This window comes from Sphingobacterium sp. JUb56, from assembly GCF_014191365.1.
In the GTDB taxonomy this organism is placed as follows: domain Bacteria; phylum Bacteroidota; class Bacteroidia; order Sphingobacteriales; family Sphingobacteriaceae; genus Sphingobacterium; species Sphingobacterium anhuiense.
The window spans coordinates 3979331-4210016 of sequence record NZ_JACHWL010000001.1 but is presented as its reverse complement, the minus strand read 5'-3'; the positions used below and the strand labels follow the sequence as shown (position 1 = coordinate 4210016).

The 230686-nt window shown below is 36.2% G+C and carries 194 protein-coding genes and 1 other RNA gene (2 of these 195 cut by a window edge); 91 read left to right on the top strand and 104 right to left on the bottom strand.

Annotated features, from left to right (window positions below; all coding sequences use genetic code 11):
- The 9 genes from FHR29_RS17885 to FHR29_RS17845 form a co-directional block, all read right to left on the bottom strand.
- On the bottom strand, positions 1 to 1131 hold the 5' portion of the coding sequence (locus tag FHR29_RS17885; RefSeq protein WP_183916129.1) for a hypothetical protein. The gene continues 192 nt to the left of window position 1, outside the view; only the first 1131 of its 1323 coding nucleotides appear in the window; it begins with the start codon at positions 1129 to 1131; its stop codon lies beyond the left edge, outside the window.
- A 224-nt stretch (positions 1132 to 1355) separates the two neighbouring features.
- The gene (locus FHR29_RS17880) at positions 1356 to 2339 is read right to left on the bottom strand and encodes a DUF6427 family protein (protein ID WP_021189315.1); all 984 of its coding nucleotides are present in this window, start codon (positions 2337 to 2339) and stop codon (positions 1356 to 1358) included.
- Between the two features lie 127 nt (positions 2340 to 2466).
- Complete coding sequence (locus FHR29_RS17875; protein WP_183916127.1) at positions 2467 to 2682, bottom strand: CcmD family protein; 216 nt, start codon at positions 2680 to 2682, stop codon at positions 2467 to 2469.
- 28 nt (positions 2683 to 2710) lie between these two features.
- A complete protein-coding gene (gene ccsA / locus FHR29_RS17870) occupies positions 2711 to 3376 on the bottom strand; it encodes a cytochrome c biogenesis protein (protein WP_183916124.1) in 666 nt (221 codons plus the stop codon).
- Between the two features lie 33 nt (positions 3377 to 3409).
- Positions 3410 to 4069, bottom strand: coding sequence for a heme exporter protein CcmB (locus FHR29_RS17865; RefSeq protein ID WP_183916122.1), 660 nt, complete (start codon positions 4067 to 4069; stop codon positions 3410 to 3412).
- A 73-nt stretch (positions 4070 to 4142) separates the two neighbouring features.
- On the bottom strand, positions 4143 to 4550 hold the full coding sequence (locus tag FHR29_RS17860; RefSeq protein ID WP_031287862.1) for a hypothetical protein: 408 nt from the start codon (positions 4548 to 4550) through the stop codon (positions 4143 to 4145).
- Between the two features lie 97 nt (positions 4551 to 4647).
- Positions 4648 to 6480 carry an ABC transporter ATP-binding protein gene (locus FHR29_RS17855; protein ID WP_183916120.1) on the bottom strand — a complete coding sequence of 611 codons (1833 nt, stop codon included), beginning with the start codon at positions 6478 to 6480 and terminating at the stop codon, positions 4648 to 4650.
- Between the two features lie 59 nt (positions 6481 to 6539).
- Positions 6540 to 7064, bottom strand: a complete 525-nt coding sequence (locus FHR29_RS17850; RefSeq protein ID WP_183916118.1) for a hypothetical protein — start codon at positions 7062 to 7064, stop codon at positions 6540 to 6542.
- A 75-nt stretch (positions 7065 to 7139) separates the two neighbouring features.
- Positions 7140 to 7928, bottom strand: coding sequence for an S-adenosyl-l-methionine hydroxide adenosyltransferase family protein (locus FHR29_RS17845; RefSeq protein ID WP_183916116.1), 789 nt, complete (start codon positions 7926 to 7928; stop codon positions 7140 to 7142).
- A gap of 355 nt (positions 7929 to 8283) precedes the next feature.
- On the opposite strand from FHR29_RS17845, the gene FHR29_RS17840 reads away from it, so the two are divergent.
- The 11 genes from FHR29_RS17840 (at position 8284) to FHR29_RS17790 (ending at position 17944) form a co-directional block, all read left to right on the top strand.
- On the top strand, positions 8284 to 9249 hold the full coding sequence (locus FHR29_RS17840) for a PhoH family protein (protein WP_132772558.1): 966 nt from the start codon (positions 8284 to 8286) through the stop codon (positions 9247 to 9249).
- Positions 9250 to 9298: 49 nt separating this feature from the next.
- Complete coding sequence (locus FHR29_RS17835; protein WP_021189321.1) at positions 9299 to 10249, top strand: phosphoribosylaminoimidazolesuccinocarboxamide synthase; 951 nt, start codon at positions 9299 to 9301, stop codon at positions 10247 to 10249.
- Between the two features lie 17 nt (positions 10250 to 10266).
- Positions 10267 to 10647: an STAS domain-containing protein gene (locus FHR29_RS17830; RefSeq protein ID WP_132772477.1), complete on the top strand. Its 381-nt coding sequence runs from the start codon at positions 10267 to 10269 to the stop codon at positions 10645 to 10647.
- Position 10648: 1 nt separating this feature from the next.
- Positions 10649 to 11560 carry a ribonuclease Z gene (locus FHR29_RS17825; RefSeq protein ID WP_183916114.1) on the top strand — a complete coding sequence of 304 codons (912 nt, stop codon included), beginning with the start codon at positions 10649 to 10651 and terminating at the stop codon, positions 11558 to 11560.
- Between the two features lie 196 nt (positions 11561 to 11756).
- Positions 11757 to 12815, top strand: coding sequence for a histidinol-phosphate transaminase (gene hisC, locus FHR29_RS17820; protein WP_183916112.1), 1059 nt, complete (start codon positions 11757 to 11759; stop codon positions 12813 to 12815).
- Positions 12816 to 12819: 4 nt separating this feature from the next.
- Positions 12820 to 13959 carry a bifunctional histidinol-phosphatase/imidazoleglycerol-phosphate dehydratase HisB gene (hisB, locus tag FHR29_RS17815; protein ID WP_183916110.1) on the top strand — a complete coding sequence of 380 codons (1140 nt, stop codon included), beginning with the start codon at positions 12820 to 12822 and terminating at the stop codon, positions 13957 to 13959.
- Between the two features lie 152 nt (positions 13960 to 14111).
- Entirely contained in the window at positions 14112 to 14705 is a 594-nt protein-coding gene (gene hisH, locus FHR29_RS17810; RefSeq protein ID WP_031287866.1) for an imidazole glycerol phosphate synthase subunit HisH, read from the top strand.
- Positions 14706 to 14725: 20 nt separating this feature from the next.
- Positions 14726 to 15478, top strand: a complete 753-nt coding sequence (locus FHR29_RS17805; protein ID WP_183916108.1) for a HisA/HisF-related TIM barrel protein — start codon at positions 14726 to 14728, stop codon at positions 15476 to 15478.
- Positions 15479 to 15480: 2 nt separating this feature from the next.
- On the top strand, positions 15481 to 16233 hold the full coding sequence (gene hisF, locus FHR29_RS17800; RefSeq protein ID WP_183916106.1) for an imidazole glycerol phosphate synthase subunit HisF: 753 nt from the start codon (positions 15481 to 15483) through the stop codon (positions 16231 to 16233).
- A gap of 61 nt (positions 16234 to 16294) precedes the next feature.
- Positions 16295 to 16879 (top strand): bifunctional phosphoribosyl-AMP cyclohydrolase/phosphoribosyl-ATP diphosphatase HisIE, encoded by a 585-nt coding sequence (gene hisIE / locus FHR29_RS17795; RefSeq protein ID WP_132772467.1) that lies wholly within the window; start codon positions 16295 to 16297, stop codon positions 16877 to 16879.
- A gap of 144 nt (positions 16880 to 17023) precedes the next feature.
- On the top strand, positions 17024 to 17944 hold the full coding sequence (locus tag FHR29_RS17790) for a WD40 repeat domain-containing protein (protein WP_183916104.1): 921 nt from the start codon (positions 17024 to 17026) through the stop codon (positions 17942 to 17944).
- A gap of 6 nt (positions 17945 to 17950) precedes the next feature.
- Here FHR29_RS17790 and FHR29_RS17785 read toward each other — a convergent pair whose 3' ends face one another.
- The 4 genes from FHR29_RS17785 to dacB all read right to left on the bottom strand — a co-directional run bounded on the left by FHR29_RS17785 (position 17951) and on the right by dacB (position 22896).
- A complete protein-coding gene (locus FHR29_RS17785; RefSeq protein WP_183916102.1) occupies positions 17951 to 18421 on the bottom strand; it encodes a GAF domain-containing protein in 471 nt (156 codons plus the stop codon).
- Positions 18422 to 18491: 70 nt separating this feature from the next.
- On the bottom strand, positions 18492 to 19073 hold the full coding sequence (ruvA, locus tag FHR29_RS17780) for a Holliday junction branch migration protein RuvA (protein WP_183916100.1): 582 nt from the start codon (positions 19071 to 19073) through the stop codon (positions 18492 to 18494).
- Between the two features lie 12 nt (positions 19074 to 19085).
- Complete coding sequence (locus FHR29_RS17775) at positions 19086 to 21365, bottom strand: NADP-dependent malic enzyme (protein ID WP_183916098.1); 2280 nt, start codon at positions 21363 to 21365, stop codon at positions 19086 to 19088.
- Between the two features lie 109 nt (positions 21366 to 21474).
- Positions 21475 to 22896 (bottom strand): D-alanyl-D-alanine carboxypeptidase/D-alanyl-D-alanine-endopeptidase, encoded by a 1422-nt coding sequence (gene dacB / locus FHR29_RS17770; protein ID WP_183916096.1) that lies wholly within the window; start codon positions 22894 to 22896, stop codon positions 21475 to 21477.
- A gap of 136 nt (positions 22897 to 23032) precedes the next feature.
- Here dacB and FHR29_RS17765 point away from each other — a divergent pair, with 136 nt between their 5' ends.
- Positions 23033 to 24808: an aminopeptidase P family protein gene (locus tag FHR29_RS17765; RefSeq protein WP_183916094.1), complete on the top strand. Its 1776-nt coding sequence runs from the start codon at positions 23033 to 23035 to the stop codon at positions 24806 to 24808.
- A gap of 133 nt (positions 24809 to 24941) precedes the next feature.
- On the top strand, positions 24942 to 27185 hold the full coding sequence (locus tag FHR29_RS17760; RefSeq protein WP_183916092.1) for a glycoside hydrolase family 20 protein: 2244 nt from the start codon (positions 24942 to 24944) through the stop codon (positions 27183 to 27185).
- A 113-nt stretch (positions 27186 to 27298) separates the two neighbouring features.
- On the opposite strand, the gene FHR29_RS17755 is transcribed toward FHR29_RS17760, so the two are convergent.
- The 3 genes from FHR29_RS17755 to FHR29_RS17745 form a co-directional block, all read right to left on the bottom strand.
- The gene (locus FHR29_RS17755) at positions 27299 to 27727 is read right to left on the bottom strand and encodes a response regulator (RefSeq protein WP_021189865.1); all 429 of its coding nucleotides are present in this window, start codon (positions 27725 to 27727) and stop codon (positions 27299 to 27301) included.
- A complete protein-coding gene (locus tag FHR29_RS17750; RefSeq protein WP_183916090.1) occupies positions 27728 to 29599 on the bottom strand; it encodes a PAS domain S-box protein in 1872 nt (623 codons plus the stop codon).
- A gap of 134 nt (positions 29600 to 29733) precedes the next feature.
- Positions 29734 to 31524, bottom strand: a complete 1791-nt coding sequence (locus FHR29_RS17745; protein ID WP_260292193.1) for an alpha-L-fucosidase — start codon at positions 31522 to 31524, stop codon at positions 29734 to 29736.
- A gap of 895 nt (positions 31525 to 32419) precedes the next feature.
- Between FHR29_RS17745 and FHR29_RS17740 the strand changes: the two genes are divergently transcribed.
- The 5 genes from FHR29_RS17740 (at position 32420) to FHR29_RS17720 (ending at position 38656) form a co-directional block, all read left to right on the top strand.
- Positions 32420 to 34180 (top strand): hypothetical protein, encoded by a 1761-nt coding sequence (locus FHR29_RS17740; protein ID WP_183916088.1) that lies wholly within the window; start codon positions 32420 to 32422, stop codon positions 34178 to 34180.
- Positions 34177 to 34842, top strand: coding sequence for a hypothetical protein (locus FHR29_RS17735; RefSeq protein WP_183916086.1), 666 nt, complete (start codon positions 34177 to 34179; stop codon positions 34840 to 34842). Before FHR29_RS17740 ends, FHR29_RS17735 begins: the two co-directional genes overlap by 4 nt.
- 106 nt (positions 34843 to 34948) lie before the next feature.
- Positions 34949 to 35440, top strand: coding sequence for a hypothetical protein (locus FHR29_RS17730; RefSeq protein WP_183916085.1), 492 nt, complete (start codon positions 34949 to 34951; stop codon positions 35438 to 35440).
- Between the two features lie 77 nt (positions 35441 to 35517).
- Positions 35518 to 36000, top strand: a complete 483-nt coding sequence (locus tag FHR29_RS17725; protein ID WP_183916083.1) for a hypothetical protein — start codon at positions 35518 to 35520, stop codon at positions 35998 to 36000.
- Between the two features lie 289 nt (positions 36001 to 36289).
- Positions 36290 to 38656 (top strand): glycoside hydrolase family 3 N-terminal domain-containing protein, encoded by a 2367-nt coding sequence (locus tag FHR29_RS17720; RefSeq protein WP_183916066.1) that lies wholly within the window; start codon positions 36290 to 36292, stop codon positions 38654 to 38656.
- 112 nt (positions 38657 to 38768) lie between these two features.
- On the opposite strand, the gene FHR29_RS17715 is transcribed toward FHR29_RS17720, so the two are convergent.
- From FHR29_RS17715 to FHR29_RS17675, 9 genes are all read right to left on the bottom strand, one after another.
- Positions 38769 to 39803: an exo-alpha-sialidase gene (locus FHR29_RS17715; RefSeq protein ID WP_183916064.1), complete on the bottom strand. Its 1035-nt coding sequence runs from the start codon at positions 39801 to 39803 to the stop codon at positions 38769 to 38771.
- Positions 39804 to 39865: 62 nt separating this feature from the next.
- Positions 39866 to 40483 (bottom strand): hypothetical protein, encoded by a 618-nt coding sequence (locus tag FHR29_RS17710; RefSeq protein ID WP_183916062.1) that lies wholly within the window; start codon positions 40481 to 40483, stop codon positions 39866 to 39868.
- A gap of 104 nt (positions 40484 to 40587) precedes the next feature.
- The gene (locus tag FHR29_RS17705; protein WP_183916060.1) at positions 40588 to 42171 is read right to left on the bottom strand and encodes a SusD/RagB family nutrient-binding outer membrane lipoprotein; all 1584 of its coding nucleotides are present in this window, start codon (positions 42169 to 42171) and stop codon (positions 40588 to 40590) included.
- Between the two features lie 11 nt (positions 42172 to 42182).
- Positions 42183 to 45509, bottom strand: a complete 3327-nt coding sequence (locus FHR29_RS17700; protein WP_183916058.1) for a SusC/RagA family TonB-linked outer membrane protein — start codon at positions 45507 to 45509, stop codon at positions 42183 to 42185.
- A gap of 22 nt (positions 45510 to 45531) precedes the next feature.
- A complete protein-coding gene (locus FHR29_RS17695) occupies positions 45532 to 46707 on the bottom strand; it encodes an ROK family protein (protein WP_183916056.1) in 1176 nt (391 codons plus the stop codon).
- Between the two features lie 328 nt (positions 46708 to 47035).
- Entirely contained in the window at positions 47036 to 48469 is a 1434-nt protein-coding gene (locus FHR29_RS17690) for an alpha-L-fucosidase (RefSeq protein ID WP_183916054.1), read from the bottom strand.
- A 68-nt stretch (positions 48470 to 48537) separates the two neighbouring features.
- Positions 48538 to 50118, bottom strand: a complete 1581-nt coding sequence (locus FHR29_RS17685) for a SusD/RagB family nutrient-binding outer membrane lipoprotein (RefSeq protein ID WP_260292189.1) — start codon at positions 50116 to 50118, stop codon at positions 48538 to 48540.
- 18 nt (positions 50119 to 50136) lie between these two features.
- On the bottom strand, positions 50137 to 53361 hold the full coding sequence (locus tag FHR29_RS17680; RefSeq protein ID WP_183916052.1) for a SusC/RagA family TonB-linked outer membrane protein: 3225 nt from the start codon (positions 53359 to 53361) through the stop codon (positions 50137 to 50139).
- A 21-nt stretch (positions 53362 to 53382) separates the two neighbouring features.
- Positions 53383 to 54561: an ROK family protein gene (locus tag FHR29_RS17675; RefSeq protein ID WP_183916050.1), complete on the bottom strand. Its 1179-nt coding sequence runs from the start codon at positions 54559 to 54561 to the stop codon at positions 53383 to 53385.
- 369 nt (positions 54562 to 54930) lie between these two features.
- On the opposite strand from FHR29_RS17675, the gene FHR29_RS17670 reads away from it, so the two are divergent.
- From FHR29_RS17670 to pnp, 3 genes are all read left to right on the top strand, one after another.
- Entirely contained in the window at positions 54931 to 56145 is a 1215-nt protein-coding gene (locus FHR29_RS17670) for an acyltransferase family protein (protein WP_183916048.1), read from the top strand.
- Positions 56146 to 56375: 230 nt separating this feature from the next.
- Positions 56376 to 56654 carry a 30S ribosomal protein S15 gene (rpsO, locus tag FHR29_RS17665; protein WP_021191167.1) on the top strand — a complete coding sequence of 93 codons (279 nt, stop codon included), beginning with the start codon at positions 56376 to 56378 and terminating at the stop codon, positions 56652 to 56654.
- A 262-nt stretch (positions 56655 to 56916) separates the two neighbouring features.
- Positions 56917 to 59076 carry a polyribonucleotide nucleotidyltransferase gene (gene pnp, locus FHR29_RS17660; protein WP_183916046.1) on the top strand — a complete coding sequence of 720 codons (2160 nt, stop codon included), beginning with the start codon at positions 56917 to 56919 and terminating at the stop codon, positions 59074 to 59076.
- A gap of 98 nt (positions 59077 to 59174) precedes the next feature.
- On the opposite strand, the gene FHR29_RS17655 is transcribed toward pnp, so the two are convergent.
- Together FHR29_RS17655 and FHR29_RS17650 are read right to left on the bottom strand one after the other, a co-directional pair.
- Complete coding sequence (locus tag FHR29_RS17655) at positions 59175 to 59501, bottom strand: DUF493 domain-containing protein (protein ID WP_183916044.1); 327 nt, start codon at positions 59499 to 59501, stop codon at positions 59175 to 59177.
- A gap of 68 nt (positions 59502 to 59569) precedes the next feature.
- Complete coding sequence (locus FHR29_RS17650) at positions 59570 to 61852, bottom strand: GH92 family glycosyl hydrolase (RefSeq protein WP_183916042.1); 2283 nt, start codon at positions 61850 to 61852, stop codon at positions 59570 to 59572.
- Positions 61853 to 62001: 149 nt separating this feature from the next.
- Between FHR29_RS17650 and FHR29_RS17645 the strand changes: the two genes are divergently transcribed.
- Positions 62002 to 63006 carry a LacI family DNA-binding transcriptional regulator gene (locus tag FHR29_RS17645; RefSeq protein ID WP_132843804.1) on the top strand — a complete coding sequence of 335 codons (1005 nt, stop codon included), beginning with the start codon at positions 62002 to 62004 and terminating at the stop codon, positions 63004 to 63006.
- Here the strand turns inward: FHR29_RS17645 and FHR29_RS17640 are convergent.
- A complete protein-coding gene (locus tag FHR29_RS17640) occupies positions 62990 to 63475 on the bottom strand; it encodes a methionine-R-sulfoxide reductase (RefSeq protein ID WP_132772423.1) in 486 nt (161 codons plus the stop codon). The genes FHR29_RS17645 and FHR29_RS17640 overlap by 17 nt on opposite strands.
- 345 nt (positions 63476 to 63820) lie before the next feature.
- Between FHR29_RS17640 and FHR29_RS17635 the strand changes: the two genes are divergently transcribed.
- The 16 genes from FHR29_RS17635 to FHR29_RS17560 all read left to right on the top strand — a co-directional run bounded on the left by FHR29_RS17635 (position 63821) and on the right by FHR29_RS17560 (position 80913).
- Positions 63821 to 65083, top strand: coding sequence for a c-type cytochrome (locus tag FHR29_RS17635; RefSeq protein WP_132843801.1), 1263 nt, complete (start codon positions 63821 to 63823; stop codon positions 65081 to 65083).
- Between the two features lie 38 nt (positions 65084 to 65121).
- Complete coding sequence (locus tag FHR29_RS17630) at positions 65122 to 68127, top strand: TAT-variant-translocated molybdopterin oxidoreductase (RefSeq protein ID WP_168128268.1); 3006 nt, start codon at positions 65122 to 65124, stop codon at positions 68125 to 68127.
- 29 nt (positions 68128 to 68156) lie between these two features.
- Complete coding sequence (gene nrfD / locus FHR29_RS17625) at positions 68157 to 69632, top strand: NrfD/PsrC family molybdoenzyme membrane anchor subunit (RefSeq protein WP_021189355.1); 1476 nt, start codon at positions 68157 to 68159, stop codon at positions 69630 to 69632.
- Positions 69633 to 69637: 5 nt separating this feature from the next.
- A complete protein-coding gene (locus FHR29_RS17620) occupies positions 69638 to 70174 on the top strand; it encodes a DUF3341 domain-containing protein (RefSeq protein WP_021189356.1) in 537 nt (178 codons plus the stop codon).
- Positions 70158 to 70796 (top strand): c-type cytochrome, encoded by a 639-nt coding sequence (locus FHR29_RS17615; protein ID WP_380918722.1) that lies wholly within the window; start codon positions 70158 to 70160, stop codon positions 70794 to 70796. The genes FHR29_RS17620 and FHR29_RS17615 overlap by 17 nt, the downstream gene beginning before the upstream one ends.
- A gap of 19 nt (positions 70797 to 70815) precedes the next feature.
- Entirely contained in the window at positions 70816 to 72051 is a 1236-nt protein-coding gene (locus FHR29_RS17610; RefSeq protein ID WP_021189358.1) for a hypothetical protein, read from the top strand.
- Positions 72052 to 72093: 42 nt separating this feature from the next.
- Complete coding sequence (locus FHR29_RS17605) at positions 72094 to 73431, top strand: cytochrome c oxidase subunit II (RefSeq protein ID WP_183916040.1); 1338 nt, start codon at positions 72094 to 72096, stop codon at positions 73429 to 73431.
- Between the two features lie 28 nt (positions 73432 to 73459).
- Complete coding sequence (locus FHR29_RS17600) at positions 73460 to 75322, top strand: cbb3-type cytochrome c oxidase subunit I (RefSeq protein WP_183916038.1); 1863 nt, start codon at positions 73460 to 73462, stop codon at positions 75320 to 75322.
- 76 nt (positions 75323 to 75398) lie between these two features.
- Positions 75399 to 76442 (top strand): heme A synthase, encoded by a 1044-nt coding sequence (locus FHR29_RS17595; RefSeq protein WP_132843797.1) that lies wholly within the window; start codon positions 75399 to 75401, stop codon positions 76440 to 76442.
- A gap of 78 nt (positions 76443 to 76520) precedes the next feature.
- Entirely contained in the window at positions 76521 to 77429 is a 909-nt protein-coding gene (gene cyoE / locus FHR29_RS17590) for a heme o synthase (RefSeq protein WP_021189361.1), read from the top strand.
- Entirely contained in the window at positions 77429 to 78016 is a 588-nt protein-coding gene (locus FHR29_RS17585; RefSeq protein WP_021189362.1) for a cytochrome c oxidase subunit 3, read from the top strand. Before cyoE ends, FHR29_RS17585 begins: the two co-directional genes overlap by 1 nt.
- Positions 78017 to 78025: 9 nt before the next feature.
- On the top strand, positions 78026 to 78760 hold the full coding sequence (locus FHR29_RS17580; RefSeq protein WP_021189363.1) for a cytochrome c oxidase subunit 3: 735 nt from the start codon (positions 78026 to 78028) through the stop codon (positions 78758 to 78760).
- Between the two features lie 27 nt (positions 78761 to 78787).
- Positions 78788 to 79165 (top strand): cytochrome C oxidase subunit IV family protein, encoded by a 378-nt coding sequence (locus FHR29_RS17575; RefSeq protein WP_183916036.1) that lies wholly within the window; start codon positions 78788 to 78790, stop codon positions 79163 to 79165.
- 5 nt (positions 79166 to 79170) lie between these two features.
- The gene (locus FHR29_RS17570; RefSeq protein WP_183916034.1) at positions 79171 to 79899 is read left to right on the top strand and encodes an SCO family protein; all 729 of its coding nucleotides are present in this window, start codon (positions 79171 to 79173) and stop codon (positions 79897 to 79899) included.
- Between the two features lies 1 nt (position 79900).
- On the top strand, positions 79901 to 80443 hold the full coding sequence (locus FHR29_RS17565) for a DUF420 domain-containing protein (RefSeq protein ID WP_183916032.1): 543 nt from the start codon (positions 79901 to 79903) through the stop codon (positions 80441 to 80443).
- Between the two features lie 14 nt (positions 80444 to 80457).
- On the top strand, positions 80458 to 80913 hold the full coding sequence (locus FHR29_RS17560) for an ABC transporter ATPase (protein WP_183916030.1): 456 nt from the start codon (positions 80458 to 80460) through the stop codon (positions 80911 to 80913).
- 65 nt (positions 80914 to 80978) lie between these two features.
- Here the strand turns inward: FHR29_RS17560 and mtgA are convergent, their stop codons facing one another.
- Positions 80979 to 81707, bottom strand: coding sequence for a monofunctional biosynthetic peptidoglycan transglycosylase (mtgA, locus tag FHR29_RS17555; protein ID WP_132772407.1), 729 nt, complete (start codon positions 81705 to 81707; stop codon positions 80979 to 80981).
- Positions 81708 to 81965: 258 nt separating this feature from the next.
- On the opposite strand from mtgA, the gene mutS reads away from it, so the two are divergent.
- Positions 81966 to 84575: a DNA mismatch repair protein MutS gene (gene mutS, locus FHR29_RS17550; RefSeq protein WP_221197864.1), complete on the top strand. Its 2610-nt coding sequence runs from the start codon at positions 81966 to 81968 to the stop codon at positions 84573 to 84575.
- On the opposite strand, the gene FHR29_RS17545 is transcribed toward mutS, so the two are convergent.
- A complete protein-coding gene (locus tag FHR29_RS17545; RefSeq protein WP_183916028.1) occupies positions 84572 to 85750 on the bottom strand; it encodes a hypothetical protein in 1179 nt (392 codons plus the stop codon). The two genes, mutS and FHR29_RS17545, sit on opposite strands and share 4 nt — an antisense overlap.
- 97 nt (positions 85751 to 85847) lie before the next feature.
- Here FHR29_RS17545 and FHR29_RS17540 point away from each other — a divergent pair, with 97 nt between their 5' ends.
- Both FHR29_RS17540 and FHR29_RS17535 read left to right on the top strand, forming a co-directional pair.
- The gene (locus FHR29_RS17540; RefSeq protein WP_183916026.1) at positions 85848 to 86555 is read left to right on the top strand and encodes a tRNA1(Val) (adenine(37)-N6)-methyltransferase; all 708 of its coding nucleotides are present in this window, start codon (positions 85848 to 85850) and stop codon (positions 86553 to 86555) included.
- Position 86556: 1 nt separating this feature from the next.
- Positions 86557 to 87051 carry a metallophosphoesterase gene (locus FHR29_RS17535; RefSeq protein ID WP_183916024.1) on the top strand — a complete coding sequence of 165 codons (495 nt, stop codon included), beginning with the start codon at positions 86557 to 86559 and terminating at the stop codon, positions 87049 to 87051.
- A gap of 8 nt (positions 87052 to 87059) precedes the next feature.
- Here the strand turns inward: FHR29_RS17535 and FHR29_RS17530 are convergent, their stop codons facing one another.
- Complete coding sequence (locus tag FHR29_RS17530) at positions 87060 to 87395, bottom strand: MerR family transcriptional regulator (RefSeq protein WP_021188513.1); 336 nt, start codon at positions 87393 to 87395, stop codon at positions 87060 to 87062.
- Between the two features lie 199 nt (positions 87396 to 87594).
- On the opposite strand from FHR29_RS17530, the gene FHR29_RS17525 reads away from it, so the two are divergent.
- Positions 87595 to 87936, top strand: a complete 342-nt coding sequence (locus FHR29_RS17525) for a hypothetical protein (protein WP_132843781.1) — start codon at positions 87595 to 87597, stop codon at positions 87934 to 87936.
- 66 nt (positions 87937 to 88002) lie between these two features.
- On the opposite strand, the gene accD is transcribed toward FHR29_RS17525, so the two are convergent.
- From accD to dprA, 5 genes are all read right to left on the bottom strand, one after another.
- Positions 88003 to 88845 carry an acetyl-CoA carboxylase, carboxyltransferase subunit beta gene (gene accD, locus FHR29_RS17520; protein ID WP_021188511.1) on the bottom strand — a complete coding sequence of 281 codons (843 nt, stop codon included), beginning with the start codon at positions 88843 to 88845 and terminating at the stop codon, positions 88003 to 88005.
- A 121-nt stretch (positions 88846 to 88966) separates the two neighbouring features.
- An RNA gene (gene ffs, locus FHR29_RS17515) (signal recognition particle sRNA small type) lies at positions 88967 to 89064 on the bottom strand.
- A gap of 84 nt (positions 89065 to 89148) precedes the next feature.
- Complete coding sequence (locus tag FHR29_RS17510; protein WP_021188509.1) at positions 89149 to 89376, bottom strand: DUF6814 family protein; 228 nt, start codon at positions 89374 to 89376, stop codon at positions 89149 to 89151.
- The gene (locus FHR29_RS17505; RefSeq protein ID WP_183916022.1) at positions 89369 to 90853 is read right to left on the bottom strand and encodes an MFS transporter; all 1485 of its coding nucleotides are present in this window, start codon (positions 90851 to 90853) and stop codon (positions 89369 to 89371) included. Before FHR29_RS17505 ends, FHR29_RS17510 begins: the two co-directional genes overlap by 8 nt.
- A gap of 24 nt (positions 90854 to 90877) precedes the next feature.
- Entirely contained in the window at positions 90878 to 91969 is a 1092-nt protein-coding gene (gene dprA, locus FHR29_RS17500) for a DNA-processing protein DprA (protein WP_183916020.1), read from the bottom strand.
- A gap of 154 nt (positions 91970 to 92123) precedes the next feature.
- Between dprA and FHR29_RS17495 the strand changes: the two genes are divergently transcribed.
- Both FHR29_RS17495 and FHR29_RS17490 read left to right on the top strand, forming a co-directional pair.
- Positions 92124 to 92354, top strand: coding sequence for a hypothetical protein (locus FHR29_RS17495; protein WP_021188507.1), 231 nt, complete (start codon positions 92124 to 92126; stop codon positions 92352 to 92354).
- Between the two features lie 89 nt (positions 92355 to 92443).
- Positions 92444 to 93049, top strand: coding sequence for a hypothetical protein (locus FHR29_RS17490; protein WP_183916018.1), 606 nt, complete (start codon positions 92444 to 92446; stop codon positions 93047 to 93049).
- A gap of 1 nt (position 93050) precedes the next feature.
- On the opposite strand, the gene rsmG is transcribed toward FHR29_RS17490, so the two are convergent.
- Both rsmG and FHR29_RS17480 read right to left on the bottom strand, forming a co-directional pair.
- Complete coding sequence (gene rsmG / locus FHR29_RS17485) at positions 93051 to 93686, bottom strand: 16S rRNA (guanine(527)-N(7))-methyltransferase RsmG (protein ID WP_132772388.1); 636 nt, start codon at positions 93684 to 93686, stop codon at positions 93051 to 93053.
- Between the two features lie 24 nt (positions 93687 to 93710).
- The gene (locus FHR29_RS17480) at positions 93711 to 94856 is read right to left on the bottom strand and encodes a glycosyltransferase (RefSeq protein WP_183916016.1); all 1146 of its coding nucleotides are present in this window, start codon (positions 94854 to 94856) and stop codon (positions 93711 to 93713) included.
- Positions 94857 to 95057: 201 nt separating this feature from the next.
- Between FHR29_RS17480 and tgt the strand changes: the two genes are divergently transcribed.
- From tgt to FHR29_RS17465, 3 genes are read left to right on the top strand one after another with little or no spacing between them, the layout of a single operon-like run.
- Complete coding sequence (gene tgt / locus FHR29_RS17475; protein WP_108160421.1) at positions 95058 to 96188, top strand: tRNA guanosine(34) transglycosylase Tgt; 1131 nt, start codon at positions 95058 to 95060, stop codon at positions 96186 to 96188.
- A 23-nt stretch (positions 96189 to 96211) separates the two neighbouring features.
- Positions 96212 to 97291, top strand: a complete 1080-nt coding sequence (locus tag FHR29_RS17470; RefSeq protein ID WP_132772385.1) for an LptF/LptG family permease — start codon at positions 96212 to 96214, stop codon at positions 97289 to 97291.
- 11 nt (positions 97292 to 97302) lie between these two features.
- Entirely contained in the window at positions 97303 to 98214 is a 912-nt protein-coding gene (locus tag FHR29_RS17465; protein ID WP_132772383.1) for a DMT family transporter, read from the top strand.
- A 129-nt stretch (positions 98215 to 98343) separates the two neighbouring features.
- On the opposite strand, the gene FHR29_RS17460 is transcribed toward FHR29_RS17465, so the two are convergent.
- The 3 genes from FHR29_RS17460 to gltB all read right to left on the bottom strand — a co-directional run bounded on the left by FHR29_RS17460 (position 98344) and on the right by gltB (position 107546).
- On the bottom strand, positions 98344 to 101289 hold the full coding sequence (locus FHR29_RS17460; RefSeq protein WP_183916014.1) for a VIT domain-containing protein: 2946 nt from the start codon (positions 101287 to 101289) through the stop codon (positions 98344 to 98346).
- A gap of 269 nt (positions 101290 to 101558) precedes the next feature.
- The gene (locus FHR29_RS17455; protein ID WP_183916012.1) at positions 101559 to 103016 is read right to left on the bottom strand and encodes a glutamate synthase subunit beta; all 1458 of its coding nucleotides are present in this window, start codon (positions 103014 to 103016) and stop codon (positions 101559 to 101561) included.
- Between the two features lie 15 nt (positions 103017 to 103031).
- Entirely contained in the window at positions 103032 to 107546 is a 4515-nt protein-coding gene (gltB, locus tag FHR29_RS17450; RefSeq protein ID WP_183916010.1) for a glutamate synthase large subunit, read from the bottom strand.
- A gap of 911 nt (positions 107547 to 108457) precedes the next feature.
- On the opposite strand from gltB, the gene FHR29_RS17445 reads away from it, so the two are divergent.
- The 7 genes from FHR29_RS17445 to FHR29_RS17415 all read left to right on the top strand — a co-directional run bounded on the left by FHR29_RS17445 (position 108458) and on the right by FHR29_RS17415 (position 114449).
- Complete coding sequence (locus FHR29_RS17445) at positions 108458 to 109555, top strand: mandelate racemase/muconate lactonizing enzyme family protein (protein ID WP_168128249.1); 1098 nt, start codon at positions 108458 to 108460, stop codon at positions 109553 to 109555.
- A 133-nt stretch (positions 109556 to 109688) separates the two neighbouring features.
- Positions 109689 to 110669 carry a deoxyhypusine synthase family protein gene (locus FHR29_RS17440; RefSeq protein WP_021188785.1) on the top strand — a complete coding sequence of 327 codons (981 nt, stop codon included), beginning with the start codon at positions 109689 to 109691 and terminating at the stop codon, positions 110667 to 110669.
- A gap of 7 nt (positions 110670 to 110676) precedes the next feature.
- Entirely contained in the window at positions 110677 to 111234 is a 558-nt protein-coding gene (locus FHR29_RS17435; protein ID WP_183916009.1) for a hypothetical protein, read from the top strand.
- A 67-nt stretch (positions 111235 to 111301) separates the two neighbouring features.
- Positions 111302 to 111874, top strand: a complete 573-nt coding sequence (locus tag FHR29_RS17430) for a non-canonical purine NTP diphosphatase (RefSeq protein WP_132772372.1) — start codon at positions 111302 to 111304, stop codon at positions 111872 to 111874.
- 116 nt (positions 111875 to 111990) lie between these two features.
- Positions 111991 to 112842 carry a glycosyltransferase family 90 protein gene (locus FHR29_RS17425; RefSeq protein ID WP_260292184.1) on the top strand — a complete coding sequence of 284 codons (852 nt, stop codon included), beginning with the start codon at positions 111991 to 111993 and terminating at the stop codon, positions 112840 to 112842.
- A 129-nt stretch (positions 112843 to 112971) separates the two neighbouring features.
- Positions 112972 to 113790, top strand: coding sequence for an AraC family transcriptional regulator (locus tag FHR29_RS17420; protein WP_183916004.1), 819 nt, complete (start codon positions 112972 to 112974; stop codon positions 113788 to 113790).
- Between the two features lie 80 nt (positions 113791 to 113870).
- Positions 113871 to 114449: a DUF417 family protein gene (locus FHR29_RS17415; RefSeq protein ID WP_183916002.1), complete on the top strand. Its 579-nt coding sequence runs from the start codon at positions 113871 to 113873 to the stop codon at positions 114447 to 114449.
- A gap of 70 nt (positions 114450 to 114519) precedes the next feature.
- On the opposite strand, the gene FHR29_RS17410 is transcribed toward FHR29_RS17415, so the two are convergent.
- Entirely contained in the window at positions 114520 to 116877 is a 2358-nt protein-coding gene (locus FHR29_RS17410; protein WP_260292180.1) for an OstA-like protein, read from the bottom strand.
- A gap of 142 nt (positions 116878 to 117019) precedes the next feature.
- Here FHR29_RS17410 and tilS point away from each other — a divergent pair, with 142 nt between their 5' ends.
- The 7 genes from tilS to FHR29_RS17375 all read left to right on the top strand — a co-directional run bounded on the left by tilS (position 117020) and on the right by FHR29_RS17375 (position 121808).
- Positions 117020 to 118345 carry a tRNA lysidine(34) synthetase TilS gene (gene tilS / locus FHR29_RS17405; RefSeq protein WP_183916000.1) on the top strand — a complete coding sequence of 442 codons (1326 nt, stop codon included), beginning with the start codon at positions 117020 to 117022 and terminating at the stop codon, positions 118343 to 118345.
- Between the two features lies 1 nt (position 118346).
- Positions 118347 to 118841: a hypothetical protein gene (locus FHR29_RS17400; RefSeq protein ID WP_132772360.1), complete on the top strand. Its 495-nt coding sequence runs from the start codon at positions 118347 to 118349 to the stop codon at positions 118839 to 118841.
- 92 nt (positions 118842 to 118933) lie between these two features.
- The gene (locus FHR29_RS17395) at positions 118934 to 119257 is read left to right on the top strand and encodes a DUF4834 family protein (RefSeq protein WP_021188792.1); all 324 of its coding nucleotides are present in this window, start codon (positions 118934 to 118936) and stop codon (positions 119255 to 119257) included.
- A 35-nt stretch (positions 119258 to 119292) separates the two neighbouring features.
- Positions 119293 to 120396, top strand: coding sequence for a DNA replication/repair protein RecF (gene recF / locus FHR29_RS17390; protein ID WP_021188793.1), 1104 nt, complete (start codon positions 119293 to 119295; stop codon positions 120394 to 120396).
- Positions 120389 to 120715, top strand: a complete 327-nt coding sequence (locus FHR29_RS17385; protein WP_021188794.1) for a DUF721 domain-containing protein — start codon at positions 120389 to 120391, stop codon at positions 120713 to 120715. Before recF ends, FHR29_RS17385 begins: the two co-directional genes overlap by 8 nt.
- Before the next feature lie 29 nt (positions 120716 to 120744).
- Positions 120745 to 121317: a Crp/Fnr family transcriptional regulator gene (locus FHR29_RS17380; RefSeq protein ID WP_183915998.1), complete on the top strand. Its 573-nt coding sequence runs from the start codon at positions 120745 to 120747 to the stop codon at positions 121315 to 121317.
- A gap of 44 nt (positions 121318 to 121361) precedes the next feature.
- Positions 121362 to 121808 carry an SRPBCC domain-containing protein gene (locus FHR29_RS17375; RefSeq protein WP_183915996.1) on the top strand — a complete coding sequence of 149 codons (447 nt, stop codon included), beginning with the start codon at positions 121362 to 121364 and terminating at the stop codon, positions 121806 to 121808.
- On the opposite strand, the gene FHR29_RS17370 is transcribed toward FHR29_RS17375, so the two are convergent.
- The 3 genes from FHR29_RS17370 to sucC form a co-directional block, all read right to left on the bottom strand.
- On the bottom strand, positions 121803 to 122423 hold the full coding sequence (locus FHR29_RS17370) for an L-threonylcarbamoyladenylate synthase (protein WP_021188797.1): 621 nt from the start codon (positions 122421 to 122423) through the stop codon (positions 121803 to 121805). The two genes, FHR29_RS17375 and FHR29_RS17370, sit on opposite strands and share 6 nt — an antisense overlap.
- 100 nt (positions 122424 to 122523) lie before the next feature.
- Positions 122524 to 123969, bottom strand: coding sequence for an asparagine--tRNA ligase (gene asnS / locus FHR29_RS17365; protein ID WP_132843754.1), 1446 nt, complete (start codon positions 123967 to 123969; stop codon positions 122524 to 122526).
- Between the two features lie 184 nt (positions 123970 to 124153).
- Positions 124154 to 125347, bottom strand: a complete 1194-nt coding sequence (gene sucC / locus FHR29_RS17360; protein ID WP_132772350.1) for an ADP-forming succinate--CoA ligase subunit beta — start codon at positions 125345 to 125347, stop codon at positions 124154 to 124156.
- Positions 125348 to 125520: 173 nt separating this feature from the next.
- Here sucC and FHR29_RS17355 point away from each other — a divergent pair, with 173 nt between their 5' ends.
- The 4 genes from FHR29_RS17355 (at position 125521) to FHR29_RS17340 (ending at position 128458) form a co-directional block, all read left to right on the top strand.
- Complete coding sequence (locus tag FHR29_RS17355) at positions 125521 to 126174, top strand: ABC transporter ATP-binding protein (RefSeq protein ID WP_183916712.1); 654 nt, start codon at positions 125521 to 125523, stop codon at positions 126172 to 126174.
- Positions 126175 to 126270: 96 nt separating this feature from the next.
- On the top strand, positions 126271 to 126759 hold the full coding sequence (locus FHR29_RS17350) for a hypothetical protein (protein ID WP_132772346.1): 489 nt from the start codon (positions 126271 to 126273) through the stop codon (positions 126757 to 126759).
- A gap of 7 nt (positions 126760 to 126766) precedes the next feature.
- Positions 126767 to 127312, top strand: a complete 546-nt coding sequence (locus tag FHR29_RS17345) for an HAD family hydrolase (RefSeq protein WP_183915993.1) — start codon at positions 126767 to 126769, stop codon at positions 127310 to 127312.
- Positions 127313 to 127450: 138 nt separating this feature from the next.
- A complete protein-coding gene (locus tag FHR29_RS17340) occupies positions 127451 to 128458 on the top strand; it encodes a LacI family DNA-binding transcriptional regulator (protein WP_021188801.1) in 1008 nt (335 codons plus the stop codon).
- Between the two features lie 74 nt (positions 128459 to 128532).
- On the opposite strand, the gene lpdA (FHR29_RS17335) is transcribed toward FHR29_RS17340, so the two are convergent.
- The gene (gene lpdA, locus FHR29_RS17335) at positions 128533 to 129921 is read right to left on the bottom strand and encodes a dihydrolipoyl dehydrogenase (protein WP_132772342.1); all 1389 of its coding nucleotides are present in this window, start codon (positions 129919 to 129921) and stop codon (positions 128533 to 128535) included.
- Between the two features lie 253 nt (positions 129922 to 130174).
- Here lpdA (FHR29_RS17335) and FHR29_RS26670 point away from each other — a divergent pair, with 253 nt between their 5' ends.
- Positions 130175 to 130468: a DUF3817 domain-containing protein gene (locus tag FHR29_RS26670; protein ID WP_232789346.1), complete on the top strand. Its 294-nt coding sequence runs from the start codon at positions 130175 to 130177 to the stop codon at positions 130466 to 130468.
- Positions 130469 to 130486: 18 nt separating this feature from the next.
- Here the strand turns inward: FHR29_RS26670 and FHR29_RS17325 are convergent, their stop codons facing one another.
- The 7 genes from FHR29_RS17325 to FHR29_RS17295 form a co-directional block, all read right to left on the bottom strand.
- Positions 130487 to 130891, bottom strand: coding sequence for an acyl-CoA thioesterase (locus FHR29_RS17325; protein ID WP_021188803.1), 405 nt, complete (start codon positions 130889 to 130891; stop codon positions 130487 to 130489).
- 66 nt (positions 130892 to 130957) lie between these two features.
- Positions 130958 to 132364, bottom strand: a complete 1407-nt coding sequence (gene lpdA, locus FHR29_RS17320) for a dihydrolipoyl dehydrogenase (RefSeq protein WP_021188804.1) — start codon at positions 132362 to 132364, stop codon at positions 130958 to 130960.
- 162 nt (positions 132365 to 132526) lie between these two features.
- Positions 132527 to 133063 (bottom strand): plastocyanin/azurin family copper-binding protein, encoded by a 537-nt coding sequence (locus FHR29_RS17315; protein ID WP_021188805.1) that lies wholly within the window; start codon positions 133061 to 133063, stop codon positions 132527 to 132529.
- A 43-nt stretch (positions 133064 to 133106) separates the two neighbouring features.
- Entirely contained in the window at positions 133107 to 134711 is a 1605-nt protein-coding gene (locus tag FHR29_RS17310) for a response regulator (RefSeq protein WP_021188806.1), read from the bottom strand.
- A complete protein-coding gene (locus tag FHR29_RS17305; RefSeq protein WP_021188807.1) occupies positions 134711 to 135286 on the bottom strand; it encodes a chemotaxis protein CheB in 576 nt (191 codons plus the stop codon). The genes FHR29_RS17310 and FHR29_RS17305 overlap by 1 nt, the downstream gene beginning before the upstream one ends.
- A 129-nt stretch (positions 135287 to 135415) precedes the next feature.
- Positions 135416 to 136225: a protein-glutamate O-methyltransferase CheR gene (locus FHR29_RS17300; RefSeq protein ID WP_132772339.1), complete on the bottom strand. Its 810-nt coding sequence runs from the start codon at positions 136223 to 136225 to the stop codon at positions 135416 to 135418.
- Positions 136226 to 136237: 12 nt separating this feature from the next.
- Positions 136238 to 139678: a response regulator gene (locus FHR29_RS17295; protein WP_183915991.1), complete on the bottom strand. Its 3441-nt coding sequence runs from the start codon at positions 139676 to 139678 to the stop codon at positions 136238 to 136240.
- Between the two features lie 364 nt (positions 139679 to 140042).
- Between FHR29_RS17295 and floA the strand changes: the two genes are divergently transcribed.
- The 4 genes from floA (at position 140043) to FHR29_RS17275 (ending at position 144063) form a co-directional block, all read left to right on the top strand.
- Entirely contained in the window at positions 140043 to 141032 is a 990-nt protein-coding gene (floA, locus tag FHR29_RS17290; RefSeq protein WP_021188810.1) for a flotillin-like protein FloA, read from the top strand.
- Between the two features lie 144 nt (positions 141033 to 141176).
- Positions 141177 to 142478 (top strand): DUF3472 domain-containing protein, encoded by a 1302-nt coding sequence (locus FHR29_RS17285; RefSeq protein ID WP_021188811.1) that lies wholly within the window; start codon positions 141177 to 141179, stop codon positions 142476 to 142478.
- Positions 142479 to 142962: 484 nt separating this feature from the next.
- Positions 142963 to 143481 (top strand): HAD family hydrolase, encoded by a 519-nt coding sequence (locus tag FHR29_RS17280; RefSeq protein ID WP_183915989.1) that lies wholly within the window; start codon positions 142963 to 142965, stop codon positions 143479 to 143481.
- 3 nt (positions 143482 to 143484) lie between these two features.
- Complete coding sequence (locus FHR29_RS17275) at positions 143485 to 144063, top strand: Maf family nucleotide pyrophosphatase (RefSeq protein ID WP_183915987.1); 579 nt, start codon at positions 143485 to 143487, stop codon at positions 144061 to 144063.
- A 34-nt stretch (positions 144064 to 144097) separates the two neighbouring features.
- Here the strand turns inward: FHR29_RS17275 and FHR29_RS17270 are convergent, their stop codons facing one another.
- The 11 genes from FHR29_RS17270 to FHR29_RS17220 form a co-directional block, all read right to left on the bottom strand.
- Complete coding sequence (locus FHR29_RS17270) at positions 144098 to 147031, bottom strand: TonB-dependent receptor domain-containing protein (RefSeq protein ID WP_183915984.1); 2934 nt, start codon at positions 147029 to 147031, stop codon at positions 144098 to 144100.
- A gap of 97 nt (positions 147032 to 147128) precedes the next feature.
- A complete protein-coding gene (locus tag FHR29_RS17265; RefSeq protein ID WP_021188816.1) occupies positions 147129 to 147572 on the bottom strand; it encodes a hypothetical protein in 444 nt (147 codons plus the stop codon).
- Between the two features lie 127 nt (positions 147573 to 147699).
- Positions 147700 to 148461 (bottom strand): tryptophan synthase subunit alpha, encoded by a 762-nt coding sequence (trpA, locus tag FHR29_RS17260; protein WP_168128235.1) that lies wholly within the window; start codon positions 148459 to 148461, stop codon positions 147700 to 147702.
- A gap of 3 nt (positions 148462 to 148464) precedes the next feature.
- The gene (gene trpB, locus FHR29_RS17255; RefSeq protein WP_021188818.1) at positions 148465 to 149649 is read right to left on the bottom strand and encodes a tryptophan synthase subunit beta; all 1185 of its coding nucleotides are present in this window, start codon (positions 149647 to 149649) and stop codon (positions 148465 to 148467) included.
- Positions 149630 to 150268, bottom strand: a complete 639-nt coding sequence (locus tag FHR29_RS17250; protein WP_183915982.1) for a phosphoribosylanthranilate isomerase — start codon at positions 150266 to 150268, stop codon at positions 149630 to 149632. Before FHR29_RS17250 ends, trpB begins: the two co-directional genes overlap by 20 nt.
- Position 150269: 1 nt before the next feature.
- The gene (gene trpD / locus FHR29_RS17245) at positions 150270 to 151259 is read right to left on the bottom strand and encodes an anthranilate phosphoribosyltransferase (protein ID WP_183915980.1); all 990 of its coding nucleotides are present in this window, start codon (positions 151257 to 151259) and stop codon (positions 150270 to 150272) included.
- A gap of 208 nt (positions 151260 to 151467) precedes the next feature.
- Positions 151468 to 151932, bottom strand: coding sequence for a hypothetical protein (locus tag FHR29_RS17240; protein WP_168128233.1), 465 nt, complete (start codon positions 151930 to 151932; stop codon positions 151468 to 151470).
- An 80-nt stretch (positions 151933 to 152012) separates the two neighbouring features.
- A complete protein-coding gene (locus FHR29_RS17235) occupies positions 152013 to 152234 on the bottom strand; it encodes a DUF2795 domain-containing protein (RefSeq protein WP_021188822.1) in 222 nt (73 codons plus the stop codon).
- Between the two features lie 144 nt (positions 152235 to 152378).
- On the bottom strand, positions 152379 to 153137 hold the full coding sequence (locus FHR29_RS17230; RefSeq protein ID WP_021188823.1) for an ABC transporter ATP-binding protein: 759 nt from the start codon (positions 153135 to 153137) through the stop codon (positions 152379 to 152381).
- Positions 153138 to 153166: 29 nt separating this feature from the next.
- The gene (locus FHR29_RS17225; RefSeq protein ID WP_168128232.1) at positions 153167 to 153910 is read right to left on the bottom strand and encodes a 1-acyl-sn-glycerol-3-phosphate acyltransferase; all 744 of its coding nucleotides are present in this window, start codon (positions 153908 to 153910) and stop codon (positions 153167 to 153169) included.
- Positions 153911 to 154010: 100 nt separating this feature from the next.
- Entirely contained in the window at positions 154011 to 155381 is a 1371-nt protein-coding gene (locus FHR29_RS17220) for a dipeptidase (RefSeq protein ID WP_183915977.1), read from the bottom strand.
- Positions 155382 to 155581: 200 nt separating this feature from the next.
- Between FHR29_RS17220 and FHR29_RS17215 the strand changes: the two genes are divergently transcribed.
- A complete protein-coding gene (locus FHR29_RS17215) occupies positions 155582 to 158335 on the top strand; it encodes an outer membrane beta-barrel protein (RefSeq protein ID WP_183915975.1) in 2754 nt (917 codons plus the stop codon).
- 9 nt (positions 158336 to 158344) lie between these two features.
- Positions 158345 to 159139: a GLPGLI family protein gene (locus FHR29_RS17210; RefSeq protein ID WP_183915973.1), complete on the top strand. Its 795-nt coding sequence runs from the start codon at positions 158345 to 158347 to the stop codon at positions 159137 to 159139.
- 134 nt (positions 159140 to 159273) lie between these two features.
- On the opposite strand, the gene FHR29_RS17205 is transcribed toward FHR29_RS17210, so the two are convergent.
- Both FHR29_RS17205 and FHR29_RS17200 read right to left on the bottom strand, forming a co-directional pair.
- On the bottom strand, positions 159274 to 159453 hold the full coding sequence (locus FHR29_RS17205; RefSeq protein ID WP_021188827.1) for a hypothetical protein: 180 nt from the start codon (positions 159451 to 159453) through the stop codon (positions 159274 to 159276).
- 127 nt (positions 159454 to 159580) lie between these two features.
- Positions 159581 to 161719, bottom strand: a complete 2139-nt coding sequence (locus tag FHR29_RS17200) for a S46 family peptidase (protein ID WP_183915971.1) — start codon at positions 161717 to 161719, stop codon at positions 159581 to 159583.
- Between the two features lie 186 nt (positions 161720 to 161905).
- On the opposite strand from FHR29_RS17200, the gene FHR29_RS17195 reads away from it, so the two are divergent.
- From FHR29_RS17195 to FHR29_RS17180, 4 genes are all read left to right on the top strand, one after another.
- Positions 161906 to 163255, top strand: a complete 1350-nt coding sequence (locus FHR29_RS17195; protein WP_168128229.1) for a DEAD/DEAH box helicase — start codon at positions 161906 to 161908, stop codon at positions 163253 to 163255.
- Positions 163255 to 163494: a hypothetical protein gene (locus FHR29_RS17190; RefSeq protein ID WP_132843735.1), complete on the top strand. Its 240-nt coding sequence runs from the start codon at positions 163255 to 163257 to the stop codon at positions 163492 to 163494. The genes FHR29_RS17195 and FHR29_RS17190 overlap by 1 nt, the downstream gene beginning before the upstream one ends.
- Before the next feature lie 157 nt (positions 163495 to 163651).
- The gene (gene gldC, locus FHR29_RS17185) at positions 163652 to 164002 is read left to right on the top strand and encodes a gliding motility protein GldC (protein WP_021188829.1); all 351 of its coding nucleotides are present in this window, start codon (positions 163652 to 163654) and stop codon (positions 164000 to 164002) included.
- 10 nt (positions 164003 to 164012) lie between these two features.
- On the top strand, positions 164013 to 164420 hold the full coding sequence (locus tag FHR29_RS17180) for an EVE domain-containing protein (RefSeq protein ID WP_183915969.1): 408 nt from the start codon (positions 164013 to 164015) through the stop codon (positions 164418 to 164420).
- Between the two features lie 60 nt (positions 164421 to 164480).
- Here the strand turns inward: FHR29_RS17180 and FHR29_RS17175 are convergent, their stop codons facing one another.
- The 7 genes from FHR29_RS17175 to FHR29_RS17145 all read right to left on the bottom strand — a co-directional run bounded on the left by FHR29_RS17175 (position 164481) and on the right by FHR29_RS17145 (position 172048).
- Positions 164481 to 165008, bottom strand: a complete 528-nt coding sequence (locus FHR29_RS17175) for an acyl-CoA thioesterase (RefSeq protein WP_021188831.1) — start codon at positions 165006 to 165008, stop codon at positions 164481 to 164483.
- Positions 165009 to 165022: 14 nt separating this feature from the next.
- On the bottom strand, positions 165023 to 165940 hold the full coding sequence (locus FHR29_RS17170; RefSeq protein ID WP_260292178.1) for an SDR family oxidoreductase: 918 nt from the start codon (positions 165938 to 165940) through the stop codon (positions 165023 to 165025).
- A complete protein-coding gene (locus tag FHR29_RS17165; RefSeq protein ID WP_183915967.1) occupies positions 165940 to 166890 on the bottom strand; it encodes a M20/M25/M40 family metallo-hydrolase in 951 nt (316 codons plus the stop codon). The genes FHR29_RS17170 and FHR29_RS17165 overlap by 1 nt, the downstream gene beginning before the upstream one ends.
- A gap of 55 nt (positions 166891 to 166945) precedes the next feature.
- Positions 166946 to 167596, bottom strand: a complete 651-nt coding sequence (locus tag FHR29_RS17160) for a lipoprotein signal peptidase (protein WP_021188832.1) — start codon at positions 167594 to 167596, stop codon at positions 166946 to 166948.
- Between the two features lie 60 nt (positions 167597 to 167656).
- Positions 167657 to 168043: a TraR/DksA C4-type zinc finger protein gene (locus FHR29_RS17155; RefSeq protein WP_021188833.1), complete on the bottom strand. Its 387-nt coding sequence runs from the start codon at positions 168041 to 168043 to the stop codon at positions 167657 to 167659.
- Between the two features lie 3 nt (positions 168044 to 168046).
- On the bottom strand, positions 168047 to 171460 hold the full coding sequence (ileS, locus tag FHR29_RS17150) for an isoleucine--tRNA ligase (protein WP_183915965.1): 3414 nt from the start codon (positions 171458 to 171460) through the stop codon (positions 168047 to 168049).
- A gap of 234 nt (positions 171461 to 171694) precedes the next feature.
- Positions 171695 to 172048, bottom strand: a complete 354-nt coding sequence (locus tag FHR29_RS17145) for an iron-sulfur cluster assembly accessory protein (protein WP_021188834.1) — start codon at positions 172046 to 172048, stop codon at positions 171695 to 171697.
- Positions 172049 to 172457: 409 nt separating this feature from the next.
- Between FHR29_RS17145 and glyA the strand changes: the two genes are divergently transcribed.
- From glyA to purE, 8 genes are all read left to right on the top strand, one after another.
- Positions 172458 to 173729: a serine hydroxymethyltransferase gene (glyA, locus tag FHR29_RS17140; RefSeq protein WP_132773414.1), complete on the top strand. Its 1272-nt coding sequence runs from the start codon at positions 172458 to 172460 to the stop codon at positions 173727 to 173729.
- Positions 173730 to 173971: 242 nt separating this feature from the next.
- Positions 173972 to 174562, top strand: a complete 591-nt coding sequence (locus FHR29_RS17135) for an RNA polymerase sigma factor (protein WP_132773416.1) — start codon at positions 173972 to 173974, stop codon at positions 174560 to 174562.
- A gap of 214 nt (positions 174563 to 174776) precedes the next feature.
- Entirely contained in the window at positions 174777 to 175460 is a 684-nt protein-coding gene (locus FHR29_RS17130; RefSeq protein WP_132773418.1) for a zinc metallopeptidase, read from the top strand.
- A 155-nt stretch (positions 175461 to 175615) separates the two neighbouring features.
- Entirely contained in the window at positions 175616 to 176953 is a 1338-nt protein-coding gene (gene ffh / locus FHR29_RS17125; protein WP_132773420.1) for a signal recognition particle protein, read from the top strand.
- A gap of 259 nt (positions 176954 to 177212) precedes the next feature.
- Complete coding sequence (locus FHR29_RS17120; protein WP_183915963.1) at positions 177213 to 177812, top strand: NADH-quinone oxidoreductase subunit A; 600 nt, start codon at positions 177213 to 177215, stop codon at positions 177810 to 177812.
- Entirely contained in the window at positions 177809 to 178312 is a 504-nt protein-coding gene (locus FHR29_RS17115; RefSeq protein ID WP_021188837.1) for an NADH-quinone oxidoreductase subunit B, read from the top strand. Before FHR29_RS17120 ends, FHR29_RS17115 begins: the two co-directional genes overlap by 4 nt.
- A 24-nt stretch (positions 178313 to 178336) precedes the next feature.
- Complete coding sequence (locus FHR29_RS17110) at positions 178337 to 179479, top strand: 5-(carboxyamino)imidazole ribonucleotide synthase (protein ID WP_132843726.1); 1143 nt, start codon at positions 178337 to 178339, stop codon at positions 179477 to 179479.
- Positions 179480 to 179485: 6 nt separating this feature from the next.
- Entirely contained in the window at positions 179486 to 179995 is a 510-nt protein-coding gene (gene purE, locus FHR29_RS17105) for a 5-(carboxyamino)imidazole ribonucleotide mutase (RefSeq protein ID WP_021188838.1), read from the top strand.
- A 54-nt stretch (positions 179996 to 180049) separates the two neighbouring features.
- Here purE and FHR29_RS17100 read toward each other — a convergent pair whose 3' ends face one another.
- From FHR29_RS17100 to bshA, 4 genes are all read right to left on the bottom strand, one after another.
- On the bottom strand, positions 180050 to 181030 hold the full coding sequence (locus FHR29_RS17100) for a sugar phosphate isomerase/epimerase (RefSeq protein WP_132773427.1): 981 nt from the start codon (positions 181028 to 181030) through the stop codon (positions 180050 to 180052).
- Between the two features lie 130 nt (positions 181031 to 181160).
- Complete coding sequence (gene frr / locus FHR29_RS17095; RefSeq protein WP_132773429.1) at positions 181161 to 181724, bottom strand: ribosome recycling factor; 564 nt, start codon at positions 181722 to 181724, stop codon at positions 181161 to 181163.
- Positions 181725 to 181754: 30 nt separating this feature from the next.
- Entirely contained in the window at positions 181755 to 182459 is a 705-nt protein-coding gene (gene pyrH, locus FHR29_RS17090; RefSeq protein WP_021189335.1) for a UMP kinase, read from the bottom strand.
- A 77-nt stretch (positions 182460 to 182536) separates the two neighbouring features.
- Positions 182537 to 183673, bottom strand: a complete 1137-nt coding sequence (gene bshA / locus FHR29_RS17085; protein ID WP_021189334.1) for an N-acetyl-alpha-D-glucosaminyl L-malate synthase BshA — start codon at positions 183671 to 183673, stop codon at positions 182537 to 182539.
- A gap of 159 nt (positions 183674 to 183832) precedes the next feature.
- Here bshA and FHR29_RS17080 point away from each other — a divergent pair, with 159 nt between their 5' ends.
- The 5 genes from FHR29_RS17080 to FHR29_RS17060 all read left to right on the top strand — a co-directional run bounded on the left by FHR29_RS17080 (position 183833) and on the right by FHR29_RS17060 (position 188346).
- The gene (locus tag FHR29_RS17080; protein ID WP_031287875.1) at positions 183833 to 184549 is read left to right on the top strand and encodes a DUF1003 domain-containing protein; all 717 of its coding nucleotides are present in this window, start codon (positions 183833 to 183835) and stop codon (positions 184547 to 184549) included.
- Positions 184539 to 184943 carry an alternative ribosome rescue aminoacyl-tRNA hydrolase ArfB gene (arfB, locus tag FHR29_RS17075; RefSeq protein WP_021189332.1) on the top strand — a complete coding sequence of 135 codons (405 nt, stop codon included), beginning with the start codon at positions 184539 to 184541 and terminating at the stop codon, positions 184941 to 184943. Before FHR29_RS17080 ends, arfB begins: the two co-directional genes overlap by 11 nt.
- A 324-nt stretch (positions 184944 to 185267) precedes the next feature.
- Positions 185268 to 185642 (top strand): BlaI/MecI/CopY family transcriptional regulator, encoded by a 375-nt coding sequence (locus FHR29_RS17070; RefSeq protein WP_183915961.1) that lies wholly within the window; start codon positions 185268 to 185270, stop codon positions 185640 to 185642.
- Between the two features lie 93 nt (positions 185643 to 185735).
- Positions 185736 to 187421 carry an energy transducer TonB gene (locus tag FHR29_RS17065; RefSeq protein ID WP_183915959.1) on the top strand — a complete coding sequence of 562 codons (1686 nt, stop codon included), beginning with the start codon at positions 185736 to 185738 and terminating at the stop codon, positions 187419 to 187421.
- Positions 187422 to 187464: 43 nt separating this feature from the next.
- Entirely contained in the window at positions 187465 to 188346 is an 882-nt protein-coding gene (locus FHR29_RS17060) for a hypothetical protein (RefSeq protein ID WP_183915957.1), read from the top strand.
- Between the two features lie 34 nt (positions 188347 to 188380).
- Here the strand turns inward: FHR29_RS17060 and FHR29_RS17055 are convergent, their stop codons facing one another.
- The 13 genes from FHR29_RS17055 to FHR29_RS16995 form a co-directional block, all read right to left on the bottom strand.
- Positions 188381 to 188671, bottom strand: a complete 291-nt coding sequence (locus FHR29_RS17055) for a chaperone modulator CbpM (RefSeq protein ID WP_132773437.1) — start codon at positions 188669 to 188671, stop codon at positions 188381 to 188383.
- A gap of 4 nt (positions 188672 to 188675) precedes the next feature.
- Positions 188676 to 189572 (bottom strand): DnaJ C-terminal domain-containing protein, encoded by an 897-nt coding sequence (locus FHR29_RS17050; RefSeq protein WP_132843720.1) that lies wholly within the window; start codon positions 189570 to 189572, stop codon positions 188676 to 188678.
- Between the two features lie 45 nt (positions 189573 to 189617).
- Entirely contained in the window at positions 189618 to 192305 is a 2688-nt protein-coding gene (locus FHR29_RS17045; RefSeq protein WP_183915955.1) for a carboxypeptidase-like regulatory domain-containing protein, read from the bottom strand.
- A gap of 255 nt (positions 192306 to 192560) precedes the next feature.
- Positions 192561 to 194135, bottom strand: a complete 1575-nt coding sequence (locus FHR29_RS17040) for a M28 family peptidase (RefSeq protein WP_183915954.1) — start codon at positions 194133 to 194135, stop codon at positions 192561 to 192563.
- 87 nt (positions 194136 to 194222) lie between these two features.
- A complete protein-coding gene (rpiB, locus tag FHR29_RS17035; protein ID WP_021192041.1) occupies positions 194223 to 194669 on the bottom strand; it encodes a ribose 5-phosphate isomerase B in 447 nt (148 codons plus the stop codon).
- On the bottom strand, positions 194669 to 195538 hold the full coding sequence (gene tatC, locus FHR29_RS17030) for a twin-arginine translocase subunit TatC (RefSeq protein ID WP_021192040.1): 870 nt from the start codon (positions 195536 to 195538) through the stop codon (positions 194669 to 194671). The genes rpiB and tatC overlap by 1 nt, the downstream gene beginning before the upstream one ends.
- A gap of 75 nt (positions 195539 to 195613) precedes the next feature.
- Entirely contained in the window at positions 195614 to 196963 is a 1350-nt protein-coding gene (accC, locus tag FHR29_RS17025; protein WP_031289467.1) for an acetyl-CoA carboxylase biotin carboxylase subunit, read from the bottom strand.
- Between the two features lie 82 nt (positions 196964 to 197045).
- Positions 197046 to 197519 (bottom strand): acetyl-CoA carboxylase biotin carboxyl carrier protein, encoded by a 474-nt coding sequence (gene accB / locus FHR29_RS17020; RefSeq protein WP_183915952.1) that lies wholly within the window; start codon positions 197517 to 197519, stop codon positions 197046 to 197048.
- Positions 197520 to 197599: 80 nt separating this feature from the next.
- A complete protein-coding gene (locus tag FHR29_RS17015) occupies positions 197600 to 198589 on the bottom strand; it encodes a beta-ketoacyl-ACP synthase III (RefSeq protein ID WP_021192037.1) in 990 nt (329 codons plus the stop codon).
- 5 nt (positions 198590 to 198594) lie between these two features.
- Positions 198595 to 199533 (bottom strand): phosphate acyltransferase PlsX, encoded by a 939-nt coding sequence (plsX, locus tag FHR29_RS17010; protein WP_021192036.1) that lies wholly within the window; start codon positions 199531 to 199533, stop codon positions 198595 to 198597.
- A 106-nt stretch (positions 199534 to 199639) separates the two neighbouring features.
- The gene (rpmF, locus tag FHR29_RS17005; RefSeq protein ID WP_021192035.1) at positions 199640 to 199831 is read right to left on the bottom strand and encodes a 50S ribosomal protein L32; all 192 of its coding nucleotides are present in this window, start codon (positions 199829 to 199831) and stop codon (positions 199640 to 199642) included.
- Between the two features lie 14 nt (positions 199832 to 199845).
- Positions 199846 to 200382, bottom strand: coding sequence for a DUF177 domain-containing protein (locus tag FHR29_RS17000; RefSeq protein ID WP_132843715.1), 537 nt, complete (start codon positions 200380 to 200382; stop codon positions 199846 to 199848).
- Between the two features lie 108 nt (positions 200383 to 200490).
- Positions 200491 to 201141: an epoxyqueuosine reductase QueH gene (locus tag FHR29_RS16995; RefSeq protein ID WP_021192033.1), complete on the bottom strand. Its 651-nt coding sequence runs from the start codon at positions 201139 to 201141 to the stop codon at positions 200491 to 200493.
- Between the two features lie 155 nt (positions 201142 to 201296).
- Between FHR29_RS16995 and FHR29_RS16990 the strand changes: the two genes are divergently transcribed.
- Positions 201297 to 202424, top strand: coding sequence for a hypothetical protein (locus tag FHR29_RS16990; protein ID WP_183915950.1), 1128 nt, complete (start codon positions 201297 to 201299; stop codon positions 202422 to 202424).
- A 7-nt stretch (positions 202425 to 202431) separates the two neighbouring features.
- On the opposite strand, the gene FHR29_RS16985 is transcribed toward FHR29_RS16990, so the two are convergent.
- The 7 genes from FHR29_RS16985 to FHR29_RS16955 form a co-directional block, all read right to left on the bottom strand.
- Complete coding sequence (locus tag FHR29_RS16985; RefSeq protein ID WP_132843711.1) at positions 202432 to 203280, bottom strand: transglutaminase-like domain-containing protein; 849 nt, start codon at positions 203278 to 203280, stop codon at positions 202432 to 202434.
- 78 nt (positions 203281 to 203358) lie between these two features.
- On the bottom strand, positions 203359 to 204018 hold the full coding sequence (locus FHR29_RS16980; protein WP_132773453.1) for an ABC transporter ATP-binding protein: 660 nt from the start codon (positions 204016 to 204018) through the stop codon (positions 203359 to 203361).
- Positions 204019 to 204086: 68 nt separating this feature from the next.
- Positions 204087 to 206483 (bottom strand): FtsX-like permease family protein, encoded by a 2397-nt coding sequence (locus tag FHR29_RS16975; RefSeq protein ID WP_183915948.1) that lies wholly within the window; start codon positions 206481 to 206483, stop codon positions 204087 to 204089.
- A 430-nt stretch (positions 206484 to 206913) separates the two neighbouring features.
- A complete protein-coding gene (locus FHR29_RS16970; RefSeq protein ID WP_183915946.1) occupies positions 206914 to 207822 on the bottom strand; it encodes a DUF4097 family beta strand repeat-containing protein in 909 nt (302 codons plus the stop codon).
- 226 nt (positions 207823 to 208048) lie between these two features.
- On the bottom strand, positions 208049 to 210493 hold the full coding sequence (locus FHR29_RS16965; protein ID WP_183915944.1) for an ABC transporter permease: 2445 nt from the start codon (positions 210491 to 210493) through the stop codon (positions 208049 to 208051).
- 243 nt (positions 210494 to 210736) lie between these two features.
- Positions 210737 to 210958 carry a helix-turn-helix domain-containing protein gene (locus FHR29_RS16960; protein WP_031289462.1) on the bottom strand — a complete coding sequence of 74 codons (222 nt, stop codon included), beginning with the start codon at positions 210956 to 210958 and terminating at the stop codon, positions 210737 to 210739.
- 347 nt (positions 210959 to 211305) lie between these two features.
- Positions 211306 to 213747 carry an ABC transporter permease gene (locus FHR29_RS16955; RefSeq protein ID WP_183915942.1) on the bottom strand — a complete coding sequence of 814 codons (2442 nt, stop codon included), beginning with the start codon at positions 213745 to 213747 and terminating at the stop codon, positions 211306 to 211308.
- 510 nt (positions 213748 to 214257) lie between these two features.
- On the opposite strand from FHR29_RS16955, the gene FHR29_RS16950 reads away from it, so the two are divergent.
- Positions 214258 to 214938, top strand: a complete 681-nt coding sequence (locus tag FHR29_RS16950; RefSeq protein ID WP_183915940.1) for a hypothetical protein — start codon at positions 214258 to 214260, stop codon at positions 214936 to 214938.
- Positions 214939 to 215096: 158 nt separating this feature from the next.
- Here FHR29_RS16950 and FHR29_RS16945 read toward each other — a convergent pair whose 3' ends face one another.
- The 7 genes from FHR29_RS16945 to FHR29_RS16915 form a co-directional block, all read right to left on the bottom strand.
- Positions 215097 to 217502, bottom strand: a complete 2406-nt coding sequence (locus tag FHR29_RS16945) for an ABC transporter permease (protein WP_183915938.1) — start codon at positions 217500 to 217502, stop codon at positions 215097 to 215099.
- A gap of 68 nt (positions 217503 to 217570) precedes the next feature.
- Entirely contained in the window at positions 217571 to 219955 is a 2385-nt protein-coding gene (locus FHR29_RS16940) for an ABC transporter permease (RefSeq protein ID WP_183915936.1), read from the bottom strand.
- 41 nt (positions 219956 to 219996) lie between these two features.
- Positions 219997 to 222375: an ABC transporter permease gene (locus FHR29_RS16935; RefSeq protein WP_183915934.1), complete on the bottom strand. Its 2379-nt coding sequence runs from the start codon at positions 222373 to 222375 to the stop codon at positions 219997 to 219999.
- 40 nt (positions 222376 to 222415) lie between these two features.
- Positions 222416 to 224806 carry an ABC transporter permease gene (locus FHR29_RS16930; RefSeq protein ID WP_183915932.1) on the bottom strand — a complete coding sequence of 797 codons (2391 nt, stop codon included), beginning with the start codon at positions 224804 to 224806 and terminating at the stop codon, positions 222416 to 222418.
- 63 nt (positions 224807 to 224869) lie between these two features.
- Entirely contained in the window at positions 224870 to 227230 is a 2361-nt protein-coding gene (locus tag FHR29_RS16925) for an ABC transporter permease (protein ID WP_183915930.1), read from the bottom strand.
- Between the two features lie 163 nt (positions 227231 to 227393).
- Positions 227394 to 229757 (bottom strand): ABC transporter permease, encoded by a 2364-nt coding sequence (locus FHR29_RS16920; RefSeq protein ID WP_183915928.1) that lies wholly within the window; start codon positions 229755 to 229757, stop codon positions 227394 to 227396.
- Positions 229758 to 229811: 54 nt separating this feature from the next.
- A protein-coding gene (locus FHR29_RS16915; RefSeq protein ID WP_183915926.1) for an ABC transporter permease crosses the window boundary here: on the bottom strand, positions 229812 to 230686 show its end. It continues 1507 nt past the right edge of the window; 875 of the gene's 2382 nt are visible here — the last part of the coding sequence; its start codon lies off the right edge, out of view — the gene reads right to left on this strand; it ends in the stop codon at positions 229812 to 229814.

Here is a 230686-nt window from a genome sequence, read left to right as displayed (position 1 = left end):
CATATCATTGATATCCTGTTTGTTGATGAAGTATTGCGTTCTGTTATAACGGAAGCCGATACGGTAATCCATTAAGCTGGTGTATTTAAAAGAAGTTGGATCTGGTGTGATTTGTCCACCGATTGCAAAACCATAATTTGTTTTTAAGTTTTCTTCGCCTTTTCTTACCTGAAATTTAGACCAGTCTGCATATTTAAATTCTGCACCTACCAACCAACGGTTTGTTCTGGCAAAAGTAATACCGACATTATGTTTTAATGGAAGGTTTAAATCTCTTCTTGTTCGGTCAGTTTGACTTACTGTATCCAAAGCGATGTTTGTGTCGTCACTATTGTTTGAGGGTAGCGTACGTGTCACAAATGATGTTGTACGGTCATGGATTGCATTATTCAATGATCCCGAATAACCAACTGTTATAGAATATTCTTTATTGATTGTTTTGTAATATTGAGCCCCGTAGTCAAAGCTTACGCCTTGGATTTCACGTTTATCTTGTTGTTGTACGTTCAGACCGTAGTTAAAGGGTAATTCAAGTCGGCTAAAATCATTTAACGTACCAAATAAGTAAGAAATATTAGCTCCGACACTGAAATTCTTGGTGATATTGACACCGTATCCGAAATAAGCTTTTGTTAACCCACCTTCTCCAGTAAATGTTTTTCTGTAATTAACAGTATCTATTTTTTGTGTGCTGTTTGAGTTGTAACCTAAATCTGAGTATGGTAAAAGACCGATACTGATACCCCCCGCTTTTTTCATTGGGAAAGTCATTGTGATATGACTGAAAGCAAAATCTGCTGTATTATCCGACTTATTTTTCGAACTCAATTGCGTGAAATTTCCATATAGACCAGCATCAAAAGTACTGAATTGAGCGGCAGAGTATGAAGCTGGATTACTAGGATTGGTATTATAAACTGAACCGAAGTAACGGACACCCGTGGATAAGCCACCCATCGCGCGATGTTGAGGTAGTAGATCTTCTCGCATTTGACCCAAGCCAAATTGTGAATAAGGTGATGCAGACGTCGACTTCTGCGCAAATGCTGCTGACGAGCTGTATAATAAGCCTAAAGTCAATAACACTTGAGGTACTTTACTTGTAATGGAGCTTAAAAAGCGTTTCTGCATGATTATAGATTAAAGTTGCGAAACTTTTATTTTATATAAATAATATATTAAAGTTTTGTGTTTCAAAGATTCTAAAAATATGCGAAAAGATCGGTATAACGGGTTAAAAATCTGTTCAAATTTATATTTTAAGATGATCCTATCAGCATACAAAACTATTTAATTTTTGCGACCTTGTAGAGTTGATTTTGTTAAAAAAGGTTAAACTCCTGATAGTTAAAATTTTAGAAAAACTGAAAATACAGTATTGTTAAAATAATGATTGCGTATACACTCTCAAAAAGCCATTTTTTCTTTGCATGTGTGAAATAATAAGCCATATAAATTGCTAATGGAGGTGCACATAGTAGAAAGTGTGTTTCGGTTATTTGCTTGTTCCAATAAAAGGAACCAACTGCTAATAACAACATGAAAAATAAGAGCTGAAATGATTTTCGAATATGTACTACGCTCTTAAAAAAATTATCTTTTAGAATGATGAGAAAAAGTATCAAATTAAATACGATGGGTATAAGTACAAAGTAATCATGAATTTCCATCGTTACTGTTGTTGGAAATGTTTTCGTCAGCGGTAGCCAGATGCTATAGAAATCCTTAAATCTCCCTAACCAGAGGTAGATTACTGCAAGAATAAAATAGATGGTTGCAAAACCCAACAACGGTGAAATCCATTCTCTCCAGTTAAATGGTCTGAAAATAATAAGACTGATCCAAAGTAATAGAAACATGATGATGAAAGGGAAATAGATCAAGCTACCGATAGCTACGATCATGCCCAGGTCAAACATCAGCGCCTTGATATCTTGCTGGCGGTATAGGCTTAATAATTTGCTCAGCATCCAAACGGATATGAAATTACAGATCAGGGTAGGTGATATAACCAGAAATGGTAAAAACAAACTGGCTAAAGTCAAATACATCAATGCAACAAGAAAACTTGGTTTACCCAACAAGTTGAAATGACCGATGATTCGATTTAGGATGGTCGCTTGAATAATGGTTAATCCTAATGTCACCAGCACATTCATTTGCGGTGATAAGGTATTGATACCGTCCTTTCCGAGTAAATTGCCCAGTGCGGGCTCAAATAGGATAGGAGTCAGGCTTTCGGGCAGATGAATGAATACACCAAAACATAAGAAAAATCCTATAAGTATAAGAAGAACGATATTAATGGGCGTGAATTTCCTAAATTGACTGATAATCATGTATGCCTTGTTACAAGTTGTTCTCTGCAATATTACTATTTAATTCCGAATTAGGTTGATTAAAACCAACAATGCCATCACATTTTTGATATGATAGCATTGCCTTTTATAAGATGATATTGTAAAATTATTTTTGATTTTGTTTCTTTTCTAATCTTGTTATTTTCCTATCCAGGATAAACAAATAACCAGCTATAGCTAAGAACAAAACAAGCATAACCAAAACAACCACATATATTTTACCTGAACTTCTTAGTCCAGTCGCCATATCAATTTCGCTTTGTGCAAAGATGTTTAATGTTGTCATGAAGACTAAAGCGATCGATAGTGATAACTTTTTCATATCAAGTGTAATAAGATTTTTCAAAAAATTAATTAATTTCATTTTGCTTCTGTTCGATGATACGTAAGCGATAGCGTAAGGTAAACATCCAAGTACCGATCAAAATCCAGCCAATGACAGCTGTATAAAATACCGGTCGTATTTGATTGTTCATATCCAGGCTACTGAATGCGTTATTTCCTCCGCTTCCTGGGTGCAGTGAATCAGTCAGTTTTGGTAAGATATAAAGCAAAACAATCATGATAGGAAAAGCAAAAATATTATATACCGCGGATATTTTAGCTCTTTTCTGTTCCTCTTCAAGCGCATTTCTTAAGACCAAGTAGGCCAAGTACATCAATGTCGCAATTGCAGATCCATTCAATTTAGGATCATTGGGCCATGCTTCTCCCCAGGTAATATTTGCCCATAGCATACCTGTCGCTAATCCCATAAAACAAAATGTAATTCCTGTGTTTACAGCTTCTACTGCCATTAAATCATACTCTTGCTTGCCCGTATTCAAGTACTTGATACTGTAGATAACAGATATTGTATAAAGGAATAGCATTGCAAACCACATCGGGACATGGAAATAAATATTTCGGATGGTTTCATGAAGAAGGAATAAAGCAGGTACTGGACCTAGTAGCCCTGCAATGATGACCAATGAAATTAAGACTACTGCCAAAATTTTCCACCAACTTTTTCTCATTTTTATGAATATTTAAAAACTGTAATTGTGCAATTAATCACGCCAAAGGTAAGGAAATAACAATAAAGAAACAGTGATTGTGATGATATTAATTGCAATTAAAACGACGATTTCATTCAAACTTTCTGCTCTATCCATGCCCTGCATTGCATTCTGTGACAGCTTAATCAGTACGATAAGCAACGGAATAATAACAGGAAAACTCAGGATAGCCATTAAGGTGCTGTTATTTCCAGCTTTTGAAGTAATACCCGAAACCATAGTGAAAACAGAAGCAAAGCTGACACTGCCCAAGATGACCGCAAAAAAGTATAAAGCGGGATCACCTAATGGGTTTTTGAAAATTACGGAGTAGGTTATATATGCAACAACGGCCAAGAATGCCATTAAACACATATTATAAAAAATTTTAGCGAGTATAACTGCTTTGGGATTTACGATGGAGTAGTAATAAAGTTGGCGTTGTTGGTTTTCTTGTGTGAAACTCTTATTGATGGCATTCACCGATGCGAAGAGCATGATAATCCAAAATAAAGCGTTCCATATCGTAGCATCTACAGATTTGAATGCTTGATAGCAAACAAATACTGTAGATATTACATATAGTAAAATGCTATTGATGGCATATTTGGATCGCCACTCTAGAATAGCATCTTTATAGACTAAAGTTTTTACTTGTTGTAGTAAATTCATACAGCGCAAAGATACAAATGAAATGTAATAAGCTGAATGAATAGTGCAACGAGGAAGTAAATTTTAAAAGGTTTTAGGCTTTATCAACTTTGCTTTTTGCTGTATCGACAGCATCGTCAACATGATCTGCTAATTTATGAGCAGCGCTATTGGTATTATTCAATGCTTCTCTGCCTACTTCTTTTGCTTTATTTTTTAAAGCATCCACTTCATCAGAAGCTTTATCTTTCAATGATCCAAATCCTTCAGCAGCTTTATTTTTTAAAGCATGTAGTTCTTCGGAAGCCTGGTTTGCTAATTTCCGAGCTCTTTTTGCTTCTCTTTTTGATACATCTTTTAGAGAACGAGTCAGATCTTTAATTCCGTCATTAGCACGACTTAATTGTTTCTTGCCATCATCAGTACCTAATAAATACCATGCTGCAGCACCTGCTGCTAAACCTATTAACGCAAATGCAACTAATCCATTTTTATTTTTCATATCGCTCATATTTTTAATATACTTCTTTCAACTATGATACCAATTAAACAGTTGATACAGAGAAAAGTTTTAAATGGGTTTATGAATTAACATTTTTTTACACTTGAATCTTATGTTTGGATTGCAATGAGTACAGATGATGATATAGGCCGCTACCTTTGCTCATTAATTCGATATGATTTCCTGATTCGGACACCACGCCGTTTTCGATGACCATAATTTGATCGGAGTCTACAATAGTAGACAATCGATGTGCGATGATAATGGAAGTTCTTCCTTTCATTAATTCTTCAAGTGCTAATTGTACTTGTCTTTCTGATTCGGAATCCAATGAAGATGTTGCTTCATCCAAGATAAGGATCGCAGGATCTTTCAATAAAGCGCGCGCAATTGCGATACGTTGACGTTGACCTCCGGATAATTTAACACCTCGTTCACCTACCAGTGTATCATAGCCCTCCGGGAAATTCATAATAAAATCATGTGCATTTGCACGTTTTGAAGCTGTAATGATATGATCAGCATCAGCATCTAAGCGCCCATAAGCAATATTTTCACGGATAGTACCGCCAAAAAGTAAGACATCTTGTGGAACAATGGCGACTTGATTACGGATGTCGGACAATAAATAATCAGCGCTGCTCATCCCATCATAAAGAATCTCTCCGCTGTCAGGTTTGTAAAATTGCAATACCAAAGAAGCAATAGTTGACTTACCAATGCCACTCGGGCCGACGATCGCAATTTTTTGTCCAGCTTTCGCATGAAAGGTAATATCTTTTAATATTTTAATATCAGGTCTGCTAGGATAAGAGAAAGATACATGGTTGAAAGTCAGATCACCATGAAAATGTTTACGGATCTCTTTAGAAGATTCATCGATTGTGATACTTTCCTGTTCTTCCTGTAGGATTTCCAGTACGCGTTCGCTTGCTCCCAGAGCTTTCTGAATATTGGCATAGAGTTCTGGAAAACTCCCCATAGATCCAGCAACGAACATCGAATATAGAATGTAAGTGGTCAAATCTCCAACAGACATTTCTCCTAAAAACACTAGAGTAGAACCGTACCAGATCACTGCAATGACAGCACCAAAGATACAGAAGATGATAAAGGAAGCAAATGCACCACGATATGTTGCACCTTTTACTGCTAAGCCAACAACGGCATCTAGTTTATTGGAATATCTGTTTGATTCATAATATTCATTGACAAAAGCTTTAACATTGCTGATTCCCTGTAATGTCTCTTGCACGATGGTGTTAGATTCTGCCAATTTATCTTGAGCCTGACGTGATAGATTTCTGATGAATTTACCAAATACAATAGCTGTTACAACGAGTACTGGCAAAATGCATAAGTTCATTAAAGCTAGCTTTGGTGATACAAAAACTAATAATGCAACACCAAATGCTAAGCTGATACACTGTCTCAAGATTTCAGCTAAAGTAGTTGTCATAGTGTCTTGTATCTGCGCTAAATCTGCAGATAACCTACTGTTGAGTTCGCCAACGCGACGATTGGCAAAATACTCCATAGGAAGTGATATCAATTTCTGGTATGAATCCTGGCGAATTGATGCGAGAGATTTTTCTGCAATCTCCACAAATAGGCGAATTCTAAAAAAAGAGACAATGGAAGTAAAAGTGAGGATAACAAAAGCGATGGATCCTATTTCAAAAACATCGGCTGGGAGCCATGTGTAAGTTTGTTTTCCTTCAGAAGCATCAATCATTGCACCTAAAAGTGCTGGGAAAGTCAGCATTGCCAAACTTGAAAGTATCAAGAAAAGCATTCCTAACAAAAACTTGGTTCTAAATGGTTTTAGATACGATAGTATTTGTGCCGCTCTTTTTAATAATTCCTTATTAAGTTTCGGTTTTGGTAGTTCTTCTTCTTGCTTATTTCCGCTGTTAAATCCTCTTGCCATAGCACCAATCAATTTAATATTGAGACCTGCAAAAGTAACTACTCTTCATTAATCACTTATCATCCTTTAGTAATTTTTTGATTTCGGTATACTAAATAACTCAGAACAGCTATGATAGCGAGGGCGATATAAAGTAAAATATTTGAACTATTGTCACTTCCTTCTAGATTTTCGATGTCTTTTTTGAGTTTCTCATTCTCTTTTTGCAGCTTATTGATGGTGCCCATGTAAGCAGAAACCTGTTTGTCATATTCCGAAGCTAGATTCTGGAACTTCTGTTTTTCATCATCTTTGATGCTGATGAGTCTACGTGTTTCCAAAAAAATATTGTTGTCGGTGATGACGATATTTTTTAAAATATCTATGGTGCGCTGCATATCATCTTTCGATTTAAAAAGCCCAAATATGGCTGATTTCTTTTCCAGACTTAGATCGTATTCTCCAAATTTTACTTTACGATCTTCAATAAGTTTATTGACACGCATACGTTGTGCCTCAAAGGAAGTTGAGTCTGCATTTTGTGCGCTAACAGCAAAACCTGTCAGAAAGAATAGAAGAAAAGAAAGACTTTTTATAAACTGCATATTCAAATGATATTTTTTTAAAATCTTGGATAAGACAAAAAAAAGGAATAAAAGTTTAATCGCTCGTTTTTCTTATTAATTGTGGAATTCGATTCTGATGATATGAGATTCATCATCAAATAATCCTAAGAGCTGACTTGCGTTTGCTTTATTCATAGCGATCTCCAGATAATTACTGATTCCGAACAAACATAGTTTTTCTCCCTCCGTTACCTCATTGTAGTTCCATGATAAATTGGTGATGGTTTCACTTCTTTTAAAATAGAGTGTGAAGCTTCTACCTTTTTGTACACGGTTAAATAATTCCTTGGAGATATTGGTAATCGCATTTCCAAAAGCATCGACATAGACGACATTACCGCGGATGGTATCATTATCATATATAGGTTGTAACGTAACTTTTTCAACGGTTTGATCTATGGAATTGCCAATATCCGTTAATTTACCGCCTTTCGCGATATGACAGGCCGATTTGGTCAAAATATCAGCAAGTGGAAAATGTAAGTATCGAAGATCCTGAATCAAATTAAGTTCAACAAGTTCTTGAGGTTTGTCACCATTTAAGAGTAAGCTAAAGATGCCATTGTCAGCACCTACAAAGAAGTGATCATTATACTTCATTGCCACGTAACGTGATCCTTCATGAAATAAGGTGTTGATTCCAATGATATGGACTGTTTTTTTTGGGAAATAATGATAAGCATTGGCCAGCACAAAAGCTGCTCTCGGAATATTGAAGGCAGGTATCTCGTGTGTAATATCAACAATTCGAACATCCGGAAGTTCCGATATCAAACTGCCTTTAAGTGCTGCTTGATAGAAATCTTTATGTCCTAAATCTGTTGTTAATGTAATAACTCCCATTCTTCTTAATTACCCTTTATGATATACCCTAGAATTCTTTTTGTTAAGGTTTTAATATATAAACTTAATCCTCAAAATTAAAGTAAAATTAACTCAAAAAAAAGAAAAGGTACGCAAAAGTACGTAATGTCTTCTGATAAAAATAAATAGAATGTACATATTCGATCCGATCGATTTGAGTTGGATGTTTTTAATCTTGATATCCACCAATATAAAAATAAAAAATGAACTCTTTTTTTTATTTTTGTTGCATATTCTGATGCTAAAATTGATATTAATACTGTATTTTTGGATATTGGTTGATGTTTGTAGGTAACAGGCCAATATGGAAATAATTCACCTTAAATTGAATGATTTGAACGAATTACAAATTACATTGGATGCTATCAATTTAGCGATACTTTGGGGCGCTCAGAATGAGCACTTTGACTACATAAAAAAACAGTATCCAAAATTGAGAATTGTAGCTAGGGGTAATGAGATGAAGGTATTGGGTGATGAAAAGCAACTTGAATCTTTCAAAAATTCCTTTGACGATGTTATCAACCATTTGGAAAAGTACAATAAACTTTCTTTAATGGATTTGGAAAACCTGATGCAGACAACTTCGGGATCTGCTGTACTGGAAGAAAAAATGCTTGCTGATAAAGCTGCAAGTGTCGGTTCCGAGCCTATTGTTTTTGGGCCTAATGGCATTATTGTGCGTGCACGTACACCGAATCAAAGAAAGATGGTGGATAGCATCACGAACAATGACATCCTTTTCGCTATAGGTCCTGCAGGTACAGGTAAAACCTACACCGCCGTTGCCTTAGCGGTCCGTGCATTACGCAATAAAGAAATCAAACGTATCATCTTAACACGGCCGGCTGTTGAAGCTGGAGAAAATTTGGGCTTTCTTCCGGGAGATCTAAAAGAAAAAGTTGATCCTTACTTACGTCCTTTATACGATGCGCTTGATGATATGATTCCAGCAGAAAAACTCAAAGGATATCTCGAGAATAGAACCATTGAGGTCGCTCCGTTAGCTTTTATGCGTGGACGTACTTTAGATAATTGTTTTGTGATTTTGGATGAAGCACAGAATGCAACCGATATGCAATTGAAAATGTTTTTAACCCGGATGGGACCGACAGCAAAATTCATTGTTACGGGTGACGTGACGCAGATTGATTTACCAAGAAAGAATCAGTCAGGACTAGCAACTGCTGTACGATTGCTGGATAATATTGAGGGTATTGATATTATACATTTAAACGGTTCAGATGTTGTGAGGCACAAATTAGTGAAACGCATTTTAGAGGCTTACGGAGATATTTAATAGTCAATAATAAATTTGAGATAGAGAGATACTATCCATTCATCAATATATGAACGCAATACAAGAAACAAATTTCAATTTCGAAAATCAAACCTCTTTTTACAGAGGTAAAGTACGTGATGTATATACCATTGCTCATGAATATTTAGCTATGGTGGCTTCAGATCGTATTTCGGCATTCGATGTGGTATTACCAAAACCTATCCCTTATAAAGGACAGGTATTGAATCAGATCGCTGCAAAATTTTTGAAAGCAACGGAAGATATTCTGCCAAACTGGGTAGTTTCTGTTCCGGACCCAAGTGTTACGATTGGTAAAATGTGTGAGCCTTTTAAAGTAGAAATGGTGATCCGAGGCTATTTATCTGGTCACGCTTGGAGAGAGTATAGTGCAGGAAAACGTTCGGTATGTGGCGAAGCGCTACCAGAGGGGTTGAAGGAAAATGATAAATTACCTGAACCTATTATTACTCCCACGACAAAAGCAGCAGTAGGTCACGATGAGGATATTTCTAGAGATGCTATTTTAGCAAGAGGAATCGTGAGTGAAGAAGATTATATCCAGTTGGAGAAATATACAAAAGCATTATTTCAACGAGGTACTGAAATCGCAGCTGAAAGAGGATTGATCTTGGTGGATACCAAATATGAATTTGGCAAAAAAGATGGTCAGATTATTTTGATCGATGAAATTCATACACCAGATTCTTCCCGTTATTTTTATGCGGAAGGTTATGCTGAACGTCAGGCAAGTGGTGAAGCACAAAAGCAATTGTCGAAAGAGTTTGTACGCAAATGGTTAATTGAAAACGGATTTCAAGGTAAAGATGGACAGCAGGTTCCGGAAATGACAGATGAAATAATAAAATCAATTTCTGAGCGATATATCGAACTTTATGAGCATATTGTAGGCGAGAAGTTTGTTTATCCAAATCAAGAAGATGTTTTGGAACGTGTAGAACGGAATGTGACTCAAGCTTTAAAACAACTAAAATATTAAGAGAAAGGATCTAGATTATGAAATATACGATTGATAAGCATGACCGCTATATTGTAATAGAACCGCTTTGTGATAGCTTAGATGCGGAAAAAGCGATTAAATTAAAAGGTGAGTTTTTGTTGAGAAACACGGTTGGTCAACGTAATATTATTTTAGATTTATCTAATGTGCGTAAAATAGACGAAAGCAGTATTCGCTTGGCACTATTGGCAAATCGTCTTTGTGATTCAAGTGGTGGGCTATTCATTTTAGCAAACTTGGATTCTGAAGTCCTTGAGGTATTGGAAATGTCCCACCTACAGACCAACTTTACGATCGTAAACTCTGTTAAAGATGCTGAAGACCGTGTTTTTGCACACGAAATTGAATTAGATTATAGAGGAGAGAAAGAAAAATAATATGCGATTTGAAGTTTTGATTTTAGGGAATAGTTCCGCAACGCCTATGTACGATAGGCATCCAACTAGTCAAGTCGTAAACTTCAATGAGCAATTGTTCTTAATTGATTGTGGAGAAGGTACACAAATGCAGCTTAGCCGTTATGGCATTAAAAGCAATAAAATAAATCATATTTTTATCAGTCATCTGCATGGAGATCATTACCTCGGTTTAGTTGGGTTATTGTCCTCCATGCACCTGATTGGGCGTAAAAGTGATTTACACCTTTATGGACCAAAGGGACTTGATGAAATATTAGCTGTTCAGTTTAAATATTCAGAGACATTACTTCGCTACGATCTTATTTTCCATGAAACTTCTGCCGACGAACCGCAGGTTATTTTTGAAAATAGAACCATTAAAGTAAGTACATTCCCTTTGACTCACCGAATTCCCTGTACGGGCTTTCGTTTTGATGAGGGACAGCGTTCACGACACCTACTTGTAGAAGATATTGAGGAGGCCGGTATACCTGTTGCTTATTATCAATTATTGAAAAATGGGGTGGACTATGTTCGTGAAGATGGACAGGTGTTCAGCGCATCAGATTATACTTTGCCTGCACCATTATCCCGCAGTTATGTGTACTGTTCAGATACCATTCGTACAGCAAACTACTTACCCTATATTCAACATGCGACATTAATCTACCACGAATCTACTTTTCTCCATGAGATGGTCGATCGTGCAAAGGAAACTTTTCATACTACAGCCCTGGAGGCTGCAGAGATAGCCAAGGAAACGCATGCAGATAAATTACTATTAGGTCATTATTCTGCACGATATAAAGATTTACAGCCTTTATTACTTGAGGCGCAGTCTGTTTTCCCGAAAACGATGCTATCGCAAGAGGGAAAATGGTTTTCGGTATAATGTTATTTGTAAAATCTCCCTGTTATATTAAATTACGCCAAAAATTTTCAGAAGGGAGCAATAAAGTTATATTTGAGCGGCATGCGTCAATACCTATGAACTAACAATAAATAAGGCTAAATTTCTATTGATCTGTAATTATATTGTGGATGTAAGCAAATTTATCTAAGTTTACGATTTAAAATTTAATAATTTAATGGATACTCCATTCAACTTAACGAAACTTTTACGGGAAAATATTAAAAATCTCGTACCTTATTCTTCTGCTAGAGATGAATTCAAGGGGGAAGCATCTATCTTAATTGATGCCAATGAAAACGCTTTTGGTTCTCCTTTAGCGCATAACTATAACCGTTATCCAGATCCTCTGCAACATCAACTTAAGCATAAGCTAGCACATATTAAGGGAGTGCCTGCAGAGAATATGTTCTTAGGTAATGGAAGTGACGAGGCTATTGATATCTTATTTCGTGCATTTTGTCGTCCAGGTGTTGATAATGTAATTTTAGTCCCACCTACATACGGCATGTATGAGGTTTCAGCCAACATCAACGATGTTGCTTTTCGGAAGGTAAATTTAACAAAGGAGTATCAATTGGACTTAGAGGGCATTGAAAATGCTGTCGATGAGCATACTAAATTGATCTTCATTTGTTCACCGAATAATCCAACCGGTAATACGATAAATCGTCATGATATCGAAACCATTTTGAACAACTTTGATGGTCTGGTTGTGGTGGATGAAGCTTATATTAATTTTTCACAAACTAAATCCTTTACTCAGGAATTGGCCGAATACCAAAATTTAGTTGTTTTACAGACGCTTTCAAAAGCATGGGGCTTAGCAGCTTTACGTTTAGGGATGGCCTTTGCAAGTACCGAAATTATTTCGGTGTTCAATAAGATAAAACCACCGTATAACATTAACCAAGCGACACAGGATATTGTTCTGGAAGCATTAGATCAAGTTGATCAGGTTAATAGCTGGATCAAACAAACTGTGGTGGAACGTGAAAAGTTAGTGCAGGGATTGTACAAACTGGATATGGTCCAACACATTACTCCTTCTGACGCCAACTTTATTTTGGTAAAAATGAATGATCCAAGAGCAGTATATGCCTATTTGGTATCACACGGTATCATTGTACGTGACCGCTCGAAAGTGGAACTTTGTGAAGGCTGTCTTCGAATTACAATCGGTACACCAGAAGAGAATAGTATATTATTGGAAAAATTAACCACAATCAACATATAAAATAATGCCTAATCAGCTTAAACGTGTATTGTTTATCGACCGTGATGGTACTTTAATTTTGGAACCTGAGGATCAACAAATTGATTCTTTTGCTAAACTTAAATTTTACCCAGGTGCATTGCAATACCTTCCACGCATCGCGAAAGAATTAGATTTCGACTTAGTATTAGTTTCTAACCAAGATGGTCTGGGTACAGATGTTCATCCAGAAGAAAACTTTTGGCCTGTCCATCAATTTATACTGGATACATTTGCGGCTGAAGGTGTAGTTTTTTCTAAAGAACATATCGACCGTACGTTTCCTCATGAAAATGCGGCTACACGCAAGCCAGGTATTGGTATGCTATTGGATTATTTCGATCCTTCACAATATAATCTAGCACAGTCTTTTGTTATCGGAGATCGTGTCAATGATGTAAAGCTGGCTCAAAATCTAGGTGCTAAAGCTATTTGGCTACGTAATAATGATGACTTAGGGGCTTTGGAAAATGTACAGATTGATGCAGAAACAATTGGTCTTGAAACAACCGACTGGAAGTCTATTTATGAATACCTGAAGTTAGGAACACGCACCGGTGAACATCATCGTAAAACGAATGAAACGGATATTTATATCAAATTGAATTTAGATGGTTCAGGAAAAGGTGATATTGAAACAGGTTTGCCATTTTTTGACCATATGCTGGATCAGATTGCCCGTCATGGTGCAATCGATCTGACAGTAAAAGCGAAGGGTGATTTACATATTGATGAACATCATACGATAGAAGATACTGGTATTGCGCTGGGAGAAGTATTCTTAAAGGTTTTGGGTGATAAACGTGGTATTGAACGTTATTCATATACATTACCTATGGATGATTGCTTAGCGCAGGTTGCTTTGGATTTTGGTGGCCGTAATTGGATTGTTTGGGAAGCTGATTTTAAGCGTGAGAAAATTGGTGATATGCCTACAGAGATGTTTTTCCACTTTTTCAAATCATTTTCGGATGCATCTAAGTCTAATTTAAATATCAAAGCTGAAGGTGAAAATGAGCACCATAAGATCGAAGCAATATTTAAGGCTTTTGCCAAATCAATAAAGAAAGCTGTACGTCGTGATGCTGATAATATGGAGCTCCCGAGTACGAAAGGAGTTTTGTAATCGGGAGATTAGAGATATTAGATTTGAGACGATAGATAATAGATTGGAGACCGTATATCGTTTCCTAAATTCTAAAAAAATAGCATATAAGAAAATCAGATATCTTCAATCTCATGTCTGATATCTATTATCTGACATCTAAAAAAACAAAAATGATAGGAATTATAAATTACGGAGCAGGTAATATATTTTCATTGACAGCAGCTTTAGATCGTGTTGGACTAGCCTATGGCATGGTCAATAAGGAAGAAGAGCTGGAACAATATGATCGAATTATCATTCCTGGAGTAGGACATGCAGGTGCAGCGATGCAAAAACTGCGTGACTCAGGTTTAGCTTCATGTATCCATAACATTGATAAGCCTGTTCTGGGTATTTGTGTGGGCATGCAGTTGCTAACGGATTTCTCAGAAGAAGGAAATGCCTCTTTATTATCCATTATACCTTTGAAGACTTTACACTTTGATAAAAAAATCAAGGAAAAAGTTCCGCATATGGGTTGGAATAGTGTATCGATCAGAAATGACAATCCATTATTCAGCAATATAGAAGATAATGCTTATTTTTACTTTGTACATTCGTATTTCATTGAGTATGATGCGAAATACACGGCAGCAATGTGTGCCTATGGATTGCCTTTTTCGGCCGCTATAGCAAAAGGTAATTTTTATGGTGTGCAGTTTCATCCTGAAAAATCAGGAAAGGCTGGAGAGCAATTATTAGTGAATTTTTCAAAATTAAGTTAGAAAATAAAAAACAGTTTACAATGTATATTATACCCGCAATTGATGTATTAGATAAGAAAGTTGTTCGTCTAAGAGAAGGAAATTATGACGATGTTACTACTTATGAAATCAGTTTAGAAGAGCAGATTGAGAAGTATCATGCAAATGGTACAGAATTGGTACATATCATTGATTTAAATGGTGCAAAAGGTGATTTTAGTAATCAAGAATATTTATTTGATATCATTCAAAAAACAGAAATGAAAATTCAATACGGTGGCGGTGTTCGTAGTATTGATAAAGTTAAAGAATTGGTTGATGCTGGTATTTACCGTGTTATTGTTGGTACTCAGGCAATCACTAATCCATCATTTTTGGAAGAATTAAGTAGCTTGAATGAAGGTAAAGTTAAATATGCTGATCATATCGTTATTGCAATTGATGTATTGGATGAGGTGATTAAATATTCAGGTTGGCTGGAATCTTCTCCAATCAAGTTAATTGCATATATCGATAAGTGTTTAGCTTTAGGTTTTTACCGTTTCTTATGTACGGATATCAGCAAAGATGGTAAATTAGGCGGTGCTGGTGTTGAATTATATAAGAAATTATTAGATCATTCTCCTATAATTAAATTAATCGGATCTGGTGGTATCAGTTCAATGGAAGACATCAGCAACTTAAAAGCATTGGGAAGAATGGAATCTGTTGTTGTTGGTAAAGCGATCTATGAGAATAGAATTTCAATTGAAGAGATTAAAGATTGGAATCTGAAATCGTTAATTAACTTCTAAGGATGTTAGCAAAACGTATAATTCCTTGTCTTGATGTTAAAGATGGCCGCACAGTAAAGGGAGTTAATTTTGTTGATTTACGTGATGCTGGTGACCCAGTTGAATTGGCATGGCAGTATTCTGAACAGGGAGCTGATGAATTGGTCTTTTTAGATATTGCAGCCACGCATGAAGGGCGTAAAACAACTATTGACCTGGTTAAGGCTGTTGCGCGTCAGGTCAATATTCCATTTACAATCGGAGGTGGAATTAACGAAATGAAAGATGCTGAGATTTTGTTGAATGCTGGAGCGGATAAGATTTCGATCAACTCTGCTGCTGTTCGTAATCCACAATTAATCAATGATCTAGCGGCGGCCTTTGGTGCGCAATTTGTTGTGGTTGCGATTGATACGCGTTTTTTAGAAAATCAAAATTTTGTTCACTTGAGTGGAGGTCGTATCAAGACTGATATCAAAACAGAGGATTGGGTACACGAGGCACAGGAAAGAGGGGCTGGCGAGATTTTACTGACATCTATGGACCATGATGGAACCAAGAATGGATTTGATAACGGGTTATTGAAAAAGATTAATGATGCTATTACTATTCCGTTAATTGCATCGGGAGGTGCGGGTAATCAGCAACATTTTGTCGATGTATTTCAACAGGCAAATGTAGATGCCGCTTTGGCAGCATCAGTGTTTCATTACGGTGAAATCCTTATCCCAGAATTAAAGAATACTTTAAGGAGTAATGGCATTGTAGTACGTTAAATTTGCTTACTATAGCAACTCTAATGACTTCATACCATGTACTCGATACTAATTAAAAGAAATGTTAGATTTTTCAAAAAGTGACGGACTTGTCCCTGTAATTGTACAAGACGCCCAAACATTGGAAGTGTTAATGCTCGGTTATATGAACGAAGAGGCATGGCAAAAAACACAAGCCGAGAAGCGTGTTACTTTTTTTTCAAGAAGTAAAAACCGCTTATGGACTAAGGGTGAAGAAAGTGGGAACTTTTTAGAGGTTGTCGGCTTACATATTGACTGCGATAAAGATACGGTATTAATTAAAGCGAGACCTGCAGGCCCTACTTGCCACACAGGTAGCCGCAGTTGTTTTAATACTGATTTTAATCAAAATTTCTTGCTGGAGCTAGAGCGAATCATCAAACATCGCTATGAATTTCCTTCCGATGAATCATATGTTAATCGTTTGCGTTCAAAAGGAATCAATAAGATTGCTCAAAAGGTAGGTGAAGAAGCCGTAGAAACAGTTATCGCTGCATTGACAGAAACAGAGCATGATTTTATTAATGAAACTTCTGATCTATTGTTTCACCTTCTCGTATTATTACGCGAAAAAGGAATTTCATTAGAGACAATTGCTAAGAATCTCGAAGGTAGACATCAATAGTATTGTTCTACGTTATTAAGATGTATAAAATTTGTAAAAAAGGCACCTATGGGTGCCTTTTAAGATTTATAATACGCTGTAAATTTACTGATATAGCTTCTAGTTGATGTAAATTTAGCTAAGTTTGTATAGGGTAATATGATTATGGATACATTAGAAATGGAATTAGCAGCAACATTAACTGGACATCAAAATCCTATCTTCGCTTTGGAGAGAGGATATTTTACCAATACGTTCTTTTCTGGAGGAAATGATAAAGGTGTAGTGGAATGGGATTTGGAAACGAAGTCATTCAAGCGCATTCTTTGTGCGGTAAGTTCTTCAATTTACGCCTTACATCTTATCCCTAATACCTCTTTTTTGGCGATTGCACTTCGTGAGGGTAAGGTTATGATTGTTGATGTTGAAAATCAAAAATTAATAGCGAGCATTCAAGTTTCTAAGAAAGCAATTTTTGCCCTTCAGAGTATTCCGACCAAGAATGAGCTGGTTGTCGTAGGGGAGGACGGTATTGCTAGTGTATGGTGTTTGACAGATTACAAGAAGATATATGAATTTGCTATTTCCTCAAACACAATCCGTACGATTGCTCTTTCTCATGATCAAAAGAAAATCGCATTTGGAGATAAGAACGGAGATATATTTTTATTCTCTGCAGAAGATTTTCATTTTCTATTAGCGAACCAGAAACATACCATGCCGATTACGAGTCTGATCTTCTCTCGTAGCGGACTTGAGCTCTTGAGTGGAGCTAGAGATGCTACATTGAAAATCTCCGACGTAGCAACTTTAAAAGAGCAACATGGGTTTGTTCCGCATATGTTTACCGTATATGGCATTTACCCACATCCCAGTTATCCAGTATTTGCGACGGTTAGCCGGGACAAATCTTTCAAAATTTGGGATGAGGAAACCTATGCTTTACGCAAAACAGTCAGTCGTGATAAATTTTATGACTCGCATACTTTATCGATCAACGCCGGACTTTGGACTACTTCTGGAAAATACTTTCTCACTGCAGGTGATGATAAATTAATCAAAGTCTGGGAGATGAAATTGTCTTAGGTATTCTTAAGAAAGCAAAGCAACTATTTCAGTTAAATATTGCTCATCGACAGCATCGAAATCGTTGAGCTCGCTGCTATCTACATCTAGAATACCGATGATGTTGTTGCCCTTGTAAATAGGGATAACAATTTCTGATTTTGAAAGTGAGCTGCAAGCGATATGCCCAGGAAATTCATCTACATTGGGTACGATAATCGTTCTGTTTTCTTTCCAAGAAGTTCCGCAAACGCCGCGACCATATTGGATCCGTGTGCAGGCTACAGGTCCCTGAAAAGGTGCAAGTACAAGTTGTTCCCCCTCAATTAAATAAAAACCTACCCAAAAAAAATTGAACTGTTCTTTCAATGCTGCAGCAATATTTGCCAGGTTAGCGATTTGATTCGTTTCACCGGTGATCAAGCCTTTTATTTGAGGAAGAAGAGCAATATATTGTTCTTCCTTTGTTCCTTTTTTAATTGTTAAATCTTCTGCCATAAAAAAAGCGCTATTATGCTGTTCAAAGTTAACAGAATAATAGCGCTTGTTAAAAATAAATAATCTTTCTTTACAACTTTTTCAAAGCTAATTTGATCATTCCTTCGACGGTCAGATTTGGATCCGTTTGGATGACAGTATTTAAAACTTTTTCTGAGGTAGCTTTATTGAATCCTAACATAACCAAAGCGGATAATGCTTCGTCTGGTACAGATTGTGCCATTGGAATCGTTGACAAGGATTCTACGCCCTGTTTTTTTAGCTTATCTTGCAATTCTAAAATCAAACGTTGTGCTGTTTTAGGACCAATACCTTTTATTTGCTGAATCAGTGCAACCTGACCATTTACAATAGCAGATTGTATTTCTTCCGGTGTATTGGATGAAAGGATCATACGTCCTGTATTTGGACCAATACCTGATACTGAAATTAGATTTTCAAATAGTTTTTTTTCACCTTCTGTTGCAAATCCGTATAAGGTATGCGCATCCTCCCTAACCTGAAAAGAAATGAATAGCTTACACTGCTCCTGGTCTTTAATCAAGGAAAAAGTATTGAGGGAAATATGGATATAATAGCCAATCCCACCCACGTCGAGAACAACATGGGTAGGTGCTTTATGTGCTAATTTCCCGTTAAAATATGCATACATAGCGATACGGAATTAATTACCTTGTTTTTCGTGAGATTGTACATCGACAACAGCGATCGTTACCATATTCACGATTTCGCGAACTGAACTATCCAATTGTAATACGTGAACTGGTTTGTTCATACCCAATAAGATTGGACCAACAGCCTCGGCGTTGCCTACTTCCTGTAATAATTTGTATGCAATATTTCCAGATTCCAAATTCGGGAATACTAACGTATTTGCTGGTTGTCCTTTCAATGTACTGAATGGAAAGTTTGCTTCTAATAGCTCGCTGTTTAATGCGAAGTTTGCTTGTAAATCACCATCTGCAACAATTTCAGGATGCTCCTGGTGTACGATTTTAATTGCCTCACGAACTTTTGTCGGTGTGTTACCTTCGTTAGAACCGAAATTAGAATAAGAAAGTAATGCAATACGAGGGCTTACATTCATTTTTCTAACTGCTTTATCTAACAATACGGTGATGTCTGCCAACTCTTTTGCTGAAGGCTCTTTGTTAACAGTAGTATCTCCTAAGAAGATAGGGCCTTTTTTTGTTAACATCATGTACATACCCGCAATACGGCTACCTTCTTTTGCTCCGATAACGTGGATTGCTGGTTTGATCGTATTTGCATAGTTTTTTGTTAATCCAGAGATTAATGTATCGGCATCGCCAAACTGCACCATGCTTGCTCCGAAGTAGTTGCGGTCAATTAAAAGCTTTTTAGCATCTAATTTTGAAAGACCGCGACGTTGTCTTTTCACAAACAAATGTTCAACATATTGGTTGACACGTTCTGTTTCCATTTCTTCAAATGGATCAATGATCTGTACGCCTGCTAATTCAAAACCGTACTCATTAATTAAAGCATTGATTTTTCCTTTTTTACCTAACAGAATAGGAACTGCAATACCTTCTTCTTTTACGATCTGTGCCGCACGAAGTGTTTTGTAGTTATCTGCCTCAGCAAAGACAACACGTTTAGGATTACGTTTTGCTGCCATTGTCAAGTTACGCATAATAGCATCATCTTGACCTAATCTTTTACGAAGAGTTTCTCTGTATTTATCCCAATCTTCGATTGTATGTTTGGCAACACCTGATTCAATCGCTGCTTTTGCAACTGCTACTGAAACTTCAGTGATCAAACGTGGATCATTAGGTTTTGGGATGATATAATCTGCTGAGAATTTTAGATTATTGGTATTATATGCTAAGTTTACTTCTTCTGGAACTGGTTGTTTAGCGAGGTCAGCAATTGCTTTTGTAGCTGCCACTTTCATCTCTTCGTTGATCGCTGTTGCACGTACGTCTAACGCACCACGGAAGATGTAAGGAAAACCTAACACATTGTTAACTTGGTTCGGATAATCTGAACGTCCTGTGCCCATAATGACATCGTTACGTGTTGCAATTGCTAAGTCGTAAGCGATCTCCGGGTTAGGATTTGCCATTGCTAATACAATCGGCTGGTTAGCCATTGTCAATAACATTTCTGGAGTCAACACATCTGCTGCAGAAAGTCCGATGAAAACATCAGATCCGTTTACCGCATCAGCAAGCGTATGGATATCACGGTCAGTAGCGTAGGTAGCTTTCATCGCATCTAACGTTTCACGGTCACGACGGATTACACCTTTACTGTCTAACATAACAATATTTTCTTTTCTTGCACCAGCAGATACATACATACCTGTACAAGAAATAGCGGCAGCACCTGCGCCGTTTACGACGATTTTAACATCCTCGATATTTTTTCCGATCAGTTCGCACGCATTGATCAAGGCTGCACAAGAAATAATTGCTGTACCATGCTGATCATCATGCATAACCGGAATATTCATTTCCGCTTTTAGGCGTCTTTCGATTTCAAAACATTCTGGAGCTTTAATATCTTCCAGGTTGATACCGCCAAAGGTAGGTTCCATTGCTTTTACGATATTGACAAACTCATCTACATTTTTTGTGTCAAGTTCAATGTCAAAAACATCGATATCAGCGAAGATTTTAAATAATAGACCTTTTCCCTCCATAACTGGTTTGCCGGCTACAGCGCCAATATCTCCAAGACCTAGAACAGCCGTACCATTACTAATAACTGCAACTAAATTACCTTTTGCAGTATATTTGTAAGCATCTTCATTATTTGCAGCGATAGCTAAACAAGGCTCAGCAACCCCTGGCGAATAAGCTAGCGATAAGTCTCTTTGAGAATTTGTTGGCTTGGTTGGCACAACAGCTATTTTACCAGGTCTACCCATTGAGTGGTAGTCTAATGCCGCTTGTTTACGATTTACATTACTCATTTTAATTCTTTTATATAGTGCTAGTTTGTTAAACTAAGGTTACAAATGTATCATTCTTTTTTTGAGAAAGAAATGATAAATAGTCAAAAATTTATTCTGAAGTGTCAATTTATTTTAAGGCATCAAGAAGTGTGAACATTCGTTTGCGCATTGCACTAGTCGATCCTGAGTAATTATTCACTAACAAGGTGAAGGTGAATTTCTCTCCTGTGCTATTATTTTGGATACCGGTATAGCCTAAAGCTCCTCCAATCGTACCGCTTTTCATCTTCATATTATTGTATTCGGGCAGACTTTTATAGAATTCGGGAAACCAGGATTGTGATTGTGCATACTGCATAATCTTGGTCATGGCAGCGGTTGTCACTCTATTTTGTGGAGAAAGACCAGATCCATCCTGATTGTTGAGTTCACTGCTATTGATCTGCAATTTATTTTCCCAATATTTTTGAATAAAGGTTGCTCCCTCACTTGTTTCAGTCTTTTGTGCCGTTTGGTATGCAATTGCTTTCAGTAATGCTTCACCGTATAGGTTAATACTTTTTTGGTTGAACCAGTAGATAATCGCAGCAAGATCGGGTGATTCATGGGTGTCCAGAAGATGTCTTGAGATTTCTGCTGTTGAAATCGCTTTACTATTACTCGGTAATTCAGCGGTTTTAATGCCGACATTCTTAAGTGCCTTTGTTAATTGAAAGGCAACATCATAAGCTGGATCCGGTACGGAGATTTCAATTGTTTTTTTAAGATCTGAACCATACGTGCCCCGGATGTAAATGTTTGTAGCATATGGACCTGAATAGGCGTATACATTGTCTCCTGAGCCGTTTTTTCCGGTAGTAACTTCATTCGTGATTTTTATATAGGAAAGATCCGCAGTAAGCTTTTGTATTGTTGCTGGTTTTCCAAGCGCATCGTTAGGTGTGAAAACTACTCCTACGGCATTTTCCCGCCAATTCAGCGATGATACGCCCGCACCATAATAGTTTCCAATGTCGGACCAGATCCAGCCTCCAGGAACTTTATATCCTTGGTAGCGACTGTCATCCCCGATGATACGGCCTTTAATTTCCTTAATACCTGCATTCTGGATTGCATAGATCCATTTGTTGAGTATCTGTTCTTCACTGGTTTCGGGGTAACGGTTACTTCCCAACGTGGGATCTCCACTACCTTCAATAATAATATCTCCATGGAGCACGCCGTCGGCCTGAATAGTTCCGGTATATGATAGATTGGTTTTAAATTTAAAATCCTTGCCTAGAATATCAAATGCTGTGCTGGCGGTGATAATCTTCATCGTAGAAGCCGTTGCTAATCCTATCTCTTGATTATGCTGAAAAATGGGTGTTCCTGTGCTTGCATCAAATACGGATAGCGATGCTGTACCATTTTTTAACGAAGGGTCTTTTTCAAATTGACGATAAGCTTCTTCAATTTTGGTTTTTGTTGCTGACTGTGAAAAAGTAGGAATACTGTATAACGGGGATAAGCAGATACTGAGAAGGGTAAGGGATATACTGGTTTTCATTAATATTAAATCTTTCTGTTTTCATAAAGATACTATTGTTTGATCAAAAGTGTTTAATATGAAAGTCAAAAGTTAGCCTTCAAAACGTGTTTACTTCTTGAAATTTTATAACTTGCATGATCAAATTAAAGAAACAATGACGCATTCAGAAAAATTGACGGCAATTAGAAGTCTGATGAAAGAGCAAGGTGTTGATGGTTATATCATTCCTTCTTCTGATCCGCATATAAGTGAATATTTACCAGACCGTTATAAGTGTATCGCTTGGACATCAGGGTTTACAGGTTCAGCAGGTACTTTAGTTATTACACAGGGTTTCGCAGGTCTGTGGACAGACACCCGTTATTTTGTTCAGGCAAATGAACAGTTGGCAGGAAGCGGTTTCGAACTTGTAAAATTAAAAGTTCAAGGGAATGCGGAGTACGCAGATTGGTTAGGTGAGCATTTAACAAAAGGTGCCAAAGTTGCTTTTGATGGTAATTTAGCTTCTTTGTTAGTTGCACAATCTGTTCAGCAAATCTTGAAACCTCTTGATATTGTAGTTGACGGTCATGTGGATCTATTGTCTCCATTGTGGGAGGGTAGGCCGGCTTTGCCTTTAGCAAAAGCATATTTATTGGCCGATACGACAACAGGTCAATCTACAAAATCTAAATTGGCGGCTGTGCGCACTGTATTGGCCAAAAATAGAGCACAGGCACATCTGGTTTCTTCTTTAGATGATCTGGCTTGGTTGCTTAATATCCGCGGACGTGACGTACCATGTAATCCTGTTGTTTTAGGATTCGTTTATGTAACAGCAGATGAAGCTATTTTATATATTGAAACAGCTAAATTGGATTCGGAAACGGTTATCAGTTTAGAAGCTTCCGGTGTAACTGTTAAGCCTTATGAGGAAGTGTATGCACAAGTGAGCAATCTAGCTGTAGAATCTATTTTGATTGATCCAAAAAGAACTTGTTTTGCTATTTATGATTCTATTCCCTCTGGCGTAAAAATCATTGAGAAAATCAATCCTTCAGCTTCTCTGAAAGCAATTAAAAATGAAGTAGAGATTGGACATACGCGCGAAACAATGATCAATGATGGTGTTGCGATGACTAAATTCTTTAAATGGCTGGAATCGGCAGTACCTGCCGGTGGTGAGTCTGAGATTTCTATAGCCGCAAGATTACAAGAGTTTAGAGAGGAGCAACCTGGTTTTAATGATATTAGTTTTGGTACCATTGCCGGCTATTTAGACCATGGTGCATTGCCACATTATTCCGCTAGTAAAGAAAGCAATTACGATTTAAAAACGTCAGGGCTGTTATTGGTCGATTCGGGAGGTCAATATCAGACAGGAACAACAGATATTACGCGTGTGGTTTCGTTGGGAAATATTACGCAGGAAGAGAAGGAAGATTATACAACTGTATTGAAGGGTACGATAGAAGGTAGCCAGGCTATTTATCCGCAAGGATCTAAAGGTTATCAGATTGATGCGATTACACGTCGTCCGATTTGGGCTACATTACGTAATTATGGACATGGTACTGGTCATGGTGTTGGTTTCTTTTTGAATGTACACGAAGGTCCGCAGACGTTTAATGCCGCAAATATTGATGTTGCAATTGAAGCGGGAATGATCAGTTCGATTGAACCGGGGTTATACCGTGAGGGAAAACATGGTATCCGCATTGAAAATCTTGTCTTATCAAAACATGCCGATTCTTCCATATTCGGAGAATTTATGGATTTTGAAACATTGACAATCTGCTATATTGCAACAGATCTAGTTGATAAAACGTTACTGGATCAGCAACATATAAACTGGTTGAATCAGTATAACCAATGGGTTTATGATAAACTGGAAGGCAGATTGAATGATGATGAAAAGGCTTGGTTGAAAACCAGAACGCAAGCAATTTAAGATTATTTAAAATGTAATATAATAGGAAAGGAGATCATATGATCTCCTTTTTTGGTTTAATGTAACGGGTATGCTATAACGTTTTAATTTTTTAAAATTAATGCTACTTTTGTTGAAAGACCAAATCACTATCATGCGTAAAATCCTATTTTTAAGTTTTATTTTTTTCTATTCTTCTGTCTTATTCGCACAGAAGAACCTGATACCGATGCCGCAGCATTTGGAGATATCAAAGCAAGGTTCCTTTCCTTTAAAAGGAAATCTAACCGTTGGAGCAGGGGCATTTGAGACCCAAGCAAAATATTTGGCTAATCAATTAGAAAGCTTATTACAGACGAAAGTTACTCTTAAAAAATCGGGACCAATCCGATTTCAGAAAATTAACAATACTGCGGTAGAAAAGCATGATTATTATGAATTAAAGATAGATCCTAGTGGTGTCTTCATAGCTGCTTCTACAGAAAGTGCCGCTTTTTATGCTGTTCAAACTTTGTTGCAGCTTGTGGAGGAAAACCAAGCTAGTGGAAGTATTCCTGCTTTGGAAATTAAAGATTATGCGAAGTTCACTTATCGTGGTGCACATCTTGACGTCAGCAGACATTTTTTTACTGCCGATGAAGTGAAATTATTTTTAGATTATTTATCGCGTTATAAAATGAATAAGTTTCACTGGCATCTTACAGATGACCAAGGATGGCGTATTGAAATCAAAAGTCATCCGAAACTTACCGCTATCGGAGCATACCGTGCAGTGACAGATGATGTGAAAGATTCTAAATTAACTAAAGATGGCCGTTACGGCGGATTTTATACACAGGAACAGATTAAAGATGTTGTTGCCTATGCAAATAAACTGCAGATTGAAATAATCCCTGAAATTGAAATGCCAGGTCATGCTCAAGCTGCATTGGCTGCATATCCTGAACTTTCTTGCGCAGGAGGTCCTTTTCAGGTAGGTACAACCTGGGGTGTTATGGATGATATCTATTGTCCTAAGGAAGAAACTTTTGCTTTATTGGAAGATGTGATCGATGAAGTTGTTACACTTTTTCCAAGTCATTATATTCATATCGGTGGCGACGAGGCCCCTAAAACAAGATGGAAAACCTGTGCACATTGCCAGGAAATGATTAAAAAAGAAGGATTAAAAGATGAATTCGAGCTGCAATCTTATTTCATCAAACGGATGGAAAAATACATTAATGCAAAGGGTAAAGATATTATCGGCTGGGACGAGATTTTAGAAGGCGGTTTGGCTCCAAATGCCACAGTTATGAGCTGGACAGGTATTGAAGGTGGTATTCACGCCGCAAAGGCAGGACACGATGCCATCATGACTCCCGTAAGTCATATGTATCTGGATTATTATCAGGGGAATCCGCAATCTGAACCTTTGGCTTTTAATGCTGAACTTCGCTTGGATAAAGTGTATAGCTTCAACCCGATACCCAAGGAGTTGAATGCGCAAGAAGCAAAGCATATCTTAGGACCACAGGCCAATATGTGGACGGAGTATATTACAAATTTTAAACATGTTGAATATATGTTGTTTCCTCGATTGTTGGCTTTGTCTGAAGTGGCATGGGGAACATCAAAACCGGAAGCCTATAAATCTTTCGAAAACAGGGTGATTCATGAGTTTGCTTATCTGGACAGAAAAAAGATCAATTATAGTAAAGCTATTTTTGAATTGAATGGTAATATCGTTTCCAGAGACGGAAAGATGTATTATGAATTGTCAACAATCAAAAATGACAATACGATTCGCTATACTACAGATGGAACAGCACCGACTGTTCAAAGTGCCGTTTATAAGGAGCCTGTTGTAGTGGATAGAACAATGACCATCAATGCCGCAAATTTTAGTGCTGCACGTATGGTCGGTTCAGTATTGAAGCAGGATTTTGTAATTAGTAAATCTACAGGGAAATCTGTTCAATTGCTATATGAGCCAAATGAAGCATATCAAGCGAACGGTACAGCAACATTGGTGGATGGTGTTTATGGCAATAAACAGTATTTTAAGAAAAACTGGTTAGGATTCAATGGTAAAGATTTAGTGGCTACGATTGATATGGCTGAGCAAGTTTCATTTTCAAATGTGGAACTGAATGTCGTTGATCAAAATGCGAGCTGGATATACTATCCGCAAGCGGTTAAAGTTTATGTTTCCCAGGATAATCAAAATTTCACCTTAGTACAAGAGGTGGGAAAAGAAGTGATCGCTAAATCTAAAGGAACCATCAAATTATCATTTGAAAAGCAGCATGCTAAGTTTGTTAAAGTTGAAGTGCAACATCTGAATAAGATTCCTGCAGGATCTGGTGGTGCGGGTTCTCCGGCTTGGTTATTTGTGGATGAGCTGTCGGTATATTAGTATATAGCATACCCGATAAGCGATAATAAAGCGCTACTTAAGGATCTGGATACAGATTTATAAAGTAGCGCTTTTTAATTTGTCGGAAGTATGGTTAAATAATTAGCATCATGTTATGCTTCATTATTCAGTTTGCGGATCAGTTCATACAATTTAAGTTTGTCTATAGGTTTCAATATGTACCCATCAATGAATGGGTAGTCTTGAATTTGTTCCCTATCGCTTTTACTTGTGGATGAACTTATGATATAAATGTTCAAAAGATTTAAAAAGTCAGGACCAAACTCTTCTAATTTATCCATCATTTCCCAACCTGTCATAAAGGGCATATTAATATCGACAAATATTATTTCTGAAGAAGGGTCGAGATTTTCCTTTTTATTTTCAAAATACTCTAATGCATCTAGCGCATTTTCAAATAAGTTGATCTGTAGCGGAAAGTCTGGAAAACTCTTGATCATGTTACTGAAAATAACGCGTAAAATAGCATTATCATCGACAAGGGTGACAGTTCTTATTTTTATAGTATTGGTTGATCCCATTTAGTTGTTTTCTAAAAAATTTACTAAAAAAGTAGTGCCATTGTTTGGCTTGCTAATAACATCGATCTTACCTCCTAAAGATTCAATCTGATAGCGTGTGATGAATAAACCTAGGCCTTTGCTATCAAAGCCACGATGAAAAACTTTTCTAAACATAAAGATTTGCGATTTGAATTTAGGTAGGTCAATACCTATTCCATTATCTTGGATGCTCAGTAAAGTTGAATTATTTTGTTGATATGTTCTGATATGAATTTGTGGTTGAACACGGGGAACGGTGTATTTTAGTGCGTTGCTAAGCAGATTATAAATAATACTTTCGAGATATATTCTAGGGTATTGTAAATACTCAATCTCAAAATCTGTTGTCAGGATTACTTTTTTACTATATATCTCTGCTAAAAATTGATCATATACCTTTTTAAAAATTGTAGGGAAATGACAGTTTACTTTTTCTATGTTTCTATTTTGACTAATTTCTAATATCTCCGATAGTTCTTGTAAAGTATCTGTTAAACTGTTGTTACTACTTTTCAGTAGTTTAAAATATTCTTTGTTAACTTCCTTTCTGTTTTCATCTTTCAGCTCATCGATGAGCATATGAATATTGCTGACGGGCTCCCTTAAATTATGGGCTACAATATGGTTAAACTCTTCCAACTGGCGCACTTTCGTTTCCAGATCGATTTTGACAATTTCGATTTCCTTCTTTTGCCTTTCTAGTATTTCAAGATTCTTTTTACATTCCGATATGTCCTGTAGCTGAACAATAAAAAAAGATACTTCATTGGATTGGTTATGTACGACCGAGGTGGTCACTGAACACCATACATAGTGGCCGAGTTGATGGCGATACCGTTTTTCTAACGTGAAACTGTCCATTTCTCCCTTTAACAATCGTTGACGTTGTAGATAATCATTATTGATATCGTCAGGGTGTATATAATCAAAGAAATTTGTGCAGGATAGTTCTTCTTGCGAAAAGCCTAAAATTTTACTGAGCATATTATTTGCATCCAGGCAGTAACCTTGTGTGTCGGTCAAGGATATTCCTAACCCGGAGAAATGAAAAGCTTGATTGAATTTATGTTGATTATATCTAATTTTTTCAAGCGATTTAATTTTTTGGGAAATATCGGAGACAACAACTGCTACACGATCTTTTGTACTGTGTATGGGTTTAATTTTTAATTTGAACCATCTACCTTTATGCGTATCAAAAGGAGAAGGAAATTCCATATGATAAACCTTGTTATAGGTTAACGCCTTATTGATCAATGGCAATGTTTTTTCGGTCATTTCCGAAGGAAATAGATCTACAATATTTTTGTTCAAAAATTCCTCTGGTTCATAAAATAATAAATCCGGTTCGCTGGTCCAATAGTTTTTGAAAACTCCTTCTTTGGTTACTTCAAATACAATATCATCGAGGGATGTTATTAAAAGTTGAAGTTCTTGTTTGCTATCTAGTAATTTTTTGTTTTCATTGACGAGTGGGGAAACATCCTGAATGCTGATGAGCATGTGGATATCAGGTCTATCTGGTATTAATTTAGAACTAAAAGAAAGCCATATCAACGTGTTATCTTCTGTTGTGATACCATAGATTATATCACGCTGTACCGCACCAGTCTCCAATGTCTTATTAAATGATAATTCATTGGGATGTATCGGATGTTGACCTTCTTTGCTGTAGAAGATCAACGCCTCATGGAATTTTTTATGTGCTATTTTGTCAAAAGGTAATAGGGATTTAGCCTGATTATTTAATGCCAAAATATGCCCTTCATAATCAAGCGCAACTAATCCTTCAAAACCTAAAGTTTCTAGAAGTATGTTTTGTTTGTCCAATGCTTGATTGTGAAATTCCATTCGCAATTCTAGTTGAGAAAACCTGTTTTTCTAATGTTAATGCATGCAAATGTGCACATTTTCTTGAAATTTAATGGCAACACTACCTATTCACATGTATATTAATCATCTGATATGATATGCATAACCTAAATTTATTTAATTTTTTCTAACCAAATACTGTTAAGCCAAAGTTGTTGATTTCCAGTTGTCTGGAACGTAATTTTTTGTTTTCCTGTTTGATTAATACGAATTCTACCTAGGGCAGTATTTACAAATTCATCGGTGTAATTATTCTCGTTCGGTTCTACTACCATTTTTCCATTTGGTGTTAGTTTTCCTGAAGCTGTTTCGTTAGTGGTGTGAACCTTAATTTCTACAGGATCTGTATTAGGATTATGTGCAGATACATCTATTTTATAAGTTCCTGCTTCAGGAAAATCTACCTCCCAGGCAATGGTTTCTCCAGCTGTTTGAATATGGTTAGGTTTTTTTCCGTCATAGCGAATTACTTTTAATTGTTCTCTGTTTTGTGCATTAGTACTATTTAAAGCAAAACCACCAAAAGTGGACTCAGCAACGATATCTTTATCCAATTGCAATGGTTCATTGTAATGGATTACTATGGTAGATACATAGTTGTCTGTTTGCTTATTGGGAAGATGCACATGCAGGATGCTGCCAATCTGTTCAAATTTTAAGTTCTGATGATCTGTCGTACCTTGAATGGATATCTGTAACGGTTTTGTTTTAATTCCTGAGATACGCAACACCCGATCCAATGGCCAATTAAACACCTGAGCATATACATTTGTTTGTTTTCCTGTAGTTTTGGTTGTTAAATACCCCCAATCATGCTGGTTGGCTCTTAGATCTAGACCAGTTGCCCCATAGATACTTTCTCCATGTTTATTGAGCCATTTACCGATATCTTCCAGTCTTGTTACGCTTTCATAAGGTACTGTGCCGTCTGCACGAGGTCCAATATTTAAGGTAAATCCACCGTTTAAACTAACATTTGAAATCAGCGAATTGAAGATTTGACTGGTTGATTTCCATTCATTTTCTTGACCGTTGTAGCCCCACGAATGTGCAATGGTACCTGGTGTTTCCCACGGGTGTTGAATGTATGAGGTTCCAAATTGATTATCGCCGAAGGTTTCAAAATCAATATTTTTTTCGTCGGTCGGTAGACCAAGTCTTGAATTGATCAGGCAATTGGGCTGTAAGGTATGGATAAGCTCCACAACCTGTTCAAGCTGTTCTTTTTTAATTATTGATTTTTGATATGGAATCCACATATCAAACCACATCAGTGCGATATCGCCATAGTTTGTTAAAAGTTCACGTAATTGTGGCATTACTTTTTCCTGCCAATACTGATTGTACTGGGGGTCGGTGACATGTCCTGTGAGTTCCTGATTATGATCCCAGGCATATGGGTGTTCCCAGTCAATCCAATGTGAATAATAAAAACCTAGCTTCATGTTATGTTTTTTACATGCGGCAGCTAATTCTTTTATGATATCCCGATTGCTACCACTTAATTTGCTGAGGCTATAGTTTCCAATTTTGGTATCCCAAATGGCTACACCGTCATGATGTTTAGTAGTCATGATAATGTATTTCATACCTGCTTTTTTTGCAAGCAATACCCATTCTTCTGGATTGATCTGATCCCATACGAAGCGCTTCGCTAACTCACCATATTCATCTTTAGAAACCCGGTTTCGATAGCGGAGCCATTCCGCATAATTGTTGATATAGCGTAGTTTTTCGCCTTTCCACAATCCTTCTGCACCACTGTATAGTCCCCAGTGTATAAACATCCCGAAGCGATCATGACTAAACCATTTGGTTTTAGGATTTTCCTGAGCAAAAAGTGTACATGTTAACGTTAAGAATAAAGAAATTGTAATTGAAATTCTTTTCAGATTTTGTAGCATAAAGGTTTCAGTTCTTATGTCTTACTAATATAGTGAAAAAAATCTTACGTAGGGCTAGTGATAGATGATTTTGGCTACTGTTCTATGGACATTTAGGAGTAAAGATTTGCTTTTTTTGTTCCTTACTTCTTGTTTAATAGGATAATAACTATTTCCGATTTTTACCTGAGCACATTTTATTTAAATTGAAAACGCACCGTTACACAAACGTAGGTTCCTCTCTTTTAATTTTTAGGAGCAAACGAAGATCAGATGATTACCAGGTTATGTCTTTAAACATTACTTGTTCAGTGTTTGTTCAGTGCTTGCTCAGTGATCACTCAGTGTAGACTGTATCAATAATGACTGATTACTGTCTAAAAATTGGTTAAAAATTGGTATTAGTTATCATATGGTATTAGGATGTTCCCGTTCTAATGTTTATCTTGATTATCTATAAAACTAATCAGGTAATTAAGACAATCTTTTGTCATCCTATAATCGCTTTTAGCACATCAAATTCGTGGAACCGTATAGTGAGTTGTTCATCTTTATCCAAGAAGAACTCCGGATCAAGTTATAAGTAGTCTTCCAAATGATTTTTTTCATTGAATTGAAATCCAACTAACCGTTTGAGAATTGCGGGTTCCATAGACATATTTCCGGACAATTGATCGGGATTGGATTGGAGTGCCCGATACACTTGCTTATTTAGCCTGTTGATCATCTGTGAGTCGTAAAGATTCTGGTGAATCTCTGTAAAGCCAAAGCTGAACTATGTAGCTGTCAAGTATAGATGTTATTGTAATTCATGCCTTTTGTATAGATATTTTATACAAATAATTTTAAATTACCATATTTAATATATATTTGTATATTAAATCTATACTAATTATTTATTATTAAATCTCTATTTATGCAACTTAACACCCAATTATTGGTCGATCGATTGGTTCAGCGGATTGATTTAGATCGTATTTTTTTGTTTAATTTTCTCAATGATAGCGTCGAAAGTCCACATCTTTTATTAGTTGTTAATCCTATAAAGGGTATCTCTGTTCAAAGTATTGAACCTATTATCCGCCTCTGTATGGCCGATATGCCCGATATTCCATTCCATGTGATCTGGACAGGGGAGTGGAGTAATCAGTTGAAAAAAGGAAGCCTTTATTTTACGTATGCTTCTTTGCCTGCACACCTGCTTTATCAGGCAGACTGCAAAAAGAGCCCCATTTTAGGGGGTAAGCTCGTGATCAGTTTAATGGAAATGTCTCATGTAGACTATGCTAAAGGCAAAAATTTAGCCGATGAATTTATGTTCGCATGTTACAATTTTCAATCTAAAACGGATTATTTTCAAGCAACTGCCATGTTGCATCAGTTTATTGTGTTGCGGTTAAAAGGATTTCAAGCCATGGCGGGTGTAACGATTGGTAAAGCACAAAATCTGGAGCATATTCTTAAACTGATGCGGGGCACTTTACCTGGACTTTTTAAGATTTTTACTTATGATGCCCATAGTACACCTTTGTTGCGGTTATTGGATACTTGTCATAGTTATTTGAAGAAAAAGGATCGTCTCGATATTTTAGAAGAGGAATTTGAGTTTTTATTGTTGCAGTGTCAGGCATTTGGTAAAGCTCTGGATGATACGGTCGATTTTATGTGGAATGGGCTGGCTGTTTATCAAAAATATCGGGAAGATCGTGTCGTCAAAGTAGTTCAGGAAATAACAAGTGTAGAGAAAGTGTCAATTTCAGAGAGAAAAAAAAGTGATGAAAAGGATGTGGGACCTCATATCCTCGAAGATTTCTCAGGCTTTCCATGGCCACAAAAATATAAGGATGATGCTAATTTACTTCTTGATAAGTTGTATTCAGGCATTCATCCAGAACAGATCTTATTGGTCAACTATCAAACGGAAGGCTTATCACATGGTAATCCTTTTCAAGAGGGTGTTGATGAAGAGGAGAATGGTATCAAAGTTGAACTTTTTCTGGTGGTGCTTACTAAACGGAACTCACCCTATACATTTCAGATTAGGAAAGTGGGTGATGTTCGCGCTTCGGTTGTATTTCTTGATTTGCCTTATGTGGAAAAGCAGTTGACTCTTGGAGGCCGGTTTGTGAGCATTGTCTGGCAGAAGTCTTGGATTTTGAGGCAAAAGTCCACTTTCAATTCTCAATTGGTACCTATGGTGATAAATTGGACTGCAAAATTTCAGAAAATTAAAATCATATCGGAAAACGCTGTTGTTGTCATGCGTAACCTATTATTAACGATGACAAACTCTCCTCTATTGATGGCAGACACCGCTTTGTTGCTATTGCGCGAATTGTACAGTATCGGTATACAGACCTATCTGCGATGTGCTGTCGGATATATTCCTAAAAATACTGATTTATTGGATCTCATGGAGTGGTCTGCTATTGCCAGTACCGATGTAATACAGGGTATTCTGAATGATAATGAACTCGATATGTTGATTCTTTCCATCATTTTAAAACCTCAGGAGATCTGGTGGAAAAGTGCGGCAATGGATATGGATGATCAGCATAAAAATTTAATCATAACGCGCGCTGGTGCTGTGGTTGAATTGTATGAACGACTGTTAAAAGCCGTCGTTCAATCTATAGAACAGCGTATTGAGAAACAAGCAAATGTAGAGACGATATGAGAAGTGATATGGTGATTAAGTGTTCCTATGCAGGAATGATGTACTCGAACGATTTTCAATTGTGGTATACTTATTTTAGCCGGAGACTAAAAATGGGTTGGAGTCCTCAGGATCTTTCTTTTTTATTAGGTAAGCCTGATCATGCTTATCTGGATTTTGAAAAACTATTTGAGGTTCCTAAATTTTTATTATCTGAATCTATTTTACTGGATCGCATTTATGCTTGTTCGGAAGTTGTTCCGATGGAATTTTATCGCGAACGGTATGAAGCATCAACAGAGCGTATTGTTCGTGTTAAATTAGTAGAAGATGAAGTTAAATGGAATTACAAGATTGATATTCCATGGACTTTTCAGCGCGGAGAGCATTATCCCGTCCCTCCTTTGCTATCTTTGGAAGAGTGGAAACCTGAGATTAATGTGCTTATGGAATCGGATGCGATGATTCATGTGCGCTCTAGATTGGAAGCGTTGTTGGCGGGAAGTGGATTTGAGGGCGGAAAATCTTCATGGGAATTATTTCAAAAGGTACGATTTAATGGGTCTTCTAAATTGATTATCTATCCGAGACACTTGAAAAGCTGTTTATATCAAATGATTCAGAAGGGGAAAATAGTTGTTCGCAATGTGGATGATCGTTATTCTTTTAGTACTGTGAGTTAATTATCTGTGGTTTTTGCCAGATATTTTAATAGTATATCATGTTTACGTAAAGCTGTAGCGTTTATCTAGTTGGTAGCGTTATCTTTATACTGACAATATATAAACTATGACAAAAAAATTTTTTTATAGTGCCGCTGTTCTGGCATTAATTCATAGCTGTGCAAAAGATAGCGGTACACCAGATCCTGACTTTTCGAAAAATGTTCAAGAGAAATTAGTTGGTTATGTTTGGCGGCCTATCATTGGTGAGACGGCAGAAAAGGATAATATTAGCAATTATAAGCCGGATGACTGTGAAATGGATAATGGTTACCGTTTTGTATTTCAGGAAAAGTCAAATCAATTAGACCTGGATAAGGGGATGAAGATCTGTAATTCTGGGAAAATCAACTTTGAAGATATATTTTCGAAAGCCAAAAATAGTTCCAATTTTACTTTTAATAAGGAAACAGGTAAAATTAAATTTGAAGATCAGGATCAGTTCTCGTCTTATTTGGTGGTCGTTAATGGAGATAAATTGGTGTTAACTTATCAAAATAATAATCCTGTTGCCAATGTTATTCCTATGAAATATTATTTTAAAGGGGTGAAAAAGTAATTCATTTTGTATTTGTTGATTTTAAGATAGCGTTTCAGTGGATAGCGTAATTATCTTTATACTAACGATTAAAAATTATGATTAAAAAATTATATTGTAGCATTGCTATTTTGACTTTATTTAGCAGTTGTGGTAAAGATAGTGGTACGCCGGATCCAGACTTCTCGAAAGATATTCAAGTTCGTTTGGGGGCATATGTGTGGCATCCTGTTGTAGGGAACGTGAAGGAAACCGATTATAATCTAGATGACTGCGAAATGGATAACAGTTACCGCTTTATCTTTCAGGAAAAGTCAAATCAATTGAATCTGGATAAAGGGGTGAAAGTCTGTGAGGCGAATAAAGGAGCTTTTGAGGAGTTTACTTTCAAAGATAAGAATAATACAGGCTTTACTTTTAATAAAGAAAAGGGTACGATTAAATTTGCAAATCAAGATCAGTATTCTTCCTATGCCGTAGTGGTTAATGGGGATAAACTGGTGTTAACGAGTCAGAATAATAATCCTGCGGCTTTTGTTGCTCCCGTGAAATATTATTTTAAAGGGGTGAAAGCTCCATAATTTCGTAGATGTTGATTGCGAGGTTTATAGTGTGGTTGTTTTTTTAAAATTATTAAGAACAACAAAGGGCTCCAAATCTTCTGAGAGTCAGCGTTTATTTATCGTATTTGGACCATGTTTTTTCTTTGCAACAGGTTTATACACTCCATAAAAAAGGACGATCAGAATCGTCCTTTTTTATGGAGTGTATTTTTAGTGTTATTATCATGGTGAATTGCTGATTATTAATGCTAAAACGTTAATTTAGTGTTTTACAAACCGACCAATGGTCTTTTTTATATATTCTTAAATGAAACTTAGCAGTATATTTTTTAGTGGAATGTTATTTCTAGCGATTCCAAACTTACAGGCGCAGAAGCCAGCTTATAAAAACAGTAAACTTCCGACAGAGAAAAGGGTTCAGGACCTATTGGGTAGAATGACTAAGGAGGAGAAAGTTGGTCAATTGTCGAAATTGTTGGGTTGGGAGATGTATGAGAAGGGGGCTAAGGGTGTCGGTGTAAGTGCTAAGCTAAAAAAAGCAGTTCAGAATCAGCATATTGGTTTGCTTTGGGCTACATTGCGCGCTGATCCGTGGACTCAAAAAACGCTTTTAAATGGTTTGAGCCCTGTGGAAGCGGCACGAGCGACTAATGCGATTCAACGCTATATGTTGGATAGTACCCGTTTAGGTATTCCTTTGTTGTTATCTGAAGAAGCTCCGCATGGTCATATGGCTATAGGTGCTACTGTTTTTCCTACAGCAATTGGTCAAGCAAGTACTTGGAATCCAGTTTTAATTGAACAGATGGCGACTACGATTGCAAAGGAAACTTACGCTGTAGGTGGAAAAAATGGTTATGGTCCTGTATTGGACCTAGCACGTGATCCACGGTGGTCACGAACAGAAGAGACTTATGGTGAAGATGCGTACTTGATCGGGCAGATGGGAAGGGCGATGGTGAAGGGCTTCCAGGGTGATGTCATTGGGAAAGAAGATAAAATAATTGGTACACTTAAACACTTTGTTGCCTACGCTGTTCCTGAAGGTGGTCATAATGGTGAAGGTGTTTCTGTCGGTGAAAGAGCAATGCGTCACCATTATCTGTATCCTTTTGAACAAGCTGTTCGCGCAGGAGCAGGTTCTGTGATGACGGCTTATAACAGTATTGATGGTATTCCTTGCTCTGCAAATCCCTGGCTACTGAAAGATGTATTGCGTAAAGATTGGGGATTTAACGGTTTTGTCGTATCCGATTTATTAAGTATTTCTGGATTAAACGGAGGGCACGCCACAGCTTCTACTGCAGCAGAGGGAGCCTCACAAAGTATACATGCCGGTCTTGATGTAGATTTGAGCGGTACAGGATATGGTGCTAATTTATTGGAGGCGGTCAATAGCGGTCTTGTAGAAACTTCAGTTCTTGATACTGCTGTGGCACGTGTACTGCGTATGAAATTTAATCTGGGTTTATTTGACCGTCCTTTTGTGGATGAAAAACTGGTTGCAAAAAAGGTAGCTACTGTTGAAAATGTGACTATAGCACGTAAAGTAGCTCAGGAGTCTATCGTATTGCTTAAAAATGAAGGAGACTTATTGCCTCTGAAGAAAACGATTAAACGTATTGCAGTTGTTGGTCCTAATGCGGATAATGCCTACAATCAACTGGGAGATTATACTGCTCCACAGGCCGATGGTAAAGTGAAAACAGTACTGGCTGGTATTCGTGCGGCAGTAGGTAAAGGTACACAGATTGATTACGTGAAGGGCTGTGCTATCCGTGATACGCTTAATAGTAATATACAAGATGCGGTTGCGGCGGCGAAGCTGTCGGATGTGGTTGTTGTGGTATTGGGTGGTTCTAGTGCCCGTGATTTTAAAACAACTTATCAAGCTACGGGTGCCGCAAATGTCGATATCAATGCAGTTAGTGATATGGAAAGTGGTGAGGGTTTTGATCGTGTCTCTTTGGATATGATGGGGCATCAGTTGCAGTTATTGCAGGCTTTGGAGAAAACAGGTAAACCTATTGTGCTTGTGACCATCATGGGAAGACCTTTGAACTTGAATTGGGCTGCTGCACATATCCCTGCTATTGTGAATGCCTGGTACCCTGGGCAGGAGGGTGGACTTGCGATAGCTGACGTTCTTTTCGGAGATTATAATCCTGCTGGACGTATGCCTATTTCAGTACCTCGTTCTGTAGGACAGTTACCCGTTCATTATAACCATAACAAACCTAAGCATCATGATTATGTAGAAATGTCTGCAAAGCCTTTATATGCTTTTGGTCATGGTTTGAGCTACAGTAAATTTGAATATGCTAATCTTGTTGTTGATGTGAAGGAAAGTGCAGAAGATTTTGCGTGTACGGTTTCTTTTGATGTGGAAAACAAAGGGCTGTTAAATGGTGATGAGGTGGCTCAGCTATATGTTGTGGATGAGGTTAGTTCGGTGGTTACAGCTATCAAACAATTGAAAAGATTTGAACGTAAGTCTATTGGAGCTGGAAAACGTGAAAGGGTCTCTTTTCACTTGACAAAGGAGGATCTTAAACTTTGGGCTGTGGATAACCGGTGGAAAACTGAGAAAGGGAAATTTAAATTACTGATCGGTGCGGGATCTGATGATATGCGACTGGAAGGTACATTGGAATTGAAGAACGACTATTTGTAGGAAGAGTAGTACGTTCGAAAGGTATGCTGCACACGCATTGAATCTTTAATGATCCTACTCACTTAGGATATAAAATAAAACTGAGGCTGTCAATAAATAGACAGCCCCAGTTTTATTTTAATACAATGTGTTTAATATTCTTTCTATTCCAGGTGTAGGTGATATGTATCAAACCTTCATCATCTTGTATTATTGTCGGGTAGGAGTATTCATCTCCCTTTTTACCATCTTCTAAGATCAATGCATCTTTCCAATTCAGACCGTCTTTAGATAATGCCACGCGTAGTTTCGTACGTCCTTCCCACCAATCTTTTCCGGCAAGATCGGGATTATAGACGATCATAAATTGTCCGTTTTTTAGACATATTGCGTCTGTTGCCGCATTTGGATTGAGCAAGTTTGTCGCTTGCCAAGGTTGCCACGTCTGCCCATCATCATTGGAAAATGAACTCATGACTTTATTCTCTTTACTGCGGCATAAAACCTGAATGTTTCCATTTTTATGTTTTACTATACTAGGTTGGATAACCTGAACTGGGCTTTCATGGTTAATGTTAACAATTGACCATGTGTTACCTCTATCTGCGCTGATCTCTAAATGAGCTTTCCAAATTTCTTCTTTTGACTCGGTGCTTGAAGGGGAAAGGATAGTTCCATTTTTTAGGGTGATGGGTTTATTTTTGATGGGACCTAAAATGTTTTGGGGTAATGCTTTCGCTGTTGACCAAGTATTGCCTTTATCTAGCGAATATTTGTAATAACCTTTCCATTCTCTAGGATTAGGTCCTATTTTATAATAAAGATATAAGCTGTCCGATGCTGGATGTTGATAAAATACGGGGTTCCATGTTGGATAGCGTATGTCTCCAAGGACTCCATCGGCAACTTGCACAGGGTGCTGCCATTTACCATTAATATAATGTGAAGTCCAGATCACAACATCGGGATTGGATTCATGTGTGCCTCCAAACCAGGCGGCAATTAGGCTATCTTTTCCAATTTGTTCTATAGTGGAGGCGTGGCACTGTTTGAAAGGTACCTGACCTTCGTTAAAAATCTGAGTTGATGTTAATAGTGCTGGTTTATAATTATTGCAAGAAGAAAGTATAGTTAGTATGATAATCGAAAAGAAGAATAGTTTGTTCATATAAGTTTATTTGGTCCTCCACTTTTTCATCTATCAAACGAAAAGTAAGACTTTTTTTTGTTTTAGTTCTTTAAAGCTTTAATATCTGATATATTGATTCCGGTAAAGCAATCGTCCTGACAATTTCCTATGACATAACCGCACGATGAGATCAGCCCATTATTTTTCGTTTCAAAAAATATCTTTTTCTTTTCTTGTGCTACAAGCCATTCACCTTTTGCTTTGGTATAAACGTCATCGAGTGTCATAATTTCAGTTGCTCCTAATCCATTATATTTTCCTAATTCTTTTTCAGATTCTGACCAGCTGAGGTATTCTTTTAATGTAATCTTCTTGCTAACCAGATAATTTTTATAAGATTCTGTTAAATTAGCATAGATTGCATCTATTTCCTGATCTGTCCAACCTGTTGGTGATTTTGATACGGATCCATTGAATACTATTACGCGATGTTCTCGCTTTGTTACTTTCCCATTGATGACTGATATCGTCGTTTTAGAACTATGTTCCATTGTTACAATACTAGTTTGGTACTGATAGGAATTATTGTTTTCTTTTTTGAAGTCTTTAAACTTGTCAAAACTGTTTTCAAATTGATTGGAATACTCAAGGTCGCTATTTTTACAGGAAAATACAGACAGGATCAATAATAGCGATAAGGTGTAAATGATCTTTTTCATATATAAGCGTATTTATTGGTTCAAATGATAACGATATCTGGTTTTATTATGCTACAAAAAAAGGAAGCCACTTATGTGGCTTCCTTTTTTAAGATAATTTAATTTTAATTAACGTCCCAGAAAAGTTTGGTAGTTTGCTTATCTTGATCTTTTACAGCGTTATAGTTTTGTTGATTATATGAAATTTCAGAAGTTGGTAAAGTCCATTTTACAGGAATAATTTTATTAATATCTGAATTTTCAACAGGTACTGTAAATTCAGGATAATTTAGTCTTCTAATTTCAGACCAAGCCTCGACAGCTTGAACTAGATTGAAATGGATCCATTTCTGCGTAGCGATTAAGTGTATTTTATTAGATGTACCATCCCAATTAAGGTTTGATAAATAGGTTTTAATCTGCTCTTCTGTTGGAGCAGTAGCTGCAGGAGTGGTGTTGTCATCACTTCTACTGCGTAACATCACATATAAACTAATCGATTCCTTAACTGCATTTTCAAAAGATGTTTTTGCAGCTGTTAAGTTTCCTTTTTTACTGTAATACTCCGTTAGTAATAAGTTAGCTTCAGTAGCGCTCATAAGTATTCCCGGGAAGAATTTATTGCGGGAGTAAGTTGAGCGATTGTAAATGGAAATAGTTCCATTGCGAGCTAAATCTAATTGGTCAGAACTTGCTAATGATTGATCTAGGCCTGTAAATTTATTATTTGCTTTAGCTCCCAGTTCAAAAATAAAAGGAAGTCTTGGATCAACTTTAATATTCATCTCGTCAATCATTTTCTTACCAGCTAAATTTGCATACCATGTTCCCTCAGCTTCAAACGCATCTTTTATTCCATCTGATGTGATCTTCGAGCCAGAATCAAAAATGTCAATTTGAGAATTTTCGCTATTTACTAACGGTAGAGGAAAATCAGTTTGATTTTCTATTATTTCTTGAATTTCAGTTGTTGCTCTTGATGAAAATTGTGAGCTAGCTGATACACGATATAACATACGTAATCTTAAAGCATTGCAATATTTTTTCCATAAGATTAGTTTCCCATTATTAATAATGTCTTGCGCTTCGAAAGATTTAACAATATTAGTTGGTATCGTGATGTTTTTTAATTCAGTACTGATAGTTTTTAAATCATCTAACATCGCTGTATAAATATCTACAGCTTTATCGTATTTCGCATATGATTTAGTATAATCGCCACCGTTAGTACTTAATTTTCCAGCCTCAGTCCAAGGAATATCACCATATAAATCGACCATCTGTTGTGTTTGATCATAATATAAAACTTTAGCAGTTAATAAGAATATACGTTTTTCATTTTTTTCAACATCAGTTAACCCATTGTAAAGTTTTTCTAACTCTTTGAATTGTGTTAGCCCTTTATAATATTGGATCCATCTATCCTCGGTGGCCGCAGCTCCAACTGTTAATTGATTAGCTTCATTGACCCATCCACTAGTTTGGATATATCTATTGATTGTTGGTCTTAATGTAACAAATAGATTTCTATAGGTAGGAATTATTAATTCTTTAAATCCAAAAATAGTTCCAGTATATTGTTTTTCGACTGTTGTTTCAGTTACTTTTGATGGATTTCTATATAAATCGTCAAATGAACTTTTTGAACAAGAAGAAATGGTTGTTAGTGCTATTGCACTTAATCCCATTATAATAATATGTTTTTTCATGTTTTTCTTTTTTAGAAGCTAGCGCGTAGCATTAAACCATATGTTCTTGTTGCAGGACTTGTTCCTGCATTGGAAACATTATTAATCCAATTAGAACCACCTGTCATTTGTTCAGGATCTAAATCTTTTATACTTCTGTAAATAAAGAATAAATTACGTCCAAAAGCAGAAAGTTGAATGTTTTTAGCTTTTAATTTATTGGCAACTGCAGTAGGTAGACGATATCCCAAAGAGATTTCTCTCATTTTAATATAATTGTTTTTTTGAACATATAATTCGTATCGTGAATTTGAGTACTGCGGGCCACCCCAGTTATATGTTTGATTATAATATGTGGCTTGAGAAATTATATTTGTGTTTTTTGTCCCATCTGTACGTACCCCATCCATTAGCATACCATCATGATAAACTGTTTCTCCATTGGGACCTTGTGTTGCATTTGTTGCGATTCCTTGTGTCCCTACTTTATAGTAACTTAAACCGCCATGTTCAGCATCCATTCCAGTTAAACTTTCTTCTAGAAGCCCTCTGCTAAGCATCCAATTGATTCCCGTCGGCATGACATGTCCACCCCATCTAAAGTCCATTAATGCATCTAGCGTAAAGCTTTTGTAAGTGAAAGTATTAATAAATCCTCCAGTGGCTTTAGGCATTGCATTACCCGCCTTTACCCAACTATTTGCATCAACTTGATAGATACCATTATCTTGTACGATTTTGTTTCCGTTTTCATCCAGTTTTAGTGGATGTACCATAATATCCCCCATTGGTTGACCAACCCGAGATACAAGTTGAGCAGCTTGACCATCATAATCCCGATGTAATAATTCGCCTACTCCACCAGGTAATTCTTTTATTACGTTTTTGTTCATGGAAAAATTCAAAATAGTATTCCATTTGAAATTGTCATGTTGTATAGGTGTACCGCTGATTGCAAATTCCCATCCTGAATTGCGTAGGGAACCAACATTGGCAAGAATAGATGATGCTCCAGAAGAGTATGGTAATGTATAATTGAGAATTTGATCTTTAACTAGACCATTGTAATATGTTACATCTAAACCTAATCTACCATTTAACATTTTGGTTTCAAGACCAAATTCTATTTCTTTTTTTGTCTCAGGTTTTATGTTTTCATTTCCAAATGCTTCTGTTGGTACAGTTGTATATAATACAGCTGGCCCATTTGCTACCTGTGGTCCTAGCGTTTCTTGGGTATAAAATAATGCACTTTTATAGATATCCGGATAATTTCCTACAACTCCCCAAGATCCTCTCAATTTAGCGTAACTAAATAAACTTGGAAGTTGGAAAGCATCTGAGAGAATTAAACTTGAATTAACGGATGGATAGTATAATACATTATTTTTAGGATTCATTGTTGATATTGTTTCCCTTCTTAAGGTACCTTCTACAAACCAATATTCTTTTACATTTAGATTTAATGTACCAAACATTGCTTCACGAAGCATATTATTCTTGTAATTATATCTTTCTGATCTAACGGGTTGATTAACCGAAGCATTTACATCAAACCAATTTCGTACACTAAGTCCTAGTTTTGTTTCATTTTGAACATAAGTATCCTCTGTTTTAGTTGCAGTATAGCCTGCTACTGCGCCAAGTTTAAAATCTGGTGTGATTTGTTTGCTATAAGAGGCTAATAAATCTGTATAATAAATGTTTGCATTTTGATTACCTAAAGAATAAAATCCCGAGTTTTCATAAGATAGCGGTCGTTCATTAGGTTGCTTGTCCTCTGTTTTTTGAGATGTTACATCTGCAGAAAATCTACCACGGATGAATAAATCATCCGTAATATTATAAGTGGTTGTATAAGAACCAAGCAATCTATTGGAGTACTCATCATATTGTTTAGCTCTAGTGTTCCAATAATAATCTAATACGTCTGATCTATATCCAAAGTGTTTTAAGTTTTCTGAGGGTGTTAAACTTTGATTTGTACCTGTAACAAATTTATAACCAAGGCTTGTCTGATATTTATTAGCATACCAATCTGGGTTATCAAATGTAGAGATCATCCCCGTGAAATTATTTATTAGACGATCGGTTAGCAGTGGTCTATTGTGTGTACGTTGATTAACAAAGTTGACAACAATATCATTCTTTAGTTTTCCCCATAGTGTAAATGTGTTGTTTAGATTGAAAACATTTTTCTTATTGTACGAGCCAAATGAAGTCATTTGATTATCTTGTCTCGTAATTGAAAAGCGAGTGCTTGAATTCTCTGTGGTATTTCCAATAGCTAAGTTGAAGATTGTATTGTTTGGGTTATTAAAAAGTTTTCCGTACGAATTTTGTGCACTATATGGTCTTACGACCCCATCCCAAGATACAATACTTTGACCATCGAATTTTGGGCCAAAGTTCACAGTTGCATCCATTACACCACGATTAACCCCATTAACTGCATCTCCAGCCCCATAATAATAAAACATATCATCAGATTGGTTCACATTATTATATGATTTATTAAAACCAGGCCCTCTTACATCTTGAAATCTAGGTAAATAAGCAATTTGGTCGTGGGTGTAAGTTGCATTAAAGTCAATTGAAAAACCTTTTCCTGATTTTCCTGATTTTGTTGTTACTAAAACAACACCGTTCATGGCTTCAGATCCATATAACGCCGCTGCAGAAGCACCCTTCAAAATACTGATGTTTTCAATATCCTCCGGATTCAGATCTTCTAAACCGTTACCGCGAGCGCGTTGGTCGCCCCAATAATCAGAGTTATTGAAGGTTGTTTGGCGCATTGGAACCCCATCAATTATGACTAAAGGTTGTGAATTGCCTGTAATGGAGTTTGTCCCACGAATATTGATGTTGATCCCTGAAGTTGCTCCACCTGGCGCCGCTGAAATACGGACACCTGGTGCCTTACCGTATAATGCTCCGGCAAAGTTAGGACTTCCTGTTTTGGTAAGTTCTTCAGCTCCAACTGTACTCATGGCATAACCCAGCTCTTTTGGAGCTCTTTTTATACCCATTGCGGTTACGACAACTTCATCTAATGCTGAAGCATCTTCTGTTAAAGTAGCATTAATCGTTTTAGTTGAACCAACTAAAATTTCTGTTGACTTGTACCCAATATTGGAAAAACGTAAAGTTTCGCCTTGTGAGGCTTGAATTGTAAAACTACCATTTGTGTCCGTCTGTGTTCCGCGAGCTGTTCCTTTGACAGAAACGGTTACACCGGCGACTGGTCCTTTTGCATCTGTTACTCTCCCGGTAATAGTTTGCTGTGCGAAAAGGGAGGATGCACTAAATAAGGTGCATAATGCCAATCCCGCACTTTTTTTGTAAAAATAACTCATAACGAATGGTTTATAAGTGTGATTAGTTTGTGTGAAAAAGTGTTTGTATAAAGTTGTCTATAATAAAGGCAGAAGTTCCTAGACTTTGTGCCTGTTTATTGGTATCAGATATTTTAAGTTGTGTGGCTTGCGCTAATCGTGGAATACAAAATTCGTTGATTGCTGTTTGGATCTGAGGCATTAAAATGGTTCCTGCTCGAGCTCCTCTGCCACTAATGATAATAGCTTCAGGATTGAGGATATGAATTAATGTCGCTATTCCTTTTCCTAGCATATAACCTATTTTTCCGAGATTGGCGACAGCTAATTGATCGCCATTTAGCGCACTTTCTAATAATGCATCACCCTGAGCTAACAGATTATTGTGCTGATCACCTTCTAAGCTTGATTTTTCTCCAGCATTAATTGCTGTCTGCACGTTTTTTACTGCCGCGGTAAGAGACGCTTCTACTTCAAGACAGCCTTTTTTTCCGCAGGAGCATAATTCGTTACTGTCACTGAGTGGAATATGACTGAACTCGCCGGCGTAACCGCTTGATCCTTTGAATATTTGGTCGTTCACGATCATACCCAAACCCACACCCCAGTTGAGATTAATGACTAAAGAACTTTTTATATTTTTAGCAGCACCAAATTTTTGTTCTGAAAAAGCAATACAGGTGGAGTCATTTTCAATGATGGTTGGTATGTTAAAATGATCAGATATGTGCTTTTTAATATGATATAGCTTCGATTGTTTATCATACGAATCATTAATACCTTTCTCTGTATCAACGAAGCCAGGCATACTAATGCCCATACCTAAGAAATCGGTAACAGGAATTTTTGATTCAACAATGATGGCATCTGTTAGACTGATAATTGTCTCTAAAGCTTTATTGCTATTTTTTAGAGGATTATAGTTGTCGACATTTTCTGCAATCACGTTATTTTCCAGATCAAATATGTAAATGGAAGTGTAGAATTGGTCTAATGCTATAACTAAAGTATAAGTGTTTAAATTGTTATTTATTTTAAATTGAATAGCTCTTCTTCCACCAGTAGATGCTGCAAGGTCGTTACCCTCAATTAAATTCATTTCCAGTAATGAATTTACTGACTTTGTAATGAGTGGAATACTCTTATTAAATGTCTTACTCAACTGCGCAATCGATTGCAGTTTTTGAAAGTATATTGCTTTTATAATCTGGTTATTCATAATTGGATTGGTTTTCCGTAATAGTAAAGTTACAGTTATATTATTAAGATGCAAATACTTTTTACTTTTTTTTAATAAGTAAATTTTCTTAATAACGGGAATTAATATCATTTTAATCTCTTTAAGATATTTTGATTAAGATTTCAATATTTTGTAAGGAATAAAATGGGGAATTTAAAATTTTTGGGAGATTTTATCATTTTAAAACTATTCTTTGAGAAAAGATATAAGTTTCGAAAAATTGTAACAGGATTCGAAGAGAAGGGCAAAAAAAACCTACTGCAGGATCAGATGCAGTAGGTTTTATGTAGTTATTTATTGTTAAACCTTATTTCGATTTTAATTGAATAACGGTAGCATAGTTTAATTTTGTGCTTGGATTCTTAGCAATAATTTTATTTTCCTTTTGTGTCCATTTCAATTTTCCTTTGTGGCCTAAGATACTCATGTCTTTAATTTTGAAATTATCTGGAACATTGAATGTAAACTCAGTTGGTTGTTGATAGCTGTCGCCTTCTACAATATGGAAAACATTGACGGTCTTACTATCCTTACTTCTGGTATAGTAATAATCTCCTTCGTGATAGGGAGCGACTGGACGGGTAGCATATATTGCGCCTTGGTTGATCTGTATCCACGAAGCTAATTCTTTTAATCTGTCATACGCAGCTTGGTCGTAGTCCCCATTTGGTCCAGGCGCGATGTTCATTAAATAATTGCCTCCTCGTGCGATAATTTTGATCAAAGTTTCTACAATTTTTTTAGTGGGCTTGTACTGATCATTAGGAACATAACTAAAAGAGTTACCCATGGTGATGCAACTCTCCCACGGGATGTCTAATGTGTGTTCTGGGATGGCCTGTTCCGGCGTGACATAATTTTCCCACTTCCCCGGTACAGTACGGTCGACGACAATGATGCCGGGTTGGTTCTTCCGCGCCATATTACCGATACGGTCCATATCAATATCTTGTTCTACCTTAATGGTTCGTTGCCAGTCAACAGATTGATCAATGGTTTTGAACGGTCTTACCCAACCGCCGTCTAGCCATAAAATATCCACTTTTCCATATTCAGAGGTCAATTCGTTCAATTGGTTATAGGTATAGTTTTTAAACTTTTCCCATCTTTCAGGATGTTTTTGCGGATCGTAATTCACGTTACGGTCTTTAGGTGGAAAATAGTTCCACCAATAAAAATCGGTATGCCAATCTGGTTTAGAAAAATAAGCTCCTATTTTAAAGCCATCGTTTCGGAAGGAATTGAAAATTTCTTTTGTGATATTGGCTTTCGGATTTTTTGAAAATGGTGTATTGGGAGAGGTAACTTTGTAGTCCGACTCTTTCGTGTCAAACATGGCAAATCCATCGTGGTGCTTTGTAGTAAATACCACATATTTCATCCCGGCAGCTTTTGTGGCATCGGCCCATTTTTTAGGATCGAAATCTGTAGGGTTGAATGTTTTTTGTAGATTTTCGTAATTCTTTACATAATCATAATAGTTCTTTCCATGTTCCGGTTTACGCTGTGTCCAGCCTTCATCTTCCGGACATAAGCTCCAGCTTTCGACAATACCCCATTGACTGTATGTTCCCCAGTGCATAAAAAGTCCGAATTTCATGTCCTGCCACTGTTCTAGATTTTCAATAACTAATGGGTCGGTTGGTTTTTGGTAACCAGAAGATACATTATGGGCCTGACCAAAACTATGTTGTCCTGCCCAAAGTAATGCTAGGGTAGGAATTAAGGTTTTTAATTTCATTTGGTTATAATTTGTTATTATAAAACGAAAGCCACGTTAGTGGCTTTCGTTTTAAAGGTATAAAAAAATTATTTTACGTCCCAAAATATTTTGGTGTCTCTCTTATCTTTCCCTTTTACTGCTTCATAGTTTGCTTGATTATTAGCAATTTCTTCAGAAGGGTACATCAAACGTGTTGGTGGTGTCGCATAGTTAGCTAAGCCCCCTTCTGGGTGAGTTAAGACAGGGTATCCTGTTCTTCTTAATTCTGCCCATGCTTGTTGTGCTTGAAGAAAACCGTAATGCAACCATTTCTGTGTCCAGATCAATTCAAGATCTTTAGTTTGATTGTTTGTGAATGAAATTGTCGATTTTTCTGTAAAGTCATTGATCACAACATCATTAGGTTTAACTTCTGTTTTTAATCCAGAATCATTGATGTTGTTTAGATAATAGTAAAATGAAACTGACTGTTTTACAGCTGTATTATAAGCTTCTTTTGCTGTAGTACTAGCTCCCCACCGTAATAATGCTTCTGCTTTATTGAAGTTGGTTTCAGATGCTGAAAATACAATTCCTGGTAAAGCATTGTTATCAAAGATGGTTGCAGAATCTAATACAGCATAGTCTTGGTAGTTCGTATTGATTTCTTCAGATGTAAATGTAATAGGCATAGCTTTGTATTCTTTGTTTGGATAGAATACACCCTTAATAGTTCTTCCGAATTTATCGAAAAGTACAGGAATACGTGGGTCATTAGACGGCAACATTACTTTATTAAGCATATAGTCTGGCGCATATTGATTTGGACCTTCAATTAATGCTTGTCTCAAACTTCCGGTATAATTCGTTAAGGGCTGTAGTAAAATATCTTCTGTTGCAGGATTGTAGTTTGCAACATTGCCCCCATCGGCCAAAGGATATTGAGCGGGGTTATTTAGCATTTCTAGTGCTTCCGTTCTGGCTTTATTTTCATCTATAAAAGAGATACGCATTAATAAACGAAGTCTCAGTGAGTTCGTATATCTTCTCCATTTATTGACATTCCCACTATTAAGGATATCGTATTTAGAAAAATCAGCATTTGTCTGAGCAGTTGCTAAATAGGTGTTGATTTTTTTTAATTCATCGATAAATAAGTTGTACAATTCTTTTTGGTCATCGAACTTAGGTTTTATAATTTCTCCCGTAGCTGGTAAACTTCCAGCTTCGCTGAATGGAATATCACCGAAGTTGTCAATCATTTTTGCCGCTTCATCATACATCAATACTTTTGCTGTTTGCATGAAAATTTCCATATTCTTTTTTTCAGTTTCTGAAAGTTCTGAATAGGCTTTATTCATACTGCGGTTCAACCCTAATACTCCTGTCGAATAAAAGTCTGACCAATAGGTGTACGAGTAATTGTCTCCTGGTTGATACATACTCAATGAAGGAGTAAAAGATGCTGTTTGCGTATAGACGGTCTGATTTGATAGTATGAAAGTTCTATAGTGATAATAAGAAGGTCTCACACGGTCATTGTTGAGCATTTTTGCAAAAAAAGCAGGAATATTTGCTTTAGTAGAGGCATCTGGATTTTGGAATTTCTCCTCCAATTGCGATTTACAACCCACCATAGTAGCGCAGGCTGTTATTAATGTTATGATTGATAAAAATATTTTTTTCATGATTTCAGTCGATTAATGTTAGAAATTAGCATTTAGTGAAAAACCAAAGCTTCTTGTCGCAGCTGTTGAACCTACGTCAACACCTTGAGACCACCATGCATTTCCAACTGGAGCTTCTGGATCCAGGTTCTTTAATGTTCTATAGATATAGAATAAGTTTCTTCCTAATAGGGATACGCGAAGATTGTTGATTTTCAGCTTGTTCGTGAAACTGTCAGGAATCTTGTAACCGATCGATAGCTCTCTTAATTTAATGAAGTTATTGTCGTATACTGCCCCTTCTTCCGACCAGGAGTTTGCTCCCCAGCCGAACGTATTCATATAGTATTCAGGAGCACTTAAATGTACATCATTTGCTTTTCCTGTATTTGCATTTACTCCTTGAAGCGTTACGCCAGTCTCTCTATATGGGAGTGTGTTTTCATATAAACCTGCACTCATACCGTATTTTAGGTTTTCAGACACCATTTGTCCACCGAAACGGTAGTCTGCCGTAAAATCTAACATAAAGTTTTTGTAAGTAAAGGTATTGGTCCAACCCCCGATTGCTTTTGGCATAATGTTACCTACGTGTTTATACTTTGTTTTATCGATTACATATAGACCTTCATCTGAAATTATATTATTGCCTTGCTGATCTTTTGCAATGTCGTAGACATAAATGTTTCCTAATTTTTCACCTTCTCTAGCTGTGATTTTTAAAGAGTTTTCATCTGCAGAATAGAAAAGAAGTTCGTCAACACCTGGTGCTAATGTTTTTACTTTAGAATTGTTGAATGAATAATTTAGTCTTGATGTCCAAGTGAAGTTATCATTTTGGATCGGCGTGCCGTTTAAAGATACCTCTAAACCATTATTCGCAACTTTACCTATGTTAAGAATCTGACTTCTAGCACCTGTTGAAGATGGAAGTGTTAAGTTAAGGATTTGATCTTCAATGTAGTTATTGTAGTAACTTACATCTAAGCCTAATCTATTTTTAAGAAACTTTAACTCTACACCAAATTCCATTTCGTATTTACGTTCAGGTTTCAGGTTAAGATTACCGTAATTGCTGGTATATGTTAATGAAGGTACTGCACCATTTACACTTAAAAGTGGTGCTTGCGTATTGGAGATATTAGCGGCATAAATCGGGGCATCGTTACCTACAATACCGTATGATGCACGTAATTTACCATACGAAAATTTATCAGACTTTAGATTGAAAGCATCGCTAAAGATAAAACTTCCACTAACTGATCCATACTGGTAGTTATTGTTTGCAGGAGGTAATGTTGAAGAATACTCTGAACGATAGGTTCCGTCTAAGTAAGCGTAGCCTTTATAACCAATATTTAAGGTTCCAAAATACGCATACTTAAGCATTTCTTTTCTGCTATTGCTGGTCTCAGCTTGAGCATAACTGTTATTTATACTAAACCAGTTTTCAGTGACAAGACCAGCTGCTGTATTTGAAGATTGATCATTATAATTTTCAGTTCTGGATTGAAAACCGAAACTTGCAGAATAGTCAAAATCTTGATTAATCTTATTTGTGTACGTCAACATAGCATCACCATACAAAATAGAATAAGCGCCTTTGGAAGTGCCGAAACCACCTGTGCTGCTTTTTGGCGAGTTGTAAGCAGTTGCATATTCGGTATATTGCTTATTTGTACTGGTCGCTGAGGTGAAGTCATTACCAATACGTCCTCTGAATTTTAAATGATTGACTACATCCCAATTTAAGGTTGCACTGGTTAAAATTCTATTCTCTGTTTCATCGTAGCTGTTTTTGTACTGATTCCAGAAGTAATCTAACAGATTAGATGCTCTCATGGTATAGGTAAAATCTTCTGGTCGACCCGTTCCAAATTTAGAGTACTTATAACCATCAGAAGTTTGGTATGCATTTTTCATAGCAGACATATCTTCTGTTCTGCTGAAAAATCCATCAAATGTTCCTAAAACCTCACCTAATAAACGAGCTCTGTTATGCGTATTTGTATTGACAAAGTTGGCTACGATATCGGTTGATAATTTACTGCTTAATTTAACAGTACTGTTTAAATTGAAGGTGTTTTTATTTTGCTTACTGCCTGGACTTGTACTTTTATAGTCCATACGTGTAGCGCTTAAGCGATAGTTAATTTTATCGGTTTGATTGGATATCCCAACGTTGGCTGTTGAATTGTATCCTTTATCAAATACTTCGTAATAATTATTTTCTCTTAATTTATAAGGTCTTACTTGACCATCCCACCATAGTACATCTTCACCTGTGAATTTAGGTCCGAAACTTCCGTATGCTCTGTAGTAAGGACGACGTCCACTTGGTGATTTGTCGTCTATAAACCAGCCTTCTGCAGTAGCGCCGTTAGCAATATTTGTTGCCGCATCATAGCCAGGACCATAAGTATTCTGAAATTTAGGCAGGAAAGCTGCTCTTTCAATTGATCCATTGTAATTAAAATCAACACCCAATCCTTTTCCCTTAATACCTTTTTTAGTTGTGATCACAATAACGCCACTTGCTGCATCGGAGCCATATAATGCACTTGCGGCCGCACCTTTTAAAATAGAGATATTTTCGATATCGGAAGGATTGATATCTAACATACCATTACCGCGGATGCGTTGATCATTCCAGTAATTATTATTATTTGCGCCACCAGAGCCATTTTGCTGATCATTACGGATAATGATACCGTCAACTACATAAAGAGGCTGTCTCTGAAAATTTAATGAGTTAATGCCTCGAATTTGCACGTTTACGGCACTTGCAGAACCACCTGGTGCTGTTGTTATTTTTACACCTGGAGCTTTACCATATAAAGCCGATCCAAAGTTCGTGTTACCTGCTTTTGTAATTTCTTCTGCTTTGATACTGCTGACAGCATATCCTAAAGCTTTTGCATCGCGTTTAATACCCATTGCTGTCACGACCACTTCATCTAAAGCTGAAGCGTCTTGTATCAACGTGACATTAATCGATTTAGTTGAACCAACCAAAACTTCTGTTGGTTTGTATCCAATCGTAGTAAATCGTAAAGTTTCTCCTTGTGAAGCCTGGATGGTAAAGCTGCCGTTTGCAGTGGTTTGTGTCGCTCGTGAGGTTCCTTTTACGGTAACCGTTACGCCGGATACTGGCCCCGAAGCATCTTTTACTGTTCCGGTAATGGATTGCTGTGCGAATAAGGATGATGCACTGACTAAAGTGCATAACGCTAATCCTGCACTCTTTTTCTGAAAATAATTCATGAGTAATGATTTATAAGCTAATTAGTTTGTAGTTATAAGGGTTTGTAATGTGTTTTCTATAATAAAGGCAACAGTCCCAATACTTTGTGCCTGTTTATTTGTTTCTGATATTTTTAATTGTGTTGTGCTGGCCAATCTAGGTATGCAAAATTCATTTACTGCAGTCTGAATCTGAGGCATGAGTATGGCGCCAGCTTTGGCTCCCCGGCCACTGATGATGATGACTTCAGGGTTGAGGATATGGATTAATGTAGCAATGCCTTTTCCTAACATATAGCCAATTTTCCCAAGACTGGCAATAGCAAGCTGATCACCCTGTAATGCATTCTCCAGTAAAGCATCTCCTTGTGCTAATAGGTTATTATACTGCTCGGCTTCTAAACTCGATTTTTCTCCGGCCTTTAAAGCATTCTGTACATCTATTACTGCAGCGCTTAACGATGCCTCTACTTCTAAACATCCTTTTTTTCCACAGGAACAAAGGGTGTTGCTATGGCTTAGTGGTATATGGCTAAATTCTCCTGCATAACCACTCGATCCTTTAAATATTTGACCGTTTACGATCATGCCTAATCCGACTCCCCAATTTAAATTGATGACTAACGCATTTGTTGTCTTTTGTGCGGCGCCAAATTTTTGTTCGGCAAAAGCAATGCAGGTGGAGTCGTTTTCAATAATCGTCGGAATTTTAAAATGATCAGTGATGTGTTTTTTTATGTGGTGTAGGTTACATTTTTTATCGTACGAATCATTAACGCCTTTTTGTATGTTTACAAATCCGGGCATACTGACACCCGCCGCAATAAAATTGGCTAGTGGAATCTGTGACTTAGTAATAAGCTGATCAGCATAACTGATGATGTTTTGGAGTGCTTCTGACTCGCAAGAAAGGGGATTATATTGATCAGTAATCTGTTCAATTATTTTGTTTTCAAGATTATAAATGTAAATCGATGTATAATATTGATCAAGCGCAATAACTAACATATAATGAGAAAGGCTATTATTTAGCTTGAATTGAATAGCGCGTCTTCCTCCCGTTGATGTCGCAAAACCATTACCCTCAATGAGTTTCATTTCCAGTAAGGAATTTATTGATTTGGTAATAACCGGAATACTTTTATTAAAAGTTTTACTTAGCTGTGCAATTGATTGTGATTCCTGAAAGTAAAGTGCTTTTAAGATTTGGCTGTTCATCATTAATAATCTTCGTATTGTCGTATTGAAGTGGTAAAGAAAGCAAATTTCTTTGTAAAATCCATGACTTTATAATATTTATTAATAAGTATAAGGGTCTTTGTCTTGTTTTATTAATAATTGGCAGTTTAATTTGATTTATTTTTCAAAAGTTTTTTAGAATGTAACAGACGTAAAAAGCTCGCGGATCCTTTTACAGTTGTTATGCATACTTTATTGCTTCTACTTTCTTATGTTTTTGTTTGAGGTGATGATGGATAATATTGATTTCTATTTAAAAAACAAAAATCCGTGTTTATGCCATTTTAAATTAAATTGCGCGTAAAAGTGAATAGTAAAATTGTTATTTTTATGCCTTAAACAAACTATTTTATGAAACAGCGTTATTATTCACTTGACGTATTCCGAGGAGCTACAGTTGCTCTGATGATTATGGTCAATAACCCTGGAACATGGGCTCATATGTTCGCACCATTAAAACATGCCGGTTGGCATGGCTGTTCCCCAACAGATCTTGTTTTTCCTTTTTTTCTATTTGCAGTTGGTAATGCCATGTCTTTTGTTATTCCTCGACTTCAGGAAGCTGGAGATGCTGTATTCTGGAAGAAAGTTATCAAAAGAACGGTTTTGATTTTTGCTATTGGTTTATTCCTTAACTGGGCTCCGTTTGTGCAGTGGGACGGTGATACACTTGGATTGAAACATTGGGTAAATCCAAATAATCCTGAAAAGGGCATCCGGATATTAGGTGTACTTCAGCGCATTGCGTTGGCGTATTGTTTTGCTTCTATTCTGGCTTATTACTTTAAAGAGAAGGCGTTGATCTGGATTTCTGCTGTTATCTTATTGGCTTATTGGGCTATTTGTGCTTTTGCTGGACAGGCAGGAGAGCCTTATAGCCTTGCAGGTTGGTTTGGAACTCCGATTGATATACAGCTATTGGGAGTAGCTCATATTTATAAGGGAGAAGGTGTGCCTTTTGATCCTGAAGGCCTGATGAGTACATTACCGACTATTGTACAAGTCGTTTTCGGTTATCTTGCCGGTACTTATATCAAGAAGCAAGGGCAGGTAGATTGGTTATGGTCTAAGGTTCCTGAAAGTAAAGAGCCTCATTTCAAATTACTTTCAGGGTTATTTGTAACGGGGTTTATTCTGGTAGTTTTAGCATGGATCTGGTCATTAGGTTTTCCGATCAACAAAAAAATATGGACAAGTTCTTATGTACTGTACACAACGGGATTAGGAATTATGACCATCGGTGGAATGATCTGGTTTGTTGAAGTACAAGGTGTGAAAAATGGTTTGACTAAATTTTTTGATGTGTTTGGTAAAAACCCACTTTTTATCTTTGTGCTAAGTGGTGTTTTACCGCGATTGGTAGGGCTGATCCGTATTCCGGATGGGGTAGGAGATGATGGAACTGTTTTATACACCAACGCATTTACCTGGTTTTATACAACAATCTGCAAACCTTTACCAGGTCCACCAGAGGTCGGTTCTTTCTTTTACTCGCTATGCTTTTTGGCCTTGATGTGGGGTATATGCTATTACTTGGATAAAAAGAAAATCTATGTGAAAGTTTAAGGCATTCCTTATTAATGCAGAGCGAATTTTAAGTTTATTGTTATCAGGTGTTTTGTTCCTCAATTGATTTAAACTTTATGTAAATTACTAGGTGCCTATTAAGGTGGCACTTTAATATTACTGCGTTACTACTTAAATTTTAATCTTCATTTTCTTTGCAGATTAAAGTTTAAGTGCTACCTTTGCAGTCAATTAACAAAAATTTTTAACGCTTTAATATTATTTCAGAGATGTATTTAAGTAAAGAGTACAAAGCAGATATCTTCGCGGAATTTGCAGGTTCGGCAACGAACACAGGTTCTACAGAAGGACAAGTAGCTTTATTCACTAAGAGAATTGCTCACTTAACTGAGCATTTGAAAAAAAACAGAAAAGATTTTAACACACAACGTGCCCTACAAATGTTAGTAGGTAAACGTCGTTCATTATTAGCTTACCTGTACAAAACTGACATCAACCGTTACCGTGCGATCATTAAAGGTCTTGGTTTACGTGATATCATCAAATAAGCTTTTAGTTATAAAAACTTTAGAAAGCCGTCTCTTTGGAGATGGCTTTTTTTTGTCGCTAAATTTTGAAATGATGATTTTATGCTACTTATTATTATAAAACCACCTTCAATGGTTAAGGGTAGCATGATAATTACTGTTATAAATGCAACTGACGTCAGTTTGATTATAAATATTTTACCTTATCTTTGCGATGAAATTAAAATATTTTTAATATAGGTATGCTGCCAAAAGATGAAAAGCATATCGCAAATAACAACGAATGAGTTATAACGAAATCAAAACAGTAATTGATATGGGCAATGGCTCCCAGATCGAACTTTCTACTGGTAAATTGGCTAAACAGGCTGATGGTGCAGTAGTTTTAAAACAAGGTGATACGATGCTTCTAGCAACAGTCGTTTCTGCTAAAGAAGCGAAATCTGGAGTTGACTTTTTACCTTTGTCAGTAGATTACCAAGAGAAATACGCGGCTACAGGCCGTATTCCTGGCGGTTTCTTACGTCGTGAGGCGCGTTTGTCAGATTATGAGATCTTAATCTCTCGTTTGGTAGATAGAGCTTTACGTCCTTTATTCCCTGAGAACTATCATGCAGATACACAAGTGATGATCTCTTTGATCTCTGCAGATAAAGATATTATGCCGGATGCATTAGCTGGTTTAGCAGCTTCTGCTGCTATTGCGGTTTCTGATATTCCTTTCAATGGACCTATTTCTGAGGTTCGCGTTGCTAAGATCGATGGCCAATTGGTGATTAATCCAAAAATGTCTGAATTAGAAAGAGCAACTTTAGAATTTATCGTAGCTGGTTCTGCTCAAGATATCGGTATGGTTGAAGGTGAGTGTAGTGAAATTTCTGAGACTGAAATGGTAGAAGCGATTGCTTTTGCGCATGAGGCGATCAAAAAACAAGTTGCTGCTCAAGTTGAATTAGCAAATTTAGTAGGTAAAAATGTAAAACGTGAGTATAACCATGAGCCAACTAATGAGACGTTGAGAGCTGAAATTTTCAGCGCGACTTATGATAAAGTATATGCTGTAGCAGCTTCTGCTTCTGCAAAGCATGACCGTTCTGAAGCTTTCGCAAAGATTGCTGAAGAATTCAGAGCGACACTTCCAGAAGAATTGGATGAGGATACAAAATTCTTATTCAAAAAATATTTCCATGATGTACAATACGATGCAGTTCGTAATTTAGTATTGGACGAAGGAAAACGTCTTGATGGACGTGATGTACGTACTGTACGTCCAATCTGGTCAGAAGTAAATTATTTACCTGCAGCTCACGGTTCAGCTGTATTTACACGTGGTGAAACGCAATCATTAACTTCTGTTACTTTAGGTGCTAAAGATGCAGAGCAAATGATCGATGGTGCATTCATCAACGGTTATAACAAATTTATCCTTCACTACAATTTCCCTGCATTCTCTACAGGTGAGGCTAGACCAAATAGAGGTCCAGGTCGTCGTGAAGTAGGTCACGGTAATTTAGCATTACGCTCATTGAGACAAGTATTGCCTCCAGTAGCTGAAAATCCTTATACAATCCGTGTTGTTTCTGATATCTTAGAATCTAACGGTTCTTCATCAATGGCAACTGTTTGTGCTGGTACATTAGCATTATTAGATGCGGGTATTAAATTGAAAGCTCCAGTTTCTGGTATCGCGATGGGTTTAATCTCGGATGAGAAAACGGGTAAATATGCAATTCTTTCTGATATCTTAGGTGATGAAGATCATTTAGGTGATATGGACTTTAAAGTAACGGGTACTGAAAAAGGTATTGTTGCTTGTCAAATGGACTTAAAGATCAATGGATTGAAATGGGAAGTTTTGACACAAGCTTTGGATCAAGCGAAAGAGGCTCGTCTTCATATCTTAGGTGAAATGAAGAAAACAATTTCTGAGCCACGTGAAGATTACAAACCTCATGCTCCTCGTATTGTTCAGATCATCATCGATAAAGAATTTATTGGTGCTATCATCGGTCCAGGTGGTAAAATTATCCAAGAAATGCAACGTGAAACAGGTGCTACTATTTCTATTGAAGAAGTAGATGGTAAAGGTATCGTTCAGATCTTTGCGGACAATAAAGCTGCTATTGATGATGCAAGTACACGTATTAAAAATATCGCTGCTAAACCTGAGGTAGGTGCTACTTACGAAGGTAAAGTGAAGTCTATTATGCCTTTTGGTGCTTTCGTTGAAATCATGCCAGGAAAAGATGGTTTATTACACATCTCTGAGATTGATTGGAAACGTTTTGAAACGATGGATGGTATCTTTACTGAAGGTGATAAAGTAACGGTTAAATTATTGGATATCGACAAACAAGGTAAATTGAAACTTTCTCGTAAAGCTTTATTACCTCGTCCTCCTCGTGAAGATAAACCAGCTACTGATGCAGCTCCACAAGCGTAAGTTTTAAAAAACTTAATCATATAAAAAAGCTCACTGAAAAGTGAGCTTTTTTTATGCTAATAAAACAGGCTGTCTATTTGACAGCCTGTTTTGTTTTGTTATAACATGATAACGGATTCTATTTTAGATACTTCTTTGTAATAATCAATTACTTCATCGGCATTATTGACAAAAGTCTCTACGGTGATGGACTTGTATTTACCACCTGATGATTCTTTTTCCGCGTATTTGGTGCTTGCATGCGTAAATACTTGTTTTACTTGCTCTATTTTCTCCAAATCGGCTTTTACAATGAATTTGAATTTGTATAAGGATGGAAATTGTTCTACAGCAATCAATTTTTCTTTAAAAGTTGTATAGAAATCTTGCTGATTATTTCCGTCTTCAATATCTTGGATATTGATGTTGTTGTTTAATTCTGACATTTTTAATCTCCTTTTGTTGATTATTATCAAAAGCTATTCCATAAATAGTGGCCTGACAGACTTGCAGATTAATTATCTACTGAAATTGGTCTATCCTGTGGTGCTTTACCCCAATTTTTGTTTGGAGTATTGCTCATTTCAATTTCGATCGTACCTCCTTTTAGAACCTCATCATATGTGATGAATGATTTCGAGTACGATAGACCATTGCGTTTGATGCTTTTTATATAGCTGTTTTTCTTAGCTTGATTTTTAACCTGTATCGTTAACTGTTTATCATTTGGAAGGGTAATGGTTGCTTTTTCCATCATCGGTGATCCGAAAACATAAACACCGCTGATTGGATTTAATGGATACATACCCATTGCTGAAAACACATACCAGGCACTCATCTGTCCAGCATCGTCATTACCACACAAACCATTAGGTTTGCTTGTATAAAATTCCATCATGGCTTTACGGGCAAGTGCAGAACCTTTCCAAGCTTCTCCTGCATATGCATACAGGTAAGGGACATGGTGATTGGGTTCATTGCCTTGAGCATATTGACCAATAAGACCAGTAATATCATTTGAAGCTTCTCCACCCAAATCGGAAGACATTGTTGTGAACTCGTCAAGTTTCTTCAAGAAGTTTTTATCGCCTCCAAAAAGATTGATTAGGCCTTTTACATCTTGAGGAACTAACCAGGTGTATTGCCATGCATTACCCTCACAGTAATCGTTTTCACGGTGTTTAGCCATCAATGCGTTGAATGGTCTTCTAAACTCACCGTTAGCTTTTCTTCCCACAAAATGACCTACTTCTTTATCAAAATATTGCTCATAAAGCTTATATCTCTTCTCAAAATATGCAGCATCTTCTGTTTTCCCTAATTTCACCGCCATTTTGTAAGCACTATAATCTGCAATAGCATATTCTAATGCCCAAGCTACAGATTCATGATCCATGCTGTCAATTGGAATATAAGTTAAGTCACGTACGAATTTTAAGCCGTTTTCGTAACCCATTGCGGTGGTTTTTACTGCTTCCCAAGCCAATTCGTAATCTTTCTCATCTAAAATCCCTTTGATAACTGCATCAGCTACTACTGGTATTGCAGGTAATCCAACCATAGTATTGGTCTCATTACCTTGTAAATGCCATACCGGTAATTTTCCCTGTTGCTGATAAATCGCCAGCATGGTTTTAATAAAATCCTGATTGATCTTACGATCCTCCAGTAAATTCATTAAAGGGTGAAGTCCACGGTAAGTATCCCATAAAGAGAATACGGTATGATTAGTAAAATCCTGTTTTTCGTACACTTGTTTGTCTGTGCCTAGATAATCACCATTTGCATCATTAAAGATGGTCGGTGCAAAATAGGTATGATACAAAGCGGTATAAAAAATGGTTTTGGTATCTGCATCTCCTTCAAATTGAATTTTATTTAAAGTGCTGTTCCATTTGTCATTTGCCTGTTTCTTCGCATCTGCAAAATTCCAGTTCGGCATTTCCACCTGTATGTTTTCTAAAGCATTTGTCGTACTTACAGATGAAAGACCAACCTTCACTTCAATGGTTTTATTTTTTACAGCATCAAAAAATAAAGCAGCTTTAATCGCTTGACCTTTTACGGTAGAAGAACCTAATTTTTGACTGTTCTCCTCATAGAACTGCACTTTTTGGATAGGAACAGAGGTTTTTAAAGCAAAATATACTTTTTGATCACTTGCCCATCCTGAAGAAAAGCGGTATCCGACGAATGTGCTGTCATTGATTTGCTTGATGTACGAGTCTGTTGTTTTATCCCAGTTCATCTTAAAAGAAAGGTCGATGAATAAGTGAGCATTGTCCGATTTATTATAGACATACTGATGATAGCCAACACGCTCAGTTGCTGTTAGATTTGCCTGAACTTGGTAATCGTCTAATAGAACACTGTAAAATCCAGGTTGGGCTATTTCATTTTCTTTTTTAAAGCTAGATCCATAGCCGGTACCCATCTTGTTAAACTCTGCAGGTTTTAACTGTACTTTACCGTTTGCAGGTACAATCATAATATCATTGAGATCGCCAATACCGGTACCACTAAGATGTGTATGGGTAAAACCCAGAATTTCTTTGCTTTTATAATTGTAACCACTGCACCAGTCCCAGCCATTAAACTGATCCCAGGTCTGTGCAATCTGAGATGGACCTAATTGTACAGCTCCTAATGGCACATTGGCACCGACAAATACGTGTCCATGATCTTCGGAACCGATAAAAGGGTTCACATATTGAGTCAAATTTTGTTGAGCCATTGAACTTAATGGCGATAATGCAAGAATACTTAATAAAATTTTATTGTAATTCAATTGAATCATAATTAATTAGTTTGATCTTATTTAGGGGTGAAATATAGCATTTTTTTTGCTTAATAAATCCTTTTAGCTTAAATATTTTTACAATATATGGCGTTATTACTTTATTTTTTTTTAGATTAGTAACTCATATTATAAACACACTATACTTAATGAAGAAGAGAATTTTGATCAGTGATATAGCAAAGGCTTTAGGGGTTTCGGTTACTACGGTATCTTTTATATTGAATGACAAAGCCAAGGAGAAGCGTATAAGTGAGTCATTGACAAAGCGAGTTCTTGATTATGTTAAAAAAGTCGGCTATAAACCTAATGAGCTTGCTAAAAGTTTACGTACAGGTAAAACGAAAATTATCGGTCTCATCATTGAAGATATTTCAAATCCATTCTTTGGTAATATCGCGCGTTTGATTGAAACTAAAGTTTATGAGCAAGGATACCGGATTATCTATTGTAGTACCAATAATGATAGCGAGAAGACCAAAGAGCTGATCGGTATGTTTAATGATCGACAGGTTGATGGTTTTATCATTACACCTTCCGAAGGAATTGAGGAGACAATTTCTAATTTGATTCAATCAAATGTGCCTGTTGTTTTATTTGACCGCTATTTGCCGGATGTGGAAACAGATTATGTTATTGCAGATAATTTTCAAGGCGCCTTTGATGCCACCGTTCATTTTAATGAGCAGGGCTATAAACGAATCGGTCTAGTGTCGTTATACTCTGATCAGACCCAAATGCGGGATCGCCTAGATGGCTACATGAAAGGTATGGATCAATTTAAGAAGCAGGTATACATCAAAAAAATACAACTGGACGCATCAGAAGCAGAGGCAATTGATGACTTACATGAGTTTGTTGTAGATAATCGCCTAGATGCTGTTTTATTTGCAACTAATTATTTGGCAATTACAGGACTTAAGTCTGGGAAGAAACATAATTATAAATTACCGGCACTAATTGCATTTGATGATCATACGGTATTTAAATTGCACGAACCTGCCATCACTGTTGTTTCGCAACCTATTGAAGAAATTGCGGATCACATTATCAATATTTTATTGTTAAAATTGCAGGGTAAAGCCAAATCAATTAAACATCTGACACTACCCTGCGAATTGAAAATACGTGAATCTTCTATTTTGAAGCAATAGTATCTGCTACAAATACCATAGAAATGGAGTTGACACAATGACGTGTGTTTTTATCGGTCAATCTTTCGCCGATGAAAACATGCCCGAGGTGTGCTCCGCATGCGTTACACAGAATTTCTGTTCTTCTTCCATCTGCATCTGTTTCTTTTCGTATGGCCCCTTTGATTTCATCATCAAAACTAGGCCAGCCACAATGCGAATCAAATTTATCTTCCGAACGATAAAGTGCAGCATTGCATCTTTTGCAAACGTAAGTTCCTTTTGTTTTATTATCCAGTAGGGTGCCCGTGTAGGGACGCTCCGTTCCTTTGTGAACAATAACATGTTCCTCTTCTGGCGTTAATTTGTTATATTTTGTTGAATCTTCCATTGTCTTAAAGATTGATGTTTGTTTTGAAGCTTGATGCGTCTGTGCATTACAGGAGGTTATTAAAAAAATCAAGCCATATAAAAATACTAATTTTTTCATTATAACTGCATATCCGTAAAGTTACAATTCTCTAATCAATTCTTTGTCAGCATACTGTTATCAAGAATCACTTTCGGGCAGTTTTGAATTTTTTTATGTCCTATTGATGTCTTAAATTTGAGGCTTATCAATTTCCGCCTTGAAGTACAAGAGGTGGTTTAAATCTGCATTAAATAGTCATTTTAAAATAATTTAGAACGATTATAAATTGATAAATAACGTCACAAAATTGTCAGGGATTTATTAATAAGTTATACTTTTGTGGCATTACTAGGCAGAGTGTGCTCTGTTTAGAATGGTGTTTAAATTTTTATATTCACAAATAAATAGTATAAAGTGTTAAATATGAGAAATATCTCATCCGTTTTGGGAAAACTTGCGAGGATAGCGTCAATGAGTTTGGTGCTGTTATTTGCCGTTACGACGCTGCATGCGCAAGATGTCAAGGAAGGTGAAAAAATCTTCAAAGCAAAGTGTACGAGCTGTCACAAAGTTGATAGAAAAGTTGTTGGTCCTGCCTTAAAAGGTATTACCGAAACTAAGTCTGAAGAGTGGTTGATTAAATGGATTAAAAACTCTCAAGCTTTAATTGCTTCCGGTGATGCCGATGCAATTGCAATTTTTGAGGAGTACAATAAATCTGTGATGACTTCTTTTACAGATTTATCAGATGATAATATTAAGTCAGTATTGGCTTATATTAAAGCTGAGTCTGTTGAAAAACCTAAAGGTGAATTGCCTCCGGGTGAAACTGCGAAAGATGACAATGCTAACTTGTTTATGATCTTCGGATTAATAGGTGTAGTTGTTTTGGCAATTGTTGTTATTGTTGTTTTAAACCGTGTCATCCGTACTTTAGAGAAGGTTATCGCAACAAATCAAGCTGCTGTTGAAGCAGAAGAGGAGCCTCAAACGAGTTCTAAATTCCTTGCTTTTGCTAAAGCTTTTGTTAAGAACAAGAAATTAGTCGGATTTGCTGTATTAATGCTTGTTGCTTTATTGGCTGTTGGTGGTTGGAAAACCATGTGGAACGTAGGTGTTCACACAGGTTATCAGCCGGTTCAACCGATTAAATTCTCGCACCAATTACACGCGGGTGTAAATAAAATTGAGTGTCAATATTGTCACGGTGGTGCTTTTAAATCTAAAAATGCATCTATTCCTTCTGCAAATGTTTGTATGAACTGTCACAATACGATTACTGGTTCGGAGCATTATGATGGTGAAATTTCACCTGAGATTGCAAAAATCTACCGCGCATTGGACTTTAATCCAGAGACTCGTACTTACGGAAACAATCCTAAGCCGATTCAGTGGGTTCGTATTCACAACTTGCCAGATTTTGCTTATTTTAACCACTCACAACACGTTACAGTAGCAGGAGTAGAGTGTCAGACTTGTCACGGACCTATTGAAACAATGGAAGAAGTGTATCAATACTCGCCATTAACAATGAAATGGTGTGTGGATTGTCATAAGGCAACAGATGTGAAATCAGATAACAAATACTACGAAGACTTAATCAAAGCGCATGAAAGCATCAAAAAAGGTGAAAAAATGACAGCGGCGATGATCGGTGGTCTTGAGTGTGGTAAATGTCACTATTAATAATTATTCAGAAATACGCAATCTTATATACAGCTTAAATGGATAGCAATAAAAAATATTGGAAAGGTTTGGAAGAATTGAAACAAACACCTGCTTTTGTAGAAAAAAGCAAGGGTGAGTTTGCCGAATCTATTCCTGTAGAAGATGTCTTAAATGAAGCAGGGTTGAGTACAAAAACTCCTCGCCGTGACTTCTTAAAAGCATTAGGTTTTGGTGTTGGGGCTGTTACTTTAGCAGCTTGTAACAGCACTCCTGTGCATAAAGCAGTTCCTTATTTAATTAAACCAGAGGAAATTACTCCAGGTATTCCTAACTTTTATACTTCGACTTTTAACGGTCAGAGTATCTTAGTAAGAACGCGTGAAGGTCGTCCTATTAACGTAGAGGCAAACCCGAACGCAATTGGTTTAAATCAAGGTACAGATTCGGGAACTGCAGCATCAGTTTTAGACTTATATGATGAGTCTAAATTAAAAACAGCCCAAATAAAAGGGCAGGATGTTGAATGGTCTAAATTAGATAGTACTGTTATCGCTGCGTTAAATGCAGCAGCTACTGCTGGAAAACAAATTACTATTGTTGCAAGCACAGTAAATAGTCCTACTACATTGGCTGCAATCGCTAAATTAACGGCGAAGTACCCAACGACTAATTTGGTTCAAGTAGACGCTGTTTCTTATAGCGCTATTATTGAAGCGAATAAAAACTCCTTTGGTAAAGCAGTTGTTCCTTCATACAATTTTGAAAAAGCAAATGTTGTTGTTTCAGTAGCAGCTGATTTCTTAGGAACTTGGTTAGCTGGCGAGGAGCATACACAGCAATATATTAAAAACCGTGATTACAAATCATTGAAAAATGGTAAGATGTCACGTCACATTCAGTTTGAGTCGGGTCTAAGTATGACCGGTTCAAATGCCGATGTGCGTATCGCAATTAAACCTTCGGAAGAAGCAGCTGTTTTAATTTCATTGTATAATGCAATTACAGGTTCTTCTTTAGCAGGTGGTATTGCTGCAAAAAGAGCACAAACTGCGGTTACTTTAGCGGCAAAAGAATTGTTAGCGAACAAAGGTGCTGCTGTTGTGGTTGCTGGTTCGAATGATATTAACATTCAAACATTAGCAAATGCGATCAACAGTGCATTAGCTTCATACGGATCGACAATTGATTTAGATAATTTCTCTAAACAACATCAAGGTTCAGACGTTGCATTTTCACAATTCTTGACAAACGCAAATGCAGGTCAGGTAGGTGTTGCTTTATTCTTAAACAGTAACCCTGTTTATGATTATTTCAAAGCTGAAGACGTGAAAGCGGCATTGAAGAAAGTTGATTTTACATTATCTTTCTCTCAACGTGCTGATGAAACAGCTTCAGAATTGACTGCTATTGCTCCAACAAATACATTCTTGGAGTCTTGGGGTGATGCTTCTCCAAAAGAAGGTTTATTCTCAATCGTTCAACCGACAATTAATCCTGTATTTAACACACGTCAAGCGGATCAATCTTTATTGGTTTGGGCGGGTGATACAACAGATATCTATTCATTCGTTAAAAACCTTTGGACTTCAACTATTTTAGCTGGAAGTACAAAGAACTGGAATAGCGTTTTGCAAACTGGATTTGAATATAAAGGTGCAAAAACTGCAGCTTCTTATTCATTCGCTGGTAATGTAGAGGCTGCTGCTAGTGCTGCTATCGCAGCTGCTAAAACAGTAGTTGGTGAGTTCGAATTGAAATTGTATGAATCAAGTGCTTTACGTGACGGTAGATATGCAAATAATGCCTACTTACAAGAAGTTCCTGATCCGGTTTCAAAAGTAACTTGGGACAACTATGCTGCTATTAACCCTAAAGATGCTGAGAAATTAGGATTGGGTGAAGATGCAACAGTTACTGTTGAAGCTAACGGTTACAAAGTTGAGTTACCAGTTGTTCAACAACCGGGACAAGCTTTGGGTACTGTTTCAGTAGCCATCGGTTACGGACGTACTAAAGTTGGTAAGGCTGGTAATAATGTAGGTAAAAATGCTTACCCTTTTGCAAGCTTAGTTAATGGTACAATTCAGTTTGTAGCTAAAGCAACTATCGCTAAAGCGAATACGATCTATCAATTAGCGCAAACACAAACACACCACACAATCGAAGGTCGTAACATCATTCGTGAAACTACTTTCGCTAAATATTTAAAAGATCCTAACTCAGAGTCAGGCCGCTTTACAGATAAACACAAAACGTATGATTTGTGGAACAAGTATGAGCAACCAGGTCACAAATGGGTGATGGCAATCGATTTAAATGCATGTACAGGTTGTGGTTCTTGTATCGTTGCTTGTAACGTAGAAAACAATATTCCTGTTGTAGGTCGTGATGAGGTTCGCCGTCGTCGTGAGATGCACTGGTTACGTATTGACCGTTACTACACTATCGAAGAGGATGGTAAAGAATATACAAAAGAAGCGGATATTGAAAAACTGAATAGTTTCGAAAATGTAACCGTTGTTCACCAACCGATGTTATGTCAACATTGTGCACATGCACCATGTGAGACAGTATGTCCAGTATTAGCTACTGTTCACTCATCAGAAGGTTTGAACCATATGGCTTACAACAGATGTTTCGGAACACGTTACTGTGCGAATAACTGTCCATATAAAGTACGTCGTTTTAACTGGTTTAACTACTGGAATGATTCACGTTTTGACAACTACTTGAATAATGAGTTTACACAATTGGTATTAAATCCAGATGTAACGACACGTTCACGTGGGGTTATGGAGAAATGTTCGATGTGTATCCAACGTATCCAAGCGGGTAAATTACATGCGAAAATGGAGAACCGTAAAGTAAAAGACGGCGATATCCAAATGGCGTGTCAACAAGCATGTTCTGCAAATGCGATTATCTTTGGTGATGCTAATGATCCAGAATCAGAAGTGTCTAAAGCATTACGCAATGAGCGTGTTTATTACGTACTTGAGGAAATCAATGTACAGCCGGGTATCGGTTATATGACAAAAGTTAGAAACACTTTTGAGGCGTAATCTTGTTCATTATTTGAAATAAAAATACTATGTCATCGCATAACGAATCAATATTAAGAGAACCATTAATGACCGGTAAGGACATTACGTATGCTAAAATTACGGATGATATCTTACTACCGGTTGAAAATAAACCGAATAAAGCATGGTGGATCGGATTCACTGTAGCCGTATTAGGTGCTTTATTATGGGTAGTCAGCGTTAGTTATACCTTTTGGACAGGTATCGGCGCTTGGGGTCTGAACAAAACTGTAGGCTGGGCTTGGGATATCACCGACTTTGTGTGGTGGGTAGGTATCGGTCACGCAGGTACGTTAATTTCGGCCGTATTATTAATTTTCCGCCAGAACTGGCGTAACTCCATCAACCGTTCGGCAGAGGCGATGACGATCTTCGCCGTTATCTGTGCCGCAACTTATGTTGTAGCTCACATGGGGCGTCCTTGGTTAGCATACTGGATTTTCCCTTTGCCAAACCAGTTCGGATCTTTATGGGTTAACTTTAACTCACCATTAGTATGGGATGCATTTGCGATCTCTACATACTTCACGGTATCCTTAGTATTCTGGTACTGTGGTTTATTACCGGATATCGCGACTATTCGTGACCGTGCTACTGGTTTAAGACAAAAGATTTATTCTGTATTGTCTTTCGGTTGGAACGGATCAGTAAAAACTTGGCAACGTTTTGAGATTGTGTCAATTATCTTGGCAGGTATCTCAACTCCATTGGTACTTTCGGTACACACGATTGTATCTTTTGACTTTGCAACTTCTGTTATCCCAGGATGGCATACAACAATTTTCCCTCCATACTTCGTTGCTGGTGCGATCTTCTCAGGTTTTGCAATGGTGCAGACTTTATTGTTGATCTTACGTAAAGTAATGAATTTTGAGAATTATATCACGATGTTCCACATTGAAGCCATGAATAAAATTATCATGACGACAGGTTCTATCGTTGGTATTGCATATTTAACAGAGTTATTCATCGCGATGTATTCACAATCGGAGTATGAAATGTACGCTTTCCAAAACCGTATGTTTGGTCCTTATGCTTGGGCTTACTGGTCAATGATGACTTGTAACGTAATTTCTCCACAATTATTCTGGTTTAAGAAAATCCGTACAAGTATTCCTATTTCATGGATCTTATCAATCGTGGTAAACATCGGTATGTGGTTTGAACGTTTCGTAATTATCGTGACTTCATTACACCGTGATTATTTACCTTCATCTTGGGCTATGTTTTACCCAACTTGGACAGATGTTGGTATTTTCGTTGGATCGATCGGCTTATTCTTTACATTGTTCTTATTGTTCTTACGTTTCTTACCAGGTATCGCGATTGCAGAGGTTAAATTATTGCTGAAAAGCTCTAGTTTACAACAAAAAACGAAATTGGTTAAAGAAGGCGCATTCCCAGCTGAACAAGTGGAATACTTTAGAGATTCTTTAGGTAAATATGATTCGGTAACAGAACAAGAAATTAAAGAGTTAAAATAATAGCAATGGGCAATACAAAATATATATTAGGTAGTTTTGCTGATCCAGATGAAATGATGCATGGGATCGACAAATTGCAGAAAAATAATGTAAGCATCTATGATTGCTTTACTCCAATGCCAATTCACGGTATTGAAGATAAATTGGGCGTTAAACCTTCGCGTTTGCCTATTGCAGCATTTTGCTTTGGAGCATTAGGAACAACATTAGGATTCAGTTTGTTGTACTATACAATGGTACACGACTGGCCAATGAATATCGGCGGTAAACCATCATTCGCTATCCCGAACTTTGTTCCAGTAACATTTGAGGTGACTATTTTAATCTGTGCCTTGGGTATGGTTGCAACTTTCTTTTATCGCAATCATTTATTCCCGGGACGTACACCTCGCGTAATGGATTTAAGAGCTACAGATGATCGTTTCGTTATCGCTATAGATGCTCGTGAGAACACAGACCATGCTTTGATCGATTCTTTATTGAAAGAAGCCGGTGCTGTAGAAGTTAAGTACAATGATAGAAAATATGTTAGTTATGAATAAGAAGAATTTACTAGTTACAGTATGTGCAGCTCTGTCATTGACAGCAGTCGTTTCTTCTTGTGGTGACAAGACTACTCGTAGTACAGGTTGGGAGTTTTCTCGCAACATGTACGATCCGATTGCTTTCAATCCTGATCAACCAAACGAGAATTTTAAAAACAAGCAAACTGCACAAACACCTCCAAAAGGTACAGATCCAATCGGTTTTACCAGATTTGAATATGCTAACACTTTGGAAGATTACGAACGCGCAGGACGTGAAGTTACTAACCCTTTTGAGTTAACACAAGCAAGACTTGAAAAAGGCCAGGCTTTGTTTACTACTTACTGTGCTGTTTGTCATGGACCAGAAGGTAAAGGTGATGGTTCTATTACAAAAGACCGTGAAATTACAGATTCTAGAGGCACACGTAAGCTTGAGAATTTCCCTAATCCACCGTCTTATCATAAAACGGATGCTGCAAATTCTTCTCGTGGCGGTATGATGGCTGATTTGACAGATGGTAAGATTTACCATACGATTTATTACGGTCACAACTCAATGGGATCGCATGCATCGCAGTTGTCTCCTGAAGAACGTTGGGAAGTTGTTATGTACGTTCATGAATTACAAAAGAAATAATCTAACATCAGATAAATAAATGGGAACTCACAATCATCATCACGATTATAATTTCAACGAGCGATTCGAGTTTGCTGGTAAAGCAAAAACATTCAGTATCATCGCAATCGTTGTTGGTATAGCTGCAGTAGCCTACGGAATGCTTATGGGCGATCATATTCTAGTAGAGCGTACTTATGCTAACTTATTATTGATGGGTTATTATTTTACATGTGTATGTGCTGCTGGAGCTTTTTTCCTGGCATTACAATATGTAACACAATCTGCTTGGTCAGCTGGTATCATCCGTATACCTCAGGCTATGGCAGGTATTTTGCCTATTGCGTCAATCATTTTATTAGTGATTGTTGCATTGGGATTAAGCACTCACAATCTATACCATCACTGGTATGCAGAAGGTCTTACAGATCCGAATAGCCCTGCTTATGATAGTATCATCGCTGGAAAGTCATGGTATTTGAATTTTTCAGGTTTTTTAAGTCGCCAGGTAATTTTTATGGGACTTTATAGTATTTTTGCCATTATCTTAGCGAAATTGTCTTATAAAGAAGATTTAGAAGGTGGTTTAAATTCTTATAAAAAGAGCTTTAAATTATCAGCTATATTTTTAGTTATTTTTGGTTTTACAACTCCAATTTGGTCATTTGATACCATCATGTCATTAGAAGCACATTGGTTTTCTACGATGTTTGGCTGGTATAACTTTGCAGCAATGTGGGTTAGTGGTCTTTGTGTGATTACAATTATTCTAATTGTATTACAAAAAGCAGGTTACATGAACTGGGTAAATGAAAATCATTTGCATGATCTAGGTAAATTGATCTTTGGTTTTTCTATCTTCTGGACTTACGTTTGGTTTGCACAGTTTATCTTAATCTGGTATGCTAACATGCCTGAGGAAACTGTATATTTTTACAAACGTTGGGAGCCAGAATATAAACCATGGTTCTGGTTAAACATTGTTATTAACTTTTTAGCTCCTTTATTGCTTTTAGTTGATCGTGATGCAAAACGTAAGAAAAATGCCATGTTATTCGTTGCGATTTTATTACTTGCAGGTCACTGGTTAGATTACTATATCATGATTATGCCTGGTACAGTTGAATCTCACCGTGGATTTGGTATTGTAGAAATTGGTACAGCACTTGGATTTGTAGGTTTATTTACATTCTTAGTAATGAGTAAATTGAGTAAACAAAGCTTAGTCGCTAAAAATCATCCTTTCTTGGATGAGAGTTTACATCACCAAATATAGTTTCGCTTTTAAAGGGATATTACGTAAAATCGTTATAAAGAAATGAGCTTTAAATTAAATAATAGATTCAAATCCATCTCAGGTTTGGTCCTTGCAATCGGGTTGTTATTCACAGTCCCATCTTTTGCAAGCCAAGATTCTGTAGTGGTAGATACGACTAAAGCTACGGAAGCTGTTGCAACTAATGCAACAGCTGCTGGAGCAAATGTTGTCGATTCGGCTACAACTGCAAAAGCAGAAGTTGCTGCGTCAGCAGGTACGTCTACAACAAAAGTTGACGCCAAAGCTGCAGAGGTAGAGAAGAAGATAGACCCTCAAGTCTATAAAAACTTCATTTATTATGTTTTATTATTCTTAGTTATCTGTACAGTTGTTGCAGTTATCGGTAAAGTTATCTCAATCTATGAGTTAACAAATAAGATGAATAAAAAACATAATCCTTTAGCATCAAATAGTTTCCAGGCATGGTTATTATTCATCTTCTTATTTGTTTTCTTAGGGGGTGTTTATTATTCATTCTCTCACCATGGCGGTATGGCATGGAGAGATGCTGTAACAGAGCATGGTGCGAAGATTGATACGATGTTTATCATTACGACAGTTATTACAACATTTGTATTGGTTATTACACACATTTTATTACTGACGTTTACGTTCGTTTATAGAATGAAGAAAAATGGTAAAGCTTACTATTTACCACATAACAATACGATTGAAAAAATCTGGACAATCGTTCCAGCTGTTGTTTTAACAGTATTGGTATTGTTCGGTTTCTTTACATGGAGATCAATTACAAATGTGCCAGAAGATTTACAAAAATCTGCTCTTCAGATTGAAGTGTTAGGTGAGCAATTTGCTTGGAGTGTTCGTTATTCTGGATCAGATGGTGTGATTGGGAAACGTAATTATAAAATGACAACTCCGACGAATCCTTACGGTATCGATTTCAATGACAAAAATTCATGGGATGATATCCAAGGATCTGATATTGTAATTCCGGTTAATAAGTCAGTACGTTTCCACATCATTTCAAAAGATATTATTCACTCATTCTACATTCCTGATTTCCGTGTTCAGATCAATGCTGTACCGGGTATGACGAATTACTTCCAGTTTACACCTACGGTGACTACAGAAGAAATGCGTGAGCGTATGAATGACTACAAATATGATTACGTTATGTTATGTAACAAAATCTGTGGTTCTGGACACTATAATATGCAGAAAAAAGTTGTAGTTGTTACGGAAGCGGAATATAAAGCATGGTTAGCGACGCAAAATAAATATTTTACTGAGGATTTACAGAAAGAGTTTGCCGCTAAGGATGCAAAAGCTCCACAGTTAAAAGATAGCGTAAACGTTACTGCTTCATTAAATTAATTAGAATAATTGAATTTTAAAAACGAATATGTCAAGTACAGTTATTTCGCATAGCGCTGAGCATCACGATTCGCACGGACATCATCAAGAGTCATTCATCTCGAAGTATATCTTCAGTGGTGACCACAAGATGATTGCTAAGCAATTTTTGATCACGGGTATTTTCATGGCGGTATTTGCTATGATCATATCCATCTTATTCCGTATCCAACTTGCGTGGCCGGATAAAGAATTTCCAATTTTGGAAGTATTCTTAGGTAAATGGGCTGCAGGTGGTCGTATTGCACCCGAATTTTTCCTTTCTTTGGTAACCATACACGGTACCATTATGGTATTCTTCGTTTTAACAGCGGGTCTATCGGGTACTTTTAGTAATTTACTGATCCCTTATCAAATTGGTGCACGCGATATGGCGTCTCCTTTGATGAATATGTTGTCCTACTGGATGTTCTTCGTAGCTTCAGTTATCATGATTGCTTCTTTCTTTGTTGAAAGTGGACCTGCATCAGCTGGTTGGACAATTTACCCACCGCTATCTGCAGTACCTACAGCAATTGCAGGTTCTGCTACAGGTATGACTTTATGGTTAGTAAGTATGGTACTTTTCGTAGCTTCACAGTTGATCGGTGGTATTAACTACGTAAGTACAATTTTGAATATGCGTACTAAAGGTATGGATCTTTGGAAAATGCCTTTAACAATCTGGGCTTTCTTCTTAACTGCCATCGTAGGTATGTTATCTTTCCCGGTATTAGTATCAGCAGTTGTTTTATTGATTTTTGACCGTTCATTCGGTACTTCTTTCTACTTATCAGATTTAGTTGTTCAAGGTCAGATTTTACCTAATGAAGGTGGATCTCCAATTTTGTTCCAACACTTATTCTGGTTCTTAGGTCACCCGGAAGTTTATATCGTTGTAATGCCTGCATTGGGTCTTACTTCGGAGGTTATCTCAACAAACTCTCGTAAACCGATCTTTGGTTACCATGCCATGGTTTACTCGTTAATTGGTATTACAGTTTTATCATTTATCGTTTGGGGTCACCATATGTTTGTGACAGGTATGAATCCTTTCTTAGGAGGTGTATTTATGATCACAACATTAATCATTGCAGTTCCTTCTGCGGTAAAAGCATTTAACTACATGGCGACATTATGGAGAGGTAACATCCGTTTCACTCCAGCGATGATGTTTGCTATTGGTTTAGTATCTTTCTTCATCTCAGGTGGTCTTACAGGATTATTCTTAGGTAATGCAGCATTAGATATCAACTTACACGATACTTACTTCGTTGTAGCCCACTTCCACTTGGTAATGGGATCTGCTTCGATCTTCGGTATGCTATGTGGTGTTTACCACTGGTTCCCTAAAATGTTTGGTCGTATGATGAACACTAAATTGGGTTACTTACACTTCTGGATGACATTTATCGGTGCTTACTTGGTATTCTTCCCGATGCACTTTATGGGTATAGATGGGGTTCCACGTCGTTATTATGCATTTACAGAGTTTGCCTTCATGGAGAAATGGGTTTCTGTTAATATGTTAATTACTTGGGCTGCTATCGTTGCAGGTTTAGGTCAAGTAGCTTTCTTGTTCAATTTCTTCTACTCCATTTTCTTTGGAGAAAGAGCTCCTCAGAATCCTTGGAAGTCCAATACATTAGAGTGGACTACTCCAGTAGAACATATCCATGGTAACTGGCCAGGAGAGATCCCAACAGTACACCGTTGGCCGTATGATTACAGTAAGCCAGGACATGATGAAGATTTTATTCCTCAGACTGTACCTTTCTCAGAAACAATGAGCTCTAATTTCCTTCATGATTTCGAAGGTAATGAAGAGGCTGAGCGTATCCAGACAGAATGGGATGCTCAAAATAAAAAATAATTAAGAACGATATTTAGAGTAAGTTGTGCGAAATGACTTACTCTAAATATTATTAATAACCAAAAAGGTAAAAGATATGTTTCCAGCTGCTGAAAAGCGTTTTATTCGATCCAATTTCATTACAATAGTTGTTTTGTTTTTAGTGATTGTAGCTGGAGGTGTTGTACGTAGTACGGGGTCCGGAATGGGATGTCCCGATTGGCCTAAATGCTTTAATCGGATTATTCCTCCTACGGATGTATCACAGTTGCCGGTTGGTTATGAAGAACATTATATAACAGGTAGAGCTAAGAAAAATGAGCGATTTGCCAAGATGATTGAATTCTTTGGCTATCGTGATTTGGCAACTAAAATTCGTCATGACAAAAGTATTCTTGAACATGAGGAGTTTAATGTAGCAAAAACATGGACAGAATATGCCAATCGTTTAGTTGGTGTTGTTGCTGGCTTTTGTTTATTGTTTACAGCCATCTATTCTTTTACCTATATTAAATCGAAACGATCAATTTTTATTTGGTCGGTGGTTAATGTTTTTGTTGTTGTCGTTCAAGCTTGGTTGGGTTCGATAGTTGTTTCAACTAATTTAACTCCTTGGGTGATTACAGTACATATGCTTCTTGCATTGGTTATTGTAGCAATCTCCATCTATACCTACTTTAAAGCAACAACATTACGGGATAAGTCAATCCTGATTAACCGAGATTCCAGTGGATTAAAAATGCTTGCCATCATCTCTTTAGTGTTGATGCTAGTGCAGGTTGTCTTCGGAACAGAAGTACGGGAAATTGTTGATATGTTGACAGCTTCCGGTATGCCTAGGGAAGATTTTATACAAAATATTGGCCAACATTTTGAAATACATCGTTGGCTAGCATATAGTTCTTTGATTTTAGTAATTGTATTGTTCTTTTTAGTGCGTACAAAATTTAGTAGCAGTACAGTTCAAGCAAGGTTTGGTACGCTACTCTTTATTTTAGTAGGTATTCAGATGTTATCGGGTATTATCCTGGCAAGATTTGCTGTTCCTGCATTCGCACAGACAACTCATTTGGTCATTGGCAGTCTTTTATTTGGATGTCAATATTATTTGATGTTGTTGTTAGGAAAATCGCAACGTTAATTGAATGAATGAAATGGATGTATAAGGTAATTTAGTTTTTACTTTGTACAAACAATTAAAAAGAGGACATTTGTCGCTATGAAAGAATTTATTTCTGATTTCAAGAAATTAGTTAAGTTAAGACTGACATTAACGGTTGTTTTTTCGGCATCCATCTCTTTTTTGATCGGAGCAAAGCAACTTGGAGGGGATATTTTGTGGATCAATTGGTTGCTATTGACATTAGGAGGTTTCCTAGTGACAGGTGCAGCGAATGGTTTCAATGAGATTATCGAAAAAGATCTAGACAAGTTAATGACCCGTACTGCTGACCGTCCCCTTCCTTCTGGAAGAATGACAACTGGTCAGGCCTTGATTCTAAGTTTGTTTATGGGAATCTTGGGAACTTTGGTTTTGGTACGTTTGAATTTTGTTGCGGGATTACTATCGGTATTTTCCATATTGTTATATGCATTTGTGTATACGCCATTAAAAAGGAAATCACCGATTGCTGTATTTGTAGGGGCCTTTCCTGGTGCATTGCCACCATTGATTGGTTATTTTGCTGCCTTTAGTCAAGATGATTTAGCAATCTACAGTCAAACAAATGAAAGTGCAATCATTATGATTCCATTTATTTTGTTTGGAATTCAGTTTTTGTGGCAATTCCCACATTTCTGGTCTCTAGCATGGGTGATTGATGATGATTATAAACAGGCGGGTTTTAGGTTATTGCCAACGACCAAGCGTGATAAGATTTCTGCTTTTATGGTCTTTCTTTCGGCATTGATCATGATACCAGCAGCATTTCTTCCCATGTATTATGGTTTCGGAGGCTGGATCTTTACAGCTGTTTCTGCGATAGGGGGTGTGTTCTTTGCTTATTATGGCTTTCAGCTTTTTAAGAATCAGGATATTGCTTCGGCGAGAAAAGTGATGTTTACCTCATTTTTTTATCTGCCTATTACGCAATTAGTGTTATTATTTGACTTTATACCTTTGAAATAATGTTAAATCAAGGAGTACAACAAACTGACGAGAAGTTAGTATCGCGTAAGGCTCAAAAATTTACCCTATGGTTGGGGATGCTGGGTATGTTTATGATGTTCGCAGCATTGTCCAGCGGTTTTATTGTCTATACGGCAAGTGGTGTCGATAAAGGACTTAAAACATTATTACCAGATACTTTTATCTATAGTACGATGGCAATTGTTTTAAGTAGTGTTACCATGCATTTTGCTTATAAGGCAGCGCAGGTAGGTAATTTGGCTAGACAGAAAGCGTTGCTTTTTGCTACCTTAATTTTGGGAATTATATTTTTTGCGCTACAGGTTTATTCGTGGGAAATATTAACAGAAAGAGGCGTTTATTTTGTGAATAACAATGCGTCACAGTCTTTTGTTTATGTTTTTACAGGAATGCACTTAGCACATATTATTGCGGGAGTGATCGTGTTGATTACCGCTTTAGTGGGAGTATTTAAACCACTTCCTCCAGACGGCAATCAATTCCGCATGAATCTAGCCACTATTTTTTGGCATTTTCTCGATCTTTTGTGGATTTATATATATGTTTTCTTACTTTTGAATCAATAATAGTAAACAATGAGTACAACTGTATCACAATTGGATAAGGTAAAAACCGGTCCATGGAATGGTGGAAAATCACCTTGGAATTTGGAATACGGAAAAATCATGATGTGGTTTTTCTTAGTTGGGGATGCCTTTACATTTTCTGCGTTTTTGGTTTATTACGGAACGCAACGATTTGCACATAGTACATGGCCAGATGCGGATAAGATTTTCCAATCTATACCAGGTATTGCAGAACACGGACAACCTTTAGTGTTCGTTGGTATTATGACTTTTATTTTGATTATGTCTTCTGTGACTATGGTATTAGCTGTAGAAGCAGGGCATCGTAACTCAAAAAATGAAGTAGTAAAATGGATGTTATGGACAATACTTGGTGGTATTGCTTTCGTAGGCTGTCAAGCGATCGAGTGGACTCACTTACACCATGCTGGTTTCTGGTTTGGTCAAAACCCGGCAACAGGTTTAGAGGGTGATGCTATTAAAGATGCTTTGCAACCGTATTTTACACATGATATCTCCTATACTTCAGCGTTGCAGTTTGCCAATCTGTTCTTTACGATCACAGGTTTTCACGGTTTTCACGTTACTGTAGGTATTATCTTAAATATTATCGTCCTGTGCATGACTTTGAATAACACATTCGAGAATCGCGGTTCGTATTTAATGATTGAAAAAGTAGGTTTATACTGGCACTTTGTGGATTTAGTTTGGGTGTTTGTATTTACATTCTTCTATTTAGTATAATTATAAGTTTTTAATTTTAGAAAAGCTATGTCACAACATCACGATAATATTGCTCATGAGGAGCACGGACACGGAGAAGGAATGGATAAAAAAGGCATTTGGAGAATTTTCTTCGTCCTTTTAGCATTAACTGCTGTCGAATTCTTAATCGCATTGGGATTTGTTCATCATTGGCAAATCTTAGCAAAAGGTGCTTTAGTTAATACCATCTATATTGTATTAACATTAGTAAAAGCTTACTATATTGTCGCTTACTTTATGCACTTGAAATTTGAGAAATCTAGTTTCATCGTTACTGTAAGTATCGTATTTATCTTCATTATTTATTTTATCATTTTAATGCTAACTGAAGGTAACTTCTTATTGCATGAATTACAACCTCACCAATTGTGGGAAAATAAATAATATAAATGGGTAAAAATACTGGTAAAAATAAAGGTATTCAAACTATCATGATCCTGGCAATAATATTATTATTGCCAGGATTTTTGTATGTAGTGCTGAATAGAACTGGAATGGCGAATTCGTATTCTACTTTGCCAATATTCGGTCAAAAAGAAGTTCCAGGTACTACTCATCGTAAATGGGGACGAGATATCATGGATACAATCTATCATGAGGTTCCAAATATGTCTTTTATCAACTACGATGGCAAACCCGTTGATCTGTTTGGCAAGGATAGCGCTATTACTGTTGTACATCTTTTTTATTCGAGAGATAAGTCGTTTTCGACAACAATGATTAATAGCCTGAATAAGATATCTGGAGAGTTTAGACATAATAAGATGGTTAAGTTCTATTCTGTTTCTGTCGACACGACTTATGATACACCCGATGTATTAAAAAATTACATTAAGAATATCGATCCCTCAGATAAAAGATGGTACTTTGTAAGTAAGCCGAGTTCGGATATCTTTAAATTTGCAAAAGATGGTTTACTGCAAGATGCTTTAGCTACAGCAGATAAAAATAATCCTTTTGTTGTGGGGTCATCTTATGTTTTGATAGATACAAAACGTAGAATCAGAGGATTTTATGATATCACGATGAAAAAAGAAGCGGAACGCTTAAGTGATGAGGTTAAATTATTGGTTGTGGAGGAAATAAGAAATCATCCTCCAAAGATTGAAACTAAATAAAATGGGACAAACAGCAGAAGAGAAGAAATATAACAAGTGGATCATCGTTTTATCGGTTGTTATTCCACTTGTAGTGGCGGCTTTGTTTGGCGTTAATTTACGCAAATTAGGGTTTGATGTAGAACCTTTGGGATTTTTGCCCCCTATATATGCAGCGATCAATGGTATCACTGCGATATTATTGTTCTGGGCAGTCTTAGCGATAAAAAAAGGTAATCGTAAATTACATGAAAGATTAATTAAACTTTGTGTATGTTGTTCTGTTGCGTTCCTAGGGATGTATGTTGCTTATCATATGACTGCTAACTCTACACCATACGGTGGAGAGGGCATATTACGTCCGATATACTATTTTATATTAATAACACATATAGTATTGTCTGTTATTATTATTCCTTTTGTACTAATTACTTATGTAAGAGGTATTGCAGGGTCGTATGAAAGACATAAAAAAATAGCACGTATTACGTACCCGATGTGGTTATATGTAGCGGTAACGGGTGTTATTGTATATTTGATGATTTCACCATATTATGTTCACTAATTAATTCAAAAGTTATGACAAGTGCGTGGGTATATCAATCAAATCGTTTCTTTACTGATGATGAAGCGTTATTGATTCAAAACAGGTTGGCAGATTTTGCCGCAGGCTGGAAAGTGCATGGAGAACCTTTATCTGCTCAGGCGGAGGTTAGGTATAACTTGTTTATTGTGCTATCCGTGGATGAGCAGATTGCTGCAGCATCTGGTTGTTCAATTGACAGTTCCGTCCGCTTTTTGAAGACACTAGAAGCAGATTTTGATATTCAGCTTTTTGATCGTATGAACGTTGCTTTTAAAAAGGAAGGTCAGTTGAATGCTGCATCCAGATCTGAATTTGAAAATTTAGTAAAAGATGGTCAGATTGACGACACAACTGTTGTCTTTGATAATACGATCACCTCTTTAGCGTCTTTAACTGATAAATGGCAGATTCCTTTTGGAGAAAGTTGGCATAAACGGGTGTTTGGCTAGATAATAAAAGAAGCGATGATTGATCAATCATCGCTTCTTTTATTATAAACCTCATCATATTTTTGCTATTCTGGTATTTGGTAATGATCCATGTAACGAACAATACTATTTGCTCTACGATTCACATAAGCTGATGGATTTCGGGCATCCCACTGTCTTGGATTGGGCAGGATTGCAATGATCAGTGCGGCTTGTTTCTTTGATAAGGTAGATCCTGATTTTTTAAAGTAATACTGGGATGCAGCTTCTGCTCCATAAACACCTTGCCCCATTTCAATAACATTGAGATAGACTTCCAGAATTCTTCTTTTACTCCAGAATGTTTCGATTAAAACAGTAAAGTAAGTTTCTAAACCTTTTCTAAGCCAAGAACGCTTTGGCCACAGGAATACATTTTTTGCTACCTGCTGACTGATTGTACTTCCCCCACGTAATTTTTTTCCATCTTTATTTTTCTCTATAGCTTTTTGAATAGCATCAGTGTCAAAACCCCAGTGGGTCATGAAATGAGCATCTTCACCTGCTATCGCAGCACGTTTTAGGTTGTCCGAGAGCTCATCGTAATTTAACCAATCTTTTTCCAGTTTAAATCCTTTATCAGCTGCCTGTAACTCAAACCCACGTTGGATCATGAGCCAGGTAATAGGTGGATTGATGAGTTTAAGTGCGAGTACCCAAAATAGAGTTATTGCAAAGAAACCTCCAACAATACGTATTGACCAAGTTTTAACTTTTTTTTGCCAACCTGTTTGAACCTTTTTTTTCTTTACTTGATTCGTTCTTTTAATTGCCATATCTTTTGAAAAACAATGCAAAGGAACGAAATATTTTGCCCAATTGTTATGTTCAGTATTGTTTATGATATGCTTTTTTTTAGATGTTCTTTTTTACAAGCCTGAGATCGAGGTAATGGATATTCTTCGGTATGTATGTATATTGAAAAATGATTTAAGGCGAAAAGAGAATTAAGTTTTTCATATTCTACGAGATCGTTTGTCTAATCAGGTAGATTATGTTATTTTTACGGCTTATTATCAATAAACGAAATCCAATTGGCAAAGGCAGAAAAAAAGGTAACTCCATTAATGCAGCAGTACAATGCGATCAAGGTGAAATATCCAGGTGCATTATTGTTGTTCCGTGTAGGTGATTTTTATGAAACATTTGGTGAAGATGCCATTAAGGCCGCCAGTATTTTAGGGATCGTACAAACTAAGAGAGGAAATGGAACCGAATCGGAAACTGCTCTAGCAGGTTTTCCGCATCATTCTCTGGAGACTTATTTGCCAAAACTTGTCCGTGCAGGTCAGCGTGTAGCTATCTGTGACCAATTGGAAGATCCTAAGCAAACCAAAACCATCGTTAAACGTGGAGTAACAGAATTGGTGACTCCTGGCGTTTCTTATAATGATAATATTGTCCAACAGAAGTCCAATAATTATTTAGCCTCAATTTATATTGAGAAAACGCAGATCGGAATTTCTTTCTTAGATATTTCTACTGGTGAGTTTTTAGTCGCACAAGGTACGCAGTCTTATATTGACAAACTTTTGCAGGGATTTAAACCAACTGAAGTCATCATGTCGCGTAAGCAATCCAAAGAATTTTTGGAGCTATTCGGGAGTCAGTATTATACCTATACGCTAGACGAATGGCCTTATACTGGAGATTACGCAACAGAGCACTTATTGAAACATTTTGAAGTTAATTCAATGAAGGGTTTTGGTATCGACCGGATGCCTATTGGGATGGTTGCTGCCGGTGTTGCCTTACATTATCTGAATGAAACAGAACACCGCAATCTGCAGCATATTTCTAATATTTCGCGTATTGAAGAAGATCGTTACATGTGGTTAGATCGTTTTACAGTTCGTAATCTCGAACTGATCGGATCTGCAAATGAAAATGCGACGACTTTATCGGATGTTTTGGACCAAACTGCTTCTCCCATGGGGGCGCGTTTATTAAAACGTTGGATTGTAATGCCATTGAAAGATCGTAAATCAATTCAAGAACGCCTTGATGTGGTTGCTTACTTTTCTGAGCATAAAGATTTACGGGATGCCTTGATTCAAGAGATTAAGTATGTAGGCGATCTTGAGCGGCTTATTTCTAAAATTGGTCTTCAGAAAGCTTCACCCCGCGAAATTGTACAGTTGAAACGTGCCTTATATGCTGTTGAAAAATTAAAGGAGCTAACAAATCAAGAAAATTCTGAAGCCCTTCGAGCCATTGCTGATCAGCTGGATGTCTGTCGTATCATCCGTGATAAGATTGAAAAAGAAGTTTTTGCTGAACCTCCTGTTGCCTTGAATAAAGGAAATGTAATTGCTGATAGTGTGGACGATGAATTGGACCGTTTACGTAAGATCGCTTTCGGAGGAAAAGATTATTTAATCGAAATCCAAAAGAGAGAAGCAGAGGCAACTGGTATCCCTTCCCTTAAGATTGCTTTTAATAATGTTTTTGGCTATTACTTAGAAGTTACCAATACACACCGTGATAAGGTACCTACAGAATGGATTAGAAAGCAGACTTTGGTGAATGCCGAACGCTACATCACCGAGGAGCTAAAAGAATATGAAGATCAGATTTTAGGTGCTGAGGAAAAAATTCAGGTCATTGAGAATCGTCTTTATGCCGAATTGTTAATTGCTATTGCGGCTTTCATTAAACCGATTCAATTGAATGCCCAGTTACTGGCGAAATTAGATGTGCTTTTGAACTTTGCTGTTATCGCAGAAAAGAATTATTATGTTCAGCCCGAGATATCAGAAAGTAAAGTATTAGATATTAAAGGTGGTCGTCACCCCGTTATCGAAAAGAAAATGGCCATTGGTGAAGATTATATCACGAATGATGTTTACTTGGATAATACCACGCAGCAGATTATCATCATCACTGGTCCCAACATGGCCGGTAAGTCGGCGCTCTTGCGCCAAACGGCATTAATCGTACTCATGGCTCAGATCGGTTCTTTTGTTCCTGTAAAGGAAGCAAAGATAGGTCTTGTGGATAAAATCTTTACCCGGGTAGGAGCATCTGATAATTTATCGTCCGGTGAATCAACATTTATGGTTGAAATGAATGAAACGGCCAGTATCATGAATAACCTCTCTGACCGGAGTTTAATTTTATTGGATGAAATTGGTCGAGGAACAAGCACTTATGATGGTATCTCTATCGCTTGGGCTATCGCTGAATTTCTTCACAACCATCCTGCAGCTAAGGCCAAAACATTGTTTGCTACTCATTATCATGAATTGAATGAATTAACCAATTCCATGCCCCGCATTAAGAATTATAATGTGACGGTTAAGGAGATGAACAATAAGGTTATATTCTTACGTAAGTTAGTTCCAGGAGGCTCAGAACATAGCTTTGGTATCCACGTAGCTAAATTAGCAGGTATGCCACCAAAATTACTATCCCGTGCAAATGAAATCTTAAAAAGATTAGAGCAGGAGCGGACTGGGGGCGAACAGATTAAAGATAGTATGCGCAAAATCCAAAAGCAAGCCTATCAATTACAGATGTTTTCGATTGATGATCCCGTCCTTGAGAAAATCCGTGATATGCTGAATAATTTGGATGTGAATACGCTGACCCCTGTGGAAGCGCTTATGAAATTGGATGAGATCCAGCGGTTATTGAAAAATTAGAATCTGAAAAATAATTCGATACTTCCGTAGTGGTTGTAGATATTGCTGAGAAGATTATGATCCCACTGGTATGGGGTATAATGATATCCAGCTTCTATTCCTATATAATTTTTTCCTTTAATCTGACGCATTCCTGCCATACTAAGTCCCAAGTGCATGGTATTCACAGTATGTAATTTTGTGGAATTTCCGCCGGATATATAATCGCCATAGCCATCGTAATAACCATCTGTATAGATGTCTTCAGATATTCCTGTGTCGACCATATCTATTCCGATATTAAGTTTAGGAATGACAATATACTTGGTGTTATCATAGATTTTGTAACCGACAGCTCCGCCAAAAAATAAACCGAAATTGGAATTCACAGATTCGCTCTGATCGTAATAATTGTAGTCAAAATTTTTATCGTTGCTATTGATACGGACCTTAAATCCCCCTTCAAATATAAATGACTTTTGGAGCGAGCTCATAATAGTAAAACCAAGAGAAAGATTAGGTCCAAATGTGGTGTTTTTTCCACCTAAAGGACCATATACACCTATATACGGAAGAAAACCTATCTTAGACTTATTGTAATAATCTGCTAAAGCTAATGTCTCCTCCTGTTCCTCTTTTACTGCATGCTCTTGTTTTTCAGGTACCGTTTGTTTTACAGATGATGCCTGGTTACGCAATAACTCTTCGTTCGAAAAAAGATTTAAGATGTCAATTTCTGCATCGGAAAGCGTATAGGATTGAGACTGCAATAAAGCTTTTGCACGTGTTTTAATGAGCTGGTCGATCGGATGTCTCAGTGGAACATAATTATATTGCAGTTTATTAGATTCATACTGATAGGCAAAATCCTCTCTTGAAGCATCAGCAAAGCGGTTCAATAATTGTTCATCAAAACCATTGTCTAAATAACGCTCGATGGCATTGCCACTACTTTGTTTAGCGATGATCAAATGTACTATTTTGATTCGCTGAACAAGTTCTATAGTCCCACAGCTTTGTTCTATCTGAGCCAAGATCGGTGCTAATTTATCGTACTGGTTTGCATTTAATATCTTAGTCAAGGGGTCAAGCGAGCTGTTGATCGTTAGTTCGCATTTATCTTGTGCAAAGGATGAAGGAATGATCGTGAATAGGGTGATAATACTGAAGAGAATAACAGAAATATATCGATTCATATGTATTTGTTTTTATTGACCTAAAGTAATAAAAATTTATTCAAATATTGTAAAGATCAAATAGTGCAACGGTTTTAAAAGAATTATCTTTGTGACAATGGCTTCTATATTTCAGTTTAAAGAGTTTGCCGTTGATCAATCTGATTGTGCGATGAAAATTAATACCGATGCTGTGTTATTAGCTTCACTCGTTCATGTTGAATCCTCGGAACGTATATTAGATATTGGTACAGGTACAGGTGTAATTGCGCTTATGTTAGCACAGCGCTGTGCGGATAGCGAGGTGATCGCTGTGGAAATTGACCCTGCAGCCGCGAAGCGGGCAGCAATAAATTTTAGAAACTCCAATTTTGGAGACCGAATGGTGCTGCACGCTTGTTCATTTCAAGATTTTACTGATACAGGCTCTTTTGATTTTATTATTTCTAACCCGCCATTTTATACCGATTCGTTGCATAATCCCGATGCAAGGAAGAAGTTGGCCAGACATACCGATCTTCAGTTTTTCAACGAGCTGTTGACCTTCGCCGCAGACAAACTACAGGTAGATGGGCAATTGGCTTTGATCGTTCCAAAACTATTGGCCGATGAACTGAAGGATATTGCGGAAACTTTGGATTTATGTTTAAAAGAGGAGATTCAGATCCGATCTTTCGAAGGTGATGCCATCATCCGTAAGATTATTGTTTTTCAGAAAGCTTATCGTGGAGTTTCAACAGTTTCTGATTTTATAATTTATGAAGCGAAAGGTGTTTATTCAGAAATGTATAAGACCGCTTTGCGACCTTATTTTTTAGCTTTTTAGTATGATAAGAATTGGATTGATATCAGATACACATGCTTATCTGGACGAGTCGGTGTTTAAGCACTTTGAAAACTGTGACGAAATCTGGCATATTGGTGATTTTGGAAATGCCGCTGTTGCAGACCAACTGGAAGGTTTTAAACCTTTACGAGGTGTTTATGGGAATATCGATGATCAAGGACTGCGTCATCGTTTTCCCGAAGATCTGAGGTTCACCTGTGAAGGCGTAGATGTTTGGTTGACACATATCGGCGGGTATCCCGGTAAGTATGCACCACGGATAAAAAAGCAGATAACGACTCATCCTCCCCAGCTTTTTATTACGGGGCATTCGCATATCTTGAAGGTGATGTATGATCAGAAGTTAAAATGCCTACATCTAAATCCAGGAGCTGCGGGAAAACAGGGCTGGCACAAAGTGAGAACACTAATGCGGTTTGAAATTAATGGCAGTAAAATTGAAAATTTAGAGATTATTGAACTTGCGGGAAGGTAGGCAACTCATTATAAGCTGTCACGTACTTCCAATAAAAAGCTCTTTAATTTTTCTAAAGAATCGACGACGCGCTGATTTTCTTTAGCTTCAGATTTATTAGTGCGCAGATATTCACGTGCACCTTGAAGGGTATAACCTTTATCTTTAACCAGATTGAAGATGATTTTTAAATTAGCAATATCATCTTGGGTAAATAGACGATTTCCTTTTTTATTCTTTTTTGGTTGAATAATATCAAATTCACGCTCGTAGAAACGAATTTGGGATGCGTTGACATCAAACATGGTTGTCACTTCACCCATCGTGTAATACAATTTATTAATTTCGCGCTCTTTGTAAGGCATACTAATCTGTTAATTTTTATATAACAAACTTAGATAAATTTGTTGAATATCGTTGCACCTAATATAAAACAAATTTATCGTTCTTTCCTCTACCATCAAAAATTATTTTATAGAGGAAATATACAATGTAAGATAGATAATAAAAATTATCTATCTTGATTCGTAGTAATTTATAGAATTGGATTTAATTTGAAAAGATATGATTTTGGTTAGTCGGTTTTGGACAAAAGTATTTTCATGGGGAAAGGCTGATGCCATTACTATTTATCCTTTTATTTTTCTAAAGAAGCGTATATTTAAAGATAACCGTCAATTGATCAATCACGAGCAGATACATATGAGGCAGGCGGTGGAATTGCTCATTATATTCTTTTATATCAGTTATCTTATTGAATTTTTATTTCGCTATCTGCAGTACAGAAATTTCCATCAGGCTTACCTGAATATATCTTACGAGCGGGAGGCTTATGCCAATGAGGCTGATTTTGATTATTTGTCCAAGCGGAGATTTTGGGCTTTTTTTAAGTATCTAAAAAAATAAGAGCTCCAATAGTAGGAGCTCTTATTTTTTTCGGTGGAACACCGAAGATATTTTAAGGACCGATTATTATTTAATCAATCTCAAGTATGTTGATACTTTTTCTTTTAATTGTCTTCTGTCTACGATAAAATCCAGGAAGCCGTGCTCTAAAATAAATTCTGAAGTCTGGAATCCTTTAGGAAGATCCTTTTTGATTGTTTCTTTGATAACACGTGGACCTGCAAAACCGATTAAAGCTCCTGGTTCCGCAATATTGATATCTCCTAACATGGCGTAAGAAGCGGTAACACCTCCTGTCGTTGGATCTGTAAGCAAACAAACATAAGGCAATTTTGCTTTAGCCAATAGGGCTAATTTTGCCGCTGTTTTTGCCATTTGCATCAATGAGAATGCGGCCTCCATCATACGGGCTCCACCTGATTTGGAGATCAACATAAAAGGAATGTTATGTTCGATACAGTAATCGATGGAACGTGCAATTTTCTCACCTACTACAGAACCCATAGAACCTCCGATGAAGTTAAAGTCCATACAAGCGATAACCAGTTCCTGCCCATCGATTTTACCATGGCCAGAACGAATAGCATCAACCAGACCTGTTTTAGCCTGACTTTCTTTTAAGCGTTCTGTATAAGGTTTTGAATCGAAGAAATTGATCGGGTCACCTGAGCTTAATGTCGGGAATAATTCAGTAAACTCGTTATTATCAAAAATGATTGAAAAATAAGCTGCAGAACCAATTCTAAGGTGGTATCCACAGTATTGACAAACGTAATTGTTTTCGATTTGTTCAAGGTTCAACAACGGTTTTTTACATGATGGACATTTGTTCCACAATCCGTCTGGCGCCTCTTTTTTATTTTCTGTTGCCGTGTTAATTCCGGCTTTATCTCTTTTAAACCAACTCATACGATAGTTCTAATTCAGTTACAAATAAACAAAATTATTTTGTTTAGTAGAAGTATTCCTTAAAATTGCTGTGTATTTACGATTTGTGAAAGGAAGCTGACCCGAAATTTTGGGCATAAAAAATGGGTAAGCTCCTTTTATCGCACCGCTCAACCAAATACCCTTGCTTTGTTCCCAACCTGGGGGAGTCAATGGGAGCTGGTCGTAAAAGACTTACCCGTCACAAAAGTAGAAAAAAAATCCTTCTAAAGAAAGATATTTTGCTATTAGTGCTTACTTCGCTGATAGTCAATAAGAATAATTTTAAGTCTTGTCTTTTCCATACTCGCCACAGAGCGAATAATACCCAAAAAGACCTAGACCAAGTGAGATAATAGGTGTTAAAATGAACATAATAATGATTCCGAATACTAAATCTTCTTGATGTCCGATCATTATTTTAGGAATTGCGAGTTCAAAAAGACAAAAGTATGCAGTGAATAGGGCTAGTGCAATCCAAAGAATCCCTAATATTTTTTTTAGTTTATCCATTGTTGAGGTGATTAGGTTTATTTTTAATATACAACGATCCGATTATGAAACATACAGCCGCAATAATGATCGGATACCAGAGTCCTGCCAAATAAAATTCAGGATCCTGAGCAATTTGCGCATTTGTCGTCAGGTAAGTCGAAATTGCAGGCAATAAGCCTCCGAAAATGCCATTACCGACATGGTAAGGTAAGGACATGGACGTGTAACGAATTTTAACCGGAAACATTTCCACCAGAAATGCCGCGATTGGTCCATACACCATGGTGATGTATATGATCTGAATAAATATCAATGCCGTTAAACCTATGCGGTTACTACCATGCACAGTTACCGTTTTTTTAATGAGCGTATCTTGTTCGGTCGATTGATCATGGCTTATTTCTTGAGAACGTGTTCCATCAGTATACTGGATGATCGTTTGAAGCTTGTTATCGGCCAATTTTAATGTATTGGTCGAGCTCACTTCTTTTGTGCTGGTATCCGCTAGTTGATACATCGCTTTGTATATAGGTCTATAGGTACAAAGTGCCAGTAGCATACCCAAAAGCATAATCCATTTACGGCCGACTTTGTCACTTAACCAGCCAAAAAGAATAAAAAATGGTGTTCCGATCAGCAATGCCGTTCCTAAGATCATATCAGCTTCGTCCGAATTGAGGTGCATCACAGTTTTCATGTAACTCATGGAATAGAATTGTCCCGTATACCATACGACTCCTTGTCCCATAGCTGCGCCAAATAAAGCAAGCAACACAAATTTTAAGTTATACCGATTTCCAAAGCTTTCTTTTAAAGGATTTTTGCTTGTTGTACCCTCTTCTTTCGCTTTGGCAAACTCGGGCGATTCACTCATGTTTTTACGGATGAGGTAAGACACATAGACCATCAATATGGATAGAATAAATGGAACACGCCATCCCCAGGCGTCAAATTGTTCTTCGGTCAAGATGTATTTTGTTAGGAGTATAACAACCAAAGAGATAAATAAACCGAACGTTGCTGTCGTCTGTATCCAGGATGTCCAATAGCCACGTTGACCTTCAGGGGCATGTTCTGCCACATAAGTTGCCGCTCCACCATATTCACCACCAAGTGCCAGCCCTTGCAATAAACGTAAGATCAGTACCAGTAAGGGGGCAAGAAAGCCAATGCTCTCATAGCTGGGTATACAACCGATCAAGAAAGTGGCACCTCCCATGAGCAACAGTGTAACCATAAAAGTGTATTTTCTTCCGATAAGGTCTCCTAATCTACCAAAAAAAAGTGCACCGAAGGGTCTGACAACAAAACCAGCAGCAAACGTGGCTAAGGTAGAAAGGAAAGCCGCAGTCGGATTGTCCGCAGGGAAAAATTTGGTTGAAATGACGATGGATAAACTTCCGAAGATAAAAAAGTCATACCATTCAATCAGTGTTCCCATGGAGGACGCACCGATTACTTTCCAAATAGTTTTGGTATTTGTATTTTCTTTCATTTAGATTTATAAGGTTGTTTAGGTTTAAATTTTATACATTTTTCCAGGTAAAGAGGTGATATGACCATTCATCTCCATTTCGAGTAAAATCATCGCAAGTTTACTTTGTGGCCAGTTACAGTAACGCGTGATGTCGTCAATACCCACTTGCTGTTTACCCTGGAGAAAGAGATAGAGGTGCAACTGATCTTTATTTAACTCAGGAGGTAGGAGTGGGAGCTGTATACCTGTTTGTTTTTCTGAAGTTTCCCAATTCATCAGGTAGCAAAGATCTTTCGCATCCCGGATCAGATGTGCGCGGTTGGTTTTAATTAAATAATTACAACCTGCCGAATAAAGCTGATCTATTGCTCCCGGGAATGCGCATACATCGCGGTTATAGCTATTTGCTATTTCTGCAGTAATGAGCGCGCCTCCCTTTGTGGCCGCCTCTATGACAATCGTTACATCGGACATACCTGCTATAATGCGATTTCGCATCGGGAAATTTTGGCGGTCAAGATTGCTATCTGAAGGAAATTCGGTTAGTAATCCACCCTGTTGAAGCATTGCTGACGCTGTTTCTCTATGAGTCGCCGGATAAATCCGGTCTAGTCCATGTCCTAATACACCCACTGTTGGTATCCGATGAAGTAAAGCATTTTTGTGAGCCATGATATCGATGCCATAGGCCAGTCCACTTACAATTGTGGTATCAAGAGGCTGCATCTGTTCAATGAGCGTATCGCAAATTTTGCGACCATAGCTGGTGGCATTTCTCGTTCCGACAATGCTGACCATACGTTCTTTATTGAGGTCGGCATTCCCTTTGTAATATAAAACCAGTGGTGCATCCTCACAATTTTTCAATTTCTGAGGATAATCCGAATTATCTATCCATAAAACTTTTATCTGGTGTTTTTCAACAAATGCCATTTCTTTTTCGGTTGCTTCCTGATAGTTTTTCGACGCGATTTCATTAGCTGTTCGACTGTTTACTCCTGGAATTTTTGCTAAAGTGCTGGCATTTGTCTCTAAGATTTCTTGCACAGAACCGCAGTGCGTAAGCAAAGCTCGCGCAGTTTTAGGTCCTACCCCCTTAATTTTGGTAAGTGCTATTTGATGGTAAAAGTTCATATTCGGTTATTTAAAGATAATAATATTTTACTGAAATTCAGGCTTAAACAGTTTTACTTTTGGTATCAAAAATGATTAGAAAAGAATTTTACTTTCATATTTTAGAGAATTATGAGATAGCTTGTATCTTTGTTTGAAATAAAAATATATGACTATGGAAATGAAAGAACCGTTTGATATAGAAATTGAAGATATTGTTTACTCGGTATTCCCAGAAGAGGAAGATACTTATGTGATTTTTAAAGAAGGGGTAGAATATGTACAGATTATTAAAGATACAGAGAATCTGTGGTTGAAAACCAATCCCGAGACTGGTTTACCAATGTTTGGTATGGACGAAGAGATTAATGCGATTGGCAAAAAAATTATAGAAGAATTGGGTTAATAATTCAAGATAGATAGACAGTTAAACAAAGTTAAAATCGTCGTTCGTATTTCTTTTGTTGTTATTTTTAAATAACTAATTATAAAGAAATGAATTCAGGTCGCTTATTTTTTTTGCTGTCTATCTGTCTGCTTTTATTTTTTAGCCGGGCCAAATCTTCATCTGCACGTTTTGTTTTTTCCTATCAAGATACCACTCTTCGGAATAAAAAAATAATTAATCAGGATACCAACATACTGGATACTGCGCTAATAGTTGGGGAAAAATTAACGGCGGAAGAGAAAATGGCCGAAAAGCAGGTTACATATAAGTCCATATACTTTTGGGGAGATACCAAAAATATGGTGACCTTGCCATATCAGGGCGGTCTTGCCGTTAATCTCAATAAGTTGTATAATCTTTTGAGTAAGAAGGGTCGTGCTTCTCGGAGACTTCAAAGACTATTCGAGCGGGAGTTCGAGCAAGACAAAGTCTTAGCACAATGGACTGCGCTAACTGAAGCCTACACGCCTTTAACGGGAGACTCTTTGGTTAAATTTCGTTCTTATTATGAACCTTCCTCCAAATGGTTGCGCAAGGCAGACCATTACGATCAGATTGCTTATGTGCAGCACAGTTTAAAAAACTACCTAGATTCTGTCGAAATCATTCATCAACGTCTGAGTCTCCCTAAATTAGAAATCTTAAATCCCTAAATTACATCGGAACATAAACGACATATTTCGTTTCGAAGAAATCTTCTTTAAAATAATCGGAAAGTGGGTGCAGCTCAGCTTTCAGTCGTGACTCTTTAATTTCTTCTTTAAGATCACCACCTTTTAGATATAAGATACCGTTAGGAATTCCATTTTTATCCTGTTTAAGGAATTTATTGCGGATCCAAGGAGCAAAATCTGCTAATCGTGTTACAGCACGTGATACAACAAAATCATATTTGTCGTCCAATTGTTCTGCACGGATGTGATCTGCTTCAACATTCTCAAGTCCTAAAGCAGACGCAACTTCGCGAACAACTTTAATTTTTTTTCCGATCGAATCTACTAAATGAAATTTTACTTCAGGAAATAAAATAGCCAATGGTATTCCTGGGAATCCTCCGCCTGTGCCAACGTCTAAAATACGAGTGCCCGGAGCAAATGTCATGACGTATTTTGCAATACCTAAAGAATGTAATACATGATGCAGATAAAGGCTTTCAACGTCTTTGCGTGAAATAACATTGATCTGATTGTTCCAAAACGGATAAAGTTCTGCAAGTTGTGCAAATTGTGTTTTCTGAACTTCTGTTAAGTTTGGAAAATACTGATATATGATGTCTACTGTAGGATTCAAAGTGAACGTTTTAAAATATGAATATTATTTCCAGCTAAGTGATTTCTTTTTACGGTTGAATAGTCCGTTGATGCAAATATAGAAATAGTAGATGATGTCTAATAATGGTAACCACCAAATGAGGTCAGAAACTGCTAATTTCTTATATATTGCCCTAAAAACAATGAGCTGTGCAAGTAGGCGAATTAGATATGCAGCTACAGGTACGTACCAGTAATTAGGGAAAATAATCGCAGTCAGGATAATCGTAAAGTAGAATAAAAATGAAGTGATCAATTGCATACCCAACATACGCTGATGTCTTTTTTTGTAGATAACCGAAGCGCCCGAATGCCGTGCTTTTTGTTTGTAATAGCTTTTCCAGGTTGTTTTAGGTTCTGAGTAAACGATAGCATCCTCATGAATGGATATGGCTACATTTTTCTTCGTAGCGTTTTCATTTACAAAAAGATCGTCATCACCAGATTTAATGTGCATGTGTGATGCAAATCCCTTTTTACTGAAAAATAACGTTTTTGTGTAGGCCATGTTTCTGCCTACAGCCATGTAAGCATCTTTTTTTATCGCATACGATAAGTAACTCATTGCTGTATGCGTTGTCTCGAACCGGATAAGTTTATTGAGAAAACCTTTATATTTAAAATAAGGGGAGTACCCGATGACAATCTCTGTATCCGGTTGGTTAAGTGCTCCAGCTATTTCTTTTAACCAATTGCTTGAATTTGGATTGCAATCAGCATCTGTGAAAACCAGTTTTTCGTAAATAGCAGATTTAATTCCTAGGGTAACGGCGAATTTTTTTCCATGCTTAAGCCGTATATGTTCCTTAATATCGACAATTCTTAAGTTATCATATTGAGATTGATATTCCTTTAAAATCCATTTTGTCTCGTCAGTAGAGTAATCATTAACAACAATCACTTCAAATTGGGGATAATCCTGCTCTAAAATTGATGCTAAAAACTGCTTTAGATTTTTTTGTTCATTATGTGCACAGATGATGACAGAAATAGGATCAAATTGATCATGTTCCTGATAAGAATGCACTTTATGACGACTCAGGTTTCCGTATACAATTATAATATAGTACAACTGGATGAGCAGTAATAAACCGATGATGCCAAAGGCGATATAAGGGTAATAGAAGGCGTATTGCTGTACGATGTTCATAGGTTGCAAAGATAGTATGTTCCAGGGATATTTGCTTTAATAATGTTTTTTGTGCTGTAAATGTTAAAATCTTGTAAAAGGTCAATCTTTGCATTGCTTTTTATAGTATTTTTGCAAAGATTTTAAAAAAAGCATGTTGGGGAATTTGCTTCTGAAACAGTAAAAATCATCAAATTAGAATCCCCAAAAAATAAAAGATTAATGAAATTCACTCTTCAAGTACAAGATAAATTTTCTAAAGCGCGTGCAGGTGTTGTTGAGACAGCTCACGGAAAAATTCAAACTCCCATTTTTATGCCGGTTGGAACAGCTGGTACGGTCAAAGGTGTGCATCAGCACGAATTGAGAAATGATATTAAAGCTCAAATTATTTTGGGAAATACCTATCATTTATATCTACGACCAGGACTGGATGTTTTGAATAAGGCAGGTGGTCTTCACAAATTTAACGGTTGGGACCGTCCAATTTTAACAGATTCTGGAGGTTACCAAGTTTATTCATTGTCAGACAATCGTAAGATACGAGAAGAAGGTGTGACGTTCCGGTCACATATTGATGGTTCAAAGCATTTATTTACTCCTGAAAATGTGATGGATACACAACGAGTAATCGGTGCGGATATTATCATGGCTTTTGATGAGTGTACTCCTTATCCATGTGACTATGGGTATGCCCGTCGTTCGATTGAAATGACTCACCGTTGGTTGAAAAGATGTTGTGATCGTTTTGACAGTACAGAACCATTATATGGATATGACCAGACATTGTTCCCCATTGTTCAAGGATCAGTATATAAAGACTTACGTGAAAGATCTGCCGAGAAAATTGCGTCTTTCAATCGTGAAGGAAATGCAATTGGTGGTTTATCCGTAGGAGAGCCTGCTGAGGAAATGTATGCGATGACGGAAGTTGTGTGTAATATTCTTCCAGAAGATAAACCTCGTTACTTGATGGGTGTAGGTACGCCAATCAATCTACTAGAAAACATCGCTTTGGGTATAGATATGTTTGACTGTGTTATGCCAACGCGTAATGCACGTAACGGTATGATTTTTACACGTCACGGAACGATCAATATCAAGAATGAAAAATGGAAAGACGATTTTTCTCCAATTGATCCAGATAGTGATCTTTACTCAGATCAAGTATATACAAAAGCATATTTACGCCATTTAATCCGTTCGCAAGAACTTTTAGGTGCACAGATTGCTTCTTTACATAACTTACACTTCTATTTATGGCTGGTAAATGAGGCACGTGAGAAAATTGTAGATGGTACATTCTACGATTGGAAAAATAAAATGGTCAAAGTATTAGGTCAACGTTTGTAATTTTTTTGCATCTTAGTAGTATTATGTTTTCTATTATCGATCGTTACATTATTAAAAAGTACTTGAGCACATTTGTGTTCACGATGGCTATTTTTACAGTCGTCATGGTCATTTTTGATATTTCTGAGCGATTGGATGATTTCTTGAAATATAATGCTCCTATGGACAAAATTATATTTGAATATTACGCAGGATTTATCCCGTTTTATTTAAATTTCCTTTGTCCTCTGATCAATTTTATCGCTGTTATCTTCTTTACTTCGAAGATGGCCGATCAAACAGAGATCGTACCCATATTAAGTGCCGGCTATAGTTTTAACCGGCTTTTAAGACCCTATATTTTTTCTGCAACGCTTATATTTGCAGTTTCTTTTGTCTTTAACCTTTATATTATTCCGAAAACGAATAAAATGAAGATCGGTTTTGAAAATGTGTATGTAAAACCTTTGAAAGATAATACGAAAGTGTCCACGCATATGCAGATTGATAAAAACAGTTATGTATACATAGACAACTTTGATAACAACTCCAAGATTGGATATAAGTTTGTACTGGAAAAATTTAAGGGTGATACCTTATTGGAAAAAATGATCGCTGAGCGTATTACATGGGATTCTGTAACGACTAAGTGGAAAATTCACGATTATACAAACCGGATTATTAATGGTCTTCATGAACGAATGGACAAGGGTACCGTAAAAGATACCACTTTGGATATGAAGCCGAGTGATTTTGAACTGTATGATAATATTTTTACAGCCATGGATACGAAAGAGCTGGATGAGCGTATCCATAAAGAGGAAATTAGGGGTACAGGGATGATGACAGATCTTAAATTGGAGAAATATAAACGTTATGTCTATCCTTTTTCGGCATTTGTGCTTACTTTGATGGGCGTTGCCTTATCCTCTAAGAAGGTCAGAGGAGGTATTGGTCTTAGTTTGGGTATCGGTATCGGATTGAGCTTTACCTACATCGTGTTCATTCAATTTGCCACCATGTTCTCATTAAAAGGAGGGCTCCCTCCTTTGATTGCAGTGTTAATTCCCAATATTACATTTTTAATTATTGCAATCTATTTGGCTATAAAGGCGCCAAAATAAACAAACCGACAATGTCAAAAATTAAAATTAATCAGAATGTTCTTATTCTGCATTTAACAATCCTGATATGGGGTTTTACAGGAATTTTGGGTAATTTGATTTCGATATCTGCTATACATCTTGTTTGGTATCGGGTTTTGATTGCGGCGATTTCTCTATGGATTTATCTTGCCGTTAGCAAGCAGCAGATTCTGGTAAAAAGAAAGGATTTTATCTCTTTCATAATGGTCGGGGGTGTCGTAGGGCTTCACTGGGTACTCTTTTTTTATGCAATTAAGGTATCTACAGTATCAGTAGCTTTGGTAACATTATCTTCTTTGACATTGTATACTTCTATTTTAGAACCCCTGATCAATAAGAAAAAGATCGCCCTAATGGATATGTTAGTTGGTGTAGTGATAATAATGGGTATCTATATGATATTTCAATTTGAATCCAATTATATTGAAGGTATTCTTGCGGGCTTAGCATGTGCATTCTGTGCAAGTATTTTCTCGATTGCAAATGCCAGAATGGTTAAAAAATCAAGCGCTACCTTGATCACATTTTATGAAATGCTGGGTGCTTTTTTCTGGGTGTCAGTTTTTATGTTATTCAGTGGAGATTTTAATGAAAATATGGTTCTCAATCAATCGGATTTAATTTATCTATTGATCTTAGGGGTATTGTGTACTGCCGTTGCGTATGTGTTAGGTGTTGCTGTAATGAAAGAATTGAGTGCTTTTACAGTTGCTTTAACGACAAATCTGGAACCTGTTTATGGCATTTTATTGGCCATGCTGATCTTCGGTCAAAAAGAGACGATGAGTTTAGGTTTTTATGGTGGTGCTGCCATTGTTTTAGGTGCAGTCTTCTTTTATCCTTACTTAAAAACAAAAATCGAGAAACGGAAGCAGGATTTGGTTATTAGAAAAATCTATTAATTATCTATTTTAGCTTTATATATCTGCTCTTGTTGCAGAACGGAATTTAATGGATATATTGCGTATCCTGATAAAAAAAGCGTGCTTAAAACTGATTTTAAGCACGCTTTTTTTTGATTTAACACTGGATTAAAAATCAAATGTTCCGATGGTCACGTGCTGCTCTTTGGTTTTATCTAAGTACAGGGTGATGATTTTACGTTCTTGTTTTCCGGAGCTATAATAGGTGAATATTTCTGCCATAACTGCTGTTGGACCTGCTAGCGTTAGCGAATTATCATTATAAAAATCTACTTCGACTTTATATTTTCCTTTGACTGCTCTTTTTAATAGAAATTGTTCAGGGCCATATCCTCCGGTAAAATCATTACTTAAACGTCCTCCCATTGCAGTGCTATTATTGCTGTAAAAGCATTTTTCTCCATGTGGATCTGTGACCCAAAGATCTATATCTGTATTGTTTGAATTCCAATTGATCACCACACGAATATCAACAGGAAGATCTGCAATGAGTTGTTTGCTGATGTTATTGCTATTGACATGAGTCTGGTTTAATTTTAATAAATTATTTAACTCCATCACAATAATTTCTTCTATACCATCGTCGCGATGGGCTGCTTCAGGGGAATAACTTTGCGTTAGGATACTATATAATTGATCAAAAGCTTTTTGATATTGTTTATTATCTAATAATGCTAAAGCATAATCGCGGTGGCTTTGCGGGTCCATAGGACGCCAGTCTAAGATTTTCTTATTGATGTAAAGTTCATATTGATATTGTTCCCATTGTTTAAGTGTGTAAGCTATTGTCTTAAATAAATCTGCATTTTCAATTTGAAGATCTGCAAGTGAGCTCAACACTAATAATGCTTTATCTTTTGTGCCTTTTCGATAGAAAAAATTAGCAACGTCAAAATAGAAGCTCGGAGTACCCAAATATGCTTGGCGAAGTTCGAGATATGTTTGATAGGGATTCGCTGATTTTTCTAAGACCTGCAGATACATATTGTCATTTTTAATGTCAGGAATGGTGATTTTTGCACCAGCAGTTGTTCTGTCACTCACATCAGTGCCGGAATAATGCTGTTGATCAGAAACTGGGTCTTCTAAAGTGCTTATCACTATTTCCTCCAAATTTGAAGATCGATCATCTGCTAAAACCATCTGTCTGCTTTCTGATGATACCATTTTTGATGTTGCAGCTTGTGTATTATTAATTGGATGAACTTCGGGCTCTACAAATGACTCTTCTACGATCCTGTTAGGCTGTGGATAGGTTTTCTTTGCTTTGAAGTCGGTCTGCCACCATTTTTTTAATTCTTGGACAGCGGTTTCAGCCTGTGCCAATAAATCATGCATACGTTCCTCCCGAAGAACGCTTTGTTCTTTAATCAATTTATGATAAGCTGGAAGCAATTCTGTTGGAGGCAGGATGGCATATCGTACATAATCTTCCACGGTTTCCAATACAATTAAACTTGTGTTACGGGTAACAATACCAAATTGCTTACCAAGTTCTTCAATACGTTCTTTATTTTCCGTGTAATCAACATCTAATGTTGCAATCTTTTTCTGAGCCCAGATTTTATGAATATCCAACTCATTTTCTTGATAATTGATGTCAATTTTGACTTCTTGAGTTGCACGATTCCCGTAGCCAAAGAGTAAGGTAATCTGTTTTAAATTGTTGTTTTTTCCGAGACCTGTAATCGCGATATGATCCTGTACTTCTGTATGGATCGCTGGATATATTTCTGAGAAATCAGCATGTTCTTTAATCCCTAAAAATTTTAAATTTTCTGAACTTAATTTTTTGATACCGTCGATAGGTGATGTGTTCAATAGATTGAGCGTTTTTGCACCAGTTTTTTTGCTAATCGCCTGGAGGGTGCTGTAATCTGCAATGGCAGAGGAAGTGATACAATATATTGGTTTGTTGATGGTTACTTGATTTGACCCAAATGTGGATAATCCTTCGGTAAAGAAAAGATATTCCTCCGCTTGCAGCACTTGATCATTTAATTTTGAATAATCTGTTCCGCCATCATAAGTTAAATGCAAGAGATAATTTTTTAGAGCAGTCCAATTTCCCTTTTCTATGTGAAATGTTCCCGCTTTTACATAGCTGATATTCAGTAAGCCCAGTTCTACAGTTAAATTCTTTTTTTGTTGTATGATGAGATCCAGAAGTGCTAATTCTTTTTGAATGTCTTTATCTTTAGCGCTTAAAGAATTGTCCCAAATGATCCCAATTTTGTTAGTCCAGGTTTTTGCTTTCGAAGGAGCATCGATAAATATATTGCTAAGGAAATAGAAAGATTGATCTTGATTAGCCTGTGTCAAAATTTTGTTCTCATTTGGTCGCTTAGGTAGTCCAATTACTAATGATTTCTCAGGTATAAAATTGTTTTTAGCTATAGCCGCTTGATAAATATGATTTTTTTCTGAAAATATGAGTGATCCATCTGGTTTGCTGATCAATGTCGGTACCTGGTCTGTTTGGTAGATATTTACCTGAAGTTTAAACCGCTCGATCGCTTGTTTATAGGCTAAAGGTAAATGGTATTGAAAACCAGTCGAAGCATGGAATTGTAAATTCTCTTCATAAGTTATGCTAATGGTTCGTTGACCTTGTGCAGGTATAGGATATATTCTAGTCTTAAAATTATTCCCTTCTACACGCTCTAATAATCCAGGATCTACACGACGAGATTCAATACTTTCGAAGACTTCAATCCCTTTGCTCTTATCAACTGCAACAGCTTGACGTAGTTTTCCATTAATATCAAGGGCGTATCCTGTTACCGAAACACCTTCAGGCATGGGGAATGTCAGTATGCCCTCCAAGTCTCTGTTTTCATTATTACGGAAGATCATTGTCATCGTTGTTTTCGCGATGTTACCAAAAATATTAACTTGAATATCGAGCTCCTGTAGATTAACTTTTGCCTGATCTTTTGGATCATTCGATATTTTTAAGCTGGGAATAGGTCTATTTGGATTATTCTGTGATTTAATATTCTCTCCCTGAAGTAGGAGACATAAAATCAATACTATTATGAGGATCTTATTCATATTTTTTGAATTAGCTTGCTGTGTTCATTTAAGATGATGCATCTTAGTAACGAATTCCATAATTAACCGCAGGATTAAAAAACTTCATGTAGGTTGAAAATCTTAGTCCCGGTTAAAATGAATAAAAGCTTTTTGAGATCAGCGAGGGTCCATATGCTACTCATTTTTGAGATGAAATAACCGGATGAGTCAGTGACAGGAAGTGCTATAAAAGAATAAACCCCGTAAATATATTTACGGGGCTCATTCTTTTCTATTTAGGATTGGTATTAAGCATATTGATGAATAGCTTCTTTGCTTTCAAGCTCCGAATGCCCCATTAGGAATTCGTCTACTTTTCTAGCACACTCACGGCCTTCTGATATCGCCCATACAACTAATGATTGTCCTTTCCTACAATCTCCAGCTGTAAAGATCTTATCTACCGAAGTCTGGTAAGCTTTATCTGTCGCTACTATATTTCCTCGGCTATCGACTTGAACACCCAGTTTTTCTGGCAATTGTTGCTCTGTATGTTGATAACCGACAGCTAAAAGAACAAGATCTGCTGGAATTTCTTTAGGCTCTGATTGACCTAATTTTGTTCTTCTACCGAAATCATCTACTTCGTATTCGACCTCTATGATCTGAACAGCTTTGACATTTCCATGGTCATCACTGATGAAGGCTTTTGTTTCGGTCGCCCAAAGTCGGTCACAACCTTCTTCTTGTGATGATGAAGTGTTGAAAGTGATTTTATCTGATGGCCATGGATTATTCTTTAATCGTTCCTTTGCAGGGATGGGTTTACGTGCGATCTGGGTAATGCTCTGTGCCAGTTGTCGATTGGAAGTGCCGATACAATCCGATCCAGTATCACCGTCACCGACTACGACTACATGTTTTCCTTGGGCGATGATGTGCTCTTCCGTGTATTCAATACCACTCACTTTTTTATTCTGCTGTTTCAGAAAATCCATCGCGAAATGGACACCCTTTAATTCTTTTCCAGGAATATCCAAATGCCAAGGAACAGTTGAGCCTGTTGCTAAAATAACAGCATCAAAAGAAAGTAACTCATGGGTGGAGATGTTTTTGCCAACCTCAGCGTTTACGTTAAATTTAATACCTGATTCCTGCATCACCGAAATCCGGCGGTCAATAATTTTCTTGTCTAATTTAAAATCCGGAATACCATAACGGAGTAAGCCTCCCAATTGATCATCACGTTCAAAAACGACAACGTCATGACCAGCTTTATTTAATTGTGCGGCTGCAGCTAATCCCGCAGGTCCTGATCCAACAATAGCAACTCTTTTATCTGTTTTAATATAGCTTTTGTTAGGTTTTACATAACCTTTATTGAAAGCAATTTCAATAATATGTTTTTCAATTTCTTCAATGGTAATTGGAGAACTGTGTATACCCAATACACATGCCGATTCACATGGAGCCGGACAAATTCTTCCTGTAAATTCGGGAAAGTTATTTGTTGAGGTCAATATGTTGTATGCATCTTCCCATTTTCCATCGTAAACGGCATCATTAAACTCAGGTATTACATTGCCCAAAGGACATCCTGAGTGACAAAATGGTATACCGCAGTCCATACAACGTGCGGCCTGTGTATTCAGTTGACTATCTGTGTAACCCTTATTGAATTCCTGAAAATTCTGTATTCTGTAAGCTACCGGTTCTTTTTGCGGAAGCTCACGATCGTATTCTTTAAATCCTGTTATTTTTCCCATGATTTTTCCTCCTGATTATGCTTCAACTAATTTTGTACGTAATACCTGTTTGTATTCTTTTGGAAATACTTTGATAAAGCTGTTTTTCTCAGCAGTCCAGTTTTCGAGGATATGTTGTGCAATTTTGCTGTTTGTGAGTAAAATATGTCTTTTTAGCAATGCAATAATTGCTGTTTCATCTTCTTGTTCCAATGGATCAAGATCTACCATTTCAGTATTGCAATTGTCTCTAAATGTTCCTTGTTTATCATAGATCCAGGCGATACCTCCGCTCATACCAGCGCCGAAATTTCTTCCAGTAGCTCCTAAGATAAGTGCACGTCCCCCGGTCATGTATTCACAACCATGGTCGCCAAGACCTTCTACTACTGCCGTAGCACCTGAATTACGAACAGCAAAACGTTCGCCGGCTTGTCCATTAATAAAGAGATGTCCCGATGTAGCACCAAATAGAGCAACATTACCGATGATGATATTTTCATGCGGTATCAATTTACTTTCTGCTTTCGGATAGATCGCTAATTGTGCACCAGATAATCCTTTACCAACATAATCATTTGCTTCACCTTCTAACTCAAATGATAGTCCTTTTGTTGAGAATGCACCAAAACTCTGTCCCGCAGAACCTTCAAATTTGTAATTGATGGTATTATCAGGTAAGCCTTCGGATCCGTATAGTTTAGAAATCTCATTCGACAATAGCGTACCGATGGTACGATCCGTATTTTTAACCGTGAAAGTTCCAAAAACTGGAGTTTTGCTTTCTAAGGCATGTTTCGCTTGTTTCAATAATCCCCAGTCTAAGATCATACCCATGCCGTGATCTTGTTCTTCAGTATTGTAAAGAGACTGATTAGGATCGTTGGGCTCAACATATAATATGCCTGAGAAATCAATTTTGGAAGCTTTCCAATGATCTATGTTCTCACGTTTTTTAAGGAACTGTGCTTTTCCTACCATTTCATTGATGGTACGGAAACCCAATTCTGCCATGGTCTCTCTGATTTCTTCGGCCATGAAGCGGAATAGGTTAACAATGTCCTCAGGTTTACCGGTGAATAATTTTCTTAATTCTGGATCTTGTGTGGCTACACCTACTGGACAAGTATTCAAGTGACACTTACGCATCATGATACAGCCACCAGCAATAAGGGCAGCAGTTGATACGCCCCATTCTTCTGCACCTAATAAGGTTGCTACAACGATGTCACGTCCAGTTTTTACCTGTCCATCTGCTTGTAGTACGATACGGCTTCTAAGTTTGTTTTTCACCAAAGTTTGGTGTGCTTCTGCTAATCCCAATTCCCAAGGTAAACCTGCGTGCTTTGTCGAACTGATCGGAGAAGCTCCTGTTCCTCCGTCAAATCCTGCTATCAGAATAACGTCGGCATGTGCTTTTGCAACACCTGCAGCAATAGTTCCAACACCCGCTTTTGAAACGAGTTTGACATTGATACGTGCAGCACGGTTTGCATTTTTTAAATCAAAGATTAATTGTGCTAAATCTTCAATCGAATAGATGTCATGATGTGGCGGTGGGGAAATTAACCCTACACCTGGCGTTGAATGTCTTGTTTTGGCAATCCATTCATTAACCTTAGGTCCAGGAAGCTGACCGCCCTCTCCAGGTTTAGCGCCTTGAGCCATCTTGATCTGTATTTCGTCTGCCTGTGTCAGATAGTTGGATGTAACGCCAAACCTTGCGGATGCTACTTGTTTGATTGCAGAACGCATCGAATCACCATTAGGAAGAGTCTGATAACGGAGCTCATCTTCACCACCTTCTCCAGTATTTGATTTTGCACCGATGCGGTTCATCGCAATTGCCAGTGTGCTGTGTGCTTCATGTGAAATAGAACCAAATGACATCGCACCTGTGGCAAAGCGTTTTAAAATATCACTAGCTGGTTCTACTTCCTCTAAAGGAATTGCTGTTCTATGTTTAGCAAAATCTAATAAACCACGCAGGGTGAACATCTGTTCTTTTTGGTTGTTTATTTTTTCTGCATATCTTTTATAAGTAGCATAGTCGTCATTGCGACAAGCCTGTTGAAGAAGATGTACAGTATCAGGGTTCCAAAGATGTCCTTCACCTCTTCGTTTCCATTGGTAAAGACCACCTTCAGGAAGCAATGTTTGTGGAGTACGGCTTTCTTTGAAATTCACCCAGTGTTTTGTCAGTACTTCCTGTGCAATATCGTCCAAGTTTAAACCCCCGATACGGGATACAGCACCGCAAAAATATTTGTCTACAACAGTTTTATCTAAACCTAATACTTCAAAGATTTGTGCACCATGATACGACTGCAGGGTCGATATTCCCATTTTTGAAAATATCTTTAATAATCCTGCATTTACTGCCTTTACGTAGTTTTTGGAAAGTTCAGGCCATGTTAATTCGGTTTCGATTTTACTTTGTTCTTTCATCGTACGAATACTCGCAAGCGCCATGTAAGGATTGATTGCAGTGGCACCAAATGCAAGTAAACATGCGAAATGATGGACTTCCCAAGCATCTCCAGCTTCTACAACAAGACCGACAGCACCACGGTTTCCTGTTTTGATTAAATGGTGATGTACTGCAGATACTGCTAATATGGACGGGATAGGAGCATGTTGTGAATCAATGGCACGGTCTGAAAGTATCAATACTTCGAAGCCATCACGTACAGCATCATCTGCATAACGGCAAAGGCGTTCTAATCCAGCTTCCAGAGAACCATTTTGACCATCTGCTCGGAAATAAGATTGTAAAGTTTTTGCCTGAAATACACCCGTGTCAATTGACCGTAGCTTTTCTAATTCTTTCGAGGTCAATATCGGATGTTCGAGCGTAACGCAGTGACAGAATTTTTTATCTTCAATGAGTATGTTACCTGCATTTCCAATGAATGTTGCTAGACTCATGACCAAACGCTCTCTTATTGGATCAATTGGAGGGTTTGTCACTTGAGCAAAAAACTGCTTGAAGTAACTGGATAAATGTTGCGGTTGATCGGAAAGTATAGCTAATGGTACATCAGATCCCATGGAACCTGTTGGCTCATACCCGGTCAGTGCCATTGGTGTTAGAATTGTTTCTAAGTCTTCTCTCGAATATCCGAAAGTCTGCTGATACTTAAATACCGACTCTTTAGACAGATAGGTATAAGTAACACGAGGCTCAGCCAATTCTGTTAATTTTATTTTATAACTGTCTAACCAATCGCCATAAGGCTGTTGACGTATTAAGTCGCCTTTTACCTCTTCGTCAGATAAAATTTTACCCTGTTCCATATCGACCAAGAAAATTTTACCAGCTTGTTGTCTTCCTTTTTTGATGATCGTTGATTCATCAATAGGGAGTGCGCCTGCCTCTGAAGCAACGATGACTCGATGATCTGAAGTAATGGCATAGCGTAAAGGACGCAATCCGTTTCGATCTAGGGTTGCACCAATGGACTTGCCATCAGTAAAACAAAGAGCAGCTGGACCATCCCAAGGCTCCATTAATGTGGCGTGGTACTCATAAAATGCTCGTTTTAATGGATCCATTTGTGTATTGCCATCCCAAGCCTCAGGGACCAGCATCAGCATCACATGGGAAAGGCTGCGGCCACTGTGTAATAAAAGTTCTGCAACATTGTCTAAACATGCGGAATCAGATTGACCACGGTCTACAACAGGTAATAAGATCTCCATCTCTTCTTCTGTAAAATAAGGAGACGAAAGCGCACGCATGCCTGCGTAAAACCAGTTCAGATTTCCTGTTAATGTGTTGATCTCACCATTATGCGCTAACATACGGAAAGGCTGTGCTAAAGACCAGGAAGGGAAAGTATTGGTTGAAAAGCGAGAGTGTACTAATCCAAATGCAGAAACAACTCTTGGATCGCGAAGGTCTTTAAAATAAGTGCCAACTTGGTAAGTTGTCAACTGACCTTTATAAATAATTGTTTTGCAAGATAGGGAAGCGAAGTAAAGCGGTAGTGGATATTCTTGATATTGTTTGATTTTTTGGATAATCAAACGTCTGAGGACAAATAATTTGCGTTCAAATTCTTCAGTGTTATGTACGGTCTCGGGTCTGTCGATAAAGAATTGAACTATTTCGGGTTCAGCGCTTAATGCTGTCGGGCCTATACCTGCTCTACTTACTGGTACATCCCGAAATCCAAGGAATTTCATATCCCTTTCAGTAGCCGCTTCTTGTATAACTGTTCTGCAAATTTTGTTCATTTCAGGTTCTTTGGGTAGGAAAACCATTCCTGCTCCATAATATCCTGGTTCTTTAAGTTGTATACCTAGGTTAATACATTCTTCCCAAAGAAACTCATGTGGTAATTGGATCATAATACCTGCGCCATCTCCACTCTCTGGATCACAGCCACAAGCACCACGATGCTCCATATTTTCTAACATGGTCAAGGCATCTTTTACCTGTGCATGTGATTTTATTCCTTTAATATGCGCTACAAAACCAACCCCACAGGCGTCATGCTCAAAACTAGGGTCGTATAGCCCTTGCTGATTTGTGTTACTTTCAATCATCTTCCTATTCAATTATTACTTTGCTAATATATGAATAAAAACATTAAAATATTATAGATTTTATAAATTATTTTAAATAAGCTTATGTTATTTGTAAATAAAAAGTCTTTTATTGCTGATATTGTATTTTGGAAGAGCTTTGTGATTTGTTTTTTGAATGAGCTTGTTAGGTGTTGTAATAAAATGATTTGTATCATCTTAATGATTGGTGATGCAGTTTTAAAGCAGGTTTATCAAGATCATCTGCCTTTTACTCGATTAGAGTATGCTTCACTCTTTATTCGCACTTTGTTCGGACAGTCTTCGGTAAAGCTCTACCTTTTGTCTTCTGTTTGTCTTCTGTTTGTCTTCCGTTTGTCTACTGTTTCAGTATAGGCGAGGTATAGGATGGGTATAGGATCGGTATAAGCAAGCCGAATCCTTTTCGAACCTTTTGCGAACGAAGGGCGAAATCAACTCTTACTTTATTCAATTGTGAATGACTGCCGTTTGACTTAAGTTCGAGTTTGCTAGGGGAGAGATAGGAGACAAGCCCCACAGTTGTTCGTGGTTTATTCGGTAGGTGTTCGCCACCCTGCCGAATACCTGTCGAATAATAGTCGAAGGGTACTCGAACCAGACTCGAAGAGTTGTCCTGCCAGTACCCTAGCAATGTCGGAGTAAGGCGAAATAACGTATGCACTTGTATGGACTTTTACGGACTTCCATGGACTTTCACGGACTTTCCTTTGCGCATTGTATTCCGATCTCAATAAGAAGTCGATCGGAGACAGGTCTTTAAAAAATAATAAATTTTAGCATATAACTAATTCTGGAACGGATAAGCTTTGCGCTATATTTTAGATATTCTTTATCTATCTTAGCTTTTGTTATTTTCGCTGTGAGGTAGGAAATACATAATAGTTTAAACCATGAAAATCACTGAAATAGAAATTTATAGATTAAGCATTCCTATGGAGCCTTTTGTCATTGCAACAGGCACTATGGATTTTGCACAGAACACCTTTATTCGGATTCGTACGGATACCGAAATCGTTGGGGTTGGTGAATGTTCTGCCTTTCCTATGATTGTAGGGGAAACCCAGGACACCTGTTTAGTGATAGCGCGTGACTTTGCGAAGTTATGGAAAGGTAAAGATCCTTTAAATATAGAGGAGCGTCTCGCAGAGCTAAATATGTATATAGCCGGCAATACAACAATAAAATCTGCATTTGACATGGCTTTATATGATATTGCATCAAAAAATGCAGGAGTTCCGTTATATCAATTTTTAAAAGGTATTCCACGAGAGATCGTAACCGATATCACGTTAGGTATCGCCAGTCCGGAAGAAATGGCAGCTAAGGCAAAAGAGTTGTACCGTGCAGGGGCTGTGATGTTGAAAGTGAAATTGGGCAAGGATCCTAAAACGGATATCGCAAGGATTCGGGAAATCCGTAAAGCGGTCGGCTTTGATATGCCGATTCGTATTGATGCAAATCAAGGATGGACATACGAAGGTGCTGTAGAGGCTTTGCAGGGACTGGAACCTTTTAAGATTCAGTTTTGTGAACAGCCTATGCGTACTTATTTAGATCATTTGCTTCCTGAACTTCGTACCGAAACAACGGTTCTGATCATGGCAGATGAATCTGTTTATAGCCATCATGATGCGGAACGCTTGTGTCGTGCAGATGCCTGTGACTATATTAATATTAAATTTTCAAAATCAGGAGGCATTCATGAGGCATTAAAAATTGCCGCAATAGCTGCTGAATTCAATATTCCCTGTATGATAGGGGGGATGCTTGAAAGTCGATTGGCTTTAGCCGCGAAAGTTCATTTTGCTTATGCTGCGCCGAATGTGAAGTTTTATGATTTGGATACTTGTATGGTCGGCCATCTAGAGGATCCTGTTGTCGGTGGTATTCAATATAAAGGATATCATATTCATCTTTCGGATCTTCCGGGTATTGGTGCTGATATTAACCAGGAATTTTTGGATTCCTGTGAGCGATGGGTAATTTAAGATTGCAAATATTTTTTAACATTTGTTAAAAAATGCTTGAATAGCATGCTGTTTGGCAGACCTCCAAGCTTAAAATAAATAATATTCAGTACCTTTGCTACACTTATTATTTTATTAAAAGTAACAAAATATTATGAGTACACAAAAAGGTCCTATTTCTCAGTTTATTGAGGAAAATTACCTTCACTTCAATGCTGCGGCATTGGTGGATGCAGCTAAAGGTTATGAGGCTCATCTATTAGAAGGTGGTAAAATGTTAATTTCTTTAGGTGGTGCAATGAGTACTGCTGAATTGGGAATTTCTTTGGCTGAAATGATTCGTCAAGATAAAGTACATATCATCTCATGTACAGGTGCTAACCTGGAGGAGGATGTTATGAATTTAGTAGCACACTCACATTACAAGCGTGTTCCTAACTATCGTGACTTGACTCCAGAGCAAGAAAGAGAATTATTAGATCAACATTATAATCGTGTTACAGATACTTGTATTCCTGAAGAGGAAGCATTCCGTCGTTTACAGAAACATTTGGAAGATGTATGGCATGCAGCTGAAGCAAAAGGTGAGCGTTATTTACCACACGAATTTTTATATCAGGTGGTTAATTCTGGAGTGTTGGAACAATATTACGAAATTGATCCTAAAAACTCTTGGATTGTTGCTGCTGCAGAGAAAAACTTGCCTATCGTTTGTCCAGGATGGGAAGATTCAACGACAGGTAACATCTTTACTTCTAATGTAATCAAAGGTAAATTAAATGTTCATACAGTGAAATCTGGTATCGAATATATGATTTACTTAACAGAGTGGTACCGTGCTAACTCTTCTGGTAAGGGTGTTGGTTTCTTCCAAATCGGTGGTGGTATCTCTGGTGATTTCCCTATTTGTGTTGTTCCGATGATGTACCAAGATTTAGAGTGGGAAGATGTTCCTTTCTGGTCTTACTTCTGTCAGATCTCTGATTCAACAACATCTTACGGTTCTTACTCTGGTGCTGTTCCAAATGAAAAAATCACTTGGGGTAAATTAGATATCGATACACCTAAATTCGTAGTTGAGTCTGATGCAACTATTGTTGCTCCTTTGATTTTCTCTTATATTTTGGGTAAATAATAAGAATATGTCGAATTTACTGACTACAGACCCCATTGCTTTACAGGCATTCATGTCCGAGACTATATTCGCGACGGCCGATGCTGTAGAAGCTTTTTCGGGTCAGTCTGAATCGGTATCTTCACCTTTAAATCCTCAACAGGTTACTGCTCATCAGGAATCTGTTGAGGAATTTATATATCAGGGCTCTAAAGCAAAAGGAATTCTGTTTATCTTAAGATATCCCGCTTATCCTTACTTTTCTCCGGAAGCAGAGGAGGCATTTGTAAAGACAATTGGGGCGCTTAAGCTAACAGTTGCTGATGTTGCGGTTGTTAATTTGGCCAATGCACACAATCCAAATGACTTTAAGCGAATCATGTCATTTTTCACTCCTAAAAAGATTATTCTTCTAGGCGTTGAACCTTTATCATTAAAGTTGCCTGAGATTGCGCATAACTCCTATATGCACGGTCGTATTGCGACAGTCTTTAATACATACAGTTTTGAAGAGATGTTTGCAGACATGGTTAAGAAAAAAGCTTTTTGGACTGAGTTTAAGTCATTAATTCAACAACAGAGCTAGTCTTTAGCTCGGATAATTAGCTGTTTTTTCTATTATATTTAATACATTTGAATAAAATCTTATTCGGATGATTGAACTTATTTTTGCGACTAATAATGCACATAAATTGGAAGAGGTGCAGGCTATTGTAGGAAAGAAATTCCTACTTAAATCTTTGGCTGATATTGATTGCCATGAAGATATTCCTGAAACAGGTGTTACTTTTCATGAGAATGCAAAACAGAAGACAGATTATTTAGTCAATAAATATGGATTAAATTGTTTCGGAGATGATTCTGGGTTGGAAATTGATGCATTAAATGGTGAACCAGGTGTGTATTCGGCCCGTTATTCTGGTAGCCGTGATATGGAAAAAAATATTAATTTGGTTCTAGAGAAGTTAGCAGGTATCGCTAATCGTACCGCTCGATTTAAAACAGTGATTTCACTTAACCTAAACGGTCAGCAACATTTTTTTGAAGGTAGTATTGAAGGCCACATTATTGATGAACGTAAAGGTGCGGATGGATTTGGTTATGACCCTATATTTATACCAAATGGCTATAGTAAAACATTTGCGGAAATGACTGCAGACGAGAAAAATAGTATCAGCCACCGGGCAGTCGCTGTTCAGAAATTAGCCGCGTTTTTGAGTAATTAGAAATGAATATAAAACGAATATTTTTTAAGAATAAGAATTTTAAGTTTGGATATTATGTGAAAGCTAGTTTCCGAGAATATTCATTTTTGCCTTTGTTTCGATCCAAAAGAGTAGCAATGATTAATAATCTTTCTTCTTATGACCATGCTATAATTGATCGTCTGGCTTATTACAATAAACTAGATGAAATTCAAATAGTGGGAGAGGGTGCTTGCTACTTAAAGGATATGAAGAGACCTAAAAAAGGTTCGGTTTATTATTTTGATCTGAAAGAATATTTACGATATTTTGACGGTGATCTTCGAATAGATATGATTCCAGGTGATGTTGTTGATATTCCCAAAACACCTGCAATTGTGAAAAGCAGACCTATTGGAGGAAATAACTGCAATTCAGTATTGCTAAATATGGATAAAGTCAGGCATTTTAATTTTATCAAAGATGAGATTGCTTTTCGAGATAAAAAAAATATGTTGCTGGGACGCGCTACAGTTCAACAGGAGCACAGAAGCCGTTTTTTTCAGATCTATTTTGATCATCCTCTGTGCGATTTAGGAGATGTCTCTAAAAAGAATCAACATAAAGGCTGGTATAAACCTGCGATTTCAATAACAGAACATCTACATTATAAATTTATACTGGCCTTAGAAGGAAATGATGTGGCGACCAATTTAAAATGGGTGATGTCATCAAATTCTATTGCCGTAATGCCAATTCCAAAGTTTGAAACTTGGTTTATGGAAGGGTTATTGATCCCTGATTATCATTATATACATATCCAAGATGATTATTCGGATTTAGAAGTGAAATTAAATTATTATATCGAAAATCCGGAAAAGGCAGAAGAAATCATTAGGAATGCACATCAGTTTGTGAAACGGTTTGAAAATCAGATGGTAGAAGATCTGGTTTCTGTCCTGGTATTAGAAAAGTTTTTTATAAAAACTGGTCAAAGAGCAGTATTATAGCAGTGAGTGTTACTTTTCAATTTAGCCAACTGTAATTCGATGTTACTTTAATCAAGCGAACGCTAGAATAGTCTATTTTATTTTTTTCAAAGTAGATTATAATGGAGCTAAAAATTTAGAAGAAAAACTATGTTAATCGATATTCAGCATCTTCATACATCTTCGCTTCAAGATGATTTTCAATCGGCTTTATATCAGATTTTTATGTTCGAAAATTCGGCGAAATTTTCGGTTGATTTTTCAAATTATTCCAGCGCGGCTTATAGTTTGGTTTTTTTATCCCCTTATCAACATTTCAAGTGGCAGGGGACAACACCGGCTTTCATTATTAAATTGGAGTTCCATGGTGATTTTTACTGCATTGAATATCATAAAAAGGAAGTTGCTTGCAATGGTTTATTATTTAACAATATCTACTTAACACCATTTGTGACTATTTCTCCGATTTTATTTACTGAAATAAAAACAATTTTTAATAAAATTGAAGTGGAGAAAGATGGAGGAAGTCCATTTTCTGAATCTGTATTGAAATCTTATCTACAACTTGTTTTGGCTCTTTGTAGTAAGGAAAAATCTCTTCAGCTTGTTCATACCGATGTTTATCAGAACGAATTGACAGTTAGTCTAAAATTTCAAGAACTATTGGAGTCTGCTTTTCTTTTCGAGAGATCGGTGCAATTTTATGCAGATGAACTTGCTCTTGGAGTAGATTCATTCAGCAAAAAGGTTAAAAAAGAATTGGGAAAATCTCCTTCCCAATTCATCCAGGATCGTGTTGTTCTTGAAGCAAAAAAAATGTTGCATCTGACATATTTATCTGTCAAAGAAATAGCTGCAAAACTTCAATTTGAAGATGAGTTTTACTTTAGCAGGTATTTTAAGAAGAATGTTGGTATTTCTCCTTCAGGTTTTCGAGAGCGTGTAGGGATCTCCATTGCGGCTAAATAATCTATTGAATTTACCGATTTGTCCATGCCATAGCTGATTTATTAAATGGAAATTTGTAGCTATATCAAATATAGACAACTATGTACAGATTTATTTCTTTTCTAGCGGGACTACAAAATCAATTTATTAATATTTTACGTTTTGCGGTCTTTCTTGTGATGGCATGGATAGGTGGTTTAAAGGCATTTCAGTACGAAGCTGATGGTATTGTACCTTTTGTAGCCAATAGTCCAGTTATGTCTTTTTTTTACAGCAAGAAGGCACCAGAGTATCAGCAGTATAAAAATCCTGAAGGTAAAACTGTTCAAAAAAATGTGGATTGGCATAATGAAAACAGGACATATCTATTTTCTTATGGCTTGGGAGCGGTTATTGTCGGAATTGGATTTTTTGTTTTATTGGGTATATGGTTCCCGAAAATAGGATTGCTTAGTGGTGTTTTGACATTTGGGATGTCCCTCGTGACTTTATCATTCTTGATTACCACGCCAGAAACATTTGTACCAAATTTAGGTGGTGATTTTCCGACACCTCACTATGGATTTCCCTACCTTTCCGCAGCAGGGCGTTTGGTTATAAAAGATATTATTATGTTGGCAGCAGGTCTTGTGATCGCTGCAGATAGTGCTAAGCGCTTGTTGGTTTCCGAAAGACATTAACTTATTTGAAGATCATCAACAATGCGGTATTATTGACAGGCCGCATTGTTGATGATCTTTTAATTAAATCTTACTTTTTGATCGGTTCTTTATTTGGAGAAACTGCTTTAATAAGAGTGCTATCTTGTACGGCCTGCAATTTTTCTCCTTGAGCCTTACTATCCATTTTCTGAATTTCCCGCTTAGGCGTAGTTTGTTTTTTAACTTCTTCTTGAGGCTTTTCCTCCGGTTCGCTTTCTATATTCTTAATTGTTTTCTCTTTAGGTTTTCCCTCTTTGTTTTCAGCCTCGGGAACTTTAATCTCGTCTTTTGCAACAGATCGTTTTCTATTGAGTAAATCTTCTTTTGACTTCGGTCTATCTTCCGGCCTCCAAATAAACCCCGGTAGAAATTCTTTTTCTTGCGTTAACTGGGCAATTGGGTAGACTTTACCATCAACTTTTCTAATGGAAACATACTCTTTCAATTTATTGTTTTCCATATAAATTTTAATGCGGCTGCTGCGATCATGGAATAATTCTGTTGCTACATTGGTTTCTTCATTGACGACATAAATGATGTTTTCGGCATTTCCATCAACGAACATCCGCTCTAAACTGTTTTTATCAAAGAATCCTGTTATTTTACGGCCTTTTAACTGATTGTATTTAGCGGAGTCCAAAGTTGCATTTACCATAAAAGCATTACCTACAATTAACGTATTGTCCAGTTTCTGATTCACAAATTGCAGAAAAATCGTATCACCGGATATTTGAGATTTCTCTGCCCAGATCATCGGTTTTCCCATTAGCCTGAACATAGAATCTGCCATACCATAGTAAACAGAATCTGCTACAGCTTGAAAATCGGATTTAAACATGCGCACATTATGGTATGCTTTGACAATACGGGTTTTTGCTGTGTCGGGTGGAGCTGCAGGTTTTTCATGATTGTTTTTCGCAGCTTTAAGAGCTTTATTAAAGATTTGATCACTATAATCTGCTTTTGGGACGACTGCATTTTTTCGCAAAATACTGTCAGCCTTACTATTTTTCTCTAATTCAAAACGATTTAAATCTTTTACAACAGGTTTTGCTGTTGTTTTTTCAGTATTTGGACTTGCTTTTTTAGGCTCCTGTTTGTTTTTTTCTTTTAAAACAGCTTGCTTGTCTTTAATTTTCTTTTGAGGTGCATCGTTATTGATTTCCTTTTTTCCTAACGTATCACCTTGCTGCTGTAAAGAATCTAAACCTGCTGTAAAATCGGTATCCGTACTATCATTATCGTCTCCATAATCTTCATCTACCTCTACATCTAGCTCACCACCGTCACGGCTTAGTTTGAAATTTTTGGGTATGTAGGTGCTTCGGAGAATCATTTTTGAGAACAGGGTATCTGCAGTCATAAATATAGAATCCATCTGTACAGAGTCCTTAGGTACTACTACAGGATCTAATTTGACTAGTTTATTCTCTCCCTTGTTATCATCTTTTGAGACAACTTCTTCTTTAACCTTTTTATCTTCTTTTTCTTTCTTCTTTACCTCTTTTTTGTTGGACGGATTGGTTTTTGTATTTCCAGTATTTGTTGAATCACTTTGCGTACTATCTTTTTTGACGACAGAGATGATCAAGGGCTTGTCGGTCATCGTGATGGATTCATCCGACTGTCGATATAATCCTTTGTCCCCATAGGCATAAAACTTATCGGTCGTATCGACAAATACAACATTACGGATCGCTTCTCCTTCTCCGGTTCGTCGGTCATAATGCAACGTATCTCCTTTTAGCATTTTACTGCCTTCGGTATATAGATTTTTCTTTGTGAAGTTTGCTACGCCGGTATTGGTATTATAATCTCCTTTTTCTGTATATAGATTTTCCCCTTTATTCCCTTTGATATTAGTAGGGGTATAGAAGTAAGTCATACTGCTAGGCGAATTATACTTCATTGAATCCGTGTATATTTTGACATTTGGTGTACGTACCACGACTTTTTTATTGAAAAAGGCATCTTGTGTATTTTCGAAATAAGTCGCATTGGTACTCGTAATGGTATCTGTACCACTAGTGATACGGCCGCCACCATAATAATTTCCAACACTACTTCTCATGTTATACTGCAGATGATTGGTCGTAAGAATGGAAGACCGACTGACCATACGGACGTTTTGCGTTAGCGTTGCATTTTGTGAAGCCGCATCGTAGTGAAGTTTATCCGCGAATATTTGAGTCCCGGTAGGCTGTGTAATGATCACATTGCTATAAGCTTCAAAGAACTGGCGCCCTATGTCGTCTTTATGTAAATAACCGCTATCTGCAGAGAGGGTAGATCCTTTATGTTCATAAACCGGTCTGTAAAACATTGCATTGCCTGTTTTTGAATTGAGAACACTGTAAGAAGACGACAATAAACGGAGTTCATCTTGCTGTTGTGCTGATGCTAGCATGAGGCACAGGGCCATAAATATAAAGGACAAAAAGTATTGTTTCACAGAGACAAAAATATGTATTTTAATTGAACTTGTTGATTAATGGTAATTTTTCATTTAAACAAATATATGCTCAAAAAATATACATTATCTTTGATATATGAATTTGCTGGAAAGATTAACATTTTTTATCAAAGATAACAGCCTTTTTGAGGCTGATGATAAGATCTTGTTGACAGTGAGCGGTGGACGCGATTCGATGCTTTTGACTTTTTTATTGGCAAAGGCCGGTTATCAGATAGCTATTGCTCATTGTAATTTTAAATTACGTGGTGCAGAATCTGATCTGGATGAGTGCTTGGTTCGGGATTTTGCTGAAGCGCATGGTATCCCTTTTTATGTGAGGCATTTCGATACAGAGCAGATAGCTTCCGAAAGAGGCATTTCTATACAGATGGCTGCACGCGAACTGCGGTACTCCTGGTTTGAAGAATTAAGAGAAGCGTTAAGTTTTGATAAAATAGCTGTTGCACAGCATTTGAATGATCATATTGAAACGGTGCTGTTAAATCTATCCCGTGGAACAGGCCTTCAAGGCCTACAGGGCATTCAGGCAAAACGCGACCGCCTGATTCGTCCATTACTGTTTCTTAAAGCAGAGGAAGTATTACATTATGTCCAGGAATATCAGATTCCATACCGTGATGATCAATCCAACTTTTCGACGAAATATGCGCGTAATAAAGTACGTATCGACATTATTCCGCAATTTAAAAAAATGCAACCTGATTTTGAACGTATTTTTGAACAGAACATTGCTCACTTCAAGGAAAGCTATGCTTTGTTGCAACAATTCATAACACCCCTTCGTAATGAACTTTTTATAAAGGAACAAGAAGCTTGGATTATTGAAAAGGAAAAGCTTCGGAAGCATATAACGGATCTTCCCCTGTTGTATGAATTATTTTCACCATTCTGTTTTAGTAAAAGTGTGCTGACCGATCTCCAATCTTGTTTTGATAAGGAATCAGGTCGATTGTTTCAATCTGAGGGATACGATCTGTTACTTGATCGCGATTTTTTGATTATTCGTGAAAAAGAGTATAAGCAGGAAGATGAAACCATTATTACTTCAGAAACTAAATCTGTATCTTGGAGAAATTATAGTTTTTGTTGTGATTATAGTCATGATGTTTCTATTGTTCGGGATAAGCAGATTGCAAAAATAGATGCTAATCTTCTGATTTTTCCTTTGACGCTAAGAGCTTGGAAAACGGGTGATTATTTCTATCCTTTGGGAATGACAGGACGTAAAAAATTGAGTGATCTTTTTAATAATTATAAGGTGAATGTTTTTGAAAAGGGAAATGTTCCAATTTTAATAAACGGTAACGGCGATATCATCTGGGTAGCAAACTATCAACTTGATAATCGATATAAAATAAGTGGAAATACAAATAAAGTGTTTATTTTAAGCTGTAAATAACATGATAAAAGAAGGACTTCTATATACTGAAAATCAATATTTGGGGCGGGACCGTGTTTGGATAAGTGTACGTTTGGTTCTGGCCTTGTTTTGTTTTACAGCTGTTTATCTCAACATAGATCAATTACTTTCCAGTCAATTGTTTTTTTTAGTCGGAATAGCGATCATTATTACCTCTGTAGTCATGATGTATCTATTGCTGTATCGTATCGAAGTTTTTGAAGGAAAGGTGATGTTGAGTGGCTTATGGACTACGCGCTTAGTTAAAATTGAATTGAGTTCAATTGTTAAGGTGGAAAAAAAACCATTTAGTAAGTTTTTCTTCAATAATCCTGTTTATAATCTACATATTAATGGTAAGATTAAGTTTTATGCAGGTGGGAAAGATGCGGTATGGTTAACAGATAAAGATGGTCTGGTGTACGTAATTGGTACGCAACGTCAAGAGGAATTATTTCGTGCAATTGAGACAGCAAAGTCCAAAACAAACCCTTAAAAATTGTTAAATCGAATATACTGACATTTTTAAGACAACTGTTTTGAACGAGATTCTTTATTTTTGATTAAAATGACAACGAATATAAAGTTATGGCAGGATTATTAAAATTTTTATTGATTGCATTCGCTGTATGGTATTTAGTTAAATTCTTAATTCGATTAATATTACCATTTGCAATGCGTAAGGCTGCAGAAAAGCTTATGAAAAAAGCGCAGCAACAAGGTGGCTCTACCTATACCAATGGTGGTGGCTCGTTCCATTATGAAACATTTGGTCAAAATAATAACAGTTCACAATCAGCTCCAAAAACAGATGGTCGTATATCGGTAGATTATGTTCCACCTAAACAAGAGTCAAAAAGAAAAGTGGCTGACAATGCTGGTGAATTTGTGGATTTTGAAGAAATAAAATAGATGAGTTGCTACGCTAAATAGCGTATCTTTGTGCTATGTGGTTGCGTCAGCTTTCAGTTTTAAATTTTAAAAATTATTCAGAGTCTTCTTTAGAATTCTTACCGGAGGTAAATGCTTTTGCGGGGGATAATGGTGTTGGTAAAACCAATCTTTTGGATGCTATACATTATCTTTCCCTATGTAAAAGCTATTTTAATCCCATCGACTCGCAACATATTAAACAGGGCCAAGACTGGTTTATGTTGCAGGGTTCATTCGAAAAAAACGAATTTCAAGATGTTATTTCCTGTAGCATCAAACGTAATCAAAAGAAACAATTTAAGAAAAATAAAAAGGATTATCCTAGATTGGCTGATCATATCGGTCAGTTTCCTTTGGTAATGATCTCTCCTAATGATACCCTAATTATTACTGATGGCAGTGAAGAACGCCGTAAATTTATCGATAATGTCATCTCGCAGACAGATAATAAATATCTGGATACGCTTATTATTTACAATAAAATCATTGCCCAGCGTAATATGCTATTAAAGCTGGCCAAACAAAGTGGGGTATTGGATCTTGGTCTTGTTGAAGTGCTAAACATGCAACTCGATGAAGTTGGTACTGTCATTTATAATAAACGTATTGCTTTTATGGCTGAATTTCAGCCGGAATTTGATCGGCATTACTTATACCTGACTGAAAATGCAGAGACTGTCCAGCTTGTCTATGAATCTCCTTTGATGGAAGATTCATTTTTGAACATTTTGGAAAAGAACCTGGAACGCGACCGGGCACTGGAGAGAACCACAGTGGGTATACATAAAGATGATTTAATTTTCACCATCCACGGAGGTATGCCCTTGAAAAAATTTGGTTCTCAGGGTCAGCAAAAATCATTTTTAATTGCACTAAAATTAGCGCAGTATTCCTTTTTTCAACAAAAGAAAGGCTTTAAACCACTATTGCTTTTGGATGATATTTTTGACAAATTGGATGATAAACGTACGCACAAACTGATGCAGATGGTATCTGATGATGAATTTGGTCAAATTTTTCTAACAGATACAGATGCAAAAAGAATTAAACGAATTTTTGATGCGATTGCCAGTCCAGTGCGTATCTTTGACATAGCAGGAGGTGAAGTTTATGTATAATAAGAAGTATAAGGGCGGATTGGAATATATTCGTTCGAGTGATGATATCACAATAAAAGAGGCGATTGACCGTCTTTTGGATGCTTACAAATTGAAACGTAAATTTGAAGAAACTTCTATTCTGGCAGTATGGCCAACGTTGATAGGTAAGGCTATTGCCAATCGGACAAAACAGATCTATATTAAAGACAAAAAGCTCTTTGTAAAGGTCGAGTCTGCTGTAATTAAAAATGAACTTGTTTTAATGCGCAGGCAGATATTGGGACGAGTCAATGAGCATGTTGGTCACGTCATCGTTGAAGAACTTGTCGTTTTATAATTTAATTCTCAAATCTTCAGTATTAGGAGATGAATACATTTTTTCAAGATCAAATTGCGAAGCTTTTTGATGTTTCCCCCAATAATCTGACCGCCATATTATCTTCTTTTGTCGAAGAGGATCTTTTAAAAGGAACATATTTTTTAGAGCACGGTAAACGCTGTGATCGATTGAGTTTTATTCAGTCGGGTATTGTCCGCGTGTTTAAAGAAAATGCTTCAGGCGAGGTTACGCAATGGATAGGGCAGGAGGGGTACTTCGTTACTGACTTATCTTCGTTTCTTTTTGATGAGCCTGCCAGATGGAGTATTCAGGTCTTAGAGGATACGAAGTTACTTTCCATTTCTAAACAGGATTATCTTTTATTTGAACAGCAGATCCTTGATTGGAACCGGTTGGAAAAAAGATTTATAGCCAAATGTTTTTTACAATTGGAAGATAGCATATATAACTTTATAGCGTATACGGCAGAAGAACGCTATCATTTATATTTTGAACAGCATAAAGCGCTGTTTAACCGAGTGCCGCTTCAATACATTGCGTCTGTACTGGGTATGTCTCCAGAAACATTGAGCCGAATAAGAGCAAAAATTAATTCTTGATAAAAGTCAAGTGTATGGTTATTTGAATATACTAGTTTTGGTATATGAAAGCACATATCGAACAGACAATTACTATTAATACATCAATCGAATCAGTTTGGAATGTATTAGCTGATTTTAATAGTTACTCTATCTGGAGCCCTACAATTAAGCATTTTTTTTCTATTCCAAGCGTTGGAGAAAGATCGAAGGTTAGATTGGAACAGCCTGATGGACCAAGTATGACCATGAATCCGATGTTTTTAGTAATCAATCCTCAGAAGGAGCTTCGTTGGAAAGGCAGTCTTTTTATTCCAGGTTTGTTCGATGGCGAACATTATTTTATACTCGAAAAAAAATCCGATCATGCAACAGTTGTGACTCAAGGTGAATACTTTTCCGGAGTGTTTGTTTATTTTTTTCGAAAAATGATTTATGGTGTAACCTCCAATGGTTTTAAGTCTTTTAATGAAGCTTTAAAGAAACAGGTGGAGAATAGGAATATCTTATAGATATTCCTCTAAGTTTCCTTTGCCAGCTCTGATAACTTCAAATTCGCCCTCTGTAAGGTCAACTACTGTAGAAGCAACATTATCACCATAACCACCATCAATTACTAAATCGACTAGATTTTCATATTTTTCATGGATCAATTCTGGATCTGTTGAATACTCTAGAATGTCATCTTCATCTCGAATGGAGGCTGTAACAATGGGATTACCAAGCACACGTACGATTTCGCGTACGATATTATTATCAGGAACACGGATACCCACTGTTTTCTTTTTGGAACTTAATAATTTTGGAACTTGACTGCTGGCATTAAAGATAAATGTAAATGGACCTGGAAGGGCTTTTTTTAATACTCTAAAAACGGTTGTATCAAATGGTTTGGTATACAAAGATATATCTGTCAAGTCATAGCAAATAAAGGATAGATTGGCTTTATCTGCCTTTAATCCTCTAATTTCACAAACTTTTTCTATTGCTTTCTGATTTGTAATGTCGCATCCTATACCATAAACCGTATCGGTGGGGTAGATGATGACTCCGCCTTTTTTTAGAACGTCAACAACTTGCTGTATTGACTTTTCATTGGGGTTATTATCGTAAATTCGGACTAACATAACGTTGAGATATAGTACTAAATTACAAATTATTTATAGATAAAAGAAAAACGGTCAAAACTGGATATGTTTTGACCGCTTGCTATCGTATTGTTATCGATTAAAATTCTGCGTTGTTCGGTGTACGAGGGAACGGAATAACATCTCTAATATTGGTCATTCCTGTTACAAATAATACCAAACGCTCGAATCCTAGTCCAAAACCGGAATGCGGAGCTGAGCCATAACGACGTGTATCTAAGAACCATTCCATTTCTTCCGCAGGGATGTTGACTTCAGCCATACGTGATAATAACTTATCTAAGTTTTCTTCACGTTGTGATCCGCCCACCATTTCACCGATTCCCGGGAAAAGAATATCCATCGCGCGTACTGTTTTGTGTCCATTAGCATCTACATCATTTTGCTTCATATAAAATGATTTGATCTCCGCTGGATAATCAATCAGGATCACCGGTTTTTTATAATGTTTCTCTACTAAATAACGTTCATGCTCGGACTGTAAATCAGCTCCCCATTCATCAATTAAGTATTTAAATTGTTTCTTTTGATTTGGTTTACTGCGCTTCAATATGTCGATCGCTTCTGTATAGGTTACGCGTTCGAAATCATTATTCAGTACAAACGTTAATTTATCTATTAGATTTAATTCTGCTCTTTCTGCCGCAGGTTTATTTTTCTCCTCTTCTAATAAACGTGTTTTTAAAAATTCAATTTCTTCAGGACAGGTATCCAGCGCATACTTGATGACATACTTCAACAAATCTTCCGCTAAATCCATGTTATCTTCCAACTCATAAAATGCCATTTCTGGTTCAATCATCCAGAATTCTGCTAAGTGACGGGTTGTATTAGAATTTTCAGCTCGGAAAGTTGGACCAAAGGTATAGATATTCCCAAGGGCCATAGCCGCTAATTCACCTTCTAATTGTCCTGATACGGTTAGATTAGTAGATTTACCAAAAAAGTCTTCTTTAAAATCAATATCACCATTTTCTGTACGTGGAATATTGTTAAGATCTAATGAAGTTACACGGAACATTTCACCAGCACCCTCTGCATCAGAACCAGTAATAATTGGCGTATGCATGTACACAAAATCTTTGTCATTGAAGAATTTGTGAACAGCAAATGCTAAGGCATTACGTACTTTAAAGACTGCATTGAATGTCGTTGTACGGAAACGTAAGTGAGCGATTTCACGTAAAAATTCTAAGCTGTGTTTTTTCGGTTGCAAAGGATATTTTTCAGCATCTGAATCACCTAAGATCGTCAACTCATTTACTTTGATCTCAACTTTTTGACCTTTACCTTGTGATTCAATTAAATTTCCTTTTACGCGTAATGCAGCACCTGTTGTGATCCTTTTTAATAAAGCATCGGGTGTGTTTTCGAAATCAACTACTGCTTGGATGTTGTGAATGGAAGATCCATCATTGATTGCTATAAATTGATTGTTTCGGAAAGTTTTAACCCATCCTTTAACAATAACTTCATGCCCAAATTCAGTGGCATTTAATAATTCTTTTATACGTGTATGTTCCATTTTTATTGTGGCATTTCAAATCAGGTCTAAATAATAGATCAGGATCTTATTTTTTTGTATGAAACTCAAAAATAGGGTATAATTTATAAAAATCCTTTATTTATTTAGAAATATTCGGTATTTGTTTTAATTAAAAAAGCCTCTGAGATTTTCAGAGGCTTTTGATATTGTTTTAAAGGGAAGATTATCCTTTTAATACTTTAGTTACTAATTCAGCAGCTTCTTGTAATTGAATTGCCGAATAAACTTGTAAGCCTGAATCATCAATTAATTTTTTCGCTTCAGCAGCATTTGTACCTTGAAGACGTACGATAATTGGCACAGGAATATTTCCGATTTCATTATAAGCATCGATTACACCTTGCGCAACACGGTCACAACGAACGATACCACCGAAGATGTTAATTAAGATTGCTTTTACATTTGGATCTGATAAAATGATATTGAAACCAGCTTTTACCGTTTCAGCATTTGCAGTACCACCTACATCTAGGAAGTTAGCAGGCTCACCACCAGCAATTTTGATGATATCCATAGTTGCCATTGCAAGACCAGCACCATTTACCATACAACCTACGTTACCGTCAAGTTTTACATAGTTTAAGTTAGATTTACCAGCTTCAACTTCTGTAGGATCTTCTTCCGTTACATCACGTAATGCTGCATAATCCGGGTGACGGTATAATGCGTTCTCATCTAAGTCTACTTTCGCATCTACAGCTAAGATTTTATCATCAGATGTTTTTAATACAGGATTGATTTCGAACATAGAAGAATCTGTTGAATCGTATGCTTTATATAAAGCAGCAACGAATTTCACCATTTCTTTATGTGCACCACCAGTTAATCCTAAGTTGAAAGCAATTTTACGTGCTTGGAAACCTTGTAAACCAACTTTAGGGTCGATTTCTTCTTTGAAGATTAAGTTTGGAGTTTTCTCTGCTACTTCTTCAATATCCATTCCACCTTCTGTAGAATACATAATGATATTACGACCTTTAGCACGGTCTAATAACACAGATACATAAAATTCTTTAGTTTCACTTTCACCAGGATAGTAAACATCTTGAGCAACTAATACTTTATTTACTTTTTTACCTTCAGCGCCAGTTTGAGGAGTTACTAATTGCATACCGATGATATCTGTAGCACGTTGTGATACTTCTTCTAGGTTTTTAGCTAATTTAACGCCACCACCTTTACCGCGACCACCAGCATGAATTTGAGCCTTGATTACAACCCAGTCAGAATTGTATTCTTCTTTCAATTTTTTAGCAGCTTCTACAGCTTGCTCTGGAGTTTCAGCAACAATACCTTCTTGTACTCTTACGCCAAAACTTTTAAGTATTTCTTTTCCTTGATATTCGTGAATGTTCATTGCAAAAATGTTTGTGTTGTAAAAGTATTATTTTTTAAGTGAATGGTCAAGTTCTGAAGCATAAATTTAGCTTAAATTGACTTTTATTATATACTACTTGGCGGATATGGAGTTAAAAGGTCTTGATTTATTCAAAGGTTTTGTTCATAAAAAATATTTAACTTTGTCATATGATGTTACAAGCCAAAAGTATTTTCAAATCATACGGTCCTTTACCTATATTAAAAGGGGTGGATATAGAAGTTGCAAAGGGTGAAATTGTGAGTATTGTTGGAGCTTCTGGAGCTGGAAAAAGTACGCTTCTTCACATTTTAGGGACCTTGGATTTAGCAGATAAGGGGGAACTGTATATCAATGGAACCAACATCAGTGCACTGAATGCAAAAAAACTGAGTGCCTTTCGCAATGAACATATCGGGTTTGTTTTTCAGTTCCATCACCTACTCCCAGAATTTACGGCTTTGGAAAATGTGTGTATCCCAGCATTTATTAAAGGTGTGGGGCGCAAAGATGCAGAAGTTCGTGCGATGGAGATATTGGATTTATTAGGTGTAGCACATCGGGCTAGCCATAAGCCGACTCAAATGTCTGGTGGAGAACAACAACGTGTATCTGTTGCTCGTGCCTTAATTAATAACCCTTTTATTATTTTGGCAGATGAACCTTCAGGAAATCTAGATTCTGAAAATGCTACAGCATTACATCAGTTGTTTTTTGACCTAAGGGATAAATTTGAACAAACTTTTGTCATCGTTACTCATAATGAAGAGCTGGCACGTATTTCGGACCGTACTATTCATATGCGTGATGGAATTGTGATCGTATAGTATGTATACAGTCATTATAAGTCACTTAGAATACATAAACCGCGATAAATGTGTTGCTCATAATAACTTTATCGCTTAAAAAAACACTTTATTCTGATGAAAAAAAGAATACTAATAACCTTTGGAACTAGAGGGCTTGGGCAACGTATTGCAAAGCTATTAGGGGATGAATTTGAAATCTTTTTTGCGAGTTCTGAGGAGATTCCTTCACTGTTATTAAATTCAGGCAAGTATTTTAAATTGCCTGCGGGGTTAATGCCAACCTATGCTCACGAAGTATTAAAAATAAGTTTAGATCATCAGATTGACTATGTCCTGCCATTGGGAGGTTATGAATTTGAACCTCTAGCCGTGGCCAAAATTTTATTTGAAGAATATGATATTAAGGTAATTGTTCCAGCTCAGGACGTTTTGCAAGATTACTATGTGATTGAAAATCCACCAAAAGAATTATCACTTGCTTTATTAGTTGATGGTAAGTCATTGATTGATGATTTTACAACTGAACATCCTGGATTGGATGGTTTGTTTGTGGTATCGGATTCAGGTGATGATTTTGCCTTATGTGCTGTTTCAAAAGATTAACTGTTTTATGTTAAGATATCAAGATTTCCCAACGGATAAAAAGGTATTTATTTTTGAACTGGATGACGTTATTTATCCAAAACGGGACTATTTATTACAGGTTTATTATCTTTTTGCTAATTTTCTTGAATTTACAGAGACCTTTCCTCCTCAGGCTGATTTGGTTACATTTTTTAAGAATCATCTAGATAGTCAAGGAGAAGATATGATCTTTGAACATGCTACCGAAGTTTTTCATTTTGATTTAAAGTATAAAGAGCATTTCGAAAGATTATTTGTTAATGCTGTTTTACCCGTTAAATTATTGATGAAAGATGGTATTCCAGAATTATTAACAGCTATTGTTAATGCAGATAAACAGATCTGTATTTTGACGAAAGGGAACCCGCTTATGCAGTTGAATAAAATAAAACATATGGAGTGGGGGCCTTTGGCATCTAAATTAAAGGTTTATTTTGTTGATGAGTTAAAATTCCGCAATTTGGAGCCTCTCGATTATATAGCTGAAGAGCTACAAATAGCTAAAAATGATTTTATATATCAAGATTGTTAGTTTTTCGATTTAGCCATTGATTATCAGTTATTTAAATTTATGTAATTAATTGCTTTTTTCTAAAATTAAACTCTAATTCTAAAAAATATGCTAAAAAATGTTATATTTATCAGAATGTAAATTTAGTGAGATTCGACTATGAGTATACAAGGAGATAAACCAACAACAATTAAGGAAATAGCGAAGAAGCTGAAAATTTCACCCTCTACTGTATCTCGAGCGTTGAATGACCATCCAAGTATTGGATTAGTGACGACCATGCGTGTGAAAAAAGTTGCTGAGGAATTGAATTATGAGCCTAACCAAACGGCGATATTTTTTAAGCAACGCAAAACTTTTACAATCGGTGTTTTATTACCAAGTCTATCTGAACCATTTTTCTCTTCTGCAATTAGTGAAATTGAAAATGTTTCCAACGACCGTAAGTATACCGTGATCATGGGGCAATCTTTGGACGATGCCGAAAGAGAAGAGAGAATTTTGAAAACCTTTAAAAGCCATCGTGTTGATGGTGTTTTAATGTCAGTAGGTAAAAATACCACAAATCTTGAGTTTCTTGAAAAGCTAGAAAATTCTGGAACACCAATTGTATTCTTTGACTGTGTACCCGATATTCCTAAAATTAATAAAGTTGAAAGTGATCTAGCAACGGGTATGAACGAAGCTATTGATGCTTTCGTTGCTCGGGGTCATGCTAAAATAGCACTTATTAATGGTCCACAATTGCTTCCTGCAAGTGAAGAACGCAAAAATTCCTTTTTATCTGCTTTGAAACGTAATGGCTTGGACTATGATGAAAAGTATATTGTGAATACGGATTTAACGACTGAGGGAAATGAGGCTGCTATGGAGAAACTATATGCCTTACCTGAAAGGCCTACAGCAGTTGTGTCTTTTAATGACTTTGTGACTTTAGATGTTATGAAGGCTGCCCGAAACAGAGGTCTGGTTCTTAATCATGATATTCACTTTATTAGTTATGCGAATTATCCTCTCTGGAAATATATGGAAAATCCTCCAATGGGATGTATCGAACAATTTCCAGGAAACCAAGCTAAGAAAGCGGCTGAGATTTTATTTGAAAAAATAAATAATCCTGATCTTGCTCCACAACAGATTGTATTTAAGTCGAGATTGATTATGTGATCAATCTTTTAACATAAAATAGAAAGGGCTTATCATTATGATAAGCCCTTTCTATTTTATGTTGTCCGTTACCGTTATAAGTGTATCACTTCATCGTAAGCATCGGCACAAGCTTCCATAATAGCTTCACTCATAGTTGGGTGAGGATGGATCGCTTTAATCATTTCATGACCAGTTGTTTCTAATTTTCTTGCTACAACAATTTCAGCAATCAATTCCGTAACATTTGCACCAATCATATGAGCTCCTAAGAATTCACCGTATTTTGCATCAAAGATAACTTTTACAAAACCATCTTTTGCTCCGGAAGCAGATGCTTTACCTGAAGCAGAAAAAGGAAATTTACCTACTTTAACTTCGTAACCAGCTTCTTTTGCCGCTTTCTCAGTATAACCTACTGAAGCAATTTCAGGAGAACAATAGGTACATCCAGGGATGTTGTTATAGTCAATTGGTTCTACATGAAGACCTTTAATCGCTTCTATACATAAAATTCCTTCTGCTGAAGCAACGTGTGCAAGAGCTTGTCCTTTTACGATATCACCGATAGCATAAACGCCGTCGATATTTGTTTTATAATAATCGTCAACCACAACACGGCCACGGTCTGTTTTTACACCAACTTCTTCAAGACCTAGATTTTCGATATTTGGCATGATACCTACTGCTGATAATACAACTTCAGCCTCGATAACTTCCATGCCTTTAGCAGACTTGATATTTACTTTACTTAAAGTACCTGAAGTATCAACAGATTGTACTTCAGATGAAGTTAAAATGTTAATGCCTTGTTTCTTTAAGCTTTTTTCTAATTGTTTTGATATTTCTTCATCTTCAACAGGAACGATTCTGTCCATGAATTCTACTACTGTTACTTTCGTACCAATTGCATTGTAGAAATATGCAAATTCGATTCCAATAGCTCCAGATCCAACAATCACAAGTGATTTTGGTTGTTTTGGTAATACTAATGCTTGTCTGTAACCGATGATCTTTTTACCGTCTTGTGGTAAATTTGGTAATTCACGTGATCTTGCACCAGTAGCTAAAATAGTATGTTTCGCGGTGTATTCTTTTGATGAACCATCTGCAGCTTTAACATCGATCTTACCACCGGTTTTAATTTTTGCAGTACCATTAATGACGTCAATCTTATTCTTTTTCATTAAGAATTGAATACCCTTGCTCATTCCATCTGCTACGCCACGACTTCTTTTTACAATAGCATCAAAGTCAGGCTCACCACCTTGTACATTAATACCATATTCAGCAGCATGATTTAAATATTCAAAAACTTGTGCACTTTTTAATAGAGCTTTCGTCGGGATACAGCCCCAATTTAGACAAATACCTCCTAAAGATTCGCGCTCGATGATAGCAGTTTTGAAACCTAATTGTGAGGCTCTAATGGCAGCAACATATCCACCAGGACCACTACCAATTACAATGATGTCGTAATTCATAAAATAATTATTGTGTAGTTGAATGCTCAATCTATTTCTGAATTTCTTGAGATTCAGAATAGCAAAGCTTATTCAAAAGTACGCATTTTTTCTGAATGTTATAAAATTGAGCGACATTATATTGGCAGATTTTAATAAGCGCACGTCATTTTAAAGATTAATATGTCAAAGGAAGGTCAAAGCATTCAGAAAAAATATCCATCTCACTAAATAATTCTATTTTTGGGATTACTTATTTTTAAATCAAGTTTTTATGCTCCGTATTTTTAGACAAATAGCACTTTGGGAAGCTGTTTCAACCATTTGTTTGTTTTTCTTTGCTATGCCGATGAAATATTTTTTTGAAACGCCCGAAGCGGTGAGAATTGCAGGCTCGATTCATGGCTTTTTTGTCGTCATATTTGTCATCATGTTGATCATGTGCACAGTAGAATATAAATGGAATTGGAAAAGACCATTGACTTATTTTGTCTTATCTCTAATTCCTATTGTAGGTTTCTGGGTAGAATTGGATGTGAAGAAGATTATTAATGGACAAAAGAAATAGAAAATAAAAAAGGATGATTTATTCATCCTTTTTTATTTTATCAATACCTACATAAGCATAAGTAATTTCAGTGCGTCCATGCGGTGTTGGTGTGCCTTCTTTATTAAGGTTGACAAAAACTAATTTGTCGATGGATAGAATTGTTTTTCTCGTAATTTTGTTGCGAACCTCACATCGCATCGTGATGGATGTTGTACCAAAATTAGTTGCTTCTATTCCTAATTCTATAATATCACCTTGTTGAGCCGAACTGACGAAATTGATTTCAGAAATATACTTCGTTACTACATGTGAATTGGCCAATTGCACAATTGCATAGATAACAGCCTCTTCATCAATCCATCTCAATAGGGTCCCCCCAAATAGTGAACCGTTAGGGTTTAAGTCTTCTGGTTTTACCCATTTTCTTGTATAGAAATTCATGTTTTATTTTGGGCTTGGTTTGTTGAAAAAGAAAGGGGAAAATTTTATTTTCCCCTTTTTAGTATTTTAAGCGTGAATTGCTCTATTCGAAGTTGCGGCTAACGCAGCTTCTTTTATTGCTTCCGTATATGTCGGGTGTGCATGGCAAATGCGACCGATATCTTCTGCTGATGCGCGATATTCCATCGCTACGACTGCTTCTGCAATCATATCAGCAGCTCTTGGTCCGATCATATGTACGCCAATAACTTCATCAGTTTCAGCATCAGCTAATATTTTTACAAAACCATCCGTATCCATCGAAGCTTTGGCACGACCAGAAGCTTTGAATGAGAATGAACCCGTCTTGTATTTAACACCAGCTTCTTTTAATTGTTCTTCTGTTTTACCTACAGAGGCAACTTCAGGCCATGTGTAAACAACACCAGGAATTAAATTATAATCGATATGTGGTTTTTGACCAACAATGCTTTCTGCTACGAAGATACCTTCATCTTCTGCTTTGTGCGCTAGCATAGCACCTTTGACAACGTCTCCAATTGCGTATACACCTGGGACGATTGTTTCTAAATGATCGTTCACTGTGATTTTTTTACCTCTTTCTTCAACAGTGATACCGATATTTTCTAAACCTAAATTATCCGTATAAGCAGTACGTCCTACAGCTACGATACAGTAATCACCTTCTAATGAGATGATTTCACCTTTAGGGTTTTCAGCTGTCACAGTTACAGTTTTACCTTTTGAAGTTGCTCCTGTTACTTTGTGGCCAGTATAGAACTCCATACCAACTGATTTTTTCAAAACGCGTTGTAATTCTTTACCTAAACCACCATCCATAGTTCCGATGATTGATTTTGCAAATTCTACAACAGATACTTTAGAACCAAGACGAGCGTAAACAGAACCCAACTCAAGGCCAATAACACCACCACCGATTACGATTAAGTGCTTAGGAATTTCTGTTAGATTTAAAGCTTCTGTCGAAGTAATAATTCTTTTTTTATCAACAGGTAAGAATGGTAAATAAGTAGGTTTCGAACCTGTAGCAATAATTACATTTTTACCTGTAATTTGCTCAGAAGTACCATCATCTTTTGTGATTTTAATGGTGTTCTTATCTACAAATGAACCAATTCCTTGGAAACTTTCAACTTTGTTCTTTTTGAATAGGTATGTGATACCTGCAGTATTTTGATTGATAACATCGTCTTTACGAGCAATCATCTTCTTAATATCAACTTTTAAATTGCTTAAGCTAATACCATGTGCTTCGAAAGAATGTGCAGCATTGTGGTAATGCTCAGATGAATCTAATAAAGCCTTTGAAGGAATACAACCTACATTTAAACAAGTTCCTCCAAAAGTGTTATACTTCTCAATTACAGCAGTTTTTAACCCTAATTGTGCACAACGGATTGCTGCTACATATCCGCCTGGTCCACTTCCAATTACTATTACGTCGTATTGCATCTATTACGTTTTAAATGTTTGAGCAAATTTAGTCATAATTAACATTATAGGAAATCTATTTTGTTAAAAACGTGTATAAATTTGAAATAGTAGTCTCGTTATAATGTCATAAAAAAAGGCATCCCTATTTAAGGAATGCCTCATTGAAATATTTCTGAATGATTATTCTGCAACAATCTTTCCTTGCATTACACCGTAATGTCCTGGAAAGCTACAGATGAAATCATAAGTTCCTTTTTCTAACGTGAAGGTGATTTTATCTGTTTCACCTGGACCTAATAATTTTGTATGTGCAATTACAGAAGAAAGTGCTGATTTAGGTACATATTCATCTGCTTGAGCACCAGCTGCTTCAGCGCCAAATGTCGCTAGGTCAGTTCCTGGTTTTAAAATGACAACATTATGCCCCATAGATTCTTTAGGCATAGTACCAGCATTCTTAAAATTTAACTCAACGCTCTCTCCAGCTTTTACGCGGAATAGGTTTTTATCATATTTCATTGCATCATTACCTTCTAAAGCTAATGTATTAGAAAGCTCTACATTCTCAATTCCAGGGATTTTTTCTGTTTCTGTTTCAGCAACCTCTGGAGTTGTTTGTTCAGTTGTTGAACTGGTTTCTTTTTTCGTTGAATCGCCACCGCAAGAAGCAAAGGCCACTGCTAAGGCAATAACTGGTAAAACAAATAATTTTTTCATTATGTTAATTATATTTTTACTAAAAATAAGGAAAATATTGCTTTTAATTGTATTTTTTGCGTAACATTTTTTCTATCATTTCATGTAGGTGGTTTGGATCGAAAGGTTTTCCAATCACATTGTTCGCTCCAGCATCAAGAGCTTCCTGTTGTTCTGCCTCAAGCACAGATGCGGATATCGATATGATAAGAATATTCGAAATTGCTGGATTATCATGCTGTCTGATTCTACGGATAGTCTCAAAACCGCTCATAATAGGCATATGTGAATCCATGAAAATAATGTCAAAATCTTCACTTTCTACCTTTTCAAGCGCGGCTTTACCATTATTAGCAGTTTTAATTTCACAGTTCCAAGTTCTGAGGATATTAGCAAGCATGAAACTATTCAATTCATTGTCTTCTGCCACTAGAATTTTTAAATTATCGAAACTTTTGAGTTCTGAGTATAGTATTTTTTCAGGTTTAGACTTTGTGACTGCATTTGTTCTGTCAAACCAACAGTCAAATGTAAATTCACTCCCTTTTCCATAAGTACTAACAGCAGTAACTTTTCCTCCTAACAATATGGAGAGTTTTTTCACAATTGCTAAACCAAGACCTGTTCCTCCAAATTTTTTCGTGATTCCATCCTCACCCTGTTCGAATGCAAAAAAGATTTTCTCCAAAGAATGTTCCGGTATACCTATTCCAGTGTCGGTAACTTGAAATTGTAGGTGAAGTTTTGAAACATTGCTATCAATTAAATTGATATTTAAAGTGATACTGCCTTCTGCAGTAAATTTGAAACTATTTGATATGAAATTGGTGAGAATTTGTTTTAATCGCAATGGATCTGCTAAGAAAAAACTATCTATTTTTTCATCGATATAAATAGAAAAATTTAGACCTTGATGAATCGCTTTATGTACAAATAGATTTTTGAGGTCGTCTGTTATATCATGTACGGAGGTGGGTTCAATTTCTAGTTTCATCATTCCGGAATCAAATTTGGAAAGATCTAAAATATCATTTACGATATTAAGTAAATTGAGCGATGCACTATTTAACTTATTGACCCAATCTTGTTGTTCAAGTGAAAGCGGTGAGTTTTTTAACATTTGAGCGATTCCCATCACACCATTGATTGGTGTTCTAATTTCATGACTCATATTTGCTAGAAAAGTTTCTTTGGATTTTCGGGCTAATTCTGCCTCTTCCTTTGCTCGTATAAGTTCTTCTTTGGAGTTCTCTAAAGCCTGATTTTTTTCTTTAATCTCGTTTTGAGTTTGCACCTGCTGAATAAAGGATTTTACTTTAGCAATGGTGATTTCAGGACTTAGCGGTTTATAAAGGTAGTCGACAGCCCCACTGTTCAATCCTTGAATGAGATATTTTTCCTCTTTAGATATAGCCGTAACCATGATGGCAATAATGTGGCTGGTTTTCGGATTATGCTTGATAAGCTCCACAAATTCGAACCCATTAATGTCTGGCATTTGTACATCAACCAATGCAATATCAATGTTTTGTTTATAGCAGATACGAAGTGCTTCATTAGGATCTTGACTACTGATAATATTGATACCTACAATATCATTTAATAATGCTGTAAGGCTAATGAGATTTTCAATTTTATCATCAACTATTAATAAGTTTATATTCTTCATTATACTAGTCCATTTAAATGATCAATGTACTTTACAATTTCTTCTGTTGTATAAATATGATGTTGAGCATGTAAATCGATAGCGGCTTGAGGCATTGTAGGAACTTCTGCAGAATCTGGATGTTGTACTATACATATTCCGCCCCTATTTTTAATTGCTAATAAGCCTTTTGCACCATCTTGATTCGCTCCCGAAAACAAAATTGCGATACAGTTCTCTTTATAAACTTCGGATGCTGATTCAAATGTGACATCAATCGAAGGCCTTGAAAATTGGACGGGTTCTGAATTATCTAATGCAAGTTTGAAATCAGGTTCTATCAATAAATGGTAACCAGGGGGCGCAAAATAAACCTTTCCTCCTTGAATCTGTTCTTTATCTTCAGCCGATTTAATTTGTAGGGCATAGTTTTTTTTTAAAACTTGCTCAAAATTAGATTCAAATTTTGGGTTACGATGAACGATTACAAGTATTGGAATCTGAAAGTTCTTCGGTATTGATTTTAATAGATTTAAAATCACACCAAAACCTCCGGCAGATCCTCCCAACAGTAATATTTTATTGCCCTTATTCATATACGGCTAATTTTTTTAATGCGTGTTCGTTTTAGTGTTATTATTAAGCTCGTTTATAGCGTTAATGAAATCTTTGTTATGTACTGGATCTCGCCCGCTTACGAAATAGCTTATTCCATATGATATTTCTTACGCTATTTTTTGATAGATATTGTTTTTTTTATCAATTAACTTGAATCGGTTTGCGTGCTTATAGTTGATTAGGGATTCTTTTGATCCTAAGCATAGAAATCCTAATTTGCACAAAGAATCATAAAAAAGATCAAGTACTTTTTCTTGTAATTTAAGATCAAAGTAGATTAATACATTTCTACATGTAATTAATTGAAATTCATTAAAAACACCATCAGAAATTAAATTGTGAATAGAAAATAGTATATTTTTTTTTAGATCATTCTGAATGGTGGCTGCATCATACATCGCGGTATAATACTCGGATAAAGAATGTTCAGTTTTTGTTTTGATATAATTTTCGGAATACTCCTTAAGCTTTGTTAAGGTGTAAATACCTTTTTTTGCTTTTTCTATAACCTGCGAATTAATATCAGTACCATATATAAACGATCTGTTGAGTAAATTAGCTTCTTTTAGTAAAATAGCTAGGGAATAAACTTCTTCGCCTGTAGAACAGCCGGCACTCCATATTTTTATATGTGGATAAGTTTCCAGATAGGGGAATAGTTTTGTGGTTACAGATGAATAAAAGTCGGGGTCCCGAAACATCTCTGTAACATTTACCGTCATTTCTGGGATGAAATAATGTATAAAACCTTCCTGATTGATCAGATTTGATTTAAGACCAACGACATCCAGTTTATTAATGTCCATGATGCGGGTAACTCGTCTTTTTAAAGATGCTTTTGAATATCCAGAGATATCTAATCCATGGAAATTTTTTATGATTTCTATAACGTCGTCTAATTCGGAATAGTCTAACATATCTAATTCTATTTAACTAACCCAAACACGGATCAATGAAATTAATTTGTCAATATCAATAGGCTTACTGACATAGTCATTGGCACCCGCTTCGATAGCTTTTTCTTTATCACCTTTCATCGCTTTTGCTGTTATGGCAATGATGGGTAACTCCTGATACTTTTTATTTTTACGGATATTGGCAATGGCTTCATATCCATCCATAACGGGCATCATAATATCCATTAATACCAGATCAATGTTATTTTCTAAATTGAGAATATCAAGCGCTTCCTGACCATTATTGGCAATTTCAACATGAATATTTAAACTTTCAAATGCACTTGTCAATGCAAAGATATTTCGCATATCATCATCTGCTAATAAAATTGTTTTGTTTTCTAATGTTTTTTCAAGTTGAAAATCATTTGCTTTATCAATTATCCTCGATTTATTTTCTGTTTTCTGGTCAATTTTATTCAGGAAAAGGCGTACTTCGTCTACTAATCTGTCGTTTGACTTGGCAGATTTTAAAACCATAGCTTGTGAGTGTTTTAAAATTCTGGTAGTCTGTTCAGAGGTCAATTCCATCGCCGTGTTGATGATGATAGGAGTTTCATTGTACGTCTCTAAGGATTTTATTTCGTCTAGTAATTCTAATCCTGATTTATCTGGAAGATTTAAATCTAAAATAATACAATCGTAATTATTCGCTTTATTCTTCAATAATTCAAGTGCTTTATTGGCATCATAGGCTTGATCTACTGTTAGTTTTTCATCTTTTAGACCATGTTTGATAAAATCGCTTTGTACTTTTTGGTCTTCAATAAGTAAAACTCTTTTCATAACATTCGAAAGCATGGATTGAATTTTTTCAAATGTCTTTTGAAGGGTTTTTTCAGAAACTGGCTTGGCCATAAATCCGATAGCTCCGGCATTGATTGGTTCATTATCCAAATACGTCCCTGCAGACATCATATGTACAGGTATTGAGGAGGTCTCCCGATTTGATTTTAAAACTTTTAGTACATTCCAACCATCAATTTTAGGAAGCATAATATCCAAAATAATCGCCTTTGGTCTTAGTGCCATTGCCTTTTCTAATCCTTCTTCTCCGTCATGGGCAAGTATGACACGGTAATGATATGCTTCGGCATAGTCCTTTAATATTTCTGCAAAAATCAAATCATCTTCAATGATCAACAAGGTATTCAGGTCATCCGGGTTTTGAATTATATCTTTATTTTCTGGTAACAATATTGAATCATCGGTTTCAGAGGACGGGATTATTTTTTCAGTATGTTCCTCATTAGATTTAAGCGTTTGATTGGTACCAGGCGCAGTGCGTAGTGGCAATGTAAACATAAAGGTGCTTCCGACGCCGATTTCACTCGATAATGTGATTCGACCACCTAGTAATTTTGCAGTTTCTCTACATATTGATAATCCTAAACCAGTTCCACCATACTTGCGGCTTGTAGAACCATCTTCTTGTCTAAAAGCTTCGAATATGAGTTTTTGTTTATCAGCAGCAATGCCAATTCCAGAATCGATAACTTTAAAAGTAAGTTCATCCCCCTTAGTTATACCAATATCAAGTGTTACATTTCCATTAGGATTGGTGAATTTGAAAGCATTTGATAGTAAGTTTTTCAAGATCTGCTGGATCCGATATTCATCCGAATAAAAATGAGTAGGCACATCTGGAGAAAGAGCTATCTTGAAATTGATTCCTTTGTCTTCCGCAGTATTCTTGAAGAAATTTAAGATATAATCGATGAGATCTTTGTTGTCAATGTTCTCCTGTGCCAGTTCCACTTTGCCCGATTCTATCTTAGCAAGATCAAGTAAGTCATTGATTAAATGAAGTAAATCAGTGCCTGCATTATGGATCACACTGGCATATTTGATTTGTTCACCAGTTAGATTGTCTAGTTTATTATCTTGTAATAATTTTGCTAATATTAAAATACTATTTAAAGGCGTACGCAGTTCATGGCTCATGTTTGCCATGAATTCTGATTTGTAATTAGAGGCTGACTCAACCTCTTTGATTTTTAAAGCAATGTTATCTTTTGCTTTTTCTAATTCATTATTCTGCTCCTGTAGTAATTTAGCTTTTTCATCCAGTTCATTATTTGTTTGTACGAGCTCCTCTTGCTGTACTCTCAATTCCTCTTCGGATGCTTCTAGCAAATTCGTTTTATAACTTAATTCCTCATTCGTTGTTCTCAGTTCCTCCTGTTGCGCTTCTAATTCTTCCGTTTGTTGCTGTAATTCTTCATAGAGTTCCGCCATCTTTGAATGCGCTTGCGCAACTTTCAAACTAACAGCTAATATTTTGCTAACGCGGTGTAAATATTCAATATTTTCATTTTCATTCTTTTTGTCTTTTGGACATACTAATTCAATTATACCAATAGATTGTTCTTCATATACGATCGGAATAAGATAGAGATTCGTTTCAAATTGATCAATTAACGAAGACGCAATCTGATATTTGTTTGCATTTACATCGCGAATGATCGTTAATTTTTGATTATTAATCACATCACTGAGTATCCCATCTCCTTCTGAAATAAAAGTTTTAATAGGGACATCTAATAGGATTCCTTTATTTGCTAATAGGGAAAAAAGGGTGCTATTTTCTTTTTTGACATATACTGTACCAGCAAGAGAGGAAGTCGTTTTACAGATATTATCGAGTCCTATCGTTGCAATTTGTTTTTCATTAAAATCGCCTCGAAGGTTGTGGTCTAAAGTGTTGATGTTATTTAAAATAGAGTTGTCTTGTTCAACTTTAGAGGTTAATTTTAAAAGGGCTGTATTGGACTTCTTTTCATCAATTATACTCTTTTTTAATGTTTTAAAAACATTAAGAACAATAATGAATATATAGATCATGATCGCTAGACCCACAAAAACTAAAAAGTAAGTTAAATACCTGATATTTTCTAATCTATCTGTTGATTTTTTAATTAATTCTTTTCTTTTATCGATTAAGTCTTTGGAGATTATAGAAATCTGATTTTGAATATCAGCTCGTTTATTGTTTACATTTAGCGCTTTAAATTTGTTTTCCTTACTTAACGAGATGGCTCGCTCGAAGTCATAGAAATCTAAAATGGTATTTTTTAAATTATTTAGCTTGTTAGCATCAAATGTATAGTAGCTGTCCTTCTTGCTTAAGTTTTTTATAGTTTCAAGGACCACAGTTATTTCACCAGCATAGGGTGCAAATACACTTGCATTTTTTTCTGTATAAAACTTAAGTTTTGCATCATTTACTCGGGCAACACTATTCTTGATATTATCGATGAGATCAAACTTTGCTTCTGCTTTTTGTATAAGGTCTTGTTCATGAGCCGTACTTTTATCCAATTGGATGAAAAATAATAACGATGCCGAAAGTATGATTAGAAATGAAAATATAATTCCAATGATGAGTTGTTGTTGAAAACGTAGCTTTTTCATCTTGATATAAGAGTAATATTTTTTGATAACACGTTAAAATAATACGCTAATTGACATTAGAGTAATAGCATAATAATTTTCTGATTTCTTTTGATTCCTTTTTTATCATTCAAATGCGTCAAAGAAAGCTGTTCTTTAGCGTGTTTCAATAATTTTTAAGGGAAAAGTGGCAAATTAGAAATCAATGCTAGTTCTAAGTAAAAGTAGTAAAAAAATGAGGAAGTACTCGTAGTTTTTGAGGTTAATATTTGGAAGTTGAGTTTGGTTGGATTTTACTTTATTTACACTTTTTAAATTGTTTTGGCTCATGTTTGATCATTATTTGATATCTTTAAGACAATTACTATTTAATTAATCTAATCAAATGGATCCAAATTTTTCTTTCGCTTTAATGATTATAGGCTGTATTGTAGCCTTGTTTCTATTGCTTTATTTATTACCTGTAAATCTTTGGTTTACCGCACAGCTTTCTAATGTTAAAATTAGTTTATTGAACTTGGTTTTGATGCGATTACGTAAAGTGCCACCTTCTTTGGTCACTAACGCAATGATAATCTCAACAAAAGCAGGACTAAACATCACATCTAATGAAATTGAAACCCATTATTTGGCGGGGGGAAATGTTAATAGAGTAATTAAAGCTTTAATATCCGCCGATAAGGCAAATATTCCTTTGAGTTTCAAGCTTGCTACAGCTATTGATTTGGCTGGTCGTGATGTATTTGATGCTGTGCAGTTATCAGTAAATCCTCAAGTTATTAATACACCTCCAGTGGCAGCTGTTGCTAAAGATGGAATTCAATTAATAGCGAAAGCACGAGTTACTGTTCGCGCCAATATCAATCAATTAGTTGGTGGTGCCGGCGAAGAAACTATCTTAGCGCGCGTCGGTGAAGGTATCGTAACAACGATAGGCTCGTCGGAAAGCCATAAGCAGGTCTTAGAAAATCCAGATCGAATCTCTAAAACTGTTCTTTCAAAAGGACTTGATAGCGGTACGGCATTTGAAATATTATCTATTGATATTGCAGATATAGATATCGGTGAAAACGTAGGAGCAAAATTGCAGACAGATCAAGCTGAAGCTGATTTGAAAGTTGCTAATGCAAGAGCAGAAGAACGTAGAGCAATGGCTGTTGCAAGTGAACAAGAGATGCGTGCCAAGGCACAGGAAGCAAGAGCGAAAGTTATTGAGGCCGAAGCACAGTTGCCATTAGCTATGGCGGAAGCTTTTAGAAATGGAAATTTGGGTGTAATGGATTATTATAAGATGCAAAATATACAGGCAGATACAGACATGCGAACTTCTATTTCCAAACCTGGACATGATACCAGAGGACAGCAGAAAGATTAAAAGCTGATGTAACAGATTTTTTATACGAATCAACAACCGATTGCAGTTAAAATGCAATCGGTTGTTTTTTTTAAAAATATTTTGGACTGTTCTATATTCCTATTCCTATCATTATATTTAGTGCTATAATTAATTATTATAAACATGAAATCAATAAAAAAGTTATTATTTCTCTACCTTTCTTTGAATCTGACGCTAGCTTACGCACAGTCTTTGACATCGGGAAAAGAGAATTTTGTCCCTATTGGAGGTAATAGTTGGGAGTATCCGAATAGCAATCATAGAGAATCTATTGTAAAGAATGGAAAGATTGAAAATTGGAAAGACAATAAACGGACAGTAAAAACATTTGTTCGCTTTGGTAAAACTGGTCAGGTAAATCTTTCCGTTCAGGTACTTGAAGCCAATGCTGGTGGGAAATTCACTTTTACATTCGCAGGTAAAAGCGTTGATGTAACAATAGAACCGAATCAAAAAGGACTGATCAATGTTGCTGATTTTAGTATTGCGGATACCGGATATCACGCAATTGAATTAAAAGCAAAAACTACAGCTTCATTGTATCCGACAATAGGTGGTTACGTTTTGAAAGGAACAGCTTCCGATGGTCAGATGAACTATGTTAAAGATAATGAAGATAATTTCTTCTACTGGGGTAGAAGAGGGCCGTCGACCCACATGGGATATCAGCAACCGAAAGATAAGAATATAGAATATTATTATAACGAAGTTACTGTTCCAAAGGGTAGTGATGTGGAAGGATCTTATTTTATGTCCAATGGTTTTAATGTAGGATATTTTGGTATGCAGGTAAATAGCAGTACAGAACGTCGTGTCTTATTCTCCGTATGGAGTCCTTTTACAACAGATGATCCTAAAGAAATTCCTGATGACCATAAGATAATTTTGAAAACAAAAGGTCAAACTGTTCATACAGGCGAATTCGGAAACGAAGGCTCTGGTGGACAAAGCTATTTGAAATTTAATTGGAAAGCCGGAAGTACTTATAAATTCTTATTGCGAGGTAGACCTATTGCAAATAATTATACTGCTTATACTGCTTGGTTTTATGCGCCTGAAGTAGGTAAATGGCAAATTATAGCCGAATTTGAACGTCCTCAGACGAATCAATATTTAACAGGCTTTCATTCTTTCTTAGAAAATTTTAACCCTGATCAAGGTATTTATCAACGGGAGGTACAGTTTTCAAATCAATGGGTAGCGGATGACAAAGGGGACTGGTATGAATGTACTGAAGGTAGATTTACCATTGATAATACTGGCCGTAAAGGTTACCGTATGGACTATGCCGGTGGCGTAAATGAGAAAGGGTTTTATTTAAAGAATTTTGGGTTCTTTAATAAATATGTTCCGTTTGGTAGTAAATTTATTAGAAAAGCAACAGGAGTGAAGCCTAATATTGATTTCAAATCACTTCCAAGATAATAACGTTTTTTTTAGAAATTATAGCTGTAAATAGTTTATTTGCAGCTATTTTTTTGTCTTGCTAGTTGTTTAAAAAACAAAACCCTGGTGATGGGCACCAGGGTTTGTTACTAACCAATTATAAACCTAAATTATGAAAAGACATTTTTAATAATCACTGTTTTTAAGTAGTGATTTGATACAGCAAAATTAATGATAAACATTTGATATTATGTTATGTGAATGTCATTTCAAATATTTCTTGATGTCATTCATCATTATTCCCCTGCAATAGATAACCTTAATTATCTCCTACAAAGATACATCAAAAAACCTATTTATTCCAAATGTTTTTGAATTAAAGTTGTCTCTACAATATGTGTTGTGACATTAATATGATTTTTTGTCTATTTGTAATAATAAGTTGTCTTAATAGCTGTAAATTTTGTATTATTTTGTATTGTATTTCGAATTATATATTACTTATTTTTGAAAGAAAACAGCTATGATTTTTGATAATCTTAAAAAAGTGAAAGCTTTTGTATTGGACGTGGATGGTGTGTTGACTGATGGACGTGTGCTGGTCAATGAGGCTGGTGAACAGTTGCGAACTTTTAATATTAAGGATGGTTATATCATGCAGTTAGCTGTTAAGCGGGGTTATCCAATCATCATTATTACAGGTGGAAATTCTACTGGTGTTGTTAAAAGACTAAAGGGGTTAGGTGTTCAAGAAATTCATTCAGGAATCTCCGATAAGATTGGAAAGCTGAATGAAGTCCTGGCTTCACTGAGCCTGAATTTGGAAGATATCCTTTATATGGGAGATGATATGCCAGACTTTGACTGTATGAAACTGGCTGGTCTAGCCACATGTCCTGCTGATGCTATTGAGGAAATTAAAGGAATTTGCCATTATATTTCTCCAAAAATTGGTGGTGATGGGGCTGTACGAGATGTCATGGAAAAAGTATTAAAAATTCAGGGTAAATGGCAAATGGATACAACAGTCAAAAGTATATAAGTAATGATAAATTTAGAGAATAGACAAATAATACTGGGCTCTCAATCGCCGCGAAGAAGCCAATTGTTAAGTGAATTGGGTTTGAAGTTTGAAGTGGTGGTCCGTGAGACGGATGAAGTTGTCGATGAACTTCTAAAACCTATAGCGGTAGTGAAGGCCATTGCGACAAAAAAAGCTGAGGCTTTTCTTAATGATTTTGAAGGGGCTGTAATCATTACTGCAGATACTATTGTTGTTACCTCTGATCAAAAAATATTAGGAAAACCCAAAAGTAAAGCGGAAGCTTTTCACGTGTTAAAGATGTTATCTGGTGATATCCACGAAGTAATTACTGCAGTTTGTATTCTGGAAGATGAAAAATTAATTACTTTTTCGGAATCCACTGAAGTAGAATTTTATCCGCTTAGTGATGATGAAATTAATTTTTATATTGAAAAATATGAGCCATTTGATAAAGCGGGCTCTTATGGAATACAAGAGTGGATAGGTCGTATCGGGATCAAAAGTATCAAGGGAGAATATACAAATGTGGTAGGATTGCCAACAGCTCGACTCTATCAGGAACTAAAGAAACTAAAATAAAAAAGGGAACCGCTAACTTGGTTCCCTTTTTATTTTAGTTGATATGAAATCTTACACCGGTGTAGAACATTCTTCCCGTTAATGGTCCCCATAATAGAGACGTGTCAAAGTAAGATCCAAATGGATCATCTGCTCCTAAAATTGGATTTTGTTGGAAATAATTTGTTAAGTTTTCACCACCGACATAAATTGTGAAGTTTTTATTTTTTCCAAAATCTTTACTTACCTGCGCATTCATCGTTACATAAGCATTTGATTTTGTTGCTACCTGATATGCAACTGGGTTTTCTATTGTTGAAGGTATTCTTTTATCTCCTACAATATTTAAGGTATAGTCAAAGCTCCATCCTGATGAAGGTAATGTATAAGCTAGATTAGTAAAACCTCTGTGCTTAGCCAATAGCGGTTTACTTTTTCTACCACTTTCAAAGTCAGTTTGAACATCGAGTAAACGATATGCAAGTCTTGTTTCTAAACGAGGAAGAGGATTGAAACGTAATTCTGCCTGAAGACTATTTGAATATGATTTACCTGTTAAGTTATAAAAAGATATTTCTCTAGGGTTTTCATAGTCAACTACGACCTGATTTTCAAAACTGTTTCTAAATAACTCAACCGATGCAGTTGCCTCTCTGTTGAACAATCTGAAACTTTGATCAATTGTAAAGCCAGTATTCCAAGAAACTTCAGGATCTAATCCGTAAGCATTTTTAAAATTGTCTGGAGATTTGATAATTAATGTACGGCTACTTGCTAGTGCAGACATATTTTCGGCAATAATGTTAGCCGTTCTTTGCCCTCTACCAGCACTTAAACGCATTGTATTACCTGTAAAAGGTGCATAGCGTAAATTTAAACGAGGTGTAGTAAACCAACCGTACAATGAGTTATAATCTTGTCTTAAACCTACGACGGCATCAAATTTTTCATTTGGACTGAAAGTATATTCTACAAAAGCACCGGAAACAGTTTCTTTTCTCTTAAAATTCTGAACATCCAGATATAACTCATCATAGTTATCATAATTTACCGAAGCTCCCACACGGTATTTGTGAGCTACAGTTCCGAGAACATCTTGAAATATCAAATTGGCATATCCATTCTGTTGTTCACCATTATAATTTTTTAGACCAAAATAACTTTTTTGATTATAGTTTGAACCTGCAAGTTGTAGACCTATACTGCGGTGTCTGTTTTCTGGAAATACATAGCCGATTTTAGCAAAACCTTCGATTCTTTCAATATCAAAACCTAGACCATATCTATTGGTAGTTCCTTTATCTGTTTTTTTGTTAAAATCTGTTTGACCACCTGTACGGTCATCATTTAAATATTTAATTCCAAACTGTGCCATGAAGCCTTTTCCGTTTTCGTAGTTCCAACGGTTTACTCCGGAAAAGAGGTTTCCAACAGGGATATCACGAAAACCGTTATCACTGAAATTCATTGTTTTATTATACATGAAATTATCATGTAACAGGACAGCGGTAGACCAATTGTTGTTTATTTTTTGAGCTAAATTTAAGTTTACATCTGTTCTTCCCATGTTGTTTGCATAGGCATTGAAATAAAGTCTGTCCGAATTTTGAGGTTTTTTAAGTTCAACATTAATTTGTCCAGCCATGTTTTCATATCCATTTGCAACAGAACCAATGCCTTTTGCAATTTGAATAGATTCGATCCAGCTTCCAGATATCGAATTTAAACCTAGTGGGGCTGCTAAGCCTCTAGGGCCAGGTAAGTTCTCTACAGTAAGCTGTGTATATATACCGCTTAATCCTAGCATTTGAATCTGTTTAGAACCTGTTACAGCATCATTACTTACGACATCAACAGAAGCATTTGTTTCGAAACTTTCACTTAAATCACAACATGCAGCTTTAAATAGTTCTTTAGTTGTTAATACCTCTACACGTGCAGGATTCATTCGATTGATGAAGTTTGATCTTCTGCTTCCTGTTACTACCACCTCAGATAAGACATTGCTTTTTGCGTTTATCATCAATACTTCATGCAAGTCTTTTATAGTAATCGTATCCGATTGCATACCTGCAAAACTCACAACGATCTTCTTAAAATTTCCATGATGCTGTAATTTGAAAACACCATTTTCATTTGTTCTTGCATTTTTGCTTTTATCTTCTAACCAATGGATATTAACACCTGTGATTGGATTGAGGTCTCCTTTTTCATTTTCTTCAACAACTACGCCCGTTAAAATGTGGTTGTGATCATGATGATCATCTTTCTTTGCTTTTACATCCGTAATTTTACCGTTTTCCATTCTCGGATATAAACAACATTCATGTAATTGTTCATATACATGATCATCGGCACGTACATTGTCTACATCGTGTCCAACGGCAGCAATGCTCTTTTTTATTTCTTCTAAAGGTGCTTTTTGATGATTATGTTTTACTACCAGCTCTTTTGTGTTCACATCCCAGATTGCTGATGTAACACCATTAATAGTTGCCGCAGTTTCGATTCTTTTTTTACATAAAGCACAGTTTCCTGCTACATGCATAGTGGTTGTGCTATCAACAGAAACGGTTGTTGTAGCACTACTATTGTTTGTGGTAGCACTAACTGTTAATGGCGAAGCTTGAACTTTTTCTAATCTAGGATATAAGCAGCATTCATGTAATTCGGCATATGCTTTATCGTTTCCTCGTACATTCTCAACATCATGTCCAACAGCCGCAATGCTTTTTTTAATCGTTTCTAATGTTGATTTTTTAGCACTATATGTTAAGGACAGCTTCTGGGTATCTTCACTCCACACGGCGTTCGACACACCCGGAAGATTGGCTGCTTTTTCAATACGTTTTTTACACATACCGCAGTTTCCAGCGACATGTAATGTGACCATACTGTCTTGTTTAGCAATATAAGAAGTGGCTTTCAGCGAAGTATTTGCAAGAAAAATAAATAGGGGTATAAGTGCGTATTTTAATATTTGTTTCATGATTTTTTTAAAATTTTGAAATAGTAGTATACTTCAGCTTTTATCGCTAAAGTGTGACCTTGGTTGTCTTTAAAAGACCTATTAAAAAATTTAAAAATCAGATTCTGAAGTTACAGTTTATCAAATAAGGAGAAATATCAGTTGCCGATATCGGTTTATTTGACGCGAAAACACATTTGGAATTGGCAATGTTTTCAAAGTAGTTTTGATTTATAATAATCCAGTTTAATACCAGAATGGCTGGACTGATAACCGGATAAACCTTTGCACTATCCGATGAAAAATGATTGTCGTCGACGTTTTTTAAATCGACAGAAACATTTTTACATTTATTATCTTCAGTCGATTTATGTTCTTCCGAAACAGGAGTTTTATGGCAGGCATCATTTTTTTTGCATAATGCACATTCTGCATGTGAGGCCTCGTCTTTATTGAGGGAGATGGATTGCGTTTCTCCATGACAAAAATGAAAGTACACAGTTGCACTAGTCGCCGTAAGGGAATAGTGAAAAATCAAGATAAGTATGATCAACTGTTTCATTTCGACAAAGCTAATAAACAACTTGCTCTCTTAAGCATTCTTGTTGTCATATTATTGCTACAATTTTTGTTCAGTTAGTAGAAGTTTATAAAAATAGTCCTTGATGGAGCAAGGACTATTTTTTGTTTTAACCTTTTATTGATTTAATAAAATTAGGAATTTCATCTAAGTAATTGTCCTTCGTTAGTAGTTTCACAAATGCTGTACCTATAATAGCTCCTGTGGCAAACGATGTAGCTTGTTCAAAAGATTGTTTATTTGAAATGCCAAATCCGATTGCAATTGGATTTTCAAGCTGCATATCTTTTATTCGCTGAAAGTAAGCAGTTGTTGTGTCTCCTACATTCAGTTCTGTCCCTGTAGTTGCATTAGAGGAGAGCAAGTAGATAAAGCTATTGGAAAGTTTATCAATCTTTCTAATACGTTCTTCTGAAGTCTGTGGGGTCACTATAAAAATATTGGCAACGTCATTCTTTTCAAATGTATCTTTATAAAGTTCTTCATATTCATACATCGGTAAGTCCGGTACAATTATTCCGTCAATACCCACCTTTTTGCAGTCAGCACAAAAGCGTTCCACACCATATTGTAATAAAGGGTTTACATACCCCATTAAAAATACGGGAATGGTCACATGCTTACGTAACTCTTTCAATTGTTCAAAAAGAATTTCTACTGTCATGCCATTCTTTAAAGCAACCTCGGAGCTATGTTGAATAGTGGGGCCATCGGCAACAGGATCTGAATAAGGGAAACCGATTTCTAAAAAATCAGCACCTGATTCCTCCAGCTTTTTGGCAATAGTTACTGTGCTATCAAGTGTTGGGTAACCAGCAGTATAATATATCGATAAGAGACCTTGATCCCCTGTTTTTTTTATTTTTCTCATCGTTTAAAAGCCAAAATATTTCATGTAATTGTCCAGATCCTTATCTCCGCGTCCTGACAGACAGATGACCACAGTATCATCTGGTTTTAAATCCATTTTTTCTAGGTATGCTAAAGCATGAGCACTTTCAATAGCAGGAATAATTCCTTCCAGTCTTGTGAGCAACAATCCTGCTTCCATTGCCTCTTTATCCGTCACGCTCACATAATTGCCGCGTCCGGATTTAAATAACCAGGCGTGCTGTGGACCAATTCCAGGATAGTCTAATCCCGCAGATATGGAGTATGGTTCTATAACCTGTCCATCTGGAGTCTGCATCAGCAATGATCGGCTCCCATGTAATACACCTTCTTTTCCAAGTGCCGTTGTTGCGGCAGACTCGCCAGAATCAACACCCAATCCAGCAGCTTCTACAGCAATCAGCTTTACTGATTCTTCATCTACAAAGTGATAAAACATACCTGCAGCATTCGATCCTCCACCTACACATGCTATTGCATAGTCAGGATTGGATTTGCCTGTTTTTTCTAAGAGCTGTTTTTTTGTTTCTTCAGATATGATAGACTGAAAACGAGCAACCATATCTGGGTAGGGGTGAGGCCCTACTACAGAACCAATGATATAATGTGTGTCAACGGGATTGTTTATCCAATCTCTTAAAGCTTCGTTAGTAGCATCTTTTAAAGTTTTGCTTCCCGATTGTGCTGGTACTACTTGTGCTCCCATCATCTTCATTCTGGCCACATTTGGTGCTTGGCGCTCAATATCGATGGCGCCCATGTAGACCACACATTCTAATCCTTTTAATGCACATACAGTAGCAGTAGCAACACCGTGTTGCCCAGCTCCCGTTTCAGCTATGATCCTTTTCTTTCCTAGTCGCTGTGCAAGTAAGATTTGACCAATTGTATTGTTTATTTTATGAGCACCTGTATGATTTAGATCTTCTCTTTTTAAATATATATTACTCCCATATTTCTCGGATAGACGGCCTGCATAGTATAAAGGTGATGGTCTACCGACATAATCTCTTAGAAGTTGATTAAACTCTTCCTGAAAACTGGGTTCTTGAATAATATCTAAATATTTTTGACGTAGTTCTTCTACATTAGGGTATAGCATTTCTGGAATGTAAGCACCTCCAAATTGACCATAATATCCTTTTTCATTAACCTGGTACTTGCTCATAATTCATGTTTTTCAATGTCTGTTCTAATAATTCTACATTTTTTATTCCTGACTTAAATTCAAATTTTGAATTTAAATCGAGACCGTATAAACGAGGATCGGAAATCTGGCTTGCCTCTCTTATATTTTCAACACTTAAACCACCACTTAAAAAATAGGGTTTCTCTAATGGGTAGTTCCTCAATAAATCCCAGTCAAAGTGTATTCCCGAACCACCATGGTTACTAGTCTTAGTGTCAAATAAAAAATAATCAGCAACCGATTCGTATGCGTTGAGAGATTGCCAATCAAAGTTTTCGTCAATGCCAAAAGATTTGATGACAAGAATATCTTTAGATTTTAACCTAAGACAAAAATCAGGATCCTCATGACCATGTAACTGAATTCCGGCTAATCCGTAATCACTGATTTTTTGTAGAATTTCCTGCTCGCTGGCATTTACAAAAACACCTATTTTTTTTATTCCTGGGATTGCCTTTATAAAATGGGCATCCAAAGCACTGACATATCGTTTTGATTTTTCATAGAAAATCAAACCCATATAATCGATCGGTAATTTAATGAGATCTAACATATTATCCAGATCTTTCATGCCACAAACTTTAATTTTTAAGCTCATGTTATTTATTTATAAGTTTTTTGAAACTATTGAATGCTTTTCCGCTTTTAAGTGATTCTTCTGCTTCGGCCAAACAAGCTGCAAATGTTTTTTGCGGATCAAATGTATTGATAGCAAAGGCAGCATTTGTAAGTACTACGTTATTTTGAATGTCATTGCCATCATTGCTAATAATTTTCAAAAATGTGTCTGCCGCTTCATTGATTGTTTCCCCACTAGCTAAAGAAGCTGGTGCAACAATATCAAAGCCAAGTTCAGGAATACTGTAGTATTTTTCTCCAGCATTGGTTATAACTTTGAAATCACCTGTAAGTGATATCTCATCGTATCCATCCAGTGCATGTATAATCGAATATTGTTTTACTGAATCTTGATAGAGGTATCCATACAATCTTGCAAGCTCTAGACTAAAAACACCTACGGATTGAAATTTTGGATTCGCAGGATTTGTCAAAGGGCCTAGCATGTTAAAGAATGTTTTAACGGCCAACGCTTTTCGAATAGGTGCTACCGTCTTCATCGCAGGGTGAAATAAAGGGGCATGTAAGAAGCAAATGTTAGCCTCATCCAGTTGTCTGTTTAGCTCGCCTTTATCGTTTGTAAATTGATAGCCCAAATATTCCATAACATTGGAAGAACCACAGCCCGATGAGACGCCGATATTACCATGTTTAGCGACATGATAACCTGCTCCAGCTACAACAAAAGATGCTAATGTAGAAATGTTGAAAGTGTTTTTTCCATCTCCACCTGTACCACATAAATCGATTAAATCATAACCGCTGAAGTCAAGCTGAAAACATAGATCGTACATCGCATCTCTAAATCCACCAAGTTCTTCCACACGGATACTTCGCATGCCGTAAGCTGTCATGAATGCAGCGATCTGATGGCTATCATATTTGCCCTCTGTGATATTGATGAGGATATCATAAGCCTCTTTTCTGCTGAATGATTTATATTCAAATAAATGCGCTAATATTTTTTTCATGGTATTATTAAAATAAAAAAAGGCTTACCTAAAAAGGCAAGCCTACTATTTTGATGTATAGATAAATCTAAGCAATAGTTCTTTGCCACAACAGTTTAACTGTTATGCCACCACCAAGACTTATTTAATACGTTTATATTCATTTCTTTATTGTAATAGCAAATATGGTTGATTATTTTAAAAAAAGCAAGTGATTTAGTGAATAATTTTAATATGTGACAAAATGTGCTAAATTATTTCCTTTTGAGACTAAAGTAAAGGATGCAATTTTGTCTGCTTCAAGATAAAGGGATACAATCAGCCTGTCTTTTATTTTAAGAAAGTAAATGTTCGACGCATTTTTTCCTTCTAAGTCGATATCCCTAGTTTCCTTTTTAGGAAGCTGATGATAGTTGAGATACTGAATTTGACTAATATCTTTCATCTGTATATTGAGACGGACTTCGTTTAGACTTGCTTCGAGATATTCAAAATATTCATCCGTAAGCTTTTTGTTGATGATGATGTGCTGACTTAAGATCACATCTGTAGCAATATTGGGGTCATTAAGAGCAGTGACAAATTTTTTCACAATAACCAAATTGGAATCAGGAACTCTGTTTTCCTGTGCAAAATTAATATTGGGAATCAGAAATGCCAAAAGTATACATGCACTTTTAAGATATGTTATCATATAGTGATAAGACTGCTATTTAGTGAAAAGGATTAAATCGTATAAAAAATGCCTTACAATTCAATGTAAGGCATTTTTTATTAATACTCGTCTTCGTTAAAGAAGAAATCATCCTTTGTAGGATAATCTGGCCAAATTTCTTCTATATTCTCGTAAGGCTCACCGTCGTCTTCTAAATCTTGTAAATTTTCGATTACTTCAACAGGAGCACCAGAACGAATACCATAGTCGATTAATTCATCTTTTGTTGCCGGCCAAGGGGCATCTTCTAAATGTGAAGCTAACTCTAATGTCCAATACATAATAAAAACAGATTAAGTTTTCAATTTTCGCAAAAATATAATTTAATTTGTCTTTAGCAAGTTATTTGTCATTTATTTTTTTATTATCAATTTAAGTGATTGATATTCAGTTTAAAAAAATAAACTAGCGTTGTGCTCATCTTTCTAAATATTTTCAAAATCATCACCTTTTTCTTCTAATGCTGATAGTCTTGGAGAAACGGATTTGATATCTGTATTTGGATAATCAGCTTCTATAAGTCCATCTCTCATGCGGACGATTCGATGTGCATGCTGTGCAATATCTTCCTCGTGAGTTACCAATATGATGGTATTTCCCTTAGAATGGATTTCTTCTAAAAGCCCCATGATTTCGATAGAAGTCTTTGTGTCAAGATTTCCTGTAGGTTCATCCGCAAGAATAATGGATGGGTTGTTTATCAATGCACGGGCAACTGCTACACGTTGGCGTTGACCACCTGATAACTCATTCGGGCGATGATCAACACGATTTCCTAATCCGACACTATTTAAAGCCTGTGTTGCTTTTTCCTCCCGTACACTTTGTTTAATCCCTGCATAAATTAATGGAAGTGCAACATTTTCCAATGCTGTGCTTTTGGGTAAAAGGTTAAATGTTTGAAAAACAAATCCAATCTCCTTATTCCGAACTTCAGCCAGTTCATCATCTGTCATATCACTGACATTGATGCCATTTAAAATATAATCACCATAATTAGGAGTGTCTAAGCAACCTAAAATATTCATTAATGTTGACTTTCCAGATCCAGATGGACCCATTAAAGCTACAAATTCACCTTTCTTTATATTTAAAGAAACAGATTTTAACGCATGAATAGTCTCTGTTCCTATTGTATATTGTCGAGCGATCTCTTGAATTTCAATTAATGTTGCGGAAGCCATAGCAAACTTGTTTAAATTTGGTGTTCAAATTACAATTTATTCTGCAATTTCCAATGTGAAAGCATTTTATTGTAAACGTAATTTTCTAAGTCAGCAGCATTTTGTTCATCATAATTATCTGTATTAATCGGAGCAAATACTTGCACTTTTACGATGCCTGGATGCGATCCTAATTTATGACCGTCATCCCATAAAATTTCCCAGGCATTTTCAATGACAATCGGGATTATTGGAATATTATTCTCAATTGCCAAACGAAATGCACCAGATTTAAAAGGATGTATAGTAGGTGGATACTGCTCATCAATTTTTCCTTCCGGAAAAATGGCAAGAGATTTTCCCTCCTTAAGCATTTCATTAGCCTTTTTAAAAGATCTGAAAGAAGCCATTCTGCTCTTACGATCTACAGGGATATCAATTGTTTTAAAAAATATGCGTGTTACCGGGTTTTTCAATAACTCTGCTTTTCCAATAAAACTAATAGCTTTCTGGGATATAAAAGTCATCGCCGTGATGTCTAAAACGGAAGTATGGTTAGCACATAGGATATAAGGTTTGGACCAGTCAATTTTTTCTTCAAACTTTACGCGGTAAAAAATACCGGCACCATATGAACCGATGAGGCTCATCCATCTCCTGAGATACGCGATTTGATTATAGTTTTTGGATGCATTTCTTGCATATAGCCATATGATGGGAAAAAGACAACAGAATACAATAAAAACACTGGCAAAATAAAAATAGCGATGCAGTTTCTTCAGAATTTTAATCATTCAATAATATTTTTATACAAGATAGCTTTTCGTAAGGAGAGCAATATAATAAAAAAGGGGTTCAAATTAGCGAACCCCTTTCTGTATTTTGTGCAGGTAGTTATTTACTTAATGCAGCATAATATTTATGAAACAAAGGAATAGTTGAAATACCTTTAAGATAATTTTCAATACCATATTTCTCGTTCGGAGAATGTAGGTTGTCACTATTTAATCCGAAACCAAGAAGGACAGTTTTTAAGCCTAAAACTTCCTCAAATAAGGCTACAATAGGAATTGAACCTCCGCCGCGGGTTGGGATAGGTTTTACCCCAAATGTGTCCGTTAATGCTTTCTCAGCAGCTTTGTAAGCGACACTATCAGTTGGAGTTACAACCGGTTCGCCACCATGATGCGGTTTAACTTCGACTTGTACATTTTTGGGCGCAATTGCTTCGAAATGTTTTTTAAATAAGTCTGTAATGCGCTGTGAATTTTGATTTGGAACTAATCGCATCGAAATCTTGGCATATGCTTTTGAAGGAAGTACAGTTTTTGCACCTTCACCAATATAACCTCCCCAAATACCGTTCACTTCTAAAGTCGGACGAGTACCTGTACGTTCAATTGTTGAATATCCTTCTTCTCCCCATAGCTCTTGAACACCTAAATCTTTTTTATATGCTTCGATTTCGAATGGCGCTTTATTAAGTTCATCGCGTTCTTCCTGAGATAGTTCGACGACATCATCGTAAAATCCTGGAATGGCAATATGATTGTTCTCATCATGTAGAGATGCAATTAATTTTGCTAAGATTGTAGCTGGGTTTGCAACTGCGCCCCCGTAAACACCAGAGTGTAAATCTCTATTTGGACCAGTTACTTCAACTTCAACATAAGATAATCCTCTTAATCCAGTTTCTAAAGATGGAGTTTCCAGACTGATCATCGATGTGTCAGAAATAACAATTACGTCAGCTTTTAATTTTTCCTTATTTTCTTTTACAAAAGTTCCAAGGTTAGCAGAACCAACTTCTTCTTCTCCCTCGATCATGAATTTAATATTGCACGCAAGTGCATTATTTTTAATCATATATTCAAATGCTTTTACATGCATATAGAATTGTCCCTTATCATCTGCAGAACCACGCGCGTAAATTTTACCATCACGTACTGTTGGCTCAAACGGTGGCGTATCCCACAATTCATATGGATCAGCAGGTTGCACATCATAATGTCCATAGGTTAATACCGTCGGTAAAGCAGGATCGATAATTTTTTCTCCATATACAATCGGATTACCCGCTGTTTGACAGATTTCTACATTATCTGCGCCAGCTTCCTTTAACTTTTGTGCTACAAATTCTGCCGTTTTTTCGATATCACCTTTAAATTTTGGATCAGCACTTACTGACGGAAGACGTAATAAATCAAACAACTCATCTAAAAATCGTTGTTTGTTCGCCTCAACATATTCTTGTATAGTTTGCATAGTATGAATGTATTTAAAACAAAAATAGGTAAAACATTATAATTTCACCTTGGTAATTATGGTTTTAGAGGCATAATTAAAGGATTTAAAAAAAAGTTATAAAAAGTTGTAACATTTCTATTGAAAGCCTATCTAATAGGGGTAACTATACAATATATTTGTGCAGTTTTATTAACCAAAGTGATAATTATAGTTTTTAGATGAAAAGAAAAACGATTTTCCATTTGTTGTTGCTATTACCGATGCTTGTGAGCTTTTGCTTTGCTCAGAGTAAAATTCAAGGTAAAATTAGTGATGCCAAAGATCAGCAGAAGTTGTCAAATGCAACGGTCATGCTCTTGAGTGCCAAAGACTCTATTCTTTTAGATTTTACCAGATCTGATGAAAATGGTAATTTTTCGTTAAATACACCCGTACAAAGTGAGGCAGTACTTATTGTAAGTTATCCCAAATATGGAGACTATTATACCGAAATTTTACCAAATCAAGATTATTCAGCATTAAAGGTTGGTTTGACAAGTACAGCGCAACTTTTACAAGAAGTTATCGTAACAGGACGCATTCCGATCACTATTAAAGGAGATACTACAGAATATGATGCAGGTAGCTTTAAAGTGGAAAAAAATGCTAAAGTTGAAGATTTATTGAAAGTATTGCCGGGTATTACGGTTGATGCATCGGGAAAGATTACTGCACAAGGTAAAACTGTGAAAAAAGTTTTAGTAGACGGGGAAGAATTCTTTGGCGATGATCCAAAATTAGTAACTCGTAATATCCGTTCGGATATGGTCGACAAAGTGCAAGTCTATGAAAAACAGTCTGAACAAGCGGAACGTACTGGAGTCGATGATGGAAATAAAGAACAAACGATCAATGTAAAGCTAAAAGAAGGTTCTAAAAATGGAATCTTTGGTAAAGCTGTTGCCGGAGTGGGAACTGATGATTATTACAATGGACAGCTAATGCTGAACAAATTTAAAGGTTCACAAAAAATATCCGCTTACGGATTATTTGGAAATAACGGTGGCACCTCATTGTCTTGGGAAGATGCTCAGAAATACGGCTCGGATTCCGGAGTTAGTTACAATGATGATGGTATGTATTTTAGTTCAGGAGGAGATGATTTCTCAGGATCTGGCTCTATAGGAGTACCTAAAGTGATGAATACAGGTGTCAACTTTTTTGATAAATGGAAAACAGATAAGCATAAATTAAATTTAAGTTACAAATACGGGAAAATTGAAAGTGATGGTAACGAGACAACAAATAAACAAAATAATCTCGAGAACGATATTCAATTTACAGATAAAGTAAGAAATGCTAAATCTGATTTAACGAAACAAAGAATGAATCTGAAATATGATTTGAAATTTGATTCGTTGACTACTTTAACTATTCAAGGTAATGCTTCTAAAAGTAAAAATTGGACTGATGATAGATCATTATCAAATACGATAAATAAGGATGGCATTTTATTAAACTCTGATTCGACAAATAATAGTCGAAATTCGAATGCGCAATCTTTTGGTCTTAATGCTTTTTTAACTAAGAAATTCAAAAAGGCTGGACGTTCAGTCTCTTTAAATATGAATATCAATAGAGATGAAAATGATGGTGATGGTTATTTATTTGCTAACATTCAGTTTTACAAAGATAATGTAGCTTCAAAAGATACCACTGATCAGTATAAGAAGAACGATGGAAATAATACGACCAAAGGTGCTACAATAACTTATACGGAACCACTAACGAAGAAATTGAATCTTTCTTTAAATTATGGTTTAAATAAAAATGATAATAATTCATCACAGTTCTCTTATAACAGAGATCAAGCAGGTAATTATAATGTCTTAGATGATCGTTTTAGTAATGATTATAGTTACGATAGATTTTCTAATAATTATAAGGTTGCACTAACTTATAAAGATGAAAAACTTAGAGCCAATTTCACGAATAGTATAAATGATGATCAATTAAAGCAATCTAATAACCGTTCGAAAGAACAAGTTCAACGTTCGTTTTTAACTTACAATCCTAATTTGAATATTAGCTATAATATCACAAAAGGAAAAGGAATTTATTTTAGTTATTCAGGAAGAAATCAATTGCCATCTTTGAATCAAATTCAGCCAATTCTTGATAATACTGATCAATTAAACTTGGTGATCGGTAATGAGAATCTAAAACCCTCATTTAGCAATAGTTTTAATGTAAATTATAATTCTTTTAAAATTCTTTCAGGTTCTTATACCTATTTGGGTGCAAATTATAGTAATCAGAATGACGCATTTGTCCAGAATATTACAACTGATGAAGAAAGTGGTAAAAGTATCTATCGTTGGGAAAATTTAACAGATAAAACAAATCAATCAATTAACGTTTATGGTGGTTTCCATTTTAAATTGAATAAAGAATTGGGAATAGAAAATTCTCCTAGGATAGCAGTTTATGGATCAAAGAACTATAATATGATCAATGGAGCTTTAAATAAAGTTGATGTGCTAAATTACAGTTTTACATATGCCATTTTTAGAAATATGAAAAAAGGTTTTGATTTCGATATTAACTTGACACCTGGATTTAAAACTATGAATTCTTCTTTACAGCCTGATGTAAATAGTAATGGTTTTACTTTTGGTTCTAATGGTGGAGCGACTTATTTTTTTCCTAAGAAATTTAAAGTTTACGTTAACTATGATTATACCTACGAAGCATCAACTAAAGCTTTTGCAACAAAATTTGATCAATTGTTGATTCATCCGGGCGTAAGTAAAAAATTCTTGAAAAACGAATCCTTAGAATTGGATTTTACAGTAAATGATATCCTGAATCAAAATAAAGGATTTGCACGTAGTCAAAATAATTCAGTTTTCACACAACGTCGTTATGACACAATTCAACGTTATTACATGTTGAAGTTGAGCTGGGATTTCACAAAAATGTTTATGAATTAAAAATTATTTATGAAAATATTAAAATTTATAGCAGTTCTATTCTTACTGTTTGTAGTAGGGGAGAGTAAAGCACAGTATACCCTATTTTCAAAGACCGGAACAATTACATTTGATAAGACAATGTATATTAAAAACATCATTGCTAAGCAATTTGTAGCAAAAGCAGATGAAAATTCTCGTCGTTGGTTTCAAGAAATGGTGACAACAGCACCTCAAAGTGTTACAATTCAAAAAACATTGAAATTTAATGGTAGTGAAACTCTTTTTGAGCCTGTTAAGAAGGAGCTTGATCCAGCATCATCACGTTACATGATGCAATTAGCATTAGATTTTGACGGGGTTACATCTTCTAATCTTGAACAAAATAGCTATAAAAGATTCAATGACATATTTGGAGAAAAGATAGTAATTCAAGATTCCTTGAAGAAAATTAAATGGAAAATTACAGATGAATATCGTGAAATTGCTGGATTTAACTGCAGAAGGGCCAATGGTGTTACTTCAGATTCAATTTATGTGATTGGATTTTATGCAAATGAAATACCTGTATACGGTGGCCCTGAATCAATAAATGGTCTTCCAGGAATGATTTTAGGGCTTGTGGTTCCTAATCAACATGTTTCCTATTTTGCCTCTAAAGTTGAACTTTCTAGTGCTCCAGTAATGGATAAGAAAGTATTTGAAGCCAAAAAAGTTAAAGTATTAACAAGAGCTGAGGTCGATAAGCAATTTACACAGACTCTTTCGTCAGGAATGATGACAAAGGATATGGTTAAATATATTATGCAGCTACTTTTATTGTAATTGTAAAACCAAGCTGTGTCTAATTAATAAAGCCCTTAAATATTACATTTAAGGGCTTTATTAATATAAAAAAATAATATCAAAATAAAAGGCGCTTTTAAAGCGCCTTTTATTTTGATTAAGATAAATAAAAACTATTTACCGTCATTTTTCTTAGCAGTAACTTCATTACGAATTTCTTGTGCTAATGTTTTAATGTCTTGTAATCCTTTGCGTACACGAGTACCTGCAGCAGAGTTACCATTGTTGAAAAATTTGTCTGCATCTCCTTCGATTGATGCTACTAACTCTTTTAATTTTACGTAGTTTTCCATTTTAATAATTATAATTTTAGTTTTATGGTCTTGTTTATTACTCTAATTAACACAATAAATATACAAAAACCAATTTAATAGAAAATATTTTTTCAGAAAAATTTCTGTTAAAAATTGTGAAATATGATTATTCTACAATTTTTAATTCACTAATGATATTGGTAGCTCCAGCAAATTTGTCAATTACAAATAAAACGTAACGAATATCTACAGATATCGTGCGTTGCAATTTGTGATCAAAAATAACGTCACCTGCCATCGCTTCAATATTACCATCAAAAGCCAAGCCAATTAGTTCGCCATTTCCATTTATTACAGGAGAACCTGAATTTCCGCCAGTTATGTCGTTGTCACTTAAGAAGTTAACCGGAAGGTATCCAGCTTTATCTGCATAGCGACCGTAATCTTTATTGTTTTGCAAATCAATCAATCTCTGAGGCAAATCAAACTCTTCGTCTCCTTTTTTGTACTTAGCAATAGTGCCTTTCAAAGTCGTATAGAAGTTTTGTGCAGCATCATTACGTTTATCTGCAGGCAATGATTTAATAGAACCATATGTTAAACGTAACGTGCTGTTTGCATCTGGATAGAATTTTCCTTTTGGATTAGAAGCTAATACGCCAGCAACATATTTACGGTGTGCAGCCTCGAATTTATCCGTTGCTTCTTTATCTGCAGGCGAAGACTCACGGTATTTATTTAATAATGCTGTCGATAATTTGTACAATGGATCGTTATCCAACGCTAACGCTGTCGGATTGTCTAAAAAGTTATTAAGTCTTTCTTCGGAAGCAAAAATACTATTTTTGACAGCTTCACGAATATATGATGTTAGATCATTGTTGTTTTTACCAGCTAGTTCTGCAACATAAGGAGCGATGTTGCCACCTTTTTTTGCATATAAGTTCAATTCATCAATCAATACATCTTCCTCTAGAGGTAAGTATAATTTCTCATAACTTGAAGCAATTGCTCCTTGCAACTTCGGTAATAACTCTTTACGTTTTGCCTCATTAGACTTTACATATAAATCCAATCCATTTCCGATTGAAAACGGTAAAGCGGCTAATGTACTTGAACGGATCATACCACTTAAATAGTTATCATGACGCGCTTTTTCATTCGTAGCAGCATAATAAGCATTAATCGTAGCAATTACATCACCATATTCTGCTTTATTCTCTTTTTTATTAGCCCATTTGTTAAATTTAGCCTCATCTTGAGCTTTTGTCACCGCAGTTTTGTGCAACGTTAAAGCGTCGATCATTCCTTGGCGATTTTTCCAGTAGTTAGCTACTTGAGAATATTTAGAAGCATAATTGATTTTAACAGCTTGATCTTTGTCCATGTATTTTTTCATGGCATCCATTCCTGTTTTTGATGCTTCTACCCAAGCAGGGTAAGCAAACTTTACATTTTGATCAATTCCTCCTGCAGGCATCCAACGATTGGTACGGCCAGGGTATCCCAATATCATAGCAAAATCACCTTCTTTAAAACCTTTTAAACTGATCGGTAAGAAGTGTTTTGGTTTTAAAGGAACATTTTCCTTAGCATATTCTGCTGGGTTACCATTCTTGTCCCCATATACACGGAAGATAGAAAAGTCTCCTGTGTGGCGTGGCCATTCCCAGTTGTCTGTATCACCACCAAATTTACCTATGCTGTTAGGAGGAGTTCCTACTAAACGGACATCGTTAAAATCTTGATAAACGAAATAGTAATATTCATTGCCATTGTAAAATGATTTTACATTGACGATGTATTTACCGTTTTCGCTGTTTTCTTTTTCGATTTTAGCGATTTCCTGATTAATGATTTTTTGACGTTCAGATTCAGACATTTTATCATTTACTAATGACAAAATTCTTTTTGAAACATCATCCATACGAACAAAGAAGCGAACGAACAAAGACTTCGGTTTTAGTTCTTCAGATTTTGTTTTTGCCCAGAAACCATTTGTTAAGTGGTCATTTTCAGGAGTTGATAATTCTGCAATTGCACCATATCCACAGTGGTGATTTGTGAATACTAAGCCTTGGTCAGAAACGATTTCTGCAGTACAACCACCATTGAATTGTACGATTGCGTCTTTTAAACTTGAATTGTTGATGCTGTAGATTTCCTCAGCCGTCAGTTTCAATCCTTTCTTTTGCATATCAGCTTCATTAAGTCGCTTCAAGTGCATTAAGAACCACATTCCTTCATCTGCGAATGTGGTCATACTTGCTGTGATAAGCAGCAATAAGATCCATAATTTTTTCATACAAACTTGATAAAAAAGTTTAGTTATTTACTACAAAGGTGGTTTAATTCTGCTTTAAATCAAAATGCGACCAATGAAGCATCTTTTTAACAATAATAATGAAACAGTTATGTCAGTTTTACGTCAATCTGATAATCATTTAATGCATAAGATAAGCATGTGGATGCTTTTCATTATCTTTGTAAAATGCAGCAAACATTTGAAAATTTTAAATTGAATAAGCAGCTTTTGAACGCAATTGAAGAAGCAGGTTATTCGGTTCCAACAGAAATACAACAAAAAGCTATTACACCGATTCTAGCTGGTCAAGATATCATGGGAGTAGCGCAAACAGGCACTGGAAAGACGGCTGCATTTGTCTTACCTATATTAATGAAATTGAAATATGCGCAAGGTCAAGATGCACGCGCTTTAATTTTATCGCCAACCCGCGAACTTGCTATGCAGATCGAGGAAAATATCCAGACATTTTCAAAATATCTTGATTTACGTACAGTCGTTTTATATGGTGGTTTGGGGCCTAAAACCCAAATTGAAAACCTTGAAAAAGGAGTAGACATAATTGTCGCGACACCGGGGCGCTTTTTAGATTTATATTTAGAAGGTCATATTAATGTGAAATCATTGAAATTTTTGGTGATGGATGAGGCCGATAAAATGATGGATATGGGATTCATTTCTAAATTGCACCGTATTTTGGAAGTCGTGCCTCGAAAAAGACAAAATTTATTATTCTCCGCAACAATGGGAGAGCTGGTTCGGAAAATTGCTGGTGATTTCTTAGCTTTTCCAACGGTTATAGAAGTTTCTGAGCAAGCAACGCCAGCTTCGACGGTGAGTCAGAGAGTTTATTTCGTTCCTAACCAAAAAACAAAACTCAATTTATTGCAACATCTATTGAAAGATGATGAATCATTTCATCGTTTAATTGTTTTTTGCAAAACAAGAACAGTTGCGGATAATGTTTTTGCCTTTTTAGAACGAAAATATGGTAAAGATCAAGTACGGGTTATACATGCTAATAAAGGTCAAAATACTCGTATCAATTCTATTAATGCCTTTAAAGAAGGAAATATACGAATTTTAGTAGCGACTGATGTAGCAGCACGTGGTCTTGATGTTTCAAATGTTTCTCATGTGATTAACTTTGAAGTTCCCATAGTGACAGAAGATTACGTACACCGTATCGGACGTACCGGCCGTGCATTTAATTCTGGTGATGCTATTACTTTTTGCAATGATGCAGAAAAATATTATTTCAGAAAAATTGAAAAGCTAATGCGTCAGTCTGTTGATGTTGCTCCACTACCAGATGAAGTTTTTATCGAAGAAACACCATATTTCGAACGCCAGGCTATTGCCAAAGAAATCGATATTCAAAAACGAAAAGAAGATCCAGATTTTAAAGGAGCGTTCCACGAGAAGAAATTTGCAATCAAGCAGAAAGAAGCAAAAGCATCACAGCGTGCATCGGGGTTCAAGTCTAATAAACAAGGTCCTAAAACTTCTACTAAAAGAAATTATAGAACAAAATAGTGAGACTTACACCAATTAATATCGTATCGGCATGCTTAGTAGCTTGGTATTTTGTAGAGGATATGTCCGATACGAAACCATTACTGTCTATGACCGCGCTGTTGATCTTAATGGTGGTATTACTATTGGTGGATATTTTCTTCCGGATTATTGTCAAACAAAATAAAAAGCTTTGGCTCTATGAGTTGGGTTTTATAGTGGTAGTCGCGATCTTAACACTTATTATAAAAATAGCGTAAGCCTTTTGTAAAAAGCATTATTAATATGAAACAGTCTTGAGCATATCATATAGAAATCAACATGTTCAGAGTAGCTTCATAGCCTTTAAAAACCGAGTGAAACCAGCTTAATAATTAGTAAAAGCTAACACTCATTATTAAAACAAATCATATTCTAATGAAAAAAGCAGAAATAAAATTACAGGTTGAATTGGATGATGCAAACGTGCCTGACAAAATTACTTGGTCTTCTAATGATGGTGAATCTTCTGATGAACTTCCTGCCAAAGCCATGTTTTTAGCATTATGGGATTCTGCATATAAAAACTCAATGCGTATCGATTTATGGACTAAAGATATGCCTTATGATGAGATGAAACGTTTTTTCTATGAGACCTTACAGACATTAGGAGATTCATTTCTACGTTCTTCAGGCGGTGATCCTATGGCAGAGAAAGTAATCGCAGATTTACGTGATTATTGCGCTCACTTTGCTGATAAAATGGAAGTATTAGAACAACAAAACTAATTTTTTCGATATGAATTACTTTTTGGTCAAATCTGAACCTTTCAAATACAGCTGGGAGCAATTTAATAAAGATGGTCAGACATTTTGGGATGGTGTACGTAATTATCAAGCCCGTAACAATCTTAAAGCAATGAAAGAGGGTGATCTTGTTTTATTTTACCATAGCAATGAAGGAAAAGAAGTGGTGGGTATTGCAAAAGTTGTAAAAGAATACTATCAGGATCCTACAACTGAAGATCCGAAATGGGTAGTCATAGATTTAGCTCCGGTCGAAACATTTAAAAAATCAGTTACACTAGAGCAGATCAAAGCAGATGAATTTTTACAGGATGTTGCATTAGTACGTCAAGGAAGATTATCTGTAATGCCACTAAAGGCTGAAGAGTTTGATCGTATAGTGGCTTTAGGCTCTGAATAATAGCGTTTGCACTAATTAAAATTAAAAATGCCTCAGATACACCATCTGAGGCATTTTTAATTAGCCTTTGTGATCAAATAAATTGACAAGGTTTTTTAATTCAGTAGCTTTGCTTGGATCTAGCTTACCACTTAATATTAAGCGCAACTCGCGACGTCTCATTGCCTCATCATAAAGCCTATGTTCCAATTCCGTTTCAGGAACTACTTTCGGAATAGGCTGCGGTTTGGCATGCTCGTCTACCGCTACGAATGTATAATAAGCTTCATTTGATTTTTCTTTTGTTCCCAATGGAAGATTTTGAGCAAACACCTCCATTCTTACTTCAATTGAAGTATTAAAAGCACGCGTTACCTTCGCTTCAATGGTCACAACTTCTCCTAGTCGAATGGACCTTTTGAATGAAACGTTATCGACCGATACGGTTACTACCGGACTATTACAGTGTTTCTGCGCTGCCATTGCAGAACAGATATCCATCCAATACAACAATCTACCGCCCATTAAATTACCAAAAGTATTCGTATCATTCGGTAATACTAATTCATTCATTACCGTAGTAGACTCTTTAGCACATTTCTCCTTCATCTCTTTTTTTATTATTAACGGAAGATTCCGTATTGTTTATCGATTATTTCTAAACTCGCTTTGAAAGGAGTTGGTTGAAAGCCCAAAATCGACTTGGCTTTTGATAATATAAACCCTGTTTTTTGTGGTCTGTTTTCAGATTGACCTATTGATCCCGCCGTAATTTCTGAAATTAAGGATTTGTCAAATTTCCAAAAATCTGCAATTTGATAGACTGCTTCAGCAATTGTAAACATTTCCTCCCCACTGATGTGGAAAACTCCTGTTGCACGTTTTTCAATAGCTAAAAGACAGGCTTCAGCTAAATCATCAACAAACGTTGGCATGCGCCATTGATCTTTCACCACTTTTATCGGTTCATTTTTTGAAAGTTTTTCTTTTGCCCAAAGCACTAAATTAGAGCGGTTTGGATTAGCATTTATTCCATACACCAATATAGTTCTTAAGATCGCATATTCACATCCAGAATTATGGATAACTTGTTCTGAACGTAATTTGCTTTTACCATATTCACTTAATGGATTGGTTGAATCATCCTCTTTATATGGACCATTTTGGCCATCAAAAACAAAGTCTGTGGATAACTGTACTAAAAAACCATTTGTCTGCTTACAATAATCGGCCAATTGCTTCGCTACCTCAACGTTCATCTTTTCACAGAGCACTTTATCAGCTTCGCACCCTTCAACACTTGTGATTGCAGCAGTGTGAATGATGTAATTTGGTTTAACTTCTGACAGATAGGTGTTTAAAAGATCCGAATTCATCAAATCCAATTGTTGAAAATGATAATTCGCTACATTCGGATTGTCGTTTTTATTCATGGAAATAGCAAAAACTTCATAATTGAGGTTTTTACTAAGTAGATCGATTAGTTTTTGTCCTAAAAACCCATTTGACCCAGTTATTAACACTTTGTTGGTAACCATCATTAATTTGTGAATTGGAATTCGAGTTTCTCACTTTGTTTTAACATATTGTTGATAACCATTACCTCGAAATCTATAATTCCAGTAAGTCCTGAATAGTTGATTTTTTCTGGATCATCTGTTGGCATATGATAATCAGGATGACCTCCTGTGTGGAAAAATAGAACTGGAATATTCTTCTTATAGAATGAGGTCTGGTCAGAACCACCATTACCATCATGACCTGTATAAAACTTAATTTTAGGTGTGATACCCTTAAATATTTCCGGCCATTTTTTACTTGTTCCATATCCAATTACAGCAACACCCTGTTCAGGATTTAACCTGCCGATCATATCCATGTTTAACATACCTGTTATTTTATCAAGTGGCAAAGTTGGGTGTTCGGTAAAATATTTTGATCCGATTAATCCTAACTCTTCAGCACCAAATGCGATAAAAAGAAAATTATAACTTTCCTTTAAATTATTCGTACTATAATAACGTGCTAATTCCAGTAAACCGGCTACGCCTGAGGCATTATCATCTGCTCCGTTGTGTATTTTACCAACACCGAGAGAGTCTTTTGAGCTGCCTTGATGACCAGTTCCTAAATGGTCATAATGTGCCCCGATTACAATAGTAAGTGGAGCGCCATTGTCTAAAAATGCAATGATGTTATCTGCTTTGCGAATGCTGTCACTCACTTTAACTTTCCATACTTTAGCATCAAACGATTGTCTGAATCCTTTTTCACCTAACGGTTGAAGTTTAAGTGTTTTAAAATATTTTTCAATATAATCTGCCGCTTTGAATACTTCTTTGCTTCCTGTACCGCGACCTTTCATTTTATCACTTGCGAGATAGTTGATATGTTTTTTTACGAGTTCAGGATTGCTGTATTGTGCAATTCCTTGTAAACTTAGAACACTGAAAAGTGTTAAAAGGATGCATTTAATATATAATTTTATCATTTGTAGTTGTTCATAAAAAAAGCCTTGAAAATTCAAGACTTTTTAGAAGTCGTTATTAATCTTCTACGATTTCACTATGTATACTTGTTTTTTCTTCTTTCTCTTCTTTAAAATATTTCTTTTGGAAGAGTAGAATCAGCACAACCCCCACCGATATTGCAGAATCAGCAATATTGAATACCGGTCGAAAGAATAGAAATTCTTGACCACCCCAAATCGGGAGCCAAGATGGGAATGTTCCATTAATCAGTGGAAAATAGAGCATATCAACGACCTTTCCATGGAAAATCGTTGCATATCCTCCATCTGCAGGAAATAATGAAGCTTTATCGTACCAGGTGCTTTCACTAAAGATCATACCATAAAAAGTAGAGTCGATAATATTTCCAAGTGCTCCTGCAAAGATTAAGGCAATATTGAGAATAAATCCGCGATTATATTTCTTTTTAACCATGTAATGCAGGCCATAGCCGATTGCTCCGACAGCGATAATACGAAAAAGTGTTAGCATCAGTTTCCCAAATTCGCCACCAAATTCCATTCCATAGGCCATTCCATTATTCTCTATAAAATGGATTTGTACAAATTTACCAATCACCTCATAACTTTGACCAATGGTCATATTTAATTTGACCCATATTTTTGATATCTGGTCAATTAAAAGAACGAGAATAATCAGAATTACTGGTTTAGTATAGCCTTTCATAGTTGTAAAAATGGTCTTTACTTTTGGTAAAGACCATTATGTTTTTGTATTTAAAAAATATTAATACTGTTTATTTTTAGCTTCGATACTTAACGTAGTGTGAGGAACAGCTTTCAATCTTTCCTTTTGGATCAATTTTCCCGTTTCTCTACAAATACCATAAGTTTTGTTCTCAATACGAACTAAAGCCGCATCTAAGTTGTCGATGAATTTTCGTTGGCGAGCAGCTAACTGATTCGTTTGTTCTTTTTCTAAAGTGGCAGAACCATCTTCCAAAGTTTTATAAGTACCAGCAGTATCATCCGTACCATTTGCATCACTATTATTTAGAGAGGCTGTTAAGGCAGCAAGTTCCTCTTTTGCAATTCTTAGTTTTTCTAAGATAATGCTTTTAAATTCTTGTAGCTCTGAATCGCTATAGCGTGTCTTTTCGTTATTAGTTGCCATAATTTAAATTTTTTCGATTAAAACATTCAATTCCTTTCCGTCAATATCAATGCTATCTCCGGTAGTTAGTGATTCTTCGAAACTCAATGAATCCGCTAGAATTTCGGTACAAATATAAGATAAATTTTCATTCGTTGCGCTCTCAATATCAGCATCTTTGCTAACTAAAACACGGATACGGTCAGTAACCTCAAAACCTTTGTCTTTCCTTAGGTTTTGGATACGGTTAACCAACTCTCTTGACAATCCTTCTTGTTTTAATTCCTCAGAAATATGGATATCCAGGGCTACGGTTAATTTAGCTAAATTAGCGACCTGCCAGCCAGCAACATCTTCTGCTATAATTTCTACATCGCTCAATTGAATTGTATAAGGTGTATCGGCTAATAAAATTTCACCATCGCTTTCCAATTTTGCAAGCTCTTCTGTAGAAAGTGCATTGATTTTTGCAGACACTAACTTCATGTCTTTACCAACTTTCGAGCCAAGAGCTTTAAAGTTCGGTTTAATTTTTTTCTTGATGATACCTGTCGTGTCCGTAATGAATTGAATATCTTTAATATTCGTTTCGGAAAGTATCAAATCTTTTACCTTTTCTACACGTTCTTGGAAGCTATTATCCAGTACCGGAAGTAAGATTTTGTTTAACGGTTGTCGTACATTGATGCCTACTTTTTTGCGCAGTGATAAGGTAAGGGATGAAATATCTTGAGCCAATGACATACGCTCCTCCAAATCCTTGTCGATCAATTTTTCCTGATAATTCGGGAAATTTGCTAAATGCACAGATTCAAAAGTTTCCCTACCCGTAGCGTTGTTCAAATCTAGATACAACTGGTCTGAAAAGAAAGGCGAGATAGGAGACATCAATTTCGCTATCGTATCCAAACAAGTAAATAAAGTTTGGTAAGCAGAGATCTTATCTTCAGAATATTCTCCCTTCCAGAAACGACGGCGGCAAAGACGAACGTACCAGTTACTTAAATGCTCGTCAACAAAATTTTGTATGGCACGAGCCGCTTTTGTGGGCTCGAAGTCCGCATAAAATTCATCGACTTCTTTAATTAAACTGTTCAATAGTGATATTACCCAACGGTCTATTTCAGGACGGTTTTCTAAAGCAATATCCGCTTCACTATAACTAAATTTATCAATGTTAGCGTACAGAGCAAAAAATGCATAAGTATTATATAAAGTTCCGAAAAACTTACGACGTACCTCATCCAGCCCCTCTTCATTGAACTTTAAATTATCCCATGGTGAAGCATTGCTGATCATGTACCAACGTGTTGCATCAGCACTATATTTATCTAACATGGTAAATGGATCAATCCCATTACCAAGGCGTTTAGACATTTTATTACCATTTTTATCTAAAACCAATCCATTCGAAATGACATTTTTGAATGCAACCGATTTTTGTAACATCGTTGAGATTGCATGAAGTGTGAAGAACCAGCCACGTGTCTGATCAACTCCCTCCGCAATGAAGTCTGCCGGAAATGCTTCTTTATAACCTTCTTTAAATGGAAGTGCTTCTCCTTTTGCAAGTTTTTCATAGTCTAGACCCCACTGTGCGTAAGGCATAGCACCAGAATCAAACCAAACATCGATTAAATCAGGTTCACGGAATAATTTTTGACCCGCATCCGATACAAATACAATATCGTCTACATAAGGACGATGCAGATCAAGTTTTTCAGTTCCGAATTTATCCAAATATGCTTTGTTAGTTTCTTTTTCTTTTTCAGATAATACATCAGAAACCAGAGATGCTTCCAATAAAGCCTTTAATTCAGGCATAGAACCAACGCAGATTTCTTCATTCTCATCTTCAGAGCGCCAGATAGGTAGGGGAGTCCCCCAGTAACGTGAGCGTGATAGATTCCAGTCAACTAGATTTTCCAACCAATTACCAAAGCGTCCAGTACCAGTCGCTTCAGGCTTCCAGTTAATGGTTTTATTTAGTGCAACTAAATCATTTTTAACAGCGGTCGATTTAACAAACCAGCTATCCAAAGGATAGTAGAGAACAGGTTTGTCTGTACGCCAGCAGTGTGGGTAAGTATGCTCGTATTTTTTAACATCAAAAGCTTTGTTGTCTTCTTTCAATTTTATGGCGATAAGCACATCCGTAGGTCGGAAATCTTTATCGGCACGTTCAGCATCCGAATAATATTCCTCTTTAACAAAACGACCTGCAAAGTCAGTGATTTCCTTAACAAATCGACCCGTACGATCCACAGTAGGTACCTCTTTGCCATTTTCATCTTTGATCAAGATTCCCGGTACACCTTGCTCTTTAGCTACTCTAAAGTCATCTGCGCCGTATGTTGGTGCAGCATGCACGATACCTGTACCATCTTCTGTGGTTACAAAATCTCCAGGGATTACACGGAAAGCTTTTTCCTGTAGTTCATCTGACGTGATATAAGGCATCAACTGCTCATAGCGTAAACCAACAAGCTCTTCGCCCGTAAAAGTTGCCGCGACTTCCCAAGGAATAACCTTATCACCTAAATTATAATCTTGAAACGATACGTCTTTTCCTTCAGTTTTGAAATGTTTAGGGATTAAATCTTTAGCCAATATAACCGAAACCGGTGTCCCTGTATATTGATTAAAAGTTTTAATTTTTACATAGTTTATTTTTTTACCAACGACCAGTGCCGTATTGGAAGGTAATGTCCAAGGCGTAGTTGTCCAAGCAATGAAAGCAACATCTTCAGAGTCATCTTCCACTAAAGTGGCAATTGCTGGATGCAATTGATTTTTGATTAATCTAAATTGTGCGACAATTGTCGTATCCTTTACATCTTTGTAAGTACCAGGTTGATTTAGTTCATGTGAGCTCAATCCTGTTCCTGCCGCAGGTGAATAAGGCTGTATGGTATACCCTTTGTATAAAAGACCCTTTTTATAAAATTCTTTTAAGATATGCCAAAGTGTTTCAATATATTCATTTTCATAGGTAATATAAGGGTTTTCAAGATCTACCCAATACCCCATTTTTATAGTTAAATCATTCCATACATCAGTGTATTTCATTACCTCTGTACGGCAGGCATCATTGTACTCTTCAACAGATATTTTCTTTCCAATATCTTCTTTAGTAATGCCAAGTTTTTTTTCAACAGCAAGTTCAATTGGAAGGCCGTGCGTATCCCATCCGCCCTTACGTTTTACTTGAAATCCTTTTAAAGTTTTATAACGACAGAAGATATCTTTGATTGCGCGCCCCATTACATGGTGAATACCAGGCATACCGTTGGCAGAAGGAGGACCTTCATAGAAGGTGTACGTTTTATTTCCTGGACGGTTTGTGATACTTTTTTCGAATATTTTTTCCTGTTCCCAACGGGTCAATATTTCTTTGCCTATTTCCGGCAAATTAAGCTGCTTATATTCTTTATACATCAGTGTCTCGTATTCTTTTTCTAAAGGTCGCTAATTTAATCAATTAAGCTGAAAGGTAAAAGCTAAAAAACAACCCTTTTAAGGTAAATACAACCTTTAACATCAGGTTGTATAGCATAATCAATCTAAAAAGTGATATTTAAACTTGAAGGAGTGATCATATCAATAGGATTCATAAATAAAAAAAGCCCAATATTCTCTGAATATTGGGCTTTGTCTGTATATTTTAATTCTTTATGCAGAGAAAGAACTTCCGCAACCACAAGTGCTGGAAGCATTTGGATTGTTGAAGGTAAAACCACGTGCATCTAAACCGTTTCTAAAATCAACTTCCATCCCAGCTAAATATAAACCATGTGCTTTGTTCATAAATACCCTAATTCCCGAAATACTGTATTCGCTATCACCTTCTTTTTTCTGGTCGAATCCTAAAATATAGCTCATCCCAGAACAACCGCCACCTTCAACACCAATACGTAATCCAAAATCATCTGAAATTTCTTGTTGATCCTTCAGTTTTTTTAGTTCCTTTATCGCTCCTTCAGTTAATGTCAAGGGAGCTTTTTCTGTTATAGTCTCTGTACTCATCGTGATAATATTTTAACCAACTTAAACAAAATTACATAATTTTAATAGAAAATAGGACTGCTTCTAATTTATGACATTGATTAAACACATTGATTGCCAATATCGGACATCGGTCGGTTCGTAACATGTTACAAAGTAATATGTATTAACATCAATTTGATCGTCATTGGATTTCTGATATTGATATTTATTTGTGGATGAGCAACTTTCTTTTATTGATTTTATGTGCATCATATGCAGGAAAGAATCAGGAGATATTTGAATTTTTCATTTTAATGAATTTTAATAAATAAGGGGTTTTTGTGAAATTTCGTAATAATAAAGCCTGTTTTTTGAGGCCTTTTTTAAGTATTATACTATATTTGTAGACTAAAATCATAATATTCATATTTTACACTAGATTAAAACAATGGAAAGAGATCAAGCCATTTTCAATTTGATAGCTGATGAGCTGAAACGCCAAGAGGAGGGTATCGAATTAATCGCATCAGAAAACTTCGTTTCAAAACAAGTTATGGAAGCTGCAGGTTCAGTTTTGACAAATAAATATGCTGAAGGCTTACCGGGAAAACGTTACTATGGAGGTTGTGAGGTAGTCGATGAAATTGAGACTATTGCCATCAACCGTGCAAAGCAATTATTCGGTGCAGAATGGGTAAACGTACAACCACATTCAGGAGCACAGGCCAACGCAGCAGTTTTTTTAGCAACAATTAAACCAGGTGATAAAATTCTAGGTCTTGATTTATCGCATGGTGGTCACTTAACACACGGTTCTCCAGCAAATCTTTCAGGTAAAATTTACCAACCTTTGTTTTATGGTGTAAAAGAAGATACAGGACTAATTGACTATGAGCAATTAGAAGAAACAGCACTTCGTGAAAAACCAAAAATGATTATTTGTGGTGCTTCTGCTTATTCTCGTGATTGGGATTATGCGCGTATCCGTAAAGTTGCTGATGAAATTGGAGCTTTGGTTTTAGCGGATATTTCTCACCCTGCAGGACTTATCGCAAGAGGATTGTTGAATGATCCACTTCCACATTGTCATATCGTAACAACTACTACCCATAAAACACTTCGTGGACCACGTGGCGGTATGATTATGGTAGGGAAAGATTTCGAAAACACTTGGGGTGCAAAAACACCAAAAGGAGAAACAAGAACTATTACACAGTTGTTAGATTTAGCAGTATTCCCAGGTACACAAGGTGGACCTTTGGAGCATACTATCGCTGCTAAAGCTATTGCTTACGGTGAAGCTCTTTCTGACGAATATATGGAGTATATTGTTCAAGTAAAGAAAAACGCAGCTGCTTTAGCACAGTTCTTCGTAGAAAGAGATTACAAAATTATTTCTGGCGGTACAGACAATCATTTAATGTTGGTTGACTTACGTAATAAAGATATTTCTGGTAAAGAAGCAGAGGCAGTTTTAGGAAAAGCGGGTATCACAACTAACAAAAATATGGTTCCTTTTGATTCTCGTTCTCCTTTTGTTACTTCAGGTGTTCGTTTTGGTACAGCAGCCATTACAACTCGCGGTATCAAGGAAACAGAGATTGTACAAATCGGTGAATTAATTGATGCAGCTATCGTAAATGCATCAAACGAATCAGAACTTGCTAAAATCCACGCTAAGGTAAAAGAGATGATGGCAGGTTTCCCTCTTTATAAATAAGCAGTACGTTAACATATCATAACATAATAAGTGCCCTTGATTTAAAATCAGGGCACTTTTTTTGTGCAAATGTTAAAAAGTCTTAAATTCCATTGTAATAATTTGATTACTCGATAATTTTCTCTTGTTTTGAGTATACGAAAATTGATCACTATATAAACGAAATACTATACGACAGACATCTACTTTTTAAACAGGTTGTAATTAAAATTAATTTGGTAACTGCTAAAAATAGGTGAAGTATGAGTATTTTAAATAAAAAGACGGATCAAGAATTAATCCATATATATTTAGATGGTAAAGAAACAGCGTTAGCAGCTTTGTTAGAACGTTATAAATCAAAAATATACACATCCATTTATATGAAAGTAAAAGATGAATATCTTGCAGAAGATATTTTTCAGGAAACTTTTATAAAAGTAATCAATACATTAAAAGGAGGGAAATATAATGACGAGGGTAAATTCTTGCCTTGGGTTATGCGCATTGCCCATAATATGATTATCGATCATTTTAGAAAAGAGAAAAGAGCTCCGAGTATTGTCAATACAGAAGGTTTTGATATTTTCGATGTATTGGATTTCAGTGATGAAAATGTGGAATCAAAAATGTTAAGAGAACAACGTGATATCGATTTGAAGAAAATGATTCAAAAACTTCCTGATGATCAAAAAGAGGTATTGATTATGAGACATTTTTGCGATATGAGCTTTAAAGATATAGCTGATATCACTGAAGTGAGTATCAATACTGCATTGGGACGTATGCGGTATGCATTAGCCAACCTTCGTAAGATGATCGAAGGCCAAAGTCTGATGTTGCAGATCGGTTAGTATCACACAATATACTACTATTTAAAAGGGATGAACCGATCAGGGCATCCCTTTTGTTTTTTGACTTTCTATGTAATAATGTCATATTTTTGTTTCACTTATTGTTCTTTTATGTATTAATGAATGATTTTAGTACATTAGTATGTGAAATTTTGTCTGTTATGACAAGGTGGAATGTATTTTGATAAGTAACTACTAAAACAAAGAAAATATTATGTATTGGATTTTATTTATAGGGATCATGGTTATAAGCCTGATCGTTCAAACCCGATTTAAAAATAAGTTTAAAAAATATTCTGAAATTCCTTTAACGAGTGGATTGACAGGGGCAGAGATTGCACAAAAAATGCTTCATGATAATGGTATTTATGATGTGAAGGTCGTTTCGATCCCTGATCGTTTAGGTGACCACTATAATCCAGCAGATAAAACAGTAAATCTAAGCCCTGAAGTTTACAGTGGAAGAAGTATTGCTGCAGCGGCAGTTTCTGCTCACGAATGTGGTCATGCTGTGCAACATGCTACGGCATATAAATGGTTAGGATTTAGATCTGCCATGGTACCCATGGTGAGCTTCGCTTCAAAATTGACATCTTGGGTTTTGATGTTGGGTGTTATATTAATGGCCTTTTCACAGAACTACATTGTTCTAGCAATAGGAGTTGCGGCATTAGCGATTACAACAATTTTTAGTTTCGTGACGCTTCCAGTAGAATTTGATGCCTCAAATCGTGCGAAAGCCTGGTTAAGCAATAATGGTGTAACTTACAGCTCGACAGAAGATGAAGGTGTAAAAGATGCATTAAAATGGGCTGCAATGACATATGTAGTAGCAGCATTAAGTGCTTTGGTTACCCTATTATATTATGCTTCCCTATTATTCGGAAGAAGAGATTAAGGGCTTTACGGATACTTAAAAGCACAAAAAAGCGAATGTTTTTATAAATATTCGCTTTTTTTATGTATTAATCCTTGGAATTGAATTCTATATGCTTCAGCTTCCGACTATTTTTTTAACTTTGCTTTTTATAATAGCATAGACTTACAATTATCATGTTTCAGAACTTACAGGATAAATTAGATAGAGCCTTTAAGGTTTTAAAAGGCCAAGGCAGTATTACCGAGATCAACGTTGCAGAAACGATGAAAGAAATTCGTAAGGCATTATTAGATGCCGATGTGAATTATAAAACTGCAAAGACATTTACAGATGATGTTAAACAAAAAGCGTTAGGTGAAAATGTATTAACAAGTATCTCACCCGGCCAATTGTTGACCAAAATCATGAATGATGAGTTGACAGCGTTAATGGGAGGCTCTGTTACTGAATTAGAAGCTTCTAAAAATCCGACTGTTATATTAATCGCCGGATTAAATGGTGCTGGTAAAACAACATTCTCAGGGAAATTAGCTTTATACTTAAAAGATAAAAAAGGTAAAAAGCCTTTATTAGTAGCTGGTGATGTGTATCGTCCTGCGGCAATTGACCAATTGGAAGTATTGGCAGGACAGGTAGGTGTTCCGGTTTATGTAGACCGTAATTCTACAGATCCAATCGCTATAGCAAAAGCAGGGGTAGAGGAGGCAAAAAGAAGTGGACATAATGTAGTGATCATTGATACTGCAGGTCGTTTGGCTATTGATGAGCCTTTAATGGTGGAGATTACTGCTGTAAAAGAAGCTACTCAACCGCATGAAATTCTCTTTGTTGTGGATTCGATGACTGGTCAAGATGCTGTGAATACAGCTAAAACATTCAATGACCGTTTGGACTTTACAGGTGTCGTTTTAACAAAACTAGATGGGGATACTCGTGGTGGTGCCGCATTATCAATTAAATCTGTTGTAAACAAACCAATCAAATTTATCGGTACAGGCGAGAAGATGGATGCATTAGATGTGTTTTATCCGGATCGTATGGCTTCCCGTATTTTGGGTATGGGTGACGTTGTCTCTTTAGTAGAAAGAGCACAACAACAATTTGATGAAAAAGAAGCCGCAGAGCTTCAAAAGAAAATTCGCAAAAATAAATTTGACTTCAACGATTTTAAATCGCAGATTCAGCAAATCAAAAAAATGGGTAACATGAAAGATTTGATGGGTATGATTCCTGGAGTCGGTAAAGCGATGAAAGATATTGAAGTAGATGATAATGCATTCAAGCCAATTGAAGCAATTATTGATTCAATGACTCCATTTGAAAGAGAAAATCCAGATGCGATCGATCAAAAAAGACGTTCTCGTATTGCCAAAGGTTCAGGTACTGATATCAATGAAGTGAATAAGTTAATGAAGCAGTTTGGCGATATGCGAAAAGTAATGAAGCAGATGTCAAACCCGGCAATGGCAGCGAAATTAATGAAAAGCATGCCTAAAATGCCAGGGAAATAAGATAGAAATTATTTTTTATATCCTTTAATACCCTAAAAATGCATAATTTTTAGGGTATTTTTTTAGAGATATAAAAAATGCCAGTTCGATTGTAAATGGGGCGTTGTAGCTGGCCCATTGTCATAGAGTTATCAAAGATGAAATAAATGAGCTATAAGGGCATGGATTCTCTGATATCTTTTGACAATTCGTATTTATTTTTTTGTATTTTAGACTTAGTTCTGATTGTAATAGAATTATTTTTTAACTTTGTAAAACAATGGATGACCCCGGGCAATTATCGGAATACGGAAAGATACTTATCATAATTTTGGTAGGCATATTTTTAGTTGCGATAACCATTATGGCAGGAAGAATGCTTTCTGTAAATAAACCTACTCCTCAAAAATTAAGTACTTATGAATGTGGTGAAGACGCAGTAGGCTCTTCGTGGGTTCAATTTAACCCAAGATTTTATGTTATTGCACTTATATTTTTACTTTTTGATGTAGAGCTCATTTTCATATTTCCTTGGGCTACTGTATTTGGACAGGCCGAATACATTGCCGCCGATGGAAGATGGGGGTGGTTTACTCTGATTGAAATGGCATTGTTTGTAGGTATACTTATTATAGGGTTGATTTTTGTGTGGGTAAAGGGCGATCTCGAATGGGTAAAGCCGATACATCAACTACCAAAGGTCAATGTCAGTATTCCAAGTACTGCTTATGATGGTCTTAATCAAGCAACTTATCCCTTAAGGGCTTATACAGCGCAGTTAGACGATAAAGCAACTGCAGAAAAAGCTAATGAAGAAATGCCTGTAGCCCCAAAAATAGCTTTTAAACCCAGATTCAAAAAACCAGGAGCAACATCATGAGTTTAGAAAGTCAAATACAGAATAATGGTGTTATTGTAGCCAAATTGGACGATCTCCTGAATTGGGCAAGACTATCATCGATGTGGCCGATTAGTTTTGGTATAGCCTGCTGTGCCATCGAGATGATGGGAGCCATGGCTGCTAATTATGATCTCGATCGATTAGGGGTTTTTCCTCGCCCTTCACCTAGACAGTCGGATGTGATGATTATAGCAGGGACGGTAACCTTTAAAATGGCCGATCGTATTCGGAAGCTATATGAACAGATGCCAGAACCAAAATATGTGATTTCGATGGGATCATGTTCAAATTGTGGAGGGCCATATTGGCAACATGGATATCATGTTGTAAAGGGAGTTGATCGCGTTATACCGGTGGATGTATATGTGCAAGGCTGTCCTCCGAGACCAGAAGCATTGATTGGTGCATTTTTAGAACTACAAAAGAAAATTGAAAAAGAAAGTTTATTGGGAGAACAGTTGTTTAACCAAAAAGCTTAATAGAATAGAAATAGAAAAATAGACATGGGAAAAGATTTTTATGGTGATTTGCAATTAGGTGTTCTTGGCGGTGGTCAATTGGGCCGTATGTTGATTCAAGAGGCCATTAATTATAACGTTAATGTTCACATTCTTGATCCAGATAAGAATGCTCCTTGCCGTAAATTATGCAATCGTTTTGAATGTGGCTCTCTGAGCGATTTTGAAACTGTATACAATTTTGGAAAAGATCTTGATATGATTACCATTGAGATCGAAAAGGTAAATGTGGATGCCTTAGAAAAATTGGAAGAAGAAGGTGTACTTGTCTATCCACAATCGCGTATCATTCGTCTTATACAAGATAAAGGATTGCAAAAGCAGTTTTTTAAACAAAATGATATTCCAACTTCTGCATTTCAGCTGATCTCTACCAAAGAGAATCTTAAAAATACAAATTTGACTATTCCTTATATTCAAAAACTGCGTAAAGATGGTTATGATGGTAAGGGAGTGAAGAAGATAAACACAGTTGATGATTTAGAAACTGCTTTTGATGAACCCTCTTTAATTGAAGAATGGGTTGATTTCGAAAAAGAAATAGCTGTTATAGTCGCACGAAATGATGATGGTGATGTTGCAACTTTTCCAATGGTAGAAATGGAGTTTAATCCTGAAGCGAACCTGGTGGAGTTTTTAATAGCACCTTCAACATATGGTTTCGATATTCAGCAACGAGCAGAAGAATTAGCCAAGAAGATTGCCAATGATTTACAGATTGTCGGACTTCTAGCTGTTGAGATGTTCTTAACAAAAGACGGTGAGATATTAGTCAATGAACTTGCGCCACGTACACATAACAGTGGTCATCAAACAATAGAAGGGAACTATGTTTCTCAATTTGCACAACATTTGAGAGCGATCTTTAATTTGCCATTAGGCGATACACGTTGTCGAACTAATGCAGTGATGATAAATCTTCTTGGTGAAGAAGGTTATGAAGGATTAGCAAAATACGAGGGTGTAGAAGAGATTCTGGCTATGGAAGGTGTATATGTACACTTGTATGGCAAAAAATTCACTAAACCTTTCCGTAAGATGGGACACGTGTGTATTATCAATGACGACCGTGAATTAGCCATCAGTAATGCTAGAAAAGTACAAGAAATTTTAAAAGTAAAAGCTTAAAAATATATGTCAACATTGAACCAGGTTTTAGTTGGAATTATTATGGGAAGTAAATCAGACTTACCTGTAATGCAAGATGCAGTAGATGTATTAAAAACATTGGGAGTTCCTTTCGAAGTAACGATTGTTTCCGCACATCGTACGCCGCAGCGAATGTTTGATTATGCGCAAGATGCGGCGAAAAGAGGTTTGAAAGTTATTATTGCTGGTGCAGGTGGAGCAGCACATTTACCAGGTATGGTAGCATCAATTACGCATTTGCCTGTTATCGGCGTTCCGGTAAAGTCATCTAATTCAATTGATGGATGGGATTCTGTATTATCGATCTTACAGATGCCAAATGGTATTCCTGTAGCGACAGTGGCATTGAATGCAGCGAAAAATGCAGGTATCCTTGCAGCACAGATAATAGGAACACAAGATAAAGAAATCGAAAAAAATATCATCGCTTTTAAAGCTGAATTAGCCGCAAAAGTGATTGAAACAGCTGAAGAAGTCGAAAAAATGACTTTTTAAGTGTGAATATAATTATAAAAATAAAGGGGGCTTAAGCCCCCTTTATTTTTATAATTATATTTTAGCTAAATGCTGTTCTACGTAATCGTAGCTTTTCTTTAAGCTCTCAAATTTATTAGGTAGATAGATATCATCTTGTTCAACAAAAGCATATTTTAAACCAGCTTTTGCTTTTGCCTGTGCGATAGCAATAAAATCAATATGGCCAGTTCCAACTTCTGTATATTTTACCTCTTTTGAAATTGCGCCAAAGTCTAATTTGTCAAATTCAGGTCCAACAATAGTTTTTGTAAATGCTTTATCCATATCCTTGATATGCCATAATTTGAATCGGTTCGGAAATTTTTCAAATAAACTGACCGGATTAATTCCTGCCTTTTCTGCCCAGTATAAATCAAGTTCAAAATCAACAAGGTCGGGCTCTGTAAAAGCCAACAATACTTCTTCCCCTTTGGTGCCATTTCCTAAATCTCTAAATTCCCAGAAATGATTATGGAAAGCAACCTTTAAACCATGTTTCTTAGCCGCTTCACCCGCTTTATTTAGCTGTTCAGCTATGTAAAGAAAATCATCCTTCTTTAAGGCAGAAATATCAAACATTGGAGAGACAGGAGCGATAACATATTCTTGTCCTAACTCTTTTGCCGCATCAAAATAGATATTTAGATCCTCTTTATCTTGATGGTTTCGGCTGAAGTATTTTGACATATCGTAATGACCGCTATGCGATTTTAGGCCGTTATCGTCTAATACTTTTTTTAAACTTTTATAATCTAAACCCCAAAAACTTTTTGCTACAGTATCTATTCCATATGTTTCAACATGCTTATAACCTATTTTAGAAACCTGCTGTAAAGAATCGGTCGGGTTTGCAGTCATCAGATCTCGAATCGAATATAGTTGTACACCTATATTAGCAAAAGGTGAATCAATACCTGGTTTCTTACTTTCACAAGAAAGGAGCTGTGGTAGGAAATATGCTGCAGAAAGTCCAAGACCAGCTTTTTTGATAAATTGACGGCGTGAATTATTCATACTGTTTAATTTGTTTGTAGTTTAGTTTAAGGATTAAGTTACAACTAATTTTAAAGAAAACCATTATTATAAAATAAAAAATGGGGATGTATAGCATACATCCCCATTTTAATATTCTCAGAAAAGAAAATTATACCGTCATGATATCTTTTTCTTTTAATTCTGCTAATTTATCAACTTTTGCAATATATAAATCAGTCAATTTCTGAACTTCAGCTTCACCAACTTTTATTTCGTCTTCAGAAGCACCGTCATTTTTCAATTTTTTCAAAGACTCATTTGTTTCTTTGCGGATATTACGAACAACAACACGACCTTTTTCAGTTTCTTCTTTTGCCTTTCTTACTAAATCACGTCTTCTTTCTTCTGTTAAAGCAGGAATTACCAAACGGATCACAATACCATCATTTTGTGGGTTAACACCTAAGTTAGCATCTGTGATAGCTTTTTCAATAGCATTGATCAATTGTTTTTCCCATGGTTGGATAACAATAGTACGTGCGTCAGTTGTATTAATATTACTAACTTGAGCCAACGGAGTTGGAGATCCATAATAATCAACCGAAATGCCATCTAACATAGATGGTGAAGCTTTTCCGGCACGAATTTTTGTTAATTCTGATTCTGTAAAAGAAACAGCTTTGGACATATTCTCCTTACAATCGTCCAATTCAAGTGAAATCAATTCATTCATATCTTAATATCGTTTTTTTCTTTTTTATGATTAGCGTACGATAGTACCTACAGGTTCTCCGTTTGCTAATTTAGACAAGTTACCAGGCTTGTTCATATCGAACACAATAATTGGTAAGTTGTTTTCTTGACACAGTGTAAATGCTGTCATATCCATTACATTCAAACCTCTTTGATACACTTCTGTGAATGAAATTTCATCAAAACGTGTAGCTGAAGGATCTTTTTCAGGATCTGCAGTATAAATACCATCAACACGAGTACCTTTTAAAACTGCATCTGCATTAATTTCAATCGCACGAAGTGAAGCTGCGGTGTCTGTCGTAAAATATGGGTTACCCGTTCCGGCTCCAAAGATAACAATACGACCCTTTTCAAGGTGACGCACAGCTCTTCTGCGAATAAAAGGCTCACAGATCTGCTCCATCTTAATAGCTGTCAACAAACGGGTTTTCAAACCTACTTTTTCAAGACCATCTTGCAACGCCATACTATTGATAACCGTTGCTAACATGCCCATATAATCCGCTTGTACACGGTCCATACCAGACTGTTCTGCACTTAAACCTCTATAGATATTACCTCCACCAATAACAATAGCAATTTCTAAGCCTTGAGTATGTAACTCTTTAATGTCTTTTGCATATTGTGCAACTCTCTTGATGTCAATGCCATAGCTTTGATCTCCCATTAAGGATTCGCCGCTAAGTTTTAATAGGATACGTTTGTATTTCATAATTGTTTTTTTGGAAATTCTCCAAAGGCCAAAGATAAAATTTTTTTTTCATCCGATAAGGACGAATGTCATATTTATTAGGAATTTTTAACTTTTTCTATCACCTGCCTATAATATTCTTCGTATTGGGGCATAATATTACTAAGTTGGAATGTTTTAGCTCGCTCTAATGCAGCATCTTTAAACTTTTCTAGGCGATCATTATCCTCTAAAATATAGATTGCATTTTTCGCCATTTCATCAACATCTCCAATATCACTTAAGAATCCTGTTTCTCCATTAACATTCAGTTCTGGTAAACCTCCCGTATTGGTTGAAATAACAGGAACTTTACAGGCCATTGCTTCCAAAGCGGCTAGACCAAAACTTTCAGAACTCGATGGCATTAAGAAAAGATCGGATACGGATAGAATTTCTTCAACAGCATCTTGTTTACCCAGAAAGCGAACATCTTGACATACACCAAGATCACGACATAGTTCTTCAGCATTCGTCCGTTCTGGTCCATCACCAACCATTAATAGTTTACTGGGGATATGTTCATTTACTTTTTGAAATATGCGAATCACATCTCCGGTATTTTTAACTTTTCGAAAGTTGGAGGTATGAATCAAAATGCGTTCATTTCCAGGAGCAATAGCTCGTTTAAAATGAGAACGGTCTTTTATACTAAAGCGTTCCAGATCAATGAAATTAGGAATAACTTGAATGTCTCGCTTAATATCAAAATAAGTAAGCGTTTGATCCTTTAAACTCTGTGATACGGTTGTTACACCATCAGACTGATTAATTGAAAAAGTAACGACAGGGCTAAAGCTTTTATCTTTACCAACTAAAGTAATATCAGTGCCATGTAATGTCGTTACAACAGGAATATTAATGCCGTAAGTTAATAAGATTTGTTTAGCCATAAAAGCAGCTGAAGCATGTGGAATGGCGTAGTGAACGTGGATGACGTCTAGTTTTTCAAAACGAACAACATCAACAAGTTTACTTGCTAAGGCAGATTCGTATGGCAAGAAATCAAAAAGAGGATATTGTGAAACAGCAACTTCGTGATAAAATAGATTTTCCGAAAAAAAATCCAAGCGGGCAGGTTGCCGGTAAGTGATGAAGTGAACCTGATGTCCATGCGTAGCTAAAGCCTTTCCAAGTTCTGTTGCTACGACGCCACTACCGCCGAATGTTGGATAACATACAATCCCTATTTTCATAATGCTTATTTATTTACTGCAAATTAAAGATTAATTTGTAAAACAGCCAATCACACGAATGCAATAATTTGTGAAGGACTATTTTCAGGTATTATGAATCGGTATTGCTGGTTTATTGCTGGAAATAAATTATCTTGTTATATATTAACTAAACTTATTATGAAGACTTTTGTAAGCAGTATATCTGGAAAGACATTTCCCATTACCAGTAAAGTGTTGGGATCTACATTAAGAACTTCTATTTTTGATCTTGTCAAGGAGGATTTTCCAGAATTTTCAAAAGAATCTCTCATTGCCTCTAGCGAACTGGATGGATATAAAGAAAAGTATATCTCAACAATCTTGAAAAATGAGTTGGGAGAGCTTACACGTTTAGATCAGCTGGTGATTGAGAGTATGAATAATAATCAGATGATTAGCGCATCTATTGACCAAGAGGAAGTTGCAGATTCTTTTGGGGAACGTATTGCAGATAGAGTTGCTGGGTTTGGAGGGAGCTGGACATTCATTTTATCCTTTTTAGGATTTTTAGTTTGTTGGATTGTGTTAAATATGTATTGGTTGAGTAACAAAGGATTTGACCCATATCCATTTATATTGCTCAATTTGTTGTTATCCTGTATTGCTGCTTTACAGGCTCCCGTTATTATGATGAGTCAAAACAGACAAGAGGATAAAGACCGTAAAAGAGCGCAGAATGATTATATGGTCAATCTTAAAGCAGAATTGGAAATACGTACTTTACATGAAAAGATAGATCATTTATTGATTCATAAAGAACAGGAGCTCATCGAGATGCAGCAGTTCCAGTTAGATATCATAAAAGATTTAATCAATAAAATAGATAAGTTGGAAAGAAGTAACAATGGTAAATAAAGAATTATTATTAAGAGAATTAACCTTTAAATTTGCACGCTCGGGTGGGGCAGGGGGACAAAATGTCAATAAAGTTTCAACTAAGGTCCTGTTACAATGGCCAGTTTTGGCCAGTACATGCGTTGATGAGGATATGAAGAGTCTCATTATGGAAACATTAAGTAACCGTATCAATAAAGATGGTATCTTTCAATTAGAATGTGATACAGATCGTTCTCAATTGAAAAACAAAGAAATTGCAATCGAACGATTTTTACATATTATCAAAACGACATTGACACCCGTAAAAGCACGGAAAAAAACAAAAATACCTTATCGGAAAGTTTTAGATAGGCTAGATAGAAAGGCGAAACAATCAGAAAAGAAAAGTAACCGACGTTGGAGTGCTGAATAGTGGCTATTAAAAAATCATTCAAGCTTAAAACTCAAATTTAAAATATAGCCACTTAGGCCTATGCTATTATATTCCTGTAAATATTGAAGGTAATTCTCCAGTATTTATAGGAATTTAATAAACCTAAATTACAGTTATCCCAAATGACTCTATTTAGCAATAGTCTCTTAGAATATGACAATGTAACTTTGTTGTTAATTTTAATCTGCTTTATATCAGTTTTTTATGATGTAAACTAAAAAACTAGTTTGATAACTAGGTTTTTAGTTTTATACTTGTTATATAATCGATTATCGGCAGACGTGCCATTTAAGAAATAGAGTTATGAACGAAATTAAAGAACTTACAAAAGCTGAAGAGCAAATCATGCATGAGCTTTGGGAAATGAATGGAGCCTTTGTTAAAGAAGTGATAGATCGTTTACCAGAACCCAAACCAGCTTACAATACAGTCTCGACCATAGTGCGGATTTTAGAAACCAAGGGTTTCTTAGTGCACGAATCTTATGGGAAAAGTCATCGTTATATCCCTAAGATTACAAAAGAAGAGTATAAGAAACTGATTACAGGGAAACTTTTAAATAATTATTTTGATAATTCAGCGAGCAGCATGTTATCTTATTTTCTTGAAGAAAATAAACTTGATCTCGGCGAAGTCAACGAATTATTAGAGATGATTGCCAAACAAAAGAAAATTTAACGACTTCAATCACTTAATACCTGAATTATGATAGCTTATCTGATTTTAGCAAACACAAGCCTTGTCATATGCTATTTACTTTATCATTTAGTCTTGAGAAAACTCACATTTTTCCAGGGGAATCGGATCTATTTATTGGTTGCTGTACTATTGTCTTTTACATTACCAGCAATACAATTTGTAGATCTATCAGAAATGGATTATAAGACTAAGTTAATTCCTGCTATTTCGCTGGAATTAGCAGAATTTAGTATACCTGAAATTGAAATCGTGGGTAAACAGCAATTTTGGCAATTGCATTCGAATGTTGAACTCGTTTATTGGGTCTCAATCATCGTTGCTACTTCGTTTTTACTAATTCGATTGTATAAGCTATACCGTAGGTTTCATAAAGCTGATGGCAGCGAATCATTTTCTTTTTTGAATTTTGTTTATATCGGTGAGGAAGTGAAAGAAAATGAAATCATCCACCGTCATGAATTAGTTCATGTACAGCAAGGGCATTCTTATGATATTCTTTTTTTAGAGATTGTTCGAGTTTTTAATTGGTTTAACCCTGTATTCTTTTTTTATATCAGAGAATTGAAATTTCAGCATGAATGTATTGCTGATCAACTTTGTGCTGCAAAAGATAAAGCATCTTATGCAGAATTATTAATTGCAAATGCGCTCCGGGTATCGACTGATGTGTTATCACATGGCTTTGCCAGAGAGTCCATTTTAAAAAAGAGAATTATGATGTTATTTCAAAATAAATCAAAGAAATCAAATCAGTGGAAATATATGTTGATTATTCCAATTGCTGGTTTAGTAGGTTTGGTGGGGCTCGTATTAAACAATACCGTTGACGCAAAAACTGAACTGATTGATAAAGTGATCGATGTGAAATTACCAGTAGTATCGGAGGCAGTAACTAAACTGATGGAGATTGAGGAACAAGGACCACAGCAGGAAAAGATTTTTAGTAATCCTGAAGTTTTACCAATACCTAAAGGAGGTATGCAGGCTTATATGAAATATGTAGGTCAGAATTTAATTTATACAAAGGAGATGACCGAAAATAATATTAATGGTATTCTTGAAGTCGTTTTTATTGTAGAAAAGGATGGTCGTATTACAAATGTTAAAACGAAAAAAGATTTGGGATATGGTTCAGCGAAGGTTGCTGAAGATGTAGTAAAAAATGGAAAAAAATGGCATCCGGGAATTCAGAATGGTAAATCTGTTCGAACAGCATTTACACTTCCGATAAAATTTGAGACAGTCCATTTTCCAGAGCCTAAAAAATCAAATAAGCAAGCTGCTGTTAAGAGACAGGCTACAAAATCTTCGGAGGATGTCGTTCGTTTCCCTCCACCGAAAGTAACGAAAGATGAAGTGCCACAAAAGAAACCTGTTAAATCGTCTCCTGATGAAGTTCGTTTTCCGGAACCCAAGAAACCAGCGGAAAATACGGTTATATTTTCAGCTGTTGAAGTTAAACCAGCGCCACCAAGGGGGATGCGTGATTTTATGAATTATGTGGGAGAAAATTACAATTTTCCAAAGGAGGCCTTAGAAAATAATATTAACGGTGTCGTAGAAGTATCATTCATCGTTGAAAAAGATGGTAGCCTATCTAACTTTGATATAAAAAGAGATTTAAAGTACGGAACTGGACAAGAGGCTGTGAATGTTTTGAAGAATTATCCTGAAAAATGGAAACCTGCGATACAAAATGGACAGCATGTAAGGGTTGCTTACACAATGCCTATCCGATTAAATACAGCTGCCCAATAATTAAATAACGTTTTATGCGATGGCGCTTTTTTTGAATAATGTTATGAAAGCTTTTTATATTTTATTTGGACTATTCTTATTAACCTCTTGTCGATCAGCTTATCAATTCACTCCAAAAGGTTTTATTGTTGATGGGGATGAGTATTTTGTTAATGTCGAACGAAATCTGTCTGTATATGTCGGTGATAATTTTTCAAATTATGATGAAAGGACGAAAACTGGACTGCAGACAGCTTATCTTTCACATGACGATCAGAAGATCATAAAGAAATTAGGCTATGATGCGACGAAGTATACTGTTTTGTTCAATGGAAAAAGTATCGGAGATACGACATTTAGATTGATCAGCTTAATCAATAATAAATCGGATGAGCGTTTTAAAAATACAAAAGAATTGTTGTCAAGAGATGGATTCGAAATTAAAAAGACAGCAGAAGGGAAATATTATTATCGAACTACGACCTTAAACAAACAAGTTATTTATCATGCTATGGTTCCCTTTAAGCAGCAATTGGGAAGAGAAGAGTATGTTAGTTTGATTTACATTATCCCTGAGAAGTACTTTAAGAATTTTGATCATATTGAAGATCTGGCGATATCAAATGCATCTATGTATAGGCAGCATTATATTTTTACGCCAAGCCGTACCGAAATTTTATGTCCTGATGATAGCAGTAGGGGGCATTTTGATTACCGTATTCCTGATCAATATATACAAAAGGAAAATTACACATTAATGAAGGGCTTTTCTGCGGATAGAGATGAAGGAAAAAAACAGTTGATTATTTACCGGCTTGTTCAACCAGGACAATCATATGGTTCGTTTGTTGTTTGCAAAGGTAATTATCAAATTGAATTAACAGATTTACGGCATAATGTGATTTGGAAAGATATAATAACAGTTGATAAAGACTTAGATAATTAATACCATATTGTAAAAATCAGCTTAAAGCTTTGAATTATGATTCCAAAGCTTTAAGCTGATTTTTTATGCGCTGCAATTCACTTTGTAATGCTTCCACTTTCTGAATGAGATGATGTGCTACCTCAATACCCGCAGGATTTACATCTAGCTCATAGTACCAGTCCGAAAATCTTTCCAGATCCCGAAGCTGTTCTTCTTCAATATATTTTTCTTCCTGTTGGATGATAATATGGAGAAGACCATACTCATTTAAAGTTTCTATAAAAGTAATCTCCGCTTTCCTTGAATAGCAGTAATCAGATAGTTTAATTAGGGTCCTTTCCATAGGATTATTTCTTTAAATCGGCCAACTGTTTGAATAGTTCTTTTTCTTTGTCGGTTAAATTGGTTGGTATCATCACGTTCATACTGACATACAGATCTCCAAATTCACCATCTTTTTTATAGACAGGAAAACCTTTTCCTTTTAACCTGACTTTGGCATTGTTTTGTGTTTCAGGTTGAATTTTAAGTTTTATTTTACCACCATATGTATCAATGATGGCTTCCCCGCCTAAAATAGCGGTATAAAGATCGATATCTAACGTTGTATAGAGGTCATTACCCTGACGTTTAAACTTTGGATCAGCAATGATGTGGAAAGTAATATAAAGATCTCCTTTTGGCCCTCCATTTACACCTTCACTACCAAGGCCTTTAAGTTTAATTTTCTGACCATCTTCTACACCCGCCTGTATGTTGATTCGGATGTTCTTACCATTAATCGTAAAAGTTTGTGCATGAGTCGTATAAGCCTGTTGTTGTGTTAACTCCAATTCAGCATTGAAATCTTGTCCACGAAAGTTATTTCTTCTTCCGCCCCCGGAGCGGTTACCAAACATTTGTTCGAAAAAATCTGAAAATTGTCCATCATCAAAATTTCCTGTATAGCCCTGCGAACCTCCGAAAGGATTTTCATTCGACTGTCGGTACTGCTGTTGAGACCGTTCATATTCCTCTCCTCGCTGCCAGTTTTCACCATATTGATCATATTTCTTACGTTTTTCCGGATCGGATAATACCTCATTGGCTTCATTGATCTCTTGAAACTTCTGTTTTGCAGCCTCATCATTAGGATTGAGGTCGGGATGATATTTGCGGGCTAATTTTCGATAAGCTTTTTTTACATCATCAACAGATGCCGTTTTGCTTATGCCAAGTACTTTATAGTAATCTTCAAATGCCATATTATTTTAGTTGCTATAGTTTCAACAATTGTGAAGCCTGTTTGTTTAATTTTTCAGTTTTGTTACTTTAAATTTATAAATATATCCTAACAAAAAGTACTGTCTTAAAGTAACCGTGTTTTGAAAATAGGTTGTATTGCCACTGGTACCCCAGTAGTTCTGTCTGTTTTGATTTAAGATGTCAAAACCCGTTAATTTGATCTGGGAATTATTTTTCAACGTGTAATAAATAGAAGAGTTTAGTATATGATAATTGTCTCTTCCACTTAGGCCACTTGCCCTATTCTCTAGTGAATAGGAGGTCTCTAAAGAAAAACCTTTTATAGGATTTACATTTAATCCTACGCCAACATTGTGTGTTCTATTAGCGGTAGCAATAAAATCAGGATTGTTTTTAACCGAATTCTTAGACTTGTTCCAGCTGTAGGTATATTTAGGCGTTAGGCCGATTAAATTCTTCCAAGTAATAGAAAATTCCTGTGTTAGATTGATGCCGAGGTTTGTTAATTTGTTGTCCACATCATTGATCGAAGAATAATATTGGTAGGTATATAAGCTACTGTTTTGAGATATATAAAATACCCAATCGTTACCAGCTTTAAAATTATATCTACCATATAAATAGCCATTATAATTAGTCGTTGATCCTGCTTGAAATGCCTGTATGGTATAATGTCCATTTGTCACATCACGCCAACTTCTATGACCCTCATTTTTATCTTTATAATTTACACCGGCACTAAATCCCATTTGGTATTTTTGTGTGTATTTATTGAATGAAAAGCGCGTACTTTGTTGCAGTTTATTCTCATAGAAAAAAGCTGACAGTCGCGTCATCAGAGGATTTAGTGTATCCCTAATACTTTGGATCTGATATGTTGCAGGTGATTCTAAATCTTTAGACCAAGAAAGATCAAAATCTTTATAGCGAATATTGATATTAGGTAGCCAGTAACCATTCGAAGTTGTTTTTCGTTCATTGATTTTGAATAAATCAAATTGATTATCCTTAACTGCATATGCTGTACCAAAGTTTACCGCTAATTTTTTGAAAGGTTTCCAGTAAAATTTCATGGCAGTCACATATTCCTGCGATTTAAAACTATAGCTGTTTTCAAACTGCTCACCATGGATAGTCCCTGTATTATCTCTGTTGTAGAATAAGCTTTGCGTAGGTCTGCTACTCGAAGTATTATAAGAAATATAGAAGTCAAAATTTAGTTTTTCGATACTGGTATTATTATACCCAGCAAAAGTTTTAATACTGCTGGATTTCTCTCGATTCGTTCTGTTTTCCCATAGACTAGTATTTGGGATCGGGTTCTGGAATATCTCTGTTAATTGATTGCCAATTTCTTCTGATTTATCATTTCTAATATTGATGGTATTTTTTAGAGATACAAGATGTTTCTTACTTAATTGTTTTTCAATGTGGAAATTATGATCGTAATTAATATTATACCCATCTGATGTGTTATTGCTTTTGCTGTTATTTATTTTTTTGTCTTCGGTATAGGTATTCATCCAGCTATCAGTTTTACCATCATTATTGGTAATTGAAAGCTTAGGTGTAAACTCGACGTATGCTGTTGTATCCATTCGGTGTCTGAAAAGCGTATTGATATTGTGCGCAAGCGACTTCCGATAGCTATTATATTCGTTTTCGCCAAATTGCTTAACATTATCATACAGCGAGGTTTGACTTCCTTGGTTTTGGCCTTCTTCATTTTTGTACTTTAACATGTACATGAGGTTTAGTTTTGTTTTCTTTCCCCAATCATTATTGAGGTTAAAGCCACCGGCAATATCATTTGCTTTGCCATTATAATTTCTGCCACCAAAGTCATTAAAACCATAATTTTCAGCTCTTCCTAATCCACCGTGTTGATTAAGTTCATTGTAATCAAAACTTTCTCGATTGATATTATTTCCGAATCCGATGAAACTCAATTGCAAAGTATCCTGAAAAGTATTGAACAGACCACCAGCTTCATAGCGGTCTCTAGTTCCGACACTGCCATATAATTTACCAAAACTTGCTTTCAGAAAATCTTTTTTGAATTTCAGATTGATGGTAATAGGTAATTTTTCTTCATCCTCCACTGTTTTTTTTGATTCGCCTTTATCGCGGTATACCTGTACCGTTTTAATTAAGGAAGCATCTAGATTGCGTGTAGCAATTCGCAGATCGCTGGCAAAAAAATCCTTACCATTTACTTTTACCTGAGAAACTTCTTTACCTTCATAATAAATAGTACCATCCATATTAATTTGTAGACCAGGCAACTGTTTTAAAAGTTCTTCAGCATTGGCGTTCGGTCTAGTCTTAAAAAAATCAGTGTTATATTCTAATGTATCTTTATTCATGCGCACAGGTGGTGCAACAGAAATGATGACCTCGTCCAATAGTTTTCCCCCCAGTTTAATCGAATCTAATTGCTTTTTTTCGTCAGGATTTAAAAGAATGTCCTGATGATAGTTGCTGCTATTGACGTGCGAGATATATAAGATCAGATTTTTATTTGCAGGCAGTTTAACGAGGTTGAATTCTCCTTTATCATTTGTCAGAGAATAGGAGAGTACCGAAGAATCCTGTTGCATAAGAATGGAAACTGTTGCTTTTTCAAGCGGTTTATTTGTATGATCAATAACAGTCCCTTTCAAACTTCCTGAGTTTTGGGAATAGGCAAAATTAATGCATAAAAATAGCAAGCTTAATACATATAGCTTCATAATTGACTTTTTAGGAATGGTTGGTTTATTGCTCGCTAAGATAATTACTTTTTTAGATATCGATTTTTAATTAACTTATTTTTAACACATTCACTTTGTTTTATGCTGAATGAAATTGTTTATCCGATTTAATCAGTTGGATCGGTTATCAAAATAGGAAGCAGTTTTACTCGTTTAATTAGGTGCAATAAGCACATAAAAAAAGTGGTTTCCTTATTCAGGAGAACCACTTTAAAAATCTTACGCAACTAATTTTTAATCCTTCTTGCTATCTACAGCGGGTTTTGTAGCACTATTGGCAACATCCCAAGCCGTTTGAAAAATAAATTTTTCTCTTTTGACCATAATCGGGAAATCTATTTTATCAACAGTATCTTCAGGCGTGTGATAATGCGGATGTAAACCTGAGAAGTAAAAAATTGAAGGAATACCTTTACTGGCAAAATTATAATGATCAGATCGGTAATAAAGACGCATTGGATCTTTTGGATTATCGTACATGAAGTCTAATTCCAGTTTGCTGAATTTATCATTTGCTTCCTTATTGATTCTTGCTAATTCAGAGCTTAATTTATCTGCTCCAATGGAATGTATATAGTTGTGATTTCCATTTAAATGCTTATCGTCAATGCGGCCTATCATATCAATATTGATACAAGTAACGGTATTTTCAAGAGGGAAAACCGGGTTTTCGGTATAATACTTAGAGCCCAATAAACCCTTTTCTTCTGCAGCATATGTGATAAACAAGATACTTCTCCGAGGACCTTTGCCCTCAGCTTTAGCCTGACTAAATGCTTTCGCTAACTCAAGAACAGCAGTAGTTCCTGAAGCATTATCATCAGCTCCAGGAAAGATAGTGCCATTTGAACTTTTGCCGTCGTGATCATAATGGCCACCTATAACAATTATTTCATCTTTCAGATCAGACCCTTCAAGCAAGCCCAGTACATTAGGATCCGTGAATTGTTCAGCCACCATACCCAATTGTGCATTAAAGCTTGTATTGATGGCAAAAGATTGAGGCTTTTGACTTTGATTGATTTTTGATGTAATATTTGCAAGACTTGTTTTTCCCTGATTCAGGATATAGTTAGCAACATGATCGGTGATATTGACAACAATAGGCATTGGATTAGTTTCAGGAGCTGTTTGATCCTGAGCTAAATTAAAACGTCCTTCGGTTGCACGATCTCCTGCACTTTCCAGCCATGTACCGAGATCCTCAGTGTATGCAAGAATAAGTTTAGGCTTATGTTTTAGCACCTCTCTAATCTTTTTATTGCGCACGGTGGACCATTCCGATAATTTTGTCGTTCCAGTGATCACAGAATTCCCTTTTGCATCAACAGGTTCTTTGTTATTGATCAGCATCACAATTTTGTCTTGCAAATCAATTCCTTGGATATCAGAATATTTGGGGTCATCAATACCGTAACCGATAAAAATAATCTCTTTATCGTCGATTGATTTCAACTCATTATTACCTAACGCCAGTAGATCTTGTCCATTGACAAAAGGACGGCCTCCAATTTTAAAGCTCTTAACCTGATAACTGTTTTTTAGTAAACTTACCGGTTGAAAATATTTACCTGCAACAGGTGGTGTTAATCCTAATTTTTTAAATTCATTTGCAATGTATTCAGTAGCCAAACGACCACCTTTTTGGCCTGTGCCACGTCCCTCAAGATCTGCAGATGCTAGGATAGTAAGATGCTTTCTGGAAGACTCTTCAGTAATCAGATCAGCATATTTTGCAGCTGGATTTTGTGCAACTGCACAGCTGTAAATGGACGAAATAAGACAAATTAAACTGAATAATTTTTTCATTGTTTTTTCATTTAGAACAAATAGAACAAAAAAAACGGAGAAAAAGTATATATATACCTTTTCTCCGTCTATTAAATTATGTTAAAGTTAACAACCACAGGCAATTTTACCAACACGTGTAGCATGTCTACCACCTTCAAAATCTGTCGTTACAAATGTTTTAACGATTGATTTTGCAAGATCAAGATCAATAAATCTTGCTGGAATACACACAATGTTAGCATCATTATGTTGACGTGCCAATGCTGCAATTTCTTCTAACCACGCTATTGAAGCGCGGATCCCTTGATGTTTGTTTGCTGTAATTGCCACACCATTTGCGCTACCGCATATCAATACACCTAATGTTGCTTTTTCTTCTTCCACTTCACTTGCAACCGGATGAGCATAATCTGGATAATCAACAGAATCCGTATTATATGGTCCGAAATCTTTTACTTCGTAACCTAATTCTTTTAATAAAGCTACGATAGCCGTTTTGTATTCAAAACCTGCATGGTCACTTCCTATTGCAATTGTCTTTACAGTACTCATTATATATTGTTTTTTTCTTGTGCTAATTTTTGTTTTTTAACTTTCGCTGATACTAAGATACTAATTTCGTATAAAAGGAACATTGGGGTAGCTACCGTCAACATGGTGATGACATCCGCTGTAGGAGTAATAATTGCTGCCACAACAAGGATAATAACCGTTGCATATCTTCTGCTTGCACGCATAAACTCTGGAGTCATAATACCTAATTTTGATAAGATAAAGATCAGAATTGGTAATAAGAACACAATACCACAGCCTAACGATAATGTAGCGATCGTTGAAAGGTAAGAGTCAATAGTAATCTGATTCGTAATTTCGATACTTAATGAAATATTGGCTAAGAAGTTAACAGATAACGGAACGACTACATAATAACCAAATAATACTCCTAATACAAACAATAGGGTAGCATAAAAAACAAATCCTCGAGCTGATCTTCGTTCAATATCTGTTAAAGCTGGTTTGATAAAAAGCCAGATTTCAAATAAGATGTAAGGAAAACCCAATAGTAAAGACATGAGCAAACAAGAGTTAATTTGCAACATAAACTGTCCAGCTAGTTCAGTATTGATAATATTGAAAGGAATATGTTCGACACAGAATCCATCGATATTAAACTTGTTACCAACAAGACACATCATTCTATATGTCCAGAAATTAAGACTTTTTGGCCCCATAATAATTTCGTTAAATACGAAATCATAGAAAGTGAATGATAAACCTGCGAAAATACAAATTGCAATCACCGAACGAACCAAATGCCATCTCAGTACTTCGAGATGATCAAAGAATGACATTTCTGCTTCTAAATTTTTTCCTTTATCTTTTATAGATTCGACTAGGCTTTTCCGTTCTGTAGTACTCATAAAAATTGTTTGTAAACAAAAATACCATTCTTATTGAAAAGAATGGTATTTTTTATCTATGTAAAGATAATTTTATTATACATTATCTTCTGAAAGGTCAAAAGTTTCCATAAACTTCGTAGTAAAGTTACCAGCTCTGAAGTTAGGATCACGCATTAAACGTAAATGAAGAGGTATTGTTGTTTTAATACCTTCGATAACAAATTCACTTAAAGCTCTTTCCATTGTTGAGATAGCTTCTTCACGTGTTTGCGCAACACAGATTACTTTAGCAATCATCGAATCGTAATATGGAGGAATCGTGTAACCCGCATATACATGTGTATCGATACGTACACCGTGACCACCTGGTGAATGGAAATTAGTAATTTTTCCTGGTGATGGGCGGAAGTTATTAAATGGATCTTCAGCATTGATACGGCATTCGATCGCGTGCATGGTCGGCTCGTAGTTTTTACCTGAAATAGGGATACCGGCAGCAACTTTGATTTGTTCTTTGATTAAATCAAAATTAATGACTTCCTCTGTTACTGGATGCTCAACCTGAATACGTGTATTCATTTCCATGAAGTAGAAGTTACGGTTTTTATCAACTAAAAACTCTACTGTACCAGCACCTTCATAGTTAACAGCTTTAGCACCTTTGATAGCCGCTTCGCCCATTTTCTGACGTAATTCTGGCGTAATAAAAGGTGAAGGAGCTTCTTCCAATAACTTTTGGTGACGACGTTGAATAGAACAGTCTCTTTCAGATAAGTGACATACGGTACCGTATTGATCACCCACTACCTGAATTTCGATGTGTCTTGGTTCTTCTACATATTTCTCCAGATACATACCGTCGTTACCGAAGGCTGCAGCAGATTCCTGACGTGCAGAATCCCAAGCATGTTCAAATTCCTCTTCTTTCCAAATAATGCGCATACCTTTACCGCCACCACCAGCCGTAGCCTTAATGATAACCGGGTATCCGATTTCTTTAGCAAGTTTAACACCTTCTTGCAATGAGCTCAAAAGACCATCAGAACCAGGTACCGTAGGCACGCCAGCTTGTTTCATTGTATCTTTTGCTTGTGATTTATCGCCCATTTTTTCAATCTGCTCTGCAGTGGGACCAATAAATTTGATGCCATACTGTGCACATATTGAAGAAAATCTCGCATTTTCTGCTAAGAAACCATATCCAGGATGAATCGCATCTGCATTTGTTAATTCTGCAGCTGAGATAATATTTGGGATGTTTAAGTAAGAATCTTTACTGGCAGGAGGACCGATACAAACAGCTTCATCCGCAAAACGAACGTGTAAACTATCTTTATCAGCTGTTGAATAAACAGCTACACTTTTGATACCCATTTCGCGACATGTGCGGATGATACGTAAAGCGATTTCTCCTCTATTAGCTATTAATATTTTTTTAAACATTGTATTTTCTGTAAGTTTTGAGGTATGAGTGCACAGTACCTGTGCGCTCATGTTGATCGACAATAAAAATATTGACGATTGTTTATCTAGGATCTACCAAGAATAATGGTTGATCGAACTCAACTGGTTGAGCATCTTCTACCAAGATTTTAACAATTTTACCTGAAACTTCAGATTCAATTTCATTGAATAATTTCATAGCTTCAATGATACACAATACATTACCTGTACTGATTTCGTCACCAGCATTTACAAATGATGGTTTACCTGGTCCCGCAGAACGGTAAAAAGTTCCGATCATTGGAGATTTAATCGTGATAAAATTAGCTTCTTCAGAAACTACTGCAGGAGCCGCCGCTACTGGAGCAACTGCAGTCGGTTGAGGAGCTGCAGCCACTGGTGCTGCTGCAACTGGAACCGAAGCGGTTACATATGTAGGCTCCTGATTTGTTTTTATCGTAATTTTGAAATCTTTTTCTTCGATTGCTACTTCATTCACACCTGATTTTGAAACGAATTTAATCAAGTCTTGAATTTGTTTAATGTCCATACCCATAGTTATGCAGGTTAAATATTTTAGTGTTAATTTTTAAAATTCTTAAAACAGCCTTCAAAGCTACAAAATAATATTTGTACTTAGTAAGCCCATTTTAAGTATACAGATCCCCAAGTAAATCCACCGCCAAAAGCTGCTAAAATCAGGTTATCACCTTTTTTCAGTTTACTTTCCCATTCCCATAAACATAAAGGAATAGTGGCACTTGTGGTGTTACCATATTTCTGAATATTAATCATTACTTTTTCTTCCGGTAATCCAGCACGTTCTGCTGTTGCATCGATAATACGTTTATTTGCTTGATGGGGTACCAAATAAGCAATATCCGAAGCTTGAAGATTATTTTTCTCCATAATCTCGGCTGCTACATTAGCCATATTGGTAACAGCAAATTTAAATACCGTTTTTCCTTCTTGATAAGCATAGTGTAAACCTGCGTCCACAGTTGCATGGGAAGCCGGATTTAGAGAACCGCCACCTTTGATATTTAAATATTGACCACCTGAACCATCCGTTTTCAAGATTGCATCTTGAATACCATTGCCATCAGTGTTAGGTTCCAGTAGGACTACACCACAACCATCTCCAAATAAAATACACGTATTACGATCTTGATAGTTGACTACTGAAGACATTTTATCGGCACCGACAACCAATACTTTTGTATGTTTACCTGATTCAATAAATTGGACACCAGTTGTCAAGCCAAAAAGAAAACCTGAACATGCCGCTTGTAAATCATATCCCCAAGCATTTGTAGCCCCAATTTTATCGGCTAAGATATTAGCTGTGGCAGGAAAAAGCATATCTGGAGTACTTGTACAGAAGATGATCAAATCAATATCTTTTGCAGTAATTCCTCTTTTTTCTAATAATTGTTGCACCGCAGGTACAGCAAGGTCTGAAGTAGCTTTACCTTCTCCTTTTAAGATTCTACGTTCTTTGATACCTGTACGAGATACAATCCACTCGTCATTGGTTTCAACCATAGTTTCCAGCTCTTTATTTGTGAGGATATAATCAGGTACATATCCACCAACTGCTGTAATCGCAGCATGAATTTTTGACATAAAATTTAATTAAAAGCAGATCTGATTTTGTCAATAAAATCTGACTGGATCATATCTCTAGATTGTAAAACCATATTTTTAATAGCCTGAGGAGTTGATATTCCATGGCCTATTATAACAGGAGCATTAACTCCTAAAACAGGACTACCTCCATACTGCTCGTAGTTGAATCGGTCGAAGAACTCATCTTTAAGTCCTTTTTTCAATGTTACTACGTAAAATGATTCTGCTAGCTTTAAAACAACATTCCCTGTAAAACCATCACAAACATACACGTCGGCAATATCTGAAAACAGATCACGGCCTTCGGCATTTCCGATGAAATTAATGCGTTCGTTATTTTTTAAAAGGGGATAGGTGGTTGTGGTTAGGATATTTCCTTTTTCTTCTTCTTCACCGATATTTAATAAACCAACCTTCGGAGAAGAAATACCAAACATATGTTGCGAATACAAACTTCCCAAAATCGCAAATTGATTGAGCATCTCGGGTTTACAGTCTGCATTAGCTCCGACATCAAGGAGTAGTCCAAAACCGGATTTCAGTTTGGGTACAATTGTCGTTATAGCAGGTCTTAGTACGCCAGGTACCGTTTTTACACTAAAAATAGATCCGACAAGCATTGCTCCGGTGTTACCAGCAGAAGCAAAAGAATCAATTTCACCGTTTTTTAGTAATTCAAAGCCTTTGGCTATACTAGAGTTGGGTTTTTGTGTAATCGCTTTAGTAGGGTGTTCACCCATACTAATGTTTTCAGGTGCATGTATATATTCAAAGTCCGAAGGATTACCCCCAGCTTTTTCAATAAGCGATTTAGTCTCCTCCTCATCACCAAAAAGAACAAGTTTTTGATCTCCCGTCAAGAGTTGTTGAGCTTCTATCGCACCTAATATTGTTGCATTAGGGGCATAATCGCCACCTAAAATATCTAAACCAATCTTCATTCGTGATTATTTTTCAAGTCAATAATACGCAAAAAACATCCCAAATTAAAGTATAATCTGAAAATTATACTCGTTTTGGGATGTTTTATGTTTTGAAAGATCTAAGTTAGACAACAGCCGTATTTTCAATGATCAATTTACCGTTGTAGTACAAATTACCATCTACAGTGTATGCACGGTGTGGTAAATGAACTGCACCAGTTTCTTTACAAATGCTTAAGCTAGGTCTGTCTGCTTTATAATGTGTTCTTCTCTTGTCTCTTCTTGATTTAGAAGTCTTACGCTTTGGATGTGCCATCTCGTATTTCTGTTTTAGTTATTTTTAATATTTCTTAATGCGGCCCAACGTGGGTCAATGTTCTCTTCTTTTACTTGCTCTTCTTTCTGTTGCTCAGTTGATATATGCGCTAACATAATCGGATCACAGGTAATATCTTTTCCTTGATCACTACATTTAGCAAATAAAGGAACTGCCAAATTGATATATTCATATAGCAATTCAGTCAGGTCTAGCTCGTGATCGCTTTTGGATAAAACCAATACTTCTTCCGTATTATCAGTCCAGTCCTCAGCGGTGAATTTAACCAATATCCGCTCTTTTACTGTAATAGGCGATGGAAATTCGCTTAAACAAACATCACAAGTCAATCCGATATCTCCAACAATTGTAAAATTTAAAATAAGCAGATTTTCTTGCTTCTGTAATTCAACATTTGCTGTTAGATGACCATCTTTAACAATGGAATGCTCAAAACAATCAAAGAACTTTTTATCGATCTCAAACTCAAAATTGTGCTTCCCTGCATTTAGCCCCGAAAACGGTATTTTGTATTGTATTAGATGTTTCACAATCTTGCATTTGAGCCTGCAAAGGTATGTATAAATAAGTTAGCATTGAAATTTTTTTTTAAAATATATTTCAATTCCTACTTCATTTATATGCCTTATAGCAAGCGGTTATTCATAATAATTTTTACCTAATTCTATTTTTTCCCGACCGTTTTCCATTCGCCAACGGTTGGTATCCCGTAAAGAGTAAGCGCATCCGCAATATTCTTGCATGTAGAACTTTTCTTTTTTAGATATTTCTAACATGCGGATAGCACCACCTTTTTTTCTCCAGTTGAATGTCCAATAGTCCATTCCCTCAAAGCGGGAGGCAGCACGTACACCACAATCATTGATTTGATCCATGTTTTTCCACCTTGAGATTCCTAAAGAACTTGATATAACATCAAATCCATTCGCAGCAGCATATTCTGCTGTTTTCTCAAAGCGCATGTCAAAGCACATCGTACAACGAATACCCTTCTCAGGTTCGTTTTCCATTCCCTTTGCCAAGTCGAACCAATGATCTACGTCATAGTCGGCATCAATAAAAGGAATATTATGTTTTTCTGCAAAACGGATATTCTCCTCTTTTCGTAAATCGTATTCTTTACGAGGATGAATGTTTGGATTGTAGAAATAGATTGTGAATTTGATATCCGAGCTGATCAAAGCCTCCATTACTTCACCAGCACAAGGTGCACAACACGAATGTAAAAGCAGATTTTTGCCTTCGTTAGGTAATGTTAACTTTTCTCTGATGAACTCCTTCTCTTCCATTGCTATTTTACTGATAAAAGTTTGGCAATTTTACTCAAAAAGTACTGAACTAGCAAATATTTGATAAACAGAATTTATTGTACCCTCGCCAATCTCTCTTTTTTTATCTTTATATTGGATCATATTTGTAGATTTGTACCTATATCAGATTAAAAATGAAATCACTAACAACGTATATAACTTTACTTTTATTGGCTATTGTAACATGCTTGACTTCATGTGTACGAGAGGATGATGAGCCAGCATTGGCAAAGGTCGCAATCTCGAGGCTGTATGTTTCTTTTTCCGACTATCAATTGGATGAGGGGCAGACACCTTATAACAATATTGATATTATTGATCCTGCTGACTCATTAACGCATTTTGAACCTTCTTTGTCGTATAATTCAAGTACAAAAGGTGGTGCCGCAATATTATTTAATCCAATTGCGGAGTATATTTTTCAAAGCAGTGCTAATGAGGGTGGTATTGTAAAAGATACAAGCATTCAGGTAATGACAGTAAATCCTTTAACAGGGGCTCCCTCATCTAATGGTTTAATTTCAAATGGATTGTTAACCCGTGTCAGAGGATTAGCCTACCATTATAATAAGGGTTCGGAAAATTTATATGTAGCAGATCTTGGTGAAGGTACTAGACCTCCGAGTATCTATCTGTTTCAACGACCAGGAAGTTACAGAGGAAAAGCAAAAAGAAATCAACAGATATCCCTAGGGAAATTAGTCCCATGGACAATGGCTTTTAAAAACGCCGAAGATAATTCAGATTTATATGTCGCTGTCAATGGAGAAAAGAAAGGTCTTGCGATATTTAAGGATATCTTAAGAAAAAATCAACCCGCAGATTCAGTTTTGAGTGAGACAGCATTTCCACCAAAAGCTGTTCTAACTATAGCAGACCAAGGTGAAATCAGAGGATTTAGTTATTCCGCCCGTCAGGACTTACTTGCTTTTGCTAGTTATACCTCTACAGGCGGTACTAATGTCGGAAGAATTTTATTATTTGAAGGAGCAGGAGCATTATTAGCCAGTTCAGGAGACCGCGCTATTCAACCAACACGTATCATTACAGGTGCTTTAACAGGATTAAAAAGACCGCTGGATGTTGCGATTGACAATCGTGATGGAGCAAAATATTTGTATGTCGCCGATGCTGATACTAAGATCGTTTCTCGTTTTTTGATTACCGATAAAGATAATGTGGAACCCAACAAGAAAAAACAATATACCTTAACACCTGTTGCACTATCTTTAGATGCAAGGGGGCCAAGTGAGATCGATTAAGATTATATTATTCCTCTAAGAGTTTAAAGAGTATTTCGATTTCTTGTTTCTTACCAACACTTTCATTTTGTTCGTAAGCTGTAACAAGATTACGCAATACTCTTTTTAGTATCGTCACATTGTCACAGGGTAGCATAAATTCTTTTGAGAGCGGGAGGTTCAGTTGTTTTAAGAATGAAATAACATCTGCTTTTTGCATCACTTGACCTTTATTAAACGCATTTAGATAGAACAATAAATGATCTGCATTCTGATCCTCATCTAGATAAGATAAAATAAAATGCTTTGGAAGATTAATGCCGAAGATCGGGATATCCAGTTTTTGAGCAACGATACTATAGATACATGAAAGGGTCAGGGGATTTCCCTTTTTTGTTTCCAGAACCCTACCGATAAACGAATTCTGCGGATTATGATAATCATTTGTATTTCCGGAAAGACCAAATTTATCAAATAGAACATAATTCATCAGTGACACTTTTTCGTAGGGTGTCATTTCATACCGCAACTCCATCCATATATCGCGCTTTAGCTCTTCTAAGCTCATTCGTATGAGGTTATTGTCGTAAGAAGGGTATTGATAGCTGTTGATGATGATAAGGCCCTCTAAGAGGTTAAATGAGTTGCTCATCTTCCAGATCAGAAGTTCACTTTTAATTTGATCAAACTGTATTGCATGGATTATTTTCTCCAGGCGTTCTTGTATGAAGGGATCAAAAGCAGACTCCCAATACTCCTCTAAAGAAGGTATGATCTCGGGTCCTAAACTCAATAATTTATTTTCGATTTCTTCAGAAATCAATTGATCCGGATCATCGAGTAAAGTAACCAAAGCATGTAATTCTTTTTCATCCATATACAAATTTAACAAAAATCCCCGCGATATGCCAAATGAAGCATATGCAGGGATATATCTAGGTATATGGTTATAGAGTTACTTTAATTGACCATCCAGCATGTGGACCGTTCTTTTTCCGTAAGTGGCGTTTTTGTCCGAGTGGGTCACCTGTATAATCGTGACACCTTCCGTGTTGAGCTGTTGAAACAATTCCATGATTTCTTCTCCTTGTTTAGAATTCAGGTTTCCCGTTGGCTCATCAGCCAATAGCAGCGACGGAGAACCGGCTAAAGCTCTTGCAATCCCTACAATCTGCTGTTGACCGCCCGATAGCTGTGAAGGAAACAGATCTTTTTTACCGACAATGTTAAAACGGTCCAATAGATCACTGACAATGGACTTACGCTCCGACGAAGATTTATTCTTATAGATCAATGGGGTTTCAATGTTTTCATACACAGTCATTTCATCAAGCAGATGATAAGATTGAAAGACATAGCCCATGTGGGACTGAAAAAGCTGTGTTCTTTTTTTCGGCTTTAGCTCCAACACATTTTCACCTTGAAATAGGTATTCACCCTCATCGGGTTCATCAAGCATTCCAATGATGTTTAATAGTGTTGATTTTCCAGATCCAGAAGGTCCCATGATCGAAATAAAATCCCCCTCTTCAATATTTAGACTGACATCTTTTAGTACAAATGAACGTGTACTTCCAACATTATACCATTTAAATAAGTGTTTTAACTGTATCATTTTATCTATTTTTGTTGGTTATTTTAACTGTATGTAATATATAATTTTTAAACTGTTGTTATCCTAATTTACTCATTTCTCAGACTATCTATCGGATTAACTTTTGCTGCACGTATAGTCTGATAGCTGATCGAAACGCAGATGATGATGAAAATTATCATGATTGCAATTAGAAAATACCACCACTGCAAGTCAATGCGGTAAGCAAAATTGTCCAACCATCTATTGAGTATGAAGTAAGTCAGAGGAAGAGAGATTAGAGTAGCAGTTAAAAACAGTTGGAAAAACGGTTTGTTAAGTTGCATGAAAATAGATTGTACAGAAGCACCTAATACTTTACGTACACTCATTTCTTTTTTACGAATTGTTACTTGATAAGCGGCCATACTAAAAAGACCAAGAGCCGCAATAATAACTGCTAAAAATGTAAAGCTATTGAAAGCAGTCTGCATCTCCTGTTGTTTTTTATGCAACAAAGCATATTGTTGATCCATAAAAGCATATTCCAGAGGCAATGATTTTGTTGATGAATTTTGTTGCCATTCTTTTTTTACAGTTTCGATAGCTTGTGCTGCTTTTCCTTGAGCAGCTTTTACAATTAATGTTGCCTGGGGTCTTGCAGATCCACATTCATTTTTATAAGAATAGACCGTTGGCTTCACGACATTTTCAAAACCATAAGCTTTACTATCTTTTACCACAGCGATAATTTCAAAATTGACATCACAACCGGCTAACTTAGCTCCGATAGGTTGTCCTAGATCTAATGCCATAGCCGCCGATTCATTGATAACTACATAATGCGAAGTAGAATCTTGTAGCAATTGCTTGATTGACGTGGGAATATTTCCCTTTAATACCGCTATATTCAGTGTGCTGAAATAGCTTTTATCGATCCCGACGTGATCGAATTCCAATTGTTTTTGGTTATGAGAAAACTGTTTTTTGGGAGGAAGCTCCCCATCTCCAGGCATATTTGTTGCAGAAGCTACCGATAAAATACTGGGATCTTGTTGCAGTCGTTCCTTAAGATTGTAGTATGTACCATTTAATGTGCCATCATAATACATTCCTAAGCCCTTATATGTAATAACCTGTGCCGGTTCAAATCCTTTATCTGTGGTTTGAATATACCGGATCTGCTCATGTATAATGAGCATCCCTGTCATAAATAGTAAAGCAATACCAATTTGAAAAACCAGTAAACCATTACGGAGTGTATTTTTTCGTTGCGTCTTACCAAGTCCGCCCCTCAATAAACTAACAGATTTGAATCCCGAAAGTACGAAGGCTGGGTAAATCCCGGATAGACAGGTTGTGCCAATTACACCTAGAAAAAGATACATTACCGTATCTTGATTTAAAATGTACTGTTTGAGGTCATCATTGAACCACTTTTGCAATACATTTCCGGTAATACTTAGCATAAAAAAACTAAACACAGCTGCAGTTAATGTCAAAATAAAGACTTCCAAAAGTAATTGACGAATGATTGTCCAGCGCGAGCTTCCCAGTATTTTCTTTAATGCTAACTCTTTAATACGTTTGTCAGCTTGCGCCATGATCATGTTGGCAAAATTTGCTGATGCTAATACAAGTATAATAATCGATACGATGCCAATTATCCATAACATGAGATAAGGCGTATTACTTCCATTTTTTGGTCTTAAATGTAGATTGGATAAGGGATCTAAATAAATTTTTCCTTGCGATAAAGCTGCTGTTTGAGATAGAGGAACAATTTTATCGTGGTAGAGTTTGTCTATTTTACGGGCCAGAACATCGATATTAGTTCCAGGCTTTACTTGAATGTATGTTTGATATGAAAATGGAATTTCTCCTGCAAATAAATCCTCAGGTTCTTTTATAAAGAGTAAGTCATGGTCAATCAGGGATAAACCATTATTCTTACTAATTCCATAAATACGTTCATGTTGATCTAATAGTAAACTAAGCACTGGAACAGACTTAGGGGTGTCAAAATTTAAATCCCCCTTTTTGAAAATTTTCTCAGCGATACCTTGCTTTACTAGAGTGGCCTCATTTTGAATTTTACTCTTATAAAGGTTCCCGGTCTTACTTTCAATTTGAAAAATATGTGCCGCAGAAGAATCTATTACCGCCGCATCTTTAATTAATACCGTATTTTCTCCGAAAAGTGGATAAGTACCAAAACTATAAATTATTTTTCTGCCGGCAGTTTCTATTTCGGGTAAACTTCTTTTCAATAAGGGCGCAAGCATGGCATTTGTTGCATCTGTAAATTCTTCTGAAGAGGTCAGTCCAACCTGATAGATCCGATCATAATTGGGGTTCCATTTATCATAGCTTGTTTCTCTATTGATGTATTGGTACGACAGGATAAAACCTGTAAATCCCAACATCAGTCCGAATACGTTCAACAATGAAAAGAACTTATTTTTCAATAGGCTTCGCCATGCAATTTTGATTTCGTTTAAGATCATATGTCGCCTGTTTAGTTCGTTGTTAAAAATGAAATGTATGAAGTCATTACAAAAGCGGAAGATGCAATTGCGTTGCCATTTTGGTTTGTGTTTGATTATCAGTGTGTTGTTCTGTATTTAATTTATATTACTGTTCGATATCGAACAGTAACCGTTCAGTATTGGACAAGAAATCCTCATCATTTGTTAATCGCAGAATATTAAACAAATTATGCATAGTCAGTTAGACAGTGCTAATGCGTGATTAGGATGGAAATAGGGGAGGCGGGAAATTTCAATTTGCAGGGGGACTTCATAAGAGACGTCAGTAATTTTTCGCTTGCTTCGTTAGAAAAGCAAGCGAAAAATTCAATACTCTTTTTTATTATACTCAGATTATTAACATGTGATCTATTGACTTTTATATGTTAAAGATCTGGTATAGATTTAGTTAATAGAAATCTAGCGATACAGAACCTGAAGAAGTACGGGCATCTATTTTTTTTCCACCTCCATTAATTGCACCCTGAGCCAAAGATTTATTAGATCTGCCAGAAAAATTTTGAGCGGACGGAAGATTGACCCGTGAACCTTTTAGGTCGACGTTATATTTTCCTTCTGGTACTTTAATCTTCACGCTACCACCAGATGTAGCTAATGTAATGTCATCCGACATACGCTTCATATCCATAGTAATACTTCCGCCACTTGTATGTGCATCAACTAATCCTTCTACATTCTTACCATTAATTGATCCGCCACTTGTAGCAATACGGATATTACCAGAACAATTATCCAGATTTATAGATCCTCCAGAAGTGTTGAGCTGTATATCGCCCTGACTGTTGCTAGCAGTGATACTGCCACCTGAAGTCTTACCTGAAATATTTCCTGCTAACGATTTAATTTGTAAACTACCACCCGAAGTTCGGAATGTTTGCTTGCCATTTAGTGCATTCAGCTGTATACTACCTCCTGAAGTGCTCAGATTACTGTTGACAGACTCAGGAACTGTTACATAAAAAGCAACAGAAACCGAACTGTTACCATTGTTTCCTTTTTTACGTTTAGCAGATGCGGTCAATTTTCCACTTTCTAACTGGATGACAACGTCATACTCTTCATGCAATAATTTTTCTAAATCCGCTGATGAATTGAGTAAGTTTCCGTTGCGAGACACCCAGACTTCAACCGAACCAGGTTGGTTATTAGACCCGGTTACTTTTATTGCCCCGGCCGATGTGCTGACTTCGAGATCTTTAATTTTGCTGTTCTGAAAAGTTTCTTTCCGTACCATTTTTTGACCAAAAGAAACCTGTACCAACAATAGTAATAATGTGGTTTGAATAAATCTTTTCATATTCGTGTTTTTATTAAGATATTAATTGGCGTACCTTATTAAGATACAATCACAATGTATTCACTATAACATACAATCATTTTGCCATTCTCCTTATCAATTAGTAGTCAGTGATTTGTTATTTTTATTTTAAGAATTACCTGTTCGCTATTGAACAGTTTACGTTCGGTTTTGAACAATAATGAATCTCAATCCCACAACAAATGCAGCTGGTGATCAGAAAATCCTATTCATTTCTTAAACTCTCCACGGGATTTGTATGGATTACCTTTAACGTTTGCAAGCTGATTGTTGCCAAAGCAATCAGAATAGCACATCCACCAGCAATAATAAAATATATCCAACCGATGTCGATACGGTAATTAAAGTCGGCAAGCCATGTATTCATGGCCCACCAGGCAATAGGTGTAGCAATAATAATAGCGACTAATACAAGTTTCATAAAATCTTCCGATAATAATTTCAATAAGCGCATATCACTTGCCCCTAAAACCTTTCTAACACCAATTTCTTTAGTTCGCTGTTGCGTGATATAGGTGACCAGTCCAAAAAGACCCAGTGAAGCGATAAAGATGGCGACAACTGCAAAGCAGGTAAAAATATTTTTTGTTCGCTCCACATCTTGATATAATATTTTAAAACTCTCATCCATAAAGCTATAATTGATCTTTTGATTTGGACTAAACTGATCCCAGACTTTTGCTATCGCATTCAGTGTCTCATCCATATGTTGCGGATTTACCTTAATAGACAACAAAGAAGGGCTATCCCGGAGTACCAGACCAACCGGAGCTGTACCTTCACCTTTGAGCGATTCGAAAATAAAATCATCGACTACCCCTAAAATTGTCCATGTTTCACCATTCGTAATCTTTGTACCGATTGGATTCTTAATTCCCATTTCTTTAACCATCTGTTTGTTAACGATGATTCCCATGCTGTCCGAGGCTATCTGCGCATTGAAGTTGCGGCCTTCAGCCATTTCAATTTCAAAAGTAGCCAGATACTCTTGATCGACTCTCCAAAACTGACCCTGAGTTGCAAGATCAAGTTCACGTCTTCCATCTAACCAAAACGCGTTACCATTTCTTTTTGCACCATCTATCGGAACCGGAAGATAGTCGCTAACGGAAATATGATTTACGGAGGGAATCGAAGTTAGTTCATTTTTAAATGGACCAAGCTGATCGCCTATTACATTTAGACCTCGAAGTACAATAACCTGATCCTTGTTAAATCCCAGATCTTTTTGCAGCATGTATTGAATTTGCTGATGACTGATCAATGCCCCAACGATTAAAATAATCGATGTTGAAAATTGAAAAATGACTAAACCATTCCGTAACAATGAAGGGTTTGCATTGTTAACCAGTTTATTTTTTAATGCCGTGATAGGTCTAAAACCAGAAAGATAAAGTGCTGGATATGTCCCTGCGATGCTACCGATTATAATAGCCGAAATCAATAAACAAGGTATAAAATACCACGTGAACCACGGAATTTCAATTGATTTATGAGCGATATTATTAAAGACAGGCAATAATAGGTGAGCGATGAGTATCGCTAAAAATAGAGAAATAAAGCTATAGCATAATGCCTCCGTCATAAACTGACTTATTAGACTTTTTCGGTTAGATCCAATTGTTTTTCGGATACCGATTTCTTTTGCTCTAGTCGTGGCATTGGCAGTCGATAAGTTTACAAAATTGATACAAGCTATCAGTAGGATAAACAGAGCTACCGATGCAAAAATCCACACCATGCGAATATCACCGCGATTTAGTGTCGATACTTGATCATCTTCGATATCAGATGAATGTAAATGAATGTCTAAAGCATTTTGAAGACTGATCTTAATTTGATGGACAATAGGCCCTATTTTTCTTCCCGCTTTTATCAGTTCCGGAATGTAATGGCCAGTGATGTAAATTTTATTAATCTCTTTTTCAACAAGATCTATATTTGCCTGTGGAGTCAGTTTGATATAAATCGTGTAATTATTGCTTGTCCATTTATTCTGTTCACCAGGGTGAAATGGTTCTCCGGCCAAGGACATAAAGAAACCATATCCAGATAAGGTCGAATTACTGGGAATATCATCGATGACCCCTGTAATGGTAAAAGCCTTTGACTTATTGTTATTGAGATAGATCTGTTGACCAATAGGATTACCCTTAAAGTATTTAAGCGCTTTACTTTTGGTCAGCACAATGGTATTCGGTTTATCTAAAGCATGCTGTAACTGACCATATTGCATCGAAGATGGAAACATATCCAATATGGATTGGTCGATATAGACAAATCCATCATCATAATGACTATCGGGCAAATTATTAATCGAAAGCTGATTACTACCTGCTCCTAATTGCGGATTTGGGAGTATTCTCCCGGAGTTCTCAATGGCAGGAATTTCCTCTTTTAATGTTCTAGCTCCTGGAGCAGAAAGCGATACCCAGCGATTGATTTTATTTCCCTCTGGAGCTTGTACAATGAGACGATAAACACGATCCATTGACGGATAAGACTTGTTGTAACTTATTTCATGTTTGATGTAGAGAACGATCAGTACACAAATTGCAATACTAAAAGCAAATCCGCCAATTTTAATACTGGAATAAAACTTATTCTTTGAAATATTGCGCAGGGCAATTTTAAGGTTATTTACCAACATAACAACAGTATTTATTTACATAGCCATATCCTATCATGATGATAGTGGGGGCGTAACTTATAGAGACAATTGTGTTGCCAAATAGTTATATCGCTGTTAATGAGTTTATTGTGGTTGTTTTTGGCAGGTTATATTTGTACGGAAATGAACAGTTTCCGTTCGCTTCCGTACAAATACTTTAGTCAGGATCTAAAAACCGATCGGTTATATTGTCATTGGACAGGATCGATCATTTTATTTTTATTATTCAGGCTCTTTCAATCGTAGGTCTTCACATAATTTAAGCATCATCTCATTTGGATCACTATCCGTTGCCAGAGCAATAAGATACATTTCATCTAACCGCAATTTTGCTGTATCATTCATCGTTAGTTCATTGATACGTGCTTTACTTAGTCCCGTCTTGCGTGCCACCATAGATTTATTGACGGATTTCTTTGCTAAAATCTCTCCAAGTTTTGTCATTATAATACTATTTACTGTCTGCTCATCTGTATAGATAAAAATACAAAATGTTGTATTTAAATATACAATCATTGCGAATATTGCCAGTTATTCGGTTTGTTTGTATAGAATATGTATATAAATAAATTTATGAATGAGAAAAACTTAAAGGAAAAACTGATAATTAGAAAAAACTTATGTTGACAACAAGGAAAATTTCTACATAAGAAGAATGTACATAATAGATGTTATAGTAAAAAAATGCCGGCTGTCCATCATCGAACAACCGGCATAACATAAACATATTAATCTCTTAGAAGAGATTTTAAACAAACACTAAAATCCTTTATTATATTTTATCACGAACCTTACTCATCGCGTAGACTATCTACAGGATTGGTTCGAATAACCTTCAACGTTTGGTAACTGATTGTAACGATAGCAATAAGGATAGCCGAAAAGCCTGCCAATAAAAAATATAACCAGTTTATCTCAATACGATAGTTGAAGTCCTGTAACCACGTATCCATAGACCACCACGATATGGGAACAGCAATAACGATAGCAATGAATACCAGTTTTATGAAATTGCTAGATAGCAGTTTTAACAAACTAATACTACTTGCACCCAATACTTTTCGGATACCGATCTCCTTTGTACGCTGTTGAGTGATATATGTGGCAAGGCCAAATAAACCTAATGAGGCAATGAAAATAGCGATAAAGGCAAAACTTGTAAAAATATTTTTTGTACGCTCAACATCCTGATATAAACTTTCAAAACCTTCATCTAAAAAACTATAATTGATCTTTTGATTGGGAGAAAATTTATCCCAGACTTTAGTAATCTGTGCAAGAGATTGATCTATATGACCAGTTTTAACTTTTATAGATAGGAGGGAAGGGCTGTTTCCAAGAGCTAAAGAAACTGGCCCAGACTCCTCTTTTAGCGATTCAAATATAAAGTCGTCCACCACTCCAATGATAGTCCAGGACTGACCGTTATTGATTTTGGCACCGATCGGATGTGTGAGTCCCAATTGTTCCACAAGCGTTTTGTTAACAATAGTAGCCGAACTGTCTGAAGCCAATTTGGGATTGAAATTGCGGCCTTCAGACAAGCGCAACTCAAATGTAGATAAATAAGTATCGTCAACAAGCCAGAATTGTGCTCCTCTATCAAGTTGTACATCTTTATTATCATCAAGTGCAAAGGAATTTCCATTTCGTTTCACACCATCAATAGGTACAGGAAGGTAGTCTCCCACAGAAACATCAGAAACGTAAGGAAGTGATTTTAATTCATTCTTTAGACTAGCTAGATCCTGAGATAAAGTGGTGATGCCACGTAATACGATGACCTGATCTTTACTGAAACCCAGATCTTTGTTTAAAATAAAATTAACCTGTTGATTGGCAATAAGTGCACTCACGATTAAAATAATAGAAGTTGCAAATTGAAACGTAACAAGACCATTGCGTAATAACGAACTTTTTGGAGTAGAATCCTGTTTATTTTTTAATGCTGAAATAGGTTTGAATCCCGATAGGTAAAGTGCCGGATAAATACCGGCTAAACTTCCAATAAACAGCAAAGAAACAAGGAGTGTCGGAATAAAATACCAGCTAAATATTGGAATCTCTAAACTTTTATTAGCCAGATTGTTAAATAATGGTAATAAGATCCAAGCTAACAAAAGGCCGATGATCAGTGAAATTAAACTATAACAGATAGCTTCGACCATAAACTGACCAATTAAAGATTTTCTGTTTGAGCCAATGGTTTTACGAATACCAATTTCTTTAGCTCTTGTCGCCGCATTTGCGGTAGAAAGATTGATGAAATTGATACAGGCGATCAGTAAGATAAAGGCCGCAATAGATGCAAATGCCCATATCATCTTAATATCTCCCCGATTTAATATCGAGACTTTGTCATCGCGGATACCCGTAGAGTAAAGGTGTATATCAGAAGCATTTTGTAAATACATTTTTACCTGACGAAACCAAGGTTTAATGCTTCCACCTGCTTTTTGCGTCTCAGGGATTAGATGACCATCTATATATACTTTCTGAATAATACTTTGCGTTTGCTTGGGATCACTATTTTCTCTCAGTTTGACATACACAGTGTAATTTGTAGCCATCCAACTATTTTGCTCACCTGGATATAAAGGCTCACCTGCTAAAGACATGAAAAATGTGTAGCCATACAGTGTCGAATTGCTTGGGATATCATCGATAACAGCGCTAATCGTATAAGCCTTCGATTTATCATTGTTCAGATAAATCTGTTGACCTACAGGATTATCCTTAAAATATTTTGAAGCTTTACTTTTGGTCAGGACGATAGAATTTGGATTGTCCAGAGCATGCTCCAATTGTCCATAGATCATGGGTGAAGGAAACATTTCCAGAATGGATTGATCTACGTACACAAATCCATCGTCATAATAGTTTTCTGGTCCAGATCCCAATGTTAATTGATTACCTCCAGCCCCAAAAAGCGGATTGGGCAATATCCGACCGGATTGTTCCACTGCCGGGACTTCCTCTTTAATTACTTTTGCCGCTGGTGCGGTCAAAGATAGTCCTCTCATTACATCATCCCCATTCGGAATTTGTGATACAATACGATAGATCCGGCTTACATCTGGATAAAACTTGTTATAGCTCGTCTCATGTTTAATATATAAAACAATTAAAATGCAGATGGCAATACCAAAGGCAAAGCCACCAATCTTAATACTGGAATACAGTTTATTCTTTGTGATATTCCGCCAGGCGATTTTAAGATTATTGATCAACATAATAATTGTTTTTATTTCACAGGGTCCTATCAATATAGTATGGGACATACATCTGAAAACAATTGCATTGCCAAATATTTATGTATTTGATTTGTAGTTGTTTAGTTGTTTTTTCGCAGTTGAGGTTTGTACGAAAATGAACAGTTTTCGTTCGTTTTCGTACGAATGCGCTTTAAGATTTTAAAATATTCCTAGGCTATGTCCATTGTAAATATCGATTATGAGATTATTATGTTGATCAAAATTTTTCAATGAGATGTCTATACCAAGTTTGAATATTACTTATCATAAGGTTATTAATGAGTGTTTTATCGCAGTTTCTCGAACTATAGTTATTGATTTACCTATCTACCAAAAATTCGTTGAGTTTTGTTGTTATAAAAACATCATATACTATATTGTAATGTATAGATAAAATTATAAAATGAATTATTTATCTATATAATTGTTTTGAATTATGCTAGTAATAATGTTTCTTTGTATAGAATAACTATACAATATTATTGAATTATGGAAAAAGAAATTATACCAGGAACCAAAGTCCACACAATTCGGTGTAGTGAGATTGAAATCACCATTATCTACCGCATGATGCTACTACGGACAGCAAAACATTTATCAACAGAAGAAGTTTCATTTTTAATGGGTAAAGAGCATGATTTTATTGAAAAAATAGAGACTTTTAAAATAAAGAGTGTCTATGCGCATGATCTTTACATATTTACACAGGTGTTAGATTATAATGCCGGAGCAGCTTACCCTAAATCTGTTGATGTTGATCATCAAAAGTTTGACTATGACATGTTTGTAACTATTTTTAGTGATCGTGTAATTTATGAGCTCAAACAGTTGGATGAAAACAAGAAAGCTATCAAAACCATCTTCTTGTTAATAGATTCAAGACATGATATTGATTGCTTTAATAATTCAACAGCTACAGAAATTGAACAATTAAGAAGTCTTATGCGACAGTTGTTTGTAGAAGGTTATTTTACAGAAGAAAGAATCGCTTATGAAATACTTAATAAATGTCAAAATTCTATCGATAGATCTATATCTCCTAAAAATTTGATGTTGGTTTTACAAGATTATTTAGATAAGAAGGAAGACTATCATTTAGAGCAAAAGATATCCAGTAAAAAGAACTTTCCTGGATTTGCGTATTTACAGATAAATAAGGTGAAATCTTAAATAGAAGCAAGAAACTATGAAAAATAGGAGTAAGCTAAGCTTATGACAATTTAGATTAGCATTTTAAAACCTTAAGCCGTAGGAAAACACCAGTTATAAACCGCCCACCTCTCAGTCGGCTTGTATAGTTTGCTTCGTAACTCCTACGGCTTTGTTTTTTACTCATCCCTTAACTTCTCAATCGGATTGAATCGCGTAGCTCGGTAGATAATACCTACAATCAGTGTACCCAGCAATAATGCTAAAAACCCCAATGGGAGCAGGTATGTCACTACATCGATAGCAATGCGGTTATTATAATTCTGTAACCAGACATTCATCAGCATATAACTGGCAGGTATAGTTACCAATAAAGCCAGAATAAAAATGAGATAAAACTCTTTTGAAAAAAGTAAAATTAAATGCATCAAAGAAGCACCAAGCACTTTGCGTACACCCACTTCTTTATTACGCAGGTTGATGGATAATGTAATCAACCCGATGATGCCCAAGGCGACGATCAGTAAAGATGCAATAGTTGCAATCTGGGAGGCACGTTGCAATTGCAGTTCTGTTTCATATAATTTTTGGATGCGGTCATCTGTAAATTGATACTCAAACGGTGCATCAGGAAGGAGTTCTTTCCATTTTTTTTCCAAAGCCTCCATAGATGAAGACAAAGAACCATCCTTTAAACGGATACTCAAAAATCGGAATTGTGCAGATCTGGAAATATTGATCCACGCTATTGCCGTAGCTTCATCGTTCATGGAGTTTGGAACGAAGTCTGCTGTTACCCCAGATATCATGACAGGAACGTTAGCTTCTCCAAAACCGATTGTTCGGCCAATAGCCTCTTCCGCTTTTGTAAACCCTAAAGCGAGCAGTGCCTCTTTATTAATGACCACATCAGGAATTTGGTCATTTTGAGAACTGTTAGGATTTAAAAAATGACCCGCTAATAGCGGAATCTGATACGTTTTTGCAAAATAAGAATCAGACATAATGATCTTAGAGTGCACTGTTTTTTCCGATTTCGTGTTGAAAAGTGTTTGATTATTGCCTCCAATAAAGCCAGGGATCTCATAAGAAAGACTAATGGACTCTATTTGTGGAAGTCTTTGGAACTCATCTCGCGTCGTTTCCATCTTTTTAAGCCCCTGTTCAGTCCAGTCACGGGGTACCTGAACGTTCAATACCGATTCTTTATTATAGCCCAGCTCACCATTTATAAATAGATTAATTTGTTTCGATATAATGATTGTAGCCATTAGTATAATGACAGCGACTGCAAACTGTGTGAAGATGAGTACGCGACGAACGGCCTGTTTGCCGTTACCTTGTGTAAACTTATTTTTCACAGACTGTAGAATGTCATTGCCTGAAAGTTTGATTGCTGGATAGATACCTGCTAAAAGACCAACAATACATGCAAATAAGAAAAGTAAAATATAAAAACTAAAAGGTAGTGCTGCCAACGATGGTAACTTGCGCATAAAGATTTCTTCAAAAATAGGACTTAAAAGTACATAAATAGGAAGACTGATCGTGACAGCAATCAGCATGGTTGTCATGTATTCGGCTATCAACTGGGATATGATCTGCGAACGGGAAGAACCCATCATTTTGCGAATCCCGATCTCCTTCAATCGGGTAATGTTTTGACTGATGGTGATATTGATGAAGTTAATGATGGCCATCAACAATACGAAGCCTGCAATCCATAATAAAGTAGCAATCATTTTGCGGACAGCTCCCTTATTATCATCTAAAAAGTAACTTTTCAAAGGCTTTAAATCCGGGGCATAGTTTGTTGAAAACTCACCATCCGTATTGCGCTTTACCAGAGCCTGGATAGGAATAGCGAGTTGCTCAGGCGTAACACCTTTCTGTAGCTCAATAAATGATGCAATATAAGGGTTTTGCCAGTTGTCGATAGACCTTCCAAAATACGATTCACTCGCTATCGGTAAAAAAATATCGGACTTCATGGCGTCATTTAATTGCATGACGGAGTTTTGAGTATTTTCTTTGATTACACCTGTAATGGTGAAGGGTTGTTTATCGCCTTTGAAGTTTTTGATTTCAAGTGTTTGACCCAAAACATCTATTTTTCCAAAATACTTTTGAGCAGCTTTTTCGGTGATGACCACAGTGAAAGGCTTCGTTAATGCAGTTGTTGAATTTCCAGCAAAAATCTCAAAACCAAACATATCCAGTAATGTCGGATCGCCTAAAACTGTCCCTTCTTCAAATATCTGCTCGCCATGAGAGACAATACAGGTCAAACCGTCGATGCGGTAATAATTTGCCACCAATTGTGGATACTCTTCTTTTAAAGCTTTTGGCAAAGCACCAATACTTGTTAGTGGGATGCCGAAACCTTCTTTCTTATAATTACTTTGTAATATATATTGTTGCTCTTTGTTGCGAAGTTCACTATTGACCTGATGCACTTCCCAAACATATGCGCCGACCAGTATGACGAAAGTAATACTGCAGATCAAACCCAAAAGATTGATTAAACTTTCATACTTACGTTTTATGATATTGCGCCAGGCGATTTTGATATTATTCTTTAACATAGCTATATTTTTTACCGCAGCGCTAAGCCTCGGGTTTGATTATCTTATTATGGGTTTAATCGCGTTACTTATTCATCCCGCAAACTGTCTACCGGATTTGCCCGCGCGGCTTTGAAAGATTGAAAGCTGATTACCAATAACGTAGTCATGACTCCAAAGAGCAACGCTGAAGCAAAAATCCACCATGTCAGCTCAATTCGGAAAGGAAAATCTTCCAGCCATCTATTCATCAAATAAAAGGCAATTGGCGTAGCTATTATACCAGAAATGATCATCCATTTAACGAAATCTTGCGTCAATAATTGAATAATTCCTGCTATAGAAGAGCCAAGAACTTTTCGGATACCAATTTCTTTGGTTCGCTTCAGAATAGTGATCGATAACAATCCTAAAAAGCCCATAGTGCTTATGATAACAGAAACGACCGCAGCGATCCAAATCAGTTTTTCAGTTAGTGTTTCTTTTGCATACAAATTAGCGATTTGTTCATCATAAAATTTATATTCAAATATTTCCGTAGGGTACCAATCCCTCCATTGCTGTTCAAATTCATGTATAAATTGCTGTGGATTTGTACCATTAAACTTGATGGCTATATTTTTTAAACGCCCCGCATTATAGCCGATAACTGTCGGCGCTATACCTTCCTTTAGAGAGTTTGTACTAAAATCAGCTACAACACCAACAATCTTTCCGATGCTTTCCTCATTTAATCCTCCCGCGTTAAGGCTTTTCCCTAAGATATCATATGGGTTCTCATATCCGAGGTCCCTGGCCATTTTTTGATTGATCAAAAACTCCGGATTCTTGGGGTTATCATTAAAATTATGTCCAGCGACAAGTTTGATATTAAATGTTTTAATATATGAAGAGTCAGCAATAGCATAACGGGCAGGCCATTTTTCCCAATCTGACCGATCATCAAATTGAATAGTTCCTCCCCAAACTTTATCATTTGCTGGCGGATTATCACAAAAACTAAATGAGGTAATGTCAGGCCGTTTCGCAAGGAAATGCTTAATTTTTTCTTTGCTGGCAAACATTTCTTTTTTCATAGGAAAAAGGAATACCTGCTCGCGCTCAAATCCCAGATCCGTATTTTTAAGATAATGGACTTGAAGAATGATCACTAAGGTTGCGATCAGAAGTACCATCGCGATTATATTTTGCAAAATAATGAAAGACTTTCTGGTGAAACTCCATGGACCCATTGTCAGTTTTTTTAGAGCATCTTGGATAGGTGTCCTATTGACGAAAAGTAAAGGATAAACACTAGTCAGAAGAGCCGTGCAGATCCAGGTCAATCCGACAATACTAATCAGTGAATTGAAAGAAAGAATTGCTACAGGTTCATCTTGAAAAAGATACCCATTACTCCAGTTTAGGAAAATGCTTAATAAAATGAGTGCAAAAATAGTGGACAGAAAGGTCAATATTAAAGTCTCCAATAAAAACTGGTAAAAGAGTTGTTTCTTTGAGCTCCCTAAAATTTTTCTTACCCCCATTTCAACACTACGGTTCATCTGTTGAGCAAAAAGAATATTGCTGTAATTCACGATTGCCATGATACTAATGCCAAGGGCAATAATTGACAATATCTGTAGTAGCGATTTTTGGGTACCTTTTCCATAGTCTTTATCAAAATGAAAATCGGTTAACGGAAGCAGTTTATAGGAATAATATTCTAGTACACTTTTATCATAATATTTTCCGACAAGCTCATGGATTGTTTTTTCTACCTGAACCTTATCTTCATTATTCCTTAAAGTCAATAAAATATTGTTGTTCGTATTTGTATAACCCCAATTATGAAAATAATCATCCTTGGTATCAATCTTAAAAAGTGTCGGAATCGATTTTAAGGAAAAGTAAACTTCCGATCTAAAGTCAGAATTTTTTCGACTATCATCGATAATACCAATAACTTTTATAGGAAATTCACCCTCAACTAGGATTGTTTTTCCTATTGCATTTTCATCTCCGAAATAAAGCTTAGCAGTAGATGCAGTAAGCGCGACAGTATTAGGCGCATCTAAATCTTTAGGATTCCCCTGTTCCCAGGGGAAATCAAGCATATTAAAGTAATTTGAAGAAGCAAAAGCTGCTTTTCCATCTGTTTTGAACTGTTTATCTTCGATTTCTATAGTGAAATCTTTTTTGTCAATATATAAAGCAGTTTTCTCGATCTGTGGCATTTCTTTCGAAATGGCCTCATACATGGCAAATGATCCTCCTTTTTCATGCTCAACCTGCTCCAGCTTAAGATCGTAAACAACCATGTAAGTCCGATCTTTTTGATGATGAAATTGATCGTAGCTAAGCTGATAGCTATTGTAAATGTAAATGAACAAACCACATGCAATCGCTAATCCTAAACCAATAATGGTCAGAATTGAATAGTACCGGTGCTTTACGAGCTGCCTAAATGCTGTTTTAAAAAATAACTGAATCATTTACTTGTTCTAAATTTTATTTAAAATATCTATTAAGCCTGTTATTCATCACGTAGACTATTGACAGGATTTGAAAGAGCGGCTTTGATCGCTTGGTAACTAATCGTTGCCAAACTGATCAGAATAGCCATAAGACCTGCAATAGCAAAATAATGCCATTGAATTTCAATGCGGTAACTATAATCTTTCAACCAGTCATTCATTGTCCACCATGCTATCGGTGATGCGATAAGAATTGCTATAAGGACCAATTTTAGAAAATCTAAAGAGAGCAAAGATGTTAATTGCCCAACAGATGCTCCCAATACCTTCCTAACAGCAATTTCCTTCATTCGTGTCTCTGCCATATAGGCGATTAGGGCAAATAAGCCCAAACAGGAAATGAAGATTGTTAATCCAGCAAAAAGCATGGAAATTGTGCCAATAGATTGTGTTTCCTTAAATTTAGCTTCAAAATTTTTATCAATAAATTTATAATCAAATGGGTAGTCAGCATTGTATTTCTTGAAGATAGATTCTATAGTTTTTAAATTAACAGCAGTACTATTGTTTGGATTCAATCGGTAATGTATGGTTGTAAACCAGGATCTAGGACCAAATACCACCATAGGAATAATTTCATCAAATGGAGATTCCACGATAAAATCTTTGATTATACCGACCACAGTCCAATCTCTTCCATCGCCTTTAATGATTTGCCCTAAGGGGTTTTTTAACCGCATTTTGCGAACAGCAGTTTCTGTTAAAAGCATTGCATTGCTATCGGTCTTATACTTATATACATCAATATCACGTCCCGACATAAGTACGAATCCCAGGTTTTTTACTGCATCAGCATCGGTGCTGAAACGATTGAAAGATATTTTTTTATCACTGTCGGTACTACCAGACCAGGAAAAACCCCATCCATTACTATAGCGATCGGTAACAGGAGACATATTTTTAGATACAGAAAGTACAGCATTGCTAGCCAGCAATTCATTACGTAACGTTAGATAATTTTTGTCTAATTCTCCTGAAAAACGGGTCGTTAATAAGCCATTGTCATTATAACCCCGATCCCGATCTTTCGTATACTGGATCTGTTGAAATATGATAATTGTTGCTATAGTCAGAATGATAGCGATCGAAAATTGAAGAATAACCAAAAAAGAACGTACACTGAGGCCTTTATTGTAGGTATTCAACTTTCCCTTAAGCGTTTTCAACGGTTTAAAAGAGGAAAGGAAAAATGCAGGATAGCTACCCGCTAAAACCCCTGTGATAACCGAGAAAATAATTAAAAAGAACCAGGTACTACCGGAGAGTAAAGAAATATGAAGATTTTTCTCTACAAGATTATTAAATGCAGGTAGAACCAATATCACACAGATGATGGCCAATATCATAGCCCCAAAACTGATTAAGATACTTTCTACAATAAACTGTAACATGAGGCTTTTGCGACCAGCGCCTACAACCTTGCGGACACCCACTTCTTTGGCTCTTCTTTCGGAGCGGGCTGTACTCAGATTCATAAAGTTAATACAGGCGACTAACAAGATAAATGCTCCAATCCAAGAGAATAAATGTACCAGTTGAATACGACCGGCCGTATATGACCCATTGATGCTTTTATTGTATAAGTAGGTATCTTTATAGGGAAAAGCAAAGATCTCATTCGTGGACTTGATTTCATTGTTACCTACATTGATATGATTTTGGCTCACGAGTTTTATTTTATCATTGAACTCCTGTAAGGATGTACCCTCCTTCAATAAAATATAGGTATAAGTAGAGTTGTTGGACCAGTTTTCGTCAACAAACCCTAATTTCTTAGCAAAGTCCCATGATAATAGATAATCAAATTGAATACTGCTATAACTTGTTGGATCTTTAATTATGGCCTGAACTGTTACCAAGTTATTGGATTCGACTTTTATAGATTTTCCTATAGGATCCTCATCTCCAAAAAGAGATTTCGCAAATTTCTCAGTAATGACGACTGAATTTGCATCTTTCAAAAGGTTCGTTTTGTCACCTTTGAGTAAGGGATAGCTGAACATGTTGAAAAATCCGGGATCAACAAAACTGGCATTGGAAACCAATTTTTTATCGCCATAAGTTGTCAAGAATTTATTACCGTCTTCTATACGGCTAAAACTTTCAATTTCAGGATAATCACTTTTTAAAATAGGACCCATTATTTTGGGAGTATTGGTCCATGCCTGCATCTCACCTTGATAAAGATCGTGATTACTGATGATAAAGAGTCTATCACTTTTCTCGTGAAACCGATCCATACTCAGCATATTTTGCAACCATAGCGCAATAAGCAAAGTTCCGGCCATACCAATAGCCAATCCAATGATGTTGATGCTAGAGAAAGCCTTATTTTTCAATAAATTACGCCATGCGATTTTGATATAGTTCTTTATCATCGTTATCGTATAAAGTAGTCAATTTTTTTAATGCAGTAAATTATTCATCCCGTAAACAATCAATTGGATTGACCATAGCAGCACGTACAGTCTGGTAACTTATTGTTAAGAACGAGATGAGTAAAGCACTGCAACCGGCAAGTATAAAGATCCACCAGTCAAGTTCAATATGATAAGCAAAATTGTCTAGCCATTTATGCATTGCAAACCAGCCAAAAGGAATGCTAATAGCTAGCGCAATAACTACTAACCTGAGGAAATCTACACTTAATAAGCTAACAATTTTTATAACAGATGCACCAACAATTTTCCGGATTCCAATCTCTTTAATTCTTTGTTGCACCGTATAGGTCGAAAGTGCAAATAATCCCATACACGCAATGGAGATGGTAATTAATGAAAAGAGTTGCATCGCTCGCGTTGTCTGTTGATCCTGTAGATAAAGTTGATTAAAGTCGTCATTTAAAAAATGATAGTCATAATTGTTTTTCGGAGCGATCTCTTTTACGATCGTTTTGATCTGATTCAATGCGTCTTGTGTAGGAACTCCAGCATGCAGCTTAATAAAGATATTTCCGAAATAACCATATTCAGGAAAGAGCACAACAGGATTGATTTCATTATGTAAAGATTTAAAATTAAAGCTTTCAACCACTTGTTTTACAGTGCCCTTGCGGCCATTTAAATTTATTTTCTTACCGATCGCATCTTTAGGAGTCCAGCCCATAGCAGTTGCAGCTAGCGTATTAATAATAAAACTATTCTCCGGAGCGACGGTATCTCTTGCTCTTAAGATGTCCGTATCCGATAGGGAAGAACCAGCAATAGATTTAATGTTGAACACGGATACAAAGTCTTTTTCAATAGGAATAGCAGTGACATCAATAGAGAAGTCTGGAGCCTGTCCTTCTACTTCATTAATCGTATAGCCCCCCTGAATATTAACCGGACTATCATAAGATGCCGTTACGCCTTTAACACTGTTTAATTGACTTAGCTTATCCTTTAGCAATTGACGCTCTTTATCCTGCCATCCTCGGCCATCGAGCACCAATATATCTGAACGATCCAGTCCTGTATTTTTAGATTGAATAAATTCCATTTGTTGACCAGCAAATAATGTACAGATGATAAAAAATATGGAAATACAAAATTGGAACACAATCAGCACTTTACTCAAGGATATCCCTGTCTGTTTTTCGATCAGTTTACTTCTGAATATTGAAATCGGTTTTGAACTCGAAATCGAGTAGGCAGGCCAACCACCTGCAAGTAGTGACAGGATAATAAAGAAAGTTAATATTGCTATATAGAGGATAGGTTTGTTCCAAAAGTTGATCTGCATTTCTACTCCCATAAAATGACCGAATAGAGGTAAAAGTAACCATGTTGCCACTAAGCTTATAATTAAGGATATCAAAATCATTAAGCTACATTCGAAGAGAAACTGAAAGAATATTGTTTTTCGTCCTGCACCCAGTACCTTCTTTACACCGATCTCTTTTTTGCGCTCAATCGCATTTGCAAGAATCAAATTGGTGAAATTAATGCAGGTCAAGACGATAAGAGCAATACCCAAAGCCATTAAAATATAAACATAGAGGATATTTCCTGTACCTGCAGTTTTTGAGTGCAAATGAATATCACTTAATTTTTCTACTTTAAAACCGAATTCATATCCCTGTTTAATAGACTCACTAAATTTGTCCTTAACCAGATTATCCAGTTTAAGTTGCACCGATTGAAAGCTTTGATCAGTTTTTAATAATCCTATAGTAATATCGTTAGCTGAATTCCATGAAGCTTCTTTATAGCGTGCTAGACCTTGGTTAGAGAGAATGGCAGAAAATCTGAACTGCGTATTACTTGGCATATCGGCTATTACCCCAGATACCTTCCAGTTCACTTTATCAATAATCAATGTTTTATTTATAGCCGATTCATTTGGAAAATATTTTTTAGCTAAGGTTTCTGTCAATACAATTTGATTAGGCTCATCCAATACATGTTTTTTGTTTCCCTCAATAAAATCATAATCGAGAATTTCAAATACGTTTTTATCAGCATAAATCAGCTTATTTTCCTTTAAAGATTGATTTCCAATATCAACTAATCCACCTTGTATATACGGATATAAACGACTGGCCTGCTCAACTTCGGGAAAATCAGATTGTAAAGTCTGTTGTAGACCTGTTGGCGTTGTACTGGATGAAACCATTTCTGGGCTATTTGGAGCCTTGTATGATAGGCTGAAATACGCAATGCGATCTGCATGAGAGAAAAAATGTTCATAACTGGATTCATGGTATATGTAAGTAGCTAATAACAAAAAGCAGGTTATTCCAATTGTTAATCCCGACATGTTCAACAGTGAAAACCCTTTATTCTTTCGAATATTCCGCCATGCTATTTTAATATAGTTTCGTATCATTTTTTATGCTTTAAAGCTTTTTTCATTAATTCATTCAGATAACCCTACAGTAAGTGTATGTTATTATTCATCCCGTAATGTTTTTACAGGATTTGTATTTGCCGCTTTAATGGCTTGTGTACTCACCGTAATAATTGCGATAGTTAATGCGACAATCCCCGCTAAAGCAAAGACCCACCATTGAATCTCGATGCGGTAAGAAAAATCCTGCAACCATTTATTCATGATCCACCAGGCAATAGGTGAGGCAATTAAAATGGCAATAAGAACCAATTTTACAAAATCTCTTGAGAGCATGGCTGTTATACCTGTTACAGACGCACCCAATACTTTGCGGATACCAATTTCTTTCATTCTCAATTCCGCGATGTACGATACCAGTCCAAATAATCCAAGACAAGATATAAAAATGGCTAATGCAGAGAATATGAGTGCTAACTGAGCTGTTTGTTGTTGCTCTTTAAACTTTGCCGCAAATTGCTGATCAACAAATTTGTATTCAAAAGGGTACGCCGGATTGAATTTTTTGAGTACCTGCTCCATTTGTTTCAAGCTCTGTTCTATAGGTACAGATGCAGGAGTACGAACAACCATATTAAACATCCACTCTTTGGCAGGATGAATAAGAAGTGGAGTAACTGGGCTGTATGGAGATCCGCTGATGTAATCATTGATAACTCCTATAATTGTAAAGGTATTACTTCCCCATTTCAAAATGCTGCCAATAGGATTTTTCAATTTCATTTCTTTGATAGCAGCCTCATTTACGAGTACCGACATACTATCAGAAGCCAATCGCTCGAAGTCAATATCACGACCTTCGATCAATTTTAATCCCAGAGTTTTTACAAAATCACTCTCAGCTTTTCCAATATTGAATACGATTTTTTTTCCTTGTTCAGGGGTAGATCCTTCCCATGAAAAATTACCCCCTGAATTAGAATTGTTTTGGGTAATTGACCATCCGGTACGGGTCACAGCTTGCGCAATATCCTTATTGATCAATTCAGATTTGATGACTTCATAATTTTTTGTCATATCACCTTCCATTGGAATTTCGATCAGTTGTGAAGGTGAGTAACCAACATCACGTTTTCCTGCATATTCAATCTGTTTATTGACGATCAGGGTTGCAATAATCAAGATTAGGGCAACTCCAAATTGGAAAACAACTAATACTTCACGGAAATTGAAGGCAAATCTTTGAGACTTTCCAAATACTTTCAATGATTTAACGGGTTTAAAAGACGATAGCACAAATGCAGGGTATAACCCAGCTAATATTCCTGTAAACAATATAAATCCGAGAAGAGAGACCCAGATCATAGGATCTGTAATCGAAAAAACTAAAGGTTTGTCCAATACTTTATTAAATAGTGGGAGGGATATAGATGTTAATCCTATGGCAAGTATTCCTGCAATACAAGATAGTAGGACCGACTCTGTTAAAAATTGTATAATCAAACTGCTGCGTTGGGCGCCAACCACTTTACGTACCGCGACTTCTTTTGCTCGCTTTTGACTGCGCGCAGTGCTTAAATTAATGAAATTGATACAAGCGATCACTAAAATCAAAAATCCAAGACCAGCAACAAGTTTAACTTGGGTGATTTTGCCTCCAACTGGGATACCGTGTTCAAATTTAGAATACAAGTGCATTTTGGATACTGGATATAAAAAGAGTGAACCTTTCTGCTCATTATTCGTTTTCTTTGCAATGATATTGACTAGTTTTTTATTAAAGGCATCTACATTTGTCCCATTCTTTAGCTGGATATAAGTCATAAATGTATTTATGTTCCAAGTGGGAGATTGACTACTTGCATTGATTAAGGGAATCAGATAAGTAAAATCAAAATCTGTATTGCTGGGTAAATCTGCTATTACTCCAGTCACCTGATAAGGTTCTTTGTTATCCAATGTAATCGTTTTGTTCAAAGGATCCGCATCCCCAAATATTTTTTTTGAGAGTCGCTCTGTTAGGATAATATTGTTTGGACCGTTTAATACTTCATTGCGATTACCCTTTAAAAGTTTGAAATCGAACATTTCAATAAAATTTGGATCAACTTCATTTCCTTTAGATTTTATCTTTTTATTATCAAAGGATAATAATCTATCGGTGCTCCAATACATACGAGCAGCATGCTCCACCTCTGGATATTCTGCTTTTAAAGTAGATGAAGCAGTTCCTGCTGTGATGTTTAGCAAGTTGATTTCACCCTCCTCGTCATATTTGTTCCAGAGTCTATATAGATTATCTTTATTGCTATAGAAATTGTCAAATTGTGATTGATTCTGTATCCAGATGCCTATTAACAATACAGCTGCCATACCAATAGCTAAGCCAATAATGTTAATGGTTGCATATCCCTTACTTTTCAAAAGATTGCGCCATGCTATTTTAATATAGTTCTGTATCATTTGTTTAAACTTTAGACTCGTATTTTTTGCCACTTTTTAAGTTCAATCCATAAGCCAATGTTTTAAATTATTGCTAATCAGCTAATTGTTTATTGCTATATCTTTCTTTAACTGTACGCTTTCGAACACCTAGCGTTCGTAAGCGTACATGTTATGAGGGTGATTATTCATTCCGTAGTGTATCAATAGGATTTGATAAAGCAACTTTAATAGCTTGATAACTTACGGTGATTAACGTAATGAAAAGAGCAAGACCTCCCGTGACAGCAAAAATGGACCAGCTAATAGTAATACGGTAAACATAATTTTCTAACCATTTTTCCATAAAAAGATAAGCAAGCGGGGTGGCTATCATAAAACCGATAAAAGTAAGCCAGATATACTCGGTTGATAGTAACTTCCATAAGCCGAGTTCAGATGCGCCTAATACCTTGCGGATTCCAATTTCCTTTTCACGTTGTTCAGTTAAGAATGAAACGAGGGCGTACAATCCTAGGCAGGAAATCAAAATTGCAAGACCAGTAAATAAACTGGTCAAACTACGAATCATTTCCATCTGCTTAAATTGCTTACCATAATCTTGATCCGTAAAGGTGTAACTGAATGTAATATCAGGATCTGTTTTGGTGAAGTGCATAGCAATGGCCTTCATTGTTGTATTGACTTCCGTGTCATCTTTTAAGCGTATGGTAATCTTACTCTTTGGTAATAGATTTAGGAAATAAGCTGTTGGGGTAATTGATTCGAAAGGTGATTCCGACATTGTGTTCTGTATAATGGCAAGGATTCTGTATTTTACACCTCTAAAACTTAATTGCTTGCTATTCAAATCGGATACTCCCATATATTTTGCACCAGCTTCGTTTAAAATGACAGCAATAGAATCTGTTTTAAAATCTTTCGAAAAGTTTCTACCTTTCATAAATTTCCATTGGACAGTAGGAGCAAAATTTTCGTCAATAGTATATATGCCCATGATTGATCCTTCTTTAGCATCATTACCTTGCCAGGTAAATCCACCGCCTGTTAAAGCGAGATTGTTTACAAAACTAGAGGATAAAGTTGCGTTTTGGATTAGTCCCTTGTCAAACAATTCTTTTTTGAGGACGTCGAATTTTTTAATAATCTCACCGCTTGAACTCGTGACATTAACTAAATTTTTGTTGCTGTAGCCAATTGGACGATCTTTTACATAGTTTAATTGGGTGATGACGAGGTATGTGGCGATCATCATAAAAATAGAAATAGCGAACTGAATAACAACCATAATCTTTCGCGCTTTAAATTTACTATTTCCTTGAATTGATTTTCCTTTAAGTGCTAAAATTGGATTAAATGAAGATAGGAATAGGGATGGATATAATCCGGATGAAAGACCAAGAAGAACGATGCTTAAGAAAGCAATAAGATAGAAAAATATCGAATGAAAAGGTATTCGTAATTCAGTTCCTATAAAACCGTTTATCCATGGAAGAAGTAAGAGTATAAGGGGGAGGCTGAGTATAAATGCTAAAAATACAGATAAGATAGATTCAAATAAAAAGCCCTGAATCAATTGGCGGCGATTTACGCCGATCGATTTTAATATACCGATTTCTTTACCTCTTTTGATACTTCTAGCGGTACTGAGGTTGATAAAGTTAATACATGCTAGTAAAATAATCAAAGCACTTACCAATGCAAACATCCAAACATATTGAATCTGCCCACCGATATTTTTACCATTTTTAAAATCATCATACAAATACCATTTAGTCATAGGGTGTAAAAGAACTTCAGGATCGATGTCTGTAAGTTTCGATTTTAAAATGGTGGTTGTCGTTCTCTCTAATGAAGGTAGAGAGAGCGGATTTTGAATAGAGGCATAAGTATGAAAAAAACAATTACCCCAACTTTGATCGGCATCAGGGTTTTGTTTCAGATAGTCGCAAAATGGCAATATATAATCCAATTGATGAAAAGTACTATTTTCTGGCAAGTCAGCATAAACGCCTGTTATCTGGTACTGCTCTTTACCGTTAAGTGCAACGACATTACTTATAACGTCTACATCTCCAAATAACCGACGTGCTAATGATTCTGAAATAATCATTTTTGATGGTAGGGCAGGTGTAGATACGTCTCCTTTTATAGATTCAAATGTGAAGAGTTCAGAAAATGCACCCATTGCATACAATCCTGTGCCAGTGATCCTTTTTTCACCACTCTTAAAATTAGCATTTTCACGTTTACTGACTAAAGTAATATGTTGCATTTCATTTTTAAAATCAGATTGCAATAGCTTAGCCAATGGTATGGGAGTAGATCGATCTGTAGACTTCTCACCATTAAATGTACCTGTGATCATGACCTGGTAGATATCATCGTAGTTTTTGAAGTTTTTGTCAACAGAAAACTGCTTCATTATCCACAATGAACTAATTATGACGACTGTAAATCCCAATGCTAGACCGATTATATTGATAATTCCACTTAATGGATTACGTTTTATATTGCGTAGAAAAGTTTTAAAAAATAGTTTTATCATGATTTTGAATCAATTATTTTATTTAGCAATCTCTTTTATATGAAAAGGTCGTAACTATTCGTCTCTTAAACTATTTGCAGGATTGATAATTGCAGCCTTAATGGATTGAAAACTAACTGTAAGTGCTGTGATGAGCAATGTGAGAATACCTGAAAATAAAAATATAGATATAGGTAAATTAGTTCTAAAAGCAAACCCCTGAAGCCAGTCATTTGCGAAATATAAAGCAAGAGGAATCGCAATAATATTCGCAATAATTACTAAGATGAAAAACTCCCGATTCAGCATTTGTACAATGTGGAAAACCGTCGCACCTAGCACCTTTCTAATCCCAATTTCCTTTGTTTTTACTTGTGCGGTGTATGTACATAAACCTAAAAGACCTAAACAAGATATTAAGATGGTTATGACTGCAAAGAAGTTAAATATGGTCCCCTGTTTTTGTTCACTCGTGTATAGTTTTTGATAGCTTTCATCCAGGAAATTGTAAGTGAAGGGCATATCATTATAGTATTGCTTCCAAATTTTTTCCATAGCATCTATAGCGGCAACAGTTTTATTTTCATTTGTTTTTATATAAAGCTGCCGAGAATTTTTTGGATTAAACTTAAAAACGATAGGTTCAATCTTCTGACGGACACTAGCGTAATTAAAATCTTTCACGACACCAATAATAGTTCCGGGTACAGTTCGGATTCTCAAACGGGTGCCAATAGGATTTTTTAACCCCATCTCTCTAACAGCCGTTTCATTTAGGATAAAATGGGTAGAGTCCGCTAATGAGCCCGTAAAGTTTCGTCCTTCTACTAGTTTTATCTTAAAGAAATCGAGCGTATGCTGATCTGAATGCGTGATATTAAACCAGAGATTTGACTTTGCAGGTTTTCCTTCCCAATCGTTATCTCCAGTAGCATCACCGCCGTGTATCA

Excerpts from the sequence above, each read along its gene's own strand:
- FHR29_RS17880 (WP_021189315.1), bottom strand. The coding sequence starts at position 2,339 with ATGATTATCAGTCAATTTAGGAAATTCACGCCCATTAATATCGTTCTT.
- FHR29_RS17875 (WP_183916127.1), bottom strand. The coding sequence starts at position 2,682 with ATGAAAAAGTTATCACTATCGATCGCTTTAGTCTTCATGACAACATTA.
- ccsA (WP_183916124.1), bottom strand. The coding sequence starts at position 3,376 with ATGAGAAAAAGTTGGTGGAAAATTTTGGCAGTAGTCTTAATTTCATTG.
- FHR29_RS17865 (WP_183916122.1), bottom strand. The coding sequence starts at position 4,069 with ATGAATTTACTACAACAAGTAAAAACTTTAGTCTATAAAGATGCTATT.
- FHR29_RS17860 (WP_031287862.1), bottom strand. The coding sequence starts at position 4,550 with ATGAAAAATAAAAATGGATTAGTTGCATTTGCGTTAATAGGTTTAGCA.
- FHR29_RS17855 (WP_183916120.1), bottom strand. The coding sequence starts at position 6,480 with ATGGCAAGAGGATTTAACAGCGGAAATAAGCAAGAAGAAGAACTACCA.
- FHR29_RS17850 (WP_183916118.1), bottom strand. The coding sequence starts at position 7,064 with ATGCAGTTTATAAAAAGTCTTTCTTTTCTTCTATTCTTTCTGACAGGT.
- FHR29_RS17845 (WP_183916116.1), bottom strand. The coding sequence starts at position 7,928 with ATGGGAGTTATTACATTAACAACAGATTTAGGACATAAAGATTTCTAT.
- FHR29_RS17835 (WP_021189321.1), top strand. The coding sequence starts at position 9,299 with ATGAACGCAATACAAGAAACAAATTTCAATTTCGAAAATCAAACCTCT.
- FHR29_RS17830 (WP_132772477.1), top strand. The coding sequence starts at position 10,267 with ATGAAATATACGATTGATAAGCATGACCGCTATATTGTAATAGAACCG.
- FHR29_RS17825 (WP_183916114.1), top strand. The coding sequence starts at position 10,649 with ATGCGATTTGAAGTTTTGATTTTAGGGAATAGTTCCGCAACGCCTATG.
- hisC (WP_183916112.1), top strand. The coding sequence starts at position 11,757 with ATGGATACTCCATTCAACTTAACGAAACTTTTACGGGAAAATATTAAA.
- hisB (WP_183916110.1), top strand. The coding sequence starts at position 12,820 with ATGCCTAATCAGCTTAAACGTGTATTGTTTATCGACCGTGATGGTACT.
- hisH (WP_031287866.1), top strand. The coding sequence starts at position 14,112 with ATGATAGGAATTATAAATTACGGAGCAGGTAATATATTTTCATTGACA.
- FHR29_RS17805 (WP_183916108.1), top strand. The coding sequence starts at position 14,726 with ATGTATATTATACCCGCAATTGATGTATTAGATAAGAAAGTTGTTCGT.
- hisF (WP_183916106.1), top strand. The coding sequence starts at position 15,481 with ATGTTAGCAAAACGTATAATTCCTTGTCTTGATGTTAAAGATGGCCGC.
- hisIE (WP_132772467.1), top strand. The coding sequence starts at position 16,295 with ATGTTAGATTTTTCAAAAAGTGACGGACTTGTCCCTGTAATTGTACAA.
- FHR29_RS17790 (WP_183916104.1), top strand. The coding sequence starts at position 17,024 with ATGGATACATTAGAAATGGAATTAGCAGCAACATTAACTGGACATCAA.
- FHR29_RS17785 (WP_183916102.1), bottom strand. The coding sequence starts at position 18,421 with ATGGCAGAAGATTTAACAATTAAAAAAGGAACAAAGGAAGAACAATAT.
- ruvA (WP_183916100.1), bottom strand. The coding sequence starts at position 19,073 with ATGTATGCATATTTTAACGGGAAATTAGCACATAAAGCACCTACCCAT.
- FHR29_RS17775 (WP_183916098.1), bottom strand. The coding sequence starts at position 21,365 with ATGAGTAATGTAAATCGTAAACAAGCGGCATTAGACTACCACTCAATG.
- dacB (WP_183916096.1), bottom strand. The coding sequence starts at position 22,896 with ATGAAAACCAGTATATCCCTTACCCTTCTCAGTATCTGCTTATCCCCG.
- FHR29_RS17765 (WP_183916094.1), top strand. The coding sequence starts at position 23,033 with ATGACGCATTCAGAAAAATTGACGGCAATTAGAAGTCTGATGAAAGAG.
- FHR29_RS17760 (WP_183916092.1), top strand. The coding sequence starts at position 24,942 with ATGCGTAAAATCCTATTTTTAAGTTTTATTTTTTTCTATTCTTCTGTC.
- FHR29_RS17755 (WP_021189865.1), bottom strand. The coding sequence starts at position 27,727 with ATGGGATCAACCAATACTATAAAAATAAGAACTGTCACCCTTGTCGAT.
- FHR29_RS17750 (WP_183916090.1), bottom strand. The coding sequence starts at position 29,599 with ATGGAATTTCACAATCAAGCATTGGACAAACAAAACATACTTCTAGAA.
- FHR29_RS17745 (WP_260292193.1), bottom strand. The coding sequence starts at position 31,524 with ATGCTACAAAATCTGAAAAGAATTTCAATTACAATTTCTTTATTCTTA.
- FHR29_RS17740 (WP_183916088.1), top strand. The coding sequence starts at position 32,420 with ATGCAACTTAACACCCAATTATTGGTCGATCGATTGGTTCAGCGGATT.
- FHR29_RS17735 (WP_183916086.1), top strand. The coding sequence starts at position 34,177 with ATGAGAAGTGATATGGTGATTAAGTGTTCCTATGCAGGAATGATGTAC.
- FHR29_RS17730 (WP_183916085.1), top strand. The coding sequence starts at position 34,949 with ATGACAAAAAAATTTTTTTATAGTGCCGCTGTTCTGGCATTAATTCAT.
- FHR29_RS17725 (WP_183916083.1), top strand. The coding sequence starts at position 35,518 with ATGATTAAAAAATTATATTGTAGCATTGCTATTTTGACTTTATTTAGC.
- FHR29_RS17720 (WP_183916066.1), top strand. The coding sequence starts at position 36,290 with ATGAAACTTAGCAGTATATTTTTTAGTGGAATGTTATTTCTAGCGATT.
- FHR29_RS17715 (WP_183916064.1), bottom strand. The coding sequence starts at position 39,803 with ATGAACAAACTATTCTTCTTTTCGATTATCATACTAACTATACTTTCT.
- FHR29_RS17710 (WP_183916062.1), bottom strand. The coding sequence starts at position 40,483 with ATGAAAAAGATCATTTACACCTTATCGCTATTATTGATCCTGTCTGTA.
- FHR29_RS17705 (WP_183916060.1), bottom strand. The coding sequence starts at position 42,171 with ATGAAAAAACATATTATTATAATGGGATTAAGTGCAATAGCACTAACA.
- FHR29_RS17700 (WP_183916058.1), bottom strand. The coding sequence starts at position 45,509 with ATGAGTTATTTTTACAAAAAAAGTGCGGGATTGGCATTATGCACCTTA.
- FHR29_RS17695 (WP_183916056.1), bottom strand. The coding sequence starts at position 46,707 with ATGAATAACCAGATTATAAAAGCAATATACTTTCAAAAACTGCAATCG.
- FHR29_RS17690 (WP_183916054.1), bottom strand. The coding sequence starts at position 48,469 with ATGAAATTAAAAACCTTAATTCCTACCCTAGCATTACTTTGGGCAGGA.
- FHR29_RS17685 (WP_260292189.1), bottom strand. The coding sequence starts at position 50,118 with ATGAAAAAAATATTTTTATCAATCATAACATTAATAACAGCCTGCGCT.
- FHR29_RS17680 (WP_183916052.1), bottom strand. The coding sequence starts at position 53,361 with ATGAATTATTTTCAGAAAAAGAGTGCAGGATTAGCGTTATGCACTTTA.
- FHR29_RS17675 (WP_183916050.1), bottom strand. The coding sequence starts at position 54,561 with ATGATGAACAGCCAAATCTTAAAAGCACTTTACTTTCAGGAATCACAA.
- FHR29_RS17670 (WP_183916048.1), top strand. The coding sequence starts at position 54,931 with ATGAAACAGCGTTATTATTCACTTGACGTATTCCGAGGAGCTACAGTT.
- rpsO (WP_021191167.1), top strand. The coding sequence starts at position 56,376 with ATGTATTTAAGTAAAGAGTACAAAGCAGATATCTTCGCGGAATTTGCA.
- pnp (WP_183916046.1), top strand. The coding sequence starts at position 56,917 with ATGAGTTATAACGAAATCAAAACAGTAATTGATATGGGCAATGGCTCC.
- FHR29_RS17655 (WP_183916044.1), bottom strand. The coding sequence starts at position 59,501 with ATGTCAGAATTAAACAACAACATCAATATCCAAGATATTGAAGACGGA.
- FHR29_RS17650 (WP_183916042.1), bottom strand. The coding sequence starts at position 61,852 with ATGATTCAATTGAATTACAATAAAATTTTATTAAGTATTCTTGCATTA.
- FHR29_RS17645 (WP_132843804.1), top strand. The coding sequence starts at position 62,002 with ATGAAGAAGAGAATTTTGATCAGTGATATAGCAAAGGCTTTAGGGGTT.
- FHR29_RS17640 (WP_132772423.1), bottom strand. The coding sequence starts at position 63,475 with ATGAAAAAATTAGTATTTTTATATGGCTTGATTTTTTTAATAACCTCC.
- FHR29_RS17635 (WP_132843801.1), top strand. The coding sequence starts at position 63,821 with ATGAGAAATATCTCATCCGTTTTGGGAAAACTTGCGAGGATAGCGTCA.
- FHR29_RS17630 (WP_168128268.1), top strand. The coding sequence starts at position 65,122 with ATGGATAGCAATAAAAAATATTGGAAAGGTTTGGAAGAATTGAAACAA.
- nrfD (WP_021189355.1), top strand. The coding sequence starts at position 68,157 with ATGTCATCGCATAACGAATCAATATTAAGAGAACCATTAATGACCGGT.
- FHR29_RS17620 (WP_021189356.1), top strand. The coding sequence starts at position 69,638 with ATGGGCAATACAAAATATATATTAGGTAGTTTTGCTGATCCAGATGAA.
- FHR29_RS17615 (WP_380918722.1), top strand. The coding sequence starts at position 70,158 with ATGTTAGTTATGAATAAGAAGAATTTACTAGTTACAGTATGTGCAGCT.
- FHR29_RS17610 (WP_021189358.1), top strand. The coding sequence starts at position 70,816 with ATGGGAACTCACAATCATCATCACGATTATAATTTCAACGAGCGATTC.
- FHR29_RS17605 (WP_183916040.1), top strand. The coding sequence starts at position 72,094 with ATGAGCTTTAAATTAAATAATAGATTCAAATCCATCTCAGGTTTGGTC.
- FHR29_RS17600 (WP_183916038.1), top strand. The coding sequence starts at position 73,460 with ATGTCAAGTACAGTTATTTCGCATAGCGCTGAGCATCACGATTCGCAC.
- FHR29_RS17595 (WP_132843797.1), top strand. The coding sequence starts at position 75,399 with ATGTTTCCAGCTGCTGAAAAGCGTTTTATTCGATCCAATTTCATTACA.
- cyoE (WP_021189361.1), top strand. The coding sequence starts at position 76,521 with ATGAAAGAATTTATTTCTGATTTCAAGAAATTAGTTAAGTTAAGACTG.
- FHR29_RS17585 (WP_021189362.1), top strand. The coding sequence starts at position 77,429 with ATGTTAAATCAAGGAGTACAACAAACTGACGAGAAGTTAGTATCGCGT.
- FHR29_RS17580 (WP_021189363.1), top strand. The coding sequence starts at position 78,026 with ATGAGTACAACTGTATCACAATTGGATAAGGTAAAAACCGGTCCATGG.
- FHR29_RS17575 (WP_183916036.1), top strand. The coding sequence starts at position 78,788 with ATGTCACAACATCACGATAATATTGCTCATGAGGAGCACGGACACGGA.
- FHR29_RS17570 (WP_183916034.1), top strand. The coding sequence starts at position 79,171 with ATGGGTAAAAATACTGGTAAAAATAAAGGTATTCAAACTATCATGATC.
- FHR29_RS17565 (WP_183916032.1), top strand. The coding sequence starts at position 79,901 with ATGGGACAAACAGCAGAAGAGAAGAAATATAACAAGTGGATCATCGTT.
- FHR29_RS17560 (WP_183916030.1), top strand. The coding sequence starts at position 80,458 with ATGACAAGTGCGTGGGTATATCAATCAAATCGTTTCTTTACTGATGAT.
- mtgA (WP_132772407.1), bottom strand. The coding sequence starts at position 81,707 with ATGGCAATTAAAAGAACGAATCAAGTAAAGAAAAAAAAGGTTCAAACA.
- FHR29_RS17545 (WP_183916028.1), bottom strand. The coding sequence starts at position 85,750 with ATGAATCGATATATTTCTGTTATTCTCTTCAGTATTATCACCCTATTC.
- FHR29_RS17540 (WP_183916026.1), top strand. The coding sequence starts at position 85,848 with ATGGCTTCTATATTTCAGTTTAAAGAGTTTGCCGTTGATCAATCTGAT.
- FHR29_RS17535 (WP_183916024.1), top strand. The coding sequence starts at position 86,557 with ATGATAAGAATTGGATTGATATCAGATACACATGCTTATCTGGACGAG.
- FHR29_RS17530 (WP_021188513.1), bottom strand. The coding sequence starts at position 87,395 with ATGCCTTACAAAGAGCGCGAAATTAATAAATTGTATTACACGATGGGT.
- FHR29_RS17525 (WP_132843781.1), top strand. The coding sequence starts at position 87,595 with ATGATTTTGGTTAGTCGGTTTTGGACAAAAGTATTTTCATGGGGAAAG.
- accD (WP_021188511.1), bottom strand. The coding sequence starts at position 88,845 with ATGAGTTGGTTTAAAAGAGATAAAGCCGGAATTAACACGGCAACAGAA.
- FHR29_RS17510 (WP_021188509.1), bottom strand. The coding sequence starts at position 89,376 with ATGGATAAACTAAAAAAAATATTAGGGATTCTTTGGATTGCACTAGCC.
- FHR29_RS17505 (WP_183916022.1), bottom strand. The coding sequence starts at position 90,853 with ATGAAAGAAAATACAAATACCAAAACTATTTGGAAAGTAATCGGTGCG.
- dprA (WP_183916020.1), bottom strand. The coding sequence starts at position 91,969 with ATGAACTTTTACCATCAAATAGCACTTACCAAAATTAAGGGGGTAGGA.
- FHR29_RS17495 (WP_021188507.1), top strand. The coding sequence starts at position 92,124 with ATGGAAATGAAAGAACCGTTTGATATAGAAATTGAAGATATTGTTTAC.
- FHR29_RS17490 (WP_183916018.1), top strand. The coding sequence starts at position 92,444 with ATGAATTCAGGTCGCTTATTTTTTTTGCTGTCTATCTGTCTGCTTTTA.
- FHR29_RS17480 (WP_183916016.1), bottom strand. The coding sequence starts at position 94,856 with ATGAACATCGTACAGCAATACGCCTTCTATTACCCTTATATCGCCTTT.
- tgt (WP_108160421.1), top strand. The coding sequence starts at position 95,058 with ATGAAATTCACTCTTCAAGTACAAGATAAATTTTCTAAAGCGCGTGCA.
- FHR29_RS17470 (WP_132772385.1), top strand. The coding sequence starts at position 96,212 with ATGTTTTCTATTATCGATCGTTACATTATTAAAAAGTACTTGAGCACA.
- FHR29_RS17465 (WP_132772383.1), top strand. The coding sequence starts at position 97,303 with ATGTCAAAAATTAAAATTAATCAGAATGTTCTTATTCTGCATTTAACA.
- FHR29_RS17460 (WP_183916014.1), bottom strand. The coding sequence starts at position 101,289 with ATGAATAAGATCCTCATAATAGTATTGATTTTATGTCTCCTACTTCAG.
- FHR29_RS17455 (WP_183916012.1), bottom strand. The coding sequence starts at position 103,016 with ATGGGAAAAATAACAGGATTTAAAGAATACGATCGTGAGCTTCCGCAA.
- gltB (WP_183916010.1), bottom strand. The coding sequence starts at position 107,546 with ATGATTGAAAGTAACACAAATCAGCAAGGGCTATACGACCCTAGTTTT.
- FHR29_RS17445 (WP_168128249.1), top strand. The coding sequence starts at position 108,458 with ATGAAAATCACTGAAATAGAAATTTATAGATTAAGCATTCCTATGGAG.
- FHR29_RS17440 (WP_021188785.1), top strand. The coding sequence starts at position 109,689 with ATGAGTACACAAAAAGGTCCTATTTCTCAGTTTATTGAGGAAAATTAC.
- FHR29_RS17435 (WP_183916009.1), top strand. The coding sequence starts at position 110,677 with ATGTCGAATTTACTGACTACAGACCCCATTGCTTTACAGGCATTCATG.
- FHR29_RS17430 (WP_132772372.1), top strand. The coding sequence starts at position 111,302 with ATGATTGAACTTATTTTTGCGACTAATAATGCACATAAATTGGAAGAG.
- FHR29_RS17425 (WP_260292184.1), top strand. The coding sequence starts at position 111,991 with ATGATTAATAATCTTTCTTCTTATGACCATGCTATAATTGATCGTCTG.
- FHR29_RS17420 (WP_183916004.1), top strand. The coding sequence starts at position 112,972 with ATGTTAATCGATATTCAGCATCTTCATACATCTTCGCTTCAAGATGAT.
- FHR29_RS17415 (WP_183916002.1), top strand. The coding sequence starts at position 113,871 with ATGTACAGATTTATTTCTTTTCTAGCGGGACTACAAAATCAATTTATT.
- FHR29_RS17410 (WP_260292180.1), bottom strand. The coding sequence starts at position 116,877 with ATGCTAGCATCAGCACAACAGCAAGATGAACTCCGTTTATTGTCGTCT.
- tilS (WP_183916000.1), top strand. The coding sequence starts at position 117,020 with ATGAATTTGCTGGAAAGATTAACATTTTTTATCAAAGATAACAGCCTT.
- FHR29_RS17400 (WP_132772360.1), top strand. The coding sequence starts at position 118,347 with ATGATAAAAGAAGGACTTCTATATACTGAAAATCAATATTTGGGGCGG.
- FHR29_RS17395 (WP_021188792.1), top strand. The coding sequence starts at position 118,934 with ATGGCAGGATTATTAAAATTTTTATTGATTGCATTCGCTGTATGGTAT.
- recF (WP_021188793.1), top strand. The coding sequence starts at position 119,293 with ATGTGGTTGCGTCAGCTTTCAGTTTTAAATTTTAAAAATTATTCAGAG.
- FHR29_RS17385 (WP_021188794.1), top strand. The coding sequence starts at position 120,389 with ATGTATAATAAGAAGTATAAGGGCGGATTGGAATATATTCGTTCGAGT.
- FHR29_RS17380 (WP_183915998.1), top strand. The coding sequence starts at position 120,745 with ATGAATACATTTTTTCAAGATCAAATTGCGAAGCTTTTTGATGTTTCC.
- FHR29_RS17375 (WP_183915996.1), top strand. The coding sequence starts at position 121,362 with ATGAAAGCACATATCGAACAGACAATTACTATTAATACATCAATCGAA.
- FHR29_RS17370 (WP_021188797.1), bottom strand. The coding sequence starts at position 122,423 with ATGTTAGTCCGAATTTACGATAATAACCCCAATGAAAAGTCAATACAG.
- asnS (WP_132843754.1), bottom strand. The coding sequence starts at position 123,969 with ATGGAACATACACGTATAAAAGAATTATTAAATGCCACTGAATTTGGG.
- sucC (WP_132772350.1), bottom strand. The coding sequence starts at position 125,347 with ATGAACATTCACGAATATCAAGGAAAAGAAATACTTAAAAGTTTTGGC.
- FHR29_RS17355 (WP_183916712.1), top strand. The coding sequence starts at position 125,521 with ATGTTACAAGCCAAAAGTATTTTCAAATCATACGGTCCTTTACCTATA.
- FHR29_RS17350 (WP_132772346.1), top strand. The coding sequence starts at position 126,271 with ATGAAAAAAAGAATACTAATAACCTTTGGAACTAGAGGGCTTGGGCAA.
- FHR29_RS17345 (WP_183915993.1), top strand. The coding sequence starts at position 126,767 with ATGTTAAGATATCAAGATTTCCCAACGGATAAAAAGGTATTTATTTTT.
- FHR29_RS17340 (WP_021188801.1), top strand. The coding sequence starts at position 127,451 with ATGAGTATACAAGGAGATAAACCAACAACAATTAAGGAAATAGCGAAG.
- lpdA (WP_132772342.1), bottom strand. The coding sequence starts at position 129,921 with ATGAATTACGACATCATTGTAATTGGTAGTGGTCCTGGTGGATATGTT.
- FHR29_RS26670 (WP_232789346.1), top strand. The coding sequence starts at position 130,175 with ATGCTCCGTATTTTTAGACAAATAGCACTTTGGGAAGCTGTTTCAACC.
- FHR29_RS17325 (WP_021188803.1), bottom strand. The coding sequence starts at position 130,891 with ATGAATTTCTATACAAGAAAATGGGTAAAACCAGAAGACTTAAACCCT.
- lpdA (WP_021188804.1), bottom strand. The coding sequence starts at position 132,364 with ATGCAATACGACGTAATAGTAATTGGAAGTGGACCAGGCGGATATGTA.
- FHR29_RS17315 (WP_021188805.1), bottom strand. The coding sequence starts at position 133,063 with ATGAAAAAATTATTTGTTTTACCAGTTATTGCCTTAGCAGTGGCCTTT.
- FHR29_RS17310 (WP_021188806.1), bottom strand. The coding sequence starts at position 134,711 with ATGAAGAATATAAACTTATTAATAGTTGATGATAAAATTGAAAATCTC.
- FHR29_RS17305 (WP_021188807.1), bottom strand. The coding sequence starts at position 135,286 with ATGAATAAGGGCAATAAAATATTACTGTTGGGAGGATCTGCCGGAGGT.
- FHR29_RS17300 (WP_132772339.1), bottom strand. The coding sequence starts at position 136,225 with ATGTTAGACTATTCCGAATTAGACGACGTTATAGAAATCATAAAAAAT.
- FHR29_RS17295 (WP_183915991.1), bottom strand. The coding sequence starts at position 139,678 with ATGAAAAAGCTACGTTTTCAACAACAACTCATCATTGGAATTATATTT.
- floA (WP_021188810.1), top strand. The coding sequence starts at position 140,043 with ATGGATCCAAATTTTTCTTTCGCTTTAATGATTATAGGCTGTATTGTA.
- FHR29_RS17285 (WP_021188811.1), top strand. The coding sequence starts at position 141,177 with ATGAAATCAATAAAAAAGTTATTATTTCTCTACCTTTCTTTGAATCTG.
- FHR29_RS17280 (WP_183915989.1), top strand. The coding sequence starts at position 142,963 with ATGATTTTTGATAATCTTAAAAAAGTGAAAGCTTTTGTATTGGACGTG.
- FHR29_RS17275 (WP_183915987.1), top strand. The coding sequence starts at position 143,485 with ATGATAAATTTAGAGAATAGACAAATAATACTGGGCTCTCAATCGCCG.
- FHR29_RS17270 (WP_183915984.1), bottom strand. The coding sequence starts at position 147,031 with ATGAAACAAATATTAAAATACGCACTTATACCCCTATTTATTTTTCTT.
- FHR29_RS17265 (WP_021188816.1), bottom strand. The coding sequence starts at position 147,572 with ATGAAACAGTTGATCATACTTATCTTGATTTTTCACTATTCCCTTACG.
- trpA (WP_168128235.1), bottom strand. The coding sequence starts at position 148,461 with ATGAGAAAAATAAAAAAAACAGGGGATCAAGGTCTCTTATCGATATAT.
- trpB (WP_021188818.1), bottom strand. The coding sequence starts at position 149,649 with ATGAGCAAGTACCAGGTTAATGAAAAAGGATATTATGGTCAATTTGGA.
- FHR29_RS17250 (WP_183915982.1), bottom strand. The coding sequence starts at position 150,268 with ATGAGCTTAAAAATTAAAGTTTGTGGCATGAAAGATCTGGATAATATG.
- trpD (WP_183915980.1), bottom strand. The coding sequence starts at position 151,259 with ATGAAAAAAATATTAGCGCATTTATTTGAATATAAATCATTCAGCAGA.
- FHR29_RS17240 (WP_168128233.1), bottom strand. The coding sequence starts at position 151,932 with ATGATAACATATCTTAAAAGTGCATGTATACTTTTGGCATTTCTGATT.
- FHR29_RS17235 (WP_021188822.1), bottom strand. The coding sequence starts at position 152,234 with ATGTATTGGACATTAGAGTTAGCTTCACATTTAGAAGATGCCCCTTGG.
- FHR29_RS17230 (WP_021188823.1), bottom strand. The coding sequence starts at position 153,137 with ATGGCTTCCGCAACATTAATTGAAATTCAAGAGATCGCTCGACAATAT.
- FHR29_RS17225 (WP_168128232.1), bottom strand. The coding sequence starts at position 153,910 with ATGATTAAAATTCTGAAGAAACTGCATCGCTATTTTTATTTTGCCAGT.
- FHR29_RS17220 (WP_183915977.1), bottom strand. The coding sequence starts at position 155,381 with ATGCAAACTATACAAGAATATGTTGAGGCGAACAAACAACGATTTTTA.
- FHR29_RS17215 (WP_183915975.1), top strand. The coding sequence starts at position 155,582 with ATGAAAAGAAAAACGATTTTCCATTTGTTGTTGCTATTACCGATGCTT.
- FHR29_RS17210 (WP_183915973.1), top strand. The coding sequence starts at position 158,345 with ATGAAAATATTAAAATTTATAGCAGTTCTATTCTTACTGTTTGTAGTA.
- FHR29_RS17205 (WP_021188827.1), bottom strand. The coding sequence starts at position 159,453 with ATGGAAAACTACGTAAAATTAAAAGAGTTAGTAGCATCAATCGAAGGA.
- FHR29_RS17200 (WP_183915971.1), bottom strand. The coding sequence starts at position 161,719 with ATGAAAAAATTATGGATCTTATTGCTGCTTATCACAGCAAGTATGACC.
- FHR29_RS17195 (WP_168128229.1), top strand. The coding sequence starts at position 161,906 with ATGCAGCAAACATTTGAAAATTTTAAATTGAATAAGCAGCTTTTGAAC.
- gldC (WP_021188829.1), top strand. The coding sequence starts at position 163,652 with ATGAAAAAAGCAGAAATAAAATTACAGGTTGAATTGGATGATGCAAAC.
- FHR29_RS17180 (WP_183915969.1), top strand. The coding sequence starts at position 164,013 with ATGAATTACTTTTTGGTCAAATCTGAACCTTTCAAATACAGCTGGGAG.
- FHR29_RS17175 (WP_021188831.1), bottom strand. The coding sequence starts at position 165,008 with ATGAAGGAGAAATGTGCTAAAGAGTCTACTACGGTAATGAATGAATTA.
- FHR29_RS17170 (WP_260292178.1), bottom strand. The coding sequence starts at position 165,940 with ATGATGGTTACCAACAAAGTGTTAATAACTGGGTCAAATGGGTTTTTA.
- FHR29_RS17165 (WP_183915967.1), bottom strand. The coding sequence starts at position 166,890 with ATGATAAAATTATATATTAAATGCATCCTTTTAACACTTTTCAGTGTT.
- FHR29_RS17160 (WP_021188832.1), bottom strand. The coding sequence starts at position 167,596 with ATGAAAGGCTATACTAAACCAGTAATTCTGATTATTCTCGTTCTTTTA.
- FHR29_RS17155 (WP_021188833.1), bottom strand. The coding sequence starts at position 168,043 with ATGGCAACTAATAACGAAAAGACACGCTATAGCGATTCAGAGCTACAA.
- ileS (WP_183915965.1), bottom strand. The coding sequence starts at position 171,460 with ATGTATAAAGAATATAAGCAGCTTAATTTGCCGGAAATAGGCAAAGAA.
- FHR29_RS17145 (WP_021188834.1), bottom strand. The coding sequence starts at position 172,048 with ATGAGTACAGAGACTATAACAGAAAAAGCTCCCTTGACATTAACTGAA.
- glyA (WP_132773414.1), top strand. The coding sequence starts at position 172,458 with ATGGAAAGAGATCAAGCCATTTTCAATTTGATAGCTGATGAGCTGAAA.
- FHR29_RS17135 (WP_132773416.1), top strand. The coding sequence starts at position 173,972 with ATGAGTATTTTAAATAAAAAGACGGATCAAGAATTAATCCATATATAT.
- FHR29_RS17130 (WP_132773418.1), top strand. The coding sequence starts at position 174,777 with ATGTATTGGATTTTATTTATAGGGATCATGGTTATAAGCCTGATCGTT.
- ffh (WP_132773420.1), top strand. The coding sequence starts at position 175,616 with ATGTTTCAGAACTTACAGGATAAATTAGATAGAGCCTTTAAGGTTTTA.
- FHR29_RS17120 (WP_183915963.1), top strand. The coding sequence starts at position 177,213 with ATGGATGACCCCGGGCAATTATCGGAATACGGAAAGATACTTATCATA.
- FHR29_RS17115 (WP_021188837.1), top strand. The coding sequence starts at position 177,809 with ATGAGTTTAGAAAGTCAAATACAGAATAATGGTGTTATTGTAGCCAAA.
- FHR29_RS17110 (WP_132843726.1), top strand. The coding sequence starts at position 178,337 with ATGGGAAAAGATTTTTATGGTGATTTGCAATTAGGTGTTCTTGGCGGT.
- purE (WP_021188838.1), top strand. The coding sequence starts at position 179,486 with ATGTCAACATTGAACCAGGTTTTAGTTGGAATTATTATGGGAAGTAAA.
- FHR29_RS17100 (WP_132773427.1), bottom strand. The coding sequence starts at position 181,030 with ATGAATAATTCACGCCGTCAATTTATCAAAAAAGCTGGTCTTGGACTT.
- frr (WP_132773429.1), bottom strand. The coding sequence starts at position 181,724 with ATGAATGAATTGATTTCACTTGAATTGGACGATTGTAAGGAGAATATG.
- pyrH (WP_021189335.1), bottom strand. The coding sequence starts at position 182,459 with ATGAAATACAAACGTATCCTATTAAAACTTAGCGGCGAATCCTTAATG.
- bshA (WP_021189334.1), bottom strand. The coding sequence starts at position 183,673 with ATGAAAATAGGGATTGTATGTTATCCAACATTCGGCGGTAGTGGCGTC.
- FHR29_RS17080 (WP_031287875.1), top strand. The coding sequence starts at position 183,833 with ATGAAGACTTTTGTAAGCAGTATATCTGGAAAGACATTTCCCATTACC.
- arfB (WP_021189332.1), top strand. The coding sequence starts at position 184,539 with ATGGTAAATAAAGAATTATTATTAAGAGAATTAACCTTTAAATTTGCA.
- FHR29_RS17070 (WP_183915961.1), top strand. The coding sequence starts at position 185,268 with ATGAACGAAATTAAAGAACTTACAAAAGCTGAAGAGCAAATCATGCAT.
- FHR29_RS17060 (WP_183915957.1), top strand. The coding sequence starts at position 187,465 with ATGAAAGCTTTTTATATTTTATTTGGACTATTCTTATTAACCTCTTGT.
- FHR29_RS17055 (WP_132773437.1), bottom strand. The coding sequence starts at position 188,671 with ATGGAAAGGACCCTAATTAAACTATCTGATTACTGCTATTCAAGGAAA.
- FHR29_RS17050 (WP_132843720.1), bottom strand. The coding sequence starts at position 189,572 with ATGGCATTTGAAGATTACTATAAAGTACTTGGCATAAGCAAAACGGCA.
- FHR29_RS17045 (WP_183915955.1), bottom strand. The coding sequence starts at position 192,305 with ATGAAGCTATATGTATTAAGCTTGCTATTTTTATGCATTAATTTTGCC.
- FHR29_RS17040 (WP_183915954.1), bottom strand. The coding sequence starts at position 194,135 with ATGAAAAAATTATTCAGTTTAATTTGTCTTATTTCGTCCATTTACAGC.
- rpiB (WP_021192041.1), bottom strand. The coding sequence starts at position 194,669 with ATGAGTACTGTAAAGACAATTGCAATAGGAAGTGACCATGCAGGTTTT.
- tatC (WP_021192040.1), bottom strand. The coding sequence starts at position 195,538 with ATGAGTACTACAGAACGGAAAAGCCTAGTCGAATCTATAAAAGATAAA.
- accC (WP_031289467.1), bottom strand. The coding sequence starts at position 196,963 with ATGTTTAAAAAAATATTAATAGCTAATAGAGGAGAAATCGCTTTACGT.
- accB (WP_183915952.1), bottom strand. The coding sequence starts at position 197,519 with ATGGGTATGGACATTAAACAAATTCAAGACTTGATTAAATTCGTTTCA.
- FHR29_RS17015 (WP_021192037.1), bottom strand. The coding sequence starts at position 198,589 with ATGTCAAAAATTCATGCTGCGATTACAGCAGTTGGTGGATATGTACCT.
- plsX (WP_021192036.1), bottom strand. The coding sequence starts at position 199,533 with ATGAAGATTGGTTTAGATATTTTAGGTGGCGATTATGCCCCTAATGCA.
- rpmF (WP_021192035.1), bottom strand. The coding sequence starts at position 199,831 with ATGGCACATCCAAAGCGTAAGACTTCTAAATCAAGAAGAGACAAGAGA.
- FHR29_RS16995 (WP_021192033.1), bottom strand. The coding sequence starts at position 201,141 with ATGGAAGAGAAGGAGTTCATCAGAGAAAAGTTAACATTACCTAACGAA.
- FHR29_RS16990 (WP_183915950.1), top strand. The coding sequence starts at position 201,297 with ATGAAATCACTAACAACGTATATAACTTTACTTTTATTGGCTATTGTA.
- FHR29_RS16985 (WP_132843711.1), bottom strand. The coding sequence starts at position 203,280 with ATGGATGAAAAAGAATTACATGCTTTGGTTACTTTACTCGATGATCCG.
- FHR29_RS16980 (WP_132773453.1), bottom strand. The coding sequence starts at position 204,018 with ATGATACAGTTAAAACACTTATTTAAATGGTATAATGTTGGAAGTACA.
- FHR29_RS16975 (WP_183915948.1), bottom strand. The coding sequence starts at position 206,483 with ATGATCTTAAACGAAATCAAAATTGCATGGCGAAGCCTATTGAAAAAT.
- FHR29_RS16970 (WP_183915946.1), bottom strand. The coding sequence starts at position 207,822 with ATGAAAAGATTTATTCAAACCACATTATTACTATTGTTGGTACAGGTT.
- FHR29_RS16965 (WP_183915944.1), bottom strand. The coding sequence starts at position 210,493 with ATGTTGGTAAATAACCTTAAAATTGCCCTGCGCAATATTTCAAAGAAT.
- FHR29_RS16960 (WP_031289462.1), bottom strand. The coding sequence starts at position 210,958 with ATGACAAAACTTGGAGAGATTTTAGCAAAGAAATCCGTCAATAAATCT.
- FHR29_RS16955 (WP_183915942.1), bottom strand. The coding sequence starts at position 213,747 with ATGTTGATCAATAATCTTAAAATCGCCTGGCGGAATATCACAAAGAAT.
- FHR29_RS16950 (WP_183915940.1), top strand. The coding sequence starts at position 214,258 with ATGGAAAAAGAAATTATACCAGGAACCAAAGTCCACACAATTCGGTGT.
- FHR29_RS16945 (WP_183915938.1), bottom strand. The coding sequence starts at position 217,502 with ATGTTAAAGAATAATATCAAAATCGCCTGGCGCAATATCATAAAACGT.
- FHR29_RS16940 (WP_183915936.1), bottom strand. The coding sequence starts at position 219,955 with ATGATTCAGTTATTTTTTAAAACAGCATTTAGGCAGCTCGTAAAGCAC.
- FHR29_RS16935 (WP_183915934.1), bottom strand. The coding sequence starts at position 222,375 with ATGATAAAGAACTATATCAAAATCGCATGGCGTAATTTATTGAAAAAT.
- FHR29_RS16930 (WP_183915932.1), bottom strand. The coding sequence starts at position 224,806 with ATGATACGAAACTATATTAAAATAGCATGGCGGAATATTCGAAAGAAT.
- FHR29_RS16925 (WP_183915930.1), bottom strand. The coding sequence starts at position 227,230 with ATGATACAGAACTATATTAAAATAGCATGGCGCAATCTTTTGAAAAGT.
- FHR29_RS16920 (WP_183915928.1), bottom strand. The coding sequence starts at position 229,757 with ATGATAAAACTATTTTTTAAAACTTTTCTACGCAATATAAAACGTAAT.